The 230,686-nt window shown below is 66.3% G+C and carries 200 protein-coding genes, 1 tRNA gene, 2 pseudogenes and 2 riboswitches (2 of these 205 cut by a window edge); of the genes and pseudogenes, 92 read left to right on the top strand and 111 right to left on the bottom strand.

Translation table 11 applies throughout. From position 1 onward, the window contains the following. The 3 genes from H4P35_RS22495 to H4P35_RS22505 all read right to left on the bottom strand — a co-directional run. On the bottom strand, positions 1-223 hold the 5' portion of the coding sequence (locus H4P35_RS22495) for a sulfatase-like hydrolase/transferase (RefSeq protein WP_226847071.1). 1,226 nt of this gene lie to the left of the window's left edge; 223 of the gene's 1,449 nt are visible here — the first part of the coding sequence; the start codon lies at positions 221-223; its stop codon lies beyond the left edge, outside the window. 39 nt (positions 224-262) lie between these two features. Beyond that, positions 263-1,234, bottom strand: a complete 972-nt coding sequence (locus H4P35_RS22500; protein WP_226847072.1) for a tripartite tricarboxylate transporter substrate binding protein — start codon at positions 1,232-1,234, stop codon at positions 263-265. Between the two features lie 81 nt (positions 1,235-1,315). Then, complete coding sequence (locus tag H4P35_RS22505) at positions 1,316-2,269, bottom strand: LysR family transcriptional regulator (RefSeq protein WP_180097845.1); 954 nt, start codon at positions 2,267-2,269, stop codon at positions 1,316-1,318. Positions 2,270-2,521: 252 nt separating this feature from the next. Between H4P35_RS22505 and H4P35_RS22510 the strand changes: the two genes are divergently transcribed. From H4P35_RS22510 to H4P35_RS22520, 3 genes are all read left to right on the top strand, one after another. Continuing rightward, positions 2,522-3,067, top strand: a complete 546-nt coding sequence (locus tag H4P35_RS22510) for a DUF3455 domain-containing protein (protein ID WP_226847073.1) — start codon at positions 2,522-2,524, stop codon at positions 3,065-3,067. Between the two features lie 109 nt (positions 3,068-3,176). Beyond that, positions 3,177-3,746, top strand: coding sequence for a sigma-70 family RNA polymerase sigma factor (locus H4P35_RS22515; RefSeq protein WP_226847074.1), 570 nt, complete (start codon positions 3,177-3,179; stop codon positions 3,744-3,746). Beyond that, on the top strand, positions 3,743-4,468 hold the full coding sequence (locus tag H4P35_RS22520) for an anti-sigma factor domain-containing protein (RefSeq protein ID WP_226847075.1): 726 nt from the start codon (positions 3,743-3,745) through the stop codon (positions 4,466-4,468). Before H4P35_RS22515 ends, H4P35_RS22520 begins: the two co-directional genes overlap by 4 nt. Before the next feature lie 10 nt (positions 4,469-4,478). On the opposite strand, the gene H4P35_RS22525 is transcribed toward H4P35_RS22520, so the two are convergent. Both H4P35_RS22525 and argH read right to left on the bottom strand, forming a co-directional pair. After that, positions 4,479-5,444, bottom strand: coding sequence for a tripartite tricarboxylate transporter substrate binding protein (locus H4P35_RS22525; protein ID WP_226847076.1), 966 nt, complete (start codon positions 5,442-5,444; stop codon positions 4,479-4,481). Between the two features lie 52 nt (positions 5,445-5,496). Next, positions 5,497-7,008 carry an argininosuccinate lyase gene (argH, locus tag H4P35_RS22530; protein ID WP_226847077.1) on the bottom strand — a complete coding sequence of 504 codons (1,512 nt, stop codon included), beginning with the start codon at positions 7,006-7,008 and terminating at the stop codon, positions 5,497-5,499. Positions 7,009-7,155: 147 nt separating this feature from the next. Between argH and H4P35_RS22535 the strand changes: the two genes are divergently transcribed. After that, positions 7,156-8,022: a LysR family transcriptional regulator gene (locus H4P35_RS22535; RefSeq protein WP_226847078.1), complete on the top strand. Its 867-nt coding sequence runs from the start codon at positions 7,156-7,158 to the stop codon at positions 8,020-8,022. A 15-nt stretch (positions 8,023-8,037) separates the two neighbouring features. Here the strand turns inward: H4P35_RS22535 and H4P35_RS22540 are convergent, their stop codons facing one another. Continuing rightward, positions 8,038-9,639, bottom strand: coding sequence for a hypothetical protein (locus tag H4P35_RS22540; protein ID WP_226847079.1), 1,602 nt, complete (start codon positions 9,637-9,639; stop codon positions 8,038-8,040). A gap of 101 nt (positions 9,640-9,740) precedes the next feature. On the opposite strand from H4P35_RS22540, the gene blaOXA reads away from it, so the two are divergent. Then, complete coding sequence (gene blaOXA / locus H4P35_RS22545) at positions 9,741-10,586, top strand: class D beta-lactamase (RefSeq protein WP_226847080.1); 846 nt, start codon at positions 9,741-9,743, stop codon at positions 10,584-10,586. A gap of 1,218 nt (positions 10,587-11,804) precedes the next feature. Here the strand turns inward: blaOXA and H4P35_RS22550 are convergent. From H4P35_RS22550 to H4P35_RS22565, 4 genes and pseudogenes are all read right to left on the bottom strand, one after another. Beyond that, a complete protein-coding gene (locus tag H4P35_RS22550; protein ID WP_226847081.1) occupies positions 11,805-13,250 on the bottom strand; it encodes an IS1182 family transposase in 1,446 nt (481 codons plus the stop codon). A gap of 379 nt (positions 13,251-13,629) precedes the next feature. Then, a pseudogene (locus H4P35_RS22555) lies at positions 13,630-14,580 on the bottom strand (TipAS antibiotic-recognition domain-containing protein); the annotation flags it as partial. A 14-nt stretch (positions 14,581-14,594) separates the two neighbouring features. Beyond that, positions 14,595-15,712, bottom strand: a protein-coding gene (locus tag H4P35_RS22560) for an IS3 family transposase (protein WP_226846263.1) whose coding sequence is annotated in 2 segments (ribosomal slippage) — positions 14,595-15,451 and positions 15,451-15,712 — 1,119 coding nt in all. Because the reading frame shifts where the segments join, the coding sequence is not laid out codon by codon here. A 69-nt stretch (positions 15,713-15,781) separates the two neighbouring features. Then, positions 15,782-15,856: pseudogene (locus tag H4P35_RS22565) on the bottom strand (MerR family DNA-binding transcriptional regulator); the annotation flags it as partial. Positions 15,857-16,171: 315 nt separating this feature from the next. Between H4P35_RS22565 and H4P35_RS22570 the strand changes: the two are divergent. Further along, complete coding sequence (locus H4P35_RS22570; protein ID WP_226847082.1) at positions 16,172-16,447, top strand: hypothetical protein; 276 nt, start codon at positions 16,172-16,174, stop codon at positions 16,445-16,447. 331 nt (positions 16,448-16,778) lie between these two features. On the opposite strand, the gene H4P35_RS22575 is transcribed toward H4P35_RS22570, so the two are convergent. From H4P35_RS22575 to H4P35_RS22585, 3 genes are all read right to left on the bottom strand, one after another. Then, positions 16,779-17,471: a lysozyme inhibitor LprI family protein gene (locus H4P35_RS22575; protein ID WP_226847083.1), complete on the bottom strand. Its 693-nt coding sequence runs from the start codon at positions 17,469-17,471 to the stop codon at positions 16,779-16,781. Between the two features lie 64 nt (positions 17,472-17,535). Further along, the gene (locus H4P35_RS22580; RefSeq protein ID WP_152382556.1) at positions 17,536-18,309 is read right to left on the bottom strand and encodes an IclR family transcriptional regulator; all 774 of its coding nucleotides are present in this window, start codon (positions 18,307-18,309) and stop codon (positions 17,536-17,538) included. Beyond that, a complete protein-coding gene (locus tag H4P35_RS22585; RefSeq protein ID WP_226847084.1) occupies positions 18,299-19,096 on the bottom strand; it encodes an IclR family transcriptional regulator in 798 nt (265 codons plus the stop codon). Before H4P35_RS22585 ends, H4P35_RS22580 begins: the two co-directional genes overlap by 11 nt. A gap of 193 nt (positions 19,097-19,289) precedes the next feature. Between H4P35_RS22585 and H4P35_RS22590 the strand changes: the two genes are divergently transcribed. The 6 genes from H4P35_RS22590 to H4P35_RS22615 all read left to right on the top strand — a co-directional run bounded on the left by H4P35_RS22590 (position 19,290) and on the right by H4P35_RS22615 (position 26,829). Further along, on the top strand, positions 19,290-20,456 hold the full coding sequence (locus H4P35_RS22590) for an acyl-CoA dehydrogenase family protein (RefSeq protein WP_226847085.1): 1,167 nt from the start codon (positions 19,290-19,292) through the stop codon (positions 20,454-20,456). 62 nt (positions 20,457-20,518) lie between these two features. Then, positions 20,519-21,502 carry a tripartite tricarboxylate transporter substrate binding protein gene (locus H4P35_RS22595; RefSeq protein WP_226847086.1) on the top strand — a complete coding sequence of 328 codons (984 nt, stop codon included), beginning with the start codon at positions 20,519-20,521 and terminating at the stop codon, positions 21,500-21,502. Between the two features lie 20 nt (positions 21,503-21,522). After that, a complete protein-coding gene (locus H4P35_RS22600; protein WP_226847087.1) occupies positions 21,523-22,494 on the top strand; it encodes a tripartite tricarboxylate transporter substrate binding protein in 972 nt (323 codons plus the stop codon). A 3-nt stretch (positions 22,495-22,497) separates the two neighbouring features. Then, positions 22,498-23,667: an acyl-CoA dehydrogenase family protein gene (locus H4P35_RS22605; protein WP_226847088.1), complete on the top strand. Its 1,170-nt coding sequence runs from the start codon at positions 22,498-22,500 to the stop codon at positions 23,665-23,667. A gap of 18 nt (positions 23,668-23,685) precedes the next feature. Next, complete coding sequence (locus H4P35_RS22610; RefSeq protein ID WP_226847089.1) at positions 23,686-24,681, top strand: acryloyl-CoA reductase; 996 nt, start codon at positions 23,686-23,688, stop codon at positions 24,679-24,681. Positions 24,682-24,693: 12 nt separating this feature from the next. After that, positions 24,694-26,829: an acetate--CoA ligase family protein gene (locus H4P35_RS22615; protein ID WP_226847090.1), complete on the top strand. Its 2,136-nt coding sequence runs from the start codon at positions 24,694-24,696 to the stop codon at positions 26,827-26,829. A 27-nt stretch (positions 26,830-26,856) separates the two neighbouring features. Here the strand turns inward: H4P35_RS22615 and H4P35_RS22620 are convergent, their stop codons facing one another. Further along, complete coding sequence (locus H4P35_RS22620) at positions 26,857-27,840, bottom strand: tripartite tricarboxylate transporter substrate binding protein (protein ID WP_226847091.1); 984 nt, start codon at positions 27,838-27,840, stop codon at positions 26,857-26,859. A gap of 186 nt (positions 27,841-28,026) precedes the next feature. Beyond that, a complete protein-coding gene (locus tag H4P35_RS22625) occupies positions 28,027-28,917 on the bottom strand; it encodes a LysR family transcriptional regulator (protein WP_226847092.1) in 891 nt (296 codons plus the stop codon). A gap of 149 nt (positions 28,918-29,066) precedes the next feature. Here H4P35_RS22625 and H4P35_RS22630 point away from each other — a divergent pair, with 149 nt between their 5' ends. Together H4P35_RS22630 and H4P35_RS22635 are read left to right on the top strand one after the other, a co-directional pair. Continuing rightward, positions 29,067-30,071 carry a tripartite tricarboxylate transporter substrate-binding protein gene (locus tag H4P35_RS22630; RefSeq protein ID WP_226847093.1) on the top strand — a complete coding sequence of 335 codons (1,005 nt, stop codon included), beginning with the start codon at positions 29,067-29,069 and terminating at the stop codon, positions 30,069-30,071. 50 nt (positions 30,072-30,121) lie between these two features. Beyond that, positions 30,122-31,069, top strand: a complete 948-nt coding sequence (locus tag H4P35_RS22635) for an amidohydrolase (RefSeq protein WP_226847094.1) — start codon at positions 30,122-30,124, stop codon at positions 31,067-31,069. 538 nt (positions 31,070-31,607) lie between these two features. Here the strand turns inward: H4P35_RS22635 and H4P35_RS22640 are convergent. Beyond that, entirely contained in the window at positions 31,608-31,898 is a 291-nt protein-coding gene (locus tag H4P35_RS22640; RefSeq protein WP_226847095.1) for a hypothetical protein, read from the bottom strand. Positions 31,899-32,216: 318 nt separating this feature from the next. On the opposite strand from H4P35_RS22640, the gene groES reads away from it, so the two are divergent. The 3 genes from groES to H4P35_RS22655 all read left to right on the top strand — a co-directional run bounded on the left by groES (position 32,217) and on the right by H4P35_RS22655 (position 35,431). Beyond that, a complete protein-coding gene (gene groES / locus H4P35_RS22645) occupies positions 32,217-32,504 on the top strand; it encodes a co-chaperone GroES (RefSeq protein WP_006221616.1) in 288 nt (95 codons plus the stop codon). A gap of 37 nt (positions 32,505-32,541) precedes the next feature. Beyond that, positions 32,542-34,182: a chaperonin GroEL gene (groL, locus tag H4P35_RS22650; RefSeq protein WP_056325479.1), complete on the top strand. Its 1,641-nt coding sequence runs from the start codon at positions 32,542-32,544 to the stop codon at positions 34,180-34,182. Positions 34,183-34,411: 229 nt separating this feature from the next. After that, positions 34,412-35,431, top strand: a complete 1,020-nt coding sequence (locus H4P35_RS22655) for a YhjD/YihY/BrkB family envelope integrity protein (protein ID WP_226849523.1) — start codon at positions 34,412-34,414, stop codon at positions 35,429-35,431. 10 nt (positions 35,432-35,441) lie between these two features. Here H4P35_RS22655 and H4P35_RS22660 read toward each other — a convergent pair whose 3' ends face one another. The 9 genes from H4P35_RS22660 to H4P35_RS22700 all read right to left on the bottom strand — a co-directional run bounded on the left by H4P35_RS22660 (position 35,442) and on the right by H4P35_RS22700 (position 45,317). Further along, entirely contained in the window at positions 35,442-36,506 is a 1,065-nt protein-coding gene (locus tag H4P35_RS22660) for an Ldh family oxidoreductase (protein WP_226847096.1), read from the bottom strand. A 10-nt stretch (positions 36,507-36,516) separates the two neighbouring features. Continuing rightward, a complete protein-coding gene (locus H4P35_RS22665; protein ID WP_180097815.1) occupies positions 36,517-38,037 on the bottom strand; it encodes a mannitol dehydrogenase family protein in 1,521 nt (506 codons plus the stop codon). Between the two features lie 59 nt (positions 38,038-38,096). Next, a complete protein-coding gene (locus tag H4P35_RS22670) occupies positions 38,097-39,632 on the bottom strand; it encodes a UxaA family hydrolase (protein ID WP_226847097.1) in 1,536 nt (511 codons plus the stop codon). 32 nt (positions 39,633-39,664) lie between these two features. After that, positions 39,665-40,531 carry a fumarylacetoacetate hydrolase family protein gene (locus tag H4P35_RS22675; RefSeq protein WP_226847098.1) on the bottom strand — a complete coding sequence of 289 codons (867 nt, stop codon included), beginning with the start codon at positions 40,529-40,531 and terminating at the stop codon, positions 39,665-39,667. 31 nt (positions 40,532-40,562) lie between these two features. Then, on the bottom strand, positions 40,563-41,309 hold the full coding sequence (locus H4P35_RS22680) for an SDR family oxidoreductase (RefSeq protein WP_062839595.1): 747 nt from the start codon (positions 41,307-41,309) through the stop codon (positions 40,563-40,565). Between the two features lie 12 nt (positions 41,310-41,321). Further along, positions 41,322-42,731 carry a TRAP transporter large permease gene (locus H4P35_RS22685; protein WP_226847099.1) on the bottom strand — a complete coding sequence of 470 codons (1,410 nt, stop codon included), beginning with the start codon at positions 42,729-42,731 and terminating at the stop codon, positions 41,322-41,324. 50 nt (positions 42,732-42,781) lie between these two features. Next, positions 42,782-43,408, bottom strand: a complete 627-nt coding sequence (locus tag H4P35_RS22690; RefSeq protein WP_226847100.1) for a TRAP transporter small permease — start codon at positions 43,406-43,408, stop codon at positions 42,782-42,784. Between the two features lie 80 nt (positions 43,409-43,488). Beyond that, positions 43,489-44,463, bottom strand: a complete 975-nt coding sequence (locus tag H4P35_RS22695; protein ID WP_226847101.1) for a sialic acid TRAP transporter substrate-binding protein SiaP — start codon at positions 44,461-44,463, stop codon at positions 43,489-43,491. A 140-nt stretch (positions 44,464-44,603) separates the two neighbouring features. Next, on the bottom strand, positions 44,604-45,317 hold the full coding sequence (locus H4P35_RS22700; protein ID WP_128828943.1) for a FadR/GntR family transcriptional regulator: 714 nt from the start codon (positions 45,315-45,317) through the stop codon (positions 44,604-44,606). A 146-nt stretch (positions 45,318-45,463) separates the two neighbouring features. On the opposite strand from H4P35_RS22700, the gene H4P35_RS22705 reads away from it, so the two are divergent. Genes H4P35_RS22705 through pyrF form a run of 3 tightly spaced genes read left to right on the top strand, consistent with a single transcriptional unit; the run spans position 45,464 to position 48,055 of the window. Next, positions 45,464-45,862: a diacylglycerol kinase gene (locus tag H4P35_RS22705; protein WP_076516669.1), complete on the top strand. Its 399-nt coding sequence runs from the start codon at positions 45,464-45,466 to the stop codon at positions 45,860-45,862. Between the two features lie 49 nt (positions 45,863-45,911). Further along, on the top strand, positions 45,912-47,231 hold the full coding sequence (locus tag H4P35_RS22710) for an NAD(P)/FAD-dependent oxidoreductase (protein WP_062839594.1): 1,320 nt from the start codon (positions 45,912-45,914) through the stop codon (positions 47,229-47,231). A 5-nt stretch (positions 47,232-47,236) separates the two neighbouring features. Continuing rightward, complete coding sequence (gene pyrF, locus H4P35_RS22715; protein WP_056325448.1) at positions 47,237-48,055, top strand: orotidine-5'-phosphate decarboxylase; 819 nt, start codon at positions 47,237-47,239, stop codon at positions 48,053-48,055. A 104-nt stretch (positions 48,056-48,159) separates the two neighbouring features. Here the strand turns inward: pyrF and H4P35_RS22720 are convergent, their stop codons facing one another. The 6 genes from H4P35_RS22720 to ribBA all read right to left on the bottom strand — a co-directional run bounded on the left by H4P35_RS22720 (position 48,160) and on the right by ribBA (position 52,597). Beyond that, entirely contained in the window at positions 48,160-48,726 is a 567-nt protein-coding gene (locus tag H4P35_RS22720; protein ID WP_056325445.1) for a CinA family protein, read from the bottom strand. Further along, positions 48,723-49,229: a phosphatidylglycerophosphatase A gene (locus tag H4P35_RS22725; RefSeq protein WP_175156222.1), complete on the bottom strand. Its 507-nt coding sequence runs from the start codon at positions 49,227-49,229 to the stop codon at positions 48,723-48,725. Before H4P35_RS22725 ends, H4P35_RS22720 begins: the two co-directional genes overlap by 4 nt. Before the next feature lie 63 nt (positions 49,230-49,292). Next, a complete protein-coding gene (gene thiL, locus H4P35_RS22730) occupies positions 49,293-50,258 on the bottom strand; it encodes a thiamine-phosphate kinase (protein ID WP_226847102.1) in 966 nt (321 codons plus the stop codon). Positions 50,259-50,396: 138 nt separating this feature from the next. Then, entirely contained in the window at positions 50,397-50,906 is a 510-nt protein-coding gene (gene nusB, locus H4P35_RS22735; protein WP_056325438.1) for a transcription antitermination factor NusB, read from the bottom strand. Further along, positions 50,875-51,411: a 6,7-dimethyl-8-ribityllumazine synthase gene (gene ribH / locus H4P35_RS22740; protein WP_226847103.1), complete on the bottom strand. Its 537-nt coding sequence runs from the start codon at positions 51,409-51,411 to the stop codon at positions 50,875-50,877. The genes nusB and ribH overlap by 32 nt, the downstream gene beginning before the upstream one ends. A gap of 10 nt (positions 51,412-51,421) precedes the next feature. Continuing rightward, positions 51,422-52,597 carry a bifunctional 3,4-dihydroxy-2-butanone-4-phosphate synthase/GTP cyclohydrolase II gene (ribBA, locus tag H4P35_RS22745; protein WP_056325432.1) on the bottom strand — a complete coding sequence of 392 codons (1,176 nt, stop codon included), beginning with the start codon at positions 52,595-52,597 and terminating at the stop codon, positions 51,422-51,424. A gap of 149 nt (positions 52,598-52,746) precedes the next feature. Here ribBA and H4P35_RS22750 point away from each other — a divergent pair, with 149 nt between their 5' ends. The 7 genes from H4P35_RS22750 (at position 52,747) to H4P35_RS22780 (ending at position 59,923) form a co-directional block, all read left to right on the top strand. Continuing rightward, positions 52,747-53,565, top strand: coding sequence for an HAD-IIB family hydrolase (locus tag H4P35_RS22750; RefSeq protein ID WP_226847104.1), 819 nt, complete (start codon positions 52,747-52,749; stop codon positions 53,563-53,565). Between the two features lie 12 nt (positions 53,566-53,577). After that, positions 53,578-54,390 (top strand): IclR family transcriptional regulator, encoded by an 813-nt coding sequence (locus H4P35_RS22755; protein ID WP_226847105.1) that lies wholly within the window; start codon positions 53,578-53,580, stop codon positions 54,388-54,390. A gap of 147 nt (positions 54,391-54,537) precedes the next feature. Continuing rightward, entirely contained in the window at positions 54,538-55,536 is a 999-nt protein-coding gene (gene phnD / locus H4P35_RS22760; protein WP_056325424.1) for a phosphate/phosphite/phosphonate ABC transporter substrate-binding protein, read from the top strand. A 6-nt stretch (positions 55,537-55,542) separates the two neighbouring features. Next, positions 55,543-56,313, top strand: coding sequence for a phosphonate ABC transporter ATP-binding protein (phnC, locus tag H4P35_RS22765; protein ID WP_128828945.1), 771 nt, complete (start codon positions 55,543-55,545; stop codon positions 56,311-56,313). Then, positions 56,310-57,197 carry a phosphonate ABC transporter, permease protein PhnE gene (gene phnE / locus H4P35_RS22770; RefSeq protein WP_062839588.1) on the top strand — a complete coding sequence of 296 codons (888 nt, stop codon included), beginning with the start codon at positions 56,310-56,312 and terminating at the stop codon, positions 57,195-57,197. The genes phnC and phnE (H4P35_RS22770) overlap by 4 nt, the downstream gene beginning before the upstream one ends. Continuing rightward, positions 57,194-58,018, top strand: a complete 825-nt coding sequence (phnE, locus tag H4P35_RS22775) for a phosphonate ABC transporter, permease protein PhnE (protein WP_056325416.1) — start codon at positions 57,194-57,196, stop codon at positions 58,016-58,018. Before phnE (H4P35_RS22770) ends, phnE (H4P35_RS22775) begins: the two co-directional genes overlap by 4 nt. A 246-nt stretch (positions 58,019-58,264) precedes the next feature. Next, positions 58,265-59,923, top strand: a complete 1,659-nt coding sequence (locus H4P35_RS22780) for a CYTH and CHAD domain-containing protein (protein ID WP_180097810.1) — start codon at positions 58,265-58,267, stop codon at positions 59,921-59,923. A 114-nt stretch (positions 59,924-60,037) separates the two neighbouring features. Here H4P35_RS22780 and ftsY read toward each other — a convergent pair whose 3' ends face one another. Further along, complete coding sequence (ftsY, locus tag H4P35_RS22785) at positions 60,038-61,078, bottom strand: signal recognition particle-docking protein FtsY (RefSeq protein ID WP_226849524.1); 1,041 nt, start codon at positions 61,076-61,078, stop codon at positions 60,038-60,040. A gap of 478 nt (positions 61,079-61,556) precedes the next feature. On the opposite strand from ftsY, the gene rsmD reads away from it, so the two are divergent. The 4 genes from rsmD to H4P35_RS22805 all read left to right on the top strand — a co-directional run bounded on the left by rsmD (position 61,557) and on the right by H4P35_RS22805 (position 64,270). Further along, positions 61,557-62,162: a 16S rRNA (guanine(966)-N(2))-methyltransferase RsmD gene (gene rsmD / locus H4P35_RS22790; protein ID WP_056325409.1), complete on the top strand. Its 606-nt coding sequence runs from the start codon at positions 61,557-61,559 to the stop codon at positions 62,160-62,162. Positions 62,163-62,180: 18 nt separating this feature from the next. Then, entirely contained in the window at positions 62,181-62,684 is a 504-nt protein-coding gene (coaD, locus tag H4P35_RS22795; protein WP_056558877.1) for a pantetheine-phosphate adenylyltransferase, read from the top strand. 114 nt (positions 62,685-62,798) lie between these two features. Further along, a complete protein-coding gene (locus tag H4P35_RS22800; protein ID WP_042795127.1) occupies positions 62,799-63,050 on the top strand; it encodes a YfhL family 4Fe-4S dicluster ferredoxin in 252 nt (83 codons plus the stop codon). Further along, positions 63,047-64,270 carry a benzoate/H(+) symporter BenE family transporter gene (locus tag H4P35_RS22805; protein WP_226847106.1) on the top strand — a complete coding sequence of 408 codons (1,224 nt, stop codon included), beginning with the start codon at positions 63,047-63,049 and terminating at the stop codon, positions 64,268-64,270. Before H4P35_RS22800 ends, H4P35_RS22805 begins: the two co-directional genes overlap by 4 nt. A gap of 19 nt (positions 64,271-64,289) precedes the next feature. On the opposite strand, the gene H4P35_RS22810 is transcribed toward H4P35_RS22805, so the two are convergent. After that, positions 64,290-64,676: an MOSC N-terminal beta barrel domain-containing protein gene (locus H4P35_RS22810; RefSeq protein ID WP_226847107.1), complete on the bottom strand. Its 387-nt coding sequence runs from the start codon at positions 64,674-64,676 to the stop codon at positions 64,290-64,292. After that, positions 64,673-67,171: an AsmA family protein gene (locus H4P35_RS22815; protein ID WP_226847108.1), complete on the bottom strand. Its 2,499-nt coding sequence runs from the start codon at positions 67,169-67,171 to the stop codon at positions 64,673-64,675. The genes H4P35_RS22810 and H4P35_RS22815 overlap by 4 nt, the downstream gene beginning before the upstream one ends. A 357-nt stretch (positions 67,172-67,528) precedes the next feature. Between H4P35_RS22815 and H4P35_RS22820 the strand changes: the two genes are divergently transcribed. Both H4P35_RS22820 and H4P35_RS22825 read left to right on the top strand, forming a co-directional pair. After that, positions 67,529-69,127: an MDR family MFS transporter gene (locus tag H4P35_RS22820; RefSeq protein WP_226847109.1), complete on the top strand. Its 1,599-nt coding sequence runs from the start codon at positions 67,529-67,531 to the stop codon at positions 69,125-69,127. 3 nt (positions 69,128-69,130) lie between these two features. Further along, positions 69,131-69,574 carry a MarR family winged helix-turn-helix transcriptional regulator gene (locus H4P35_RS22825; protein WP_226847110.1) on the top strand — a complete coding sequence of 148 codons (444 nt, stop codon included), beginning with the start codon at positions 69,131-69,133 and terminating at the stop codon, positions 69,572-69,574. Positions 69,575-69,591: 17 nt separating this feature from the next. Here the strand turns inward: H4P35_RS22825 and H4P35_RS22830 are convergent, their stop codons facing one another. From H4P35_RS22830 to H4P35_RS22900, 15 genes are all read right to left on the bottom strand, one after another. Beyond that, a complete protein-coding gene (locus tag H4P35_RS22830; RefSeq protein ID WP_226847111.1) occupies positions 69,592-70,713 on the bottom strand; it encodes a hypothetical protein in 1,122 nt (373 codons plus the stop codon). A 363-nt stretch (positions 70,714-71,076) separates the two neighbouring features. Next, positions 71,077-72,192 (bottom strand): hypothetical protein, encoded by a 1,116-nt coding sequence (locus tag H4P35_RS22835; RefSeq protein ID WP_226847112.1) that lies wholly within the window; start codon positions 72,190-72,192, stop codon positions 71,077-71,079. Beyond that, positions 72,192-74,852, bottom strand: a complete 2,661-nt coding sequence (locus tag H4P35_RS22840; protein WP_226847113.1) for a T6SS effector BTH_I2691 family protein — start codon at positions 74,850-74,852, stop codon at positions 72,192-72,194. Before H4P35_RS22840 ends, H4P35_RS22835 begins: the two co-directional genes overlap by 1 nt. Continuing rightward, complete coding sequence (locus H4P35_RS22845; protein ID WP_226847114.1) at positions 74,849-75,754, bottom strand: DUF4123 domain-containing protein; 906 nt, start codon at positions 75,752-75,754, stop codon at positions 74,849-74,851. The genes H4P35_RS22840 and H4P35_RS22845 overlap by 4 nt, the downstream gene beginning before the upstream one ends. Next, complete coding sequence (locus H4P35_RS22850; protein ID WP_226847115.1) at positions 75,751-77,859, bottom strand: type VI secretion system Vgr family protein; 2,109 nt, start codon at positions 77,857-77,859, stop codon at positions 75,751-75,753. The genes H4P35_RS22845 and H4P35_RS22850 overlap by 4 nt, the downstream gene beginning before the upstream one ends. A gap of 286 nt (positions 77,860-78,145) precedes the next feature. Continuing rightward, complete coding sequence (gene ychF, locus H4P35_RS22855) at positions 78,146-79,237, bottom strand: redox-regulated ATPase YchF (RefSeq protein WP_128828955.1); 1,092 nt, start codon at positions 79,235-79,237, stop codon at positions 78,146-78,148. A gap of 177 nt (positions 79,238-79,414) precedes the next feature. Next, a complete protein-coding gene (locus tag H4P35_RS22860) occupies positions 79,415-80,185 on the bottom strand; it encodes a type II CAAX prenyl endopeptidase Rce1 family protein (protein WP_175156076.1) in 771 nt (256 codons plus the stop codon). Continuing rightward, positions 80,185-80,781, bottom strand: coding sequence for an aminoacyl-tRNA hydrolase (pth, locus tag H4P35_RS22865; protein ID WP_175156077.1), 597 nt, complete (start codon positions 80,779-80,781; stop codon positions 80,185-80,187). The genes H4P35_RS22860 and pth overlap by 1 nt, the downstream gene beginning before the upstream one ends. 99 nt (positions 80,782-80,880) lie before the next feature. Then, positions 80,881-81,492, bottom strand: a complete 612-nt coding sequence (locus H4P35_RS22870) for a 50S ribosomal protein L25/general stress protein Ctc (RefSeq protein WP_056325375.1) — start codon at positions 81,490-81,492, stop codon at positions 80,881-80,883. Between the two features lie 149 nt (positions 81,493-81,641). Then, entirely contained in the window at positions 81,642-82,592 is a 951-nt protein-coding gene (locus H4P35_RS22875) for a ribose-phosphate pyrophosphokinase (RefSeq protein ID WP_056325372.1), read from the bottom strand. Between the two features lie 174 nt (positions 82,593-82,766). Then, positions 82,767-82,843: transfer RNA gene (locus H4P35_RS22880), tRNA-Gln, on the bottom strand. 1 nt (position 82,844) lies between these two features. Continuing rightward, complete coding sequence (gene ispE, locus H4P35_RS22885; protein WP_226847116.1) at positions 82,845-83,801, bottom strand: 4-(cytidine 5'-diphospho)-2-C-methyl-D-erythritol kinase; 957 nt, start codon at positions 83,799-83,801, stop codon at positions 82,845-82,847. A gap of 129 nt (positions 83,802-83,930) precedes the next feature. Beyond that, positions 83,931-85,529, bottom strand: coding sequence for a methyl-accepting chemotaxis protein (locus H4P35_RS22890; RefSeq protein WP_062840011.1), 1,599 nt, complete (start codon positions 85,527-85,529; stop codon positions 83,931-83,933). A gap of 233 nt (positions 85,530-85,762) precedes the next feature. After that, a complete protein-coding gene (lolB, locus tag H4P35_RS22895; RefSeq protein WP_152382587.1) occupies positions 85,763-86,365 on the bottom strand; it encodes a lipoprotein insertase outer membrane protein LolB in 603 nt (200 codons plus the stop codon). Further along, entirely contained in the window at positions 86,362-88,248 is a 1,887-nt protein-coding gene (locus tag H4P35_RS22900; protein WP_180097798.1) for a lipopolysaccharide assembly protein LapB, read from the bottom strand. Before H4P35_RS22900 ends, lolB begins: the two co-directional genes overlap by 4 nt. Here H4P35_RS22900 and mutM point away from each other — a divergent pair. From mutM to H4P35_RS22920, 4 genes are all read left to right on the top strand, one after another. Continuing rightward, a complete protein-coding gene (mutM, locus tag H4P35_RS22905) occupies positions 88,247-89,074 on the top strand; it encodes a bifunctional DNA-formamidopyrimidine glycosylase/DNA-(apurinic or apyrimidinic site) lyase (protein WP_062840008.1) in 828 nt (275 codons plus the stop codon). The genes H4P35_RS22900 and mutM overlap by 2 nt on opposite strands. A 140-nt stretch (positions 89,075-89,214) precedes the next feature. After that, the gene (locus H4P35_RS22910) at positions 89,215-90,168 is read left to right on the top strand and encodes an MBL fold metallo-hydrolase (protein ID WP_063953853.1); all 954 of its coding nucleotides are present in this window, start codon (positions 89,215-89,217) and stop codon (positions 90,166-90,168) included. Positions 90,169-90,268: 100 nt separating this feature from the next. Further along, positions 90,269-91,948: an FAD-dependent oxidoreductase gene (locus H4P35_RS22915; protein WP_226847117.1), complete on the top strand. Its 1,680-nt coding sequence runs from the start codon at positions 90,269-90,271 to the stop codon at positions 91,946-91,948. Positions 91,949-91,965: 17 nt separating this feature from the next. Further along, positions 91,966-92,166 (top strand): DUF2783 domain-containing protein, encoded by a 201-nt coding sequence (locus H4P35_RS22920; protein WP_276558003.1) that lies wholly within the window; start codon positions 91,966-91,968, stop codon positions 92,164-92,166. A gap of 41 nt (positions 92,167-92,207) precedes the next feature. On the opposite strand, the gene H4P35_RS22925 is transcribed toward H4P35_RS22920, so the two are convergent. After that, positions 92,208-93,116, bottom strand: coding sequence for a LysR family transcriptional regulator (locus H4P35_RS22925; protein WP_062840005.1), 909 nt, complete (start codon positions 93,114-93,116; stop codon positions 92,208-92,210). Positions 93,117-93,282: 166 nt separating this feature from the next. Between H4P35_RS22925 and hmgA the strand changes: the two genes are divergently transcribed. Then, positions 93,283-94,581 (top strand): homogentisate 1,2-dioxygenase, encoded by a 1,299-nt coding sequence (hmgA, locus tag H4P35_RS22930; protein WP_226847118.1) that lies wholly within the window; start codon positions 93,283-93,285, stop codon positions 94,579-94,581. Between the two features lie 136 nt (positions 94,582-94,717). After that, complete coding sequence (fahA, locus tag H4P35_RS22935; protein WP_226847119.1) at positions 94,718-96,034, top strand: fumarylacetoacetase; 1,317 nt, start codon at positions 94,718-94,720, stop codon at positions 96,032-96,034. 22 nt (positions 96,035-96,056) lie between these two features. On the opposite strand, the gene H4P35_RS22940 is transcribed toward fahA, so the two are convergent. The 3 genes from H4P35_RS22940 to H4P35_RS22950 all read right to left on the bottom strand — a co-directional run bounded on the left by H4P35_RS22940 (position 96,057) and on the right by H4P35_RS22950 (position 99,992). After that, positions 96,057-97,016, bottom strand: a complete 960-nt coding sequence (locus tag H4P35_RS22940) for an acyltransferase (RefSeq protein ID WP_370638987.1) — start codon at positions 97,014-97,016, stop codon at positions 96,057-96,059. A gap of 150 nt (positions 97,017-97,166) precedes the next feature. Continuing rightward, the gene (locus H4P35_RS22945) at positions 97,167-99,062 is read right to left on the bottom strand and encodes an LTA synthase family protein (RefSeq protein ID WP_226847121.1); all 1,896 of its coding nucleotides are present in this window, start codon (positions 99,060-99,062) and stop codon (positions 97,167-97,169) included. A gap of 201 nt (positions 99,063-99,263) precedes the next feature. After that, positions 99,264-99,992, bottom strand: coding sequence for a FadR/GntR family transcriptional regulator (locus tag H4P35_RS22950; RefSeq protein ID WP_056325338.1), 729 nt, complete (start codon positions 99,990-99,992; stop codon positions 99,264-99,266). Between the two features lie 129 nt (positions 99,993-100,121). On the opposite strand from H4P35_RS22950, the gene H4P35_RS22955 reads away from it, so the two are divergent. The 5 genes from H4P35_RS22955 (at position 100,122) to H4P35_RS22975 (ending at position 104,783) form a co-directional block, all read left to right on the top strand. Next, a complete protein-coding gene (locus tag H4P35_RS22955) occupies positions 100,122-100,961 on the top strand; it encodes an NAD(P)-dependent oxidoreductase (RefSeq protein ID WP_226847122.1) in 840 nt (279 codons plus the stop codon). Between the two features lie 8 nt (positions 100,962-100,969). Further along, positions 100,970-101,848: an SMP-30/gluconolactonase/LRE family protein gene (locus H4P35_RS22960; RefSeq protein ID WP_226847123.1), complete on the top strand. Its 879-nt coding sequence runs from the start codon at positions 100,970-100,972 to the stop codon at positions 101,846-101,848. Positions 101,849-101,960: 112 nt separating this feature from the next. Further along, positions 101,961-102,938, top strand: a complete 978-nt coding sequence (locus tag H4P35_RS22965) for a TRAP transporter substrate-binding protein (RefSeq protein WP_056325330.1) — start codon at positions 101,961-101,963, stop codon at positions 102,936-102,938. A gap of 7 nt (positions 102,939-102,945) precedes the next feature. After that, positions 102,946-103,509 (top strand): TRAP transporter small permease, encoded by a 564-nt coding sequence (locus tag H4P35_RS22970; protein ID WP_082586360.1) that lies wholly within the window; start codon positions 102,946-102,948, stop codon positions 103,507-103,509. After that, positions 103,500-104,783, top strand: coding sequence for a TRAP transporter large permease (locus H4P35_RS22975; RefSeq protein WP_226847124.1), 1,284 nt, complete (start codon positions 103,500-103,502; stop codon positions 104,781-104,783). Before H4P35_RS22970 ends, H4P35_RS22975 begins: the two co-directional genes overlap by 10 nt. Here H4P35_RS22975 and H4P35_RS22980 read toward each other — a convergent pair. The 5 genes from H4P35_RS22980 to H4P35_RS23000 form a co-directional block, all read right to left on the bottom strand. Then, positions 104,776-105,522 (bottom strand): phosphatase PAP2 family protein, encoded by a 747-nt coding sequence (locus H4P35_RS22980; RefSeq protein ID WP_180097789.1) that lies wholly within the window; start codon positions 105,520-105,522, stop codon positions 104,776-104,778. The genes H4P35_RS22975 and H4P35_RS22980 overlap by 8 nt on opposite strands. Positions 105,523-105,584: 62 nt before the next feature. Further along, complete coding sequence (locus H4P35_RS22985; protein ID WP_226847125.1) at positions 105,585-106,925, bottom strand: HAMP domain-containing sensor histidine kinase; 1,341 nt, start codon at positions 106,923-106,925, stop codon at positions 105,585-105,587. Beyond that, complete coding sequence (locus tag H4P35_RS22990; RefSeq protein ID WP_226847126.1) at positions 106,922-107,635, bottom strand: response regulator transcription factor; 714 nt, start codon at positions 107,633-107,635, stop codon at positions 106,922-106,924. Before H4P35_RS22990 ends, H4P35_RS22985 begins: the two co-directional genes overlap by 4 nt. A 20-nt stretch (positions 107,636-107,655) precedes the next feature. Next, positions 107,656-109,071, bottom strand: coding sequence for an FAD-binding oxidoreductase (locus tag H4P35_RS22995; protein ID WP_056325318.1), 1,416 nt, complete (start codon positions 109,069-109,071; stop codon positions 107,656-107,658). 112 nt (positions 109,072-109,183) lie between these two features. Further along, positions 109,184-109,816 carry a BPTD_3102 family carboxylase-like protein gene (locus H4P35_RS23000; protein ID WP_152382597.1) on the bottom strand — a complete coding sequence of 211 codons (633 nt, stop codon included), beginning with the start codon at positions 109,814-109,816 and terminating at the stop codon, positions 109,184-109,186. Positions 109,817-110,131: 315 nt separating this feature from the next. On the opposite strand from H4P35_RS23000, the gene H4P35_RS23005 reads away from it, so the two are divergent. Together H4P35_RS23005 and pgi are read left to right on the top strand one after the other, a co-directional pair. Continuing rightward, positions 110,132-111,523: a phosphomannomutase/phosphoglucomutase gene (locus tag H4P35_RS23005; protein WP_226847127.1), complete on the top strand. Its 1,392-nt coding sequence runs from the start codon at positions 110,132-110,134 to the stop codon at positions 111,521-111,523. A 7-nt stretch (positions 111,524-111,530) separates the two neighbouring features. Continuing rightward, on the top strand, positions 111,531-113,078 hold the full coding sequence (gene pgi, locus H4P35_RS23010) for a glucose-6-phosphate isomerase (protein WP_056325309.1): 1,548 nt from the start codon (positions 111,531-111,533) through the stop codon (positions 113,076-113,078). Here the strand turns inward: pgi and H4P35_RS23015 are convergent. The 10 genes from H4P35_RS23015 to coq7 all read right to left on the bottom strand — a co-directional run bounded on the left by H4P35_RS23015 (position 113,068) and on the right by coq7 (position 125,895). After that, entirely contained in the window at positions 113,068-114,201 is a 1,134-nt protein-coding gene (locus H4P35_RS23015; protein ID WP_056325306.1) for a glycosyltransferase family 4 protein, read from the bottom strand. The two genes, pgi and H4P35_RS23015, sit on opposite strands and share 11 nt — an antisense overlap. Further along, the gene (locus H4P35_RS23020; protein ID WP_226847128.1) at positions 114,198-115,355 is read right to left on the bottom strand and encodes a glycosyltransferase; all 1,158 of its coding nucleotides are present in this window, start codon (positions 115,353-115,355) and stop codon (positions 114,198-114,200) included. Before H4P35_RS23020 ends, H4P35_RS23015 begins: the two co-directional genes overlap by 4 nt. Then, positions 115,352-116,467, bottom strand: coding sequence for a glycosyltransferase family 4 protein (locus H4P35_RS23025; protein ID WP_226847129.1), 1,116 nt, complete (start codon positions 116,465-116,467; stop codon positions 115,352-115,354). Before H4P35_RS23025 ends, H4P35_RS23020 begins: the two co-directional genes overlap by 4 nt. Before the next feature lie 3 nt (positions 116,468-116,470). Continuing rightward, complete coding sequence (asnB, locus tag H4P35_RS23030; RefSeq protein ID WP_226847130.1) at positions 116,471-118,402, bottom strand: asparagine synthase (glutamine-hydrolyzing); 1,932 nt, start codon at positions 118,400-118,402, stop codon at positions 116,471-116,473. A gap of 44 nt (positions 118,403-118,446) precedes the next feature. Further along, complete coding sequence (locus H4P35_RS23035; protein ID WP_062839992.1) at positions 118,447-119,589, bottom strand: glycosyltransferase family 4 protein; 1,143 nt, start codon at positions 119,587-119,589, stop codon at positions 118,447-118,449. Continuing rightward, the gene (gene murJ / locus H4P35_RS23040; RefSeq protein ID WP_226847131.1) at positions 119,590-120,939 is read right to left on the bottom strand and encodes a murein biosynthesis integral membrane protein MurJ; all 1,350 of its coding nucleotides are present in this window, start codon (positions 120,937-120,939) and stop codon (positions 119,590-119,592) included. It abuts the gene before it with no gap. Beyond that, positions 120,936-121,961 (bottom strand): SDR family oxidoreductase, encoded by a 1,026-nt coding sequence (locus H4P35_RS23045; protein WP_062839990.1) that lies wholly within the window; start codon positions 121,959-121,961, stop codon positions 120,936-120,938. Before H4P35_RS23045 ends, murJ begins: the two co-directional genes overlap by 4 nt. 11 nt (positions 121,962-121,972) lie before the next feature. Beyond that, positions 121,973-123,250, bottom strand: a complete 1,278-nt coding sequence (gene tviB / locus H4P35_RS23050; protein WP_128828976.1) for a Vi polysaccharide biosynthesis UDP-N-acetylglucosamine C-6 dehydrogenase TviB — start codon at positions 123,248-123,250, stop codon at positions 121,973-121,975. 93 nt (positions 123,251-123,343) lie between these two features. Further along, the gene (locus tag H4P35_RS23055; protein WP_056325286.1) at positions 123,344-124,450 is read right to left on the bottom strand and encodes a glycosyltransferase; all 1,107 of its coding nucleotides are present in this window, start codon (positions 124,448-124,450) and stop codon (positions 123,344-123,346) included. A gap of 767 nt (positions 124,451-125,217) precedes the next feature. Next, positions 125,218-125,895, bottom strand: a complete 678-nt coding sequence (coq7, locus tag H4P35_RS23060) for a 2-polyprenyl-3-methyl-6-methoxy-1,4-benzoquinone monooxygenase (protein WP_226847132.1) — start codon at positions 125,893-125,895, stop codon at positions 125,218-125,220. A gap of 122 nt (positions 125,896-126,017) precedes the next feature. Between coq7 and H4P35_RS23065 the strand changes: the two genes are divergently transcribed. The 4 genes from H4P35_RS23065 (at position 126,018) to H4P35_RS23080 (ending at position 130,577) form a co-directional block, all read left to right on the top strand. Continuing rightward, positions 126,018-126,461 carry an OsmC family protein gene (locus H4P35_RS23065; RefSeq protein WP_056325280.1) on the top strand — a complete coding sequence of 148 codons (444 nt, stop codon included), beginning with the start codon at positions 126,018-126,020 and terminating at the stop codon, positions 126,459-126,461. Positions 126,462-126,576: 115 nt separating this feature from the next. Continuing rightward, on the top strand, positions 126,577-127,548 hold the full coding sequence (locus H4P35_RS23070) for a thymidylate synthase (RefSeq protein WP_056325276.1): 972 nt from the start codon (positions 126,577-126,579) through the stop codon (positions 127,546-127,548). A 408-nt stretch (positions 127,549-127,956) separates the two neighbouring features. Further along, on the top strand, positions 127,957-130,020 hold the full coding sequence (locus H4P35_RS23075) for a bifunctional diguanylate cyclase/phosphodiesterase (RefSeq protein ID WP_056325274.1): 2,064 nt from the start codon (positions 127,957-127,959) through the stop codon (positions 130,018-130,020). 71 nt (positions 130,021-130,091) lie between these two features. After that, on the top strand, positions 130,092-130,577 hold the full coding sequence (locus tag H4P35_RS23080; protein WP_180097780.1) for a dihydrofolate reductase: 486 nt from the start codon (positions 130,092-130,094) through the stop codon (positions 130,575-130,577). 11 nt (positions 130,578-130,588) lie between these two features. Here H4P35_RS23080 and H4P35_RS23085 read toward each other — a convergent pair whose 3' ends face one another. Further along, on the bottom strand, positions 130,589-132,007 hold the full coding sequence (locus H4P35_RS23085; protein ID WP_056325966.1) for a PLP-dependent aminotransferase family protein: 1,419 nt from the start codon (positions 132,005-132,007) through the stop codon (positions 130,589-130,591). A 158-nt stretch (positions 132,008-132,165) separates the two neighbouring features. Between H4P35_RS23085 and H4P35_RS23090 the strand changes: the two genes are divergently transcribed. The 10 genes from H4P35_RS23090 to H4P35_RS23135 all read left to right on the top strand — a co-directional run bounded on the left by H4P35_RS23090 (position 132,166) and on the right by H4P35_RS23135 (position 147,231). Beyond that, a complete protein-coding gene (locus tag H4P35_RS23090) occupies positions 132,166-133,491 on the top strand; it encodes an aspartate aminotransferase family protein (RefSeq protein WP_056325267.1) in 1,326 nt (441 codons plus the stop codon). A gap of 106 nt (positions 133,492-133,597) precedes the next feature. Then, positions 133,598-135,091 carry a CoA-acylating methylmalonate-semialdehyde dehydrogenase gene (locus H4P35_RS23095; protein ID WP_152382606.1) on the top strand — a complete coding sequence of 498 codons (1,494 nt, stop codon included), beginning with the start codon at positions 133,598-133,600 and terminating at the stop codon, positions 135,089-135,091. Positions 135,092-135,301: 210 nt separating this feature from the next. Then, entirely contained in the window at positions 135,302-136,816 is a 1,515-nt protein-coding gene (locus H4P35_RS23100) for a M81 family metallopeptidase (protein ID WP_226847133.1), read from the top strand. Positions 136,817-136,895: 79 nt separating this feature from the next. Continuing rightward, complete coding sequence (locus H4P35_RS23105) at positions 136,896-138,461, top strand: ABC transporter substrate-binding protein (protein WP_056325258.1); 1,566 nt, start codon at positions 136,896-136,898, stop codon at positions 138,459-138,461. A gap of 66 nt (positions 138,462-138,527) precedes the next feature. Continuing rightward, entirely contained in the window at positions 138,528-139,469 is a 942-nt protein-coding gene (locus tag H4P35_RS23110) for an ABC transporter permease (protein ID WP_226847134.1), read from the top strand. A 10-nt stretch (positions 139,470-139,479) separates the two neighbouring features. Further along, a complete protein-coding gene (locus H4P35_RS23115; protein WP_056325963.1) occupies positions 139,480-140,385 on the top strand; it encodes an ABC transporter permease in 906 nt (301 codons plus the stop codon). 5 nt (positions 140,386-140,390) lie between these two features. Further along, positions 140,391-142,100 carry an ABC transporter ATP-binding protein gene (locus H4P35_RS23120; RefSeq protein ID WP_056325253.1) on the top strand — a complete coding sequence of 570 codons (1,710 nt, stop codon included), beginning with the start codon at positions 140,391-140,393 and terminating at the stop codon, positions 142,098-142,100. A gap of 27 nt (positions 142,101-142,127) precedes the next feature. Further along, complete coding sequence (locus H4P35_RS23125; protein WP_226847135.1) at positions 142,128-143,537, top strand: amidase; 1,410 nt, start codon at positions 142,128-142,130, stop codon at positions 143,535-143,537. 29 nt (positions 143,538-143,566) lie between these two features. After that, positions 143,567-145,042, top strand: coding sequence for a M81 family metallopeptidase (locus tag H4P35_RS23130; RefSeq protein ID WP_226847136.1), 1,476 nt, complete (start codon positions 143,567-143,569; stop codon positions 145,040-145,042). Between the two features lie 233 nt (positions 145,043-145,275). After that, positions 145,276-147,231 carry a DUF945 family protein gene (locus H4P35_RS23135; RefSeq protein WP_056325244.1) on the top strand — a complete coding sequence of 652 codons (1,956 nt, stop codon included), beginning with the start codon at positions 145,276-145,278 and terminating at the stop codon, positions 147,229-147,231. 82 nt (positions 147,232-147,313) lie between these two features. Here the strand turns inward: H4P35_RS23135 and gcvP are convergent, their stop codons facing one another. The 8 genes from gcvP to H4P35_RS23175 form a co-directional block, all read right to left on the bottom strand. Next, entirely contained in the window at positions 147,314-150,187 is a 2,874-nt protein-coding gene (gene gcvP, locus H4P35_RS23140; RefSeq protein ID WP_226847137.1) for an aminomethyl-transferring glycine dehydrogenase, read from the bottom strand. A gap of 99 nt (positions 150,188-150,286) precedes the next feature. Beyond that, on the bottom strand, positions 150,287-150,664 hold the full coding sequence (gene gcvH, locus H4P35_RS23145) for a glycine cleavage system protein GcvH (protein ID WP_056325238.1): 378 nt from the start codon (positions 150,662-150,664) through the stop codon (positions 150,287-150,289). 99 nt (positions 150,665-150,763) lie between these two features. Continuing rightward, positions 150,764-151,864 (bottom strand): glycine cleavage system aminomethyltransferase GcvT, encoded by a 1,101-nt coding sequence (gene gcvT, locus H4P35_RS23150; protein ID WP_226847138.1) that lies wholly within the window; start codon positions 151,862-151,864, stop codon positions 150,764-150,766. Between the two features lie 84 nt (positions 151,865-151,948). Then, a riboswitch (glycine riboswitch) is annotated at positions 151,949-152,071 on the bottom strand. Positions 152,072-152,114: 43 nt separating this feature from the next. Continuing rightward, positions 152,115-152,216, bottom strand: a riboswitch (glycine riboswitch). A gap of 65 nt (positions 152,217-152,281) precedes the next feature. Next, entirely contained in the window at positions 152,282-153,175 is an 894-nt protein-coding gene (locus H4P35_RS23155) for a ZIP family metal transporter (protein ID WP_062839978.1), read from the bottom strand. Positions 153,176-153,205: 30 nt separating this feature from the next. After that, a complete protein-coding gene (locus H4P35_RS23160) occupies positions 153,206-153,820 on the bottom strand; it encodes a superoxide dismutase (protein ID WP_226847139.1) in 615 nt (204 codons plus the stop codon). Between the two features lie 169 nt (positions 153,821-153,989). After that, positions 153,990-155,192, bottom strand: coding sequence for an NAD(P)/FAD-dependent oxidoreductase (locus tag H4P35_RS23165; protein WP_226847140.1), 1,203 nt, complete (start codon positions 155,190-155,192; stop codon positions 153,990-153,992). 23 nt (positions 155,193-155,215) lie between these two features. Beyond that, positions 155,216-157,477 carry an arginine/lysine/ornithine decarboxylase gene (locus H4P35_RS23170; RefSeq protein ID WP_063956735.1) on the bottom strand — a complete coding sequence of 754 codons (2,262 nt, stop codon included), beginning with the start codon at positions 157,475-157,477 and terminating at the stop codon, positions 155,216-155,218. A 175-nt stretch (positions 157,478-157,652) separates the two neighbouring features. Then, positions 157,653-158,105, bottom strand: a complete 453-nt coding sequence (locus H4P35_RS23175) for a hypothetical protein (RefSeq protein WP_226847141.1) — start codon at positions 158,103-158,105, stop codon at positions 157,653-157,655. A 106-nt stretch (positions 158,106-158,211) separates the two neighbouring features. Here H4P35_RS23175 and H4P35_RS23180 point away from each other — a divergent pair, with 106 nt between their 5' ends. Then, positions 158,212-158,730 carry a GNAT family N-acetyltransferase gene (locus H4P35_RS23180; RefSeq protein WP_180097769.1) on the top strand — a complete coding sequence of 173 codons (519 nt, stop codon included), beginning with the start codon at positions 158,212-158,214 and terminating at the stop codon, positions 158,728-158,730. 9 nt (positions 158,731-158,739) lie between these two features. Here H4P35_RS23180 and H4P35_RS23185 read toward each other — a convergent pair whose 3' ends face one another. Further along, complete coding sequence (locus tag H4P35_RS23185) at positions 158,740-159,981, bottom strand: diguanylate cyclase (RefSeq protein WP_142053137.1); 1,242 nt, start codon at positions 159,979-159,981, stop codon at positions 158,740-158,742. Between the two features lie 136 nt (positions 159,982-160,117). Between H4P35_RS23185 and H4P35_RS23190 the strand changes: the two genes are divergently transcribed. Further along, entirely contained in the window at positions 160,118-160,981 is an 864-nt protein-coding gene (locus H4P35_RS23190) for a GNAT family N-acetyltransferase (RefSeq protein WP_226847142.1), read from the top strand. A gap of 4 nt (positions 160,982-160,985) precedes the next feature. Here the strand turns inward: H4P35_RS23190 and dcd are convergent, their stop codons facing one another. From dcd to apbC, 4 genes are all read right to left on the bottom strand, one after another. Beyond that, complete coding sequence (dcd, locus tag H4P35_RS23195) at positions 160,986-161,549, bottom strand: dCTP deaminase (protein ID WP_008166733.1); 564 nt, start codon at positions 161,547-161,549, stop codon at positions 160,986-160,988. Between the two features lie 109 nt (positions 161,550-161,658). Next, positions 161,659-165,573, bottom strand: a complete 3,915-nt coding sequence (locus tag H4P35_RS23200) for a translocation/assembly module TamB domain-containing protein (RefSeq protein WP_370638940.1) — start codon at positions 165,571-165,573, stop codon at positions 161,659-161,661. Then, positions 165,570-167,465, bottom strand: coding sequence for an autotransporter assembly complex family protein (locus H4P35_RS23205; RefSeq protein ID WP_056325212.1), 1,896 nt, complete (start codon positions 167,463-167,465; stop codon positions 165,570-165,572). The genes H4P35_RS23200 and H4P35_RS23205 overlap by 4 nt, the downstream gene beginning before the upstream one ends. Before the next feature lie 3 nt (positions 167,466-167,468). Next, positions 167,469-168,557, bottom strand: coding sequence for an iron-sulfur cluster carrier protein ApbC (apbC, locus tag H4P35_RS23210; protein WP_142053129.1), 1,089 nt, complete (start codon positions 168,555-168,557; stop codon positions 167,469-167,471). Positions 168,558-168,658: 101 nt separating this feature from the next. On the opposite strand from apbC, the gene H4P35_RS23215 reads away from it, so the two are divergent. Both H4P35_RS23215 and metG read left to right on the top strand, forming a co-directional pair. Beyond that, positions 168,659-168,934 (top strand): hypothetical protein, encoded by a 276-nt coding sequence (locus H4P35_RS23215; RefSeq protein WP_056325207.1) that lies wholly within the window; start codon positions 168,659-168,661, stop codon positions 168,932-168,934. Positions 168,935-169,156: 222 nt separating this feature from the next. Next, positions 169,157-171,223 carry a methionine--tRNA ligase gene (metG, locus tag H4P35_RS23220; protein WP_255616197.1) on the top strand — a complete coding sequence of 689 codons (2,067 nt, stop codon included), beginning with the start codon at positions 169,157-169,159 and terminating at the stop codon, positions 171,221-171,223. A gap of 64 nt (positions 171,224-171,287) precedes the next feature. Here metG and H4P35_RS23225 read toward each other — a convergent pair whose 3' ends face one another. The 3 genes from H4P35_RS23225 to H4P35_RS23235 all read right to left on the bottom strand — a co-directional run bounded on the left by H4P35_RS23225 (position 171,288) and on the right by H4P35_RS23235 (position 173,469). Continuing rightward, positions 171,288-172,025, bottom strand: a complete 738-nt coding sequence (locus tag H4P35_RS23225) for a sulfurtransferase (protein ID WP_152382623.1) — start codon at positions 172,023-172,025, stop codon at positions 171,288-171,290. 87 nt (positions 172,026-172,112) lie between these two features. Continuing rightward, positions 172,113-172,910 carry a DUF4377 domain-containing protein gene (locus tag H4P35_RS23230; protein WP_370638941.1) on the bottom strand — a complete coding sequence of 266 codons (798 nt, stop codon included), beginning with the start codon at positions 172,908-172,910 and terminating at the stop codon, positions 172,113-172,115. Between the two features lie 31 nt (positions 172,911-172,941). After that, complete coding sequence (locus tag H4P35_RS23235; protein WP_142053123.1) at positions 172,942-173,469, bottom strand: META domain-containing protein; 528 nt, start codon at positions 173,467-173,469, stop codon at positions 172,942-172,944. 303 nt (positions 173,470-173,772) lie between these two features. On the opposite strand from H4P35_RS23235, the gene H4P35_RS23240 reads away from it, so the two are divergent. After that, the gene (locus H4P35_RS23240; protein WP_152382624.1) at positions 173,773-174,918 is read left to right on the top strand and encodes an acyltransferase; all 1,146 of its coding nucleotides are present in this window, start codon (positions 173,773-173,775) and stop codon (positions 174,916-174,918) included. On the opposite strand, the gene H4P35_RS23245 is transcribed toward H4P35_RS23240, so the two are convergent. Beyond that, positions 174,899-175,243, bottom strand: a complete 345-nt coding sequence (locus tag H4P35_RS23245; RefSeq protein WP_254595304.1) for a helix-turn-helix domain-containing protein — start codon at positions 175,241-175,243, stop codon at positions 174,899-174,901. The two genes, H4P35_RS23240 and H4P35_RS23245, sit on opposite strands and share 20 nt — an antisense overlap. A gap of 624 nt (positions 175,244-175,867) precedes the next feature. On the opposite strand from H4P35_RS23245, the gene H4P35_RS23250 reads away from it, so the two are divergent. Further along, complete coding sequence (locus H4P35_RS23250; RefSeq protein ID WP_226847144.1) at positions 175,868-176,683, top strand: response regulator transcription factor; 816 nt, start codon at positions 175,868-175,870, stop codon at positions 176,681-176,683. Positions 176,684-177,107: 424 nt separating this feature from the next. Continuing rightward, positions 177,108-178,319 carry a voltage-gated potassium channel protein gene (gene kch, locus H4P35_RS23255; protein WP_128829003.1) on the top strand — a complete coding sequence of 404 codons (1,212 nt, stop codon included), beginning with the start codon at positions 177,108-177,110 and terminating at the stop codon, positions 178,317-178,319. Here kch and H4P35_RS23260 read toward each other — a convergent pair. Then, positions 178,296-179,888: an EAL domain-containing protein gene (locus tag H4P35_RS23260; RefSeq protein ID WP_226847145.1), complete on the bottom strand. Its 1,593-nt coding sequence runs from the start codon at positions 179,886-179,888 to the stop codon at positions 178,296-178,298. The genes kch and H4P35_RS23260 overlap by 24 nt on opposite strands. 92 nt (positions 179,889-179,980) lie before the next feature. Beyond that, positions 179,981-180,622, bottom strand: a complete 642-nt coding sequence (locus tag H4P35_RS23265) for a TetR/AcrR family transcriptional regulator (protein WP_226847146.1) — start codon at positions 180,620-180,622, stop codon at positions 179,981-179,983. Positions 180,623-180,816: 194 nt separating this feature from the next. Between H4P35_RS23265 and H4P35_RS23270 the strand changes: the two genes are divergently transcribed. The 10 genes from H4P35_RS23270 to H4P35_RS23315 all read left to right on the top strand — a co-directional run bounded on the left by H4P35_RS23270 (position 180,817) and on the right by H4P35_RS23315 (position 192,906). Further along, positions 180,817-182,322 carry an efflux transporter outer membrane subunit gene (locus tag H4P35_RS23270; protein WP_226847147.1) on the top strand — a complete coding sequence of 502 codons (1,506 nt, stop codon included), beginning with the start codon at positions 180,817-180,819 and terminating at the stop codon, positions 182,320-182,322. Positions 182,323-182,365: 43 nt separating this feature from the next. Then, the gene (locus H4P35_RS23275) at positions 182,366-183,433 is read left to right on the top strand and encodes an HlyD family secretion protein (RefSeq protein WP_226847148.1); all 1,068 of its coding nucleotides are present in this window, start codon (positions 182,366-182,368) and stop codon (positions 183,431-183,433) included. Next, on the top strand, positions 183,433-186,168 hold the full coding sequence (gene rbbA / locus H4P35_RS23280; protein ID WP_226847149.1) for a ribosome-associated ATPase/putative transporter RbbA: 2,736 nt from the start codon (positions 183,433-183,435) through the stop codon (positions 186,166-186,168). The genes H4P35_RS23275 and rbbA overlap by 1 nt, the downstream gene beginning before the upstream one ends. Position 186,169: 1 nt before the next feature. Then, positions 186,170-187,294, top strand: a complete 1,125-nt coding sequence (locus H4P35_RS23285; protein ID WP_056325177.1) for an ABC transporter permease — start codon at positions 186,170-186,172, stop codon at positions 187,292-187,294. A 49-nt stretch (positions 187,295-187,343) separates the two neighbouring features. Then, positions 187,344-187,805 carry a hypothetical protein gene (locus H4P35_RS23290; RefSeq protein WP_313690691.1) on the top strand — a complete coding sequence of 154 codons (462 nt, stop codon included), beginning with the start codon at positions 187,344-187,346 and terminating at the stop codon, positions 187,803-187,805. Further along, the gene (gene phbB / locus H4P35_RS23295; protein ID WP_152382631.1) at positions 187,795-188,541 is read left to right on the top strand and encodes an acetoacetyl-CoA reductase; all 747 of its coding nucleotides are present in this window, start codon (positions 187,795-187,797) and stop codon (positions 188,539-188,541) included. Before H4P35_RS23290 ends, phbB begins: the two co-directional genes overlap by 11 nt. Before the next feature lie 342 nt (positions 188,542-188,883). Further along, complete coding sequence (locus H4P35_RS23300; protein ID WP_226847150.1) at positions 188,884-190,320, top strand: cytochrome ubiquinol oxidase subunit I; 1,437 nt, start codon at positions 188,884-188,886, stop codon at positions 190,318-190,320. Positions 190,321-190,324: 4 nt separating this feature from the next. Continuing rightward, positions 190,325-191,332 carry a cytochrome d ubiquinol oxidase subunit II gene (cydB, locus tag H4P35_RS23305; RefSeq protein ID WP_226847151.1) on the top strand — a complete coding sequence of 336 codons (1,008 nt, stop codon included), beginning with the start codon at positions 190,325-190,327 and terminating at the stop codon, positions 191,330-191,332. After that, complete coding sequence (locus H4P35_RS23310) at positions 191,332-191,469, top strand: DUF2474 family protein (RefSeq protein WP_081259985.1); 138 nt, start codon at positions 191,332-191,334, stop codon at positions 191,467-191,469. Before cydB ends, H4P35_RS23310 begins: the two co-directional genes overlap by 1 nt. Positions 191,470-191,496: 27 nt before the next feature. Then, positions 191,497-192,906, top strand: a complete 1,410-nt coding sequence (locus H4P35_RS23315; RefSeq protein ID WP_180097759.1) for a PLP-dependent aminotransferase family protein — start codon at positions 191,497-191,499, stop codon at positions 192,904-192,906. A gap of 14 nt (positions 192,907-192,920) precedes the next feature. Here the strand turns inward: H4P35_RS23315 and H4P35_RS23320 are convergent, their stop codons facing one another. The 7 genes from H4P35_RS23320 to H4P35_RS23350 form a co-directional block, all read right to left on the bottom strand. Next, positions 192,921-193,502, bottom strand: a complete 582-nt coding sequence (locus tag H4P35_RS23320) for a WG repeat-containing protein (RefSeq protein ID WP_226847152.1) — start codon at positions 193,500-193,502, stop codon at positions 192,921-192,923. 85 nt (positions 193,503-193,587) lie between these two features. Then, positions 193,588-194,565 (bottom strand): tripartite tricarboxylate transporter substrate binding protein, encoded by a 978-nt coding sequence (locus H4P35_RS23325; RefSeq protein ID WP_152382636.1) that lies wholly within the window; start codon positions 194,563-194,565, stop codon positions 193,588-193,590. Between the two features lie 74 nt (positions 194,566-194,639). Then, positions 194,640-195,881, bottom strand: coding sequence for a tricarballylate utilization 4Fe-4S protein TcuB (tcuB, locus tag H4P35_RS23330; protein ID WP_226847153.1), 1,242 nt, complete (start codon positions 195,879-195,881; stop codon positions 194,640-194,642). Then, positions 195,868-197,283: an FAD-dependent tricarballylate dehydrogenase TcuA gene (gene tcuA, locus H4P35_RS23335; RefSeq protein ID WP_056325160.1), complete on the bottom strand. Its 1,416-nt coding sequence runs from the start codon at positions 197,281-197,283 to the stop codon at positions 195,868-195,870. Before tcuA ends, tcuB begins: the two co-directional genes overlap by 14 nt. Positions 197,284-197,360: 77 nt before the next feature. Beyond that, positions 197,361-198,287: a LysR substrate-binding domain-containing protein gene (locus H4P35_RS23340; RefSeq protein WP_226847154.1), complete on the bottom strand. Its 927-nt coding sequence runs from the start codon at positions 198,285-198,287 to the stop codon at positions 197,361-197,363. Positions 198,288-198,290: 3 nt separating this feature from the next. Continuing rightward, entirely contained in the window at positions 198,291-198,989 is a 699-nt protein-coding gene (locus tag H4P35_RS23345) for a glutathione binding-like protein (RefSeq protein WP_056325154.1), read from the bottom strand. 42 nt (positions 198,990-199,031) lie between these two features. After that, complete coding sequence (locus tag H4P35_RS23350) at positions 199,032-199,463, bottom strand: hypothetical protein (RefSeq protein WP_226847155.1); 432 nt, start codon at positions 199,461-199,463, stop codon at positions 199,032-199,034. A 180-nt stretch (positions 199,464-199,643) separates the two neighbouring features. Between H4P35_RS23350 and H4P35_RS23355 the strand changes: the two genes are divergently transcribed. From H4P35_RS23355 to H4P35_RS23390, 8 genes are all read left to right on the top strand, one after another. Beyond that, positions 199,644-201,080 (top strand): tetratricopeptide repeat protein, encoded by a 1,437-nt coding sequence (locus tag H4P35_RS23355; protein ID WP_226847157.1) that lies wholly within the window; start codon positions 199,644-199,646, stop codon positions 201,078-201,080. A gap of 57 nt (positions 201,081-201,137) precedes the next feature. Then, the gene (locus tag H4P35_RS23360) at positions 201,138-201,302 is read left to right on the top strand and encodes a hypothetical protein (RefSeq protein ID WP_226847158.1); all 165 of its coding nucleotides are present in this window, start codon (positions 201,138-201,140) and stop codon (positions 201,300-201,302) included. Positions 201,303-201,447: 145 nt separating this feature from the next. Beyond that, positions 201,448-202,668: a CaiB/BaiF CoA-transferase family protein gene (locus tag H4P35_RS23365; RefSeq protein WP_226847159.1), complete on the top strand. Its 1,221-nt coding sequence runs from the start codon at positions 201,448-201,450 to the stop codon at positions 202,666-202,668. Between the two features lie 18 nt (positions 202,669-202,686). Then, complete coding sequence (locus H4P35_RS23370) at positions 202,687-203,484, top strand: enoyl-CoA hydratase/isomerase family protein (RefSeq protein ID WP_370638942.1); 798 nt, start codon at positions 202,687-202,689, stop codon at positions 203,482-203,484. Positions 203,485-203,495: 11 nt separating this feature from the next. Then, complete coding sequence (locus tag H4P35_RS23375; protein ID WP_226847160.1) at positions 203,496-204,719, top strand: CaiB/BaiF CoA-transferase family protein; 1,224 nt, start codon at positions 203,496-203,498, stop codon at positions 204,717-204,719. Continuing rightward, a complete protein-coding gene (locus H4P35_RS23380; RefSeq protein WP_226847161.1) occupies positions 204,716-207,067 on the top strand; it encodes an acyl-CoA dehydrogenase in 2,352 nt (783 codons plus the stop codon). The genes H4P35_RS23375 and H4P35_RS23380 overlap by 4 nt, the downstream gene beginning before the upstream one ends. 46 nt (positions 207,068-207,113) lie before the next feature. Continuing rightward, on the top strand, positions 207,114-208,085 hold the full coding sequence (locus H4P35_RS23385; RefSeq protein ID WP_226847162.1) for a tripartite tricarboxylate transporter substrate binding protein: 972 nt from the start codon (positions 207,114-207,116) through the stop codon (positions 208,083-208,085). Between the two features lie 69 nt (positions 208,086-208,154). Continuing rightward, positions 208,155-209,117, top strand: coding sequence for a LysR family transcriptional regulator (locus H4P35_RS23390; RefSeq protein ID WP_108005945.1), 963 nt, complete (start codon positions 208,155-208,157; stop codon positions 209,115-209,117). Positions 209,118-209,183: 66 nt separating this feature from the next. On the opposite strand, the gene H4P35_RS23395 is transcribed toward H4P35_RS23390, so the two are convergent. The 8 genes from H4P35_RS23395 to H4P35_RS23430 all read right to left on the bottom strand — a co-directional run bounded on the left by H4P35_RS23395 (position 209,184) and on the right by H4P35_RS23430 (position 215,375). Then, positions 209,184-210,107 carry an amidohydrolase gene (locus H4P35_RS23395; protein WP_226847163.1) on the bottom strand — a complete coding sequence of 308 codons (924 nt, stop codon included), beginning with the start codon at positions 210,105-210,107 and terminating at the stop codon, positions 209,184-209,186. Continuing rightward, positions 210,104-210,715 (bottom strand): carboxymuconolactone decarboxylase family protein, encoded by a 612-nt coding sequence (locus H4P35_RS23400; RefSeq protein WP_226847164.1) that lies wholly within the window; start codon positions 210,713-210,715, stop codon positions 210,104-210,106. The genes H4P35_RS23395 and H4P35_RS23400 overlap by 4 nt, the downstream gene beginning before the upstream one ends. 13 nt (positions 210,716-210,728) lie before the next feature. Further along, a complete protein-coding gene (locus tag H4P35_RS23405) occupies positions 210,729-211,343 on the bottom strand; it encodes a glutathione S-transferase family protein (RefSeq protein ID WP_226847165.1) in 615 nt (204 codons plus the stop codon). Positions 211,344-211,381: 38 nt separating this feature from the next. Beyond that, complete coding sequence (locus H4P35_RS23410) at positions 211,382-212,026, bottom strand: flavin reductase family protein (protein WP_226847168.1); 645 nt, start codon at positions 212,024-212,026, stop codon at positions 211,382-211,384. A 19-nt stretch (positions 212,027-212,045) separates the two neighbouring features. Next, positions 212,046-213,011 (bottom strand): tripartite tricarboxylate transporter substrate binding protein, encoded by a 966-nt coding sequence (locus H4P35_RS23415; RefSeq protein ID WP_226849530.1) that lies wholly within the window; start codon positions 213,009-213,011, stop codon positions 212,046-212,048. A 54-nt stretch (positions 213,012-213,065) separates the two neighbouring features. Further along, positions 213,066-214,046, bottom strand: coding sequence for a tripartite tricarboxylate transporter substrate binding protein (locus H4P35_RS23420; RefSeq protein WP_056325121.1), 981 nt, complete (start codon positions 214,044-214,046; stop codon positions 213,066-213,068). A 106-nt stretch (positions 214,047-214,152) separates the two neighbouring features. Next, positions 214,153-214,671, bottom strand: a complete 519-nt coding sequence (locus H4P35_RS23425; protein WP_175234681.1) for a thioredoxin family protein — start codon at positions 214,669-214,671, stop codon at positions 214,153-214,155. A gap of 17 nt (positions 214,672-214,688) precedes the next feature. Further along, positions 214,689-215,375, bottom strand: a complete 687-nt coding sequence (locus tag H4P35_RS23430) for a cytochrome c biogenesis CcdA family protein (protein ID WP_056325945.1) — start codon at positions 215,373-215,375, stop codon at positions 214,689-214,691. Positions 215,376-215,548: 173 nt separating this feature from the next. Here H4P35_RS23430 and H4P35_RS27195 point away from each other — a divergent pair, with 173 nt between their 5' ends. The 3 genes from H4P35_RS27195 (at position 215,549) to H4P35_RS23440 (ending at position 217,819) form a co-directional block, all read left to right on the top strand. Continuing rightward, entirely contained in the window at positions 215,549-215,680 is a 132-nt protein-coding gene (locus tag H4P35_RS27195) for a hypothetical protein (protein ID WP_255616198.1), read from the top strand. Positions 215,681-215,750: 70 nt separating this feature from the next. After that, positions 215,751-216,491, top strand: a complete 741-nt coding sequence (locus tag H4P35_RS23435) for a response regulator (protein WP_226847169.1) — start codon at positions 215,751-215,753, stop codon at positions 216,489-216,491. Further along, entirely contained in the window at positions 216,488-217,819 is a 1,332-nt protein-coding gene (locus tag H4P35_RS23440) for a HAMP domain-containing sensor histidine kinase (RefSeq protein ID WP_226847170.1), read from the top strand. The genes H4P35_RS23435 and H4P35_RS23440 overlap by 4 nt, the downstream gene beginning before the upstream one ends. A gap of 3 nt (positions 217,820-217,822) precedes the next feature. Here H4P35_RS23440 and H4P35_RS23445 read toward each other — a convergent pair whose 3' ends face one another. Continuing rightward, on the bottom strand, positions 217,823-218,569 hold the full coding sequence (locus H4P35_RS23445) for a 5'-methylthioadenosine/adenosylhomocysteine nucleosidase (protein ID WP_063956815.1): 747 nt from the start codon (positions 218,567-218,569) through the stop codon (positions 217,823-217,825). A gap of 241 nt (positions 218,570-218,810) precedes the next feature. Here H4P35_RS23445 and H4P35_RS23450 point away from each other — a divergent pair, with 241 nt between their 5' ends. Together H4P35_RS23450 and H4P35_RS23455 are read left to right on the top strand one after the other, a co-directional pair. Next, positions 218,811-219,236: an organic hydroperoxide resistance protein gene (locus H4P35_RS23450; protein ID WP_226847171.1), complete on the top strand. Its 426-nt coding sequence runs from the start codon at positions 218,811-218,813 to the stop codon at positions 219,234-219,236. 316 nt (positions 219,237-219,552) lie between these two features. Beyond that, the gene (locus H4P35_RS23455) at positions 219,553-220,593 is read left to right on the top strand and encodes a DUF2235 domain-containing protein (RefSeq protein ID WP_226847172.1); all 1,041 of its coding nucleotides are present in this window, start codon (positions 219,553-219,555) and stop codon (positions 220,591-220,593) included. A gap of 27 nt (positions 220,594-220,620) precedes the next feature. Here H4P35_RS23455 and H4P35_RS23460 read toward each other — a convergent pair whose 3' ends face one another. Further along, positions 220,621-220,902, bottom strand: a complete 282-nt coding sequence (locus H4P35_RS23460) for a helix-turn-helix domain-containing protein (protein WP_226847173.1) — start codon at positions 220,900-220,902, stop codon at positions 220,621-220,623. An 89-nt stretch (positions 220,903-220,991) separates the two neighbouring features. Then, positions 220,992-221,846 carry an IclR family transcriptional regulator gene (locus H4P35_RS23465; RefSeq protein WP_226847174.1) on the bottom strand — a complete coding sequence of 285 codons (855 nt, stop codon included), beginning with the start codon at positions 221,844-221,846 and terminating at the stop codon, positions 220,992-220,994. Between the two features lie 160 nt (positions 221,847-222,006). Between H4P35_RS23465 and H4P35_RS23470 the strand changes: the two genes are divergently transcribed. Beyond that, a complete protein-coding gene (locus tag H4P35_RS23470) occupies positions 222,007-222,996 on the top strand; it encodes a tripartite tricarboxylate transporter substrate binding protein (protein WP_056325097.1) in 990 nt (329 codons plus the stop codon). A 151-nt stretch (positions 222,997-223,147) separates the two neighbouring features. Beyond that, positions 223,148-225,499, top strand: coding sequence for a cytochrome P450/oxidoreductase (locus tag H4P35_RS23475; RefSeq protein ID WP_226847175.1), 2,352 nt, complete (start codon positions 223,148-223,150; stop codon positions 225,497-225,499). Between the two features lie 73 nt (positions 225,500-225,572). On the opposite strand, the gene H4P35_RS23480 is transcribed toward H4P35_RS23475, so the two are convergent. The 5 genes from H4P35_RS23480 to H4P35_RS23500 form a co-directional block, all read right to left on the bottom strand. Then, positions 225,573-226,877: an ABC transporter substrate-binding protein gene (locus H4P35_RS23480; RefSeq protein WP_152382653.1), complete on the bottom strand. Its 1,305-nt coding sequence runs from the start codon at positions 226,875-226,877 to the stop codon at positions 225,573-225,575. A 37-nt stretch (positions 226,878-226,914) separates the two neighbouring features. After that, the gene (locus H4P35_RS23485; protein ID WP_226847176.1) at positions 226,915-228,039 is read right to left on the bottom strand and encodes a zinc-dependent alcohol dehydrogenase family protein; all 1,125 of its coding nucleotides are present in this window, start codon (positions 228,037-228,039) and stop codon (positions 226,915-226,917) included. Positions 228,040-228,140: 101 nt separating this feature from the next. Continuing rightward, on the bottom strand, positions 228,141-228,893 hold the full coding sequence (locus H4P35_RS23490) for a glucose 1-dehydrogenase (RefSeq protein ID WP_062839932.1): 753 nt from the start codon (positions 228,891-228,893) through the stop codon (positions 228,141-228,143). Positions 228,894-228,920: 27 nt separating this feature from the next. After that, positions 228,921-230,357: an aldehyde dehydrogenase family protein gene (locus H4P35_RS23495; protein ID WP_226847178.1), complete on the bottom strand. Its 1,437-nt coding sequence runs from the start codon at positions 230,355-230,357 to the stop codon at positions 228,921-228,923. Between the two features lie 20 nt (positions 230,358-230,377). After that, positions 230,378-230,686 carry the 3' end of an ABC transporter ATP-binding protein gene (locus H4P35_RS23500; protein ID WP_063956832.1) on the bottom strand. 348 nt of this gene lie beyond the right edge of the window, so only the last 309 of its 657 coding nucleotides appear in the window; its start codon lies beyond the right edge, outside the window; the stop codon is at positions 230,378-230,380.

A 230,686-nucleotide genomic window follows, 5' to 3' on the forward strand; every position in this document is an offset into this window, starting at 1 on the left:
TCGCGTTGTCCCAGTGGCGGGTCTGGTGCACCCGATGGCCGGTCGCAAACGCGGCGCGTGCCGGAACGCAGATTGGACTGGGCGTGTAAGCGTTGGGAAACCGCGCGCCGCGCGCCGCCAGGGCGTCCAGGTTTGGAGTCTTGATGAATGGATGCCCGGAACACCCCATGAATGCGGGATTGTGTTCATCGGACATGATGACGACGACGTTCTTGCCTTTCATTACGTTTCCTTGATAGAGGCCGGCCGGGCCTGCGCCGCCTCAAGCCTCGGGGCGGTAGCCGCTGTCCTTGACAACGCGGTCCCAAAACGCATCTTCGCGTTCCAGCTGCTGTTTCAGGGCCGCGGGCGCAGTCACTTTTGGTTCGAAGAATTGCTGTTGCATGACCTTTTGGAACGCTGGCGAGCCCACCGCGTCGGCCGTGGCTTGCGCCAGGATTTGCGCCTGGCTGCCGGCCATGCCTTTGTTTCCCACCAACATGAAGTATTCGGCAACCGTCAGAGAGGGATATCCCGCGGATGCGAACGTGGGCACGTCCGGCAGCGCGGACGAGGGCGCGGCCCCCGTTGTGGCGAGGATCCGGATCTTGCCCGACTTATGCATGGGAATCAGGTTTGGCAGCGTCGTGATCAGTGCGGGCAAGGTTCCGCCCACCGTGTCGGCGAGCGCTGGCGCGCCACCCTTATAAGGGATGGGAACCAACGGAATCTTGCTCGCGTTCGCCAGCATGATGCCCAGAAAATGCATGACCGTGCCCGCGCCGGGCGTACCGTAAACAGCCATGCGCGGGTCCTTCTGGGCCAGGCTCAAATATTCCTGAATCGTTCTGGCCGGACTATTGGCGCCCACGGCGAATGCGAAATCGAATCGGCTGGCCGTTCCCAGCGGCGTGAAATCCGCCTGCGTGTAATTCAATTCCTTGAAAAGGTGCGGATACAGGGTCAGGTTGGTGGACGGCGTAAACAGCAGGGAGTTGCCGTCAGCGCCCGAGTTCAACAGCGAATCGACCGCAATACGTCCGCCCGCCCCCCCCTTGTTCTCGACGATGGTGGTGTGGCCGGATGCACGCATGCCTTCGGCCAACGCACGCGCCACGAGATCGGCCGCTCCGCCCGGCGCAAAGCCGACCAGCATACGTATGGGGGGATTGGCGAGCGCCCGCCTGATCGGCGCCACGCTACAGCACGCGGCAGCGCTCAAGGCGCCCAGGAATTGTCTGCGTCGGACTTGCATGCTTGTCTCCGTATCGGCGTCTCTGTTGGCGCCATTCTGGAGGTAGCGTACGGCTGCGCCAGACGTGAAGACAAATATTATTTATCTGCGCTTTATATAAGTTTTTTCATATATGAATTTTCCGCGCAGCACGCCGCGTTGCACCAAGGTGCGCAGCACGACTTCCAGTGCCTGCTCCACGGCCAGCACCGCGCTGCCAGCCGCGCTTTGCGCCACGCGCACAATGGATTGCGTCCGCGTTATGGGAGGCCGCACCAGACGCCGTTCTCCCATGGCCTGGGCGGCCACCCCCAATTCCAGACCTGCGCTGTCGGGCAGAATGGCGAAAGCCACTCCCCCCCGCACGAGCGCAAAATTCAATTCAGGATCATTGATTTCGTACTTCACGTTCAGCGGGCAGTCCAGATCGACTGCCGTGCGTTCAATCAGCCGACGCAGATCGTGGTCGCGGTCCGGCGCCACCAGCGGTCGCGACCCGATCGCGGAAAATGCGATCGTCTTTCCGGGCCGATCGAACAGCGCTTCCAGGCCGAATAGCGAAAACCCTTCCTCGTAGACCGGTTTGCAATACAAGCCGGGCAGTTCGAACGCATTTGGCATAAGCGCGACATCCAGTTGCCTGGTCTGCAGCGCTGCGCGCACCTGGCTGGAAAGCGCCGATGACAGCAATAGCCGTATGTCGGGATACTCCTGTTCCACGTGCCGTATCAAGGGCGCGGCCACCGCCTGCGCCAACGACCGCGCCAGGCATACGCGCACCGGTCCCCGTGGACTCTCGGCCGCGCCCAATACGTCCGTCTTCAGCGATTCGAGCTGATCCAGGATGGATGCTGCCCGTTGCTGCAACCGCTTGCCCTCCGCCGTCAGCGTGACACCCTTGGCATGCCGCTCGAACAACACTACGCCCAATTCCGCTTCCAGCACGGCAACGTGCTGGCTAAGCGCGGGTTGCGCGATACGCAGCGCGCCCGACGCCAGCGACAGACTGCCGCTACGGGCAATTTCCAGGAAATAACGGAGCTGGCGTGGAGTCATGATTCAAGTTTCTTGAAGGGTCGGCGTGCTGCCCGAACTTTGAACGGCGTCGAGGGAAAGTGCAAGGCCGCGGCAGTGGTCGGTTTTCAGCGGTGGGGCTGTCGCGCAGTCCGATCCGGATGCAAAGCCCCAAGCCCGCCGTAAAAAATTTCCGCCGCCCTGCATCCAATCGCGTCTCTCGCGTGTAGTACCTGCAACGGCGCACATTCCGTGCGCCGTATCCGCAAATTCCTTTTGCGCAGGAGACCGCTCATGACGACTCGCCCCACCCCCGCCACCGGCCTTTTCACCGCCGCCCTGCTGGCTGCTTGCGGCATGCTGCAAGCCCCGGCCATGGCCGCCTCGCAAGACGCCCTGCCCGCCAGCGTCCAGGTGCCCGCCGGCCACAAAGTGGCCTGGGAAACCGTGGGCACCGGCGAAATTACCTACGAATGCCGCGCCAAGGCCGACGCCAAGGATCAAATGGAATGGGTGTTCGCCGGTCCGAAGGCGGTCCTGAAAGACCGCCAAGGCAAGCAGGTCGGCACCTATTACGGCCCGCCCGCCACCTGGGAGGCCGCGGACGGCTCCAAGCTGACCGGCACGCAGGTCGCCGTGGCGCCGGCCGGCGCGGGCAATTTGCCCTATCAACTGGTCAAGGCCAATCCCGCCATGGGCGCCGGCGCCATGACTGGCGTCGCTTACATCCAGCGCACGGCGCTCAAGGGCGGCGTGGCGCCTCAGAAGCCTTGCACCCAGGCCGGCCAACGCAGCCAGGTGTCGTACCAGGCCGACTACATCTTCTGGAAGGCGAACTGACACCAGGCGGGCCAAGGCGGCGGGAGTCCGGTAACATGTGCCCGGACCCGCCGCCGCTGCCGGGGCTTGCCAGCCCGGTCCGTGCCCCTCACCCCCCGCCCCCGCGCGCATGCCAAACCGACCTGTTCCGGATTTCGATTACGAAGCAGCCCTCGAGCAGTGCGCCGCAGGGCGCCGCTCGGCGCTGGAAGCCCTGTACCGCCACGAAGGCCCGCGGCTGCTGGGCGTCGCCCAGCGCATCGTTCGTGACCGCGCCCGCGCTGAAGACATCGTGCACGATGCCTTCGTCAATATCTGGAACCGGGCCGGCAGCTTCGACGCCACCCGCGGCTCGGCGCGTGGCTGGCTTTACAGCGTGGCGCGCAACCTGGCGCTGAACGCCGTGCGAGACGGCCGCCATGAAACCGCCGTCGACGACGACACCGCCGCCGCGCTGGATGCACGCGAAGCGATCGACGCCTGGCACGACACACGCGAGGCCTTCGACTGGCGCGACAGCGCCGGCCGCATCGGCCCCTGCCTGGAACAACTGGAACCCGTGCGCCGCAACTGTGTGCTGCACGCCTACGTGGACGGCCTGTCGCACAGCGAAATCGCCCAGCGCCTGGGCGCGCCGCTGGGCACCGTCAAAGCCTGGATCAAACGCAGCCTGAAAGCGCTGAAGGAATGCCTGGCATGAGCGCCCCGACAGTCCCCCCCGAAAACCTGGACGAACTGGCCGGCGAGTACGTGCTTGGCACCTTGTCCGGCGCACGCCGTCAGGAAGTCAACGCCCGCCTGCCGCACGATGCCGACCTGCGCGCCGCCGTCGACCGTTGGGAAGCGCGCCTGCTGCCGCTGACCAGCCTGACCGAGCCGATCGAGCCCTCGCCCGGCCTGTGGCCACGCATTGCCAAAACGCTGGACCGCCAGCACGCGGCCCGGCAAGCCGGCCAGCCCACGCGCCCGGGCTGGTGGGATAGCCTCTTCTTCTGGCGCGGCGCAGCCGCCAGCGGCCTGGCCGCCGCATTGGTCCTGGCCGGCACGCTGGCGCTACGGCCAGCGCAAACGCCAGGTCCCGTGCAGTACATGGTGGTGCTGGTAGCGCCCCAATCGCAGACGCCAGGCTGGGTGGTGCAGGCCAGCGCGGGTCAGCGCGAGGTGCAACTGGTGCCGATTGCGGCCATGCAGGTGCCGGCCGATCGCGCGCTGGAATTCTGGACCAAGGCGGACGGCTGGGCCGGCCCGGTGTCGCTGGGCCTGATCAAACCCGGCGAGCCTGTCCGCATCCCCCTGGACAAGCTGCCCCCGCTGGAGGCTAACCAGTTGTTTGAACTGACGCTGGAACCGCCTAATGGCTCGCCCACCGGCAAGCCGACCGGTCCGATCCAGTTCATCGGACGGGCGGTGAAGGTGATGTAGCCAAGGGGTCCTAGTCGATCTTGGCGCCAGAGTGCGCCACGATCGGCGCCCATTTGATCCGGGCCTCCTGGATCCGGCTGCCGAACTCAGCGGGCGTGGACGTAAGCGGCGTGGCGCCAATGTTCAGGATTTTCTCTATCGTCGCCGGCTCCTGGGAGATCTCGGTGATGGCCTTGGAGAGCGTGGCCAACGTCTGCGCCGGCAGGCCTTTGGGCGCCGCCACGCCAAACCACACTTCCACGTCATAGCCGGGCACCCCCGCCTCGGCCATGGTCGGCACGTCCGGCAGCAAGGGTGAGCGCTTGGCGCTGGTCACGGCCAACGCTCGCAGGCTGCCGGCCTTCACGTGCGGCAACGAGCCGGGCAGATTGTCAAACATCAACTGGATCTGATCGGCCAACAAGTCCGCCATCGCGGGGCCGCTTCCTTTGTACGGCACATGCGTGAAGGACGTGCCGGTCATCGACTGGAACAACTCTCCCGACAGATGGTTGGTCGTACCGTTGCCAGCCGAGCCCATGTTCAGACTGGCCGGCTTGCTCTTGGCGTAGGCCGCAAGTTCTTCCACTGTCTTGGCCTGCACCTTGGGATTGACGACCAGGATGTTGGGCACACTGGCAAATTGCGCGATCGGCGTGAAGTCCTTCTCCGGGTCGAACGGCAGCTTCTTGTAGAGGGAAGGATTGATCCCCAACGTGCCCTCGGTGGCGAACAACAGCGTGTACCCGTCGGCGGGCGCTTTGGCGACGAGGTCCGTGCCAATGTTGCCGCCCGCGCCCGGACGGTTGTCGGCCACCACTTGCTGGCCAAGCTTCTCCGACAGGCGCGCCGCCAGCACGCGGCCCAGGTTGTCGGTGCTGCCGCCCACGGCGAATGGAATGATCAGCCGAATCGGCTTTGTCGGATAGGCATCCGCAATCGCAGCAGAAGAAAATGCCAGCGCCGAGGCGGCGGCAATCGTGATGGCAAGCTTCATGGTGGAACCCCTTGTGTAATAAGAATAGGAAAGCCGTGATCCCGACTCGGCCTTAGTCCAGCGGTGCCATCGCCAGCACCGCGATCTCTTTCTTCAACGTGGACCTTGCCGCGGCAATCGCCTCGCGCCGGGATGCCGCCAGGGACCGGGAGCCAGCCAGCGCGCGGCGCAGGTCTTCAATGCGCTTCGACACTTGCGCAGGCGCGGGGCCGCCATAGGCGGAACGGGCCTGCACGCTCGCCTGCGGATCCAGACAACGTTGAACGGTTGCCGCATCAAGATGGATGTCGCGTCCCGTCTGTTCCGACGCCGCGGCGTTCACCATCTCGACGGTAATCTCATCGGCACACAGCTTGGCTTCAATGGCTTGGTACACCACGGCGCCCACCGCGTGATGCGCTTCCCGGAACGACAGCCCCGATTCACGCACCAGCGCATCCGCCAGATCGGTCGCCGTGGAAAAGTCGGTCTTCGCTCTGCGCAGCATGGTCTGTTCGACGGGCTCTGCGGCGTCCAGCACCAGCCGGAAAAGCGCCAGGCAGCGAACGCACTCGTCGGCCGATTCCCAGAAGCTGCGCATGCTCTCCCTGTTGCCATCGCCGCTATGCGTGAAGTGCGTGCCCTTCACGGCGGTCATCGACGCGGTGAACAGGGCGATCAGGTGGCTGGTTTTGCCTTTCAGATACTCGACCACCACCGGGTTCTTCTTCTGCGGCATGATGCTGGACGTGCCGGCCACGCGATCCGGAAAATTGATGAGCCCGAACTCAGGGGTGGCCCACACATAGAAGTCCTGCGCGATTCTTCCCCAGGTCAACGAGGCGATGGTCATCGCCGACATCAGTTCCCAGGCAAAGTCCCGCGACGCCACGGCATCCAATGAGTTGTCGACGCAGCGGTAAAAGCCCAGCAGACGCGCGGTCTCTTCGCGCTGGATGGGAAACGTCGTTCCCGCCAGCGCGCCAGCGCCCAACGGGCAGGCATCGATATGCGCCAACGCCTGTTCGATGCGGGCCGCATCGCGGGCGAGGGCATCGGCCGCGGCGGCCAAATAGTGGCCGTAGGTGATGGGTTGCGCGGATTGCAGATGGGTGTAGCCGGGCATGACCACGCCGGCATACTGCTCGGCGCGGGATATCGCGACCTCTCGCACGGCATTGAGCGCGTCAAGCACGTTCAAGCCCGCGTCGCGCGCTCGCAACCGGTCATGCGTGGCAAGGATGTCATTGCGGCTGCGCGCCACATGCAGGCGGCCGCCCACTTCCGATCCCGCCAGGCCCATGAGGTGGGCTTCATAATTGAAGTACGCATCCTCCCGCTGCGGGTCCAGCGGCACCGCAGCGGCGCCATCGCGCTCCATTCGCTGCAGCGCGCGGGCCAGGCTGATGGCCGGCTCTCGCGGCATCAGGCCCGCGCGCAACAGCATCAGCAGATGCGCTTGATTGATAACCGAGAGGTAATCAAAGCCACTACCGAACTCGCGATTCAACCGCGGCAGATATATGTGGTCGCAGACTTCCTGCGCGGTGGCTTGCTGCAATCTGCGACTGACCTTCGATTCCATGATCTTCCTGCTCCTGTTGCCCGTGCAAGGCGCCCGATCCGATGTATGGCTGGAGTATGAAAATCGACCGACATTACGTCAAATGACAGTATTCGGCTTACGCATGCAGTTTTGATATGCTGCGACTCACATACGGGGGATTCACGAATGAAGTTCAAGCACATCGAGACGTTTCGCGTGGTGATGCTGACGCGTTCCATGACGCTGGCTGCGGGTGAGCTCCACACCTCGCAGTCCAATATCAGCCGGGTCATCGGGCAACTGGAAACCGCTACCGGATTTCGATTGTTTGAACGCCGGCCGGGCGGACTGATTCCCACGCCGGAAGCCGAAGCGTTCTACCGGGAAGTGCAACGCGCATTTCTTGGCATGGATGCGTTGGCCGATGCTGCGCGTCTGATTCGGCAAGTGGGCCCCGGCACGCTGCGTATCGGCGCCGTGCCTTCCATCGCCATGAGCGTCATGCCGGAAGTGATGCGCAAGTTCCGGCAACACTACCCCGACGTGCCGGTCTCGATTCACACGGGCGACTCGCCCACCGTCGCCAAGTGGACCGCAACGCGCTATTGCGACGTGGGCCTGGTCTCATATCTGGCCGATACGCCCGGGGTCGCCGTGAATCTCTGGGCGGAGGATGAAGGGGTGTGCATCGTTCCCAATGGGCATCGCCTCGCGCGCAAGCGACGGGTAAATGCCGGCGACCTTGATGATGAACCGTTTGTCTCGCTGACCCAGGGCGACGGCACGCGTGCCGCGATCGATGCCGCATTTGCGCCCGATCGCCGCAAGCTCATCCTGGATACGCCCTACGCGGCCACGATCTGTCGCATGGTGGCGATGGGGCTTGGGGTAAGCGTGGTCAATCCGCTTGTGATGCGGACCTTGAAGATTCCCGGCGTCACCAGCTTGCCGTTTTCGCCGACGATCGTGTTCTCGCGCTATATCCTTGCCGCGCAGCAACAGGCCGAGTCAAGTTTGACGGCGGCATTTCTGGGGTGCCTGCGCGAGGAGTAATGCGACGAACGCCAATCACGCCGGCATCTTGCCGTTGCGCGAAGCCGTCGCATCCTTTGCGGCGATCTGCAGCGGCTCCGGCAATGCCTTGAGGCTTTCCCTGAAAAAGCGTCGTTGGCCGGGACCCAACCCTTGGACGATGTGCGCCAGCCGCTCCACCGCCGCAAACACCTCACGACTCAGCCCCTTGCTGTGCGTGCGAAACCACACAAATTCAAGCAGCAGGTTGGCCACCTGATGAGCCCCATAGAAAACCCGGCCCGCATCATTTTCCTCAAGCGTAAACGCCGCGACATTCGACCAGTCCGCGTAGCCCTTGGCACGCGAAAAGGCGGCTTCAAACGGCTTGACCGCCTCCAGCATTTTTTCTACCGGAAGGGGCGATTGCGATTGAAAGCGCTTTACGTCCCCGCTCCTGTCGTCGCAACCGCCACGCGCGATGCGGAGCACGAATACCGTATTCCAGGCAGAACTGCCGCCCACGCCGAAGCGGTCGCATATCCATTCCGACAGCCCCAGCCAGCGTAGCGACGTTCCTTGTACCGAATGAACGTCCTGGTCGTTGATGACAGCCAGCAATCGCTGCTGCCAGAACAGCCACAACGTCCATCCGATGTTTGCCGCCACATCCTGGGCAGCCTCGACAGAGTCCGCCTCGTAAGCGGCCTGCAGCGCTTGCGACAAGGCGCTAATCGCTTTCTCCGCCTCGTTCATTCTGAGGACTCGATCCGCGCTTTTGTCTTCAAGCGCGCTGCCTTTGTGCAGCAGCGCACGCAGATTCAGATACTCAAATCGTACGCGGGGGTTATAGCGAATGACCGGCGCCAGAAACTGGTCTGCCGCCAGACGGTCCAGCCCGGCATGGGATTGCCGGATATCCCCGCGCGCATAGCTATTCCAGGCTGTGGCAACCGACGCCATTGCCGACAAGGTCGGCATGGATGGACCGACGGCCTCCGACTGGAGAATTTTTCCCAGCCGGTTTAACGCGGCCTCGCTACGCCTTACGTTACCGTGACGACGCCATGCCAGACTCTCTTTCAGTATGGCCAACGCTCGTTGAAAGTCGTCCAGCGCCGTACGATCGGCGGCCCGATAACTCGCCGCCCAATTCATGCCCGTTGTCGCCATGCCATCTCGGGCCAGCCGCATGGCCTGGGTCAGGTGATTCCAGTAATCCCCCTCCTGGGTCACGTATTGCAGCAGATCTGCGCGCGGGGGCACCTGCCCACTCAGTCCGAGAAAGTTCGCCACGAGGTCCAGGCTTGCCGGCGCCGCACCATGACGGCACAGCACCCTATCTGCCTGCGCTTGCGTCATCCAGAATGGTCCCTGGCTGCGCCGTGACGCATTGAGCAGCGCAGGCGGCAGGTCAATGGCGCTTCCCCACCCCACCTCCACGCCCCACGCCGCGAAATCCCGAAATGCGCGGGAAACAAACATGCGCAAGTTGGCGTTCCCCGGGTATCGGGCCTGCAATGACGACCCGGGCACAGCCCCCTCACCCGTCTGCTGCGCGTACCAGACCCTTAGCAGCAGCCAAACCGACTGATACCGCGCAGGCTTGCCGTCCACAAGCAGTGGACGGTCCAAATCGATTTGGATGTTCTGAGTCATGCCGCCATGTTACAGGCGTTACGGCACCTTGATTGGCGCTCATGGACCCCACGCATATTCTGGCGGCCGCATGCATCCCGCATGACAATCACGGAGATAACATGAATTCGAAATTTCGTCGGTTTGCCAAAGCCGCCTTTCCGCTGCTGATGACGTTGCTCGCGTCCGCCGGCGCGCACGCCGAATTACCGCAGGTCGATATCGGCGCGAGATTCCGTGAGGAACAAGTTGAGGGCACGTTCGTCCTGCTTGACGGACAGACCGGCGCATTTCAGCGCTACGACGAGGCCAGGGCCGACAAGCGGTATCTGCCCGCATCCACCTACAAGATTCCCAACTCGCTTATCGCGCTGGAAGCAGGCGTCGCGAAAGGCAAGGACTTCGAAATCAAGTGGGACAGCAAGCGCAACCCTCGCCAGCCATGGTGGCCGGCGGCATGGGCGCAAAACCATACGCTTGAATCGGCGCTTCAAAACTCCGCCGTCTGGTATTACCAGGAAATCGCCAGACGCATCGGCGCCGAACGAATGCAGGCTTATGTCGACCGGTTCAACTACGGAAATCGAGACATTTCTGGTGGTATAGACAAATTCTGGCTAACCGGTGGGCTCAGAATCTCCGCAAACGAGCAGGTGGAATTCCTGCGCCGGTTCTATGTCAATCAATTCGGCCTGTCCGAGCGGACCGTGCAGATGACCAAAGACATCCTTGTCCTGGAAGAGACGCCTGACTACCGTTTGAGCGGCAAGACGGGTTGGGCCGGACTTGGCGAACCTGGTGCGCAGCAGACGGGATGGCTGGTGGGCTACCTGGAGCGCGAGGGCAAGGTTTTCTATTTCGCGCTTAACGTGGACGTCAAGAAGAAACAGGATGCCGCTGCGCGCATGAAGATCGTGCGCGCGGTGTTTGGGGATCTGGGGTTGATGGGCACTGTCGCTCCCAAGTGATCGGCGCAGTCCGCCGAATCTGAGAGGTCTGGCGTCTCCAGACAGCGAGCATCGGACACGGCTCACCAGTTTTCCCTTCAGAGGTGGCTTCGAGTCCACCGGGCCGGATGCGGACGTTAATCAACGGCCGCAATCGGCCAGTTTCAGCCGTTCGACATAGCCATCCAGATCGTCGACAATTAGCCACTTCCGATTGCATACAAGATTAATTAATGGGCAGCTTCTTGAGTGACCTCTATGGGTGCCATGCGGCACACGGTATGGTCAGCGGCCAAGTGCCCGAAACGAAGATCCCCATCAGCGGCTAGTTAATCGAACCATGGAAAAGCCTTTAGCGTCGACGATTACCTCGCCTATTTGGCGGATGGGCTAGTACAAAATTTTAATAGAGCCGGCGCCGCGACAACTCCGCCGCCGCAGCAGCACCCCAGACTATTGCGGGAAAAGCCCGGTTGTAGCCGGGTGTACTTAGTTTAGATGTGAGGAAATGCATGCAGGAGGGTTGGTACGGCGACGACTACCTAGTCTTTTTTTCCCTCGACCAAGCGCAGGCTTTCGCAAAAACTTGCGAGCTTGATTCGACTTTGCCCGGCTTTTCGCTTGTAGGGTTGCGCGGATGGCAGGATTTCATTGTCAGAGACTTGTCGGGGACCACATTTACGATTCCTACTGTCCCGCTTGATGCCGAGTATCTCTCCCGATTCGAACCGCCTGCCATTCAGGAACTTGAGTCGGACCCCGGCCTTGGCGGGAAGGTACGGTGGTTCATAAAGCCGCTAGTTTTCGGGGGAGATCCGCAAGCCGACGACAATGTGACCTGGCTTTCTCACCCGCAGCATATTGAACTAGTGCGTTGGTGGAATGACCAATACCGCGCGGCGAAGTTGGAGTTAATTGACAGGTAGTGTACTGGGGCAGACCCGCGTGCCGACTGATTGCCTTTTTATTTGGCGCTAGCCCATTTCGGGAGCGTGTCAGAAGCAGCTGACTAAGAATGACCGATTTCACCACGCTGTAGGCTCAGGCTTACGCGGATTGCAGGGCTGCAATGGGTCGAGGCTGTGTGGAAACGCTTTTCGTCCTGCCAGCTACAGCGCAATAGCCTGGTCCGCATCACCTTGGGCGGTCTTCACTTCGATTTGTCGAAGCGGGGCTCACTCAAGGCCGTTTGGGCGGCCCGGATAGGGCCTGAGGTGCGTTATGGGCCACATGAAGGGCTCAGCCGCCCATCGCCAGCACCGCTTTCATGGTCTGCTGGTAGCCCAGGATTTGCATGACCCGCTTGAGGTTATAGGCCAGTACATTCAAGCTCATTTCCGTGCTCACATTGCCCAAGCGACGAGTCAGGAAGTGCGTATAGCCCATCCAATGCTTGAACGTGCCGAACACATGTTCCACCGTGCGCCGCCGCACCTTCATCGCATCTGGCATTCGGTCTAGACGGCGCTGCGCCGCCTCAAGCACGGGCTCATGCTCCCATCGACTGATGCGCCGATACGCGCTAGGTGTGCATCGCTCCTTCATCGCGCATTGTGGGCAGGCACTGCTCCAGTAGCGCCGCAATTGAAGACCATTCTCCTCCCGCGTAAACCGGTGGATGGCGCGCTGGCCCGCAGGGCACTGGTACTCATCGTCCTTCGCGATGTAGATGAAGTCCGAACGGTCGAAGCGGCCTTCGGCCTTGGCATTGGAAGTCGTGGGTTTGGGCAAGATCGCATCAATACCTGTCTCTGCACATGCCTTGATCTGAGGCGCGCTGTAGTAGCCGCGATCGGCAATCGCACGCAGTCGCTTCTTGCCCATCGCCTCCCGCGCGGCTTGTGTCATCGATGCCAATGAGTCCCTGTCATGTCCTCGGTTCGTCACTTCGTGCGCGACGATCAGATGGTGCTTGGCTTCGACAACCATCTGCACGTTATAGCCGACCATCCCCGAGCCCCGGCCGCTGGTGGCCATCGAGCGGGCATCCGGGTCGGTCACCGACAACTGACCGTCTGGACTGTCTTTGAGCCTCTCCTTGACGTCATCCAGCGTGCGCATTTGTTTGCGCAGACTTTCGATCTTGTCATTGAGCCGATTGGTCCTGGCCTCGATCTCGACAGGTTGCGTCCGGTCCGCTGTGTCGAGCGCCGCCAGATAGCGGTGGATACTCTCCTCAATCTGCTGCTGACGTTTGTCTATCTTGGCAGCCGTGAAGTTCTTGTCGCGCATGTTGACTGCCTTGAACTTGCTTCCATCAACGGCAACCAGGGCTTGGCTGAATAGCTTGAGATCTCGGCATACGGCAACAAACCGCCGGCAAACGTTGCGAATGCCCGAGCCATTGTCACGGCGAAAATCGGCGATGGTCTTGAAGTCTGGTGCCAGACGGCCGACCAGCCACATCAGTTCGACGTTGCGTTGGCACTCTCGCTCGAGTCGACGACTGGACTGGACCCGATTTAAGTAGCCGTAGATGTAGATCTTCAGCAGCACGGCCGGGTGATACGACGGGCGGCCGGTAGCTGCTGGCGCCGCCTTCTCAAATCCGAGCAATGCCAGGTTGAGCTCGTCGACGAATGCGTCGATTATGCGCACCGGGTTGTCGTCGGCGATGAAGTCATCCAGGCATTCCGGGATCAACGCTACCTGCTGCCGGTCCTGACCTTCGATGAATCGGGGCATGTCGACTCCCGGGATCGAGATACCAAACTCTATCTAGATCACCGTAGCGGCGTCAAAGAGTTTTCACACAGCCTCGGTCGAAAGCTGCCGGATCGCACCGATGGCCGCCTTGCGGATTCGAAGGCGCGGCCCCGCCGTGCGTCCAAAGCAATGGCCGCCTAGTGCGGCCTTTTGCTTTGGCGGATGTTGCAGGGTCAGTGAACGTCGGCAGCCCCTCATCGCCCACCACGAAAGACCGCTCCCCAGCAACGAACGGAATCTTACATGACCGATGCCACAAGGGTGCTCTGGCATCAACGCTGTCGTATTGCGGCGGCAATGAGTTTCGCCACTTGTCCATTCGCCTTGCCCGGCTGGTGCCGGGAAGTCAGGGGGCTGGCTACTTCGCTAGCGTCCCCATCGCCTGCCGGACAAACGCCAGCGTCGCGTCGTCCGCCCATGTGCCAGCGGTCAAGTCGGGCTCTGTCATCAGTGCCTGCCGGAACTTGGCGTGGGTGGCCGGGTTCTTGCCCGCATACGAACTGAACAGTTCCAACCACTGCCGCGCCAGCGCCCGGCCGGTTTCCGAGTCGGGTGCCGCGCCCGCATCAATAGCGTTCCGGACCTCTGCGATTAACGGTGGCCACTCCGAGATCCTGTCGCAGTAATGCTCGCGCATGAACCGTGCTTCGTCCGGCGTCAGATATTTTTCGTAGATAAGCAGCTTGCTTTCCGAGAAGGCGCGCAGCACATAATCGCGCATGGCTTTGGAAATGCCGACGTGCGTCTGCATGTCGGGCTCCTGCTCGTGCATTTGGTTCAGCTTCACCAACAAGCGCGGATCGCCGTTGGTATCGCGCAGCAGCAGTTCCATCCAGCGATGGGCAAGTTGGCGCGGTTTAGCCTCCTCGGGCGCCACGCCCTGCTCCATTAGCTGCTCCACTTCGTGGACCAACGCAAGCCAGTCCGGGTCGCCGTCCGGCCCACGGGTGTATAGGGGCAAACGCGCCAGTTCTTCTCGCGAAAAATATTTATCATACATAGTCATCATCTCCAAAGCTTTCAGCCAATCGGCCAGCTCAGGCTCCGTGCCGTCCGCCAGCTGCTCGTGCAGTTGCGCCAAGCGTTCGCGCAGGTGCGCGGCCTGCTGTATCTGGCGGTCCAGCATGGCAAGCTGCCGGGAGATCACGTCCGCCAAGCGCGCGCCGGGCTGGTCCAGGTAAGCGCCAATTTCCGCCAACGCCAATCCGAAACGACTCAATGCCTGGATCTGATGCAGGCGGGCAATCTCGTCGCGACCGTACAGGCGATAGCCGTTTTCGGCGCGCGCTGAAGGCGTCAACAAACCGATCGTAAGCACCCCTGTCAAGTAGACACTGGCTGATAGACGATCGGAGCAAGGGTTAACCGAGGCATGAATTGCACCGGCGGTAGGCCACCCAGCGATTCGTGTGGGCGGTATTCGTTGTAATCGACCAGCCATCGGTCGGTAATTGCTTGAACCTGCTCGAGGTTGGCGAACAGATGTGCATTAAGAACTTCGGTGCGATAAGTGCGATTGAACCGCTCGATAAAGGCGTTTTGATTCGGCTTTCCCGGTTGGATATAGCGGATCGAAATGCCTTGGGCTGCGGCCCACTCGGTAAAGGCGTCGGAGATCATCTCCGGGCCGTTGTCCAGGCGTATTGCGTCGGGAAGCCCATAGCAATCGATCAAGCGGCTCAATACGCGAATCAGGCGCGCCGAAGGAATGGACACGCCTATCTCGATGGCTAGGCATTCCCGATTGGCTTCGTCGATCACGTTCAGCGTTCTGAATCGTCGGCCGCAATAGAGCGCGTCATGCATGAAGTCCAGCGCCCAACAGCGGTTGGGCTCCGTGGCCAGGTCCAGCGGCTGCCGAGGCCGTTCCGGTAGCCGCTTCTTGCAGCGCCGAGGCAAGTTCAAGCCCATGTCGCAGTACACCCGATGAACGCGCTTCTTATTCCAGCAACGGCCGTCGAGCCGCAGTCGGGAAAAGCATTTCCAAAATCCCCAGCGGCCATGCCGGCTAACAATGGCATTGAGCGCATCAATGACTGACGCATCTCGTTCAGATGCGGGCATTGGCCTCTTGTAGTACGCCGCCCGCGATAGGCCGGCAATCTGACAAGCGCGCGTGATTGAAAGCTTGGCTTGCACCAACTGTTCCACCACCTCGCGCCTGGCCGACGGCGTCAGGATTTTCGGTTTAGGACGTCCTTGATCGCCGCATTCTCCAGCGCCAAGTCAGCAAACATGCGCTTGAGCTTGGCGTTCTCAGCCTCCAGCTCGCGCAGTCGTTGCAACTCGGACACTTGAACACCCGAGTACTTGCTCTTCCACAGGTAGTACGTAGCGTTGCTGATGCCGTGTTTGCGGCATAGTTCGGCGACCGGCATGCCGGCTTCGCCCTCCTTCAACACGGCAACGATCTGGCTCTCTGTAAATCTGCTTTTCTTCAAGGGAGTCTCCGACTCATGGAGGCTCCGAAATTCTACCGGCTGGTGCCTACCTGAAAGGGGAGCTTACGCGATCGCGTGGTAGTGGTGAAGCGTGCGGACGGTCAGCCCGGTACGCTTTGCCAGTTCTCCTACGGTCAGTTGCATGTTTCCTCCTTCGAATACGCAGGCCAAACTTTGGGCCATCACGTTACGTGAGGGTCAAGCGGTGCTGCAAGTCCTGTGGGCGGTCAGGGTTTAATTGGATGTCGGCCGCCGCAGCAGGCCGGAGGTGGCACACGTAGGTCGACCGCGCAACGGTACCGGGCTATGTCACGGCCGCCCGACCGTTTCGGGTCGTCATCGGCCGGTCGACAAGGACAGTTCTCGGCCAGGAGGAGACAGGGGTCACCGTTTTTGCTGAAGCTGATCCCTATACTGTGGATGACCTACCCAACACTTCCCTAAAGAGAACAAGCAGTCATGGGAATCTTGACATTAATTTCAATCGTTTCAGGTTTTGCATCAGCCTCGGCTTGGATCTACGCGAGCCAGGTAAAGGTATCTCGCGAGCGTGCTATACGGCAGCGCCGTCTGGCGGCGGAAAAAAAGGGAACGAATCCGGACCTTTCTGGCGTGACATTCGATGGATGGGAAGTGCGGGAGACTTTGGCAGCACAATCAAAGTGGAACTCTATCGGCGCAGTGCTGGCAGCAACAGCGGCGCTTTGCCAAGCAGCAGGTCAGGCGCTCGATTAGCCGTGGCTCGACCAAATGCCAACTCTCCGCGGCTCAGTTTAATTTGAACATCTACGATGCAATCCGAATTCAAGCGTCTGTTGACGAAGTTCGAGCTGAGCCGAAAAGCTCTGTGAGAAGTTCTTGAACCAGGCTTTACGGCCTGTCTAGGGTCGAAAGCAGTCAGAGGAAAGAGCTACCTTGGCCGAAGGACGCCATGTCAAATATCGGCAGTCACCGGCCAGTTCCAACGGCAGTGGCTTGGCTGAATCTAGAGAGCATCCAGAATTACCCTACCTCTTACCGTCCCCGCAATTCCGCCCTCACCGCCACGCACTCCTTCCACTCCCCCTCAACGTATCGGAAAAAACGTCCCCCCCAAGGTCCCATTCACCCCGCAATAAGGCGGACCAGATGAACCCGCACCCGGCGGCAGTTCCTCAACGGTCAACCTGTCACCCTGCCGTTGCAGGTTCAGCACCCACCCCTTGGTGTCGACGCTCTTGACCCGCAGCCGTTCGCCCTTGGCCTTGCCAGTGGCTTCCACGTTGCACGACCAGCGCCCGTCGTGCGGTTGTGCGGCCGAACCTTCATACAAGATATCGCCGTCGGGCTTCTTCCAGAGTGTGATCTCGCCGGAGAGGTTGCGCCATCTGCCGGTGAAGCCCTTGCGGTCGGCCAAGTCGAGCGACGCGAGGAACGCGTCCCGGTACTTCAGGCGGCTTGCCAGTTCCTCGATGGGTTTGTCTTTGTCGAAAGGCTTCTCGAAGGCGTCGTCGCGCACTTTGGTGAAGTACCGCTGGTCGCGCAACAAGGCCTCGGCCGTGATGGCGTCCAGAGATTTGCGCGCTTCGTTGTAGCGCTTGGCGATGCTTGCATCGAGCGCTGCGAGTTTCGGGTTCGCGCAGATGGCTTTTTCTGCGCCGGTGCGCGCCTGGGCGCAGTCGAATGAAGGCGATGCGTCCGGCGCCGCCATGGCGGACATGGAAAATGCGCACAGCACGGCGGCGGCGCAGGCGGCTGGGAAAGTATTTTTGGTCGGCATGGTGCCGCTGATGATAGCGAGAATTCGTGCGCCGCATGGGCCAAGGACACCAAGCGCACACCAATCAGGCAAGCCCCAGCAGCCTTTCGGTTTCTCTGGCCAACGCAACCAGCCGGGGGCCGATATCAGCCGCGCGCTCCCGGTAAGGGCCGTCCTGCGTGGGCACCCCGCAATTGAAGACATATAACAACGATTGATACGGCCGCCCCAGCGGCGCCGCAAATCCGTAGGCGTCCGGCCGCCATTCCTGGTTGTTGCCGCAGAAACCCTTGCGTTCCAGATCGCGGCGCGCCGCGGCCAGATTGGGAAAATGCGCCGCGTAATGCCTTGGGTCGGCCACGCGCAGCTGGTTCAGCACGACGGCGCGTTCCTCGTCCGGCACCCGCGCCAGCCATGCCTTGCCGGCGGCGCTGGACAGCAGCGGCAGCGACGCGCCGATGTCGGGCCGCGTCTGCAGCGCCTCATTGGAGCGGGCCGTTTCCACGTACACCATCTGCAAGCGGTCTCGCACAACCAGTGACACCGCGCCGCGCGCGTGGTCGGCAAGTTGCTTCATCAACGGCCGGGCCAGCTGCCGGATCTGCATGCTGGCGAGCAAGGGGTAACTCAACGCCAGCACCGACGCGCCCAGGCGGTAGCGTGCCGGCTCGCCCTCGCGCTGCAGAAACCCCAGTTCCACCAGCGTGTGCGTCAGACGCGCCACCGCGCTGCGCGACAGGCCGGTTTGCTGCGCGAAGTCCTTGTTGGCCAGCACGGGCCTGTCGGCACGGAAACACGTGAGGATGTCGATCCCGCGCGCCAGCGTGGTGGTCAGTTCGCGGTCCGGATCACGCGTCATTGCGCTGCTCCAGCATTTTCTCCACCCGCTTGACCAGCGTCACCAGGCGCGGCGCAATGCGGCCGCGCAGGTCGCCGGGCCGCAGCCGCGTCACCGGCACCCCGCAATTGAAGACCAGCGTCTGGCCATCCACGCGCGTGCGCATGGGCACCGCGACGGCATGCACGTCCGAGTGCCAATCCCCCTGTCCCACGCAATACCCGTGTTCGGCGTAATCACGTTGCGCCTCTGCCAGATCCGGCGCGTGGCGCCGCCAGATGGCGGGATCGTGCCGCCGTAACGCCGCCAGCACGGGTTCGGCCTCGCCGGGCGGCGCCTGCGCCAGCCAGGCCCGCCCCATCGCCGAAGGCAGCAGCGGCAGCAAGGCGCCGATGTCCGGTCGGAACGACACGGCATCGTGGCCGCGGCAGGTCTCCACGTAGACCATGCTCAAGCCGTGGTGCATGCCCAGCGAAGCGGACCCGCCCGCCGCATCGGCCAGACGCTTCATCAAGGGGCGCGCCAATTGACGCACCTTGATGCTGGCCAGAAGCGGATAGCTCAGCGAGAGCACCGCCGTGCCAAGGCGGTAGCGCCGCAGCCCCGCGTCGTAGCGCAACAGGCCGCGCTGCATCAGCGTCGTCGTCAGGCGGGAAATCGTGGCCTTGGACAGGCCGGTGCGGTCCGAGAGTTCACGGTTGCTGAGTGCGGGCTCGCCATGCCGGAACGCCTGCAGCACCGACAGGCCGTGCGCCAGCGTGGTGGCGAAGGCGGGGTCGGCATGGTGTTCACCGGGGCGAGCGGTCATGGGCGGGATCCTGGTGCGGCGCGCTCGGGATGCGCACCGCGTATCCGCAGATGATAGAGCAGCCAGCCTGCGCCCCCCTTTTCATACCGTTCAAGATATCGAAACACTTGTCTCAAATCCGGCGGCCTTTTGCTAGCCTGATTCGAACAAGACGCGGCACGCATCAGCGCCCACGATAAAACGGAGACTCGCCATGATCAGGGACCCCGAAGGTTTCCCGCAATTTCTCGATTCACTGCGCCGCTACGTGCGCGATCAGCTCGCGCCCCGCGAGGCCGAGATCGCCCGTTTGGATGAGGTGCCGCAGGATCTGGTCGAGAGCATGGCCGAACAGGGGATGTTCGGCTATTCCATTCCGCAGGAGTATGGCGGAGCGGGCATGACGACCGAAGAGCTGATCCTGGCGGCGATGGAGTTGTCCCAGTGTTCCGTGGCGCTGCGCGCCCGCGTCGGCACCAACACCGGCATCGGGTCCGAGGCGCTGGTCGCCGACGGCACCCCGGCGCAGAAGGCGCACTACCTGCCGCTGCTGGCGGCGGGCGAACTGACCGGGTGCTTTGCCCTGACGGAGCCGCAGGCAGGCTCCGACGCCACCGCGCTGCGGACCACCGCCGTGCGCCACGGCGACCATTACGTCTTGAACGGCGAGAAGTGCTTCATCACGAACGCGCCGCTAGCTGGCCTGTTCACCGTCATGGCGCGCACCGATCCCGACGCGCCCGGCGCCAAGGGCATCACGGCATTCATCGTGGAGCGCGGCACGCCAGGCCTGACCACCGGCCAGCCTTACGACAAGATGGGCCAGGCCGGGTCCCCCGTGTCGGCCGTGCATTTCCAGGACTGCCGGGTGCCGGCGGCCAACATCATCGGCGGCCAGGAAGGCCTGGGTTTCAAGACCGCGATGAAGGTGCTGAACAAGCAACGCATCCATCTGGCGGCCCTGTGCATCGGTCCCGCCATCCGCATGCTGGACGACACGCTGCGCTTTGTGGCCGAACGCCAGCAGTTCGGCAAGCCCCTGATGGACTTCCAGCTCATCCAGGCCATGCTGGCGGACTGCCAGACCGAGATCCAGGCCGCCCGCGCGCTGGTGCTGCAAACCGCCCGGGAACGCGACGCGGGCGTGGACGTGACGTTGAACGCCTCGATCTGCAAGTACTTCGCCTCTGAAATGTGCGGCCGCGTGGCCGACCGCTGCGTGCAGATGCACGGCGGCTATGGCTACATCGCCGATTACGGCATCGAGCGCTTCTACCGCGACGTGCGCTTGTTCCGCCTGTACGAGGGCACCAGCCAGATCCATCAATTGACCATCGCCCGCCACACGCTGACCCAGGCGGGCTACACGCCCGGCCGCTAGGGCACCCAGGGACCACGGCCACCAGAAGCCGCCGGCCCGCCAAACCAAAGGAGACTCCCATCATGCTGCACAAGCACCTGCCCAAATGGATCGGCGCGCTGGCCGCCGCCCTCGCCTGCGCGGCGTTGCCGCCACAAGCCGCGGCCGCCTACCCCGACAAGCCCATCCGCCTGATCGTGCCGTTCGCCCCCGGCGGCTCGACCGACATCCTGGGCCGCCTGCTGGCCGAGGCCCTGCACCCCATCCTGGGTCAGCCCGTCATCGTCGAAAACAAGCCGGGTGCGGGCGGCAACATCGGCGGCGACTTCGTGGCGCGCGCGGCCCCCGACGGCTATACGCTGCTGCTGGCCGCCGCCGGGCCCACCGTCGTCAATCCCAGCCTGTACGCCAACATGCCGTTCAATCCGGCCAAGGATCTGGCGCCCATCACCTGCCTGGAACGCGAGCACAACCTGATGGTGGTGACAAAGTCGATGCCGGTGAAGACGCTGCAGGAGTTCCTGCAATACGCCCGCGCCAACCCGGGCAAGCTGTCGTTCGGCTCGCCGGGCAATGGCTCTCCCGCGCAACTGGCCGGAGAGCTGCTAAAGCAGCAGACAGGCATCCAGGCCGAGCATGTGCCGTACAAGGGCAGCGGTCCCGCCATCACCGACCTCGTGGCCGGGCACATCGATTTCATGTTCGACAACATGCCCGCCCTCTTGCCCCAGGTGAAGGCGGGCGGCCTGCGCGCGCTGGCCGTGCCCAGCGACCAGCGCGCCACCGCCGCGCCCGACATTCCCACCTTTGACGAGGCCGGCCAGAAGGGCTTCGTGGTGATGGCCTGGAAAGGGTTGATGGCCCCCGCCGGCACCGACCCGGCGGTGATCGAGCGCGTGCATGCGGCGGTGGTCAAGGCGCTGCAGGATCCGCAATTGCGGGCCCGCTTCCAGGAGCTGGGGGCCGAGCCCCTGGCCAGCACACCGGCCGAGTTCGCCAAGCAGATCGCCGACGAAACCGCCTGGTGGGCCAAGCTGGTGAAGTCCACAGGCACCCGCATCCAATAGGCCGACGCCAGGAGACCGCCATGCAACCCTGCTTTCGAACGTTGCGCGCGCTATGCGCCGCCGTCCTGCTGAGCGCGACGGGCGCCGCCCAGGCGGGCGCCTATCCGGATAAACCAGTGCGGCTGATCGTGCCCTACGCCGCCGGCGGCGGCACCGACACCGCCGCGCGAATGATCGCGCGCAAACTGGCGCCCCTGATCGGGCAGCCGGTGGTGGTTGAAAACAAACCTGGCGGCGCCACGCAGATCGGAACCGCCTACGTGGCCAGCGCGCAGCCGGACGGCTACACGCTGCTGATGGGCACGGCCAATCTTGCGACCAACAGCGTGCTGTATGCCAAGCTGCCCTATGACGTGACCAAGGATCTGACGCCGGTGATCGGGGCCACGGATGTGCCCGTGTACCTGCTGCTGCCGGCGGCCAGCCCGCTGCGGACATTGGAAGACATCAAGCGTGCCGCCACCGCGCAGCAGGGCCTGACCTACGCCACCGCCGGCACGGGCAGCATCCCGCATCTGGCCGGCGAGCAGTTCGCGCACGAGACGGGCATTGCGCTGCGCCACATTCCGTACAAGGGCAGCAGCGAGGCCGCCACCGCGCTGGTCGGCGGGCAGGTTCAGATGAGCTTTGACAACCTGCCCCCGGTATATGCCCAGGTCAAGGCGCAGCGGCTGCGGCCCATTGCCATCGCGGCGCAAAAACGCAACCCCGATCTGCCCGACGTGCCCACGCTGGCCGAGCTGGGCGTGCCGCTGTCGGCCTCGTCGTGGTGGGGCGTGATGGCGCCTGCCGGCACGCCGAAGGACGTGATCGGCCAGCTCAACCGTCAGATCAACGCCGTGTTGGCCGACCCCGAAGTGCGCAGCTATTTCACCGGCCTTGGCATGCAGCCTACCGGCGGCACGCCCGAAGCGTTCGGGCAGCACATCGCCGACGAAACCCGCAGATGGCGCGCCGTCGTCAAGCAGGCGGGCGTCAAAATCGAGGAATAAACCATGCCGGATACGCAAGATCGCTACGCGGGCGATGCCCTGCCGGACCTGTGCGCACGGGTGCGCCGCTTCGTTGACGAGGTCGCGATACCTGCCGAGTCCCCGGCCATCGCGCGCGACGTGGCCGCACTCGACCGTTGTGTCGCCCAATTGCGCGCAAGGGCAAAAGAGGCCGGTCTGTACGCGCCCCAGTTGCCCGCGCAGTGGGGCGGGCTCGGGCTGGGCTGGCGCGCACTGGCCGAGGTGCTGGAAGAAGCCGGGAGAAGCTTTCTGGGCCCCGCGGCGTTGAACTGCGCCGCGCCCGACCAGCCCAACATGCTGACGCTGCTACGTCTGGGCAACGCTGCCCAGCAGGAGCGCTTTCTGGCGCCGCTGGTGCGGGGAGAGCAGCGGGCCTGCTTCGCCATGACCGAACCGGCGCCGGGCGCCGGCTCCGACCCGTCCATGCTGCGCACGCGGGCCGAGCGGCGCGGTTCACGCTGGGTGCTGAACGGCCACAAGCAGTTCATCAGCGGCGGCGTGGGCGCGGACTTTGCCCTGGTGCTGGCACGCGGCGAGACCGGTGCCACCTTGTTCCTGGTGCCTGCCGACACCCCGGGTTACCGGGTGGTGCGCGACATCGGCATGGTCACGGGCTACCAGATCGGCGGACATGCCGAGATCCTGCTGCAGGACTGCGAGGTAGGCGACGACGCCGTGCTGGGTGAACCGGGCCAGGGCCTGGCCCATGCGCAACTCAGGCTGGAGCCCGCACGCCTTTCCCACTGCATGCGATACATCGGCCGCGCCCGCCGCGCACTGGAGACGGCGCAGGCCTATGTCGCGCAGCGCGAGTCCTTCGGTGCGCGTCTTGCGGACCTGCAGCAGGTGCAGGCGATGATCGCGGACTCGCACATCGACCTGCATGCCAGCCGCCTCATGACGCTGGATTGCGCGGCCCGCATGGACGCGGGCCTGCCGGTAAAGCAGCACAGCGCCATGACCAAGGTTTTCGTGTCCGACGCCGTGAACCGCGTGGCCGATCGCGCCGTGCAAATGATGGGCGCCTTGGGTCTGTCCGACGACACGCCCGTGTCGATGATCTGGCAGGAGATGCGCCCTTTCCGCATCTATGACGGCGCCAACGAACTGCACCGCGCCACGCTGGCGCGCCGGCTGATGGCGCAAGCCTGAGCCTCAATGGAGACGACGATGGACAATCCCCGATTCCAGGCCTGGCGCCTGCACGCCGGCGCGGCGGGCGAGCCGCCGCAGGGCCGATTCGAGACGCTGACCGCCGACCAGTTGTCCGCGGGCGACACGCTCATCAAGGTGGCCTATGCTGGCCTGAACTACAAGGATGCGCTGGCGCAGGCCGGACGCGGCGGCATCGTGCGCGACTACCCCCGCATCGGCGGCATCGACCTGTCCGGCACCGTGGTGCATTCCGCCGACCCCGCGCTTTCGCCGGGCCAGGAGGTCGTCGTGCACGGCTTCGGCATCGGCGTGGATTGCGACGGCGGCTATGCGGAGTTTGCGCGGGTGCGCCATGACTGGGTGCTGCCGCTGCCCGCGGGCATCGGCCTGCGCGACGCGGCCGTGCTGGGCGCAGCCGGCTACACCGCCGCGCTGTCGCTGCACTGGATGGAACACTGCGGACTGACGCCTGCGCGCGGCGACGTGCTGGTCACCGGCGCCACGGGCGGCGTGGCCAGCGTCGCGATCGACATCCTGAGCCAGCGCGGCTACCGCGTCTGCGCCATGACCGGCAAGCCGGACGCCGGGGACTATTTGCGCGCGCTCGGCGCCCACGAAGTGATTGCCCCGCCCGATCTGTCGGCCGGCATCAAGCCGCTGATGAGCGCGCGCTGGGCGGGCGTGATCGACTCCGTGGGCGGCGCGCCGCTGGCCCACGCGCTGGCCAGCGTGAAACCGGACGGCGTTGCCGCGGCCTTCGGCAACGCGGGCGGCGCGGAGCTGCCCACGTCGGTCATCCCCTTCATCCTTCGCGGCATCAAGCTGCTGGGCATCAACGCCAACAGCCCCATGCCGTTGCGGCGCGAGGTCTGGAACAAGCTTGCCGGTGAATACCGCCCCGCGCACCTGGACTTGATCGCACGCGTCATCGAACCCCGCGAGCTGCCGCAAGCGCTTGCCGCCCTGCTCGAACGCGGCAGCACCGGCCGCAGTGTCGTCCGCTACTCCTGAACGCCGATATCCATGAACCCGTCTGCTCTCCCCTCCCTGTCCCGCCTCTTCGATCCGCAAGGGATTGCCATCGTCGGCGCCTCGGCCACGCCCGGCAAGATCGGCGCGATGCCCGTCAGCCTGCTGTTGCAGCACGGCTACGGCGGCCGCATCGTCCCCGTGAATCCGCGCGCGGACACCATCGCTGGCCTGCCTGCCGTGCCCGGCCTGGACGCGCTCGACGCGGGCATCGACCTGGCCATTCTGGCGGTGCCCGCAGCCCACGCCGCGCAGGCGCTTGAACGCGCCCGCCCGGGCCAGGTAGGCGCGGCTGTGGTGTTTACCTCCGGCTTTTCCGAAACCGGCGCGCAGGGCGCGGCCGAACAGGACCGGCTATGCGCCATCGCGCGCGAGCGCGGCATCCGCCTGCTGGGACCGAATTGCCTGGGCTTCATGAATGTGCGGCGCAACGTCTACGCGACGTTCTCGCCCGCGCCCGCCAACGGCATCGTCGCCGCCGGCGGCATTGGCATGGTGACGCAAAGCGGCGCGTTCGGCGCCTACGCCTACAGCATGGCGCGCGAGCGCGGCCTAGGCCTGTCGCACTGGATCAGCACCGGCAACGAGGCCGACATCGACGTTGCCGACTGCATCGAATGGCTGGCCGGCGATACGCACACCCGCGTCATCATGGCCTACATGGAAGGCTGCCGCGACGGCGCCAAGCTACGCCACGCGCTGTCCGCGGCGCGCGCTGCCGGCAAGCCCGTGGTCGTGACCAAGATCGGCCGCACCCAGGCCGGCGCGCAGGCCGCGGCCTCGCACACCGCGGCACTTGCCGGCGACGACGCCGTGTACGACGCGCTGTTCCGCCAGTACGGCGCCCTGCGCGCGCGCACCATCGAGGAATTCTTCAACCTGGGCTATGCGCTGGACACCTGGAAGCACCCGCCGCAAGGCCGCCGCCTGGGCATCTTCACCATTTCCGGCGGCGTGGGCGCGCTGATGGCCGACGACGCCGCCGACAGCGGACTGACGCTGCCCGAACCGGCCGCGGACGCGCAGGCCAGGCTGCTGGAACGCGTGCCGTTTGCCAGCGGCCGCAATCCCGTCGACGTCACCGGCCAGGCCGTCTCCGAACCCGGGCTGCTGCTGGCCACCGCCGACGACATGCTGGCCGATGGCCGCTACGATGCCCTGGCTGTCTTCCTGGCCGCCGCGGGCTCGTCCGAAGCGCTGTGGCCCACCTTCGAAGCCTTCGCGCGGCAGATGCAGGCGCGCCATCCCGACGTGCCGCTTGCAATTAGCGCCCTGTTCCCGCCTGCGCGGCGGCGCGAACTGGAGCGTCTGGGCTGCCTGGTCTTCCCGGATCCCAGCGCCGCCGTCCGCACGATCGCCGCGGTGGCCGCCATGGCATCCCATTCCGGCCGCGGAACGACGCAAGCGGATCCCGCCCCGGACACGACTAACCGTGCGCCGCTGCGCGAAACCTATACCGAAATCCAGGCCATGGAACTGCTGCGCGACGCCGGCATGCCGGCTTCCCCGAGCACGCTGGCGGTTGATGCCGACGCGGCCGTGCGCGCCGCCGGCGACCTTCGCGCGGCGGGCCAGGACATTCCTGTCGTCCTAAAAGTGGTCTCGCCAGATATCACGCACAAAAGCGACGTGGGCGGCGTCAAGCTCAACATCCGGGGCGAAGACGCGGTGCGACAGGCTTATGCGGACATCATGGCCGCGGTAAGCCAGCATCGCCCCGACGCCCGCGTCGAGGGGGTGCTCGTCGCGCCCATGGCGCCCAAGGGTGTGGAATGCATCGCTGGCGTGCATTGCGACCCCGTGTTCGGGCCCGTGGTCATGTTCGGACTGGGCGGCGTTTTCGTCGAGGTGCTGAAAGATGTCAGTTTCCGGCTGGCGCCCTTTGGCCGCGATGAGGCCCTGGACATGATTCGCGAGATCAAGGGATACGCGCTGCTGCAGGGCGCGCGCGGGGCGCCCCCGTGCGATGTGGATGCCCTGGCCGACGCGCTGGCCACCCTATCCCGGTTCGCGCATGCGAGAGCGGGGGATTTCAGCTCGGTCGAGATCAATCCCTTGCTGGCGCTGCCCGAGGGACAGGGCGCGGTGGCGCTGGACGCGGTGGTGATTCGGAAAGGCCAGCCCGCATGATGCGCTGAGCACTGGGGCCAGTTCCGTCTACTGCTCCTTCAGCCCCAACGATTTCACCAACGGCGCGAACAGTTTCTTTTCTTCCTGCACGCGCGCGGCATAGTCGGCCACGCTCAGCGGTATTGCCTCGGCGCCCGCATCCAGAAAGCGCTTCTGGATCTCCGGCCGCGCCAGCACCTTGTTGATCTCGGCGTTCATGCGTTCGACCACATCATCGCGGGTACCCGCGGCCGCATACACGCCGAACAGGCTGTCCGCGAACACGCCGTCAATGCCGGCCTCGGTAAAGGTGCGGATGTCTGGCGCCACGGCCGCGCGTTGCCGGCTTGCCAATGCCAGCACCTTCAATTTGCCCGCCTGCACCATGGGAAAGACCGTGGCGGGACCAAACGCGAAATCGATCTGGCCCGCAGCCAGGTCTTGTATCGCCGGCGCCACGCCGCGATACGGCGCATGGGTGGCCTGCATGCCCGTGGCCTGCTTGAGCAGCTCGCCAGCCAGATGCGGCGTTGTGCCGTTGCCGGCCGACCCGTAATTCAAAGGATCGGGCCGCTTGCGCGCGTATTCCACGAACTCTTCGAGCGTATTGACGCCGAGCGAGGACCGGACAAACAGGAACAACTGGCTGTTGGCCAGCAGGGCAACCGGCCGCAAGTCCCGCTGCGAGTCGAACGGCATGTTGGCGAACATCAGCGGGTTGACCGATTCGGTTGTCGACGGATTGAGCAGGAAGGTATGGTTGTCGCGGCCATTGCGAACCACCTCGGCCCCCGCCAGATTGCCGCCCGCACCGCCACGATTCTCCACGATGACGGTCTGCTTCAAGGCCTCGGCCAAGTGCGGCTGCACGGTGCGGGCCAGCACGTCGACCAGCCCGCCGGGCGCCAGCCCCACGACCAGACGAACGGGCTTGGTGGGCCACGCCGCAGACGATGTTTGTGCATGGCTGCCCGTTGTCCAACCCGCCAACGCCAGCATCATCACGGCCAGACAACGTCTACGCAGCAGCATGCAATTCTCCTTAAGGGGGGCTCTACCCCGCGATCATGCGCCCGGTGCGTCACGCGCCGCACCACGGTGAACCGCCCTGATTGCGCATCGCGGCGGCGGCCCCGCATGTGCCGCTCATTCTTCACAAAAGTTTAAGCATAAAGAATCCCGGATAACCCTAGCTTGCCGGCGGCAGGCCAGGCTTCCCTATTCGGTGGTCTGTGACAGTTCGTGCTCCAGCCCGGACTCCAGCTGCCGCGCCACGCGCCCCAGTCCCCGGTTCAGGGGCCATACGATGGAAAGGTCAAGACCGCCTTCCACATCGACGGGTACGACGTTCAACCCATGTCGACGCGCGTACAGGCCGCTCATGCTATCGAGGATGGCCACGCCCAGGCCGCGTTCCGCGAAGGCGCAGGCGGCCGAGTACTGATTCACCTCGATCACGGGCAGAAAGGGCAACCGCTCCTGCTCGAACTGCCGCGCCGTAAGCGCCCCCACCTGCAAGTGGCGACTGAGCGAGATATAGGGGATGTCCGCCAGATCGGACAAGGCGAGACGACGGCGGTCCGCCAGCGCGTGGCCGGCCGGCATCACGGCCTGCAGGGTCAACCGCGCCAGCGTGCGCTGACCCACGTTCGGCAGCGCGGCCGAGCCGATCACGATGCCGATATCGATACGCTGATCGGCCGCCAGCCCCGCCACGCCCAGCGTCATGTCCGTACGCACGCTGACGCGCACACCGGGCTCGCGGGCTTGCAACCACGCCATCGCACCGGGCAGGATGCTCGCGCCCACGGCCGCCACCGCCCCCACGTCCAGCCTTGCCTGCGCCCCGCCCCGCATGCTGGCCGCCACCCGTTCGGCGTTGTCCATCGCAGCAAGCGCATGAACGATCTCCGGCAGCAACATGCGGGCCTCGGCGGTCAGTGCCAGCCGGCGTTTCTCGCGGCTGAACAGCGCAAAGCCCAACTTGTCTTCCAGCGACTTCAGCATCGCGCTGGCCGCGGGCTGCGACATCCCGGTGGCCGCAGCCGCCAACGTGACGGAACCGGTTCGCCCCACCGCTTCAAACAGCGCCATCTCGCGTTTATTCATGCAACCCCCGTTGTTCATACATATTCATGTATGAAATGACTAAATATATATATTTGACTATATCAATCCGCCTACCGGACACTGGCTCCACATCACAACAGCCGGCGCCGCTTCGATGCGGCACACGGCAATACCGCGAGGAGACAACGATGCAGACGAGACCTGGCGCTCACCCCCGCAGGCTGCTGGCCAGATTGCTTGCACCGCTGCTTGGCAGCGCGCTGCTGGCTTTCGTGGCCCCCGCCCTGTCCGACACCCCGGCCGGGGGCACGATCCGGATCGTCGTCGGCGCCCCGCCGGGTGGCGCGCCCGACACCGTGGCCCGCATCGTGGCGCAGCACATGCAGGTGGGTGGCCGTGCCGTGATGGTCGAAAACAAGAACGGCGCCGCCTCCATGATCGCGGCCGCCTATGTGGCCCGCGCGCGGCCCGATGGCAACACCCTCTTGCTCGCCAGCCAGACGACGGTCGCGGTCGCGCCGACGCTGCAGAACGTGACGACGTTCGACCCCATGAAGGATTTCACCGGCGTAGCGTTGGTGGGCAGCGCGCCGCAGGTGCTGCTGGCCGGGCCGAAACTGCGCGCCAACTCCGTCCAGGAACTCATCGCGCAGGCCAAGGCCGCGCCGGGCGAGATCGATTTCTGCTCGGGCGGCATCGGCACCTCGCCTTACATGGCGGCCGTGCTGTTTGCCCAGACCGCGGGAATCGAACTGCACAGCATCCCGTTTGCCGGCGAACAAGCCTGCATCACTGAAATGCTGGCAGGCCGCCTGCCGTTCATGTTCGCCAATGCCTCGACGGCCCTGCCCTACATGAAGGACCAGCGCCTGCGCGCCCTGGCCGTGACGAGCACCGCGCGCGTCAGCTTCGCGCCGCAGTTACCTACAACGGCCGAAGCGGGCCTCAAGGACTACGAGGTCGCGACCTGGCTTGGCCTGCTTGCCCCCGCCGCCACGCCGCCCGACGTCGTCAACGCCCTGAACGCAGAAGTGCGCCGCGTGCTGCGCCTGCCGGATGTGCGCGAGAAGCTGCAGGCGCAGGGCTATGCGCTGTCGGACGACAGCCCGGCGGCGTTCACCCGCTACTACCAGGCCGATCGCGACAAATGGGTGCGGCTGATCCAGACCGCCGGTATCAAGCAGAACCCCTGAGCGCCGACGTTTGAATGCGTTTCCCGACCCTGAACCTTTTCGAGCATCCCATGAGCCGTACCCAGCCCGCCGCTTCTTCCGACGACCCGCGCACCGTGTTGGGCGTCCATCACAGCCCTGTCGCCGGCAACATCCCGCCCGGCGCCTGCGATTGCCACGTGCATATCTTCGGCCCCTTCGACCGCTATCCGCTTGCCGAAAACCGCGTGTTCATGCCGGGCCTCGCCTCGACCGACGATCTGCTGGCGCTGCACGCGGCGCTTCGGGTTGACCGGGCAGTGGTTGTGCAGGCCAGCCCGCAAGGCACCGACAACCGCTGCATGACAGATGCCCTTGCCACCCTGAATGCGGCAGGCCATGCCTCGCGCGGGGTGGCGGTACTGGCGCCCGATATCTCGCGCGAGGGCCTGCGCGCGCTGCATGCGGCGGGCGTAAGAGGCGCGCGCGTCAACCTGCAATCGTTCGGCCAGCAGGATCCGGCCATCGCCCGCGATGCGCTGACGCGCACCGCCGAGCAAGTCGCCGACCTGGGTTGGCATGTGCAGATCTACACCACGCTGCCGGTGGTTGCCGCGCTGGCGCCCGCGCTGCGCGACTGCCCCGTGCCGATCGTGATCGATCACTTCGCATTGGCGAGCGCCGTCGCCGGCACGGGCCAGCCCGGCTTCGATGCGCTGCTGGAGACGGTGGCAACGGGCAATGTGTACGTAAAGCTCTCCGCGCCGTATCGCCTTACGGTCTGGCAGGACGGCCGCCCGCCCATCCAGGCGCGCGAGATCGCACGCGCCCTGATCGATACGCGGCTCGACCGCATGCTGTGGGGCACCGACTGGCCGCATTCGGGAGCGTGGCCGGGTGTGGCGCGCACGCGGGATCGCAGCGAACCGCTGCATCCCATCGACGATGGCGAACAACTGTCGGCGTTTTGCGCGTGGGTGAGCGAAAAGGAGAAGCAGGCGATCCTGGTGGATAACGCGGCGCGGGTTTATGACTTTTAGCGCGTCGGAATACCGAATGCCCGGTACTCCGGGCCGCGTCACAGCACTACCTATTTCTCTCCGTGACTACGGAACATCCCTTGAAATTGAAACGTGCAGAGTCTTCCAGCAAGTTGAGATAGGGGCTCAGAGGATTTTCGGGAAAGGCTCGCGCATACGTAATCGATATGGGCCCCCAATAGACCTCCCTCCGGGCCTCGCATCTGAACTCTCGAATCGAGATATCACCCGCGTCATCAGCCGTCGCAGCAGTCACCTTCTTGTACATGAATCTTTGGCCGGAAAACGTACTGCTTCCCGGCATTAGCCCCTCGGCTTGAGTGACTCGCCATCTCCAATTGCGAAAAGGCTCGTAGCTGATGCGATAAGGAGACCCATGAACGGATTCACTGCTCGCATTGGATAGGTGGATGTGCATTCGTGCAGGCCAGAATATATTCAGCAGAATGACGGAGAGCACCACTGCGCCCCAACCGAGCCACTTCTTGCCGCCAAGCAACATGATGAGCCAGCCTGCTAGCGCCAACTGGATTCCAAATCAGTTCAGCCACGGCGGAATCTCGTTATCGCTCCACGGCCGGTATGTGACGTTGTAAAAACCAGCCAGATTGGCAACGACGGTGAGCAAAGCGCCGACGACAGCAAGGCGACTTGTCAACCGGACAGTTTTAATACTGGGTGCAAACATCACGATAATTTCATCCTCCGGGTTTGAGCTTCCGTTGCAGTAGTTGCCAGTGCACATCGGAGAACGCCAACTCACATCCGATAAAGCCAACGCGCCTGCCACATCCGCGATGCGGCGATACGATATAGAGATCGATTGCACATTCGAATCAGACAGGTTCGAAAGTCGTTATCAAGCAGGAGCGCAGGTATCGGCGAGGCTCCAGATTGCTAAGCGGAGCGGCCGGGGTTTCACGCGGGACATGATTCCACCCTGTTTGTCCGCATCCGATCACATCTCCCCGAGGCGTCGCTCTCACCAGGATGCCGAGCCCCTGTTCTCCCCGAAGATGTAACAGCGCCCCTCCCCCCCTTGAACCTCCAAACATCATCCCTATAATTAGCACTCGACACCGGTGAGTGCTAACACCTCCCGGGGCAAACCGACCATTCACTTACTTTTAGTTAACAGGAGTTCCTCATGGCCTTGCGTCCCCTGGGCGATCGCGTGATCGTCAAACGCCTCGAAAACGAGCGCAAGACTGCCTCGGGCATCGTCATCCCGGACAGCGCCGCTGAAAAGCCCGACCAGGGTGAAGTCGTGGCCGTCGGCCCCGGCAAGAAGACCGAAGACGGCAAGATCCTGCCGGTTGACCTGAAGGCTGGTGACAAGGTTCTGTTCGGCAAGTACGCCGGCCAGTCCGTGAAGGTTGATGGCGAAGAACTGCTCGTCATCCGCGAGGACGAAATCCTCGCCGTGGTCCAGTAAACCCTGCCTCAAACGAATTTTCGAAGGAAGCTAAGACATGGCTGCCAAGCAAGTATTGTTCGGTGATGACGCCCGTGTGCGCATCGTCCGTGGCGTGAACGTTCTCGCCAACGCTGTCAAGACCACCCTGGGCCCCAAGGGTCGCAACGTCGTGCTGGAGCGCTCGTTCGGCGCCCCGACCGTGACCAAGGACGGTGTGTCCGTCGCCAAGGAAATCGAACTGAAGGACAAGTTCGAAAACATCGGCGCCCAACTCGTCAAGGACGTCGCATCCAAGACCTCCGACAACGCCGGTGACGGCACCACGACCGCCACCGTGCTGGCCCAGGCCATCGTTCAGGAAGGCCTGAAGTACGTTGCCGCCGGTTTCAACCCCATCGACCTGAAGCGCGGCATCGACAAGGCTGTCGCCGCTGCCGTCGCCGAACTGCAAAAGCAATCCAAGCCGGTCACGACCAGCAAGGAAATCGCCCAAGTCGGTTCCATCTCGGCCAACAGCGATTCCTCCATCGGCCAGATCATCGCTGACGCGATGGACAAGGTTGGCAAGGAAGGCGTCATCACCGTCGAAGACGGCAAGTCGCTGGAAAACGAGCTGGACGTCGTCGAAGGCATGCAATTCGACCGCGGCTACCTGTCGCCCTACTTCATCAACAACCCGGACAAGCAAGTCGCCGTCCTGGAAGACCCGTATGTCCTGATCTTCGACAAGAAGATCAGCAACATCCGCGACCTGCTGCCCGTGCTGGAACAAGTCGCCAAGTCGAGCCGTCCCCTGCTGATCATCGCGGAAGACGTCGAAGGCGAAGCGCTGGCCACCCTGGTTGTGAACAACATCCGTGGCATCCTGAAGACCACCGCCGTCAAGGCGCCTGGCTTCGGCGACCGCCGCAAGGCCATGCTGGAAGACATCGCCATCCTGACGGGCGGCACGGTGATCTCCGAAGAAACCGGCATGTCGCTGGAAAAGGCCACGCTGGCTGAGCTGGGCCAAGCCAAGCGCATCGAAGTGGGCAAGGAAAACACCACGGTCATCGACGGCGCTGGCGACAGCAAGTCCATCGAAGCCCGCGTCAAGCAAGTGCGCGTGCAGATCGAAGAAGCCACGTCCGACTACGACCGTGAAAAGCTGCAAGAACGCGTGGCCAAGCTGGCCGGCGGCGTTGCCGTGATTCGCGTTGGCGCTGCCACCGAAGTCGAAATGAAGGAAAAGAAGGCTCGCGTCGAAGACGCCCTGCACGCCACCCGCGCTGCAGTGGAAGAAGGCGTTGTGGCTGGTGGCGGCGTTGCGCTGCTGCGCGCCAAGCAAGCCATCGCTGACCTGAAGGGCGACACGCCTGACCAGAACGCCGGCATCAAGCTGATCCTGCGCGCTGTGGAAGAGCCCCTGCGCACCATCGTCACGAACGCCGGCGAAGAAGCCAGCGTCGTGGTCAGCAACGTGCTGAACGGCAAGGGCAATTACGGCTACAACGCCGCGACCGGCGAGTACACCGACCTGGTCGAGCAAGGCGTGCTGGATCCCACCAAGGTGACCCGCACCGCCCTGCAAAACGCTGCCTCCGTCGCCAGCCTGCTGCTGACGGCCGAAGCCGCCGTTGTTGAACTGGCTGAAGACAAGCCCGCTGCTCCGGCCATGCCCGGCGGCATGGGCGGCATGGGCGGCATGGACTTCTAAGTCCCGCTGTTCTTGCAAGGCCTCCCCGGCTTCGGCCGGGGAATGCAGTATCCAAAAACCCCCGGTCCTTCGCCCCGGGGGTTTTTCTTTTGTCCGGCCGGATATCTTTGCGTGTTGTTTCAGCGGCGCCGGATTTCCCGGGGTTGGCAAACTTTTGCCAACAATCTGCCCGTATCTGGGGCTTGCATGCGTCCCTACAATGAAGGTTCGTCTCACCGAGAACCTGCCCATGCGACTGCCCCGAACCGTGCTGCGTATCCTGCGCCCCTCCCAGATCGGCGGCCTGCTGGTGGACTCGGCCAAGCAGTGGTCCAGTCATCGCGCGTCCAGCAAGGGCGCGGCGCTGGCGCTGTACATGGTGTTTTCGTTGGCGCCGATGCTGCTGCTGGTGATCGCGGTGGCGGGCGCCTTCTTCGGGGAAGAAGCGGTTCGCTCCGAGCTGTTTGCGCAATTGCGCGACCTGATCGGTGATCGCGGGGCCGAGGTGATCCAGACCGTGCTGGCCAGCGCCCACGAATCGGGCAGCGGCTGGGTGGCGGCGCTGGTGTCGATCTGCGTGCTGATTTTCAGCGCGACCACGGCCTTTGCCGAGCTGCAGGCCAGCCTGGACGAATTGTGGGACGTGAAGGCCAACCAGAAGAGCGGCCTGCATGGACTGGTGCGCAGCCGACTGCTGTCGTTCGGACTGGTGCTGGTGCTGGCGCTGTTCCTGCTGGTGTCGCTGACCGTCAACGCGGCGCTCGCGGCGGCCAGGGGCATCTATGGCTCGCTATGGGCCAACTCGACGTTCTCGATCATGGCGGAATGGGCGTCCAATCTGTTTTCGTTTTCGGTGGTGGCGGCACTATTCGCGGTGATCTTCAAGCTGCTGCCCAGCGCCAAGATCTCGTGGCAGGACGTGATCCCCGGGGCCATCGTGACGGCCGGGCTGTTCCTGCTGGGCAAATGGGGGATCGGGCTGTACCTGAGCCGCGGCGCGGCGGTGTCGGCCTATGGCGCGGCCGGGTCGCTGATCGCGCTGTTGCTGTGGATCTGGTATTCGGCGCAGATCTTCTTCTTTGGCGCGGTCTTCACGCGCCAGTTTGCGCTGCGCTTTGGCAAGGTGGAGCGGCCGCGCACGCCGTCCGCCGAACCGCCGGTTCAATCGCCCGCGCAATCGCCCACGCACACGCCCACGCAATCGCCCACGCAATCGCCCACGCAGCCGCCCGCCCAATCGCCCGTGCAGACGCCCCCGACCGACGCCTGACCTTCGGGCTTCACGCCTGCCGCGTCTGATGCAAGGGCGGCAGTGCTGCGCCAAGCCGGTCGCTCCAGACCTGCATCTCGTGCCAAAGCGCCGGCGGCACGGGCAAGCCGAGGCGTTGGCGTTCCGCTTCGTGCGTGGCCTCCGGGTCGCCAGGCATGCGAGGCTTGCCGGGCGCTTCCGATAGCTCCATCGCCATTCCCGCCACCACCGACGCCAGGGCCGCGCCCCCCGCGAAGCGCGCCGGATCGATGACGATGAAGAAAGCGCCCAGTTCGCGCGGCCGGTCCAAGGCGTCGTACATGGGCGAGATGTGCGGGCCGTGAGGGTTGCCGTTCAGCGGTCCGCACAGCAGCTCGATCATCATTGCCAGGCCATAGCCCTTGTAGCCGTATTCCTCGCCGCCCAGCGGACGCAGGGCGCGCGCAGCCTGCGCATCGGTGGAGTCGTCGCCCCGCCCGTCCAGCGCCACGCCCGGCGGCAGCACCGCGCCGTCGCGCCGCGCGTTCATGACGCGGTTCCACGGAATGGCGGTTGTCGCCATGTCCAGGCAGAGCGGCTGTCCGCCCGCACGCGGAAAGGCGAGCGAGATGGGATTGGTGCCGAAAAAGGGCTCGTGGCCGCCGAAGGGTGCGGCGATGGAATCGGAATGCGTGAAGGCGATGCCGATGAGACCCTGCCGGGCCGCCGCGCGGCTGTACAGGCCGATCGCCCCGCAGTGAGACGAGTCGCTGACGCCCACCGCCGCCACCCCAGCCTCGCGCGCCAGGTCGATTGCCAGCGCGTTGGCCCGATGGGCCACCACGATGCCCTGCCCCCGGCCGCCATGCACCTGGGCGGCTCCCGGCCCCGTCCGATCGACGCGTATGTCCGGCCGGGCCAGAATCGACCCATGCGACACGCGGTTCAGGTAATGCGGCAGGCGCGCGATGCCGTGCGAATCGATGCCCCACAGGCTGGTCTGCGCCAGGCTTTGCGCCAGGCAGCGCGCGTCATCGGCCGGAAAATCCTGCGCCAGCAGGCACGCCGTGGCCCAGCGTTCCCAGTCGATGGCGGTCACGCGGCGGTCGGCGTTCATGTCCTGTCTCCTAGGTGGCCGCCTGCACGGCATGGATCACACCGTGCTCGCGCAGCGCTTCCAGATGCTTGGTCAGGGCGCCCACGAACTCGGCCGAATTGCCCAGGTCGCCGAACACCGGTTTGAAACGCGCCAGCACCGTCGCGCGCCGCTGCGCCGCCTGCGACGGCATGGCGGCATGCGCGGCCACCTCGGCACGCGCCAACAGGCGGTCAAGGCGCGCGGCAATGGGGTCCTGGATGGGGTAGGCGCTGCCCTGCTCGTCCTCGCCGCGCAGGTAGTTCAGCCATGCGGCAACCGCCAGGCACAGACGATCGATGCCGTGGCCGGCACGCAGCCGGTCGCGGATGGTGTCCAGCAGGCGCTGGGGCAGCTTCTGCGATCCGTCCATGGCGATCTGCGACAGCGGATGCGGCAGCGCCGGGTTGGAGATCCGTTCCAGAAACCGCAGACGGTATTCCACCAGCCCCGTGTCGGGAATGCCGCGCAGGGTCGGGGCGATCTCTTCGCGCATCATGGCGTCGACGAACGCCCGCAGGGCGGGCGTGTTGGCGGCATCGGCCACCGTATGCAGTCCCAGCGTCGCGCCCAGGTAGGCCAGCGCCGAATGCGGCCCGCTGACCATGCGCAGCTTCAGACGCTCGTAGGGCGCCGCATTGCGCACGAAGGTGGCGCCTCCGTACGCGTCCCAGGCAGGGCGGCCGGCGGCGAACCGGTCTTCGATCACCCAGTTCAGATAGGGCTCGCCCAGCACGGGCCAGGCATCCTCGACGCCCAGGCGTTCGGCGATCCGCCGGCGGTCCTGGTCTTCGGTGGCCGGCACGATGCGGTCGACCATGGAATTCGGAAACGTGCAGTGGCGGTCGATCCAGTCGGCTAAGGTCACGTCGACGCGCAGCGCAAAGGCCAGCACCAGGCTGCGCAGCGTGTCGCCGTTGCCGCGCAGGTTGTCGCACGACAACAGCGTGATCGGCGGCAGGTCGCGTTCGCGGCGCAGCGCCAGGCCGTAGACCAGGATGCCGATGGTGCTGCGGGGCCGGATGGGGTTTTCCAGATCGTGCACGATGTCCGGATCGTCCCAGCGCAAATGCCCCGTGGCCGGTTCGTGGCTGTAGCCCTTTTCCGTCACGGTCAGGCTGACGATGCGGGTCTGCGGATACGCGATGCGTTCGAGAACGGCGTTGGGGTCTTCCTCGGCCACCATCACGCGCAGCACGGATCCCACGATACGCAGGTGTTCGCGGTCCTGGCCGTCCGGACCGGCGTCGCGCACGGCCAGCGTGTACAGCCCGTCCTGGGGCGTGAGCGCATCGCGGGTGGCGGGGTGGCGCAGCGAGACGCCCAGAATGCCCCAGGTGAGGTCGCCGCTGGCTTGCATGGCCTGATCGGTGACAAACGCCTGATGCGCCCGATGAAAGGCGCCCAGCCCAAGATGGACGATGCCCGGCGTCAGCCGGCTACGGTCGTAGCTGGGCTTTTCAACGTCGGCGGGCAGACGTGGCAATGACTCCGAATTCAAACGTTCAAGCATGGGTGCGCTATGCCTAAAAGGGGAGACGCCAGGGTATAGCATGCCCCGAGCCGTCTTCGCTACATCACCGCGCCCAGTTGCCAGGGTACGAATTCATTTTGTCCGTAGCCGTGCGTCTCGCTGCGGGTGCGCCGGCCCGACGCCGTTTGCAGCATGAGCTGGAAAATTCGCTCGCCCATCTGCGCCACGCTTTGCGCGCCGTCGACGACCTCGCCGCAATTGATGTCGATATCGTCGGACTGGCGCTGCCACAGCGCCGTGTTGGTGGACAGCTTGAGCGACGGCGCGGGCGCGCAGCCATATGCGGACCCGCGGCCGGTCGTAAAGCAGATCAGATTGGCGCCCCCGGCCACCTGCCCGGTGGCCGAGACCGGGTCGTAGCCCGGGGTGTCCATGAAGACCAGCCCGCGCGTATGCACGGGCTCGGCGTACTCGTAGACGTCGGTGAGATTGGTCGTGCCGCTCTTGGCGATGGCGCCCAGCGATTTTTCCAGGATGGTGGTCAGCCCGCCCGCCTTGTTGCCGGCCGAGGGGTTGTTGTCCATCTCGGCATCGTTGCGGGCGCAGTAGTCTTCCCACCAGCGCACCCGCGCCAGCAGCTTGTCCGCCACGGCGGGCGATTGCGCGCGGCGCGTCAGCAGGTGCTCGCCGCCGTAGATTTCCGGCGTCTCGGACAGGATGGCCGTGCCGCCGTGGCGCACCAGCAGGTCCACCGCGGCGCCCAGCGCCGGATTGGCGCTAATGCCGGAATAGCCGTCCGACCCGCCGCATTGCAACCCCACGGTCAGGTGGCTGGCGGGCACGGGCTGGCGCTGGACGCGGTTGGCCTGGTCCAGCATGCGCTCGACCAGTTCGATGCCGCGCGCCACCGTCTTACGCGTGCCGCCGGTGTCCTGGATGTTGAAGGTGTGCAGCATGCCGCTTTCGCGCAGATGCTCCTGCTCCATCAGCCCCCCGATCTGGTTGGTCTCGCAACCCAGCCCCACAACCATCAGCCCGCCGAAGTTGGCATGCCGGGCGTAACCGCCCAGCGTGCGCCGCAGCACGCGCAGTGGTTCGCCGTCGCTGCCGGTGGCGCAGCCCGCGCCATGCGTCAGCGCCACGACGCCGTCCACGTTTGGACAGGCGGCCAGGGCCTCGGGCCGGATGTCGCGGCGGAAGTGATCGGCGATGGCGCGCGCCACCGTGGCCGAACAGTTCACGCTGGTCAGGATGCCGATGTAGTTGCGCGTGGCGATGCGGCCGTCGGCGCGCACGATGCCGTCGAACATGGCCGGCGCCCCCACGTAGTCGGTGGGCCGCGCATCTTGCCCCACGGCATAGTCGCGCTCGAAATCCGAGAACTCCAGATTCTGGGTATGAACGTGCTGGCCGGACGCAATGTCCTGCCGCGCCACGCCAATGATCTGGTTGTAGCGGCGCACTGGCTCGCCGGCCGCGATGGCGCGCACCGCCACCTTGTGGCCCGGCGGCACCAGTCCCACGATGGTCACCCCCTCGCCTTCCAGCCTCGTGCCGCTGACAAGCTGGCGTCTGGCGATCACCACGTTGTCCGCCGGGTGGATGCGGATGACTGCCGTATCGGTCTGCGACATGAGAACTCCGGAATACAAGGGGGCCTTGCGGATCAGCCGTCGATCAGGGCGGGATCCCAGGCATGGACGCGCTGGCGCTGTTCGCCCAGGCCCGCGATGCCCAGTTTCATTTCGTCGCCCGCCTTCAGATAAACGGGCGACGGCTTCTGGCCCATGCCCACGCCGGGCGGCGTGCCGGTGCTGATGAGGTCCCCCGGGTACAGCGTCATGAAGCGGCTGACGTACGACACCAACTGCGCCACGCCGAACACCATCGTCCGGGTTCTGCCGTTCTGGTAGCGCTTGCCGTTGACCTCAAGCCACATCTCCAGGTCCTGCGGATTGGGGACTTCGTCGGCCGTGACCAGCCAAGGACCGATGGGGCCGAAGGTATCGCAGCCCTTGCCCTTGTCCCACGTGCCGCCGCGTTCGATCTGGTATTCGCGCTCGGACACGTCGTTCACCACGCAGTAACCGGCCACGTGCTTCATGGCGTCGGCCTCGCTGACATAGCGGGCCTTCTCGCCGATCACCACGCCCAGTTCGACTTCCCAGTCGGTCTTGACCGATTCCTGCGGCAGCACGACCGGATCGTTGCAGCCCACCACGGCCGACGTCGTCTTCATGAAGACGACCGGTTCGGCCGGCACGGGCAGTCCGGACTCGGCGGCGTGGTCGGCGTAATTCAGGCCGATGCAGATGAACTTGCCCATGCCGCGCCACGGCGGCGCCACGCGGCCGGGCTGCGCAACAAGCGGCAGCGACGCCGGATCCAGCGCGCGCAACTGCGCCAGCTTGGCGGGCACGAGCGACTCGGCGGTAATGTCGGAAATGACGGACGACAGGTCGCGGACCTGGCCCTCTGCGTCAATCAAGGCGGGCTTTTCCGAGCCCTTGGCGCCATAGCGCATCAGTTTCATAGCGGTTTCCTGGTTGCTGGAAAAGAAGAATTCAATTGGACCAGCCGCCGTCGATCACCTGCGCGGTGCCGGTGGTGAAGGCGGATTCGTCGCTGGCAAGATACACCGCCAGCGCGGCGATCTCTTCGGCGCGGCCGATCCGGCCCATTGGCTGGCGCGCAGTGAAGGCGGCTTCGACCGCCGCGACGGACTGGCCGCTGGCCAGCGCCTGCGCGTCGATGCGCTGGCGCAGGGACGGCGACTCCACCGTGCCGGGGCAGATCGCGTTGCAGCGGATGCCCTGCCCCACGTAGTCGGCGGCGACCGCCTTGGTCAGGCCGATGACGGCCGCCTTGGTGGCGCCGTAGGCGCAGCGGTTGGGCGCGCCCTTGATGCTGCCCGCCACGGACGCCATATTGACGATGGACCCCGCGCCGCGCGCCAGCATGGCCGGCAGGCAGGCACGGATCAGCAGGTACATGGATCGCACGTTCAGGTTGAACGAGAAATCCCAGGCGTCCTCGTCGCAATCCAGGATGGTGCCCGCGTGCACGAAGCCCGCGCCGTTAAACAGCACGTCGACCCCGCCCGCATCCTGGGCCAGCGCGCGCACGGCGCGGGCGTCGGTCACGTCCAGCACATGCGTGCGGCAGCCGGACAGCGATTCCAGCGCGGCGCCGTTCAGGTCCACGGCCAGCACATCGGCGCCCTCGTGCGCGTAGGCCAGGGCCACGGCGCGGCCAATGCCCTGCCCTGCGGCGGTGACGATGGCGGTCTTGCCTTGCAGTCTTGCTGACATGGGCGTGCGTCCTTATTTGCCGGTCATGCCCATTACGGTGGGCAGCCACAGGGTGATCGAAGGAATGTAGGTGATGGCGATCAGCGCCACGAACAGCGGCACGAGCCACGGCAGGATGGCCATCGTGGTGCGCTCGACCGACAGCTTGGCCACCCGCGCCAGCACGAAGAGCACCATGCCCATTGGCGGATGCAGAAGGCCGATCATCAGGTTCAGCGTCATGATGAGCCCGAAATGGATCGGGTCGATGCCCAGCTTCAGCACGATGGGCAGCAGGATGGGCACGAGGATGGTGATGGCCGCGATGGTGTCGATGAAGCAGCCGACGATCAGGATCAGCACGTTCGCCATCAGCAGGAACACCCACTTGTTCTGCGTCACGCTCAGGATGGCGTCGGTGAGCGCCTGCGCGGCCTGCGTCGTGGTCAGCAGCCAGGCGAACACCGAAGCAGCCGTCACGATGAACAGGACGGACGCGGTGGTCTCGATGGTGTCGAACGACGCCTTGGCCAGCGTGCGCAACGTCATGGAGCGATAGCGCACCAGTCCCAAAAAGAGCGCCCAGATCACGGCCGCCACCGCGGCTTCCGTGGGCGTGAACCAGCCCAGCGTCATGCCGCCGATCAGGATCACCGGCGCCATCAGCGCCATCACGGCCGAAAAGTTGAACTTCCAGTCCAGCAGCAGCAAGGCCGCGAACGAGATGCCGGTGGCGACGTTGGGCGACACGCCCGCCAGCGTCATCAGCCAGATCGACATCGGAAACGCCAGCACGATCAGCACTTCGAGCCCCGCGCCGCCCAGCCGTTTCCAGTTGAAGGCAACGTCGCCGCCCCAGTTGTTGCGGCGCGCGTAGTACGCCACGGTAAGCATCATCAGGATGGTCAGCACCAGGCCGGGAATCAGGCCCGCCAGGAACAGCGAACCGATCGATACGTTGGCCATCATGCCGTAGATGACGAACGGCAGCGACGGCGGAATGATGGGGCCCAGCGTGGCCGATGCGGCCGTCACCCCGACCGCGAACTCGGTCTGGTAGCCGTGGTCCTTCATGGCCTTGATCTCGATGGTGCCCAGGCCCGCGGCGTCGGCGATGGCGGTGCCGGACATGCCGGCAAACACCACCGAGCCGATGATGTTCACCTGCCCCAACCCGCCGCGCATCCAGCCCACCAGCGCGACGGCGAAGTTGTAGATGCGGCCCGTGATGCCCGCGATGTTCATCAGGTTGCCGGCCAGGATGAAGAACGGCACGGCCAGCAGCGGAAACGACTCGACGCCCGCAATCATGCGCTGCGCGATCACGACGTCCGGCACGCTGCCGGAAATCAGGATGAACAGCAGGGACGCGCCCGCCATCGAGACCGCCACCGGCAGTCCCATGATCATCAACAGCAGAAAGGTTCCAATCAGGGTGCCCATGTTCGCTCCTGGCAAAGGCACTGCGGATTCGGGGGGGTCAGTCCAGCGCTTCAGTCCAGCGACTCATAGGCCGCGGGGTTCTCCAGGATGGAGTAGCCCTGCCGCCAGTTCTGCACGGACACCTGCAGAGACCGCAAGAACATCATGACGAAGCCCGCCAGCGCCACCCAATAGACGTACGCCTTGTTCCAGAACAGCGTCGTCATGGGCTCGTCGCCCACCAGGACGATGTAGCGGTAGGTCAGCCACACGGCGTAGCCGAAGAACGCCGTGCGCAGGATGTCGATCAGCGTGGACAGCACGCGGCCGGCGGGCTTGGGCAGGTAGCGGTACAGGAAGTCGACCTGGATATGGCGGCACGCGCGCACGCACATCGCGGATCCCAAGAACACCACGCCGATCAGGCAGTACACCGCCAGCTCCTCGGTCCAGGCGTACGAGTCGTTCAGCACGTAGCGGGAAAAGAACTGCAGGAACACCAGCAGCGCCATTACCCAGAACATGGCCAGGCAGATCCAGTCTTCCGGCTGGTAGCCGGCCAGGCTGACCACGTGATGATCGGCCTCCTCGAAGCTCTGGACGATCTCGTCCACCGAGGAAACGTGATGGGCGCCGGGCGGCTTGTCCGGCGGATGGCTGACGGCCGCCATCGGCGCGGCCTTCGCGTTGGAGTGCATGGAATCTCCCCTCGTGCGGGATCGGTGTGGCGATCAGATCGGGCGCGGCGGACCGGCGTGGCAGCCCGCCGCGCCGGCGTTCACTTCACCGCCTGGATCTTTTCCCAGTCCGACTTCTCGTAGCCGTATTGCTTGAACGGCACCTTCTCCAGCACCGTGTTGCGGAAGTCCTCGATGTTGACCTCGGCCACCGTCAGGCCACGCTGTTTGAAGACGTCGACCATCTTCTTCTCGGACGCGGCCACTTCGGCCGACGCCTTTTCCGCGGCCTGCTGCGCGACCTCGGCGAAGATCTTCTTGTCCTCGTCCGACAGGCTCTTCCAGAGCTTGCCGGAGATCACCGTGTTCAGGTGATCGACGATGTGGCCGGTGAGGATGATGTTCTTCTGCACCTCGTAGAACTTCTTGGCCTCGATGGTGGTCAGCGGGTTTTCCTGGGCCTCGACCGTGCCGTTCTGCAAGGCCAGATAGACCTCGGCAAAGGCAATGGGCGCGGTGTTGGCGCCACAGGCGCGCGGCATGGCCAGATACGCGGCCACGTCCGGCACGCGAATCTTCAGGCCCTTCATCTCGCTGCACTTGGTGAACGGCTTGTTGGACGTCGTCTGGCGCGTGCCGTAGTAGGTGGTCGCGACGATGTGGTTGCCGCTCTTTTCGTCGTAGCCCTGCGTGAGCTCCTTGTAGATGTCGCTCTTGGTGTAGGCGATCAGGTGCTCGGGGCTGCGGAAGGTGTAGGGATAGTACGTGACCCCGATGCGCGGAAAGCTCTTGGCCGCGAAGCTGGACCCGGAGATGATCATGTCGACCGTGCCGAGCGTCAGCCCCTGGTTGATGTCGTTTTCCTTGCCCAGTTGCGAGGCCGGATAGACGTCGATGTGATAGCGGCCGTTGGTGCGCTTCTCGATCTCCTGCGCGGCCCACACCGACGAGGTATGGAACGGTTCGGACGTCTCGTAGACGTGCGCCCACTTCAGTTTGGTCTGCGCCAGCGCGGAGCCGCTGACGGCGATCGCGACGGCGGCAAAGAGCACTTTGATGGCGTTGCCTGGCTTCATGTTGTCTCCTCTCTTTGAGGTGGCGGGCTCGGCGGCCTCGCGTCATGTTTTACATATGGAGTTCACCTACTGGAGCTGCACCTACCAACTGCGACTGCGAGTTGCCGCCGGCGCCCCCGGGGGGGACCGACGGCCTGTTGCTATTCAGCGCGCAAGGCGTCGGCCGCACCGGGCCAGCTGGCCATCAGGCGGTCGTACGAGCAGGAAAGATGTTCACGCATGGCGGCCCGCGCGCCCTGTTCGTCACCGGCCGCGATGGCGTCGATGACGCGGCGGTGTTCGGTGATGGCGACGGCCCAGCTGTCGGAATTTTCGAAGTAATCGCCCAGCTTCACGGAGAGCGGGTTGTGGCGTTCGTCAAAGAGTTCGCCCACCACCCGCACCAGCACGGCGTTGTTGGCCATTTCCGCCACACGCAGATGGAACAGCCGGTCGCCGCGGATGGGCACGCTGCCGGCCCGCGCCTCGTCTTCCATCGCATCGACGGCTTCGCGCAGGCCTTCCACCAACGCGGGCACGGGATTGAGCGCCGCCTGCGCGGCCAGCTCGCTCTCGATGGTGCGGCGGGCGCGGATGGTTTCAAGCGGGCTTTCGGCGGTCAGGCTGGCGCGCGGCGCGCCGCCCGGGCTTTGCACGTACACGCCCGACCCCATGCGCACTTCCACCCAGCCTTCGACCTCCAGCGCGATCAGCGCTTCCCGCACCGACGGCCGGGACACGCCCAGCTTCAGCGCTAGGTCGCGCTCGGGCGGCAGGCGCGCGCCGGCCGGAAATTCGCCGGCCTCGATCAGCAGACGAAGCTGATCGGCGATCTGGCGATACAGGCGGCGAGGTTCAATGGTCTGAATCGGCATATAGGTAAAGTGGCCTTACCAATTGACCAGAATCCTGCGCCTCCCGACGCTGGGTCACAATTAGGGTTTGCCCATCCGCGTGCGATGTGCCACGCGGGCAACCCTTATCTGTTAAAAAGCCGCCACCACGGCTTTCATCCGATTCCATGACCCACGATCCGCAACACTCGCCCTTCAAGAGCACCGGCGGCGCGCGCCGTATCCTCAATGCGCTGCGCTATTCCTGGCAGGGCCTGAAGGCGGCCGTCCAATACGAGGCGGCCTTCCGCCAGGAACTGGCGCTGGCCGTGCTGATGATTCCAGCAGCATTCTTTCTGGGCCGCACCACGGTCGAGGTGTTCTTCCTGGTGGGCGTGGTGGTCATGGTGCTGGCGGCAGAACTGCTCAATTCCGCCATCGAAGCGCTTGCCGATGCGTTGTCGGTCGAACGCCACCCCCTCTTGGGACGGGCCAAGGATCTGGGCAGCGCGGCGGTGATGCTGCTGCTGATATTTGCCGGAACGGTCTGGGTGGGCGTGGCCATCAGCCGTTTCGTCATGCACTGATACGGGTTCGCACCGCGACGGGGATGCGACTCTATTTATACTGGGAGCCATGATGCCTCAATCGACGTCAGCACCCTCGAAGCGCATCGTCATCGTCGGCGGTGGCGCAGGCGGCCTTGAACTGGCCGCCAAACTGGGCCGGATCCACGGCCGCCAATACATCACCCTGGTCGACAGCCGCCCTTTTCACATCTGGAAGCCTTCGCTGCATGAAGCGGCGGCGGGCACGCTGGATATTCACCAGGAAGGCCTGTCCTACCTGATGCTGGCCCACATGGACGGCTTCTCGTTCGCCCAGGGGCGGCTCGAAAGCGTCGACCGCGAACGCCGTCTCATCACCGTGGACGCCGTCAATGACGCGCAGGGCCAGGAAGTCCTGCCCCGCCGCGAACTGGCGTACGACACGCTGGTGCTGGCGCTGGGCAGCACCTCCAACTTCTTCAACACGCCGGGCGCGGCTGAACATGCGGTCACGCTGGACACCACCGAAAACGCCGAGCAATTTCGCCTGACCATGCTCAAGGCCATGGCGCTGGTGGATCAGGCCAAGGTGCGCAACCCGTCCGCGCGGCTGGATCTGGTGATCGTGGGCGGCGGCGCCACCGGCGTCGAACTGGCGGTCGAACTGACCGAAGCCAGCCACGTCGTCAGCGCCTATGGCCTGCCGAACTTCCGCGCCGACCGCGACCTGGCGATCACGCTGGTCGAAGGCGCCCCGCGCATCCTGTCCGCGCTGCCCGAGAAGATCTCGGTGGCGGCGACCAAGCGCCTGACCGAACTGGGCATCCGCGTCGAGACCTCATGCCGTGTGTCCGAAGTGACGGACAACACCGTGCGCACCGCCGACGGCCGCGAGTTTCCCGCGCAGTTGTGCATGTGGGCCGCCGGCATCAAGGGCCCGGCGCTCTTGGCCGACCTGGGATTGCCGCTGAACAAGCTGGGGCAGATCGAAGTCAACGAGCGGCTCGAAACGCCCGATCCGCACATCCTGGCGCTGGGCGACTGCTGCGCGGCGCCGTGGCGTGACGGCCGCACCGTGCCCGCCCGCGCCCAGGCCGCGCACCAGCAGGCCGATTACCTGACCAAGAAGCTGACGGCCAGGCTGCGCAACAACCCCGAGCCCACCGAGCCCTACGTCTACCAGGACCACGGATCGCTGGTGTCGCTGGGCCAGGACGCCGGGGTGGGCAGCCTGATGGGCAAGCTTGCCGGACGGGGACTGTTCGTAAGCGGTACACTGGCGCGCCTGATGTACATGAGCCTGCACCTGATGCACCACCGCGCGGTGCTGGGCGCCTCGCGTACCGTCTCCCTCGCCCTGGCTCGCCTGCTCATGCGGCGCACGCGCCCGCGGGTCAAACTGCACTGAATCCCATGAATTTCCTGCAAAAACTCGAACACGCCTGGACCACCAGCAACTCGCTCCTGCAAGTCGGGCTGGATCCCGACCCGCAGCGCTTCCCGCGCGAATTGCAGGACAAGCCGGACGCCATCTTCCAGTTCTGCCGCGACATCGTCGACGCCACCGCGCCGTACGCCTGCAGCTTCAAGCCGCAGATCGCGTACTTCGCTGCGCACCGCGCCGAAGACCAGCTGGAAGCGCTGTGCCAGCACATCCGCGACAAGCACCCCGACCTGCCCATCGTGCTGGACGCCAAGCGCGGCGACATCGGCTCCACCGCCGAAAACTACGCCCGCGAAGCCTACGAGCGCTACCAGGCCCACGCCCTCACCGTCAGCCCGTACATGGGCCTGGACTCGGTCGAGCCCTACCTGGCGTGGCGCGACCGCGGCGTGATCGTCCTGTGCCGCACCTCCAACCCGGGCGGCTCGGACCTGCAATTCCTGAAGATGGACAACGGCGAGCCGCTGTACCTGCATGTGGCAGGGCTGGTGGCGGACAAATGGAATGCCAATGGCCAGTGCGGCCTGGTGGTAGGCGCCACGTTCCCCAACGAACTGGCCGCGGTGCGCCAGCGCATCGGCGACGCCCTGCCCCTGCTGGTGCCGGGCATCGGCGCCCAGGGCGGCGACATCACCGCCACGGTCAACGCCGGCGCCAACGCGGCGCGCAACGGCATGATGATCAACTCGTCGCGCGCCATCATCTACGCCAGCGGCGGCGACGACTGGCGCCAAGCCGCCGCCGAGGCCGCCAAGGGCCTGCGCGACGCGATCAACGCGGTGCGCTGACGCCACATTGCGCAAAAGCCGCTGCACCGTGCGCAAACGCGCGGTGCAGCGGCTTTTTTCATTTCAACGCCCGCACGTTCAGCGCGGGCGTTTCGCGTCGGGATTCATCGCCGGTTGATCGGCGCCCCCGCGAATTCCAGCACGGCCCGCAGCGCGAACTCCACCGCCGCCTGGCGCACCTGCCCCCGGTCGCCCTGGAACACGTGCGTCACCGCGCGGCTGCTGATGCCGTCGCCCACCCGCATGGCAAAGCCAAAGCACACCATGCCCACCGGCTTGCCGGGCGTGGCGCCGCCCGGTCCGGCGATGCCGGTGGTCGACATGGCCACGTGCGCATTGGGCACGGCAAGCAGCACCCCGTTTGCCATTTCCAGCGCCACGGGCTCGCTGACGGCGCCAAAGTGATGCAGCGTTTCGGGCGACACCTCCAGTTCGGTAACCTTGGCGTCGTTGCTGTAAGTGACGAAGCCGCGCTCGAACCATTCGCTGGAACCGGCCACCGCGGTGACGGCGCCTGCCAACAGGCCGCCCGTGCAGGATTCGGCGGTGCCAAGCATCCACCCCTGCTGGCGCAGCACATCGCCCAGCCGCTCGGACAGGCCGAGGATCGTCGCTTCCGACAACTGCGCGGCCGTCATGTTGGTCCGCGCGCCTTCATGCTGATCGTTCATCCCAAGACTCCTGTGCGGGCCACCAACGCCATTACCAGCAAGGCATAGCCGGCGGCCACGATATCGTCCCACATGACTCCGAATCCGCCCTTGATATGGGCGTCGAAGAACTTGATGGGTGGCGGCTTGACGATGTCGAATGTGCGGAACAGCACGAACGCCAGCGCCTGAGCGACCCAGCCGGCCGGCGTAAGCCACAGCACCAGCCAGAACGCCACCATCTCGTCCCAGACCATTCCGACATGATCCGGCTGCTGGAGTTCTCGGCCGACGCGATGGCAGGCCCAGCATCCGTACAGAAATGCCACCGCCAGGAACACGCCGATGGCCAGGTCCGACGCCGCAGGCGCCGCCGCCACCCAGATGGCCCAAGCAAGCAGCGTGCCCCACGTGCCCGAGGCCGGACGGATCAGTCCGCTGCCAAAGCCAAACGCAATCAGCCGGCCCGGATCGCGGCAGACCCAGGAAAGCGCCGGATACGCGGCGCGGCGGCGGTCGCGCATGGAGGTGGAGTGCTTATCAGCGGAAGACATGGGGGAAGGGTCTGCAAAAAAGGAAGCCGCGGATCAGTCCGCGGGGAAGTGATCGAAGCCGGCGGGCAGGTCGGCTAGCGCCTGCCCGTGCGAGTCGAGAACCGCGATGCCCGGCTGCGGCAGGATCTCGCCCACCCGGGTCACGCGGGCGCCGGCCCTGCGGGCTGCCGCCAGGACGGGGTCGCGCCGGGACGGCGGCGCGGTGAAACACAGTTGATAGACATCTCCCCCGCCCAGCAGCGCGCGTTGCAGCGGCGCCGCGTCCAGGCCCGCCAGCGCGGGCGCCATCGGCAGGTCCGCGAACCGCAGGCAGGCGCCGACGCGGCTGGCGGCCAGGATGTGGCCCAGGTCCTGCACCAGGCCGTCGGAAAGATCGATGGCTGCATTCGCGATGCCGCGCAGCGCCGTGCCCAGCCCCACTTGCGGCTCGGGCCATTCCAACGCGCCTCGCGTGGCGGCCAGCAGTGCGGCATCAGCCGGATATTGCCCGTCGAGCAGCCGGTAGGCCACGTCGGCCGCCCCCAGGTCGCCGGACACCCAGATATCGTCGCCGCTTCGCGCGCCATCGCGGCGCAGCGCCTGGCCGGGGGGCACCGAGCCAAACACGGTCACGCTAATCGCCAGGTCGTGCGCGCTGCGCGTGGTGTCGCCGCCGACTAGCGGGCAGCCGTGCGCTGCGGCCAGCGCGTGAAACCCTTCGGCAAACGCCGCCAGCCAAGGCTCGTCCAGGCGCGGCAACGCCAACCCGAGCACGCAGCCGATCGGGCGCGCGCCCATGGCCGCGAGGTCGGACAGATTCACTGCCAGCGCCTTGTGGCCCAGCGATTTCGGGTCTACGTCGGGAAAGAAATGCCGGCCTTCCAGCAGCAAGTCCGTGCTGGTGGCCACCTGCTCACCGGGAGGAACAGGAAAGAGCGCGCAGTCGTCGCCAACGCCCAAGAGGCCGGCAGGCGCGGCACGCGTGAAATAGCGCGCAATCAGATCAAATTCGGACGCCACCGCGCCTCCACTATGCGGCGTTCAAGAATCGCCGTCGCACTCTAACGGGTGCCACGCGGCGGGGCCGCGATCCGGGCTCCGCCGGTCCGCAGCGGCGCTCCCCTTGAAGGGGAAGCGCGAAGCGCTGCGGGGGGCTCGCTATCGCCGTTGCTGCGCCGCGGCCTGGACCTCGTGCGCGCGGACATCGGCAGCCAGCTTGTCGAGCACGCCGTTGACGAACTTGAAGCCATCGGTGCCGCCGAACGACTTGGCCAGTTCCACGGCTTCGTTGATGGCGACCTTGTACGGCACTTCGACGTGATGGATCAGCTCGAAGCTGCCGATCAGCAGGATGCCGTGCTCAACCGGCGACAACTCGGCCAGCGGACGGTCGACGTAGGGCGTGAAGCGTTCGCGCAGCGCGGGCGCTTCGCGCAGCACGCCGTGCAGCAAGGTCTTGAACCACTGCGCATCGGCCTCGGAAAAGTCCTCGGTGTCGCGCAGATGGGCGTCGATCTCGCCGGCGTCCTGCGTGCCTTCGCCGCCGCGCAGCAGCCACGCGTACACGCCTTGCAGCGCGAATTCGCGCGCACGGCGGCGCGCGCTGCGCGCATTGGCGCGGGCCTGCGCCGCGCTATCAGCGCTGGTCGTCGTCTTCTTCGTCGTCAAAATCTTCGTCCTCGTCGTCTTCGTCTTCGTCTTCGTCTTCTTCCTCGGGTTCCAGCGCTGCCACCAGGTTGGCCATTTCAACGGCCACCTGGGCGCAATCGCGACCCTTGCCGGCAGCGCGGGCTTGCGCCTGCTCGTCGGTGTCGACGGTCAGCACGCCGTTCGCGACGGGGATGCCGGTTTCGAGGGAGATGCGGGTGATTGCCGTGGCCATTTCATTGCTGACCACTTCAAAGTGATAGGTTTCGCCGCGGATGACCGCGCCCAGCGCGATCAAGGCGTCGAATTCAAACGTTTCGGCCATGTGGGACAGGGCCACGCCCAGTTCCAGCGCGCCGGGCACGGTGGCGACCATCACGTCGCGCTCGTCCACGCCCAGTTCGGCCAGTTCCTTCAGGCACGCTTCGAGTTCGGCCTGGCCGACTTCTTCGTTGAAGCGGGCGCGTACGATGCCGATGTGCAGCCCTTCGCCGTTCAGGTCGGGGGTAAGGATGTAAGGGTTCATGTGTCGGCCTTCAGTGTGTTGCGGGAGTGTTCTGCGGGTCGCAATCGTAACCCGTAATGGTGAGCGAGAAGCCCGCCATGCTGGGCATCTTGCGCGGCCGGGCCAGGAGCCTCATTTGACCCACGTTCAGGTCGCGCAGAATCTGGGCGCCGATCCCGTAAGTGCGCAGGCCGAAGCGGTCGGCGTTGGCGGAATTGGCCTGGGCCTTCGGGTCGTTCCAGCCTGCAATCTGGCCAAACAGGTGTTCCGTGGAAGACTGGCAGTTCATCAGCACCAGCACGCCGGCCGGGGCGGCGGCGATGGCCTCGAGCGCCTGGGCCACGCCCCAGCTGTGCGGACTTGCGCCGGTATCCAGCACATCCAGCACGGACGCGGGCTCGTGCACGCGCACCAGCGTCTCGGCGTCGGGAGTCACATTACCATGCACCAGCGCCAAGTGGGCGGAGCCGGTGGCGGCGTCTTCGTAGGCTACGGCCTCGAACGTGCCCCAGGCCGTCTGCATGGTGCGCTTGCCCACGCGCTTGACGATGGACTCGTGCTCGCTGCGGTATTGGATCAGGTCGGCGATGGTGCCGATCTTCAGGCCGTGCTGGCGCGCGAATTCGACGAGGTCCGGCAGGCGGGCCATGGTGCCGTCGGGCTTGAGGATTTCGCAGATCACGGCGGCAGGCGTCAGGCCCGCCATGGCGGTCAGGTCGCAGCCGGCCTCGGTGTGGCCGGCGCGCACCAGCACGCCGCCGGGCACGGCGCGCACGGGAAAGATGTGGCCGGGCTGGACCAGATCGGCCGGCTTGGCGTCGCGCGCCACCGCCACCTGGATGGTGCGGGCGCGGTCGGCGGCCGAGATGCCGGTCTCGACGCCCACGGCGGCTTCGATCGATTGCGTGAAATTGGTGCCATAACGCGTGCCGTTGCGGGCGGCCATCATGGGCAGCTCGAGCTGGCGGCAGCGTTCTTCGGTCAGGGTCAGGCACACCAGGCCGCGGCCGTGGGTGACCATGAAGTTGATGGCTTCGGGCGTGACGAATTCGGCGGCCATGACGAGGTCGCCCTCGTTTTCGCGGTCTTCTTCGTCAACCAGGATGACGATGCGGCCGGCGCGCAGCTCGGCGATGATCTCGGCAACCGAAGCGATGCCGAAGGATTCCGGCTCGGAGCCGGGCAGGGAGGACAACTGGACGGACATGGCGTGACGCGTAAACCAGGCGGGAAAGCCCGGATTTTAACGCCCCTGCGGGCCGAACCCCTATTAGTGTCTGGACGGCCCGTCCGGATGGGGCCGTCCGGTTAAACTTTCGCCCGGAGATCCCCCCAGAAAAACGAAGGAAAAACCTCATGCAAGCCCTTGCGGCCATGCCTTTGAACGTCGCGGCAGCCGTCCGCGTCGTCCTGACCGACATCGACGACACGCTGACCACCGAAGGCCGCCTGCCGGCCGACGCGTACGCCGCGCTTGAACGCCTGGAACAGGCCGGCATCCAGGTCGTGCCCATCACCGGCCGTCCGGCCGGCTGGTGCGACCACATCGCGCGCATGTGGCCCGTGCGCGCCGTGGTCGGCGAGAACGGCGCGTTCTACTACGCCTACGACCGCAAGGCCCGCCGCATGACCACGCATTATTGGACCGACGCAGCCTCGCGCCAGGAAAGCCGCAAGCGGCTGGACGCCATCCGCGACCGCGTCCTGGCCGAGGTGCCCGGCAGCGCCGTCGCGAGCGACCAGGACTATCGCGTGGCCGACCTGGCCATCGATTTCTGCGAAGACGTCCCCGCCCTGCCCGACGCCGCCATCAGCCGCATCGTCCAGATCTTCCAGGACGCGGGCGCGCAGGCCAAGGTCAGCTCCATCCACGTCAATGGCTGGTTCGGCGACTACGACAAGCTCACGATGACACGCACCATGTTCCAGCGCGAGTTCGGCCAGGACGTGGCGGGCGCGCTGGACAGCACACTGTTCATTGGCGATTCGCCCAACGACGAGCCGATGTTCGCCTACTTCCCGATCTCGGTCGGCGTGGCCAACATCCAGGCCCAGTTGCATCGCCTGACGCACCGCCCCGCCTTCGTGGCCGCCTTCCATGGCGGCGGCGGTTTCGTCGAAATGGCCGACCGGCTGCTTGCCGCGCGCCAGCCCTCCAAAGTCCAGCCGGCCTGAGGTCAGCACATCGTGGCAACTTCCAAGACCGCGGCGCCCACCAATGACGGCCGCCGCAGCATCCAGTCCATCGAAGTGGGTGTGCCGCTGCTTGCCGCCCTGGTCGACGCCGGCAAGCCCCTGACCCTGCGCGACCTCGCGGCGGGCGCGGGCATGACCTCCGCCAAGGCCCATCCTTATCTCGTCAGCTTCATCCGCGTGGGACTGGTGCAGCAAGACGCCACCACTGGCCAGTACGAACTGGGCCCCTTCGCCCTGCAGATGGGGCTGGTCAGTCTGCAGCGTCTGGACCCCGTGCGGGTGGCCATGCCCGAGATCGCCAAGCTGCAATCCGAGATCGGCCACACGCTGGGCATCGCGGTGCTGGGCTCGCACGGCCCCACCATGATCCACATGACCGAAGCCAGCTACCCGGTCCACGTGAACATGCGCAAGGGCACGGTGATGTCCATGCTGCACACCGCCACCGGGTTGGTGTTCGCGGCGTGGCTGCCCCCGAAGGTCAGCGAACACTACATCGCGCGCGAGGAAGGCGACACCGCCGTCATCGCCAGCGTGCCGCCCCCGCGCAAGGCCTCGCGCGCCAACATCGACGCGCAATTGGCGGACATTCGCGTGCACGGCATGGCCCGCGCGCTGGGCAATCCGCTGCCGGGCGTGGACGCGCTGTCCGTGCCGGTCTTCGACAACACGGGCAGCATCGTGCTGGCGCTGACCAGCCTGGGCCCCACGGGCCTGTTCGACGTGTCGTGGGACGGCGCGATCGCGCGGCCGTTGCTGGCCTGCGCGCAGGAAATCTCCCGCAAATTGGGCTTCCGCGGCTGAGCGCGCTTTCGCGCAAAAACGAAAACAAAGCGAACAAAACGAACAAAAGACGAAAAGAAAGGCAGGGACTTTCCCGAGTGTGCCGTCCCCGGTTGTGTGTTTGAATTCAGCAAACATTCAATTAATACCCATACGAGGAGACACACGATGCAAGCCTTGCGTCTTATGCAGGCGGCCGCCCTGGCCGCATTCGCTTTTGGAGCGTCCGCCGCCCAGGCCGCCGACACCTGCTCCAACCGCGGCGACCTGGACCAGATGTACTGCGACTCGAACAAGGACCTGGTGGCCGACACGCCGACCGATCCGTCCAAGCTCAAGACGCCTTCCACGCTGGTGTTCACGTACACGCCCGTGGAAGACCCGGCCGTGTACGAAGACATCTTCAAGCCCTTCACCAAGCACCTGTCCGAGTGCACGGGCAAGCGCGTCGTGTTCTATCAAGTGCAGAGCAATGCGGCTGAAATCGAAGCCATGCGCTCGGGCCGCCTGCACGTCGGCGGCTTCTCGACCGGCCCCACCGCCTTCGCCGTGAACATCGCGGGCGCCGTGCCGTTCGCGGTCAAGGGCTACGCCGACGGCTTCCAGGGCTACAACCTGATCGTCATCGTCAAGAAGGACAGCCCCTACCAGAAGCTGACCGACCTGAAGGGCAAGAAGCTCGCGCACACCGCCCCCTCGTCGAACTCCGGCCACATGGCGCCCGTTGCCCTGTTCCCCAAGGAAGGCCTGACGCCCGACAAGGACTACAAGGTCATCTTCTCGGGCAAGCACGACCAATCGGTCATGGGCGTGAACTCCGGCGACTACGACGCCGCGGCCGTCGCGTCCGACGTCTTCAAGCGCATGGTCGAACGCGGCCAGGTCAAGGAAGCCGATTTCCGCATCATCTACACCAGCGAGAAATTCCCGACCTCGTCGTTCGCCTACGCGCACGACCTGGAGCCGAAGTTCCGCGACCAGATGCTCAAGTGCTTCTACGACTACCGCTTCCCGCCGGAGATGTCCAAGGCCTTTGACAACGCTGACCGCTTCTATCCGGTGACCTACCAGAAGGACTGGGCCATCGTCCGCCAGGTCGCCGAGTCCGGTGGCGAAAGCTTCAACCGCGCGGCCTACGACCGCGAATCCGCCAAGAGCAAGAAGTAATCCAGCATGACGACGTCGCTACGCATTTCCGGCCTGGTCAAGGAATACCGGGCCGGCCGGCCGGTACTGAACGGCATCGACCTGCAGATCGCCGGACAGGGGCTCACCGCCATCATCGGGCCGTCGGGCACCGGTAAAAGCACGCTCCTGCGCTGCATCAACCGGCTGATCGAACCCACCAAGGGCGAGATCATCCTGCAGTCCGAAGACGGCACCGTCGATCTGGCGCAAGTGCGCGGCGCGTCGCTGCGCCGCGCGCGCCGCCGCATCGGCATGGTGTTCCAGGAATACAACCTGGTAGAACGCCTGACGGTGATGGAAAACCTGCTGACCGGCCGGCTGGGCTATACCTCGGCCATGAAGGCCTGGATGCGCCGCTTCGAGCCCGAGGATATCGAGCACGCCTACAAGCTGCTCGATACCGTGGGCCTTGCCGGGTTTGCCGACCAGCGCGCCGATGCGCTGTCGGGCGGCCAGCGCCAACGCGTGGGCATCGCCCGCGCGCTGATGCAGCGCCCGCAGGTGCTGCTGGCCGACGAACCGACGTCGTCGCTCGACCCCAAGACCTCCGTCGAGATCATGGAGCTGCTGTCCGCGCAGGGCAGCGCCACGGGCATCCCCGTCATCGTCAACATCCACGACGTCGAACTGGCCCGCCGCTATGCCACGCGCATCGTCGGCATGTCGGGCGGCCACGTGGTCTATGACGGCAACGGACAGGGCCTGGACGCCACCATGCTCAAGACCATCTACGGAGGCGAGTCTTGGCTGGAATGACGCAACCCCGGGGCGCCATCCGCCCCTTCGCCATGTCCGGGCGCGCCAAGCTGGGCTTGCTGCTGCTGGTGCTGTACACGGTCTATGCGGCCGCGCAGCTCGACTTCAGCTGGTCGCGTTTCGAGGCCGGCATGGGGCACGCCTCGACGTTCCTCGCGCGCATGTTCCCGCCCAATTTCGAGAAGCCCGCCACCTTGTGGAAGGGCATCGCGGAAAGTCTTGAAATCGCGGTCCTGGCGTCGATGCTGGGCATCTTTCTTGCCCTGCCCGTCGGCCTTTTGGGCGCGCGCAACCTGATGCCCGCGTGGATCTCGTGGCCCGCGCGGTCGATCGTCGCGTTGTGCCGTGCACTGCACCCGGTCATCGTCGCCATCCTGTTCGTCAAGGCCGTGGGCTTTGGCGCACTGGCAGGCATCCTGGCGCTGACCGTCGCGTCCATCGGCTTCATCGGCAAGCTCTTCACCGAGGCTATCGAGGAAATCTCGCTCAAGCAGGTCGAGGCCGTGCGCGCCACCGGCGCGTCGTTCTCCAACGTCATCGTCTTTGGCGTGCTGCCGCAGGTGTTCGCCCGCTTCATCGGCTTTGCCACCTACCAATTCGACTCCAACCTGCGCAACTCCACCATGGTGGGGATCGTGGGCGCGGGCGGCGTGGGCGGCACGTTGTTCTCGGCCTTCCAGCGCTTCGATTACGACTTCGTCAGCGCGATCCTGCTGACCCTGATCGCGATCATCATGCTGGGCGAAATCCTGGCTGGCTTCGTGCGGGCGGTGTTCCTGGACAACCTGGGTTTCGACCGCATCCTGCAAAGCCGCTTTGCCGGCGCGCGGGGCCTTGGCACCAGCAAGCCGGCAGCGGCGCGCAAGGCGGAGGTGGACGAATGAACGCCCACGTTTCCCCCTTGAATCCCGCTGGCCAGCCGCGTGTCTGGCAACGCTACAGCATGGGCCAGCGCCTGCTGCGCTTTGCGCTGTACCTGCTGCTGGTGGCAGCCGTCGTGCAAGCGATCCGCGGCGTGGAGATCATTCCGGAGTTCCTGTATGACGCGCCGGAGCAGATGGCCGATCTCTTTCGCCGGATGTGGCCGATCGACTGGGCCTACTACCCGGATGGCGTGCACGCGGCGCTGATCGAAACGCTGCACATCGCCACGCTTGGCACCATCCTGTCGGTGTTCATGGCCGTGCCGGTGGGCCTGCTGGCGGCCAACAACCTCACGCCCAGCAAGACCATCAACATGCTGGCCCGCCTGATCCTGGTGTCCAGCCGGTCGGTCAATTCGCTGGTCTGGGCGCTGCTGTTCATCGCCATCTTCGGACCGGGCGCGCTGGCCGGCACGTTGGCCATCGCCTTCCGCTCGATCGGCTTTGTCGGCAAGCTGGTCGGCGAAGCCATCGAAGAAGCGCAGCGCGGGCCCATCGAAGCCGTCACGGCCACCGGCGCCAGCAAGGCATCGGTGATCTGGTACGCCTACTGGCCGCAGATCCGCCCGGCGTTCTGGTCCATCGTGCTGCTGCGCTGGGACATCAACGTGCGCGAATCCGCGGTGCTGGGCCTGGTTGGCGCCGGCGGCATCGGCATGGCGCTGGACACCGCGCTGAACCTGTTCCAGTGGGACCGCGTTGCCCTGGTGCTGGCCGCCATCTTCGTGGTCGTCGTCCTGGCCGAAGTCATCATCACGCAGGCGCGCAAACGCATCCTGTAGCCCGCTTTACGCTTGTCGGTTTCCCCTGACAGCGCTCCTTCGCCGCCCCCTGTGGGGCGGCGTTTTCTATGGACGGTTCCTTTCTGTTCGCAAGCAACGCAAAAGCGCGTCAGCGTCCTTGATCCGCCGCCTTGTTTTTGCGGCGCGATCACGTCTATCCTCCATGTGAACAAAATATGACCGGTCATCAAATCGCACCCGCGCCTTGATTAAGATCTCGGCTTTTGCCGTTGGACACCCGCTGCCATGTCGGAACAGGAATTGAAACTGCACGTGCCCACGGCTTCGCGCCAGGCCGTGTTGCGTGAAGTCAAGCAGCGCGAGGCCACGCGCCTTCGCCTGCATGCCATGTATTTCGACACGCCAGAGCGTGAGCTTGCGCGGGCGCGCATCGCCATCCGGCTGCGCCAGGAAGGGCCCGACTGGGTGCAGACGCTGAAGATGCCCGGCGCCGACGCGATCTCGCGCATCGAGATGAACCATCCGCGCCCCGGTCCCGTGCTCGACCTGTCGGTCTATGCCGGCACCGAAGTCGAAGGCCCGCTATCCGCCATCAAAGGCGAACTGGGCCTGCGTTACGAAACCGACGTGCAGCGCCTCTTGCGCAAGATCCGCACGCGTCACGGCACAGTGGAGCTGGCCTACGACACCGGCATCCTGCGCGCGGGCGCGCTGGAGCTGCCGATCTCCGAACTGGAATTCGAACTGGTGTCGGGACGCCCCGCCGCCATCTTCGCCGCCGCGCGCGGCTGGCAGCAGCGGCATGCGCTGATCCTGGATCCGCGCAGCAAGTCAGAACGCGGCGACGCCCTGGCCCAGCTTGCGCAGCGCCTGGCCGAGGTGGACGCCGCCGCCGGCGAAGATCACGAAGCGCGGCGTGCGCAGGCCATCGCCCAGTTCTGGGCGCCACGCGGCGCCGCCGCCGTCAAGCTGCGCAATGACATGACGCCGTCCCAGGCCATGGGCGCGATCGCGGCCGAATGCCTGGACCAGATCTGCCGCAATGCCGCGGTGCTGGCCGAAGTCGACACCGAAGGCGTGTACCGCGCGGGTAATTCCGAACACGTGCATCAATTGCGCGTGGGCGTGCGCCGGCTGCGGTCGGCCTGGAAGCTGTTCGATGGCTGGATCGCGCCGGTGCCCGGTTCCCTGCTGCAAGGCGTGCGCACCCACTTTGCGGCGTTCGGCGCCAACCGCGACCAGGACGTGCTGAACGAAACCGTCGCCCCCGCGCTGCTGCGCGCCGGCATGCCCGTGATCCCGATGGAAGCCGCGCCGCCCGAGGCGGACGCGCAGACCATTGCGGGCGGCCAGCCGTTTCAGGCCTGGCTGCTGGAACTGCTGGAATGGTCGCTCGACGTGCCGGCGGTCCAGCCGGACGCGGATGGCCAGACCATCGCCAACGGCACGCCCAGCGACGCCGCGCCCGAACCCGCCATCCGGCTGGAAGGCGGCGTGGCCGGTCCCGTCGTCAAGCCCACCATCATCCCGATGCTGACGCCGGAGCCGCAGCCGCAGCGTCTGCACAAGCTCCTGGCCCGCCGCCTGCACCGTTGGCACGGCAAGGTGGCCGACCAAGGCACGCACTTCGCCTCGCTGGACATCCCCACCCGCCACGAACTGCGCAAGCGCGGCAAACGCCTGCGCTACGGCCTGTCTTTCGCCGAATCGCTGCTGCCCGCCAGCAAGCTGCGCGGCTATCGCAAGCTGCTGTCCCGCGTGCAGGACGTGTTGGGCGAGATCAATGATCTGGCGATGGCCAAGGACTACTACCAGTCGTGTACGGCATCGCATCCGCAGGCGTGGTTTGCGCTGGGCTGGATCAGCGCGCGCCTGGACGAACTGGTCATCGAGGCGCAGCAAGCCTTCGATGATCTGGCGCGCAGCAAGCCATTCTGGAAGTGACACGTATCGTGCGCCGGCCGTGTGGCGGGCGCGCAAACGACTGCGGGACGGCGCTTGCGCGTCGTCCCGCCAGGGGCCTTCAGAGGGGCGTTTCAGCCCGCCGAATGAACGGCTTCAATCCGCCAGCAATGCCGCCGCGAACTCGTCCGCCACGAAGGGCTGCAGGTCTTCCAGGCTTTCGCCCACGCCAATCCAATACACCGGCACCGGACGCACGCCCTGGCTGCCGGCAGCAACGGCCGCCAGCGTGCCGCCCTTGGCCGTGCCGTCCAGCTTGGTCACGACCAGACCGGTCAGGTTGATGGCAGCGTCAAACGCGCGGATCTGCGCCAGCGCATTCTGCCCCGTGTTGCCATCCACCACCAGCAGCACCTCATGCGGCGCGGACGCATCCGCCTTGCCGATGACGCGGCGGATCTTCTTCAGTTCTTCCATCAGGTGCAGCTGCGTGGGCAGGCGGCCGGCGGTATCCACCATCACCACGCCCATGCCGCGTGCGCGGCCGGCGTTGACCGAGTCGAACGCCACCGCGGCCGGATCGCCGCCGTCCTGCGAAATCACGCTGACGTTGTTGCGGCTGCCCCATTCCACCAGTTGCTCGCGCGCGGCGGCACGGAAGGTGTCGCCGGCGGCCAGCAGCACGCTGGCGCCCTGGCGCTGGAACGTATGCGCCAGCTTGCCGATGGAAGTCGTCTTGCCCGCGCCGTTCACGCCGGCAATCATCACCACCAGCGGTTGCGTGCGCTTCAGGTCAAACGCGCGCTCCAGTGGGCGCAGGTGATCGGCCAGCAACTGGCGCAGGGCCGTCTTCACCTTGGCCGGGTCCTCGATGCGTTCCTTCTTGACGCGCGCGCGCAGCGCGGTCAGGAGCTTCTCGGTGGCCTCAAGGCCCGCATCGGCCATAATGAGGGCCGATTCGAGTTCCTCGAACAGGTTCTCGTCGACCTTAACGCCGACGAAGATGCCGCCAATGCTCTGACCGGTGCGCGACAAGCCCTGCTTCAGGCGCGACAGCCACGAGGCCTTCTTGGGCGCCTCGGCGGGTGCGGGTTCCGGGACGGGTGCGGGGGCTGCGACAGGGGCAGGCGTGGATACTGGCGCAGGCGCTGATACCGGCGCAGGCGCCGGGACCACGGGTGCAGGCGTGGGCGCGATGACGGGTGCGGGCGGCTGCGGTGCGCGGAATGGCTCAACCGCTGGCGCGGCGGAAGCAGCTGCTGCAGGCGCGGCGACCGGCGCGGAAGCCGGCGCGGTGCGCGTGAGGGACGGCGCGGCCGGTGCCGAGGACGGCGCAGGCTGCGCGGGCGTCGCCACTGGGGCAGGCGCGGATGAGACGGACGGCGCTGGCGTAGGCGTAGGCGCAGGCACAGCCGGAACCGGCGGCGCCGCGGGCGGGGTCACCGGCGGGGTTACCTCCGGGGTCACAGGCCGGGTCACAGGCGCCGTCACAGGCGCGCTGACCGGCGCCGCTGGTTCCGGCTGAAGCGCCGGCGAAGACGACGCCGGCGACGGGCTGGACGGGGCAGAAGACGGCTCCGCGGGCGCGACTGGCGCGTCGGCAACCTCCGGCGGCGACGCGGGCTGAGCCGGCGTGGCGGGCGGAGGGGATTTTTTCTTGAAGAAGCGGCTAAACATGGGTAACAAGTATATTCGTATCGTCGGGGGCCAATACAGGCGCACCCCCATCGCCGTGCCCGACGTGGAGACGCTGCGTCCCACGCCCGACCGGGTCCGCGAGACGCTGTTCAACTGGCTTACGCACCTGTGGGGCGGCGAGTTCGCCGACAAGCAGGTGCTGGATCTTTTTGCCGGCAGCGGCGCCCTGGGCTTCGAGGCGGCCTCGCGCGGCGTGGCGCATGTGCAGATGGTCGAGCGGGACAAGACCGCCGCGTCCGCGCTGCGGACACTGCGCGACAAGCTCAAAGCCGACATGATACGCATCCATGTGGGCGATGCGATGCAGGTCGCCGAACGGATGGATGCATCGCGGTTCGACCTCATCCTGCTGGATCCGCCCTTTGGACAGGGCTGGCTGCCGCGCCTGTGGCCGATCCTGCCGGGCATTTTGACCGATCACGGGCTAGTCTATGTCGAGGCGGAATCCGCCATCGAAGCCCCCGAAGGATTCCAGATTCTCAGGCAGGACAAGGCCGGCGCGGTCCACTTCCATCTTTTGGAATTTGCTGCGATGCGCAAATCGATCAATAATCCGGCTTCGGAGGATGGTGTAGACCACTAATAACGGTACGGAGCTCGCATGATCATCGCTGTTTATCCCGGCACTTTCGACCCGCTGACCAGGGGCCACGAGGACCTGGTTCGCCGTGCAGCCACGCTTTTCGACAAAGTCGTGGTGGGAATCGCCATTAGCCGCAACAAGAAGCCCTTCTTCAGCATCGACGAGCGCGTGGACATCGCGCGCGAAGTGCTGGGGCACTATCCCAACGTGGAAGTGCAAAGCTTCGGCGGCCTGTTGAAGGACTTTGTTCGCGAACAGAATGGGCGCGTCATCGTGCGCGGGCTGCGCGCCGTGTCCGACTTCGAATACGAATTCCAGATGGCCGGCATGAACCGCCATCTGCTGCCCGACGTCGAGACTCTGTTCATGACGCCGTCCGACCAGTACCAGTTCATCTCGGGCACCATCGTCCGTGAAATCGCGCAACTGGGCGGCGACGTCAGCAAGTTCGTGTTTCCCTCCGTCGAGCGCTGGCTCCAGGAAAAGGCCAAGGAACGCCGCGAACAGTCCTGGCCGGGCTGAGGCGCCCCGCCTGCACCATCCCCAAAGGGGCGCGAAGGCGCCCTTTTCGCGCTTTCCGGGCCCCGGCCGCCCGGCGCTACAATGGCCGGGCCCCTCGCCTTTCCGTAGCCCATCATGGCCCTGACCATCACCGAAGAATGTATCAATTGCGACGTTTGCGAGCCCCAGTGCCCGAACGAAGCGATTTCCATGGGCGAGGACTACTACGTCATCGACCCCGACCGGTGCACGGAATGCGTCGGCCACCACGACGAGCCTCAGTGCAAGGTGGTCTGTCCGGTGGAATGCATCGAGCTGCACCCGCAATGGAATGAAGGCCAGGAGCAGCTCATGGCCAAGTATCGACGCCTGACCGGTGCCGCATGAGCGACACGGCGCCGCCAAGCATCAACCTTTCCCCCTCCCCACACCACGCCCGACGCGACCTCTCCGCGTCCGCGGTCGCTGCGGGGCTGGTCGCCGTCCTGGTCAGTTTCGGCGGCACCGCCGTGCTGATGGTGCAGGCGGGCCATGCAGCCGGCCTGGACGCGGCGCGCATCGGCTCATGGATCGGCTCGCTGAGCCTCGTCCTGGGCCTGGGCGGCGCGTTCTACAGCCTGCGCACGGGACTGCCCGTGGTCATGGCGTGGTCCACGCCCGGCGCGGCGCTGCTGGTCACCGCGCTGGCCGGCGTTCCCTTCAATGAAGCCGTGGGCGCCTTCGTGCTGGCGGCCGGCCTGACGCTCGCGTGCGGGCTGTTCGGCTGGATCGATCCCATCCTGCGCCGCATTCCCGGCGAGGTCGCCGCCGCCATGCTGGCTGGCGTGCTGCTCAATTTCGGCATGGGCATCTTCAGCAACATCAACAAGCAGCCTGCGCTGGTGCTGGCCATGTGCGCCGCCTACCTGTTGTGCCGCCGCTGGGCGCCGCGCTACGCCGTGCTGGTGGTGATGGCGGTGGCAGTGGCCATGGCCGCCGCGATGGGCCTCATGCAGGTCGACCAGCTTGACTGGCGTCTGACCGAATTCGTCTGGACCACGCCCGCCTTCAGCGCGCAGGCAGCGGTCAGCCTGGGCATTCCCCTCTTTGTCGTCGCCATGGCCTCGCAAAACCTGCCGGGCCTGGCCATTCTGCAGGCCGCCGGCTACCGGCCGCCGGCCTCGCGCCTCGTGGCCGCCACGGGCCTGCTGGGCCTCCTGGCCGCCCCCTTCGGCGCGCACAGCGTCACCATGGGCGCGATCAGCGCGGCCATCTGCACGGGGCCCGAAGCGCATCCCGATCCGGGCAAGCGCTACATTGCCGCCGCCACCTACGGCGTCAGCTACGTCGCGCTCAGCATCGTTGCGGGCGCGGTCGCCGTCTTCTTCCAGGCGCTACCTGCCGCCCTGCTGGCAGCGTTGGCCGGCCTGGCGCTGCTGGGCACCATCATGGGCGGCATGGCCGCTGCCATGGCCAACCCGCAACGACGCGAGGCCGCGCTCATCACGCTGCTGGCGACGGCCTCGGGATTCAGTTTCTGGGGAATTGGTTCGGCCTTCTGGGGCCTGGCGGCGGGCCTCGTGGCCCACACCGCCTTCGAGTACAAGCGCACCCGCGTGGGCGCTTGAAAACCGGCGCTGGCCGCCTTCAGGCCGGCCAGGCGGACACGGGTGTGTCCGGGTGGACTTTCATGATGCGGCAAGGCACCTGCACGAAGTTCGAAATCCAGGCCGCGGCCAGCTCGCCTTCGTCGACGACGTCGATGGTCTGCTCGCCCACCAGCATGCTGTAGCGCACGCTGTCGTCGTCTTCGATCACGTCCAGCGGAATATCCATGCGCAGCATGCCCGGCGCCTTCAGCACCAGGTAGCCCAGGCGCAGTTCCACCGACACGTCGGCCAGCTTGGGGCACAGCGCGCGGTTCAGCCATTGCCCGGAATCATTGGCGACCAGCCACTGGCGATGGTAGGCGGCGGCCTGCGCCTGCGTCGTCACGCCGCATTCGGCGATGGGCTGGAATTGGTCGTCGCTCATTTGCCCAACAGTCCCTTCAAGGCCTTGTCCACCGCGGCGCCGCTCTTGCCCTTGCCGGAGACCGCTTCCTTGAGCTTGTTCTCCAGGCTGCGCTTCAGGATGCCGCCGATGGCGTCCTTCCAGAGCAGCGTGTACGAAGGGTTGTCGAACGGACCCTTGAAATGGACGGGAATGGTCACGTCCTTCAGGTCGATCAGTTCCTTGCCGTCGGGATTGGCCGCCGGGTTGATGACACGCGCGCGCGCCACCAGATCCAGCTCGCTCTTGACGAAGTCGATGGTGGCCGGATCGCCCTGCGTGACGCGCAGCAGCGGCGACACGAAGCTCAGGCGCTTGACCGTTGCCACGCCCTTGGCGATGGCCAGGTCCGCATCCATTTCAGAGAACTGCGTCTGCTTGCTGGTGTCGGCAGCCACGGTCTCGTTCTGCGCGTCCGGCGAGAACCGGGCCTTCAGGTCGCGCAGCGTCTGCGTCAGGTCGATGCCCTTGACCGCGCCATCGCGCAGGCGCACTTGCAACGCGCCCGCCAGCCCGCTCTTCATGGCATAGACGTTGGCGCCCCCGGTTTTCAGGTCCAGCATCAGATTGCCCGTGCCGCTCAGCACGTTCCGTTTGGCCAGGTCCATCAGCAGCGGCTCGATGGCGATATCGGCCAGCGTCATCTTGGTCGCGATCTGATTGCCCTGCGCCGCGTCCACCGACAGGGCGCCGGCCAGCTTGCCGCCGTAAAGCCCTGCCGCGAGGTTGGAGATGTCGAGCTTGCCCTTGTCCAGCTTGACCGCCGCCGACACTTCGTCGGCCTTCAGGCCGCGCACGACCAGCTTGCCCACTTTCAGCGTGCCGTTCACGCTGGGACCCACCAGCGCGGACAGGTTGATCGTGTCGTCAGGGGGCGCTGCCGGTGCGGGCGCCGGCGCGGGCTTGCTGTCGTCTTTCTTGCCGTCCGTGGGCGGCTTGGGCGGCGCGGCCAAGACCGGCGGCACCAGCTTGTCCAGGTCCAGCGTGTCCACGGCCAGCGCAAACTTCATCTGCGGCGTGTCGGACAGTTTGGTGATGTCGGCGCTCAGGTCGAACTTGCCGCCTTCCAGCACCGCGTTGATCTTGCTGGTGGCCTGGTCCTTGAGCAGGTCCACCGTCAGGCTGCCGATCACAGGGATCTGGAGGCTGCCCTTGGGCAGGCCCGGATCGGTGATGTTCACGTCGCCACGCAGCGCCGACATGGCGCCGCTGCGCATCAAGAGATTCAGGCTGAGCGGCGACGCAAAATTCAGCTTCACCACCCGTTCGCCCTTCTTGGACGTGCTGTCCAGCTTGGCTTCCTTGATGTCCAGTTCGCCGGCATTGCCGCTGATGCCGTTCAGGCCGAAGCTGGCGTCCAGGCCGCTGATGCGCACGCGGCCGGTCAGGGCCTCGCCGGTGGCGGACGCGGGCGAGATATTGAGCGCCGGCGCATCGACCGCCAGTTCAAACGGACCATCGGCCACGCCGCCCTTGGCGCGCACGGCCAGTTTTTCGATCTGGAGCTGGCTCTTGTGCGGGTCGATCGCCAGTTTGGGAATTGCCACGCTGGCTTCCACATTGGTCGCCTTGGCCGAAGGTTCGGTCACGTCGCCCTGGAACAGGAGTTCCAGCCCAGCCACGTCCAGCGCGGACTTCTGCCCATTGAAGGCCAGGTTGCCGCGCATCACGAGGCTCTTGGCCTCCGCGCCGGGCAACTTGCCGTCCATGCGCAAATCAAGCTTTTGCGCGGCATAGCGCTTGGCCGAGGGGTCCAGCGTCAGCAACGCCTGGCCGGTCAGGTTGGCGTCGACGCGCGGATAGCCGCCTTCGACTCGGGCCGACATCCGCACATCGAAAGGCTGGTTGAACGTGACGCGGCCGGTATTGGCGTTGATACGGGTCACCGCGACCGCCATGCCGGTGATTGCGTCCTGCATCTGCACTTCGCCGTCCTTCAGATCCAGGCCGGCAATGTCGATCTGCATGTTGTTGCGCGGCGTCGGCACGGGGCCGCCGGTAATCGCCTGCGCGGCGGTCTGGGCCGCGCCCACCAGGGCCTCGGCCGGATTGCCGGGGGCATCGGTGACAGGCGGCGTGCCGCCCACCAGATTGCTGAAATTGAACTGGCCCTGCTTGTCGCGCACCACGCGCGCCTTCAGGCCGCTGATGGCAACGTGGTCCACGACGAAGCTGTTGGACAGCAGCGGCCAGACGGCCACAGCCAGCCGCGTGCTTTCGATGGAGGCAAAAGTGTCCGTGCTATTGGGTTCGGACAGGGACACGCCCTGGACCGACAGGCCGATCCGCGGAAAGAGCGAAAGCTCGATCTCGCCGTCGATCGTCAACGTGCGCTGATAGCGTTCCTGGACAAGCTCTTCCAGCTTGTACTTGTACGCGTTGGGGTCGAATGTCAGCAAGAAGATGGCCAGGCCGACGACGGCCACGACAACCAACACTACCAGGCCTATCAAAATGCGCTTGAACCACGTTTTCATTGCTGCCCCGTCGGTACCTCGACTGGAAATCCTTGATGCCGACCACCGCGCCAAGCGCGGAGGAAGGTGCGTTGCCGGCGCAAGTCCGCCGGCCTATTGAACTGTCTGCATTCCAGGGCTTGCCACCAAGGGCTTGCCTTTCAGGACGTGTCCTCGCGCCTGCCGAGCCTGCGGCATGGGCGCCAAAGGAAGGTGCTACCGAGGAAGGCCTGCTGAAGACGCCGGTAACCCAGCGTGCAGATAACCGCTATCGTAACAAATCAGGCCGGTCAGCGGGATCGGCCAAGCTGACGGCTTCCTGTCGGACGGATTGTAGGACTAGAATGTTTGATCGATCAATTATTGATGCGTCCAACAATGACCGCCCCCGCCCCCACTTCCCCACACTCGCCCGGCCAGATCCTGCCCTTCCGGCAAACCCTGCTGGCCATGCTGGGCATGTGCTTCGTGATGATGCTGGTCGCCATCGACCAGACCGTGGTGGGCACCGCGCTGCCCACCATTGTGGCGGAGCTGCGGGGCTTCGAACTCTACGCATGGGTCGCGACGTCGTACCTCCTCACCTCCGTCATCACCGTGCCCATCTTCGGCAGGCTGGGCGACTACTACGGACGCAAACCCTTCGTCGTGGCCGCCATCGTGCTGTTCACGCTGGCCTCGGTCCTGTGCGGCGCGGCTGACACGATGCTCGAACTGGTGCTGGCGCGGGCACTGCAAGGCATCGGCGGCGGCATGCTGGTCGGCACGGCCTTCGCCTGTATCCCGGATCTCTTCCCCGATCCCCACGTGCGCCTGCGCTGGCAGGTAATGCTCAGCGCCGCCTTCGGCATCGCCAACGCCGTCGGCCCCACGCTAGGCGGCGCCCTGACGGAACATTACGGCTGGCGCTCCGTCTTCTACGTCAACCTGCCCATCGGCATCCTGGGCCTGTGGTTCGTTGCCCGCTTCCTGCCGCACCTGCGCAACCAAAGCCCCGGCAAGGTCCGGCTGGATTGGCAGGGCGCGCTGCTGATTGCCGTGGCGCTGGGCGCCCTGCAACTGCTCGTCGAGCTCCTGCCCAAGGACGGCTTCACGCCCTCACTCATGCTGCTGGGCGCCGGCAGCATCGCCGCCTTCGCCGCCCTGATCTGGTGGGAGCGCCGCTGCCCCCATCCCCTTCTGCCCCTGGACATGTTCCGCAACCGCGGCTTGGCCACGCTCTTCACCCTGGCCTTGCTGGTCGGCGTGACCATGTATTCCCTGCTGTTCTACGCCCCCCTGCTCCTACAGGGCGGCTTCGGACTGTCGCCCCAGCAGGCGGGCCTGCTCATCACGCCTATGGTGGTCTTTATCACCGTCGGCAGCATCGTCAATGGCCGCATCATCACCCGCATCCGCAACCCCAACCGCATGCTGTACGCTGGCTTCATCCTCATGGCGTTCTCGTGCCTGGGCATCGTCACCACCCACAACTACACCTCGCACCTCTTGATTGCCGGCTACATGCTGATGGCCGGCCTGGGCATGGGCTTCATCATGCCCAACCTCACCGTCTTCGCCCAGCAGACCGCCGGCCGCAGCCACCTGGGCATCGCCACGGCGCTGCTGCAATCCCTGCGCATGATCGGCGGCATGCTGGGCACCGCGGTTGTCGGCACGATGGTCAGCCACAGCTACTTCAACGGCGTGGAATCCACGCTGCGCGGCGCGTCCGCCCAATGGCTTCCCAAACTCAACGACCCGCAGATGCTGGTCAACCCTGCGGCCCAAACCGAGTTCCTGGCACAATTGGCTCATCAAGGCCAGGACGGAACGTCGCTCATCGAAATCGCGCGCATCGCGCTGGTGGGCGCCATCCACGAAGGGCAACTCATCGCCCTCGCCGTCGCCGTCTTCGCAATCTGGTGCGTGCGGCGCGTACCCCTGGTGCAACTGGTCCGGCCATCCAAACCGGAGCCCGCCGGCGTCGGAGAGTAGCTTTTGCCCAAACAACAACAAGGCCTGCAAGTCATCCAGCACATGGGCCAAACCTACCGCGTGATGCAAAGCGCCTTCAGCATCAAGGTCGGCCACGCTTTGCCGCGGTGGCGGATATTGCTGGCGCTGCATGAGAACGGGCAGTGCTCGCAGAAGCATCTGGCGGAACGTTGCCGGCTGGATCCGGCATCATTGACGCGGCAGTTGCAGGCGATGCAAAAGCTGGGATGGATTTCGCGGGCGGTGGATGCCGACGACAACCGGCTGACGAATGCGACGCTGACGGCTGAAGGGCAGGCGGTGGTGAATGAGGCGCTGCCGAAGCGGGCGCAGTTTTTTGAGGAGTCGCTGAAGGGGTTGTCCGCGGCGGATGTGGATACGCTGAATCGGGTGTTGAGCGTGTTGGAAGAGAATTTTGTAAGGGCAGCGGGGGATCGGGGCGGTTAAGACCCGCGAGTCGCCCCTCACCCACGGCGCTTTCCCACGCGCGACGAATTCACAGGGGCCCGCCCCGGCCGCAATTTCCAGCGGTGCGCATTGGCCAGCAACTGTGCCTGAACGTTCGGCGGATAGTCAGCGACGGTAGTGAAAGCGGGCGCCGGCTTTCCCGGCTGGCCTGCCTCACGAATCACGCGCGGCCAACGTGGACGCCAGCACAGAAGCAAAGAAGCCCAATGCGCTAAGCCAACAATGACGAAGGCTGGAGAGATCAGCACACAACCCAACCACGTCAACGGGCCGCTATTGCGCAGAAACGGACCTAGCGCCTCGAACTGCGCCGTGAAGGCTGGCCAGGGCAAAGGCAGCTGCGAGCTGATGCGCGGCTTCTCGACAGCTTGCAGACCGCCCTCGTCCATGTACCGGCGGATGAATTCCCATTCGGACTGCAGGTCGGAAAGACGGCTGCTTTGCCTTCCGATGAACACGATGGTCGGAAACGGCAAGTCCGTGCTATCTCCGGGGTACCAACCCATCACCAGCCTCAATCCGGGTATTTCCTCAGTATGCACACCCTCCCAAGGCAAAACCAGAATCCCCCCGCAGCTCGGCGGCCGATGAAGAAAAACTTGACGGGTGATCCGGTTGAAGCGGATCAGAAGGTGCCGTGATGTGAGCATTTCAAGGCGCGTGAAGCGAAATGCATACTTGAAGTACAGCCATAGCGCTCCCCCCATCATGCCGGTCAATAGCACAAAAAAGAACAGATCCCCGATATAGATTTCTCTGCTATATACGATGCCAGAACCGGATATGACTGCCCACATAATTCGCCCGGCAGTATCAATCCACACGCCAACCGCGAAGTACACGAAGATTAAGGTGACTAGCGATATCAATCCTCGCTTATCTTCCAATCCGCCGCAGCGCATTTCGAGGTACGTGTCATTGCATGTGTAGATGGGTCCCTGCGATTTGGCGCATGCGAATCGCTTCGCAGCTTGGCGCGCACGATCTTCTATTACGCTGTCCTCGTAGGCGGGCTGCACTATGGGTATCGGCGAACTTCCATGCTCTTCCAAGTTCTTCTTCAGCCACGTATCCGACTTCAAACATCCCAACCAGGCAATCCATTCGGCGACGTACATCAAATGATCTCCGTAAGGGCTCCGTACAGCGCCCCCAATTCCTTTTCCACGTCAGCGAATGACGCTTCTGTCTTGAACTTCGGCGCGCGATAAATGGTCCGCTTGCACCATCCTCAAGCGCATCGATGTCAAAAATCGCAATAACTACCGATACAGCGGCTGTGATCAACGTTCCGCGCAGCACTCGCCTTAAGTAGTACATCCGCCTGGCCCAATTTATCCATCTCCTCGTACACGCTATTGGCCTTGTCAAAGAGCCCCGTTAGCGTCTTCGCCATATCCAAGTCGGGTGTTCGAGAGTGTTCGAGGAACAATTTGCATGGGCGGTGGGTGATCGCAGCAGGTTGGAGCCGCGAGTCGCCCTCACCCACGGCGCTTTCCCACGCGCGGCGAATTCGCCGGTGCGCGCCCCGGCCGCAACTTCCAGCGGTGCGCATTGGCCAGCAACTGTGCCTGAACGTTCGGCGGATAGTCAGCGACGGTAGTAAAAGCGGGCGCCGGCTTTCCCGGCTGGCCTGCCTCACGAATCACGCGCGGCCAACGTGGACGCCAGCACAGAAGCAAAGAAGCCCAATGCGCTAAGCCAACAATGACGAAGGCGGGAGAGATCAGCACGCAACCCAACCACGTCAACGGGCCGCTATTGCGCAGAAACGGACCTAGCGCCTCGAACTGCGCCGTGAAGGCTGGCCAGGGCAAAGGAAGCGGCGAGCTGATGCGCGGCTTCTCGACAGCTTGCACACCGCCTTCGTCCATGTACCGGCGGATGAATTCCCATTCGGACTGTAGGTCGGACAGACGGCTGCTTTGCCTTCCGATGAACGCGATGGTCGGAAAAGGCAAGTCCGTGCTATCTCCTGGGTACCAACCCATCACCAGCCTCAATCCAGGTATTTCCTCTGTATGCACACCCTCCCAAGGCAAAACCAGAATCCCCCCGCAGCTCGCCGGCCGATGAAGAAAAACTTGACGGGTGATCCGGTTGAAGCGGATAAGGATGTGCCGAGAGGTCAACGCTTCAAGGCGGGTTAACTGGAGAGCGTACTTACAGTAGAGCCAAAGAAGGATGGCGGTACCCAGCGTCGTTAGCAACGAGAAAAGGATAGCGCCAAAGCTCCACGTGGCACTCGGCTCGCCTCCTCCAAACAAGAACCATAAAACGGGCGCATCGAAGTCAACCCAAGTCCCAATGAGAAAGCACAGGAAAATCAATGAGCAAAGCGTTAGAAGGCCGCGCTTGTCTTCCATGCCACCACATCGCATTTCGAGGAATATGTCGTTACACGCATAGACCGGCCCCATTGTTGATGCGCGCTGGAAACGCTTTGCGGCCTGCCGTGCACGATCCTCTGCAACGCTATCCTCGTATGCGGGCTGGACGGTCGGGTACACCTGATTTCCATCCTCTTTCAGGTTCTTCTTGAACCATGCATCAGATTTGACGCAGCTGAGCCAAGCGATCCATTCAGCGACGTACATCAGACCACCTCCGAAAGAGCGCCAAACAACGCGCCCAGCTCAGTCGATGCATCATCAAACCCTTTCTCGTTTCTATATTTAGGTCCGCGGTAGAGCGTTTGCTTACACCATTTTTTTAGCGCATCATCATCGAAGATTGCGATAGCCACGGTAATTGCGATGGTCAATAACGTCCCTCGGAGCAACACCCGTCTCAAGAAGAGGACTACGGCCTTTCGCGCGAACAGCGCCGACATTCGAGCGAAGACGTTATAAAAAAAATCAAATCTAGTTCTCGCCGCGCGCTCGGCCATAAGCTTAATCATGGGTCTAGCTGCTGCAATCGCCAAACTGAACTGACTGGCCGCCATCGCCATACCTACCAATGCACGGAGCCGGTAAGCACGCGCTAGGACCTGCATGCCATCCGCCTCGGCTTTAGCTCCGTCGCTCCAGTCGTAGACTGCGAGCACAGATCCTCCGGCCGTCGCCAACGCCCCACCCCACAGCCGCAACCTCCCCAAGAACACCGTGGCCCCCACCCCGGTCGTGCTTCCGGGATTGAAGTGCCTCAACACCAGCTCCGTCCCGCAGGCCAGCATTTCGATCCCCGCCGCGCCGGCGGTCAGCACGGCGGCCGCCAGCTCGGCTCTCTGCCTGTCGTCCTGAGGCAGGCTGTGCATTCTTAATCCAAGCAGTCCGGCCTCAAGCAAGAGCAGCCACCCGCTGGCCCTTACCTTGTAGAACTCGCTGGAGCGCGCATCCACCAGCTCCGTCGCGAAGGCGAATTGGACGTTCTGCTTGATCTGGCTTCGCATGACAGTCCGGTCCGCGCTGTGGCCGATGGCCTGCAGGTCCTCTAGCCTGAGGTTGACGGCGCGCTCGCCGATGCTGGCGGCGAGCCAGCTGCGGGTGGCCCTGTGGACGAACCATTCGTTGCCTTGCGAGGCGTGGCGCAAGGTCTGACGGCCCAGGCTGGCGTACCAGGCCAGGACTCCACCTGACAGTCCCGCCTTGTTCGATTTGTCCAGCGCTTCGTACACGCTATTGGCCTTGTCAAAGAGCTGCGCTAGCGTCTTCGCCATTTCGAGGCCCGTGCGCGTGTACTGGTAAATGGTTTCGCCGGCAGCGAGCGCCGGCTCGGATTTCGCGGATTCGCGGATGCGGTCCATTTCCGCCAGGATGGCATCCTGATTCAGTCCAAAGCTTCGCAGCGCGAGGTTCTTGCGGTCTCGCACCCCACCCTGCCACCACTCTTGGATGACGTTGGCACTGCTTTCGCATCCTTCCGCACCGAAGACGCACAGTCCTGTCTGACCCGCAAACCGCCAACCGCTGGCAAGATCGGCGTCGTCATAGACGTCCAACCCATCCAGTAATTGCTCGCTCTGCAACCAGACTTCGTATGGCAGTGCCCAACGCGCCGCTTCCTGTTCCACAATTCGACACTGGGTCTCGAAACCCACGAGCGCCTGTTTCATGGCGTAGATTTGCAACGCCGCTTTCGGGTCCGGCGGAGTGACGTACTTGCTTTCGAAGCGGGCGCGGTATTCGCCGCTGTCCAGTTTGGCTTGCACCCGCGCCCTTATCGTGGCTTCATAGTTGCGCACGTGCTCCTGGGCTGCCGCTTCCCAGCGCTTCTGCTGCGCCTCGTCGAGGATCCAGTTGCGCCCCCGCGCCATCTCGGGATTGAACACCTTGTCCCGTTCGATCTCGATGTAATGCTGCGCCTCCAAGGCAGCAGACCTTTCTTCAAACTGATTCCGAACATCGCCGAACGCCTGCGCCACCAGAATCTTGCGTTCGTTGCTGATGCCATTATTGGCCCCACCCCTGTTCAAGTAGTCCTTCAGCGTCTCGACGGCCTCGTTTCGCCAGGCGTTGAGTTGCTGAGTAATGCCGATGGGGTCGCGCAGCACGATAGCGGCGCCGCGGGCTCGGGTGACCGTCGGCCTCAAATCCGACGCGACCAATTGCGGGGCGTGGTGATAATCCGGGTCGGAATAGAGCTGATCGGCAAGTGTGGGCGCCAGGCGGGTATGGGCCGCTGCGATGCTCTCGGCAATGCCATTGTTCGTGGAAGACATGTCGAGCACGTCGGGAGCAAACGAGCAGCTGCTGGCGATTTCCTTGATGTCGAATGCCTGCAGCTTGTTGCGCAACGAATCGGTATCGCGCAACTTGTCGAGCATGCGCTCGGTAAGCACGTCCGGAGTGAACAGCAGGCGCGCTTCCTGGATGTCTTCCGGGGCCTTGAATAGAATGGTCCAGCCGCCATATCCAAGCAGGCGGCACGGTTCGGGCGCGTACTGCGAATCTGGCGAGTAAGGCCAGAATGGGGAGAACACCCCTGTCCCTGTCGCTCGCCACGCGCTTTCGCAATTCCATTTTCCGAAGCGCTTGATGAACGCGTACAGGTAACCCTGGCGCATGGCGCGCACGGCGTAGCGGACGCCTTTGGCTTGCAACGCGGGCAACCCCAGGCCGAGATTGCGAGGCAGATCCGGCGCCAGCGCGGCAAGCGCTTCCGGATCTTCGCTGGTCACCACGGCATAGCGCAGCGGAAGAATGGCAACTTCGGACTTGCAGTCGACGCACGGGCTGGGCGCTTCGTCCCGTCGAGTACTGCGCGCGACGTCGACTGCCTGCGATAGCAGCGCTTCCAATGACACCTGACTCATGACTGCACGTCCTTAACGCCTGCCCGAGCCAGAGCGGCGAGCGATTCGTTCAACGTCTCGGCACCCGTCGCGGCGCGATCCAGCGCGTTCTGCCATCGACGGTCCAGCACGCGTTGACTCCAGGAACGATTCATACCGACGATCACGTAGGTCGTAAGATCTTCGTGGCGCGTCAGCCCTGACCGGCGTCCAGCGTTGAGTTGCGCCTCGACCTGAGCAAGCCTGACGCCGCCACAAGCGCTATCGAAAACGTGAGGCAATTGCGCTTCCAGGGTGTGCAGCAGGCGGTGAGGGAGGGGGTCGGATTCCAACACTTGCCACAGAGCGGTGCTCAGGTGCAGCGGCTGCGCAGGCGACGAGCCATCGCTTTGACCTCTGCCACGGATCCGGCGCCACAACGAGGACGCTTGCGTCGCGTCCTGGAACCACCAGGACAGGACCGGACCAAAAAACCGGGACACCCATTCGCGGTCGGCATGCGCATACAGAAGCGGCGTGATCGCCGGATCGTAGTAGCGCAGCAAATATTGCTGATTCGACTCGCCGATGGCGTAAGTTGCTCCGCTAAAGTGCAACGCAAGCTCCTGCGGCGGAACAACGCTTGAGATCCAGGAATTCACGTACGCGGCGCAGCGGGCTCCGACTTTCGCCAGCACGGTTTCATACTGCGCAGGCCCAAATCCGTTTGCGCCAATAAGCATCGGGCCCAACGGCTTCAGTGCATCCAGCTGCGGATCCATGAGTAATGGATGAGCATCACCCGCGATATGCTCGGCGATTTCTTGCCGCTGGTCTTCCGGCACCAATGCCATGTCTATCAATGCCATGAGGTGGCACGACCGTGAACCCTCGCCGTCATGGATCTCTTGGTTCAGCGCCCTGATCAAGTCGCGGGAGATCATGCGCCCATCCTCATCAATGCCTTGCGTTCCCGGGCGGCCTTCAACCAACAGCTGACGCAAATCGGCTCACCCTGTTCGGGCGCGCTAGCCAATGAGAGGAAGGCGCCATCTCCGTTTGCTTGCTGGCTTATGGGAGCTTTGAGATGTATTGCCACGCCGCTGAGCGTGATGCCAGACCGGTTGATATGCAACGACCCGCCCGGCCCCTCCAGCACAATTTCATCCTCCACCTGAACCTTGTAGACCTTGGTCAGGTTCCGGATTTCCTGGCCCGCCTGCAGATGCGCATGCCCTTCGATGCGCTGCTCCAGGTGCCCTCCGATTTCCGTCCAGTGATTCGCGGCGGTCTTGTCGCGCCGGTGGTTGCCAACCTCTTCGATGCGGTCTTTGACGATAGAGATGGTGTGGTCACGTCCCACGGCAAGCGAGGCGTCCTGGCCGATGTCATGGCGCCGGTCACGCGCGATGGTGACCCGCTCGTCGTTGCCGACGGTCTCCGTGCGGTCGTGGCCGATGACGATGGCTTCATCGTTCTCGACCCGCTCCCTGCGGTCGTGTCCGACAAACGTGCTCTCGTCGTTGTTGACGTGGATACTCTGGTCCTTCTGCGCGTGGAGGTAGATCTCCTCTTGTCCCGCCTCATCCTCGAAGCGCATTTCATTGAAACCGTCTCCCTTGTGGGTCTGGCTCTTGATGGTCATGCGCGTTTTGTGCGCCGGAAGATCGTACGGCGGCAACTGGTGTGCGTTGTAGCTCCTTCCCGTGATGACCGGCTGATCCGGATCGCCATCGAAGTTGCTGACGATGACCTCCTGCCCGATGCGGGGGATGGCGATGTGGCCCCACAGAGCGCCGGCCACGTTCTGCGACACGCGTATCCAGCAGGAACTGTGTTCGTCCAGCTTGCCTTCCCTGTCCCAGGGAAACTGCACTTTCACGCGTCCGTAGTTGTCGCAGTAGATCTCCTCGCCAGGCGGCCCCACCACTGTCGCTTGTTGAGGGCCATCGATGCGCGGCTTGGGCAGCGGTTCCGCGCGCCACTCGACATCGTCGGGTACCAGAGTGGCAGTGCAGTGGTAGTGAGTGCCTTGCTCGGCGTCTGCGCTGTCTTCAGCCTGGCTTGTGTACTGCTTGCCGTGGTGCGCCAGGCGGATCGGCCGCCAACCGCGATTCATGTCCTCGCGCGGGTGGCCCACGAGGTCGAAGGAAACGCCTGGCGTCAGTCGCGCATCATCGCCTTGGGCGACCGCCACGCAAGCCCCGCCCCGCAGGCCGCGCAGGCGGTCTCGGGTGAACTGCACCCCCGAGATGTTCTTGTAGCGTCCCGGGTAGTCGTAACGTTCATAGTCGAGCGACTGGTTTGCCCCTTTTTCCACTGCTCGTTCGGTGTGTTGGTCGTAGTGCGGGTTCTTGAAGTCGTAATCACGCTGGGCATGACGCGCCGTGCGTACCTGTTCCGTGTACAGAAAACTGTGAAGCGCGGGCGTTGGGCGGTCTCCGCCGGGCATGGGGTTGTATTCGACGGGCGGGCCGTCGGCTCTGCCGAATACCCATAGACGGTCGCAGTGGATCAGGCGGTGGCCATCAGCGGCGTGCATGAAACCGTAGAAAAATCCTTCTTCGCGCATGATGCGTTCGACAAAGGTGTAATCACTGTCGCCTGCCTGGACGCAGTACTCCCGCGGAAGATGGGATTCGGTGCTCCATTGCTCGTAAGCTTGCGTGATGCGGTGTTTGCCGAGGACGGCTTTGGCAATGTCGGGAACAGCAAGCGCCTGGAATATGCGCCAGTCTGAAGCGAGTTTCAGACGCGCCAGGCGAGGTTCCACTGTGGCGCGATAGCGCGTCCGCCTAAAGCCGGTGTCACCTTGCTGAAACGAAGACACCAGCCCATGGACAAGCCTGACGGCACGTCCGCCCGCCCAGATCGTGAACAAGGCGGGCTGGTCCAGTATCCCGCCAAAGTCGACTTCGGCACTCGCGCAGCTCAGGTCCACCTCGAGCAGAAAGGTCTCGGACAGCGCTTCAACTAGACGAAACTCGATGACATCGAACGCGTCGGCACCAGCAGTAAACGTAAAACGCAGATCAGATTGGACGGGCACGGGGCGCTCCTGCGGCTACGGCTCGCACCAACCACTTGGGTGCAGACCGAGATGGGTTCTACGTCCACGGCACAGGGACCGGAAGTGGACATAACACACCGTCAGGATCGTGCCCGTCGCGTCGACAGGCGTATATAGGAAGCTTCTTATTTGCGACCTGATCGCGCCGCGGAAAAAAAATGAGCCCACGAAGTGGGCTCATTGATGGCGCAAGTTGGCACGCGTTGCATCGCGCGCCCCAGCATGCTGGGCTACCGCCGAAGCCTGCGCGGGTCTCGCGGGTAAATCACACGTTAAACAAGAAATTCATCACATCGCCATCCTGCACGATGTATTCCTTGCCTTCCGCGCGCATCTTCCCCGCTTCCTTCGCGCCCTGCTCGCCCTTGTACGTGATGTAGTCCTCGTACGAGATCGTTTGCGCGCGGATGAAGCCGCGTTCGAAGTCGGTGTGGATGACGCCGGCGGCCTGGGGCGCGGTAGCGCCGATGGGCACGGTCCAGGCGCGCACTTCCTTCACGCCGGCGGTGAAGTAGGTTTGCAGGCCCAGCAGCTTGAAGGCGGCGCGGATCAGGCGGTTCAGGCCCGGTTCTTCCATGCCCATGTCCTTCAGGAAGGCTTCGCGGTCGGCGTCGTCGAGGTCGACGATTTCGGATTCGATGGCGGCGCAAATCGCGACGACGGGCGCGTTGCGGGCGGCGGCGAATTCGGTCAGGCGGTCGAGCAGCGGGTTGTTGGTGAAGCCGTCGTCAGCGACGTTGCCCACATACATCGCGCGCTTGGCGGTGATGAAGCAGAGCTGGGCGATGTCGGCCTTTTCTTCGGTCGTCAGGTCCAGCGAGCGGATAGGCTTGGCTTCGTTGAGCTGGGCGACGCACTTTTCCAGCACGGCCACGAGGCGTTGCGATTCCTTGTCGCCCGAACGTGCGGTCTTCTGGTGGCGTTGCAGCGCCTTTTCGGCGGTCTGCAGGTCGGCCAGGGCCAGTTCGGTTTCGATGACTTCGATGTCGGCGATCGGGTCGACCTTGCCGGCGACGTGGATCACGTTGGGATCTTCGAAGCAGCGCACGACGTTGACGATGGCGTCGGTTTCGCGGATGTGCGAGAGGAACTGGTTGCCCAGGCCTTCGCCCTTGCTCGCGCCGGCGACCAGGCCCGCGATGTCGACGAATTCGACGGTGGCGGACAGGATGCGTTCGGGCTTGACGATTTCGGCCAGCTTCTGCAGGCGCGGATCCGGCACTTCGACGACGCCGACGTTGGGCTCGATGGTGCAGAACGGATAGTTCTCGGCGGCGATGCCGGCGCGGGTCAGAGCGTTGAAGAGTGTCGATTTGCCAACGTTGGGCAGGCCGACGATGCCGCATTGCAGAGCCATGGGAATCCTGTGTAAGTACGGTATTGAGCGTTAACGGCGTAGTTTACCCCGGCGGGGTGAAACGACGCCTTCCTGGCGGACGTGATGCGGCCCCGACGACGCCGCCGGCGAAACGCCGCCGACATGGCTGCCGGGCATACGCCCTTGCCTTCAGACCGTGCGCCCCAGCCCGAGGCCTTAACCGGCCGCGGCCGGCGCGTAGCGCATGACCAGCCAGATCATCAGGATGGGGCCGGCGTTGAACACGGAATGCAGCAGGATTGCAGCGCCGATGCCGCGGCGCACGCGCATCCAGCCCAGCACGAGGCCGGTCAGCCATTGCGGCAGCACCAGCAGCGGCAGCAGCCAGTACGGCGTCTTGTTGTAGACAAAGTTGGTCAGATGCACCGCGGCGAACGTCAGCGCGACCAGATGGAACACGACGCCGAAGTGCTGCAGGTAATACCTGCGCCAGTTGGTGTCCCAGCCTTTGAGCGGCTCAGGACGTGCGCGCAGCCCCCACACCGCCAGCAAAATGAACGCGGCCAGCAGCAGCCCCGTCCAGAGCTTGGGGCCCCACAGCACGACCGGCACCAGCGCAGGTATCAACCACAAGGCCTGGCGCGGCCGGCGCAGTCCGTAGCGGAACAGCATTTCCTCGACCAGCGGCGCCCACAGCACTGCGGTCAGCCAGGGAATGTTGTGCGGATCGAGCCGATGCGTCACGCCGCCCAGCCCGGCGGCGGCCACGGCCACGGGGCCCAGCGCGAAGAGGTTGATCGCCCACAGCACGGCGGCCCAGGCCAGAAGGCGCCCCGGCCCGATGCCCGGCCACCAGTCGGCGGCGAGCCCGCTGCCGCAGGCGCGGCACGGCAGCCGCGACACCGGATGCGGATGGCGGATGAAGCGCCAGAAGTCGGCGATCTCGCTGCGAAAGCGCAGCTTCCGGGTGGACGGGCCTGGTTTCATCAGGACTCGTTGCCGCTATGCAGCTGGCGGGTGGCCAGCGCGAAGTCGCCTGCCAGCATGGCGGGCACGACGGCGCGGCAGCGGTCGATGACGGCTTCGATTTCCTTTTGTTCCTCGCGGCGTGGGGGGTGCAGCACGAAGTCGGCGACCTGTTGGGCCAGGCCCAGCGTGCGTGGATGGCCGATGCCGATGCGAAGGCGCCAGAAGTTGGGGCTGCCCAGCGCGGCCTGGATGTCCTTCAGGCCGTTGTGACCGGCGTGGCCGCCGCCCTGCTTGAGCTTGACCTGTCCGGGCATGAGGTCCAGTTCGTCGTGCAGCACCAGCACTTCTTCCGGCGTCAGCTTGTAAAAGCGGGCCAGCGCGCCGACCGCCTGGCCGGAACGGTTCATGTAGGTGGTGGGCTTGAGCAGCAGGATGTTGTCCGCGCCCTGGCGTGATTTGGCCACCATGCCGAAAAAAGACTTCTCGAGCGCAAAAGAAGTGCGCAGATCGTCCGCCAGATGGTCGGCCAGCCAGAAGCCGGCGTTGTGCCGGGTGGTTTCGTAGTCGGGACCTGGATTACCCAGTCCCACGATGAGGCGTATGGGAGTAGACATGATGGGGGTGTTTAAACCAAAAAACCCTGCGCATGCAAATGCACACGCAGGGTTTCGGGCGTAAGCCGCAGGAAAGCCGCAAGGGCTTTCCGGCAGGACTTAGGCGGCCGGAGCAGCTTCTTCGGCTTCGTCGGCAGCGGCAGCGCCACCCTTGGTGACCGCGGCGGCCAGCAGGGGGTTGTCTTCACCGCCGTGGGGGACGTAGGTCACGCCCATGGGCAGCTTGATGTCGGCCAGGTGGATCGAACCGCCGGCCAGCACGTCAGCCAGGTTGACTTCGATGAACTGGGGCAGCGCCGACGGCAGGCAGGTGATTTCCAGTTCGGTCGTCACGTGGCTGATGATCGCACCGCTCAGCTTCACGGCCGGCGAGATTTCAGCGTTCACGAAGTGCAGCGGCACCTTGGTGCGCAGGGCTTGGTTGGCGTCGACGCGCTGGAAGTCCACGTGCAGGACTTGCGGCTTGTAGGCGTGCCATTGAACCGAACGCAGCAGAACTTGCTCATCCTTGGCGCCTTCGAGCTGCATTTGCAGGATCGATGCGTGGAATTCTTCCTTGCGCAGCGCGTGGTAGATCTCGTTGTGGTCGAGTTCGATGTTCAGGGGGGCAGCCGTACCACCATAAACAATGGCGGGAACGCGGCCCGCGCGGCGCAGGCGGCGGCTCGCACTCGAACCCTGGACGCTACGCGCAGTGGCGGTAAATTTCATGGATAACTCCGAAACAATAAAGGTGAAGAGACTTCACCGGTTGAAATCACGGCGCGCAAAGGGCGCGCCGTGCTTGTTTGCACCTTGCCGCGACCAGCAAGACGCAAATAACTGGAAATTCGGGCTGTGATCCGATCGACGCGAACGCGTCAATCGACAAACAGCGAGCTGACCGATTCGGCGTTGGAAATACGCAGGATGGTCTCGCCCAGCAGCGCGGCGCACGACAGCTGGCGGATCTTGCTGCTGGCTTGGCCTTGCTCGGAGAGCGGAATGGTGTCGGTGACGACGAGTTCGTCGAGTTCCGACGCTTCGATGCGGTCGATGGCGCCGCCCGACAGCACGGGGTGCGTGCAATAGGCGTAAACGGCGCCGGCGCCGCGGTCTTTCAGGGCCTGGGCCGCCTTGCACAGCGTGCCGGCGGTGTCGACCATGTCGTCCATGATGATGCAGGTGCGGCCGTCGACTTCACCGATGATGTTCATCACTTCCGACACGTTGGCGCGCGGACGGCGCTTGTCGATGATGGCCAGATCGGCTTCGAGCTGCTTGGCCAGTGCACGGGCGCGAACCACGCCGCCGATGTCCGGAGACACCACGACCAGGTTCGAGAAATTGCGGCGCCAGATGTCGCCCAGCAGGATCGGACCGGCGTAGATGTTGTCCACGGGAATGTCGAAGAAACCCTGGATCTGGTCGGCGTGCAGGTCCATGGTCAGGACGCGGTCAACGCCAGCGACCTGCAGCATGTTGGCCACGACCTTGGCCGAGATGGCCACACGCGCCGAACGCGGACGGCGGTCCTGGCGGGCATAGCCGAAGTAGGGAATCGCGGCGGTGATGCGGCCGGCCGACGCGCGGCGCAGGGCATCGACCATCACCATGATTTCCATCAGGTTGTCGTTGGTGGGCGCACAGGTGGGCTGCAGGACGAAGACGTCCTTGCCGCGCACATTCTCGTTGATCTCGACCATCACCTCGCCGTCCGAAAAACGACCGACGGTCATCTTTCCCAGGGACATATCGAGGTGGTTGACTACGTCCACGGCCAGCCGAGTGTTGGCGGTGCCCGTGAAAATCATGAAGCTATCGTTTGCCATGATGGATGATGCGATGGTCGTTTGAGACACTAACGAGTGATGCGGGGTGGTACCTGCGGGTGAGACCTAGTGCAGCACAATCAACTTGCACCAGCGAATCCGGAAAATAAAAAAGCTGCTGAACCCGGGCCAGTGTCTTACAGGCGTGTTCAACAGCTTTTTTATGTATTCGGTTGGCTGGGGAGGAAGGATTCGAACCTTCGCATGCCGGAATCAAAATCCGGTGCCTTAACCAGCTTGGCGACTCCCCAACTATCTTGCAATCCAATTCCGCAACGGATGTTCAGCTAATCCAGTACATGCCTGCACTAACCGAAACCGTGGATGCGTTTGGCTGAATGTTTTATCAGCGCCGCGCATTATAGCGGTTATTTCTTGTTCTGCCAAAACGGCCTGCGATGTTTCGGAAAATTCGGCGAATAAACATGCGCCTGATCCCGACATGCGAACAGGGAAACCCCGTTCAGCAAGCCACCGCGATGCCCCAAGTACTTCAGGATAAAGACGGTAGACCACCGGCTCCAAATCATTTCTTCCGTAAAGCGCGCATCCTTTGGCAAATTCACCGCTGGCAAATTTACCGCTGGATTCGCTAGGCAAAAATGTTTGCGAAGCAAGAAAGTCCGCTATTGTGATGTAAGAAGAATCCCTTGTCAAATCGGGCGCGGAAAAAATGCCAACAGTCGGCACGCTGGCATCCGGTTGCGCCACCAGATAGGCGCGGTCGGGCAGCGTCACGGCCGTGAGATCTTCGCCAATTCCCTGCGCGAATGCCGACTGACCGAAGACGAAGACGGGCACGTCCGCGCCCAGCGGCAGCGCCAGCGCCATGAGTTCCTGACGCGACAGTCCCGTGTTCCACAACCGGTTCAATGCGATCAGGACTGATGCAGCATCGCTGGAGCCGCCGCCCAGGCCGCCGCCTTGCGGGATGCGTTTTTCAAGGCTGATCTGCGCGCCCTGGCGCGTGCCCGTCGCCTTTTGCAGCGCGCGCGCGGCGCGCACGGTGAGGTCCTCATCTTCCGCGACGCCCGGCAGGTCGGTGGCGCGGCTGATGATGCCATCGGCGCGCACCTCGAAGTGCAGCGTGTCGCACAGATCGATGAAGCGGAACACGGTCTGCAGCAGGTGATAGCCGTCGGCGCGGCGGCCCACGACGTGCAGAAAGAGATTCAGCTTGGCGGGAGCGGGAACGTCGTAGAGAGTCACGAAAGACAACCGGTGCGAAAGGATTCCGTCATTCTAGCGAGACGGGCCGGCGCGCCAGGAAAACTGGCGGGCCGGCCCGTGCGCCGAACGCGTGCGGACACGCGCTGATGGCGGAACTGCGAGGTGACGTTACGCGAGTTGCGGCGTCATGCTGGCGCCCAGCCTGGCTGCGGGCGCGTCGATGACCTGACCGTCGGGCAGCTTGAAGACCGACACGGCGCCGGCCAGCTGGCGAGCCTGCTCTTCCAGCGCGCCGGCCGCGGCGGCCGCCTCTTCGACGAGCGCGGCGTTTTGCTGCGTCACGCTATCCATCTGCGACACGGCGCGGTTGACCTGGTCGATGCCGGTGGCCTGCTCTTCGGAAGCGGCCGAGATCTCGGCCATCAAGCTGGTCACGCGCTGCACGGACTCGACGATCTCGCGCATCGTGGCGCCTGCGTTTTCAACCTGCTCCGATCCCACCCCGACCTTCTGCGCGGAGTCCTCGATGAGCTGCTTGATTTCCTTGGCGGCCGCGGCGCTGCGTTGCGCCAGCGTGCGCACTTCGCTGGCGACGACGGCAAAGCCCTTGCCCTGCTCGCCCGCGCGTGCGGCTTCCACCGCCGCGTTGAGCGCCAGGATATTGGTCTGGAATGCGATGCCATCGATCACGCCCACGATGTCGGCGATGCGCGACGAGCTGCCCGAAATGGCGCGCATCGTTTCGACCACGCTGGAGACAGCTTGCCCGCCGCGCTGCGCGACGGCCTCGGACGCGGCGACCATGCGGTTGGCTTCACGCGCGGTGTCGGCGTTCTGCTTCACGGTGGTGGCCAGCTCTTCCATGCTGGCCGCGGTTTCCTCGAGCGAGGCGGCCTGCTCTTCGGTGCGGCTGGAAAGATCGGTGTTGCCCGAGGAGATCTCGCGCGCGCCGACGTTGATTTCGTCGACGCCGCGGCGCACGGCCGACACGGTGCGCACCAGGCTGTCCTGCATGCCCTTGAGCGCACTGAGCAGCGCGCCGATTTCGTTTTTGCCGAAGTCGGCGACGCGGCGCGTCAGGTCGCCTTCGGCGATGCGGCGAAAGACCTCGCCGGCCTCGACCAGCGGACGCACGATCATGCGGCGGATCAGCACGTGGGCGCCCACGGCCACCAGCAGGCCCAGCGCCAGAATACCGGCGAGCAGCCCGGTGAAGAGCGAGTTGAACATGGAGATTTCGTCCATGACCGCCTGGCCGGTGGCCTCGGCGCGCTGGATGAACGCATCGCGCTCACTCACCAGGCGCTCTTGCACCGACTGCGTGCCTTGCTTGAAGTAGGCCTCCATGTCGCCCGCTTCAAGGACGCGGCCCACGTTCTGCAGGTTGGTGCTGAGCTTGGTGTAGGCGTCGATGATGGCGGCCGATTCCGCTTTTTCCTCGGCGGTCAGGCCGCTGGAAAAGCCCTGGAAGGCGCGGTCGGCCGACACGATGCGCTGGCGCGCCGCGACGAGCGAAGTCTTGTCGTCGGTGTTGCCTTGCGCGACGCGGGTGGCGTAGCGGCTGAGGTCGGTACGGGCCGCGACCAGCGACAGCGAAGCGGCGTTCACCGCGTTGACCTGCTGCTGCGACAGGCGATAGAGCTGCGCGACATCCTGGTTGGTTTGGCGCAGGGCGGCAAAGCCCATTGCGCCGATCACCAGCTGGAAGGTGAAAAAGATCGCGATGATTCCCAATAGCACCGTCGCGATGCGGGTGTTCCTGAACATGGCCATTCTCCAAAAGGGTGGGCGGCAGACTCGCGTCGACCCCGATTGCTGCTGCGCGTAAGTACCTCGCGCTAAGGCAGGGAGAATTATTCAGTCAAGGCAATATATTTCAAGCGGTAACACGCCCCGTTTTGCGGCGCTTATTCGCTTGATTGGAAATCCGGGGGTGTGATAGGGGTTAACCCGTATTCAGTGACGCTGGATGCGCCGTGCGGCCATGAGGCCGCACGGGATCACGATTGATTGACGACCAGCCGAACGAGGATCCGGCGGCCCGGCTCCAGACGCTCCAGGACGAGAAGCTGGGGCCCTTTTTCGTCGTAGCGGGAGAGGTTGGCGCGCCAGCCGCCCTGCTCGAAGGCGATGGGGCGGCCCAATTCGTCGCGCTTGACGTCAGAGGCCTGCGGATCTGCCGCCAGCTTGCCGCGCAGCCAGTCGCGCAAGCCCGACACGGGCATGCTGCTGCCCAGGGCGTCCTCGGCGAGCGCATCGGGGTTGTCGGCGACAAGGCGGGTGCCGTCGGCCTTGGTGAGGCTGGCAGCGCCGGGGCGGCCTTCCACGCGGGCTTCGGTCGATCCCAGCGGGTTGGTCAGGTCCAGCACATAGCGGCGCCCATCGTCGGACCACGAGAAGCCGCCCTGCACGGCATTCTGCTTGCCGCCTTCTTCGTTGACGGTGATGGCAAAGCGGCCAATGCGCGAGAACGCGTCGTCGCCGGCCCCTTCAATGGGCTTGGGCAAGGACGTGCAGGCGGCAAGCGTGAAGGCAAGCAGCGCCAGCGCCACCCAGCGCAGGCCGGACGCCGCGCCGCGAAATCCTGCAAAGACTGCCGTCACAGATTGACCCCCAGACGCTTCACGACGTCCTGGACCGTCTTGTTCTTGGGATCCTTCTGCAAGGCGGCGCGCAGCAGGTCCGTGGCCTGATCGCGCTTGCCCTGCGCCCAAAGCACCTCGGCCAGATGGGCCGCGATGTCGGCTTCGGGACGCACACTGTAGGCGCGGCGCAGGTAGTCCGCCGCCGCAATGGTGTCGCCCATGCGGAACTTGACCCAGCCCATGCTATCGAGGATGAACGGATCGTTGGGCGAGAGCTCCAGTGCCTGCGTGATGAGATCGAGGGCTTCGGGCAGGCGCTGGTTGTGGTCGGCCAGCGTGTAGCCCAGCGCGTTGTACGCGTGGGCATGGTCCGGATCCAGGGCGATGACCTGGCGCAGCATGCGCTCCAGGTCGGCCAGACGGTTCTGGCGTTCGTACAGCATCGCCAGTTCGTATTTGATCTCGACCGTGTCCGGCAGCGCCTGGTCCGCGGCTTCCAGGGCAGCGACCGCCTGACCGATGCGGTCGGCATCGCGCAGGATCTGCGCCTTGGTCAGCGAGCCCAGGGCGCGTTCTTCTTCGTCCTGCGGGCCGGCCGAGTCGATCATGGCCAGCGCCTCGTCCACGCGGCCGCTCTTGGCGCGCAGCGCGGCCTGGCGCATGCGCACGGAATAGCGCAGCGTGGGGTCGTCGATACGGCCGAGTTCGGCGATGGCTTCGTCGTAGCGGCCCTGGTCTTCGGCGATGCGCGCGAGCAGCACGTGCGCATCGGCGGCAGCCGCCCCGGCGTCAGTGGCGCCGGGCACCGTGGCCCGCTGGCGCTGGTTCTGGACGTCCAGATACTGCTGCAGCAGGGTCTTGGCCTGCGCGAGTTGTCCGGACTTGTAGGCCAATTGGGCCTGCATGAAGAGCAGGTCGAAATCCTCGGGCGAGCGGCGCGACATGGCCTGCAGCTCGGCCAGGGCGGCGTCGTAGTCGCCGCTGTCGGCCAGTTGGCCGGCCAGCATCAGGCGGACCTTGCGCGCGCCGGGATTGCGGTTGATGAAGGCGCGGGCCTCGGTCTGCGCGCGCTTGGGATCGACTTTGGAGCCGTACTCCAGCACGCGCTGGGCGGCGCCTTCGGATTTGGGGTCGGCGGCCAGCGCGGCGCGCGATTCCTGGGCAGCGCGCTCGTAGTCGCCGGCGGCGGAAGCCACGTCGGCCAGCGCAAGGTGCGCGGCGGGCAGCTTGCGCACGCTGTCGCTCAGGGATTCGTCCAGGATGCGCAGCGCAAGGCGGCGGTCGTTCAGGCGGCTGAGCACGGCAAGCGCCTGGCCGATGGCGGCCGGCTTGTCGCGCGAGGAATCGATGCGTTTGCGCAGCGCTTGGGCCAGGCCCTTGGTCTGGCCATTGGCGGCGGCCAGCGCCAGTTCGGTGGAGCTGGCTTCGATGTCGTTGGGGGCCAGACGGGCCCAGACGCGGGCGGCATCCAGCGCTCCGGGCAGATTGCCCCCGGCAAGCTGGAACTCGAGGCCGCGGCGGGCAAGGCGGGGATCGCCGGTGTCGCGGGCCAGACCGACCATGGTGGTGGCGGCGGTGCCGTACATGCCCCGTTGGGCGGCGATCTCGGAAGCCAGTACGCGGTAGAAGATATCGCCGGTCAGCGACACGTAAGGCAATTGACCTGGGCGCAGGCGGATGACTTCGGTTTCAGGCTGGCGGTTCTGGGGAGCCATCCGTGGACCCGTCGCGTCACGCGTCCGGCCGTCGGCGGCCTGGGCCGGCGGGGCCATGATTGCTGCCAGCGCAAGCCCCAACGCGGCGATCCCGATATTCATTTGTTTAAAAGACGACTTCACGCGGCCCGTCCGGTTGATGGCACAATCTTCGTACACGCAATTGATGATCTTACACTGGCTCATGCCGGAACTGCCTGAAGTCGAAACCACGCGCCGAGGAATCGACGCCATCATCACCGGCCAGACGCTATCGCGACTGGTCGTTCACGAACCCCGCATGCGTTGGCCCATCCCGCCGGAGCTGCCGTCCCTGATCGGCGGACGCACCGTGCTGGAATGCGCGCGGCGCGGCAAGTACCTGCTCCTGCGCTTCGAACATGGCACCCAGATCGTGCATCTGGGCATGTCGGGCTCCCTGCGCAGCGTGGCGCCCGGTGAATTCCTGCGCAAGCACGACCATGTCGAATGGATCTTCGATGGCGCGGTCCTGCGCCTGCACGATCCGCGCCGATTCGGCGCCGTGCTGTGGCACGACGACGCCGACGGCCCCCTCGAAGCCCACCCGCTGCTGGCCAAGCTGGGCATCGAACCCTTCGACCCGCGCTTTGACGGCGCCTGGCTGCACCGGCACTTCAAGAACCACGGCGCCGCCGTCAAGCAGGTGCTGCTGGCCGGCATGGCGGTCGTGGGGGTGGGCAACATCTATGCGTCGGAAAGCCTCTTTCGCGCGCGCATCAACCCGAAGACGCCGGCCAACAAGCTGTCGCTGGCCCGTTGCGAGCGCCTGGCCGACATGGTGCGGGCCACGCTGGCCGACGCCCTCACCTCCGGCGGCAGCACCCTGCGCGACTACGTGGGCGCCAGCGGCGAACCGGGCGCCTACTTCGAGATTCACGCGGCCGTGTACGAGCGCGAAGGGCTGCCCTGCCGGGTCTGCGGCACGCCGATCCGCCGCTTTGTCCAGGGCCAGCGCGCGACTTACTACTGCCCAAAATGCCAACGGAACTGATGGGCGACGTGACGACGCGCATGGCGAAATCGCCGTTACAACCCGGGAATTCGTTTATAGCAAACGTATTGCACGAAAACTAACGCGGGACTATATTTCCTTCCACACACCCTATTCCTAGAAAAGTGGAAGGAGCCTCCATGAGCAAGCAATTCGCCTCGCACGCGGACCTGGACGACAAGGTCGTCTCGTTCGAAAAGCTGTCCGACAACGCCTATGCCTACACGGCCGAAGGCGACCCCAACACGGGCGTGATCATCGGCGACGAGGCCGTCATGGTGATCGACACCCAAGCCACGCCGGTGATGGCCGAAGACGTGATCCGCCGCATCCGCGAGGTGACGGACAAGCCCATCAAGTACATCCTGCTGTCGCACTATCACGCCGTGCGCGTGTTCGGCGCCTCGGCCTACAACGCCCAGGAAATCCTGGCCAGCCGCGATACCTACGACCTGATCGCCGAACGCGGCGAGCAGGACAAGGCCAGCGAGATCGGCCGTTTTCCGCGCCTGTTCCGCAACGCCGAGTCGATTCCGCCGGGCCTGGTCTGGCCGACCATGACGTTCAAGGGCGAGATGACGGTCAACCTGGGCAACCTGGAAGTCAAGCTGCTGCAGGTCGGCCGCGGCCACACCAAGGGCGACACCATTGCCTGGCTGCCCGAACAGAAGATCCTGTTCGCCGGCGACCTGGTCGAATACCAGTCCACGCCCTACTGCGGCGACGCCTACTTCCGCGATTGGCCCACCACGCTGGACGCGCTGGCGGGCTTTGAAGCCGAAAAGATGGTCCCGGGCCGCGGCCCCGCCCTCAAGAACGCCACCGAAGTGCGCCAGGGCCTAGCCGGCACGCGCGCCTTCCTGACGGACCTGTACGGCGCCGTGAACCGCGGCGTGGCCGAAGGCAAGGACCTGAAGACGATCTACCGCGAGGTCTACGACTTCATGAAGCCGCGCTACAGCGACTGGGTGATCTTCGACCACTGCATGCCGTTCGACGTGTCGCGCGCCTACGACGAAGCCACGGGCTACACGCACCCGCGCATCTGGACCGACAAGCGCGACCTGGAAATGTGGGCGCAGCTGGAAGGCTGATCCCCCCACCCTGCCTCGACAAGCAAGAACCGGACACGCGCGACCCCTTGCGGCGCAGCGTGTCCGCATAACTAGAAAATGACCCACACAGGAGACAACCGTGGGAGACATCGACTTTCAGGCGATGGAGTTCGCCTATGAAAAGCACGCGGACCAGACGGCGGCCAACCTGGCGCGCCATCAGGTCGTGGTGGTGGGCGCCGGCCCCGTTGGCCTGACCACGGCGCTGGACCTGGCGCGTCAAGGCGTGCACGTGGTGGTGCTGGACGACGACTACCGGCTGTCCACCGGATCGCGCGCCATCTGCTTTTCCAAGCGCACGCTGGAAATCTGGGACCGCCTGGGCGTGGGCCAGCGCATGATCGACAAGGGCGTGTCGTGGAACGTGGGTAAGGTGTTTTTCCGCGAGCAGGAAGTGTGGCGTTTTGACCTGCTGCCCGAGCCCGGCCACCGGCGTCCGGCGTTCATCAACCTGCAGCAGTACTACGCCGAAGGCTATCTGTACGAAGCGGCCCGCCAGCAGCCCAACATCGAGCTGCGCTGGAAGAACAAGGTCGCCGGCGTCATGCAAGGCGACGATGGCGTGACGCTGACCGTGGAAACGCCGGAAGGCCCGTACTCGCTGCATGCCGATTGGCTGATCGCCTGCGACGGCGCGCGCTCGCCCGTGCGCAAGCTCATCGGCCAGGAAAGCCACGGCCGCATCTTCCGCGACCGGTTCCTGATTGCCGACGTCAAGATGACGGCGGATTTCCCGTCCGAGCGCTGGTTCTGGTTCGACCCGCCCTTTCACCCCAACCAATCGGTGCTGCTGCACCGGCAGCCCGACAATGTCTGGCGCATCGACTTCCAGCTGGGCTGGAATGCGGACCCCGTCGAAGCCGTCAAGCCGGAGAACGTGCTGCCCCGCATCCGGGCGCTGCTCGGGCCGGACGCGCAGTTCGACCTGGAATGGGTCAGCGTCTACACCTTTGCGTGCGAGCGCATGGACAAGTTCCGCCACGGCCGTATCGTCTTCGCGGGCGACGCCGCGCATCGCGTGTCGCCGTTCGGCGCGCGCGGCGCCAACAGCGGCGTGCAGGACGCCGAGAACCTGGCCTGGAAGCTCAAGCTGGTGCTGGCGGGGCTTGCGCCCGACACGCTGATCGACAGCTACAGCGCCGAACGCGAGTTCGCCGCCGACGAGAACATCCTGAACTCGTCGCGCGCCACCGACTTCATCACGCCCAAGAGCGAGATCAGCCGCAGCTTCCGCAATGCGGTGCTCAACCTGGCAAAGGACCATCCGTTCGCGCGGTCGCTGGTGAATAGCGGCCGCCTGTCGCTGCCGGCCACCTATGCCGGATCGCCGCTGAACACGCCGGACGCCGACGCCTTCACCGGCCGCATGGTGCCGGGCGCGGTGGCGCTGGATGCGCCGGTGCAAAGGCAAGGCGAACCGGGCTGGTGGTTGTCGCAGCTGGATGGCGAGTTCGTGCTGGCGGTGTTCTGCGGCGCTGCGCTGCCCGCCCGCGAAACGCTGGCGGCGTTGCAGGCGCTGCGCATGGCGCCGGTGCCCGTCAAGGCCGTACTGGTGGCCGATGCGCAGTGCGACGTGGCCGCGCTGCCCGCCGAGGTGGCCGTGGTGCGGGACAGCGACGGCTGCCTGGCCAAACGCTACGACGCGCAGGCGGGCACCGCCTACCTGATCCGCCCCGATCAGCACATCGCCGCGCGCTGGCGCGCCTTCGAATCCGACGCCGTCGCCGCCGCCGTTCATCGCGCGACAGGCCGCGCGTGATTTCAGAGGTTATCCCCATGCTTATCACCGACACCAATCTCGCCGCGCCGGACGACTTCTACGAAGCGCTGATCGACGCCCACCGCGACCTGTCCAACGAGCAGAGCCAGGAGCTGAATGCGGCGCTGATCCTGCTCTTGGCGAACCACCTGGGCGATATGGCCCTGCTGAAGGAAGCCTTGCATCACGCACGCGCTTCCGTGACGCAGCCGGCCTGAGAGGCCGGCCCCGCCATCACGGCGCGGCGCCACGCGGGCCGCTAGGAACCGACCGCGAAGGTGTTGACGATCAGGGCGCGCAGCCACTGATTGCCGCCGTCGCGGTCCACCCGGCGCTGCCAGTACATGTTGGTTTGCAGCGCCGGCACCTTGAGCGGCGGCGTCATGAAGCGCAAGCCAAACGGCGCAGCGGCGCTGGCCGCCAGCTTTTCCGGCACGGTCGCCAAGAGGTCGGTGGCGCTGACGATGTAGGGCACCGCGGAAAAATGCGGCACGCTGAAATGCTCGGCCAGATCCACCCCCGCCCGCTCCATCGACTGGTTGACCTGCCCATAGGGCGCCGCGCGCGACACGATGAGGTGACGCTCTGCGCGAAACGCCTTGATCCCCATGCCCGCATGCGCGGTGGGATGCGCCTGGCGAAAGAGCGTGGCGTAGCCCTGGCGAAACAGCATCCGCTGCAACGTGCCCGCCCCCATTTCATCGAACGCCCCGATCGCCAGGTCCACCCGGCCCGACTCCATCTCGCGCGGCAGGTCGGGGCCCAGCACGCGCACGGAGTCGATCCGGACCTGGGGCGCCTTCTGGACACAGACCTCCATGAGGCGCGGCATGAAGTGGATTTCGCCGACATCCGTCATGGCCACGCGAAAGCGCCGGTTGCTGGTGGCCGCATCGAACACATCCTGGTCCTGCAACGCCTGCGACAGCAGGCCTAGCGCTTCGCTGACGGGCCCAGCCAGCCGCTGGGCCCGAGGCGTGGGCAGCATGCCCTGCGCCGTGCGCACAAAGAGTTCGTCGCCGAACGCCGTGCGCAGGCGCCGCAGGGCATTGCTGACCGCCGGCTGCGACAGATCCATGCGCCGCGCCACCGCCGACAGGTTGCGGTCTTCGAGCAGGTGTTGAAACAGCAGCAACAGGTTCAAATCCACGTCGCGCAACTCGGCCATTTGGCCTCCCTACTATTCACAAAATTTATAGTCGCTATTTTTGCATTCCCGTAGCCGCAACAGGGATTTTTTCCGACAATGGCACATCGGCTGGGGCAACGCCCGCGCCGGCCACCACACCAAGCCGCGCGGCCAAGCACCGCGCCCGCCGCCCCAGGAGGATTCCATGGAACTGCAATACCAGACCGGCTTCGGCAACGATTGCGCCACCGAGGCCTTGCCCGGCGCCCTGCCCATCGGCCGCAATTCGCCGCAGCAATGTCCCTACGGCCTGTACGCCGAGCAGCTGTCCGGCACGGCCTTCACCGCGCCCCGCGCCGAGAACCGCCGCTCGTGGCTGTACCGGATCCGTCCGGGCGCGCAGCACAAGCCTTTTGAAGCCTTCGACGGCGCCACCGGCTGGCTGAGCACGTTCGGCCACCGCCCGGTCACGCCGAACCAGCTGCGCTGGAGCCCGATGCCGATTCCGGACGCGCCCACGGATTTCCTGGAAGGCGTGAAGACGTGGGGCGGCAATGGCGGCCCCGACGAACAGGGCGGCGTGGGCATCCATCTGTACGCGGCCAACCGCTCGATGCAGGGCCGTTACTTCTACAACGCCGACGGCGAACTGCTGCTGGTGCCGCAAGAGGGCCGGCTGCGCCTGGCCACCGAACTGGGGCTGATCGACCTGGAACCGCTGGAAATTGCCGTCATTCCGCGCGGCGTGCGGTTCCGCGTGGAGCTGCTGGACGGCACGGCGCGCGGCTACATGCTCGAGAACTTTGGCGCGGCGCTGCGTCTGCCGGAACTGGGCCCGATCGGCTCGAACTGTCTGGCCAATGCGCGCGACTTCAAGACGCCCGTGGCTTGGTACGAAGACGTGGACGGCGACTTTGAACTGATCGCCAAGTTCACGGGCGGCTTCTGGCGCGCCTCGATCGACCACTCGCCGCTGAACGTGGTGGCCTGGCATGGCACGCACGCCCCCTACAAATACGACCTGCGCAACTTCAACACCGTCGGTTCGATCAGCTTCGACCATCCGGATCCGTCAATCTTCACGGTGCTGACGGCGCCGTCGGACACCCCGGGCACGGCCAACATGGACTTCGCGATCTTCCCGCCGCGCATCCTGGCCATGGAGAACACGTTCCGTCCGCCCTGGTTCCACCGCAACATCGCCAGCGAATTCATGGGCCTGATCCAGGGCGTGTACGACGCCAAGGCCGATGGCTTCGCGCCGGGCGGCGCCAGCCTGCACAACTGCATGAGCGGCCACGGCCCCGATGCCGAGACGTTCGAGAAGGCCTCGCATGCGGACACCAGCAAGGCGCATTACATCCGCGACACGATGGCGTTCATGTTCGAGACCCGCCGCGTGATCCGCCCGACGGAGCAGGCGCTGGCGTCGGTAGAATTGCAGGGCGATTACTACCGGTGCTGGCAGGGCATCGCAAAGCACTTCGATCCCAAGAAGGCGTGACGCGACCGCGTCAGCCTTCGTTGCCGGCGGCGATGCGCGAAGAGCGCATCGCCGTTTGGCGTTTCATGCATCCGGCGCGCGGCAGGCCCGTGCGCCCGGCCGGCTCCCATAACCACACTGACCGAGACACGCAGCCATGACCACCATCAACGAAACCCACGACCCGTCCTTGAAGAGCTGGGTCGCCAGCGCCAATTCGGACACGTCGGATTTCCCCGTGCAGAACCTGCCCTACGGCGCTTTCCGCCGCAAGGGCACGCAAGAATCCTTCCGGCCCGGCGTGGCCATCGGCGACCAGATCCTGGACCTGGCCGCGCTGGCCGGCAAGCAGCCGTTCGAAGGCCTGGCCGCTGAAGCCCTGGCCGCCTGCGCCACCGACAGCCTGAATGCGTTGATGGCCCTGGGCCAATCGCACTGGAGCGCGCTGCGCCTGGCCCTGTCGCGCGCGCTGCGCGAAGGCGCCGCCCTGCGCGCCACCGTGGAGCCGCTGCTGGTCGCGCAAGCGGACGCCGAATACACCACGCCCGCCCGCATCGGCGACTACACCGACTTCTATATCTCGGTGCATCACGCCACCGCCGTGGGCAAGCAGTTCCGCCCCGACAATCCCCTGCTGCCGAACTACAAGTGGGTGCCCATCGGCTATCACGGCCGCGCCTCCAGCATCGGCGTGAATCAGAAATTCCCGCGTCCCGTCGGCCAGACCCGCCCCGCCAACGAAGGCGAAACGCCGCAGTTCGGCCCCTGCGCGCGCCTGGACTACGAACTGGAACTGGGGATTTTCGTGGGCACGGGCAACGCCCAGGGTGAACGCATCGAACTGGCCGATGCCGATTCGCACGTGTTCGGCCTGTGCATCCTGAACGACTGGTCGGCGCGCGACATCCAGGCTTGGGAATACCAGCCGCTCGGCCCCTTCCTGTCCAAGAACTTCGCGTCGACGATCTCGCCGTGGATCGTCACGATGGAAGCGCTGGAGCCGTTCCGCACGCAATGGAACCGCGGCGCGGGCGAACCCCAGCCGATGCCGTACCTGTCGTCGGACGCCAACCGCGCCAAGGGCGCCTATGACGTGCAGATGCAAGTGCTGATGACCACCGAGCAATCCCGCGCCGCAAGCACGCCGCCGGTGCAGCTGTCCAGCAGCAACTTCCGCGATGCGTACTGGAACGTGGCCCAGCTCATCACGCATCACACGGTCAACGGCTGCAATCTGCAACCGGGCGACATGCTGGGCACCGGCACGCTGTCCGGCCCGCGCCCGGCGGAAGCAGGTTCGCTGCTGGAATTGAGCAATGGCGGCAAGGCGCCAATCGAACTGCCGTGGGGCGAGAAGCGCACGTTCCTGCAGGACGGCGACCAGATCATCATCCGCGCCGAATGCGTGAAGGCGGGTTATCCGCGCATCGGCTTCGGGGAATGCTCGGGCGTCGTGCTGCCCGCGCGCATCTAAGCCTGCGCCCGCCGCAAACCCGCTAGCTAGAGGAAGGGTTTGCGGCGGCCGGCGATCCGGGGGCCGGCCGTCCGGCGGCAGGCGATCCTGGCCGCGCGACCAGCGCCTCGATCTCGTCGTCCTTGGCCTGCCACTGCTGGCCGAGCCATTGGTGGAACGTGGTGCGAAATGCCTTGTCGCGCGAGTAATCGGCTTCGCAGAAAGCCGGCGGCACCGGCAACTGCCGCATGCGCACCACCACCCGGCCTGCGCGTCCGCAGGCAAAGTCCCAGAAGCTGGGCACGCCGTCCGGATAGGCAATGGTTGCGTCGATCATCGAACGGAAGCGCGCGCCCATCGCATTCAACGACACCGCCAGCCCTCCCGCCTTGGGCTTGAGCAGATGCCGGTACGGGGAACCCTGCGCCGCGCGCTTGGCTGGGCTGAAACGCGTGCCTTCGGCAAATACCATCACACTGGTGGGCACCAGCGAAAACTTGGCGCAGGCGCGGCGCGCGGCTTCCTGGTCCTGGCGCCCCAGATCCGGGTTCTTGCGCAGGGCCGCCTTGCCGTGCCGCTTCATGAAGGGAAAGTCCAGCGCCCACCACGCCAGTCCGATGACCGGAACGTAGATGAGCTGCTGCTTGAGGAAGAACTTGAGCAGCGGGATGCGCCGGTTAAGCGCGTACTGCAGCACGAAGATGTCGACCCACGACTGATGGTTGCAATTGACCAGATACCAGTCCGCATAGCGCAGGCCCTGATTGCCCTGAATATCCCAGGCTTGGGGCTGGATGCGCATGAACCAGCCCGTATTGCACGATACCCACGCCGTGGCGATGCCGTTGAGAATGGGATCGATGCGCCGCCTGACCGCGGCAAACGGCAACGCCAGCTTCAGCAGCGAGACCGGGAACAGCAGCAGGCACCAGAACAGCGTGTTGATGGCCAGCCAGAGGGTGCTGAGCACGCCGGTTATCCACGCCAGCCGGCCGCGTGGCACGGGGATGGCCAGGCGGCGCCGCGATTGCGGCGCCGCGGGTTGGGCGTGCGAAAGCGCCGGGGATGCGGCGCGGGAGGCTCCCGTGGAGGGGTTCGGCGTTGTCATGGCCGCCAGTGTGCTATCGGCCCGCGGAATGAGGCTTGAGTAGGATCAAGGCAGGCGGTACTTCTCTTCGCGGTATGCCCAGCTTGCCCACAGCGCGTGCGCCAGCGCCTCCTCGGTCAAGGCCGGGTCCGCAGGCTCGACCGGCGCGTACGTTTCATCCTGCCCCACCGGCGCCGCCTTGTAGCTGAACTGCCGGGGCGCCTTGGCGGGCTCCAGCACCAGCAGCTGATCGCCCTTCAGATAACCGAAGTTGTCCGCGTACTGCATCATCGCGCGGTCGGGATCGCGCTGCGTCAGGTCCACGCCCAGCATGGGGTTCACGTTGTCCAGGCCGATCAACGACAGCAGCGTCGGGGCCATGTCGATCTGGCTGACCAGGCGATCGTCCTGCCGCGGCGAAATGCCCGCGCCCAGGATCAGCGCGGGAATCTGAAAATGCCGCACCGGCACGGGAATGGACCCGTACACGCGCGAATCGTGGTCGGCAATGACAAGGAAGACCGTGTTGTCCCAATACGGGGCCTTGCGCGCCTTCTCAAAGAACTGGCCCAGCGCCCAGTCTGCATAGCGCACCGTGTTGTCCACCGTGGCCGGATCGCCCACGGGCTGGATGCGCCCGGACGGATATTCCCAGGGCGAATGGTTGGTCACCGAGAACGCCAGCGTGAACACCGGCTTGTCGCCATCGGCGCGCAGCAGGCGGTCGACCTGATTGAACATGTCTTCGTCCGAAGCGCCCCACGATCCTTCGAACACGGGGTCGACGAACTTGGGCCGGTCCACGATCTCGTCAAAGCCGTTGCCCAGGAAGAAGGCGCGCATGTTGTCGAAGTGGGACTCGCCGCCGTACACGAAGCGCGAGTGATAGCCATGCTTGCCCAGCAACTGCGCCAGCGTGAAAAAGCCTGTCTGCGAACGCGGCAGCTTGACCACGGCGTCGGCCACGCTGGGCAAAAACCCCGCCGTCACGGCTTCGATGCCGCGCACCGAGCGCGTGCCGGTGGCGTAGGCGCGGTGGAACATCCAGCCTTCCTTGCCCAACCGGTCGATGTTCGGGGTGAGGTCGCGCCCGCCCAGGCTGCCGACGTATTGCGCGCCCAGGCTTTCCTGCAGGATGATCACCACGTTCAGCGGCTTGTCCCGCCGCACGGTCGCCTTCTGTTCATGCAGGCTGGGCAGCTTGGGGTCCATGGGCGCGCCGGTCATGCCGGCCTTCTCGCGCACGATGGCGTTCATCTCGTCCACGGCCATCTTGGGATACATCGCGGCCGACGAGCGCTCGTCCCGCATGCGGTACGCCGCATCGAACACGCTGTAGAGCGAATTGAGCGCCAGCGCGTTCACCATGGCGTCCGAGCTGAACGCCACCTTGGCCGGATTGATGGGGCGGTGTTCCAGCGTGCCGCGCGCGCCCAGGAACACCAGCGCCAGGATCACGAAGGACGCGATGGGCCGCTTCCACCACGCCATGAAGGAATCGCGCGAGCGCGTCGGGAAGAACTTGATCGCCAGCCACGCCGCAAGGACCAGCACCACGAACGCGGCAAGCAGCACGCCCTTGTAGCCCTGCCACAGCATCGAGCCCACTTCCTTCGGATTGAGCAGGTAGATGAAGTAGAGGCGGTTGGGCCGCGTGTCGTATTCGGCGATGAACTGCGGGGTCGATACCTCCAGCAGCACATACAGCATCCACCAGACGCGGAACCACCAGGCGGTGATGCGCACGGCAAGCGGCCGGTGACCGAACCACGGCGAAAACACCGCCGGCAGCGCGATCACCATCGACAAGAGGCACACGTCGATGCGCAGTCCGCCAAAGAGAAGCGGGCCGAGGCCTCCGGCCGCTTCGACGCGGTCCCACATCCAGAAGGCCAGCCCCAAACGCGACAACGTCAGGAGCGCCAGGACGGCAATGATGAATCGAAGAGTCAGGCGACGCATGCCAGCCCCTCGCGCGCGTGGGGCAATGCCTGCCCCCATGAAGAATGCGTACTGCCGTGTGTGCCGCGCAAAACCATGCCGTTTCGATGATCAAAAAAATAACCGCGCCAAGAGTAACGCGGTTTTGGATTTATCGACGGCCGCCCGTGCTGTTCAAACGTTGTACGACATCACACTTGCCGCACCAAGGCCACGATCGCGCTACTGCGCCCGGCGCAGGCGCTCGCGGCTGTTGCTCAGGTGCGTGCGCATGGCCGCGCGCGCGGCTTCGGGGTCCTGTCGCGTGATCGCGCTGTAGATATCTTCGTGCTCGAGATTCACGCGCGCCAGATACGCTGCGCGGTCTTCGTGGGCAAACTTGGCCGAGTTGATGCGGGTGCGGGGAATGATGGCGGACCCCAGATGCGCCATGAGGTCCGCGAAGTAGCGATTGTCGGTGGACTGGGCCACCAGCAGATGGAACTGGAAATCCGGCGTGATGGTGTCGCCGCCGCTGTCCAGCGCCAGCTTGAAGGCATCGAGCGCCCGCCGCATCGCCTGCAACTGGTCTTCGCTGCGGCGGATGGCCGCCAGGCCCGCGGCCTCACTTTCCAGGCAGATACGCAGTTCCAGCAGGACCAGCACGTCGCGCACGGTGGCGATGTCAGCCGGGTCCACGCGGAAATCGCCGCCCCCGCTCGGTTCCAGCGCATACGTGCCCACACCGTGATGCGTTTCAACAAGGCCCGAGGCCTGCAACCGCGACAGCGCCTCGCGCACGACCGTGCGGCTGACGCCGAACTGACGCATGATGGCCGATTCGGTGGGAAGCTTGTCGCCGGGACGGATTTCGCCGCTGCGGATGCGTTCGGAAATGTTCTCGACCAGGCCTTGCGCCAGGTTGCGGGGACGACGCTGCGGCAGGACAGGGGTATCGACAGGAGCGTTCATCAGGGATTATCCGAAGACGGTTGCGCAGCGCTTGACGCTGGAAAATGGCGATCATTATACTTCGCGACAGTTGTACGATAACGTACCAGACAAGTCCACTCCACCGCGCCATTCACAGAGCGTTGCGTCATGAGCCGAGCTGTCAACAACATGCCTGCATCTTCCCGGTGTCATCGTTTGTTATTGACCGGCGCCGCCGGCAACCTGGGTCTGGTTCTGCGTCCCCGATTGAAAGCCCATGCGGACATCCTGCGCGTGTCGGACGTGGCCGCCATGGCGCCGGCGCAGCCCGGCGAGGAAGTCGTGCCCTGCAACCTGGCCGACGCCGCCGCCGTGTCGGAACTGGTGCGCGGCGTGGACGCCATCGTGCATCTGGGCGGTGTCTCGGTGGAGCGCCCGTTCGAGGAAATCCTTCCCGCCAACATCCAGGGCGTCTACAACGTCTACGAAGCCGCCCGCCTGCATGGCGTGCAGCGCGTGGTGTTCGCCAGTTCCAACCACGTCATCGGCTTCTACGAGCAGGGCCAGACGCTGGACGCGGACGTGCCCCTGCGGCCCGACGGCTATTACGGCCTGAGCAAGGCCTATGGCGAAAACCTCTCCCGCTTCTATTACGACCGCTACGGCATCCAGACCGTGTGCCTGCGCATCGGCTCGTCGTTTCCCGAACCCAAGGACCGGCGCATGCTGGTCACCTGGCTCAGCCATGACGACCTGACCGACCTCGTCGTCCGCGCGCTGTTCACGCCGGACGTCGGCCACCTCATTGTGTATGGCGCATCGGCCAACCGCGACAGCTGGTGGGACAACAGCGGCGCGGCGGTGCTGGGCTTTGCGCCCAAGGATTCGTCGGAACCCTTCCGCGCGAAGGTCGAAGCGCAGCCCGCGCTGGCCGCGGACGACCCCGCCGCGCGGTATCAGGGCGGCGCCTTCGTCAAGGCCGGCCCCTTCCGTTTCCCGAACGCCTGAAGCCTCCCATGTCCACCACCGCCGAACGTCTGGGAACTGTGTTGTGCGGCGTCGGAGAAAGCCCAATCTGGCGCCGGGCCGACCAGGCGTTCTACTGGACCGACATTCCCGGCAAGACCCTTTGGCGCTGGACGCCGGAGACCGGCGCATTCGCGCAGTGGGCGCTGCCGCAGATGGCGGGCAGCATCGCCATGCGGGGGGACGGCTGGCTGCTGGCGTTGGAAGATGGTTTTTATGCTTGCGACGCACTGCGTGAAGGCCAGGCCTGCGCTGCGCGCCCGCTCGCATCCGTTGCCCATGCCGCGCCCGGCATGCGGTTCAACGACGGCCGCTGCGACCGGCAAGGCCGGTTTCTGGCCGGCACCATGGTCATGGACATGGCCCTGGCCTCGCCCGCCGGCGCGCTGTACCGGCATGACGCGCGCGGCGTGACCGTCCTGCTCGACGGCCTGATCGTGCCCAATGGACTGGCGTTCAGCCCGCAGGGCCGGACGATGTACCTGTCCGATTCGCACCCCTCGCGCGCCACCGTGTGGGCGTTCGACTACGACACCGAGACGGGTGTGCCGGCCAACCGCCGCGTCTTCATTGACGCCCTGCCCGCCGGCCGTCCCGACGGCGCCGCGGTGGACGCGGCGGGCTGCTACTGGATTTGCGGCAACGACGCCGGCAAGGTGTATCGCTACACCCCCGACGGCCGGCTGGACCGCACCCTGGACGTGCCCGCCGCCAAGGTCGCCATGTGCGCCTTCGGCGGCTCCCGCATGGACACGCTTTTCGTGACGTCGATCCGCCCGGGCAATGCCGCACCCGGCGCGATGGACGGCGCCGTGTTCGCCCTGCACCCCGGCGTGCAGGGTCTGGAGGAAACCGCCAGCGCCGGTTAGCACCCGACGGGCGCGCCCCTTTGCGCCCACCCCGAGCAGGTCAGTGCATATCAAAGAGCTTCGGGGCCGTCCCGGCCCTCAACGAAACGCCGTACCCCATCCGGAGGTAGACATGCTGCACCCTCACCTGAGCCGCGCCGTTCTGGCCGCGGCCGCCTTGCTGACGCTGATTCCCGCCACTCACGCCGCCGAGCTGCGCTCCGCGGACATCCATCCCGACGACTACCCCACTGTGCAGGCCGTGCGCCACTTCGGCGATCTGGTCAAGCAACGGACCAACGGCCGCATCACCGTGAAGGTGTTCTCTGGCGGCGCGCTTGGCAACGAAGACGATTCGATCGAACAGGTGAAACTGGGCGCGCTGGCCATGGCCCGCGTGTCGAGCGCGGCGATGCACAACATCTGCCAGACCACCCGCGTGCCGTCGCTGCCGTTCCTGTTCCGTTCCAAGGAGCATCTGCACAAGGTGCTGGACAGCGAGATCGGCGATCAGATCCTGCGCTCGTGCGAGGGAGCCGGCTTCGTGGGCCTGGCCTGGTACGACAGCGGTTCGCGCTCGATGTACACGACCAAGAAGCCGATCAAGACGCTGGCCGACGCCAAGGGCCTGAAGATCCGCGTGCAGCAGTCGGACCTGTCCGTGGCGATGGTCGAGGCGATGGGCGGCAACGCCACGCCGATGCCGATGGGCGAGGTGTACACGTCGCTCAAGACCGGGCTGGTCGATGCGGCCGAGAACAACTTCCCCAGCTACGAAAGCGCGCATCACTACGAGGTCGCCAAGTTCTATTCGCTGACCGAGCACACGATGACGCCCGAGATCCTGATCTTCTCCAAGCGCCAGTGGGACAAGCTGCCGCCCGACGACCAGAAGATCCTGCGCGAAGCGGCGCGCGAATCGGTGCCTTACATGCGCAAGCTGTGGGACGAGCGCGAGCAGAAGTCGCGCGCGGTGGTCGAGAAGGCGGGCTCGCAGATCTCGCAGGTCGACAAACCCTCGTTCCAGGGCGCGATGAAGCCGGTGTACGAACGCTTCGTCACCACGCCTGAAATGAAGGACCTGGTCGCCAAGATCCAGGCCGTGCAGTGAGGACATCATGTTGGCCACACCCACGAATGAACCAGATGTCGCCGCGGGGGGCCGGGAAGAAGCCCTGGCTGCCCCGCTGGATGCCTACTCCCGCGCCTGCGCCCGATTGGCGCGGATCTGCATGTGGACGAGCGTATTCGGGCTGATCTGCCTGATTGTCGCCGTCTCGCTGCAGATCTTCGGCCGCCACGTGCTGAACAGCACGCCGACCTGGGCGGAAAGCCTGGCGCTCCTGCTGGTGCTGTACGTCACCATGCTGGGCGCGGCGGTTGGCGTGCGCGACGCCGGGCACATCGGCTTCGAGTCCCTGCTCGACGCCCTGCCCGCCGCCGGGCAACGGCGGCTGCGCATCTTCATCCATCTGCTCGTCCTGCTGTTCGGCGTGCTGATGGCCTGGAACTGCGGCGTGCTGGCCGAGTCCGTCGCGGCCTACAAGATTCCCAACCTGGGCATCTCCAACGCATGGAAGTACGTTCCTGCAACCCTGTCGGGCACCTTGATCGCGCTCTTTTCCGTCGAGCACATCATCGCGATCCTGCGCAACCAGAAGGTGGTACCGGCATGGCGCTGACACTGCTGTCCTTCACCTTCATGGGGTTCCTCGTGATCGGCGTGCCGGTGGCCTTCGCCATCGGGCTGTCGTCCATCACGGCCATCATGTATGAAGACCTGCCGCTGGCAGTGGCCTTCCAGCAGATGACCTCGGGCATGAACGCGTTTTCGTTCCTGGCCATCCCCTTCTTCATCTTCACCGGCGAACTGATGCTGTACGGCGGCATTGCCGACCGCATCGTGGCGTTCGCCAAATCGCTGGTAGGGCATGTGCGCGGCGGCCTGGGCATGTCCAACGTGGTGGCCTGCACGCTGTTCGGCGGGGTGTCGGGATCGCCCGTGGCGGACGTGTCGGCGATGGGGTCGGTGATGATCCCGATGATGAAGCGCGAGGGTTATCACGCCGACTACGCGGTAAACGTCACCACCCACGCGGCGCTGGTGGGCGCGCTGATGCCGACCAGCCACAACATCATCATCTACACGTTGGCCGCGGGCGGCAAGGTGTCCATCGCGGCGCTGATCGCGGCAGGCGTCGTGCCCGCCCTGATCCTGACCGCGTGCAACCTTGCGGCCGCCTACTTCGTGGCGCGCAGCCGGGGCTATCCGGCAGGCACCTTCCCGGGCTGGCACATCGTGTTCCGCTCGCCGGTGGCCGCGGCGCCGGGGCTGTTCGTGGTGGTGCTGATCATCGCGGGCATCCTGAGCGGCGTCTTCACCGCGACGGAATCCGCGGCGGTGGCGGTGCTGTATGCGCTGGCGCTGACGATCTTCGTCTACCGCTCGCTGACGTGGGATCAGTTCGTCCGCGCGGCCAGCAAGGCGGTGAAGACCACGGGCGTGGTGCTGCTGCTGATCGGCATCTCCGCCACGTTCGGCTACCTGATCAGCTTCTATGGCGTGGCCGAAAAGACCGGGCAGCTGATGGCGTCGATTTCGACGGAGCCGTGGGCCATCTTCCTGATGGTCAACATCATCCTGTTCGTGCTGGGCACGTTCCTGGACATGGCCGCCACCATCCTGATCTGCACGCCGATCTTCCTGCCGATCTGCATGCAATACGGCATGGGGCCCGTGCAGTTCGGGATGGTGCTGCTGCTGAATTGCGCGCTGGGGCTGAACACGCCGCCGGTGGGCACCACGCAGTTCGTGGGATGCGCCATCGGCGGGGTATCGGTGGGAACGGTGATGCGCACCATCTGGCCGTTCTACGGCGCGTTGCTGGCCGCGCTGGCGCTGGTGACCTACGTGCCGGCGTTCTCGCTGTGGCTGCCGGGCGTGCTGCTCAACTGACGCGCGGCGCGCGGGACGGGCCGTGCGCGGTCCGTCCCACGATCACCGGATAGAAGAAGATGGCGGCCAGCAGCCACATCAGGGCGGCGGACCACAGCGTCTGGCTGAGAAAATGCGCGCCCTGCAGGATGCGCACGACGGAAAAGCCCACGCCCGCCACCACCCCGATCGCCAGCCCGCTCCAGCGCCACGCAGGCCGGCCCAGCGCCCATCCCGCGAAGTACAGGCTGAGCAGCGCGTAGCCTGCGCCCGCATGGCCGCTGGGCAAGGCGCCGCCGGCGCGCGCACGCGCCCAGGTCCACCAGTGCACCGGATACGGCGTGTAGCCGCCCAGCGTCTCCAGATCGTAGGGACGCGGCAGCGTCGTGTGATGCTTGAGCTGATTGATGAGCACTTGCCCGGTCAGGCATGATGCCGCCACGGCGATCGCCGCGCCACGCCAGCGGCGCCATGCCGGGATGCGGTAGCTGGCGGCCGCGATGCCGGCCGCGGCCAGGCCCACGCCGATCGGCAGGGCGAGCACGATGCGGTGCCCCAGCAACTCCAGCCACCGGCTGCCGTGCAGCGGAAAATCGTCGATCACCGGATCAAAGAGCGCACGCGCGATGTACATGTCCAGCCCCGACTCCTTGGCCCACCACGCCAGGCAGGCAAGCAGCAGCGTCACGGCCCCGACATGGGTGAGCAGGTAAAAGGCTCTCGTCGGCGCGTGCGGCGCCGGCAGTAATGGGGACGGCATGATCGGGATTTTCCGGACGATTCGGGCCAGCGCACTTTACGCGGCCGACAGTCGAAAATTCGTCAAATTCGCGTGGTAGGCGCTGCCATCTCGGCCTGCCGGAATCGCAACAGGAAGCGGGTGCCGCGCGCAGGCCCCTCTTGCGAGGACTCGACCGTGAGCGACCAGCCCTGCATGTCGCATACGCGCTTGGCGATCGCCAGTCCCAACCCGCGCGCCGCCTCGTGGCTGCCCGCCGCGCCCGAATCGCGCATGCGGCCGCTGAAATACCGGCGGAACAGGAATGGCAGGTCGCTGGCGGCGATGCCCTTGCCGTCGTCGCGCAGTTCCAGCCCGCCCTGCGCATCCAGCGACGCGGTCAGCGTGGCCGGCGCGGCGTGCTCGATGGCGTTGCGCACGAGGTTGCGCAGGACGGTCAGCAGGGCGTAGCGGTCCAGCGACAGCACCTGGCTGGCCGGAATCTGGTTATCGAAGCGCAGGTCTGCCAGCTCGGCTTGGGCGGCGTAGCCGCGCCAGGCGTCCTCCATGCAGGCGGCAATGTCGACGGGCTCCGGCTCGCGCAACTGGTCGCGCGCCATCGCGCGCGCGCTTTCCAGGCTGACGATCACGTGGTCCACGTTGTCGACCACGCGCGTCAGGCGTTGCTGCTGGTCCGGCGTCAGCGCCTGCGTCAGCAGCATGAGTTCGCTGTCGGACCGGATCGCGGCCAGCGGCGTACGCACTTCGTGGCTGAGATTGCCGGCAAATTCCCGTTCGCGGGCGATCGACCGGTCGACCTGGCCCTGCACGCGGTTGAAGGCTTCGATGAGCCGCCCGGCCTCGTCGTCGCGCGTGACCGCCATGTCGGGCGACCCGGGCGCCCAGGTCGACAGCCGGTCCGTCAGGTCCAGCAGCGGCCCGACCGCCACTGCCGCCACGCGGCGCGACAGCGCATAGGCCAACACCACGCACAGCGCGCCCACGCCCAGCACGATCAGGCCGAAGTCGTGCACCCGCTCTTCGTTGTCGGTGGCGTCGTACAGCAGATACACCTTGCCGCGGTCAGTTTCGGCCACCATCACGTGCCACGTGTACGCGCCCGGTTCGATGAGGTGCAGTCCGTTTTCCAGCGAGAGCAGTTCGGGCGGCATGCCGACGGGCGGCTGGCCGTCCACGCTGAGCCACGCGCGCATGGACCCGCCCAGTTCACGCGGGCCGCGACGCGGCAGGAACTCGTCGCTGCTGCGTGCATGCTGGACCAGACGATCCATTTCGGTGTTGAGGATGTCGTTGACCAGATCGTCCTCCATCTGGTCGAACGTCAGGTAGGCCAGCAGCGCGAGGGCCGTGACAAACAGCGCCACCGCGCCCGTCAGCGCCCAGACGACGCGCTGGGTCAAAGTGCCGGAGGCGGCGCGGCTCATGATGCGACGCCGGGCAAAGCCAGGCGCCAGCCCGTGCCGTGCACGGTCTCGATGCCGTCAAAGCCCGCGTCGGCCAGCGCGCGGCGCAAGAGGTGCACCTGGCTGCGCAGCGCATCGGACGAGGGCGGCTCGTTGCCCCACAACACGGATTCGAGTTCCTCGCGCGTGACCACGCGGCCCGGATCGCGCAGCAGCACTTCGATGATGAGACTTGCCTTGCGGGTCAGATGGACCGGCACGCCGCTGACCGACACGACACGGCTGCGCGCGTCGAACTGAAGCGGGCCGAACGTGCGCTCGGCGTCCACCGTCGACCCTTTGGCGCGCTGGATCAGCGCCAGCAGCCGGGCCTCGACCTCGAGCAGCGCGAACGGCTTGGTCAGGTAGTCGTCGGCGCCGTGCGAAAAGCCCGCCAGCTTGTCTTCGAGACTGTCGCGCGCGGTCAGCATCAGCACCGGCACGGCCAGCCGCCGTTCCGTGCGCATGGCGTGCAGCACGGCGTTGCCGTCCATGCCTGGCAGGCCGATGTCCAGCAGCACGGCGTCAAACCGTTGCGCCTGCAATTGCTGCAAGGCGGCGGGTCCGCTGTAGGCCACGTCGGGAAGAAAGCCGCGCGCCTCCAGGAAGCTGTAAAGATTGCCGGCGATGATGTGGTCGTCCTCGACGATCAGCACCCGGTGATTCGCGCCCGCTGCGGGAGGGGTTGCCATGTTCTGCGATCCTGGCCGCGTTACGTGGAAAGCACCTTGCCGGGGTTCATGAGCCCCTGCGGATCCAGCGCGCGCTTGATCCGGCGCATCAGCGCAAGTTCCACGGGGTTCTTGTAGCGCGGCAGCTCGTCGCGCTTGAGCTGGCCCACGCCGTGTTCGGCGCTGATGGAACCCTTGTGCGCGTGCACGCTGTCATGCACCACGCCGTAGATCTCGCCCTGCAACGCCAGCAGCTCGGCTTCGCTCTGCCCCGGCGCATGCGCCACGTTGTAGTGCAGGTTGCCGTCGCCCAGATGGCCGAAGATCACATGGCGCACGCCCGGAAAGCGCGCCTGCAGCAAGGCGTTGGTCTTGTGCACGAATCCGGCGATGGACGAGATGGGAATGGAGACGTCATGCTTGACCGACTTGCCAAGCTCCGCTTCGGCCAGCGGGATGCTTTCGCGCAGGTGCCACAGCGCCTTGCTCTGCGAGACGTTCGCGGCGATGGCCGCGTCGTTCACCAGGCCCGCCTCGATGGCCTCGCCCAGCACGGCCTCGAAACGCTCGCGGGCGTGGGTTTCGCTCTCGCTGTCGGACAGCTCCAGCAGCGCGAACCACGGCGAGGCCGCCGATTCGCCTTCGAAGGGCAGGCGCTGCTGCGGAAAGAGGCGCACCACGCCTTGCAGGCAGGCGCCGCTCATGAGTTCGAAACCGGTCAGCGAGGCGCCGAACCCCGCGCGGGCGCGCGACAGCACTTCCACGGCGTTATCGATGCTGTCCAGCGTCAGCAGCGCCGTGCAGGACGCGACCGGGCGCGGGTACAGCTTGAGGGTGGCGGCGGTGATGATGCCCAGCGTGCCTTCGCTGCCGATGTACAGGTCGCGAAGGTCGTAGCCGGTGTTGTCCTTGCGCAGACCGCGCAGGCCGTCCCAGATCTCGCCTTCGGCGGTCACGACCTCCAGGCCCAGCGTGAGGTCGCGCGTGTTGCCATAGCGCAGCACCTGCGTGCCGCCGGCGTTGGTGGCCAGGTTGCCGCCGATGGTGCAGCTGCCTTCGGCCGCCAGGCTCAGCGGGAACAGGCGGTTCGCGGCCGCCGCGGCCTCTTGCACGGCCTGCAGGATGCACCCGGCCTCCACGGTGATGGTGTCGTTGTCGGTGTCCAGCGCGCGCACGGCGGTGAGCCGGGCGGTGGACAGGACGATCGCAGTGCCGGAATCGTCCGGCGTGGCGCCGCCGCACAGGCCCGTGTTGCCGCCTTGCGGCACCACCGGCACGCCATGCTGGGCGCACAGCTTGATGGCGGCCGCCACGTCGGCGGTAGAGCCGGGGCGGATCACCGCCAGCGCCGCGCCGCGATAGCGGCGGCGCCAATCCAGCACATAGGAATCCGCGTCCGCGCCCGTCAGCACGTGGGAGTCGCCCAGGAGGGCCTGTAGATCGCTCAGCAATGTCATGGATACCGCACTTGAAGTCGGCCCGGCCGCTGGGGCCGGGCGCAGTTCATCGGATGTGCGGACTATTGTAGGGGCTGGACGGCGCCCGCCGAAGCCCCGCTTGGCCGGGCGGTCAGCCGACCGCCTGATCCAGCCGGGTGCCCGTCATGCCCGAGCAGAAGGCGCGGGAGGCAATGCGCTCCATCAGGAAGGCGCGGTCCACGCCGGCAGGGCCGGGCAGTTCGGACAAGGCGCGATAGGCGCGGCGCAGGACCTCGCCGCGGGTGGCGCCGCAGACCATCAAATGGGTGCACGGCAGGCGGCGGTCGCCGCAGCCGTCGATGCGCACTTCCAGCACGTGCGGCGCAATGGGATCGTGTTCGGCAAGCGGCATGTCGTGCCCGCGGGCCTGCGTCTGGGCGTCGATGACGCGGAAGACGCCGCTGCGGTCGTCCAGCGAAAACGACACGGTGCCGGCGGCCTGCCAGCCGCGGTCGCGCGCCACGCTGGCGGCCACCGTGCGCAACGCGCTTTCGATCGAGGCCGCCAGATGCGGCGCGGGGCACTCCGCGATGAGGACGCGCGCGTCGCGCCAGACGCTGCGTTCCCAGGCGCGGCCGGTGGCCAATTCGCCTGTCGCGGCGGCAGACACGTGGATATCAAGCCGGCGCTCGCGGCCCGCGGCCGGGCCGGCAAAGTCCGTGGGCGGTCCCCGCCTGCTTGTGGCGCCGCCCGATGACATGACTGTGGATACTTTGGCGCCCATGGCCCCTCCTGGTCTTTCTGCTTGCCCGGCAAGCGTATCACCTTCGGATGACGAGCAACTTTTGTGCCATGCGCGGCAGCCCGGGAGCGGGCCTTTGCGCCCGCCGCCGTGCACCGCAAACAGGCGGCGGCGCGCCGGGCGCCGCACCACGGCGGGGCAGGCCGCACCGGGTAAATGCCCTACTCCGCCCGAAGGATGAAGCCCCCCGCGCCGATGGGGGATAATCCAACTTTGACCCCTGCCATAGCGGCTTGGATGTACGGGTTTACCATTACCCGGCAGCCGCCGCGCTGTCCCCCTCAACAAGGAACCGTCGTGGGCAACAATACACAATTTCCGGCCTCTGTTTTCAAGGCATATGACATTCGCGGCACCGTGCCGGACCTGATCGACGCAACCTTTGCCCGTTCGCTCGGCGTGGCGCTTGCCGCCCGCGCCCGCGAGCAGGGCGTGCAGGCGCTGGTGGTCGGGCGCGACGGCCGCCTCAGCAGCGACATGCTGTCGCTGGCCCTGCAGGAAGGCATGCTGGAAGGCGGCGTCGACACGCTGGACATTGGCATGGTGCCCACGCCGCTCGTCTACTTTGCCGCGAACATCATGCAGACCGGCTCGGGCGTGGCCATTACCGGCAGCCACAATCCCCCCAAGTACAACGGATTCAAGATGATGATGGGCGGCCGCGCGCTGTTTGGCGACGACGTCCAGCAGTTGGCGCAGACCATGAACGGGCAAGCCCCGGCCCCCGCCCCTGAACCCGGCACGCGCCGCCAGCTCGATCTGGCGCAGACCTACATCGCGCGCGTGGCCTCGGGCGTCAAACTGGCGCGTCCCATGAAGATCGCCATCGATTGCGGCAACGGCGTGGCCGGCGCAGTGGCGCCGCAGCTCTTTCGCGCGCTGGGCTGCGAGGTCGACGAACTGTTCTGCGACGTGGACGGCAACTTTCCCAACCATCACCCCGATCCGGCCGAACCCAAGAACCTGCAGGACCTGATCAAGCACGTCGCCGAGACCGATTGCGAACTCGGCCTGGCCTTCGACGGCGATGGCGACCGCCTGGGCGTGGTCACCAAATCCGGCCAGATCATCTGGCCCGACCGCCAGCTCGTCCTCTTTGCCCGCGACGTGCTCGAGCGCAATCCCGGCGCGACCATCATCTATGACGTCAAGTGCAGCCGCCACGTGGGCCTGTCGGTCGAGGCCGCCGGCGGCGCCGCGCTGATGTGGAAGACGGGCCATTCGCTGGTCAAGGCCAAGCTGGCCGAAACCGGCGCGCCGCTGGCCGGCGAAATGAGCGGCCACATCTTCTTCAAGGAACGCTGGTACGGGTTTGACGACGGTCTGTACACCGGCGCGCGCCTGCTCGAAATCGTGTCGCGCTCCGCCGACGCCTGCGCCCCGCTGGAGGCGCTGCCGCAAGACGTGTCCACGCCCGAGCTCAAGCTGGAAATGGAAGAAGGCCAGCCGTTCACGCTGGTCAAGTCCTTGCAGGAGCAAGGCCAGTTTCCCGACGCCAAGCGCGTGATCACGATCGACGGCGTGCGTGCCGAGTACGCCGACGGCTTCGGTCTGGCGCGGCCGTCCAACACCACGCCGGTCGTCGTGCTGCGGTTCGAGGCGCAAAGCGAAGCGGCCCTCGCGCGCATCCAGGCCGACTTCCGCCGCGAACTGGGCAAACTCGCCCCGAACGCCACTCTGCCATTCTGATCCGCTCATGTCGTTAGCCAACAGCCCCGCGTGGCAGCAGTTCACCGCCGCAACACGCACGGCATCCCGGGATGGCCAGAAGCTGCGCGTCATCAATGCGCCCGGGCTGCGCCTGGACCTGAGCGCACAGGCGCAATCGCCCGAACTGCTGGCCGCCTCGCGGGCGCTGCTGGCGCAGCAGGACTTCGATACCTGGCGCGCGCGCCTGTTCGATGGCGGTCAGGCCAATTGGACGGAAGGACGCGCCGCCTGGCACACCGCCTTGCGCGCGGCCGAGCCGCCCGCAATGGTGGCCAAGGCGGTGCTTGCCGAGCGCGAACGCTTGCGCGAATTCGTGCGCGCCGCCGACGCGGCCGGCCGCTACAGCGGCGTGCTGCATCTGGGCATTGGCGGCAGCGATTGGGGACCGCGCCTGGTCACCCGCGCGCTGCGCCACGAGGGCGCGCGCCGCGACGTGCGCTTTGCGTCCAACGTGGACTCGCATTCGGTTGCCGAAGCGATGAGCCACCTGGATCCGCACAACACGCTGGTCATCGTTGCCTCCAAGTCGTTCACCACCACCGAGCCGCTGGCCAACGCCGAGGTCGCGATGAACTGGCTGCGCGAAGCCGGCGTCGCCGATCCGATCAAACAGGTCGTGGCGATCACCTGCAACGTCGAGGCGGCGCTCAACCTGGGCATCCTGCCCGACCACATCTTCCAGATCTGGGACTGGGTCGGCGGGCGCTATTCGCTGTGGTCCGCGATCGGCCTGCCGGTCGCGCTGGCGTTCGGCAACGACACCTTCGACCGGCTGCTGGCGGGCGCGGCGGCCATGGACGACCATTTCCGCAATGCGCCGCCGGACGAGAACGCGCCCGTGCAGCTGGCGCTGGCCGGCGTGGCCAACCGCAGCGTGCTGGGCTATGACTCGCTGGTGATCGCGCCCTACGATTCGCGGTTGCATCACATCGTGCCGTGGGCCCAGCAGCTTGAAATGGAATCGCTGGGCAAGGTCGCGACGGCCGACGGCAGTCCGGCCGGCGTGCCGACCGGTCCCGCGGTGTGGGGGATGCCGGGCACGGATTGCCAGCACACGTTCTTCCAGTGGCTGCATCAGGATGCGGCCGGCGCGCCGGTGGACTTCATCCTGTGCGAACAGCCGGACCATGCGTACGCCCGGCACCACGAATTGCTGGTCGCCAACTGCCTGGCGCAGCGTTCGGCGCTTTTGCGCGGTAAGACCTTTGAAGAAGCCCTGGCGGAAACCTCCGCCACGGAACGCGATCCGGCACGCGCGCGCCTGCTGGCGCAACACCGCGTGCACCCGGGCGGACGGCCGTCGTCGCTGATCGTGCTGCCGCGCCTGGAAGCCTATACGCTGGGCGCGCTGCTGGCCCTGTACGAGCACAAGGTGTTCACGCAAGGCGTGATCTGGGGCATCAACCCCTTCGATCAGTGGGGCGTGGAGTTTGGCAAGGTATTGGCCAAGAACATCATGCGCGAGCTGGACGCGCCCCAGCCCAGCCAGCAGGACCCGTCCACGCGCTTCTGGATCGACGCGATCAGGCGCTAAGCGCGTCGTACAGCGCGACGTGAATGCGCGCGACCTGGTTGATGTCGAACTCGCGCTCGGCGAGCGCCCGGCCCGCCGCGCCCATCGCCTGGCGCAATGCCGCGTCCTTGGCCAGGCGGGCAATGGCGTCGGCCAGGGCCGCCGCGTCGCGCACCGGCACCAGGAGGCCGGTGACGTTGGGCTCGATCGCGTCACGGCAGCCCGGCACGTCGGTCGTCACGACCGCGCGTCCGCAGGCGGCGGCCTCGATCAACGATTTCGGCAGGCCTTCGCGGTAGGACGGCAGCACCGCGATGTGCGCGGCTGCATACAGCGCCGCCACATCCGATCGCTCGCCCAGCGCCTGCACGCAGCCGTCCTGCTGCCACGCGTCGACATCGGCCTGCGTGGCGGAAGCCGGGTTGCCGGCGTCCAGGCCGCCCACCAGTTGCATCGTCACCGGCACGCCACGTTCGCGCAGCAGCCTTGCCGCCTGCACGAACTCCTGCACGCCCTTGTCGCGCAGCAGGCGCGCCACCATCGTGACGACCACGGGCGGCGCAGGCGGCTCGGGCGTGGGACGGAACGCGTCAAGGTCCACCCCCGCGCCGCGGATGATGACTACCTGCTCATCGCGTACCGCGCCCAGCGACTTGAGCAGGTCGCGGTCGTTGGCGTTCTGGAAGATCACCCGGCTGTTCGGATGGCCCAGCGCGATGCGATACAGGCGCGCCACCACCGCGCGCACCAGCCGCATCTTCAGCGAATTGGACAGGAAGACAAATCCCAATCCGGAAATCGCCGCCACCATGCCCGGCACACGCGCCAGCCGCGCGGCGATGCCACCGTACAGCACGGGCTTGATGGTGACCAGGTGCACCACGTCGGGCCGCAGCCGGCGGAACAGGCGGACCAACGCCAGCAACGTGCCCAGTTCCTGCAGCGGGCGCTTGCCGCTGCGCGTCATGGGAATGGCGTGATGGGTCATGCCCAGCGCCTGGATGTCGGCCACGGCGGGGCCGTCCATCGTCGCGACGTGGACGTCGTAGCCCGCCTTCTGCGCGGCCAACGCGACCGGCACGCGGTGCGACATGAAGAACGCCGGGTTGTTGACGACAAACAGCAGGCAGCGTCCGGCGCTCATGCTTGGACTCCTGAAATGCGGCGCCAGACGGCGATATAGCTTTGCACCATGCGTGCAAGATCGAAATGTTCCAGGACGCGCGCGCGTGCGGCTTCGCCCGCGCGCTCGCGGCCCCGCGCGGCCACGTCGCACAGCGCGGACTCGATGCCGCGGGCCAGGGCTTCGGCCTGCTCGGGCGGCACCACCACGCCGGTATCGCCGACGATGTAGGCGGCGTCGCCCACGTCCGTCACCACGCAGTACACGCCGCACGCCATGGCCTCGGCCACCACGTTGGGAAAGCCCTCGGCGCAGCTGGACAGCACGTGCAGGTCCAGGCCGTTCATGACGGCCGGCACGTCGTCGCTGGGGCCATTGAGCACCACGCGGTCGCGCAGATCCAGTTTGTCGAGCAAGGCGCCAAGCTGCGCGTTGCCGTCGGTCATGTCGCGCCCGATCAGCACGCAGCGCAGCCCCGCGTCGCGGCCATCGCGCACCAGCGCGGCCACGGCGCGCAGCAGGTTGGCGTGGTCCTTGAGCGGATCCCAGCGCGCCACGCAGCCGATCACGGGCACGTCCTCGGACAGTCCCCATGCGGCGCGCACGCGCGAGCGCGCCTGCGGATCCGGCGCGTAGCGCGACAGGTCGTAGCCGTTGGCGATCACGACCATGCGGTCGCGGCGGTAGCCCTTGTCAGCGTGGCGCTGCGCGGCATTCTGCGCCGCGCACACGATCGCGCGCGGCACGCTGCCCGACAGCATGGCGCATGCGCGCAGCACCAGCCGCGCCGAGCGGCTGCTCCGTTCAAGGTGTGCCCCGGAATTGCGGATGCCCCAGGCGATGGCGCGCACGCCCGCCAGGCGGGCGGCCAGGCCGCCGATCAGGTCGGCGTGGTACATCCAGGTCTGCACGGCATCCGGGCGGGTCGAGGCGATCAGACGGCGAAGCGCCAGAAAACCGCCCAGGCTGACGCGCCCGCGTTTCATGCCCAGCGTGTGGACCGCGACGCCCGCCGCGCGCAGGCGCTCGCCATACAGGCCTTCATCGGTCAGCGAGACGACCGTGTGCTCGACGTCCGCCTGCGGCCAGGTCGTCAGGCGGAACAGCACGGATTCCGCGCCCCCCTGCCCCAGCCCGGTGATGACATGCAGAATGCGCAGCGGCCGGGTGCTCATCGCCCCTCCCGCACCGCTTCGAACAGTTCATCCCATTCGGTCAGCACGCTGGCAAGCGCGTAGCGCTGGCGCACGGCCGCGGCGGCGCGCGCGCCCAGTTGCTCGCGCAGGGACGCATCGCTCATCAGGCGATGCAAGGCATCGGTCATTGCGACCCGGTCGCCCGCCGGCACCAGCAGCGCATCCTGGCCGTCGCGCGTCATCTCGCGCGGACCGCTGGGACAATCGAACGCCGCGCACGGCAGCCCCAGCGACATGGCTTCCAGCAACACATTGGGAAAGCCCTCGACGAGCGAACTGAGCACGAAAGCCTGGCCGCGCGCCAGTTCTTCCCATGGCGCTTCCGTGCGGCCGGGCAGGCTGACACGCGACTGCAGGCGCAGGCGCGCCACCTGCTGTTCAAGCGCGCCGCGCTCGGGGCCTTCGCCCCAGATGCGCAGGTTCCAGTCCGGAAACTCCGGCGCAAGCTGCGCGAAGATGTCGATCAGCAGATTGAATTGCTTGTCGGGCACCAGCCGTCCCATCGCGATCAGCTCGCGCGGGCCAGCATCCTGGCGCTGCTGCACCAGCGGCGCATCCAGCAGTGGCGCGGGCAGCGGATTGGGAATGACGGCCAGACGCCGGATGCCGGGCACCTGACGCGCGAAAGGACCCGCGGTGTCTTCCGCCTGCACGGTCACCATGTCGGCGCGCGGATACAGCACGCGGCGCAGCTTGCGCCAGACAGAGCCCGTGGTGGTCTCGGCAACCGGATTGGTGCGCTCGCAGACGATGAGCGGCACATTCAGGCCGCGCGTGGCCAGGATGGCGGCCACGTTGACGTTGGTGAGAAAGGACACGACCACGTCAGGCCGGGAATCGCGGATGTGCTTGCGCAGGACCAGCAATCGCTTGAACGCCGCCATTGCGCCCGTCGCCCGGGTGCCGGCCAGATCCGCCAGCCACGCGAGCTGGACCTTGTCCGACAGGGGATAGAAGCAGGTGCCCTTGGATGAGTAGGTGGGCGTCAGGATGACGGTGTCTCCGCGCTCGGACCATGCGTTGACCAGGGTCGCCGCGACGCGTTCCGCGCCGCCGGCGTGCATGGAGCTGACCAGCATCAGTATTTTCATTCCTCAACGGTCCTCAATCGGTCCCCCTTGATCCATCCCCGCCCGGTAGCGGTCCAGCCAGGCCTGCATCATCAGCACGCCCCACAGATGGCTGTCCCAATTGCGATGCCCCGACGAGTGCTCGCGCCATTTGCGCAGGATGGGCTCGGGTTCGAACCAGCCTTCCTGGCGCAGGCGCGACGGATTCAGCAGCGCGTCGGCCCATTCCCGCAAGGGACCGCGCAACCACGCGGCCAGCGGCACGGCAAAGCCGCGCTTGGGGCGGTCGACCAGCGCCTGCGGCACGTGGCGGTGCAGGACCTGCCGCAACAGCCACTTGCCCGTGTTGCCGCGCACCTTGTATTGGTGCGGCAGGCTCCAGGCGAATTCATAGACGCGGTGGTCGATGAGGGGCACGCGGGTTTCCAGGCTGACGGCCATCGCCGCGCGGTCCACCTTGACCAGGATGTCGTCGGGCAGGTAGGTCACCGTGTCCAGCTTCATCATCGATTCGAAGAACGACCCCTGCATGGCGCGTTCGAACACCGACTCGGGTTCCACGCCGCCCTTGACCACACGGGCGGGGTCTGACCAATACGACACGAACAGGCGGTAGAACTCGCCTTGCGTGTCCGCGCGCAGCAGTTCGCCCAGCTTGCCGACCTTGCCGCGCCAGGCGCCGCGGCCGGGCAGATGCGTGGAGGCGCTGAGCATCGCGCCGGCCGGCTTACGCAGCAGGCTGGGCACGCGTTCGAACTGGCGCCACCAGTTGTCCACCCGGAAATAACGCGAATAGCCGCCGAAGAGTTCGTCGCCGCCGTCGCCGGACAACGCCACCGTGACGTGCTGGCGCGCCATGCGCGTGACGAGCGACGTCGGGATCTGCGACGAGTCGGCAAAGGGTTCGTCATACATGTCGGCCAGCGTGGGCACGACCGCCAACGCGTCGTCCGCGGTGACGTAGAGTTCGGTGTGGTCGGTGCCCAGGTGCGTGGCCACGGCCTTCGCGTGCTGCGCCTCGTCGTAGCCCTTCTCGTGAAAGCCGATGGCAAAGGTGCGCACCGGTTGCGAGCTCTGCGCCTGCATCAACGCCACGATGGTGGACGAATCGATGCCGCCGGACAGGAAGGCGCCCAGGCTCACGTCGGACAGCATCTGTCCGCCCACGGCCTTGGACAGCACGCGTTCCAGCGCGTCGGTGGCTTGCGCGTCCGAATCGAACGACAGGCGGTGCTGCGCGGCCGTGTCCGCGGCCTCGCGCGCCGACCAGTACACGCGCGGCTCCGGCATGCGGCGGCTGCGGGTGTCGTCCGCCGAGAACTCGACCCAGGTGCCGGGCGGCAGCTTGGCGATGCCTTCGTAGATCGACTGCGGCGCGGGGATGTAGTTGTGCCGCATGAACGATGCGAGCGCGTTGCGGTTCAGGTTGCGCCCGAACCCCGGAATCGGCATCAGGCCCTTGAGCTCCGAGGCGAACACCAGTTCGGCATTGGAGTAGCCGTAGTAGAGCGGCTTTTCGCCCATGCGATCGCGCGCCAGGACGAGCTTGCGCGCGGCCTTGTCCCACAGCGCAATGGCGAACATGCCGACCGCGGCCTGCAACGTGGCTTCGATGCCCAGCGCGGAAAAGCCCGCGAGCAGGGTCTCGGTGTCCGAATGGCCGCGCCAGGCCGGCGCCCGCGCCGAGTCCTCGAGCTGCTTGCGGATGTCCAGATGGTTGTAGACCTCGCCGTTGAACACCATCACGTAGCGCCCGCACGCGGACGTCATCGGCTGATGGCCGGCTTCGGTCAGGTCCAGGATCGCCAGGCGCACGTGCGCCAGCGCGACGCCGGCGTCAGTATCTTCCCAGAACCCATTGCTGTCGGGCCCACGGTGGCGGATGCGCCGGCAGCTGTCCGCCAGCACCTGATCCTTGTTCCCCAGGGGGCCCCAAATTCCGACTATTCCACACATGATGAGATTCTCGTGGTCACCGTAGCAACGGCGCGCGCGGGGCCCTAGCGGCCCTTCGCCCGCACGCCGTCAAAAAGTTCCTGCCATTTCCGCAGCACGCGCACGGCCGAGAATCGGTCGCGCACGTCGGTGGCCGCCTGCGCCAGGCGCGCGCGGCCATTGTCATCGCCCATGACCACGCCAAGCGCCTCGCACAGCGCGGGCACGTCGCCGTTGGGCCGCACCAGCACGCCATCGATGCCGTGGCGGATGATCTCGCGCGGACCCGTGTCGCAATCGAACGAGACCGCCGCCAGACCGCTTGCCATGGACTCGAGCAACGTGTTTGACAGCCCTTCGAAGCGCGAGGTCAGCACGTAAAGATCGGCGCTGTCGTACCAGTCGCCGACATTGCCGGCACGTCCCGGCATCGAGATGCGCGATTCGAGCCCGGCCTCGCGCACCTGCGCTTCCAACGCCTGGCGTTCGCTGCCCTCGCCCAGAATAACCAGATCCCAGCCGGGATGCGACGGCGCCAGTTGCGCGAACGCCTGGATCAGCAAGTCGAAACCCTTGTCGCCGTGCAGCCGCCCGACCGCCAGGAGCCGCTTGCGGCCATCCCGGGGAGCCGGCTGCAACAGCGGTTCGGCGCGCGGCAGCGGGAAGTGTACCGGGTTGGGAATGACTGCCAGCCGCGAGCCCGGCACATGCTGTTCCAGCCACTGCGCGGTGCCGCGGGTCAGCGCGACCACGCGCGCGGCGCGCGGATAGGTCAGCCGGCGCAGCCGCTGCCAGAAGCCCGACAACGTCTGGGACGGCGGATGGGTGTGTTCGGTTGCAATGACCTGGCAGTTCAGCCCCGCAGAGGCCAGCACGGCCAGCACCGACGCCGTGGTCATCATGCCCAGCACGATGTCGGGCCGGAACGACTTGATCACGCGGCGCAGCGCGCGCACGCGCTGCAGGTTGCTGAGAATGCCGCGCAGGCCGCCGCCCTCGCCCGCCGTGTGCAGGACCTCGCGGCGCACCTTGGGATGCAGCGCATACACATCGCCGTCGGCGCTGGCCTGCGTGACCACCATGACCTCGCTGCCCTCGGACGCCCAATGGGCGCTCAGGTCGGCGGCGACGCGCTCAGCGCCCCCGCCGTGCAGGGAATGGATGAACAGCAACACGCGCGCCGGACGGGCGGGGTCGGCTACGGACATTCAATCGGCCTCCTTGGGTTCGGCCTTGCGCATCGCCACGGCCAGGTAGCAGGCAAAGGACAGCACATACATGAGGCTGGTGGCCAGCATGATGCCAGCCGCGCCCATGCGGGGCGCGAGCACGGTGTTCAGCACGGCCTTCAGCGCAAAATTGGCGACCGCGATGGCGGCCATGATGCGGTAGCGGTTCTGGCTGGCCAGGAGTTGCACCAGGATCAGCACGCCGAAGTAGAACGGCAGCTGCAGCAAGCCCCAGCGCAGCACGTGCGCGACGGCTTCGGTGTTTTCGGCGGTAAAGGCGCCGCGCTGGAACAGCACCGACACGCCCCAGGGCGCCAAAACCCAGCCCAGCGCCACGGCGCCGGCGCCGGCGCCCACCATCAGCAACGACCATTTGAGCGCCATGCTGCGCGCGCGGGCCGTGTCGCCGCGCGCCTGCACGTCGGCCAGCACGGGAAGCGCGGCGCGGCCCACGGACACGGCCCCGATGCCCAGCAACAGGGACAGCAGCCGGCTGGCATAGCCGAGCGTGGCGTTGGCATTGGCGCCCAGGTTGGCGGCCGCGTACTGGTCCAGCGGACCCACAAAGCTCATGGCGACCTGGCCGATCAGCATCACGCCGGCCGCGCCCATCAGTTCAGGCCAATGCGGCGACTTCAGTGTCAGCAACGGCGCGCCCCAGAAGCCGCCGTCGGCGCGCGCGGCCAGCCAGGCCAGCCAGACGGTCTGGATGGCATAGCCGACCAGCGTGCCCCACAGCAGCGGTCCCACGCCCTCGGCGCTGGCGGCCAGCATGACCCAGGCCAGCGTTGCCACGGCGGGCACGCTGTCCAGCAGCGTGTTGACGTGGCGTTCCTGCGCGCGCAGCCGTGCGGCGCTGATGCCGGCGATCAGCAGCAACGCCGCCACGGGGGCAAAGGCGATCAGCAGGTCGCCCGTCATGGCGCGCACTTGCGCCGACAGGCCCTGCCCCAGCCAATCCACCACATACGGCCAGGCAAACCACGTCAACAGGGCCAGTGCGACGCCGGCGGCGGCGACCCAGCCCTGAAGTTCGCGAATGAAGAGCGCTTTCTCGGCCCCGCCGGTGCGCGCCAGGCGCACCAGCACCGGGATCAGCACCACCGACAGCACGCCCACGATCGTGACGGGCAGCCAGGTGCCCATGGTCATCGTGAACTGGTAGGCGTCTACGGCGTCGCTGACGCCGTAGCGGTACGCCACCGCCATCTCCTTGATGGCGCCGGCAGCCTTGCCCAGCAGCAGAAACACCGCCACCCGGAACGCGCCTTTGAAGATGCGCTGATGATCCGGGTGGATGTTGCCGAGTTTTCGGACGAGTGCTTTCAACGCAGGAACTGCGTGTACCAGGGCATGGCGACTTCCAGGCCTTGCAGCACCGTATGCGTGGGCGCATAGCCCAGCAGGCGGCCGGCCTTGCCGATGTCGGCCTGCGAGTGGCGCACATCGCCCGCGCGGAAGTCAGCGTAGACCGGCTGCTTGGTGTAGTTCACGCCCTGATTGCCCAGGGCCTGCACCAGGAAGCTGAACAGCTGGTTCAACGTGCTGCGGCCGCTGACGGCCACGTTGTAGACCTGGTTGCGAGCCTCGGGCGCGGCCAGCGCGCCCAGGATGTTTGCCTGCACCGCGTTTTCCACAAAGCAGAAGTCCCGGCTGGTCTCGCCGTCGCCATTGATGGTGACGTCCTTGCCCTGGATCATCGCGGCGGTCCACTTCGGGATCACGGCGGCGTAGGCGCCGTCCGGATCCTGCCGCTTGCCGAACACGTTGAAGTAACGCAGACCCACCGTCTCGAAGCCGTAGGAGCGCGCGAAGACGTCGGCATAGAGCTCGTTGACGTACTTGGTCACGGCGTACGGCGACAGCGGCTTGCCGATGTTTTCCTCGACCTTGGGCAGCGCCGGATGGTCGCCGTAAGTGGAGCTGGACGCCGCATAGACGAACGACTTCACCTTGGCGTCGCGCGCCGCGACCAGCATGTTCAGGAAACCGCCGATGTTGACTTCGTTGGTCGTGATGGGGTCATTGAGCGAGCGCGGCACCGAGCCCAGCGCGGCCTGGTGCAGCACATAGTCCACGCCTTCGGCCGCGCGGCGGCAAGCGTCCAAGTCACGGATGTCGCCCTCGATGAAGGTGAAGCGCGCCCACTGCTGCGGCGAAACCGAAGCCTGGACTTCGTCCAGATTGCGCTGGTGGCCGGTCGCGAAGTTGTCCAGGCCGGTCACGGTCTGGTCAAGCTTGAGCAAGGTTTCCAGCAGGTTCGAGCCGATGAAGCCGGCGCAGCCGGTCACCAGCCACTTGCGCGGCGCGGCGGACAGTTCCTGGGTGACAGTCTCGAATCGTGTGGTCATGGCGAAACCCTTTACAGACGCAGGTCGGATTCAGCGGGCGACAGCACGTACTTCAGGTCGTACAGGATGTGTTGCGGCTTGCCGAGCTTGCGGATGCCTTCGGCGCCCATGTCCTTGAACTGATTGTGCGCCACGGCGAGGATCACGGCGTCGTACTTGCCTTCCTCGGGCTTGGCCACCGGCGTCAGGCCGTATTCGTGCATGGCTTCGTCGGCGTCCACCCACGGATCGTAGATGTCCACGTCGACGTTGTAGTCGCCCAGTTCACGGACGATGTCCACGATGCGCGTGTTGCGCAGATCGGGGCAGTTTTCCTTGAAGGCCAGGCCCATCACCAGCACGCGGGCACCCTGCACGTGAATGCGGCGCTTGGTCATGCACTTGACCAGCTGCGACACCACGTAGCTGCCCATGGAGTCGTTCAGGCGGCGGCCCGCCAGGATGATCTCGGGGTGGTAGCCGATGGACTGCGCCTTGTGCGTCAGGTAGTACGGGTCCACGCCAATGCAGTGGCCGCCCACCAGGCCCGGACGGAACGGCAGGAAGTTCCACTTGGTGCCGGCGGCCTGCAGCACGGCTTCGGTGTCGATGCCCATCTTGTTGAAGATCAGGGCCAGTTCGTTGATGAGCGCGATGTTCACGTCGCGCTGGGTGTTCTCGATCACCTTGGCGGCTTCGGCCACGCGGATGCTGGACGCCTTGTGCGTGCCGGCGGTGATGATTTCCTTGTAGAGCTTGTCGACCAGGTCGGCGACTTCCGGGGTCGAGCCCGAGGTGACCTTCTTGATCGTGCTGACGCGGTGTTCCTTGTCGCCCGGGTTGATGCGCTCGGGGCTGTAGCCGGCGAAGAAGTCCTCGTTGAACTTCAGGCCCGACACGCGCTCCAGCACCGGCACGCAGTCTTCCTCGGTCGCGCCGGGATAGACGGTGGATTCATAGATGACGATGTCGCCGCGCTTGAGCACCGCGCCGATGGTTTCGCTGGCCTTGACCAGCGGGGTCAGGTCCGGCTGCTTGTATTCGTCGATGGGGGTGGGCACGGTCACGATGAACACGTTGGCCTCGCCCAGTTCGGCGCGATCGGCGGTGTAGCTCAGCTGCTTGGCCTCGGCCAGCTCGGCGTCGCTGACTTCCAGCGTGTGGTCGTGGCCCGCCTTCAGCGCGTCGATGCGGCGCGTATTGATGTCAAAGCCAATGACCGGGCGCTTCTTGCCGAATTCCACGGCCAGGGGCAGACCGACGTAGCCAAGGCCGACGACAGCGAGTTTCACATCCTGGATTCGCAACATAACTCTCCCTTCACCGTAGAACGTTTACGGCATTTTAAAGATGGTCTGGTGATGGATACCGAGCCCCCGGCGGCTATCGCCGGGGCACTCAAACTAATCGGTGGTTCGCAGCACGGACGGCAGCAAGAGCCACCCCGGGCGGCGCCAGGAGACCAGGCGCGCGTACAGCCAGATATAGACGCTGGCAAAGACAACCAGGCTGGCGCTCAGGGCCCAGGCGTTGTCCCACCAGATCGTGGCTGGCACCAGCCCGATCAGCGCCAGGACCCACATGTACGGGGACGCCAGCGCATTGCAAAGCGCGGGGACGGCGTGGCGCCGGCCGCGGCTGAAGGTGACCCGGACCAGCCGGCGGAACACGAGCTGGTGCAAGTGCAGCGCGTCGGGCTGATCCACCGGCACGCCGCGCTTGAAGCGGCGGCGCCAGATCGAGAAACCGGTTTCGAAGACGGGGTAGAACAGGACCGCCAGCGCGTAGAACGGCGACACGGACGGGTTGCGCACCACCAGCAGCACGGCCAGTTCGGCCAGCATGAAGCCCAGGAAGTACGCGCCGCCATCGCCCAGGAAGACCCGGCCAAACGGGAAGTTCCACACGAGAAAGCCCAGGGTGGCCGACGCCAGCGCCGCGGCGACCAGGAAGATCGGCACATCGCCGACCTGCAGGGCAACCAGGCTGATCGACACCGCCATCAGCGTGGCGACCATGCCGGCCAGGCCGTTCATGCCGTCCACGATATTCAAGGCATGGGTACAGCCGCCCACCGCGAACATGGTGAACAGCAGCGAAACAGGCCAGAACGAAAGCACGTAATCCACAGGGGCCATGCCGACACGGCTGACGCCGCCCAGCAGCCACCATGCAATGGCCGCGGATAGAAAAGCGGCCAGCAAACGCTTGCTGGCGCCGATGTCCTTGGTGATGTCTTCAAGCAGGCCGGCCACGAAAACGGGCAACGCCGCGACGAACAGCGCGGGCCACAGCCAGGTAAGGGTCATGTTGCTGGGTCCGAGGACCAGCAGGCCAGCCAGCGTACCGGCAAGCACCGCCAGACCGCCGACGCGGGGCGTCGCGCGGGAATGATTGGCTTGGGGCTTGTTGAGGTCGCTATCGCCGGTAAACGCGCCATGCCAGCGCTCGGACGCCACGATGAGTCCCCCCACCATGAACGCGACCACGCATATGTACAGCCAGGTCACTGGATCACCTCTGGTTGGTCTATCGAGACAGGCCCGCCATTATCGGAGGCAGGTGTAACGCCCATATATGGGAGGGATAAAGAAGTGCAATTCCGCGGCACAGAACGTAACGCGCGCAGGCGGGCAATCCGTCCGCCGCGCATGTGACTGGAACCCGCTGGCGCGCGAGCGCCCGGCAGTACTGGTTTCATGTGGGAGATTGTAGAGCGTTCCGCCTCTGGGCACGCGAATTATCCGAGGGAAAACGCGGGGGCCTGACGGCCCGCGCGCAACCTCGCGACCCACGGAAAATGCCGCGATCGCTTACAAATAGGGACGCAACGATTCGGGACAAAAAAAAGCCCGAGATCGTGAGATCTCGGGCTAAATCCACCAAAGGAGGAGGGTGGAGGAGACAACCGTGGCATGCTGGGAGCTGGCTTTCTGCTCGCTACGCTTCCGGGGTTTTCACCGCGCCGTCTGCGTTTCAACATCCGATGTGTGAATAGTACCTACGTTTTTTGTGCGTTGCAAGATTTTTTTTGATCTATTTTTGAGGGCCTGGGACGCGTTGCTTTTTTGCTGCAAATTTTTCGCGACCCTCTCGCAAAGCCGCGCCAATCAACGACCTTGCCCAAAACCGGGTTTTTGCGAAACGGGTTTACCCCTTGCGGAATAACCCTGAATCATCGCGGGTAATCCCACCCTGGCCACCGCACCAAAATGGTGCCTCAGGCACCATGAGGCGGCGGAATTTGCGCATTGCAACATTTTTTGCAGGCGCGGTTTCAGATCCAGTAGGCGGTGGTCGTCATGACCTTGGACATGGCGCGCATGGCCATTTTCACGGGCGCGGGCAACGGAACGCCCCCTGCCTGCTCGGCGCTGGCGCGGTGCTGGGCCTCGTCGTCCATCATCTTCTGGACGATCTGGCGCGAGCGCTCATCGTGCACCGGCAAGGTGCGCAGGTGTTCGTCCAGATGGGCCTCGACCTGCTTTTCGGTTTCGGCCATGAAGCCCAGATTGCGGGGCACGCCCGCCACGCTGGCCATCACGCCCAAGGCAAACGAGCCCGCGTACCAGACGGGATTGAGCAAGCTGGGCCGGCTGCCCAGTTCGTTCAGGCGCGCGTTGCACCAGACCAGATGGTCGACTTCCTCGGCGGCGGCGTTCAGCAGCAGCGCGCGCGGCGCGGGCTCTTTGCAGACCGACGCCTGGCCGCGGTAGAGCGCCTGCGCGCAGACCTCGCCGACATGGTTGACCCGCATGAGCCCGGCGGCGTGGCGTTTTTCTTGTGCCGAGAGCGTCTGCGGCGATTCCTCCGCGGTGGCGGGATAGGCCCGGCCGGCGCTGGCGTTGCCGGACAGCACACGCAACGCCCGGTCGGTCTCGGCCAGCAGGGCATCCAGGGGACCGTGGCGGCGGCGCAGGGAAACGGGACCGGATTGGGACAACGTGGTGGACATGGCATCTCCTGGCAAATCGGACACCCCGCACCCCTGATGCGAGGCGGGGTTCTCATGCCCGGGATTGTACGCAACGGGTATCATCAGCCATTGACTGCGCTCAAGCTCAAGGACTCACCAACATGGAATGCACGATCGACTGGGGCGGCCCAAGCGGCATGCTCTTTACCGCCAGCACGGGTAGCGGCCACGTGGCCGTGATGGACGGCGCCGTGGACGGCGGCGGCCACAACCTGGCGCCCCGCCCCATGGAAATGCTGCTGGCGGGCACGGGCGGCTGCACCGCCTACGATGTGGTGCTGATCCTCAAGCGCGGCCGCCACGCGGTCACCGGTTGCAGCGTCAAGCTGCAGGCCGAGCGCGCCGACACCGACCCCAAGGTCTTTACCCGCATTCATTTCGCCTTCACCGTTACCGGCCGCAATCTGCCGCGCGCGGCCGTCGAGCGCGCCGTGCAGCTTTCCCACGAAAAGTACTGCTCGGCCTCGGCCATGCTGGAAAAGACGGCCGCCATGACATTTTCCGTCGACATCGTCGACACGCAGGAAGCCGCCGCCACCGCCTGACCCGCCTCGCGCGGCCGTGGTGTAATTCGGCATTCACTATATATAGGCGCCGCCGCGACGCGTTCGTGGCGGCGCGCTTGCTTCCCGGACCGGGACAGCAGGCACAAGGATCGCCATGAAACAATACCTGGACCTCGTTCAATCCATCCTCGATACCGGCTCGTGGCAGGAAAACCGGACCGGCATCCGCACCCTCAGCATGCCGGGCGCCTCGCTGCGCTTTGACCTGCAGCAGGGCTTTCCCGCCGTCACCACCAAAAAGTTGGCGTTCAAGTCGGCCATTGGCGAAATGGTGGGTTTTCTGCGCGCCTCGCGCAGCGCGGCGGAATTCCGCGATTTGGGCTGCAAGGTCTGGGACCAGAATGCCAACGAGAACGCCCAGTGGCTGGCGAACCCCTATCGCGAAGGCCCGGACGACCTGGGGCCCGTGTACGGCGTGCAGTGGCGCCAATGGCCGGCCTACAAGATGCTGGATGCCAACCGTCCCGCGCAGATCGAGGACGCGTTGTCGCGCGGCTACGCCAAGGTGGCCGACCTGGTTCAGGACGGCGAGCCGAAGGTGCTGCTGTACAAGGCGGTCGACCAATTGCGGCAATGCCTGGACACCATCCACGAACGCCCGGGCGACCGGCGGATCCTGTTCCATGGCTGGAACTGGGCGCAGATCGAGGAAATGGCGCTGCCCCCCTGTCACCTGCTCTATCAGTTCCTGCCCAACGCGACGACCCGCGAGATCTCGCTGTGCCTGTACATCCGCTCCAACGATGTGGGCCTGGGCACGCCGTTCAATCTGACCGAAGGCGCGGCGCTGCTGCACCTGGTCGGCCGCCTGACCGGCTATACCCCGCGCTGGTTCACCTATTTCATCGGCGATGCGCACATCTACGAGAACCACCTGCCGATGCTGCGCGAGCAACTGACGCGAACGCCATATGAGTCGCCCCGCCTCGTGCTGTCGGACCGCATTCCCGACTTCGCCGTGACCGGCCGCTACGAGCCCGAGTGGCTCGAGAAGGTCGAACCTGGCGATTTCTCATTGTCGGGCTACACGCACCACGCGCCCCTTACGGCCGCAATGGCCGTCTGACCCCGGCGCCGGCCTGGCCCGGCGCCCGCCTTTCAGGGCTGATCCGCAACCCGCCGGACGACCGTCCGGCGCCCCATTCCTTGCACGTCCCGCAGCAGGTGAAGATTGGTGAGCTTCTGGAAGCGTGATTTCGGTATAACCCATCCCTTAGCCTCGGACGCGCGTCCAGCATGCCGCGCGCCCCGTCGCTATCGACCGGCCCTCGCGGCGCGCCATGCCGAACGCCCGAACCGCGCCGACCGCTGGCGTTGCCCCGCCCAATCCCCCATCCCTATAAAGAGAGTGTGAGAATCGCCAGCGACGAGAGCAGGATCCTCCTTGCGACCGTAATGCAACTGTTGACTACCAATTGAATTGAAAATCGTGCCCCGCGCCGCCGCCGCATGCGCTTAGGACAGGACCCCACAAATGCTCGTTGGAACTTATAACCCTTCGCTCGTCCTCGTATCCTTAGGGGTCGCCATCCTGGCGTCGTATACGGCGCTGGGCATGGCCAACCGCGTGAAGGCGTCGAGCGGCCTGCCTGCCGCGAAGTTCTGGCTGGCGGGTGGCGCGTTCGCGATGGGCATCGGGATCTGGTCCATGCATTTCGTGGGCATGCTGGCCTTCAGCCTGCCCATCCCGATGGGGTACGACCTGCCGCTGACCGTGCTGTCGCTCGCCATCGCGATCGCCTGCTCGGCCTTCGCGCTGTGGATGGTGTGCAAGGACGAGCTGCCGTGGCGCAGGCTGGCGGCCGGCGCGCTGCTGATGGGATCGGGCATCGCGGCGATGCACTACGTCGGCATGGCGGCCATGCGCATGTCGCCCGGCATCGATTACGACCCGACATGGTTCGCGCTGTCCGTGGTGATTGCCGTTGCCGCATCGGGCGCGGCCTTGTGGATCACCTACCGTCTTCGGCAGGACGGGCCGCGCGTGGCGCTGTCGCGCCCGGCGGCCGCGGGTGTCATGGGGCTGGCGATCGTCGGCATGCACTACACGGGCATGGAAGCCGCGGGGTTCCCGGCCGGCAGCATCTGCATGGCGGCCGACGCCGGCATCTCGGCCGGCTGGCTGGCCATCGCCGTGACCGCGGTCACGCTAAGCGTGCTGGCCATCGCCCTGGTCGTGGCCGTGCTGGACAACCGCCTTGAGGCGCGCACGTCCGCCCTGGCCTCGTCCCTGGCCGAAGCCAATGAAGAACTGGTGCAACTGGCGCTGCACGACACCCTGACCAAACTGCCCAACCGCATCCTGCTCGAAGACCGGATGGAACAGGCCATCGAAAGCGCGACCCGCCGCCGCGGCCATTTCGCGGTGCTGTTCTTCGACCTGGACGGGTTCAAGGCCGTCAACGACGCCTACGGCCACCATACCGGCGACGCGCTGCTGATCGATCTGGCGCAGCGCATCCGCCAGGCGCTGCGCACGCAGGACACCGTCGCCCGGCTGGGCGGCGACGAGTTCATCGTGCTGAGCGAAGTCATTGAACCGACCGACGCGGCCAACGTGGCGGACCGGCTGATCGAGGCCATCGGCCGTCCGGTCACGGTGTACGGCCACGACGTGCTGGTGACCTCCAGCGTGGGCATCGCGGTCTTCCCGAACGATGGCGAGGACACCCACTCCTTGCTGACCAATGCCGACGCGGCGATGTACCACGCCAAGCGGCTGGGCGGCACCGGCTACAGCTTCTTCGAGCCGTCCATGAACGCGGACGCGCACGAGCAGATCGAGCTGCTGCACGACCTGCGCCTGGCGCAGGAGCGCGGCCAGTTCGTCCTGCACTACCAGCCCAAGTACGAGGCGCCGGCCGGCCCGATCATGGGCGCCGAGGCGCTGCTGCGCTGGAACCATCCCACGCGCGGTCTGGTGGGCCCGGACCAGTTCATCCCGACGGCGGAAAAGACCGGCCTCATCCTCTCCATCGGCGAATGGGTCATCAACGAGGCCTGCCGCCAGATGCGCGAGTGGATCGATGTCGGCCAGGGGCACTGGACCATCGCCGTGAACATCTCGGCGCTGCAGTTCTCGCATTCGAGCCTGGTGGAAACGGTGCGGTCGGCGCTGGCGCGCCATGGCGTGCCGCCTGCCTGCCTGACCATCGAAGTGACCGAATCGACCGCCATGCGCGACGCCGAGACGAGCCTGACGGTGCTCAAGCGCCTGTCCGAACTGGGCGTCACGATCTCCATCGACGACTTCGGCACGGGTTACTCCAGCCTGCTCTACCTGAAGCGGCTGCCGGCGACCGAGCTGAAGATCGATCGGGGCTTCGTGAACCAGCTGGACAACGACAATGAAGATGCGGCCGTCGTGTCCGCCATCATCGCGCTGGCGCAGCAGCTGAACCTGCGCATCGTGGCCGAAGGCGTCGAGACCGCCGCGCAGCAGAAATTCCTGACCGGGCTGGGCTGCGACTCGCTGCAGGGCTTCCTGCTGGGCAAGCCCATGCCGGCCACCGAGTTCCTGGAACACGCGGAAAACTGACGGGGCCAGCGCCGCAATTTGCTACGCTTACGGCATTCTTCCGGCCAAATTCTTACCCGTTCAAAGCACGCATGCCCGCCAGCCTTACCCTGATCGTCGCCTATTCCACCAACCGCGCCATCGGCCGCGACAACGCCCTGCCCTGGAAACTGCCGGGCGACCTGGCGCATTTCAAGCGCAGCACGCTGGGCCATCCGATCATCATGGGCCGCAAGACGTGGGATTCGCTGGGCCGTCCCCTGCCCGGCCGCAGCAACATCGTCATCAGCCGCAATCCCGATTTCAGTGCCGCCGGCGCCATCCTTGCGCCCACCCTTGAGGCGGCGGTGGCCGCGTGCGGCGACATCGACGAAGCCTTCGTGATCGGCGGCGCGCAGATCTACGCGCAGGCCCTGCCGCTGGCCAAGCGCGTTCTGGCCACTGAAGTCCATGCCGACGTCGAGGGCGATGCGTTCTTCCCGCTGCTGCCCTCGTTCCAATGGAAGGAAACGGCGCGCGAACCGCAGCCCGCCGAAAACGGCTACGACTACGACTTCGTCACGTACGAACGCGCCTGAAGACTTCCCCCCTAGGCCGCGCCCGCATTGCGCATGAAGCGCCACAGCGCGGGCGCTGCCGAATACGCCACGTTAAAGCGCACCCACGCCGTGTCGGCCTCGTCCGCTTCGAAGTAGGAGCCGGGCGCCAGCCAGATGCCGTCCTTGAGCGCCAGTTCCGCCAGACCATTGGCGCCGCGTTCGCGCCACTGCCCCGCCACCTTTGCCCACAGGAACAGGCCGCCCTGCGGCCTGCCATGGATTTCAAAGCCGTGCTGACGCATCTGCTCGGCCACTTCCGTATGCGCCTCGGCCAGCCGCTCGCGGGTACGCGCAATATGCGCGCGGTAGCGGCCCTCCCGGATGACCTGGTGCACGATGCGCTCCATGATCTCGGGCGTGGTCAGGCCCACCGCCATTTTGGTGCGGGCGATGTCGCGCACCAGATCGCGGTGCGCCACCACATAGCCCACACGCACGGACGGACTGATGACCTTTGAGTAGCCGCCCAGGTAAACGACCCTGCGCGCGCCGTCCAGCGCCGCCAGCATGGGCGTGACACCCGGCGCCAGCTCGCGCGAGATGTCGTCTTCCACCACCCACAGCCCGTGCCGCTCGGCCGCTTGCAGGATGCGGAACGCATTGGCCATGGTGATGCTGGCGCCCGACGGATTCTGCAGCGCGGTGTTGATGAAGAGCGCGCGCGGCCGGTGCTGCGCCGCCACCTGCTCAAGGGCGTCGCAGTCCAGGCCGTCGGCCGTCCTGGGCACCGCGATGACGCGCAGGCCGGCCAGGCGCAGCATCTGCAAGAGATTGGCGTAGGCCGGCTGCTCGACGATCACCGTGTCGCCCGGCCGCAGCAGCGTGCGGATCACCGTGTCCAGCCCATGGGTCACGCCCTGCGTCAGCAGCACCTGCGACGCCTCGACTTCCATGCCCTGCGCGCTCAGGCTGGCCGCGATGGTCTCGCGCAGCGGCGCGTAGCCATAGGGATGCCCGTAATTGGCGATCCGCATCGCGGGCACCCGCCCCATGTGGCGCAGCGCCACGTGCAGGCCTTCTTCGTTCAGCCATTCGCCGGGGAGCCAGCCGCATCCCGATTTGATGGGGATGGAGTGGTCGGCAAAGATGTCCGACAGCAGCCACCCCGCATTCAGGCGCGGCGGCTCCCAGGACAGCGGTTCGGCGCGGCGCGTGGGCGCGTCGGGCGATGCCACCCGGTAGCCCGCGCCGGGCCGCGCAGCCAGCCAGCCCTGCGACACCAGCCGGCTGTAGGCGCTGGCCACGGTGAAGGTGCTGACGCCGTACTGGCGCGCGAACTCCCGGACCGAGGGTAGGGACATACCCGGACGCAGGGTCTGCGCCTCGACGGCGCGCAGGATCGCCGCGACCAGCTGTTCGACGAGGGTGGGCGCGGCCCCGCGGCCGCGGACGGGTTGAAAGTCGATCACGAGCAAACTGTACAGTTGTGGTGCTGCCAACTATACAGTTAGCGGCAAATGCGCGGATCGTATATTTTCATTCCCGGCGGGACGTTCCAGAATCGTCCGAATCCCGCTGGCCGCGCGCGTGTTGCGGCGGCCACGGTTGTCCCTCTTCTGGAGTCACCATGAACGCCCCCGCCCAGTTGCCCGACCTGTCCCATCTCTGGATGCCCTTCACTGCCAACAAGCAGTTCAAGGCCCAGCCGCGCATGCTGGCAAAGGCCAAAGGCATGTATTACACGTCCACCGACGGCCGGCAGATCCTGGACGGCACGGCCGGACTGTGGTGCGTCAATGCCGGGCACGGCCGCGAGGAAATCGTCGAGGCCATCGCCCGCCAGGCCGGCGTCATGGACTACGCGCCGGGCTTCCAGCTGGGCCACCCGCTCGCCTTCGAGGCCGCCACCGCGGTGGCGGGCCTGATGCCGCAGGGCCTGGACCGCGTCTTCTTCACCAATTCCGGCTCCGAATCCGTCGACACCACGCTCAAGATCGCCCTGGCCTATCACCGCGCGCGCGGCGAAGGCCAGCGCACGCGCCTCATCGGCCGTGAACGCGGCTATCACGGCGTGGGCTTTGGCGGCATCTCGGTGGGCGGCATCTCGGCCAACCGCAAGACGTTCTCCGGTGCGCTGCTGCCCGCCGTGGACCACCTGCCCCACACCCATAATCTTGAGCAGAACGCCTACTCGAAGGGCCAACCCGCGTGGGGCGCGCACCTGGCCGAAGAACTTGAGCGCATCATCGCCCTGCACGACGCCTCGACCATCGCCGCCGTGATCGTCGAGCCGATGGCCGGCTCCACGGGCGTGCTGATTCCGCCCAAGGGCTATCTGGAAAAGCTGCGCGAAATTACCGCCAAGCACGGCATCCTGCTGATTTTCGATGAGGTCATCACCGCCTACGGCCGCCTGGGCGCCGCCACGGCATCCGAATTCTTCGGCGTGACCCCCGACATCATCGCCATGGCCAAGGGCGTCAGCAACGCGGCCGTGCCGGCCGGCGCGGTCGCCGTCAAACGCGAGGTGCACGACGCCATCGTCAACGGCCCGGCGGGCGGCATCGAGTTCTTCCACGGCTACACGTATTCGGCGCACCCGCTGGCGGCCGCCGCCATTCTGGCCACGCTGGACATCTACCGCCGCGAAGACCTGTTCGGCCGCGCCCGCAAGCTGTCGGGCGCATTCCAGGAAGCCGCGCACAGCCTGAAGGGCGCGCCCAACGTCATCGACGTGCGCAACCTGGGCCTGGTGTCCGGCATCGAACTGGCGCCGCGCGCAGGCGCCCCGGGCGCACGCGCCGCCGAAGTCTTCCAGCGCTGCTTCGACAGCGGCCTGATGGTGCGCTACACCGGCGACATCATCGCCGTCTCGCCCCCGCTGATCATCGACGAGGCCCAGATCGGCCAGATCTTCGAACAGATCGGCAAGATCCTGAAAGAGGTTGCCTGAGTTGCCATCCTGTCGCGCGCCCGTGGCGGCGCGCCATCCGCACACGGGCGGCCGCCGGCCGCCCCGCTGCATTTTCTGACGTATTCCCGCATCGAGCCTTGCACCCATGAAGAAGATTCCGCATTTCATCAACGGCCAGCCCTACGACGGCGGCAGCAGCCGCTACGCCGACGGCTTCAACCCGGCCACCGGCGAGATCGCCTCGTCCATCCCGCTGGCATCGAACGACGACGTGGCGATGGCCGTGGCCGCCGCCAAGGCCGCCTTTCCCGCCTGGTCGGAAACCCCGGCGCTCAAGCGCGCCCGTATCCTCTTCAACTTCAAGGCGCTGCTGGATCAGCACCAAGATGAACTGGCCGAACTCATCACCCGCGAACACGGCAAGGTGTTCTCGGACGCCAAGGGCGAAGTGATGCGCGGCATCGAGATCGTCGAGTTCGCCTGCGGCATTCCTCAACTGCTCAAGGGCCAGTACTCCGACCAGATCGGCGGCGGCATCGACAACTGGAGCATGCGCCAGGCGCTGGGCGTGGTGGCCGGCGTCACGCCGTTCAACTTCCCGATGATGGTGCCGTGCTGGATGTTCCCGGTGGCCATCGCCTGCGGCAACACGTTCGTGCTCAAGCCGTCCGAGCGCGATCCGTCCGCGTCCGTGCGCCTGGCCGAACTGCTTACCGAAGCGGGCCTGCCGCCCGGCGTCTTCAACGTGGTCCACGGCGACAAGCAGGCGGTCGACGCGCTGATCGCGCATCCCGACGTGGAAGCCCTGTCCTTTGTCGGCTCCACGCCGATCGCCGAATACATCTACGCCGAAGGCACCAAGCGCGGCAAGCGCGTGCAGGCCCTGGGCGGCGCCAAGAACCACCTGGTGGTCATGCCCGACGCGGACCTGGATCAGGTGACCGACGCACTGATGGGCGCGGCCTATGGTTCCGCGGGCGAGCGCTGCATGGCCATTTCGGTGGCCGTGGCGGTGGGCGACGTGGCCGACAAGGTGGTCGAACGCCTGACGCCGCGCGTCAAGGCGCTGGTGGTCAAGGACGGGATGCAATCGGACGCCGAGATGGGTCCGCTGGTCACCGCGCAGCATCGCAAGAAGGTGATGGGCTACATCGAGGACGGCATCGCCTGCGGCGCCGACCTGGTGGTGGACGGCCGCGACCTCACGGTGCCGGGCAACGAAAAGGGCTTCTTCCTGGGCGGCACGCTGTTCGACAACGTCAAGCCCGCCATGAACATCTACCGCGAAGAGATTTTCGGGCCGGTGCTGTGCATCGTGCGCGTGCCGGACTTCGCCAGCGCGGTGGACCTCATCAATGCGCACGAGTTCGGCAACGGCGTGGCCTGCTTCACGTCCGACGGCGGCGTGGCGCGCGCGTTCGCGCGGCAGATCAAGGTCGGGATGGTGGGCATCAACGTGCCGATCCCCGTGCCCATGGCGTGGCATTCGTTTGGCGGCTGGAAGCGTTCGCTGTTCGGCGACCACCATGCGTATGGCGAGGAAGGCATCCGCTTTTACTCGCGCTACAAGAGCGTGATGCAGCGCTGGCCCGACAGCATCGCCAAGGGCGCCGAATTCACGATGCCTGTGGCGAAGTGACGCCCCCCCCCGAGGCGCGGAGCGCCTCCCCCCAGGGGGCGTCGCAGCGGACCGGCGGAGCCCGGATCCGCGCGACCCCGCTTTGGCAGGGATTGCCGGACTTGGGGCGCGTTGTTCTTGCCTTGGGGTTAAGGGGCGTCGCTTGAAGCACTGACACTGCGCGGCGCCTCGCCGCGCCTTCCGAATATCTGTACGACAGGGGGAAACCTGATGCGCATCGGGATCGGCGGCTTTCAGCATGAGACCAATACGTTCGCGCCGTCGCGCGCGGCGTGGGAGGATTTTGCGGACAAGGGTGGGGGGTGGCCGAAGCTGGTCAGTGGCCCTGCAATGTTCGAAGCGGTGGCGGGGGCCAATATTCCGGTGGCGGGATTTATCGAGGCGATGGGCGAGCATGCGTTGATACCCACGACGTGGGCGGCGGCCAGTCCCTCCGGGCATGTGACCCGGGATGCGTTCGAGCGCATCAGCGCGATGATTCTGCAAGGGTTGTCGCAGGCGATGCCGCTGGACGGCGTGTATCTGGACCTGCACGGCGCGATGGTCACCGAGCATCTGGACGACGGCGAAGGCGAACTGCTCAAGCGCGTGCGTGAACTGGTCGGCCCCAATGTGCCCATCGTCGCCAGCCTGGACCTGCACGCCAACGTGACGCGCGCGATGGTGCGCCATGCCGATGCGCTGGTCTGCTATCGCACCTATCCCCATATCGACATGGCCGAGACCGGCCAGCGCGCCGCAAACCTGCTGGCGCAGCGGCTGGGCGGCATGCCGCGTCATTACGTGGCGCTGCGCAGCCTGCCCTTCCTGATTCCGCTGTGCTGGCAGTCCACCGACATCGAGCCGGCCCGCAGCCTGTACCAGCTGCTGGGCGATCTGGAGGCGCGCGGCGCGGCCAGCAGCATCTCCTTTGCGACCGGGTTCCCGGCCGCGGACTTTCCCGAATGCGCGCCCACGGTCTGGGCCTACGGCATGACGCAAGCCGAAGCCGATGCCGCCGCCGACGAGATGGCGCGCGCGGTCGAGAATGCGGAACAGGACTTCGGCGGCAAGCTCTACACGCCGGACGAAGCCGTGCAGGAAGCGTTGCAGCTGGCGCGCGATGCGTCCAAGCCCGTGGTCATTGCCGATGCGCAGGACAACCCGGGCGCGGGCGGCAGTTCCGACACCACCGGCGTGCTGCGCGCGCTCATCCGCCACGATGCGCGCGATACGGCGATCGGTCTGATTGTGGACCCGGCCGCCGCGCTGGCCGCGCACCGCGCCGGCGCTGGAAATACCATTCGGATTGCACTGGGTGGACATTCGGGTATTCCCCACGACGAACCTCTGGACACCGAGTTCATCGTCGAGAAAACTTCCGATGGACGCTTCGATACGCATGGTGCGTTCTATCGCGGCTTTCACATGGATCTGGGCCCCAGCGCGTGCCTGCGCATCGGCGGCGTACGCATCATCCTGGCCTCCAACAAGGTGCAGATGGCCGACCAGGAGATGTTCCGCTTTGCCGGCGTGGAACCCACGCGCACCGCGATCCTGGTGGTCAAGAGTTCGGCGCACTTTCGCGCCGATTTCACCCCGATCGCGCACACGATCCTGGTGTGCGCGGCGCCCGGTTCCATGCTGATGGATGCGGCAAAACAACCATGGACACGGTTGCGTCCCGGCATCAGAATGGCGCCTTGCGGGCCGGTGTTCGACGGCCGGTCTGCAGCGACAGCCTGACCCTCGCGCGCCGCTTCATCGCGACGCGTCAACGACGTAGCGGCCCATGCGCCGCTCACAACGCTTCAAGGGGAAATACATGCTCAAGTTTGTACGAGCGGCCGCGCTGGCCGGCGTCACTCTCGCGATGGCTCACGGCGCCTACGCCGAGACCGTCATCAAGACGGTGATGCACTCGCCACTGCGCCTGACCGATCCGCACGCCACCACCGCCTACATCACGACGTGGCACGGCTACATGATCTACGACACCTTGCTGGCCACCGACGCCGACAACAAGGTGCAGCCGCAGATGCTTGAGAAGTGGGAAGTCTCGCCCGACGGCAAGACCTACACCATGACGCTGCGCCCGGGTCAAAAATGGCATGACGGCCAGCCGGTGACCGCCGAGGACTGCGTGGCGTCGATCAAGCGCTGGGCCGCCGGCGACGGCATGGGCCGCACGCTGCTCAAGTTCACCGACAAGATCGAAGTCATCGACGACAAGAGCTTTCGCATCGTCATGAAGGAACCCACGGACCTGGCGCTGCGCGCCCTGTCCAAGCCCACCGGCACCGCGCCGTTCATGATGCCCAAGCGCATCGCCGAACAAGCCATCGGCAAGCCCATCACCGACATGACGGGCTCCGGCCCGTTCAAGGTCGCCGAGTTCAAGCCGGGCGTGAAGACCGTCTACGTCAAGAACACCGACTACGTGCCGCGCAAGGAGCCCGTCAGCGGCCTGGCCGGCGGCAAGGTCGTGCACGTGGACAAGGTCGAGTGGGACGTGATGCCCGACGCCCTGACCACCGCCAACGCGCTGCTGGGCGGCGAGATCGATTTCGTCGAGCAGTTCCCGTATGACCTCTTGCCGATGATCGAAGGCAACCCGGACCTGAAGGAAGAGTCGCTCAGCCCGGTCGGCTACTTCACGATGTACCGCTTCAACTTCAAGTACCCGCCCTTCAACAACAAGAAGATCCGCCAGGCCGCCATGTACGCGATCGGCCAGGAAGACGTGATGAAGGCGCTGGTCGGCAATCCCAAGTACTGGAAGACCTGCGCCTCGCTGTGGGGCTGCGGCACGCCGCTGGAAAGCGATATCGGCAAGGACATGATCGTCCCGTCGAACATCGAGAAGGCCAAGGCGCTGCTCAAGGAAGCGGGTTACGACAACACGCCCATCCTGGTCATGCACGCCACTGATGTTGGCACGCTGTCGGCGCAACCGGTCGTGATGGCCGCGGCGCTGCGCAAGGCGGGCTTCAACGTCAACCTGGCGGCGATGGACTGGCAAAGCGTGGCCACGCGCCGCGCCTCCAAGGCCGCACCGGCCGAAGGCGGCTGGAACATCCACAACACCAACTGGTACGCCACCGACGTGATGGACCCGGTGCGCTCCGCCCCCGCGGCCGCCAACGGCGACAACGCGTGGTTCGGCTGGCCCGACTTCCCGCAGATCGAAGAACTGCGCACGAAGATGGCGCTGACCTCGGACCCGGCGGAACAAAAGAAGATCTCCGAGGAAGTGCAGCGCATCGGCATCGACGAAGGCCTGTACGTGCCGCTGGGCCAGATGTCCGTGCCCACCGTCTACTCGACCAAGCTGTCGGGCCTGGTGCACGCGCCGGTCTTCGCGTTCTGGAACGTCAAAAAGGCCCCTTGATGGGCTCCGGGCCTGCGCGCCGCAGCAAGCAGTCCGCGCAGGCCTAATTGGTACAGGGGGAAATACATGCTGGCATTTGTCTCACGCCGGCTCCTCGCGACCATCCCAGTCCTGGTGATGGTCGCGGTGGTGGTCTTTGCGATATTGCGTTTCAGCCCCGGAGATCCGGCCATCATCATGGCGGGCGACGGCGCCACGCCCGAACGTATCGTTCAGATACGGCAGACGATGGGCCTGGACCAGCCGGTGATCAAGCAGTTCTTCATCTGGGGCGGCAAGCTCCTGCAGGGTGACCTGGGCACCTCACTGATGTCCGGCGTGCCGGTCACCAAGCTCATCGCGCAGCGCCTTGAACCGTCGCTCAGCCTGGCCGTGCTCACGCTGGTGTTCACGCTGCTCGTCGCCATTCCGCTTGGCGTGCTGGCGGCATGGCGCCAGGGCAAGCTGCTGGACCGCGCCGTCATGGGCTTCTCGGTGCTGGGATTTTCCGTGCCGGTGTTCGTGACCGGCTACCTGCTGATCTGGGCCTTCGCCATCAAGCTGGGCTGGTTCAACGTACAGGGCTATGTGCCCCTGGAAAAGGGATTCTGGCCGTTCCTGCACCGGCTCATCCTGCCTTCGCTGGCGCTCTCCACGGTCTACGTGGCGCTGATCGCGCGCATCACGCGCACCAGCGTCATCGAGGTCATGGGCGAGGACTTCATCCGCACGGCACGCTCCAAGGGACTGGGCGAAACGGGCGTGCTGCTGGGCCATGCGCTGCGTAACGCGGCCGTGCCCATCGCCACCGTCGTGGGCGTGGGCATCGCGCTCCTGATCAGCGGTGTCGTCGTCACCGAGTCGGTGTTCAACATCCCGGGCCTCGGCCGGCTGGTGGTCGAAGCCGTGCTGGCGCGCGACTACCCCGTCATCCAGGGCCTGACGCTTTTCTTCGCGTTCGTCTACGTGTTCATCAATCTTGTTGTCGATTGCGCCTATACGGTGTTCGACCCGCGGATCAGGTACTGACACCATGAGCATGCAAACGCCAACCGACGCCGCCGCACAGGCGGCCGCCGACCTCCCCGGAGGCGGCACCCCGCACATCACCGCCTGGCGGCAGATCCGCCAGGGGCTCAAGAGCTGGCCCGTCATGCTCGCGCTGGTGGTGCTGGCGGCGATCGTCTTCGTCGCCGTGTTCGCGCCGCTCCTGGGCACGGTCGATCCCACCCTCCTCAATCCGGGCGCGCGCCTGAAGCAGCCCTTCACCGACTATCTGCTGGGCACGGACGCGTTCGGCCGCGACGTGTGGTCGCGCGTCGCCTACGGCGCGCGCATCTCGCTGATCGCGGGGCTGGGCGCCGCCGTGGTCAGCGTGGTCATCGGACTGGTCATCGGCGTCATCGCCGGCTGGTTCCGGTCGCTGGACGGTCCGATCATGCGCACCATGGACGCCATCATGGCGATCCCCGGCATTCTGCTGGCGATCGCGCTGGTGTCGGTCACGGGCGCCAGCATCACGACCGTGCTCGTGGCCATCACCATCCCGGAAATCCCGCGGGTGGTGCGCCTGGTGCGCGGCCAGATCCTCAGCGTGCGCGGCGAGCCCTACGTCGAGGCCGCGCTGGCGCTGGGCACGCCGCTGCCGCTGCTCTTGTGGCGGCACATGGTGCCCAGCACGATCGCGCCGCTGACGGTGCAGGGCACCTACGTCTTTGCGTCCGCCATGCTGACCGAGGCCATCCTGAGCTTCCTGGGCGCGGGCATCCCGCCCGAGATCGCGTCCTGGGGCAACATCATGTCCGAAGGCCGCATGTACTTCCGCATGCTGCCCGGCCTGATCCTGTTCCCCGGACTGTTCCTGTCGCTGACCGTGCTCAGCGTGAACATCCTGGGCGACGCCTTGCGCGACGCGCTGGACCCGAAAATGGTGCGCAGGATCTGATGCCGATGAACTATTCCCCCAATCCCCCCGCGGGCGATACCTCGTCCGCCATCCTGGCCATCCGCAACCTGTCGGTCGAAGTCGCCGGCGCGGGTAACCGCGTCGTGCGCAACCTGAGCCTGGACGTGCATGCCGGCGAAACGGTGTGCGTGGTCGGCGAGTCCGGTTCGGGCAAGTCCGTCACGTCGCTGGCCGTCATGGGCCTCTTGCCGCAAGGCATCCTGGGCATCAGCGCGGGCTCGATCCGCGTCGAAGGCGAGGACGTGGCCACGGCCACGCAGCGCCGGCTGCGCGAGCTGCGGGCCACCCGCATGGCGATGGTCTTTCAGGAACCCATGACCGCGCTGAACCCCGTGCACACGGTGGGCAAGCAGGTCGACGAGGTGCTACGCCTGCACCGCAAGAACATGTCGGCGGCCGAACGCCGCGCCAAGGTGCTGGACATGTTCCAGTCCGTGCACCTGCCCGACATCGAACGCATCTACGACGCCTATCCGCACCAGCTTTCGGGCGGGCAGCGCCAGCGCATCGTCATTGCGATGGCGCTGATCCTGGAACCCAAGCTGCTGATTGCCGACGAGCCCACCACGGCGCTGGACGTCACCACGCAAAAGCAGATCCTCGCGCTCATCAAGGAGCTGCAGGTCAAGCACCGGACGGCAGTGCTGTTCATCACGCACGACTTCGGCGTGGTGGCCGAGATCGCGGACCGCATCGTGGTCATGAACCGCGGCGACCTGATCGAAAGCGGCTCGCGCCACGAGATCCTGGCCGAGCCCAAGCAGTCTTACACGCGCCGGCTGGTGTCCTCGGTGCCCAGCCTGGTGCCCTCGCGCCGCGAACCGCCCGGCGGCACGCCGGTGCTGCACGTCAAGGGCCTGGGCCGCACTTATGGCGCCAAGGGCTCGCTGTTCTCGCGTAAGGCGGCGCAGCACGTCATTGCCGCCACCGACGTCAACCTGACTTTGCGCAAGGGCGAGATCCTGGGCATCGTCGGCGAATCGGGGTCGGGAAAGTCGACGGTCGCGCGCTGCATCGTGCGGCTCATCGAGCCTACCGCCGGCCACATGATGATGGGCGGCGAGGACCTCAGCACGTTGTCCGGATCGGCGCTGCGTCCCGTGCGCCGCCGCATCCAGATCGTGTTCCAGGACCCGTACCGGTCGCTCAACCCGCGCCGCACGGTCGGCGAATCCATCATCGAAGGCCTGCTGAATTTCGGCGTGCCGCGCGACGAGGCGCTAAAGCGCGCCAGCGAAACCCTCAGCGTGGTGGGGCTGAGCCCCGACGCGATGCGGCGCTATCCCCATCAGTTCTCCGGCGGCCAGCGCCAGCGCATCTGCATCGCGCGCGCCCTGGTCATGGACCCGGAGATTCTGGTGGCCGACGAAGCCGTCTCGGCGCTGGACGTGTCGGTGCAGGCCCAGGTGCTGGAGCTGCTGGAACAGGTGCGCGAGCGCACCGGCGTGGGCGTGCTGTTCATCACGCACGACCTGCGCGTCGCCGCGCAGATCTGCGACACCATCATGGTGATGCAGCGCGGGCAGGTGGTGGAAACCGGCTCGGCCGAGACCGTGCTGACAGAACCCCGCCACCCGTACACCCGCGCTTTGATCGATGCCGCCCCGGGGCGCGACTGGGACTTCCGCAACTTCCGGCCGATCGCGCCTGGCCTCTTGCCTGTCGCTCCCCCCGCCGCCTCCCCGGCCGCCTGACGCCTTTTTCGCATCACTGGAACCGAGATGCCGCAACCGCATGAAATGTCCGCCCAGGAACTCCTGCAGGCGTATCGCAGCAAGAACCTGTCGCCCGTCGAGGCCACGCGTGCCGTGCTCGACCACATCGAGCGCTGGGAGCCCCGGCTGCACGCGACCTATGCGCTGGATCCGGAAGGCGCGCTGGCCATGGCCCGTGCCTCGGAAGCCCGCTGGATGAAGGGCGAGCCGCAGTCCTGCGGCGGGTTTTCGCTCGATGGCGTGCCCGCCACCATCAAGGAAAACATCGCCACCTGCGGCGTGCCCGTGCCGCTGGGCACCGCGGCCACCGACCTCACCCCGGCGGCGGCCGACGCCCCGCCGGCGGCGCGCATGCGCGAGGCGGGCGCCGTCCTGCTGGGCAAGACCACCATGCCCGACTACGGCATGCTGTCCTCCGGCCTGTCGAGCTTTCATGAACTGACGCGCAACCCCTGGGACCTGACCAAGAATCCGGGCGGCTCCAGCGCGGGCGCCGGGGCGGCGGCCGCCGCCGGTTATGGTCCCCTGCATATCGGCACCGACATCGGCGGCTCGGTGCGCCTGCCCGCCGCCTGGTGCGGCATCGCCACGCTCAAGCCCAGCCTGGGCCGCATTCCCATCGATCCGCCCTTCATGGGCCGCTGCGCCGGCCCCATGACGCGCACCATCACCGACACGGCCCTGATGATGGGCGTGCTGTCGCAGCCGGACGCCCGCGACCACATGAGCCTGCCCTTCCAGGAGATCGACTGGTTGAACCTGGACCAGGACGTGCGCGGCCTGCGCATCGGCCTCTTGCTGGACGCGGGCTGCGGACTGCCGCTGGATCCGGAAACCCGCGATGCGGTCGAAGCCGCCGCGCGCGCCTTCGAAGCGGCGGGCGCCATCGTCACGCCCATGCAACCCTGGATGACGCCCGGCATGCTGGACGGCGTGGACCGCTTCTGGCGCACCCGTTCGGCCATCGACCTGGCCGCGCTGCCCGAGGAACGCCGCGCGAAGATCCTGCCCTTCATCCGCGCCTGGGCCGAAAGCGGCGGCGGCCACAGCGGCGAAGACGTGTTTCGCAGCTACTACGAAACGCTCAACGTGCGGGCGCGCACGGTCGCCGCCTGCGCGCCGTTCGATTACGTGCTGTCGCCGGTGGCGCCGGTGGTGGCCTACAACGCCGAGTGGCCCTCGCCCACCAACGAGGTCGCCACCACGATGCACCACATCGGGTTCACGCTGCCCTTCAACATGAGCGAACAGCCCGCGGCATCGGTCAATTGCGGCTACACGAAGGCGGGCCTGCCCATCGGCCTGCAGATCGCCGGCGCGCGCTTTGACGACCTGGGCGTGCTGCGCGTGGCGCGCGCGTGGGAACGGATGCGTCCCGCGCAGCGACCCTGGCCGCAGCCGGTGTCGGCCCACTGACTTTCCACGGCAACCCACAGGAACATCCCATGCGTTGGCTTTTGGCAATGATCAAGCACGAGACGAACACGTTTTCGCCCGTGCCCACCCCCCTTGAGCGCTTCTTTCGCGGCAGCCCCGAAATCCTGGCCGGCGAGCGCGCCATCAAGGCCTACGAGAACACCGACAGTGGCCTGGGCGGCTACATCGAGGTCGCCCGCCGCGAAGGCGCGGAAATGGTCGTGCCGGTCGCGGCCGAGTCCTGGCCCAGCGGTCCCGCCAGCGCGCAGACGCATGAGCGCCTGTGCACGCTGATCCTGGACGAGGTCAAGCGCGGCGGTTTCGACGCCATCCTGCTGGACCTGCACGGCGCGATGGTCGCCGACGGCGTCGAGGATGCCGAGGGCGACCTGCTGCGCCGCCTGCGCGAGATCGATCCCACGACGCCCGTCGCCGTGACGCTGGACATGCACGCCAACATCTACGACGACATCGTGCGCAACGCCACGGTGATCAGCGGCTTTCATACGTATCCGCACGTGGACATCCGCGATGCGGGCGTGCGCGCGGCGAACGTCATCGTCCGCACGCTCAAGGGCGAGATCAAGCCGGTGATGACCTGGGCCAACAAGCCCATGCTGCCGCACATCATGTGCCAGGGCACGCATGCCGCGCCCAACAAGCCGCTGCAGGAGCGGTGCAAGGAACTGGAGGCCGGCGGCGTGCTGGCGGCCTCGGTTTTCGTGGGCTTTCCCCACGCGGACATCCGCGAGGCGGGCCTGAGCGCCGTCGTCTGTACCGACGGCAACCTGGCCGAAGCCGAACAGCATCGCGACGAATTGCTGGACCGCGCGTGGCGCGGCCGCGCCGACTGGGTGTTCCATTCCGAGCCGCTGGCGCCCACCATCGCGCGCGCCAAGGCCATCGAACAGGGCCCGGTCGTGCTGCTGGACCACTACGACAACACGGGCTCGGGCGGCACGATGGACACGACGGCGGTGCTGGCCGAGGTCCTGCGCCAGGAACTGGACAACGTCGTCTTCTACGCCATCTGCGATCCGCAGGCCGCGCGCGAAGCCGCCGCTGCGGGCGTGGGCAACACCATCACGCTCAAGCTGGGCGGCAAGCTGCCCATGCCGGCCATCAAGCAGCCCAGTGAACCGCTGGAGGTCACCGGCCGCGTCAAGCTGGTGTTCGACGGCGTCTACCTGAACCGGGGCCCCATGTATCGCGGCGTGCGCAACGACACGGGGCTGACGGTGGTCATCGACACCGGCCGGGTGGAGATCGTGGTGGTGTCCCGCCACCAGGAGCCCTTCGACATCAACTGCCTGCTGTCGGCTGGCATCGATCCGCTGCAAAAGCGGTATGTGGTGCTCAAGAGCCGCATCCACTGGCGCGCGGGATTCTCGGACATGGCCACCGAGATCATCGAATGCACCGGCGTGGGCGTCACGACCTCCGACTATGCCCAGCTTGATTTCAAGCACGTTCGGCGACCGATCTATCCGCTGGACCCCATCTGAATCCAGGCACTTTGTCGACAAAAAAGCCGGCGCACCCGCGCCGGCTTTCATTTTGAAATCTTCGGTAACTGCGCGCCTGCTTGGCGGGACACGTGTCTCGGTATACTCCGCCGCGGGCCTGACAGGCCGATGAACACGCGTATCCAGGAACGGTTCCGCTCGCGCGGACGCGAGTGGCGCAGTTGGCCGCCGCTGCCGGATATGACTCGACAATCAACGATATAAGCAGAGCGATGAAAAAGAGCGTAGCGATCACCCTGGGCGTGGTCATAGTGGGAGCGGGAAGCTGGGTCGGCGCCACGTGGTACACCGGCAAGCGCATCGAAGAAGACGCGCAGCGTTACCTGGCGCAAGCCAACGAGAAGCTGGCCAAGGTCACCCCCCTGTTCGGTCTGCGCATCGACCAGCTCAAGTACGAGCGCGGCCTGTTCTCCACGCAGGCGCGCTATGGCGTGTCGTTCATCAAGAACGACAAGGGCCTGGACGACCTGCCCGGCGGCATGATCGAGTTCGACGCGAACGTCGAGCACGGCCCCTTCCCCAAGAGCGCCCTGGCGCGCGGCGCCATTGCGCCCAAGCTGGCGTTCATCCACACCGAGATCGCCAAGACGGACAACATCAAGCCCGTCTTCGAACTGACCAAGGACGTGTCCCCGCTGATGAGCGACGCGATCGTCAGCTATAGCGGCAATGCGGTGACGACCGCCGCGGTCGCTCCCGTTACCGTCACGCACGACGGCAACGCGCTCGACTTCAGCGGCATGCGCATCGAAGGCACCTTCGACCGCGCCACCCAGGCGGTCACCGCGCACGGCGTGATGGACAAGCTGGCCGTCGACGGCACCAAGAGCAGCGACCCGGTGAAGATGACCGTGGCGGGCCTGACCATGGACGTCGACAGCCGCATGGGCAAGTTCGGCATTTCCATGGGCAATTCGGACCTGAAGATCAAGCGCGTGGACGTCCTGCGCCCCACCGACGACATGAAGGTGGCGCTGGACAACTTCAGCTATGGCGTGAAGCTGTCCGAGGACGACAAGGCGATCAACGTGCAGGCCGCCTATCAGACGGGCGACCTTACCGTGAACGACGTCGTGCTGGGCAACGGCCAGGCCGTGGTGAAGCTTGCCCGCCTGGACGGCCAGGCCGTCAAGCAATTGTCGGACACCTACAACCAGCTCATGCGCCAGTACATGCTGGGCGCCAGCGACGAAGGCCTGAAGGACGAACAGTTCGACGTCCTGCTGGACAACGCCGGCAAGCTGCTGGCGGGCAATCCGTCGTTCAGCATCGATCCGCTGAGCTGGAAAACGGCCAAGGGCGAAAGCAAGCTGACGTTCACGCTTGAAATGGCCAACCCGGCCAACGCCAAGGACCTGACCCCGCAGGAAATCGCGGTGCAGGCGATTAAGAAGATCGACGCCTCGCTGGTGATCTCCAAGCCGATGGTGCAGGACCTGATGGTGCAGTACGCCATGAAGAAGGAAGGCCTGACCGCCGAGAAGGCCGCGGCCGACGCCGACGAGAGCATCCGCCAGATGGCCGGCATGGCCGAAATGATGAACGTCGGCAAGAACGACGGCGACAACATCGTCGGCAAGTTCACGTTCGCCGATGGCATGGGCGACCTGAACGGCCAGAAGATCCCCGCCGATGAACTGTTCAGCGGCCTGCTGGGCGCCACCGGCATGAACGGCATGGACGACGACGATGAGCTGTCGGGCATCGGCATGGATTCCGACGAGGAATCCACCGCCGCCGCACCGGTGGCGGGCGTCATGCAGGACTTCAACCTGGAAGACGTCGCCAACATGCTGGACGACATGGGCTACACCGTCACCCGCACCGATGGCACCGACGGCCCCGTGCTGGTCCTGAACCCGGGCACCACCGGCGCCACGGATCTGCGCCTGGAGTTCCTGTGCAACGACTTCACGGAAAAGTGCCTGGACCTCGTGGCAACCGCCACGTATGCCACCAAGAAGCCGATGTCGCTCAAGGCGATCAACGCCTGGAACCAGGAATACCGCTGGAGCCGCGCCTACCTGGATGACAAGAACCAGGCCGTGCTGCAGATGGACATGAACGCCGAAGGCGGGCTGGGCAAGGACAACCTGCAAATCCTGCTCAACACCTTCATCAGCATCGCCGAAGACTTCGGCGCAGCGGCGAAAGCGCCCGCGAAGTAATGCGCGGCCGGCCTGACGCCGGCCCCAGACAAAAGCCCCCGCCTGTGAAGGACGGGGGCTTTTTTCATCCTGCTGCCAAAAACTATGCGTACGCTTCGATCGGCAGGCAGGCGCAGACCAGGTTGCGATCGCCGTAGGCGTTGTCGACACGTGCGACCGGCGGCCAGTACTTGCCGTCGCGCAGCGTTGCCACCGGGTAGGCGGCCTGCTGGCGCGGGTAGTCGTGCAGCCATTCCTCGGCCAGCAGCATCTGGGCGGTGTGCGGCGCGTTCTTCAGGACGTTGTCGTCACGGTCGCGTTCGCCGCGTTCGACCTGCGCGATCTCTTCGCGGATGGCGATCATCGCGTCGATGAAGCGGTCCAGTTCGGCCACGCCTTCGGATTCGGTCGGCTCGACCATCAGCGTGCCGGCCACCGGGAAGCTCATCGTGGGCGCATGGAAGCCGTAATCCATCAGGCGCTTGGCGATGTCTTCGGCGCTGATGCCGCTGGTTTCCTTGAGCGGGCGCACGTCCAGGATGCACTCGTGCGCCACGCGGCCGTTGCGGCCCGCGTACAGGACCGGGTAGTGGTCGCGCAGGCGGGTGGCAATGTAGTTGGCGTTCAGGATGGCGACTTCGGTGGCGCGGCGCAGACCGTCCGCGCCCATCAGCGCGATGTACACGAACGGGATCGGCAGGATGCCGGCCGAGCCGAACGGAGCGGCCGAGACCGGGCCGACCTTGGCGTCGCCGGGCAGCTTGCCCTGTTCGTTCACGACGCCCGGCAGGTAGGGCGCCAGGTGCGCGCGCACCGCCACGGGGCCCACGCCGGGGCCGCCGCCGCCGTGCGGAATGCAGAACGTCTTGTGCAGGTTCAGGTGGGACACATCCGAGCCGAACTTGCCGGGCTTGGCCACGCCGACCATTGCGTTCATGTTGGCGCCGTCCAGGTAAACCTGGCCGCCGGCCTGATGCACCAGATCGCAGATTTCGGTCACGGCTTCTTCGAACACGCCGTGCGTGGACGGGTACGTGATCATCAGCGCGGCCAGCTTGTCGCCGACCTGCGCGATCTTGGCGCGCAGGTCCGTGAGGTCGACATTGCCATTGGCGTCCGAGGCCACCACCACCACATCCATGCCGGCCAGTTGCGCCGAGGCGGGGTTGGTGCCGTGCGCCGACGACGGGATCAGGCAGATGTTGCGCTGGTGCTGGCCGTTGGCCTGGTGGTAACCGCGAATGGCGAGCAGGCCCGCGTATTCGCCCTGCGCGCCCGAGTTGGGCTGCAGGCTGATGTTGTCGTAGCCGGTGATTTCGCACAGCGCGGCCGACAGGCGGTCGATCAGTTCGACGTAACCCTGGCTTTGCGAGGCGGGCGCGAACGGGTGGATCAGCGCGAATTCGGGCCAGGTGATGGGGATCATCTCGGCCGTGGCGTTCAGCTTCATGGTGCACGAACCCAGCGGGATCATCGTGCGGTCCAGGGCCAGGTCCTTGTCGGCCAGCTTGCGCAGATAGCGCAGCATGTCGGTTTCGGACTGGACGCTGGAGAAGATGGGGTGCGTCAGGATGGCGCTTTCGCGGGCCACCGCGGCGGGGATGCCACTGGGGGCTGCGGCGTCGAGCGCGTCGATGTCGAGTTCGACGTCATCACGCTCCAGGCCGGCGGCGAATACGTTGACCAGCGCCTGCAGGTCGGCCACGGTCACGGTTTCGTCCAACGAAACCGCAAGGCGCGCGCCGTCGACGCGGCGCAGGTTGATGTGGGCGCAGTCGGCGGCCGTCAGGATGGCAGGCGTTGCGGCGCCGGTTTCCAGCAGCAGCGTGTCGAAGAAGGTGTCGTTGACGACCTTGATGTCCAGCTTGATGAGTTCGGCGCGCAGGATCGCGGTGGCGCGCTGCACGCGCTCGGCGATGCGGCGGATGCCGGCGGGACCGTGCCACACGGCGTACATGCCGGCCATCACGGCCAGCAGCACCTGCGCCGTGCAGATGTTGGAGGTGGCCTTCTCGCGGCGGATGTGCTGTTCGCGCGTCTGCAGCGCCAGGCGCAGCGCGGGGTTGCCCTGCGCGTCCTTGGACACGCCGACCAGGCGGCCGGCCATGTTGCGCTTGAAGGCGTCCTTGCAGGCCATGAAGCCCGCGTGCGGGCCGCCAAAGCCGAACGGCACGCCAAAGCGCTGGGCCGAACCGACGGCGATGTCGGCACCCCACTCGCCCGGGGCGGCCAGCACGGCCAGCGCCAGCAGGTCCGTCGCGCACGCCACCACGGCGCCTTGCGCGTGGGCGGCTTCGGCCAGCTTGCGGTAGTCGGACACGGCGCCCGTGCTGTGCGGGTATTGCAGCAGCACGCCAAAGCACTCGGGCAGGCCTTCGGCTTCGTCGCCGATGCGGATCTCGATGTCCAGGCCTTCGGCGCGCGTGCGCACGACTTCGATGGTCTGCGGATGCACGTGGCGCGAGATGAAGAACACCGGGCTCTTGGACTTGGCGCTGCGGCGCGCGAGCGTCATCGCTTCGGCGGCGGCCGTGCTTTCGTCCAGCAGCGAGGCGTTGGAGATGTCCAGGCCGGTCAGGTCGGCGACCATGGTCTGGTAGTTCAGCAGGGCCTCCAGGCGGCCCTGCGAGATCTCGGGCTGGTACGGCGTGTAGGCCGTGTACCAGGCGGGATTTTCAAGAATGTTGCGCAACACCACGTTGGGCGTCTGCGTGCCGTAGTACCCCTGCCCGATGTAGCTGCGGTAGACCTTGTTGCGGCCCGCGACCTGCTTCAGTTCGGCCAGCACGTCGGCTTCGCTGCGCGAGGCGGGCAGCGCCAGCGGCGCCTGGCTGCGGATCTTGGGAGGCACGACTTCTTCGATCAGGGCGTCCAGGCTGTCGCTGCCGATCACGGCAAGCATGGCGGCCTGGTCGGCGTCGGAGGGGCCGATGTGGCGGGGAATGAAGTCGGTATGGGTGTCTAGGGCGCGCGACATGGGGAGATCTCGGGGTAGCGGGTGTCGTCCTGGGGACGGACGGTATTGCGTCTGGCGAGGGCGGCGGCGCCAAGTCGGCCCGCCCCCTCGCATGCGGCATCAGCCGTTGGCGACGGCTTCGTAGCCGGCGGCGTCCAGCAGCTTGTCGGCGTCGGCCGCGTTGTCCGGCTTGATCTTGAAGATCCAGGCGGTGAAGGCCGATTCGTTGATCAGGTTGGGGTTGCTTTCCAGCTCTTCGTTGAAGGCAACGATTTCGCCGGACACGGGCGCGTAGATGTCCGAGGCGGCCTTGACCGACTCGACCACGCCGGCGGTTTCGCCCGCGTTCAGCTTCGCGCCGACGTTCACGTCGCCGACGAAGACCAGATCGCCCAGCTGATCCTGGGCGGTGTCGGTGATGCCGACGACGAACACGTCGCCCTCGGCTTTGACCCATTCATGGGACTCGGTGTACTTGCGATCGGTGGGCAGACTCATGGGAACTCCTGAGGGAATGCGGGTAGATGAATGGTGTTGCGCGCCTCGCGCGGGCGGCCGTCGCCCAGTCCGGGGCGGCGCACGCGCGAAGCTTCGAGTTTACGAGTGTTCGACGGCTTTGCCGTTACGCACGAAGGGCAGCTTGCACGCCACGGCGGGCACCCACTTGCCGCGGATATCGACCTCGACCGTATCGCCCGGCGCCACGCCTTGCGGCAGGCGGGCAAAGCCGATCGACACGCCCAGCGTGGGCGACATGGTGCCGCTGGTGAGTTCGCCCATGCCTTGCGGCGTGCGCACGGCCATGTGCGCGCGCATGACGCCGCGGTCCTTGAGCTTCAAGCCGATGAACGTGGCGGGCGTGGCGAATTGCTCGAGCGCATCGCGGCCGATGAAGCGGCGCTCGGCGTTCTTGAGGGACACGGTCCAGGTCAGGCCGGCCTGGCCGGGCTGGGTCAGTTCGTCCATGTCCTGGCCGTACAGGTTCATGCCGGCTTCCAGGCGCAGCGTGTCGCGCGCGCCCAGGCCTGCCGGACGCACGCCCTGGGCGGTCAGGTCGCGCCAGAGCTGGACCACGTCGGCGGCGGGCAGGACGATTTCAAAGCCGTCCTCGCCGGTGTAGCCCGTGCGGGCGACCAGCGTGTCGTCGCCCAGGCGGGCGGCGACGAAGGGAGTCAGCGGTTCGGTGGCGGCTTGCCAGGACGGGCGGGCCGCCCAGACCTTGGCGCGGGCGTTGGGGCCCTGCACGGCCACCATGGCCAGATCGCGGCGCGGCGTGATGGCGACGTCGAACGCGCCGGCCTGCTTGACGCGCTGCATCCAGGCCACGTCCTTGTCGGCCGTGCCGGCGTTGACCACCACACGCCATTCGTCAGCGGCGAAGAAATAGATGATGAGGTCGTCGATGACGCCGCCCTGCGGGTTCAGCATGCAGCTGTAGAGCGCCTTGCCCGGCACGGTCAGCTTGGACACGTCGTTGGCGACCAGGCGCTGCAGGAAGGCGAACGCGTCCGGACCCTTCACGTCGACGTTGAGCATGTGCGAGACGTCGAACATGCCGGCGTCCTGGCGCACCGCGTGATGCTCTTCAAGCTGCGAGCCATAGGCAAGCGGCATGTCCCAGCCGCCGAAATCGACCATGCGGGCGCCGGCGGCGATGTGTTCTTCGGCCAGCGGGGTGCGTTTGAGGGGTGCGGACATGCGGGGAACTCCGGGACGGCGTGATGCCAGGGTTACGGAATGCCGCTGATTGCGGGCGGATAGCGCCCGCGCAACGGCTGAATCTTCCGCCCCTCTGTCCTTTTGCCTGAGAGTTGCCCCGCGTGGCGGGTTTGCACCTTCGGCGCCTGGGCTGCTCGCCATGTCCCTGTTTCAGGGGCGGCGCCAGGTCTCTCCAGAGTACTGTTTTGCCGCATCCGCATGGCCGTGAGGCAACAAATGCGGGACGGGGCAAGCCTGCGCGGTATCGGTTACCTGAGCGATTCTGGGCGAATTGCGCCTTCGGCGGCGGCCGGGCTTGATGCCTTCGGCCACTCTCTCCCGCAGCATGCGTGACAGCGCCGAAAGCATACAACGAAAGCCCAGGGTAAGCCTAGGCCTGTCGCGCGCGGGGCGGCGCTAGCCCAGGGCCGTGTCCAGCAGCATCATCAGGACGAAACCCAGCATCAACCCGCAGGTGGCGTAGACCTCGTGCCCCTTGCGGTGCGATTCCGGGATGATCTCGTGGCTGATGACGAACAGCATGGCCCCCGCGGCAAAGCCCAGCCCCCACGGCAGCAGCGGCGCCGACCACCCGACGACCGCGGCGCCCAGCACCGCGCCCACGGGCTCGATCAGCCCGGACAGCATGCCCAGCGCCACCGCGAAGGTCCGCTTGTAGCCGGCGGCCAGCAAGGCGACCGCCACCACCAGTCCTTCGGGGATGTCCTGGATGGCGATGCCGGTGGCCAGCGCCGTGCCGCGCACCGGGTCGCCCGCGGCATAGCCCACGCCGATCGCCAGCCCCTCGGGCAGGTTGTGCAGCATGATCGCGAACACGAACAGCCAGGTGCGGCGCAGACGGTGCGCCTCCATCCCTTCCCTGCCCTTGATGAAATGCTCGTGCGGCAGCGTCCGGTCCATGAGCAGCAGCACGCCTGCGCCCAGCAGGATCGCGGCGCCCACGGTCAGGCCCGCGCCCCACGGGCCGTAACCCAGGTCCTCGCCCGCGGCGATGCCCGGCGCCACCAGCGAAAACGCGCTGGCGGCAAGCATGACGCCGGCGCCAAAGCCGAACATGCTGTCCTGCGCCTTTTGCGGAATGGTGCGGGCAAAGAGAATCGGCAACGTGCCGAGCGCGGTGGCGCCGGCCGCGACAAGCCCGCCAAGCAGCGCGTCCGCCACGTGCGGCGCCCGCACGTCCAGGTAAACCCAGAGCTGGTACAGGGCCAGGCAGGACACCATCACAGCCAGCGTCCAGACGCTGATGCTGGTGGCTGCCGGCCGTACGCGATGACGGCTGAAGGTATTCATAGGCGGCTGCGCTCCTTCGTGAAGATGCGCTCAGCCCCGTGCTGCGGCGTAGCGGCGCGAGACCTCGGGCCAGTTCACCACGTTGTAGAAAGCGCCGATGTATTCCGGCCGGCGGTTCTGGTACTTCAGATAATAAGCGTGTTCCCAGACATCCAGCCCCAGGATGGGCGTGTTGCCGTCCATCAGCGGGCTGTCCTGGTTGGCGCTGCTTTCGACCACCAGCTTGCCCGCGGGCGTCACGCTCAGCCAGGCCCAACCGCTGCCAAAGCGCGTCAGGGCCGCCTTGGTGAAGGCTTCCTTGAAGGCGGGCAGTCCGCCCAGGTCGGCGTCGATGGCCGCGGCCAGCGCGCCGTCCGGCTCGCCGCCGCCCTGCGGCGACATGACGGACCAGAAAAGGCTGTGGTTGGCGTGGCCGCCGCCGTGGTTGCGCACCGCGCCGCGCACGGCTTCGGGCAATTCCTTGATGCGGGCGACCAGCGCCTCGACCGGCTCGTCCGTGTTGATGCCGGCGCCTTCCAGCGCGGCGTTCAGGCCGTTGACGTACGTCTGGTGATGCTTGGTGTAGTGGATCTCCATCGTCATCGCGTCGATATGGGGTTCCAGCGCGTCATAGGCGTACGGCAAGGGGGGAAGGGTGTAGGCCATGCGAGTCTCCGGCTGATCCGTCCCGGGCGGGACGAGCTTGATAAAGATCAAAACATAAATGATATGTATTTTTATTTGATATCACAATGCCGGATTGGCGATGCGTGCCGCAGCGGTGTCCGCAGCAGCGGAATGCGCGTCGCAGATTGGCGCTAACCGCGCCGCGAAATCAAAGCGCCTGTCCGCAGGCCACGCCGGACGCCCACGCCCATTGGAAGTTGTAGCCACCCAGCCAGCCGGTAACGTCCACGGCTTCGCCGATGAAGTACAGACCGGGAACCGACTTGGCCTGCATCGACTTCTGATCGAGGCCGCGCGTGTCCACGCCGCCGCGCATGACTTCGGCCTTCTTGTAGCCCGCCGTGCCGCTGGGCACGAGCGTCCACTGATGAATATCCTGCGCCAGTGCGCGCAGCGTCTTGTCGGGCGCGTCGGCCAGGCGCAGGGCCGCCAGGCCGGGCTTGCCGCCCTGCTCGGCCAGGTGCAACCAGCGATCGGCCAGCCGCTTGGGCCACAACCCCCCCAGCACCGTGTGCAACTGCTGGCGGTTGCCGGACTTGGAGGCCAGCAGTTCCTGCGCCAGGTCACGCCCCGACGCCAGGTCGATCACGATGGGTTCGCCCGGCTTCCAGTAGCTGGAGATCTGCAGGATCGCCGGACCGGACAGCCCCCGGTGCGTGAACAACAGGTCTTCCAGGAACTCGCCGCGCGCCTTGCCCTGCCCGGTTTGCAGGTTCACTTCCAGCGCGACGCCAGACAGTTCCGACAGCGGCTGCCACTGCACGGGGTCGAAGGTCAGCGGGACGAGCGCCGGGCGCGGCTCAACGACCTTCAGGCCGAACTGGCGGGCGATCTTCAGCCCGAAATCCGTTGCGCCCAACTGGGGAATCGCCATGCCGCCGGTCGCAATGACCAGCTTGGCGGCCCGGATGACACCCTGGCTGGTGCGCAGTTCGAAGCCGGCCTCGCCCTGCGCGATCTCGGCCACCGAGCAACCCATGCGCCATTGGACATTGCCCGCGCCGCACTCGGCGCGCAGCATGTCGATGATGTTTTCGCTGGAGTCATCGCAGAACAACTGGCCGCGATGTTTTTCGTGCCAGGCGATGCGGTGGCGCTTGATGAGCGCCAGGAAGTCCTGCGGCGTGTAGGCCGACAGCGCCGAACGGCAGAAATGCGGGTTTTCCGACAGGAAATTGGCGGGGCCGGCGCCGATGTTCGTGAAGTTGCAGCGCCCGCCGCCGGAGATGCGGATCTTCTCGGCCAGGCGCTGCGCGTGGTCGACCAGCACCACGCGCAGGCCGCGTTGACCAGCGACCGCCGCGCACATCATGCCCGCGGCGCCCGCGCCAAGCACTGCAACATCGAACATCAAGATTTCCGGCCCGCCCGTGCTTACTCTTCGATCAGGCAGTCAACGTAGTAACGCTTTTCGCCGTCCGGACCCACTTCGTCGGCCAGGCCGTGGATGTAGGTTTCGAAACCGGGGAAGCGTTCGTTGAACTCGCGCGCGAACTGCAGGTACTGCACGATGGTGCGGTTGAAGCGTTCGCCCGGGATCAGCAGCGGAATGCCCGGGGGGTACGGCGTCAGCAGCACGCCCGTCACGCGGCCTTCCAGCTTGTCGATGTCGACGCGCTCGACCTCGCGGTGCGCCATGCGGGCAAACGCGTCCGACGGCTTGAGCGCAGGCACCATGTCGCTCAGGTACATCTCGGTCGTCAGGCGGGCCACGTCGCGCTCGCGGTAGGCTTCGTGGATCTGCTGGCAGAGGTCACGCAGGCCCATGCGCTCATAGCGGCGATGGTCACGGCAGAACTCCGGCAGGATGCGCCACAGCGGCTGGTTGCGGTCGTAGTCGTCCTTGAACTGCTGCAACGCGGTCAACAGCGTGTTCCAGCGGCCCTTGGTGATGCCGATGGTGAACAGGATGAAGAACGAATACAGGCCGGTCTTTTCAACCACCACGCCATGCTCGGTCAGGTACTTGGAGACCAGCGCCGCGGGAATGCCGGTTTCACCGAAGCTGCCCGACATGTCCAGCCCCGGCGTGATGACCGTGGCCTTGATCGGGTCCAGCATGTTGAAGCCTTCGGCCATTTCGCCGAAGCCGTGCCAGTGATCGTTGGCTTCCAGGATCCATTCGTCGCGGTTGCCGATGCCTTCGGACACCAGGCGGTTCGGGCCCCAGACCTTGAACCACCAGTCGTTCTTGCCGAACTCGGATTCCACCTTGCGCATGGCGCGGCGGAAGTCCAGGGCTTCGCGGATGCTTTCCTCGACCAGCGCGGTGCCGCCCGGCGGCTCCATCATGGCGGCGGCCACGTCGCAGGACGCGATGATCGCGTACTGGGGTGAGGTGGACGTGTGCATCAGGTACGCCTCGTTGAAGACGTTGCGGTCCAGCTTGCGGGTCTCGGACTCCTGCACGATGATCTGCGAGGCCTGCGAAATGCCGGCCAGCAGCTTGTGCGTGGAGTGCGTGGCAAACACCATGGCGTCCTGGCTGCGCGGGCGATCCTGGCCGATGGCGTGCATGTCCTGGTAGAACTCGTGGAACGACGCGTGCGGCAGCCAGGCTTCGTCAAAGTGCAGCGTGTCGACGTAGCTGCCGAGCTGCTGCTTGATCATTTCGACGTTGTAGATGACGCCGTCGTACGTGCTCTGCGTCAGCGTCAGGATGCGCGGGTTCTTGTTGACCGCTTCGCGCGCGAAGGGGTTGGCTTCGATCTTCTTGCGGATGTTGTCCGGGTGGAACTCTTCCAGCGGGATCGGGCCGATGATGCCCAGGTGGTTGCGCGTGGGGCGCAGGAACACGGGGATCGCGCCCGTCATCGTGATGGCGTGCAGGATCGACTTGTGACAGTTGCGGTCCACCACCACGACGTCGCCGGCAGCAACGTTGGCGTGCCACACGACCTTGTTCGAGGTCGACGTACCGTTGGTCACGAAGAAACAGTGGTCCGCGTGGAAGATGCGCGCGGCATTCAGTTCGGACTCGGCCACCGGGCCGGTGTGGTCCAGCAGCTGGCCCAGTTCGTCCACGGCGTTGCAGACGTCGGCGCGCAGCATGTTTTCGCCAAAGAACTGGTGGAACATCCGGCCGACCGGGCTCTTCAGGAACGCCACCCCGCCCGAGTGCCCCGGGCAGTGCCACGAATAGGAACCGTCCTGCGCGTACTTCACCAGCTCGCGGAAGAACGGCGGCGGCAGGCTGTCGACGTAGCTTCGGGCCTCGCGGATGATGTGGCGCGCCACGAACTCGGGCGTGTCCTCGAACATGTGGATGAAGCCGTGCAGCTCGCGCAGGATGTCGTTCGGAATGTGTTCCGACGTGCGGGTTTCGCCGTACAGGTAGATGGGAATGTCCGCGTTGCGAAAGCGCAGTTCGCCGATGAAGGCGCGCAGGTTCTTGATCGCGCTGGCCACGTCCTCGGGCGAGTCCACGTCGAACTCTTCATCGTCGATCGACAGGATGAAGGCGCTGGCGCGGCTTTGCTGCTGCGCGAACGAACTCAGGTCGCCGTAACTGGTCACCCCGATCACCTCGACGCCCTCGGCCTCGATTGCTGCGGACAAGGCACGGATACCCAAACCGGACGCGTTCTCGGAACGGTAGTCCTCGTCGATGATGAAGATGGGGAAGCGGAATTTCATGCAGGCGCTCCTGGGGGCATGGCGAATCGGACGCGTATCGCGGCGCGAATGTACTGCGAGTAAAAAACCGTCCGAAGTCAGACGGCGCGAGCACCCGCCGGCGGCGGGAATTGCGGAATTGTAGGGCTGTTTTTCTTACAGCCCTAAGGGAAATCCCCAGAAGCGCCGGATCGGCCTATCGGATGGTCCGGGCTTCGCCCATTTGCAGGGCTGTCATGAACATTTCAAAGTAGGCGGGGATAGCCTCGGCGGCCCCGTAGCGGATGCGCCGTTCGACCTTGGCGATGGCGCCAAAGCAGACTTCCGAGCCCGGTTCTCCGCAGACGAGAACCACCGGATCTTCGTCGTCGCAGACCTCGTACAGTCCGCCGTGCGCACGGCGGCCGACTTCGTAGAGATAGGCGGCGGCGCCGACGGTTTGCATGGGGGTCAGAGGCAGCGTGCCCAGATGGGCGGCCTCCAGCGCGTCGTCCAGCGCATGGACGCTGGACGGGGAGTAGTCCAGCACGGCGCCGGTGGAACCGGCTGCCTCTACAAAGTCCTGCGCGGCACCCGCGACACGTGCCACGAACTCTTCCTGCACCTCATGGCGCGTCGCATCCTGGTTTGTCTTGAGGAAACCGAACATCAGTGGCTCCTTGTTCAAAACCGCAAGCGGCGATGGGGCCATTATAGGCAAGCCCGTCCTCCTATACTGCCCAAACGTTCCCTATTCCCAACACTTTGATTCCGCCATGAACGCCCCTGCCGTCCGCCGCCTGACCGCCCCCGATGCCGCCGCCCTGCGGCAATTGCGTCTGAACGCGCTGGTCGAAACGCCCGAGTCCTTCGGATCGAGTTACGAAGAGGAACACACGCTGACATTGGCGGACATCCGCGCGTGGATCTCGCCGGCCGACGACGGCGCCATGTATGGCGTGTTCCTGGGGGACACGCTGGCCGGCATCGTGGGCGTCAGCCGCCAGCGCAAGCTGAAGCTGCGCCACAAGGCGCACATCTGGAGCATGTACGTGGCGCCCGCTCATCGCGGACAAGGGCTCGGCCGCCTGCTCATGCGCGCGGCGATCGACCACGCGGCAACCATGCGCGGCATCCGGCAGGTGCAGCTGAGCGTGACCGCCAACAACACCGCGGCGTCCGGGCTGTACGCCAGCCTGGGGTTCACGGTGTACGGCCACGAACCCGAAGCGCTTTGCGTGAACGGACAGCTCTACGATGAAACGCTGATGGCGATGCCGTTGTCGGACGGCTGACCCGGCGGGTCAGCCCGCGCCTGCCCGGCGCCGCGCGCCGAACGCGCATACCTGATTGCGCCCGCCGTCCTTGGCCTTGTAGAGCGCCTGGTCGGCCGCCTTGATGACGGCGTCGGGCGCGCGCAGGGCATCGCTGCGCTCGGCCACGCCGATGCTGACCGTGACGCGCAGGGGCCGGGCGCCGCGCCCTCCCCGTCCGCCACGCCGGCGCTGGCCGATCTGGTCCGCCTTGGGACGGGCCGGCTTGTCGCGCAGGCGCATCTGGTAGGCCTCGATGGCGCGCCGGACCGTTTCCAGATGCGGCATGGCTTCGGCCGCGGTCTTGCCGGGAAACACCAGCGTGAATTCCTCTCCGCCGTAACGATAGGCTTGGCCGCCGCCCGGCACGCGCCGCAGCTGCGAAGCCACCATGCGCAGCACCTGGTCGCCCACGTCGTGGCCGTGCGTGTCGTTGAACGCCTTGAAATGGTCGACGTCGGCCATCGCCAGCGTGTAGACGCGGCCCATGCGCTGCAGCCGTTCGTTCAGCGCGCGTCGGCCCGGCAGGCCGGTGAGCTCGTCGCGAAACGCCATGTGAAAGCCTTCATGCGCCAGCGAGATGCACAGGGACGTCAGCGCCGCGGCGGACATGAGAGCCAGTTCGAGCGGCTGGGCCGCCCCGCGGGGCAGCGCCCACGCCATGCAGACAAAGCCCAGCCACTGCCCCGCCTGCTGCGGACGTCCATAGCGCAAAAGCAACAGCGTCAACGTCAGGCCGGTGGCCAGCAGCGCAATCAGCGCCTCGGCCGGCACGCCCATGCGCGCCAGCGTGCCCTGCAGCGCAATGGTGCTGAACAGCTCGTCCACGCCGTCCTTGCCGGCCAGCGCGATGATCGCCGCGCCCGCGGCCATCAGGCCGACGCGCAGCGCCACGTCGATCAGCATGCTGGACCGTTCGGACCACATGGCGTTGATGGTGTAGACGAGCGACCACCAGGCCAGCACAGGCCCCATCGCCCACGGCGCGTCCCGAACCAGCGTGGGCCATGCCGCCGTGACGGCCAGCACGCACAGCATCAGCGCCATCGTTTGAGAGCGCTGATACATCAGGCAGATCGCCGAGCCGATCAGCGCCATCACCCACGGCACGAACGGCACGATCAGGCTCAACGCCGGCGGCCATTCCCGCCAGAACAGCAGTCCGATCGCGGCGGCCACCGGCAACGCGGGATAGAACAACAGGGGCAGCCAGGGGATGTGGGGGTAACGCACGGATTGGGCCTTGCTAACGCTTGCAGAAATGACGTCGCCAAATCGGCAAACACATGTAATCTTTTTACGGACGCGGCGGGAGGTTCTTTAGCGCAGGCCGCGTAACGACGCGGCGCTCCACCATCACAAGGCCTCCATGAGAATCCTGGTCAATATCGATGTTCCTGATCTCGAACACGCCATCGGCTTTTATCAGGCCGCCTTCGGTTTGACGCTGAACCGCCGGCTGGGTGCAACGGGCGCCGAACTGCTGGGTGCCGACGCCCCCATCTACCTGCTCGAGAAAGCCGCAGGCACACCGGCGGCCGGCGCAGTGCGCCAGCCGCGCGACTATGCTCGGCACTGGACGCCCGTGCATCTGGACGTGGTGGTGGACGACGTGGACAGCGCGGTCGCCCGCGCGGTGGCTGCCGGCGCGCGCCTGGAGGATCCGCCCGCCACGCACGCCTGGGGCCGCATCGCGCATCTGGCGGACCCTTACGGCCACGGCATCTGCATCCTGCAATTCCTGGGGCGCGGCTACGGCGAACTGGCCAGCGAAGCGCGGGCCGGCGCCGCGCCGCTGCGCTTTACGCCCGCAACGCAGGCGGATTTCGAGGCGCTGCTGGCCTTGCGGATCGACGCCATGCGCGACAGCCTGGAGCGGCTGGGCCGCTTCGATCCGGACCGTGCCCGTGAGCGGCTGCGCGGCACCTTCCGCCCCGAGTGCACCTGGCACATCGAGGCAGACGGCGATCGCATCGGGTTTTATTGCCTGCGCCCGGACGGCGAAGGGTTGCGGCTGGATCATCTGTACGTGCATCCCTGTGCGCAAGGACGAGGCGTGGGCGGCCAGGTGCTGCGCCGGATCTTGCGGGACGCCGACCGCAACCGCCAGGCAGTGACCCTGAGCGCGTTGCGGGGCAGCGATTCAAACCGCTTCTATCGCCGGCACGGCTTCGTGCAGACCGGCGAAGGAGAATGGGACATCGAATACCTGCGGCCGCCGGCCGCAGGCTGAGGGATCAGGTGCGCGGCAGCGTGACGCCGCGCTGGCCCTGATACTTGCCGCCACGATCGCGGTACGAAGTCTCGCAGACCTCGTCGCTTTCCAGGAACAGCATCTGCGCGCAGCCTTCGCCGGCGTAGATCTTGGCGGGCAGCGGCGTCGTGTTGGAGAACTCGAGCGTGACGTGGCCTTCCCATTCGGGTTCCAGCGGCGTCACGTTGACGATGATGCCGCAGCGCGCGTAGGTGCTCTTGCCCAGGCAGACCGTCAGGACGCTGCGCGGAATGCGGAAGTATTCCACCGTGCGCGCCAGCGCGAACGAGTTGGGCGGAATGATGCAGACGTCGCCCTTGAAATCCACAAACGAGCCTTCGTCGAAATTCTTGGGATCGACGATCGTGGAATTGATGTTGGTGAAGATCTTGAATTCGTCGGCGCAGCGCACGTCGTAGCCGTAGCTGCTGGTGCCGTAGCTGACGATACGCCCGCCATTGGCCGTACGGACCTGACCCGGTTCGAAGGGTTCGATCATGCCGGCTTCGGCCTGGCGGCGGATCCAGCGGTCGCTTTTGATGCTCATGGTGGGTGTGGTGCTAGGGATTTGAATGGGCGTCATTTTATCCCGACCGCGCCGGCCGCCTTGATTTGAGGCGGGACAGGCTTGTCCCGCCTCAAGCTTGGGCGTCTGCTCAATTGCCGAACAGGGTGCGATAGACCAGCGAAATCCCGTTGACCGAGCCGCCCTTCAAATCCAGGGACAGACCACGCGCCAGCCGGTAACTTGCCCGGCCCACGGTGTCGCTGCCCGAGAGCGCCTGCTCGACGCTCAGCGTGATGCCATTGGCGAAGTTCTTGCTGGCCACCAGGAATTGCGTGGACAGATCGCTGCCGATATCGCGGTTCACGTTGCCGGCCACCGTGCGGTCGGGCAGGATGCTGCCCGAGCTGCCCATGTTGCCGGTGCGCACGGCCACGTCGTCCAGGCCGAACTGCTTGTAGAACGGCTGCCCGCCGCCCAGCAACGCCGTGCCGATCGACACGAGCAGGGCCGCGTCGCCGCCGCTTTCGTCCGGCCCCCGCCCCAGTAGCAGCCACGACAGCTTTTCGACGTCGCTGACTTCGGGATAGGACACCAGGTCGATGCGCGGCCGCTGGGCCGTGCCCACCACCCGCACGCCGGCCTCGACCAGTTCGCCCGTGCGCAGGGCCTCGATGTCCAGGATGGGATTGTCCAGCCGGCCCTGGAAGGTCAGCGTGCCGCGGCTCAGGCGTAGCCGCTGGCCATAGGCCTCGATGCCGCCGCCGCGCGTGCGCAACTGGCCCCAGCCCGTCAGCCGGCCGTCATTCAGGCGGATCTGGATGGAGCCGAGCAGACCGGCGTCCAGCCCCATGCCGGTGATGTAGAAGCGCGGCCCCATGTCGAACTTCAGGTCCATGCTGGTCTGCAGGGGCGTGGACACCTTGCCGGGTTCGTCGCCCGCGCGGATCACGCGCACGTCATCGTCCAGCGTTGGCACGCCCTGCAGGATTTCCAGGCTGAACCAGCCGGCATCGGCGCTCAGGTCGCCCACGATTTCCAGGCGCGGCATGGCCGCCCGCACGTCGACCGTGCCGGACACCATGGCGTAGCGGTCCGAGCGCTGCAATGCCGGGAAGCGGAACAGCGTCAGCCGGATGGTGCCGCCGCCGTCCATGATGTTCCAGTCGCCCTTGGCTTCCGCGTATCCGCCCTTCGCGCCCGGGTTCGTGGTGATCCATTCCTTGGTGCGCCATTCGGCCGGCATGACGCGCAGCGACGCCGGAAAGCGCAGGTTGTCCAGGATCAGCCGCTGGCCGTCCAGACGCGCGGACAGCGTGCCGTCGATCAGCCGCACGCCGTCGTCGATGCGGACCAGCCGCAGCTTGTCGCCCCGGATGGTGCCCGTCGCGCCCCATTGGCCCGCCAGCGTGCCCTGCACGTCGATGTTGGCCTTGAGCGTGCCGCCGACCTCCATGGCGTCGCCCACGAAGAGGCCCACCCAGGCGAGGTCAGCGATATCCGCGTTCAGCCGCGCCCGCAGCGGCTGGCGCGTATCCAGCGCCATGCCGCCTTGGGCGTCCACCAGCAATACCGCCGTGCCGGTGCCGTTGATCGAGCCCATCTTGTCCGTCGACAGATCCAGGCGGGCATCCAGCCGGCTGGCGTTGGCCGACGTGGGCGTGGCGGTCACGTCGACGACCAGCGTCTTCACTCCCAAGGGGATGGGCGGGTCGCCCGGAATCAGCAGATCGCCCGTACGGCGCGCGATCCGGGCGCGGCCCGCCAGGCGCCCGTCAAATTTCAGATCCCACAGCAGGTCGAGCGCAATGCGGCGCTGGCCGTCGGGCACCATCGCGTTCACGCGGCCGGCATTGCGGCCCAGCTTGGCCGCGGCTTCCGGGTCGAATGCGCCGATCACCTGGCGCGCCACGGTCGCGGTGATGACCAGATTGTCGGACTGCCCGGCGGTTTCCCAGCGCTTGCCGCCGCCGCGCGAACCCTGATGCGCCACGGTGAGGCGCTCCTTGCCCGGCAGGACGAGGCTCAGCGCGGTCTGGCCCACCTGCCATTGCCACTGCGGCGCCACCGCCGCAGGCAGGAAGGACAACGTGACCGGCCGGTCCACCGAGACGGCGAACCCGGCGGTATCCGCGCCCAGCCGCGAGAACGTGCCGCGCCAGCCCACCAGCGCCGCATCCGGCTGGCCCGCAGGTCCCCTGCCCCAGCCGCCGTTGAAGGTCAGGTTGGCCTGCGCGCGCGATTGCCCGATGATGCCGGGCCGGGGCCGGGGCGGCGTGTAGCTGGCGGTGATCTCGCCGCGGTGCGCGGCCACCGTGCCGTCGATGCGGGCGCGCACCTCCGCGCCGCCCGGCACATCCGGCCAGAAGGCGTCCAGCTGCGGGGCCTGGGCGTCCAGCGTGATCGCGCCGTTTGCCGCGCCCAATTCGCCCGTCGCGCGCACGCGGTTGCGGCCCAGCCGCAAATCCACGTCCAGGTCGTGGATCCGCAGGCCGGCCAGCGGGTCTACCGACGGATCCGTCGCGGCGCCGCGGGCAGGCGCCGGCGGGGCGTCTGTCGCCGCGGCATTGGTCGCAGCAGGGGCCGCCGCGTTATCGGCCGCCGCAGGAGCGGCTGCCGCAGCGCCGGCTGCGGAAGCACCGGCTGGCGCAGCACCGGCTGCCGCAGCGACGTCCACCTGCGCCTTCAGATTCCCGCTCAGCGCTTGCCGGTTCCAGCGGCTGCCTTCTTCAAACCGCAGATTGACGGCGGCATGGCGCAGCTCGCTCAGGTTCTCGATATCGGCCTGTACATCGGCGCGTACGGTAAGCAGCGCCGGCGGTATGGCAGGGCCCGTCCAGGGCGCAAGATCGAGCCGCTGCGCGTCCAGCGAGCCGACGATCCGGTTGCGCCCCGGCGCGTCGCCCGCCTGCAGGTCGAACTGCGCGGCCAGCGTGGACTTGTCCGGCAGTTGCGCGCGCGCCCGGGCGCTGCGCAGCACCAGCGCCGTGCGCGGCGCCAGATCGGCCACCACATCCAGCACCAAATTCGAACCCGTGCCGTCCACCTTCGCCTGAATGCCGTCGAGCGATCCAGCGGCGTCGGCGCGCAGCACGACAAGGCACGTGGGCGCGGGCGGGCCCATCGCCGGCGCCGCGGGCTCGGTTTTGTCCTTGTTGCTCTTGTCGCCTTGCGCAGCGTCGGCAGGGGCCTTGGCCGCCGCTGCCGGCTTGACGGCAGTTGCGCCCTTCGCGCCCTTGCCCCCCGCCTCCGCCGCACGCGCGCCTGCGCGCTTCGCGCCGTTCTGGGCCTTGGGCGCTTCCACCTTTTTCACCGGTTCGCTGGCCTTGGCGCCGGGCTGCGCCTGCCCGGCCACCGGCCCGAACACGCCGCTCAACCGGTCGGCCTGGCACAAGGGGGAATCGGGGCCCGCGCCGCGCGCCGTCACGTCCAGGCGCGCCGCGAACGGCCACGGGTCGGCCAGGTCCTGCAATTGCGCCTGGCCCGTCACGTCGGCCTCGCCCACTTCGTGTCCGACCCGCAAGCTGGCGATACGCAACTGCGCGCCTTGCTGGCCCGCGGCGAACGTGGCGTTCAGGTCGTTCAAGGTGACGGGCAGCGGCTGGCCATCCTGAGTGAACTGGAAATCGCCCAACGCCAGCCGGTCCACGGCGATGGTCACCGGCAGCTTGGGCAGGGTGAAGGGTTCGCCGTTGTCTTCGGCAGGCGGCGCCTCGGACGAGGACACCATGTCCACGCGCACCGAACTGGCCGACAGATTGCGCACGTGCAGCAGCCGGTCGCCCAGGGCGCGCCAATGCACGGCCAGGTCCAGATCATGGATATCGACGTGCGTGCCGCCGGCCGTCAGCGTCAGCTGGCCCACGGTCACTCCGCGCAGGAGCGAGCCATTTACGTCCAGCGCCTGGCCGTCCAGCTGCTGCGCGGCCGTCGTCAGCAAGAGGCGCGTGCCGTTCTGCGAGGCCACGAGCCAGAAGATGAATCCGGCCGCCAATGCGGCCAGCATGGCAAGCCCGGGCAGCCACCACACCAGCACATGGCGCAGGAATTTACGCACGAACTTCAAAACGCGATCCCCAACGAGAAATGCAGGCGCAGGTCGCGTTCGCGCTGGCCGTAGGCCACGTCCAGGAACAACGGGCCGGCCGGCGTGCGCACGCGCGCGCCGACGCCGTAGCCCACGGACATCTTCATGTCGCCGAACGATTCGGCGGCATCGCCCGCATCCACGAACACGCCCATGCCCCAGCGCTCGTCAAAATAGTGGTCGTATTCAATGCTGCCCACCAGCAGCGTGGGCGCGCCCACCACGGCGTTGTCGCGGTGCACGCCAATGCTCTGATAACGGTAGCCGCGGATGGTGCGCGCCCCGCCCGTCCGGAAGCCAAAGTCGTCCGGGACCTGCACGTCGCCGTTGGACCACACGCGGCCGACTTCGCCGCGGATCGTCAGCACGTCCAGCTTGCCGATCGGCCACCACTTCTGGCCGCGCAGCCGCAGGCGCGTGTAGGGCTCGCCCGTATCCAGCGTAATACCCACGCCGCCACCCACGGCGATCAGGTTGCCTTCGCGCGGATCGTATTTGTTGTCCACGTCGCGCCGCAGCCATTCGGCCGTGGTGGTCACGGTGGGCAGCGTGTAGCTGTCGCCGCCGTCGATCTTGACGTGGTCCTGCGCCAGCAGCACGCCGTAGCGCGTTTCGTATTCGACCCGGCTGTCGCCCGCGCCCTTGCGCTCCTGCGTTCGCGTGGCGCCCAGCGCGTAGCGGGTCACCTCCAGCCCCTGGATGTCGGAGCGGTCCGCCAGGATCCCGAACGAATCGCGGTAGCCGCGCTCGGACGGCGGCAGCAGGATATCCATGAAGGCGCGCTGGCGCAGCCGGTCCACGCCAAAACCGGTTTCCATCGTGACCGGCTGGCCGAACACGACGTTCTGACGATACAGGGACTCCACCCGCACGCCGGCCTCGTCGTCCACGCCGATCGACGCGGAAAAGCGCTTGGGCGGCGCCTCGACCACGCGCACCTGCACGGGCAGCGTGATTTCGCCGTCCGAATCGAACTGCGCGGGCGGCGGGGGCAGGCCGCCCGACACCGTGGGATCGCCCGCCGGCGCGGCTGCGGCGGCGTCTTCGGCGCCCGGCCCACGGGCACGGTCAGAGATCGGGTCCGTGGGCTGATCGGTCTGGCTGGGCGGCTCCTGCAGCGAAACGAACGCGCCGCGGAAGAAGGCGGTCGATTGCAGGTCCTGCTGCCACTGATCGAGCCGGTTCTGGTCGAACGCGGCCCCCACGTTGTAGCGGACGTAGCGATCGATCAGCGTTTCAGGCACCCGCTTCAAGCCCTGCGTGTTGAGTTCGCCCATGCGCACCTGCGGGCCGCTGTCGATGGTGACGTGCAGATGCGCGACCGCGTTGTCGGCGTCGATGTCGGCGCGCGAGGACGTCATTCGCGCCAGCAGGAAATCGCGCGTGGAAATCTCGTCCAGCAGCGTGGCCTTGGCGCGGTTCCAGTCGCTATTGATGAAGGGCTGCCCTTTGCGCAAGCTCCAGTCGTCGCGCAGCCGCTGCACGCGCTGCGCGTATTCGGGACGCGTGATGCGGCCCGTGAACGCCAGGTTCACGGATTCGACGGTCGTGCGCTTGCCGGGCACGATGGCGATGTCCCAGGTTTCGCCGCCGATATCGGTGCCGGCCTCGAGCGTGACCTTGGGCGAAAAATAGCCCTGGGTGGCCAGCGCCGCCAGCGTCGCATCGCGCGCGCGCCGGCGCAGGCGGTTGATTTCACCGCCGTCCTGGTCTTCGGCCAGCCGCGCAATCGCATCGACCGCCTGGGTGATCGCCTGCAGCGCGGCCGGGGGCACACCCCCCGGGTCCACAATGACTTCGGGGCGCTTGGCCAACGCCTCGCCCGCCAGCATGCACAGTCCTGCCAAAAAGGCGCGGGCAGCCCACCGCATGCTTCAGGTCGGTTGTTGGACGACGATGGAAGGAAACTTTCCGGCCATGTCGCGCGGAAGCGCCGCAACGCCCGCGGCCAGCTTTCGAGCGATCGCGCGGTACAGCGACGCGGCCTCGCTGCCGGCGTCGGACACCACCGTCGGCGTGCCGGCGTCGGTCTGCTCGCGAATCGCAAGCGTCAGCGGCAGGCTGCCCAGCCACGGCGTCTGATATTGCTCAGCCATGCGCTGGCCCCCGCCTTCACCGAAGATGTGCTCGGCGTGGCCGCACTGCGAGCAGATATGAATGGCCATGTTCTCGACCACGCCCAGAATCGGCACTTCGACCTTCTGGAACATCTTCAGGCCCTTGCGCGCGTCCAGCAGCGCCACGTCCTGCGGCGTGGTGACGATGACCGCGCCCACGACCGGCACCTTCTGCGCCAGCGTCAGGGCCACGTCGCCCGTGCCGGGCGGCATGTCGACGATCAGGTAATCCAGATCGCGCCAGTTGGTCTGGCGCAGCAGTTGCTCCAGCGCTTGCGTGACCATCGGACCGCGCCAGATGGCGGGGGAATCGGCGTCGATCAGGAAACCGATGGAGTTGGCCTGCAGGCCGTGACCGGTCAGGGGCTCCATGCTCTTGTTGTCCAGGCTTTCGGGACGCCCGGAGATGCCCAGCATCGTCGGCACGCTGGGGCCGTAGATATCGGCGTCCAGCAGGCCGACCTTTGCGCCCTCGGCCGCCAGGGCCAGCGCCAGGTTCACGGCGGTGGTGCTCTTGCCCACGCCGCCCTTGCCGGATGCGACCGCAATAATGTTGCGCACGTTGGGCAGCGGCTTCAGGCCCTTCTGCACCGCGTGGGCGGCTACCTTCCAGGTGACGGTGACCTGCGCATCGGGCGCGCCGGCTTGCGCCAGCGCGCGCACGGCGATGTCGCGGACCTGTTCGCGGACGGCGTCGGCGGGATATCCCAGCTCCAGCGTCAACGCGACACGGCCGCCAGCCAGTTGAATGTCACGATCTTTTACAGAAACGCCCAGATCCAAACCGGTATTCGGGTCTTGCGCGGCGCGCAGTGCGGCGCGGATGTTTTCTATCGTTATACTCATGTCACTATGGTTCCGTAGGCAGCGCGGCGTCTGCGGGCCGCCATCCCCTAAAGGATAGCGGATACACGGGAACCTTTCGCTGCGTTTTGCATCCGACATTCATGACCAACACACTTATCCGCTTCTTTCGTGCCGTCCTATTCGCCGCCCTGGCCTTGATCGGCATGGCGATGGCGCTGGTGTTCATGCTTTCCACGGCATTCGCCGTGGCGATCCTTTATGTGGTCGCCAAGGTGCGCGGCAAGCCCTTCGGCGTTCGCGCCTATTGGAGCCAGCGCCAAGGCGCCCGCCCTGGACCCTTCCAGTCCGCCACCGCTCCGTTTGCCACGCAACCGCGTGGCGACGTGATCGACGTCGAGGCCCGCGAAATCCGCTGACGGCGGTTTTCCACTGGCTTGCGCGTCATTGCGCGCAAGCTGGCCGTTTCGTGTTGCGCAAGGTCGCACCAGACGCCACGGCCACTCTTCCCTCAACCCGCCTGATTCGCATTGATGCGATGGGCGGGTTGTGTGCTTTCCGGGCCCCGCCGCGGGCAGGCCTGCGCGCTTGCCCTAAAATGGCCGCCAAATCCCTTTTCCCCTCAACCTCAGTCGACAACCATGTCTCGCACCCTCTTTGTCACCACTGCGCTGCCCTACGCCAACGGATCCTTCCACATCGGCCACATCATGGAGTACATCCAGGCCGATATCTGGGTTCGTTCGATGCGAATGGCGGGCCACACGGTGCATTTTGTGGGCGCGGACGATGCGCACGGCGCGCCGATCATGCTGAAGGCCGAAAAGGAAGGCATCACGCCGCAGGCGCTGGTTGCGCGCTACGCGGCCGAGCGCCCCCAATATCTGAACGGCTTTCACATCCGGTTTGACCACTGGCACTCGACCGACTCGGCGGAAAACGTCGCGCTGTCGCAGGACATCTACCGCGCCCTGAAAGCCCAGGACCTGATCGAAACGCGCTCCGTCGAGCAGTTCTACGATCCGGTCAAGGGCATGTTCCTGGCCGACCGCTACATCAAGGGCGAATGCCCCAAGTGCCACGCCAAGGACCAGTACGGCGACTCCTGCGAGGTCTGCGGCGCGGTCTACGCGCCCACCGAACTGATCAACCCGTACTCGGCCCTGACGGGCGCCACGCCCGTCCTGAAGTCGTCCGACCATTTCTTCTTCAAGCTGTCCGATCCGCGCTGCGTCGAATTCCTGCAGCAGTGGACCACGGGCGCGAACCGGCACGGCGGCAAGCATCTGCAGCCCGAAATGCTGGCGAAGACGCGCGAGTGGCTGGGTGGCGAAGACGGCGAGGCCAAGCTGGGCGACTGGGATATTTCCCGCGATGCGCCCTACTTCGGCATCGAAATCCCCGACGCGCCGGGCAAGTATTTCTACGTCTGGCTGGACGCGCCGGTGGGCTACCTGGCATCGCTCAAGTCGTATTGCGCGGTCAAGGGCATGGACTTCGACGCCCTGCTCGACCCCAACGGCGACACCGAACAGGTTCACTTCATCGGCAAGGACATCGTGTACTTCCACGCGCTGTTCTGGCCCGCCATGCTGAAGTTCGCCGGCCGCAAGACGCCGGACGCCGTCAACGTGCACGGCTTCATCACTGTCAGCGGCGAAAAGATGTCCAAGAGCCGCGGCACCGGTATTTCGCCGCTGCGCTACCTGGAACTCGGCATGAATGCCGAATGGATGCGCTACTACATCGCCGCCAAGCTGAACGCGCGCGTCGAAGACGTGGACTTCAATCCCGAGGACTTCATCGCGCGGGTGAACAGCGACCTGGTCGGCAAGTACGTCAACATCGCCAGCCGCGCCGCCAGCTTCATCACCAAGCACTTTGACGGCGTGCTGGGTTATTCGGGCGACACGGCCGCGCTGTCCGCCGAATACGCCGAGCAGGCCGAGTCGATCCGCGCCGCGTTCGAGGCTCGCGAATACAACCGCGCCATCCGCGAGATCATGGCCTACGCCGACCGCATCAACCAGGCGTTCGACACGGCGCAGCCGTGGGTGCTGGCCAAGGGTCTGGCCACGGCCGAAGACGCGCAGAAGGCCGCGCTGCAGGACATCTGCTCGCGCTCGCTGGCCGGCTTCAAGGCCCTGTCGGTGATGCTGGCCCCCGTGCTGCCCCAGCTCGCCGAACGCGTTGCGCTGGAATTGTTTGGCGCGCAGGCGCCGTTCACGTGGGCCGATGCCGCGGTGCTGCCGCAGCGCGTCGCGCCGTTCAAGCATCTGATGCAGCGTGTCGAGCCGCAGATGCTGGAAGACCTGTTCGAGCCGCCCGCCGCGCCCGTCGTGGTGCCCGGCGGCGAGCCGGTGGCCGAGACTATCTCCATCGACGACTTCGCGCGCGTCGACCTGCGCATCGCGCAGATCGTCAATTGCGAACACGTCGAAGGCTCGACCAAGCTGTTGCGCCTGACGCTGGACGTGGGCGAAGGCCGCCACCGCAACGTGTTCTCGGGCATCAAGTCGGCCTACAAGCCCGAAGACCTGATTGGCAAGCTGACCGTCATGGTCGCCAACCTGGCCCCGCGCAAGATGAAGTTCGGCGTGTCCGAAGGCATGGTGCTGGCTGCCAGCCATGCGGATGAAGCCGTGGACGCCGGCATCTACGTGCTGGAACCGTTCCCCGGCGCGAAGCCCGGCATGCGCGTGCGCTAAGCGGTGCCCCCCATGCAAAGAGCCCGCAAATGCGGGCTCTTTTTCCTTGCAGCGCCGGATCGGATCAGGCGTTGCTGGGCGCCAGCGCCGGATCCAGCGAGATGCGCTCGTCGAAAACGAAGCACTTGCCTTCGTAGCCGGGTCCGCCCGTTTCCTCGAAATACTTGAGAATGCCGCCGTCGAGCTGGTAGACGTTTTCGATACCGGCCTCGTTCATGAAGATGGCGGCCTTTTCGCAGCGGATGCCGCCCGTGCAGAAACTGACGACGGTCTTGCCCTCGAGCTGGGCGCGGTTCGCCTGCACCGCCGCAGGAAACTGCGTGAATCGGTCGATGCGCCAGTCGATGGCGTTCTTGAACGTGCCCTCGTCTACCTCGAAGGCGTTGCGCGTGTCCAGCATGACCACGGGACGGCCCTCGTCGTCCACGCCGGCCTCCAGCCAGCGCGCCAGCGTGTGGGCGTCGACACCGGGCGCGCGGCCCGCCGCCGGACGGATGGCGGGGTGGTTCATGCGGATGATCTCGCGCTTGATCTTGACCAGCAGCTTGCGGAACGGAACGTCGGTGCTGTGGCTGAACTTGACCTCCAGGTCCGCGAAGCGCGGATCGGCACGCAGACCCCGCAAAAAGGCGTCGATGCCGTTGGCCGCCCCCGCGAGGAACAGGTTGATGCCTTCCTCGGCCAGCAGGATCGTTCCCTTGAGCCCGGCGGCGGCGGCCTCGGCGAGCAAGCGTGCGCGAAGGTCGGGCAGGTCATCCAGCGAAACGAATTTGTAAGCGGCGATATTGACGACGGCAGTCATGGCAAAGCAGTGAAGATGGGCGATGAAGACCGTAATAGTAATCGCTGGGCGGCGCACGCCTTCCCGGCCGCTGCCCGGCCGCAGCACTCAAGGGCTGACGATCTGCTGCTCCACGACAGCGTCCAGCACCCAGCGCAGCGGGGACGCCCCCATCGGCGGATTCGGATCCTCGATTTCCACCACCCGCAGGCGATACCGCACCCCGGGCTGGAAGTTGAATCCGGTGATCTCGCCATGCCAGACCTGCCAGGGTTGCGATGCGCTGTCGCGGACCTGATAGCACAGGGCGCGGCCAGCGCCGGTCTGGCAAGGCACGCGCTCGGCGTTCACGTAGACCAGTTTGGCGGCGCCCAGCTGGCCACCCGCGACGGGATCCACGCGCCGTCCGAAATCCAGCGTGTCGCCGGTGCTGAGCTTCCACGTCATGCGCTGCGGGTTATTGGTGTTGTCGAACGACGTGGCGGTGATGCGGGTGAGCGCCGCCAGATACGCGTGCTCGATCTGCATGACGTTTGGGGCGCAGACCATCCGGGTGGATACGGGATCGGCGCGCACGATCAACAGTCCGTTGGCAATGGTGTAGGGAGCGTTGTAGGTATTGCAGCCGGCAAAACCCATGAGGCGCGGCGAGCCCTGGTCATGGATGAACGCGGCCGTGATGGGGCGTTGCGATGCCGAAGGATGCGGCACGGGGCGCAGCGCGCCCCCAGGCAGCGTCCAGCGCGCCAGCTCCCAGTTCGTCTGCACCAGAACGTCGGATGCCGAGGCCGGCTGGAACCGTGGATCCTGGCCATCGGCCGCGCGCATCGGCGGCGACGAGCAGGCCACGAGACTCGCGCACAGCAGGCCGGGCGCCAGTCGGCGCAGAAAAGTTGGGTTGCGCATGCAGGTTCTCGAATCGCGCCTGGGCGTCGGGTCAGGGTGTCGGCGGATCCTGGCGGCGCTCGAACTCCAGCACGTCGCCGCCACGCAGATTGAACGTCAGGTGGCGCGGCGCGCCACCGCTATCCAGCGTGAACGTGTCGATGGCACGCAGCGCGCGCAGGTAATCGGCTTCCAGCTTCGCGCGCTCGGCGGGCACGCACGCCATGCGCGTGGAGGCAGGCGCGTCGATGACGAGCTTGTTGCGCTCGAGCTTGTACGTGCCGGTGTAACGGTTGCAGCCGGAGAATCCGTTGACCTGGTACTGCTTGCCCTGCGCGAGAAAGGTCAGGCGAATGGGTTCGCCGTTGTCGCCGTGCGGAATGTCGCGCAGCGCGCCGCCGGGCTGCGCCCAGCGGACCAGTTCCCAACTCGTCTGCGCCAGCGAATCCTTGCTGGTGGCGGCGCTGGCGGCTGCGGCGCCTTCAGGGCGCGCACCGCCGGTGCCGGCGCAACCGGCCAACGCCGCGGTAAGCAGCGCGAGGCAGAGCAATCTGCCGTGCGGGGACAGGAGGGTGGGCATGGACGGGACTCCAATGGTTCGTACCGTCGTACTGTAACCGGCCTCGCCCAGAGACGCGATTTTCTCCGTCCGACAGCGGTATCCAAAAGATGCACGATTGAGCCGGAGGTTCTAACGCTGATGATCTCCGGTTCTGCATCGAATGCCGCATGGCGGGGGGTCAGGCCGACGCGCAGAATCGATGACAGTTGATGACTCCGGCCTAAAAAGTAATACAGGGAAAGAGGAGCGGAGCCCGCGACGACCGCATGCGCAGTGTCCGGCCATCGGGCCTGAGAACAATATCCACCGGGGAGATGCGCGATGGGCTTTTTGAGAACCTTACTGGCACTGTCAGTGGTGCTGGACCATCTGGGTGGCGGCTACGCCGACCAGTTGGTCGGCGGCAGGCTTGCCGTGCAGCTCTTCTATGTCATCTCCGGCTTCCTGATCTCGTACGTGCTGACGGCCACGGACCACTACCAGGGCGCCACCGGCAAATTCTACGCAAACCGCTTCCTGCGGCTTTTCCCCATCTACCTGTCGGTGGCGGCGTTGACGCTCACGGCCCACATCGTGAGCGGCGGCTCGTTCTTCCGCATCTACGAAGCCCTGCCCTTCAGCGCCGAAGTCTTCCTGTTCCTGTCGAACCTTTTCATCTTCGGCCAGGACTGGCTGATGTTCTTCGGCATCCGCGACTCGGCCCTGGCCTTCACGGGCAGCTTCGCGAATAGCGACGTGCCGCTGTACAAGGGCCTGCTGGTGCCGCAGGCCTGGACGCTGGGCGTCGAAATGAGTTTCTACCTGGTGGCCCCGTTCATCCTGCGGTCGCCGCGCAAGCTGCTGGCGTTGCTGGCGGCATCGCTCGCCCTGCGCGCCATCCTGATCTGGACCGGGGTCGGGCGTTCCGATCCCTGGACCTACCGGTTCTTCCCCACCGAGCTGGCGCTGTTCCTGATCGGCTCGCTGTCGCACCAGGTGGTGTTGCCGCGAATGAAGGCGTGGACACAGCGCGTCAAGCGCCTGCCCGAGCTGGGCACGGGCATCCTGTTCCTCTACGTCGTGGCACATTTCTCGATCGGCATCAATCCGACCGTGCGCGATGGCCTGGCTGTCCTGCTGTTTGCGGCGCTGCTGCCGCTGGCGTTCCTGTTCCAGTCGCGCCACCGGCTGGACAAGGCAATCGGCGAGTTGAGCTATCCGCTCTACATCTGTCACATGCTGGTGATCATGGCGTTCAGCTGGCTGATGCACGACGTGCAGGAACACCAGCCAATGCTGTTTGCGGCCATGTCGATCACGGGTTGCATCGGATTCTCGGCGGTCTTGAACTACCTGATCGCGGATCCGGTGGAGCGCCTGCGCAGCCGTCTACGTGCCGATCCGGCGGGCGGCACCGCGCCCGCGGACGCCTCGCGGCGCCCGCAAGCGCCCGCGCAGCCGATAGGGACTATTCACCGCGTGCCTTGATGTAGGCGCTGAGCACCAGCTCGATCTGCCGCTTTTCCTGCTGGCTGAGGCGGGCGTAGGCCGAATACGAGATCGTCTCGAAGGGCCAGGCGGCGGGGTTGGGGGTCTCGGCGGCGGAACCGGCTGCAGTGTGTCCGTGCGGTGTGTCCACCATGGGGCCTTCGCCGGTACTTAGCCACAAGGGATTGACGCGCAGCGCGCGCGTCAGCTTGATGAGCGCATCGCTGGAAGGCTGCTGGCGCTGCCCGCTTTCGTAGTTGCCGATGGCGCTTTGCGACAGGTTGCTTGCGACCGCCAAGTCTTTTTGAGTCCATCCCTGAAGCATTCTTGCGTTGCGCAGACGATGGCTAAACGTGTCCAATCGATCAACCCGAGACATTAATTGTTTGGTTTTATTTGATTAAAGCATTTCAGCTCCGCGGCCAAATAAACGGATTAGGCCCCTATTTCCGGGCTAATCCATAAATCGCCGTGAGGCCCCCCTGGCCCCGCGTACAAGCTGCTGCGTACGCGCCCCTTCCGATGCAAGCCGCCCTTAAAAAATTCATATATTTCATCGGCTTGCAATACTTCACCAGTCGTCGCGCCGGCCCCACGAGCCGGCCGGCGACAAGCGCAGTGAGCAAAAAAGACGCATGAGTTTATGAGCGCGGCCGCTGGCGGAAGAGAAAATAATGTATCGGTAATACATAATACTTTTCTGATGCAAATTGGGGATCAAACGCCGTTTCAATGGCTGCAGGCGAATTCCTCCCCGGACGGACTGTTACTGTCCGAAACCATAGAAACGTATCTTCACAAAAAAACACGCCCGTGTTTAAATGAAACACAGGCGTGCCTCCCATGAGGACTCGCGCCCACAACGGCCGGCAACGGCATGGCATGAGCCAGGCGTCCGGCATTTTCCTGGCGCCCACGGCCTGCCCGCGCCGCCTCATTGGAAGCATCAATGAACAACACGCTGGATGTCATTTTTCTTGGCAGCGACGACGCCAGGCATGCCAGACTGGTCGAGTCCCTGTCCCATCTGGGATTCAACGTCCGCCGCTGCCCCGATCTGGTGGACGTCTACGACAGATTTTCCCGCCGGCCCAGCCCGCTGGTGGTCCTGGAAGCGCCGCTTCCCGATGTGCACAACGCCGCCGTGCGCCTGCGCGCGATCGACCGCAGCCTGGGCATCGTGGCCATCGCTCCATTCCTCGACGCCGAAAGCCGCATCCGCACGCTGTTGTGCGGGGCGGACGCGTGTCTGCCGCCGGATGTCACGGGCCTGGAACTCGCAGCCGTCCTGCAGGCGCTGGTGCGTCGCGCGGTCGGGCTGGATGGTCTGGAGACGGGCGCGGATCCGCACCCGGCCGAGGAATCGGCCCAGGAAGGCTGGCGGCTGGCGAACAAGGGGTGGACCCTCATCAGTCCCAAGGGCAGGACGCTGGGGCTGACGACGGGGGAACGCGACTTCCTGTCCAGACTGGTCAACGCGCCGGACCGCAAGGTCAGCCGCGACGCATTTCTTGCCGATGGGGCAGACGAAGCCGACAGCGGCATCACGCGCCGGCGCTTCGTGGATGTGATGATCAGCCGATTGCGGCGCAAGGCCGCGGCCAACCAGATGACGCTGCCGATCCGCGCGGTGCACGGATGGGGCTACATGTTTGCGGCCGACATCACGCTGGATCTGGAATACCGGGTCACGGCGCCGACCCCGCGCGCCGACGGGCGAGACGCCTGGCGCAGCGAAGAAGCGGACGCGAACGCGTCCGTGTAACCGAAACAGCGGACGCGCCACGCGTGGCTGCAAGGGTGGCCCGGCACGAATCGCCGGGCGAAAAAAACGCGGCGCTGCCCCCGAAGGGTAAGACGCCGCGCTAAAACAACACGTGAACCCGGAGTCATCGGCCGGCACCGATGCCTTCTACCTGGATCACGCGATTCCAACATTCGTGCCTCATACTACTCACGCACGGTCCAACCGTGGCCCGCGCCGGGTCTCTAGTCCCTGCACTGGCTGCAACGTGATCAACGCCTGGCAATTCGTCCACCCTGACTGCTGGTAGGCTTTACTGCCATATCGGCGGTGTTCCTTCCGGATAGCCGCCTGATGAGGAAAGTTTATGACCTCGGACGCGTTTGCAGTAATTCTTTGTTGATAGTCTTCCATACCATATTGATATAGGAAGCTTGTGCCCTCGATGCCCCTGCCCCAGCCTCCCCTGCGCCATCGGCTCCGTAAGATATTGGCGTTCTTCCCGCCGAACTGGTGCCTCGCCTTCCTGGTGGCGCTGGACGGATACGCCTTCATGCACCCGGTGCTGCGCGAAGTCCGCGCACGCGAATATTCGTTCTGGCTTGCGCTGGACAACTGGCACGAGATCATGCGCGTGGTCGGGTTGCTGGAGATTCCGCGGCTGGTGCTTGGCGTGGGCCTGCAGGTGATTGCGCTGGGCCTGATCCTGAAAGCGCGCATTGCGTGGGCGTTCTCGCTGGTGCTGCTGATCGGCATCGGCACCTTCGCCATCCTGGGTGATGGCGGCCGCGCGGGGCTGGGTATCTACACCTTGGTGCTGGTGATCGCGCTGGTGGCCTACTGGCGCCGTTTCGACCGCGCCAGCGTGACGGCCGGGTCGCTCTTCGCCCTGGTGAGCGTGCTGTCGCTGATGATCTACGCCGTGTTCGGCACGCTATACCTGGGCAACGAATTCAATCCGCCCATCCTGGATGCGGGCACCGCGCTCTACTTTTCGATCGTCTCGATGTCCACGGTGGGCTATGGCGACATCACGCCGCACAGCGGCACGGCGCGGCTGTTCACCGCGTCGATTATCATCCTCGGCATCACCGTCTTCGCAACCTCCGTCAGCGCGATCGCCGGCCCGGTGATCGGCGGCAACCTGAAACGGCTCGTCAAAGGCAGGTTTTCCTCGGCCATGAGAAAGAACCACATCATCATCGCCGGCGCCACGCCCCTCGCGTTAAGCGTCTACCAGGGCCTTCGCAGCCGCAACGAAGAAGTCACCGTCATCGTCCCGACCGGCGTGGCGCACGACTACCCCGCCGCCACCGACCTGATCGAAGGCGACCCCTCGAGCGTGGACGTGCTGCACGTGGCGGGCGTGGCGCGGGCGCGCTATGTGCTGGCGCTGCGCGACGACGACGCCGAGAATGCGTTCATCGTGCTGGCCGCCAAGGAAGCAACCGGCGCGGACGGCGCCAAGACCGTGGCACTGGTCAACACCAGCAAGCACCTCGAAAAGATCCGCCGGGTGCAGCCCGACCTGGTGTTCTCGGTGCAACTGCTGGGCGCGGAATTGCTGACCCGCGCGATCAACGGCGAGCCCATGGACAGCCAGGCCATCACCGACCTGTTCTTCGCCAAGCCTTCAACCGACGCCAAGCCCGCTTGAACGCAGCTGCGGCTCGCCCAGCGGCGCGTGCCGCGCATACCACGCCACGAATTGATCCGACGGCATGGGCCGCGCAAACAGGTAACCCTGGATGAACGCCACGCCGCGGCCGCTGAGATAGCGGAACTGCAGGTCGGTTTCGACGCCTTCGGCCAGTACCGCCAGACCCAGCCGATGCGCGAGCGTGATGATGACGTCCAGCACCGGCGCGTCTTCGCCCGTGGGTTCGATGGCATGCACGAACCCCTTGTCGATCTTCAGGTAATCCACCGGAAACCGCTGCAGATACGACAGCGAACAATGGCCGGTGCCAAAATCGTCGATGGCCACGCGCACGCCCTGCGCGCGCAAGGCCTCGATATTGCGCCGGGCCTGCCCGTCGTCGGTGACCAGACTGCGTTCAGTGATCTCCAGCACCAGGGTCGGTTCACGCTGGGCGATGTTGGCGGCAAAGCGCTCGATGTCGCCGGTGAATTCGGGGCAGGACAAATGCGCGGCGGCAATGTTCACGCCCACATGAAAGCCGGGCGGCGTGTCCCAGTCGCGCATGTCCCGCTCGATCAGCGCGAACAGATGGCGCGTCAGCGGGACGATCATGCCATTGGTTTCGGCGGCGGCGATGAAAACGTCGGGCCGCACGGCGCCCACGCCCGGCCGCTCCCAGCGCAACAAGGCCTCGACCCCGCTGCACTGGCCCACCGCATGGCCGTAAACCGGCTGGTAATGCACCCGGAATTCGTCGGCAACGATGGCGCGGCGCAACTGTTCCTTGAAGGACTGGCGGTTGACCTGTTGGCGGAACGCCGCCACGGCCAGGCCGAGGCCAAGCAGCGCCGCGGCGGGCAGGTAGGTCATCAGCAGTTGCTGCCACGCCTGCACGACCGCTTCGGCCGGCGCGCTGACACTGAGGGTGACCGGCGCGCGGCCGTCGGGGTTCGTCGTCTCGGTGTAGATCACTTCGCGGGGCGCGCCCGCTGCCCCCTTGCGATCGTTGTGGATGGGCATGCCACCCTCTCCCACCTGCACGTCGATCTGGTAATCGCGCAGATTGGATAGCGCGTTCAGCAGATCCTGCACGTACCGGCCGTCGACCACCACGACCGCGCTGTGGCCTTCGACCCCGGGCCGGCCCAACAGAACGGCGGGACGTTCCGGCGCCAGCGGCGTTCCGGCCACCGTGATGAGCCAGCGGTCCGGGGACCCGCCCACCGACCATCTGCGAAATTCCGACACGGCGTAATCGACCTTGCCGACCGCCGACGAGCAATACATGCGCTCGCCGCGGACCAGTACCAGGGACCGGACATACGGGTTCAGCGAACCCCAGCGTTGCAGATCGGGCAGTGCCTCGTCGCAGGACAGGGCGGTCAGCGGCGCCACGCGGTCCAGAAGTTCCCAGGACTGCGTCAGCATGAGTTGCGTCTGGACTTGAACGATGCGCGCGGCCGACTCGGCGTCATGGCGCTGTTCTTTCTGGGCATGCCACCAGGTCCAGGCCAAGCAGGCGATCACCGGCAGCACCAGCGCCAGGGCCACGGGCAGATAACGCCACGACGGTACGCGTTCCATCAGGCCTGATGTCGGCAAGGGGTCTCCGCGGCAGTAAAGGGGCCATTAGTGCGGGTGCATCGATGCGATGGGACACCATGCGCGGCGCGGCGTCAAGAACTGCGTGCAGCCCGCCGCTGCCTGGCCGCCGGGGCCAACAGTTCGACGATCATCCTCACGTGAGCCTCGCGGCGCGCCGCGAGGCCGAGTTCGTCGTCCGGCCCCAGCAGCGCGGCCATGACCACGGTGTGCACCACCGGCGCCAGCAGCAGCCAGGGTTCGCGCAGCGCAACGCTGTCGCGGCACAGCCCCCGCCGGCGGGCCAGCGCCAGCAGACGGCCCAGGTCGGCAAGATGCGCCTCGGCGGTTTCGTGGCGCCAGCGCGCCGCCAGATGCGGCACCCTGCCGCTTTCGGCAAGCAGCAGCCGCAGCGTGCTGATCATGGCGGGATTGGCGAGGCTTTCGTGCAGATGATCGGCAATGCGCTCGGCCAATGCCTGCACCGAGGTGGCGCTGTCGACAATGGCCGGGATATCGAGGGGCGCGGGCGCGAGGTGGCGTTCGAGCAGCGCCTCGAAGATGGCTTCCTTGCTTGCGAAATGCGCGTACAGCCCGCCCTTGGACACGCCGGCGCGCAACGCGATGTCGTCCATGCGCGTGCCCGAGTAGCCCGCCCGCGAGAATTCCCGCAGCGCGGCGTCCAGGATCTGGCCGATCCGTACCGGCGGCGGCAGGCGAGTGCGCGGCCTGTCCATGTCTGATTGCTCCAGGGTCACGATGCGCCCATTACATACCGACCAGTCAGTCGCTAAATTGATTCGCGTCAAGGAATTTTGCGGCCGGATGGGCACAATAGGCACACGCCCTGGCGCCGGAACCGTCCGTGCCGCAAGGCCAAAAGCCTGCCGCGCGCGAGACGCTTCCGCCCCCCGAGCCGGAGACCCGCCGCATGACAGCAACCGCGTTTTCCGCTTCGATACCTCCTCGTCTAGCCGCCGCCGCCCTGACGCTGCTGATGGCCGCCGGCTGCACCTCGCTCGCGCCCGAATACCAACGCCCTGCCTTGCCGGTGCCGCAGGCATATCCCCGCGACAGCCAGCCGCCAGCCGGACAGCTGGACGCCGCCCAGCCCGCGGCGGCCCCCGCGTCCATCGCCGCGCCCGCCGCCGCCCGCATCGCCTGGCAGTCCTATTTTCCCGACCCCGCGCTGCAAGGCCTGATCGCCACCGCGCTGGAAAACAGCCGCGACCTGCGCGCGGCGTTGCTGCGGGTCGAGGAAGCGCAGGCGCTGTACGGCATCCAACGGTCCGACCAGTTCCCCACCGTGGGCGTGCAGGCGCAAGGCTCGCGGGCGCGCGTGCCGGGCGACCTGAATGTGACGGGCCAGCCGCAGGTTTCCAGCCAGTATCAGGTGGGCCTGGGCATGGCGACCTGGGAACTGGATTTCTGGGGACGGGTGCGCAGCCTCAGCGATGCGGCGCTGGAAAACTATCTATCGACGCAGGCGGCAGCGCAGGCGGCCACGCTGAGCCTCATCGCCCAGGTGGCGGACGGCTACCTGCGGCTGCGCGAACTGGACGAACGCCTGGAGCTCACCCGCGAGACCATCGACTCGCGCGCGGAATCGCTGCGCATCTTTCGCCGCCGCTTCGAGGAAGGCGCCATCTCGAAGCTGGACCTGACGCAGGTCGAGACGCTGTGGCAGCAGGCCAAGGCATTGGGCACAGAACTGGAACGTTCGCGCGCCGCACAGGCGCACACCCTGGAATTGCTGGTGGGTGCGCCGCTGGATCTGCCCGCCGGTCCGGCGCGGCTCAATGACGAGGCGGTGATGCGCGACCTGCCGGCGGGGCTGCCGTCCGACCTGCTGACCGACCGGCCCGACATCCTGGCCGCGGAGCATCGGCTAAAGGCCGCCAACGCCAACATCGGCGCGGCCCGCGCCGCCTTTCTGCCCAGCATTACGCTGACCGGGGCCTTCGGCACCGCCAGCGCCGAACTGGACGGACTGTTCGCGGGGGGAAGCCGCGCCTGGAATTTCGCGCCCAGCATCAACCTGCCGATCTTCGATGCCGGCCGCCGGCAGTCCACGTTGGACCTGACCGAAGCGCGCCGGGATCTGGCCGTCGCCAGCTACGAACAAACCATACAAAGCGCATTCAGGGACGTGTCCGACGCGCTGGCGTCGCGCCGCTGGCTGGCCGAACAGGTGGACGTGCTGCGCGCCACCGTGGCGGCGCAGGCCGAGCGTACCCGCCTGGCGCAGTTGCGCTACGACTATGGCGCCTCTCCGTACCTGGAAGTGCTCGACGCCAAGCGCGATTTGCTGGCCGCGCAGCAGCAGCTGGTGGAAACGCGCCGCGCGCTCCTGTCCAGCCGCATCGGCCTGTACGCCGCGCTGGGCGGCGGGTCGCTGGCGCCTGAAGCGCCTGACGCCGGCACGGCCCAACGCTGACGGGCCCGACGCTGAAAAGCCCAAAGATCAAGGACACGCCGACATGCCTCTACCCAAACGAAAACTGGTCTTGCTGATTGCCCTTGTGGTTGCCGCAGCCGCTGGCTACTACGGCTGGCGCATGTTGGCGGACACCGGGCCGGGGCCTGGCTTTGTCAGCGGCAACGGCCGGATCGAAGCCACCGAGATCGACCTGGCCACCAAGCTCGCGGGCCGCGTGCAGGAAGTGCTGGTCACGGAGGGCGACTTCGTCGCGGCGGGCCAGCCGCTGGCGCGCATGCAGATCGACACGCTGCAGGCGCAGCGCGAGGAAGCGCGGGCGCAGCATCAGCAGGCGGTCAATGGCGCGGCCAGCGCGGCGGCGCAGGTGGCGCAGCGCGAGAGCGACAAGCGGGCCGCCGAAGCCGTCGTGGTGCAGCGGGAAAGCGAGCTGGACGCGGCGCGCCGGCGCCTGGCCCGCTCGGAAACGCTGTCCAAGGAAGGCGCCTCGTCGATCCAGGAACTGGACGATGACCGCGCCCGGGTGCGCAGCATGCAGGCGGCGGTGAACGCGGCCCGTGCCCAAGTCACGGCGGCCGCCGCGGCCATCGACGCCGCGCGCGCCGCGCAGGTCGGCGCCCAATCGGCGATTGCGGCCGCGCAGGCCACGGTTGCGCGCATCGATGCCGACATCGCCGACAGCGAGCTACGGGCCCCGCGCGCCGGCCGCGTGCAGTACCGCGTGGCGCAGCCGGGCGAAGTGCTGGGCGCGGGCGGCAAGGTGCTGAACATGGTCGACCTGGCCGACGTCTACATGACGTTCTTCCTGCCCGAGCAGGCCGCGGGCCGCGTCGCGCTGGGCCAGGACGTTCGCATCATCCTGGATGCCGCGCCGGAATACGTCATCCCCGCCACGGTCTCGTTCGTGGCCAGCACCGCGCAATTCACGCCCAAGACCGTCGAGACCGCCAGCGAACGCCAGAAGCTGATGTTCCGCGTCAAGGCGCAGATCAGCCCCGACCTGCTGCGCCGCCACCTGACGCAGGTCAAGACAGGGCTGCCCGGCGTGGCGTGGCTGAAACTGGACCCGGATGCCCAATGGCCCGGCTATCTTGACGTCAAGGTGCCCTGATGTCCCCGGCCGTCCCGCCCGTCGCCTCGCTGTCCGATGTCGGCCTGCGCTATGGCAAGACCCAGGCGCTGGACGGCATCACGCTGGATATTCCCGCCGGACGCATGGTGGGACTGATCGGCCCGGACGGCGTGGGCAAGTCCAGCCTGCTCGCGCTGGTGGCGGGCGCGCGGGCCGTGCAGCAGGGCAAGGTCATGGTGCTGGGCGGCGACATGGCCAGCCGAAGGCACCGCGAGACCGTCTGCCCGCGCATCGCCTACATGCCGCAGGGCTTGGGCAAGAATCTCTACCCCACCTTGTCCGTGGAAGAAAACCTGCAGTTCTTTGGCCGTCTGTTCGGCCATGACGCGGCCGAGCGCCGCCGCCGCATCGACAGCCTGACCCGCAGCACCGGCCTGTCGGCCTTCTTGTCCCGGCCCGCGGGCAAGCTGTCCGGGGGCATGAAGCAGAAGCTGGGGCTGTGCTGCGCGCTGATCCATGATCCGGACCTGCTCATCCTGGACGAGCCCACGACCGGCGTGGACCCGCTGGCGCGCGCGCAGTTCTGGGATCTGATCAACGAGATTCGCGCGCAGCGGCGCGGCATGAGCGTGATCGTGGCGACCGCCTACATGGACGAGGCGCAGCGTTTCGATTGGCTGATCGCCATGGACGACGGCCGCGTGCTGGCCACCGGCACGCCCGCCGAATTGCAGGACCGCACCGGCGCGCAGACGCTGGAAGCGGCCTTCATTGCGCTGCTGCCCGAGCAAAAGCGGCGCGGCCACAAACCCGTCGAGATCGTGCCGCTGGCCCTGGACGAGGACGCCGGCATCGCCATCGAGGCGCGCGACCTGACCATGCGCTTTGGCGACTTCGTGGCCGTGGACCACGTCAACTTCCGCATCCGGCGCGGCGAGATCTTCGGGTTCCTGGGCTCGAACGGCTGCGGCAAGTCGACCACCATGAAGATGCTGACGGGCCTCTTGCCCGCCAGCGAAGGCCAGGCCTTTTTATTCGGGCAGGAGGTCGATCCGCGCAACATCGACACGCGCCGGCGCGTGGGCTACATGTCGCAGGCCTTTTCGCTGTACGGCGAACTGACCGTGCGACAGAACCTGGTGCTGCACGCGCGGCTGTTCCACGTGCCGGAGGCCGACATCCCCGCGCGCGTCCAGGAGATGGTTACGCGCTTCGGGCTGGACGGCGTGCTGGACGCGCTGCCGCAGAACCTGCCCATGGGCGTGCGCCAGCGGCTTTCGCTTGCCGTGGCCATGGTGCACAAGCCCGAGCTGCTCATCCTGGACGAGCCAACGTCGGGGGTGGATCCGGTCGCGCGCGACGGATTCTGGAACCTGCTGATCGAACTGGCCCGCAAGGATCACGTCACGATCTTCATCTCGACGCACTTCATGAACGAGGCCCAGCGATGCGACCGCATTTCGCTGATGCACGCGGGCAAGGTGCTGGTCAGCGCCGCACCCGACGAAATCATTCGCTTGCGCGGCGCAAGCTCGCTGGAAGCCGCCTTCATTGCCTACCTGATCGATGCAGGCGCCGGCAATGCGGCCGACACGGGCGCGGCGCCGCCCATCGAGGACGCCGCCCCGCCCGCCCACCCGGGCCGGCGCGGGTTCAGCCTGCATCGCGCGTTCAGCTACATGTGGCGCGAATCGCTGGAACTGCAGCGCGACCCCGTGCGCGCCACGCTGGCGCTGCTGGGCTCGCTCTTGCTGATGTTCGTGATGGGCTACGGCATCAGCCTGGACGTCGAGGACCTGCGCTATGCGGTCATGGACCGCGACCAGACGGGCCTGAGCCAGAACTACAGCCTGAATCTGTCGGGGTCCCGCTACTTCATCGAACATCCGCCCATTGCCGATTACGCGGACCTGGACGCGCGCATGCGCAGCGGCGAGCTGTCGCTGGCCATCGAGATTCCGCAGGGCTTCGCGCGCGACATTGAGCGCGGCAAGCCCGTGCAGATCGGCGTCTGGATCGACGGGGCCATGCCGCAACGGGCCGAGACCATTCGCGGCTATGTGCTGGGCATGCACCAGGGCTGGCTGGCGCAGCAGGCGCGCGAGCGGCTGGGCGCCAGCGCGCAGCTTCCCGTCAGCGTGGAGACGCGGTTTCGCTACAACCCCGATGTGCGCAGCCTGCCCGCCATGGTGCCTGCCGTCATTCCGCTGCTGCTGCTGATGATGCCGGCCATGCTGACGGCGCTGGCCGTGGTGCGCGAAAAGGAATTGGGCTCGATCACCAATCTTTACGTCACGCCGGTGACGCGGCTGGAATTCCTGCTGGGCAAGCAGGCGCCGTATGTCGCGCTGGCGATGCTGAACTTCCTGCTGATGGCCCTGCTTGCTGTGACGCTATTCGGCGTGCCCATCAAGGGCAGCTTCGGCACGCTATTGCTCGCCGCGCTGATCTACAACGTGGTGGCCACCGCCATTGGCCTGTTGGCCTCCACGTTCACGCGCAGCCAGATCGCCGCGCTGTTCTTCACGATGATCGGCACCCTGGTTCCGGCCGTGCAGTTTGCCGGGCTGCTCAACCCGGTGTCCTCGCTGGAGGGCGCGGGCCGGCTGATCGGACAGGTCTATCCCGCCACCCATATGCTCATCATCAGCCGCGGCGTGTTCAGCAAGGCGCTGGGGCTGCATGATCTTTACGCCTCGTTCTGGCCGCTGCTGATCTCCATTCCCATCATCCTGGGTGCGTCGGCGCTGCTGTTGAAAAAGCAGGAGACCTGACATGCGGCACCTGGCGAACATCTACCGCCTTGGCGTGAAAGAGCTCTGGAGCCTGGCGCGCGACCCGATGATGCTGGTGCTGATCGTCGTGTCGTTCACGTTGATGATCTACACGGCGGCCACCGCCGTGCCCGAAACGCTGCACAACGCGCCCATCGCCGTCGTGGACGAAGACCAGTCGCCGCTGTCCGCGCGCATCGTCTCGGCCTTCTATCCGCCGCATTTCACGCCGCCGCAGCTTGTGACCCCGGCGCAGGCGGACGCCAACATGGACGCGGGCCGCCAAACGTTTACCGTCAACATCCCGCCCAACTTCCAGCGCGACGTGTTGGCCGGCCGGCCGGCGCAGATCCAGCTGAATGTCGACGCCACCCGGATGAGCCAGGCGTTCACGGGCAGCAGCTACATCCAGCAGATCATCACCGACGAGATCAACGAATTCGTCAGGCGCTATCGCGCGCCCACCGAGCTGCCCGTCGAACTGGCGGTGCGCATGCGATTCAACCCGAACCTCACCCAATCGTGGTTCGGCGCGCTGATGGAGATCATCAATAACGTCACGATGCTGTCCATCATCCTGACCGGCGCCGCGTTGATACGCGAGCGCGAACACGGGACCATCGAGCACCTGCTGGTCATGCCCGTCACGCCCACCGAAATCATGGTCGCGAAGGTCTGGTCGATGGGGCTGGTCGTACTGGCGTCCGCTGGGCTATCGTTGACGTTCGTGGTGCGGGGCCTGCTGCACGTGCCGATCGAAGGATCGGTCGCGCTGTTTCTGGCCGGCGTGGCGCTGCACCTGTTCGCCACGACCTCGATGGGCATTTTCATGGCTACGCTTGCACGCAGCATGCCGCAATTCGGCATGCTGCTCGTACTAGTGCTGTTGCCCCTGCAGATGCTGTCCGGGGGCACCACGCCGCGCGAAAGCATGCCGGCGTTCGTGCAGAACATCATGCTGGCCGCCCCCACGACGCATTTCGTGGAACTGGGCCAAGCCATCCTCTATCGCGGCGCGGGCATCAGCGTCGTATGGCAACCCTTCCTGGCGCTGGCGCTGATCGGCGCCGTCCTGTTTGCGTTATCCCTGGCGCGTTTTCGCAAGACCCTCAGCCAGATGGCATGAGGCCCGTGTGTATTCGTTTCCCCTTACCACTTTCATAAAAGGACGGATGATGAAGAAAGCAAATGCCTCCCTGCCCGATGGCCTGACCGGCGCCAACGTCGCCTTCTGCCAGCGCCTGGCCCAGCTTGCGCAGGAAAGCCAGCAGCGCTGGCTCGAAATGGGCCAGCGGCTGGCCAGCGACAGCTCCGGCCAGTATCTCGCCGCCTTTTCCCCCATGCCCCCCACCGCCAACTGGCAGGACGCCATGCCCGCCATGGGCGAACTCGCGCGCAAGCGCTGGCAGACCCAGCTGGAAGCCAGCCAGGCCCTCACCCATGCAGCGCTGCAGGAGCAGGCCACCTTGGCGGCCGGCGTGGGCGAAGCGATGTGCGAATGGTTCAAGCAGGCCAACGGCGCGGCTGCCGACAATTCACCGCTCGCGCAGATGTGGTCCGTAATGACCAAGCAGATGGCGGCCGCCTGCGCCGCCATGCAGGACGCCAACCAGCAAGGAGGCCGCCATGACCTCTAAGCGCACGGCGCTCATCACGGGCGGGACCGGCTGCCTGGGTCGCGCCATCGCCGTGGCGCTGCACGACGCGGGCCACGACGTCATCGTCACCTACCATTCCAGCGAGGCCGCCACGCGCGACTGGATCAAGGAAGAAGCGGCGAAAGGCCGAACCTTTTCCTCGTACAAGGTGGATGTGGCGGACTTCGACGCCTGCCAGGCGCTGGCCCGCCGGCTCGAAGAGGACGGCCGCCAGATCGACATCCTGGTGAACAACGCGGGCATCACGCGCGACGCGAGCCTGCGCAAGATGAGCGCGCAGGATTGGGCGGACGTCATGCACAGCAACCTGGATTCCATGTTCAACATGACCCAGCCGCTGTGCGGTCCGATGGCGGATCGGGGCTGGGGCCGCATCGTCAACATCTCGTCGGTCAACGGCAGCAAGGGCGCGTTCGGGCAGACCAACTACGCGGCGTCGAAGGCGGGCATTCATGGGTTCACGAAGTCGCTGGCGCTGGAAATGGCCCGCAAGGGCGTGACGGTGAACACGGTGTCGCCCGGCTATCTGGCCACGCGGATGGTGCAGGCCGTGCCGCCGGAAGTCATGCAGGAAAAGATCCTGCCGCAGATCCCGGTGGGGCGGCTGGGCGAACCCGATGAAATCGCCGCGCTCGTCGCGTTCATCTGCAGCGATGTGGCCGGCTTCATGACGGGCAGCAACGTGGCCATGAATGGCGGCCAGCATATGTATTGATGCGCGTTGATGCGCCGCGATGCCGAACGATCCCTGACCGCGATGTCCCCGCCTGCGGCATCGCGCACGGCGCGCTGAGCCGGACGCGGCCTCCGGGGGCACTGCGCTGCTTTTTTTGTATCGACGATTGCCTGCCTCCCACCCAGGCACAGCATGCTTGCCCATGAAAATGCGTGCTTCCTGCACCGCGGCACGCAAACTGATCCGCTTTTTTCCGCACTCTCTGAATCTGTACTGTTCGCCGCGTAAGGCCTAACTTGGCGGGGTAGTTCAAACACCCGTCAGCGCCCGCCGCCTCGTGGCGATCCGTCCGTGCTGCCGATGAAAGTCAGGAATACCGTCATGGACAGCGACGCGCTATTGCTCGCACGAATACAGTTCGGCTTCACCATCTCGTTTCACATCGTCTTTCCCGCCATCACCATTGGGCTGGCCAGCTACCTGGCCGTGCTAGAGGGATTCTGGCTTCGGACCGGCAAGACGGTCTACCGGGACCTTTATCACTTCTGGACCAAGATCTTCGCTGTCAATTTCGGCATGGGGGTCGTGTCGGGCCTGGTCATGGCCTATCAGTTCGGCACCAACTGGAGCTTTTTCTCCGACTTCGCGGGCAGCGTCACCGGGCCACTGCTGGCGTACGAGGTGCTGACCGCCTTCTTCCTGGAAGCCGGCTTTCTGGGTGTGATGCTGTTCGGCTGGTCGCGCGTGGGGCCGGGGCTGCACTTTTTCTCGACCATCATGGTGGCGCTGGGCACGCTGGTGTCCGCGACCTGGATTCTTGCCTCCAACAGCTGGATGCAAACGCCGGCCGGATACGAGATCCTGGACGGGCGCGTGGTGCCTACCGACTGGCTGGCCGTGATCTTCAACCCGTCATTTCCCTACCGCCTGGCGCACATGGGCATTGCGGCGTTCCTGGCCACCGCGCTGATGGTTGGGGCGTCCGGCGCCTGGCACCTGCTGCGCGGGGACCGCAGCCCGGCCGTGAAGAAGATGTTTGCGATGGCAATGGGCATGCTGCTGCTGGTGGCGCCGCTGCAGGCCGTGGTGGGCGACTTTCATGGCTTGAACACGCTCAAGCACCAACCCGCCAAGATCGCCGCCATCGAAGGTCATTGGGAGAACGAGCCCGGCGCGGGCGTGCCGCTGACGCTCTTCGGCATCCCCGACATGGCGCGCGAGGAAACGCGCCATGCGCTGAACATCCCGCGGCTGGGCAGCCTGATCCTCACGCACAGTTGGGACGGCCAGTTTCCGGGCCTGAAGTCCTATCCGCCCGAAGACCGCCCCAATTCCACGGTGGTGTTCTGGTCGTTCCGCATCATGGTGGGCCTGGGCTTGCTGATGATCGGCCTGGCGGTGTGGGCGCTATGGGCGCGCTGGCGCCGCCGCCTGTACGAAGCGCGCTGGCTGCATCGCTTCGCCTTGTGGATGGGGCCTTCGGGGATCGTCGCCATGCTGGCCGGCTGGTATGTCACAGAGATCGGCCGCCAGCCCTGGATCGTGTATGGCGTCATGCGCACCGCCGAAGCCGCCACGCCGCATGGACTGGGCGAGCTGACGCTGACGCTGGCGCTGTTTGTGGTCGTCTACCTGTTCGTGTTTGGCGCGGGCGTCTCGTACATGCTGCGCCTCATCCGCCTGGGCCCCACTCCCGCGCCTGGCCACGCGCCGTTGTCCGGCGGACCCGGCGAGCCGCGCCAGCCTTCGCGGCCGCTGTCGGCGGCCTCTACCCTCGCGGGCGCCTCGCCCGCGCAACCCAAGCATTCCGGAGCCTGACGCCATGGGTGTGGATCTTGCATTGATATGGGCCGTCGTCATTCTGTTCGGCGTGATGATGTACGTCATCATGGATGGCTTCGACCTGGGCATCGGCATCCTCTTTCCGCTGGTGACCGACCCGGAGGAACGCGACGCGATGGTCAACACCGTCGCCCCCGTCTGGGACGGCAACGAGACCTGGCTGGTACTGGGCGGGGCGGGCCTGATGGCGGCGTTTCCGCTGGCCTACTCGGTGATCCTCAGCGCGCTGCACCTGCCGCTGGTGTTCATGCTGCTGGGCCTGATTTTCCGCGGCGTGGCTTTCGAGTTCCGCTTCAAGGCCGACGCGCATCACCGCCCGCTGTGGGACAGGGCCTTCGTCCTGGGCTCGGTGTGCGCCACGTTCTTCCAGGGCGTCACGCTGGGCGCGTATATCGAAGGCATTCCGGTGGTGGGGCGCGCGTACAGCGGCGGCCCGTGGGATTGGATCAGCCCGTTCTCTGTCTTTACCGGCGCCGGCCTGGTGGCGGCGTACGCGCTCCTGGGGTGCACCTGGCTCATCATGAAGACCGACGGCCGCCTGCATCGCCACATGTGCCGCCTGGCGCGGCCGCTGACGCTGGCGCTGCTGGCGGTCATCGCCGTGCTGAGCGCGTGGACGCCGTTGGCGCAGCCGATCATCGCGCAGCGCTGGTTCAGCCTGCCCAATATGTTCTGGTTCTTCCCGGTGCCGTTGCTGGTGGCCGCCGCGAGCTTCGAACTGATGCGCCGCGTCAAAGGCGCCCCAGCGGCCGGCCCGTTCGTGCTGTCGTTGGCGCTGGTGTTTCTGGGCTACACCGGCCTGGGCATCAGCATCTGGCCGGCCATCATTCCGCCGGGCGTGTCCATCTGGGCGGCGTCGGCGCCGCCGCAGAGCCTGGGTTTCGCGTTGGTCGGCGCCCTGGCGATCATTCCGATTATTCTGATGTACACCGCCTGGTCGTATTACGTGTTTCGCGGCAAGGTGCGCACTGGCGAGGCCTTTCACTGATGAACGCATCCCCCTCTTCCTCGTGGCGCTCGCGCCTGCTGTGGCTGGCGATGATCTGGGCGTGCAGCGTCGCGGCGCTGGGCGCGGCAGCCGGCGCACTGCGGCTTGTCATGCGCGCGATCGGCATGTCCGCCTGAACCCGCCTCACGCATCCGGATGCCGCCATGAAGCGCTATGAACGCCTGACCGAAGAAATCACCGCCTCGATCCTGTCCGGCCTGCTGCAGGTGGGCGACCGCCTGCCTTCGGTGCGGCAGACCAGCGCCAGCCGCGGCGTCAGTCCGTCCACCGTGTTCAAGGCGTACTACCTGCTGGAAGCGCGCGGCCTCATTCGCGCGCGCGACCGGTCGGGCTATTACGTGCAGCGCGCGCCGCGCGCCGTGTTGCCCGAGCTGGACAGCGTGTCCAGCGCCAGCGCGGGCCGCCATCCGGTGGACGTCAGCGACAACGTGCTTCGCGTGCTGAACGCCACGCTGCGCCGCGACATGCTGCCGTTTGGGTCGGCGTTTCCCAGTCCGTCCTTGCTGCCGTACAGCCGGCTGGCACGCTTCATGGCGGCGACGGTGCAGAAGCTGGATCCGTGGGGGTCCATCGATGACCTGAGCCCCGGCGACGCGGCGCTGCGGCGCGCCATCGCGCTGCGCTACCTGGCCGACGGCCTGACCGTGCCCGTGGACGAGATCATCGTCACGAACGGCGCGCTGGACGCGCTGAACCTGAGCCTGGCGGCGGTGACCCGCCCCGGCGATGCCGTGATCGTGGAGTCCCCCACCTTCTATGCCGCGTTGCAATCGCTGGAACGCAACGGCCTGCATGCCATCGAGGTGGCGACGCATCCGCGCGTGGGCATCGATCTGGACGCCCTGGAAAACGCCATCCTGCAGCACCGCCCGCGCGCCTGCTGGCTGATGACGACGTTCCAGAATCCGCTGGGCAGCCTGATGCCCGACGAGAAAAAGGAAGCGCTGGTCAAACTGTTGACGCGCCATGACGTGGCGCTGATCGAAGACGATGTGTACGGCGAACTCTATTTCGGCGAGTCCCGCCCGCGGCCCGCGAAGGCCTTCGACACCGAAGGCATCGTGATGCACTGCGCGTCGTTTTCGAAGACCCTGGCGCCGGGGTACCGCGTCGGCTGGGTGGCGGGGGGACGTTACACGCGCCAGATCATGCGCAACAAGCTGACCACCAGCCTTGCCACCCCCGCCCCCACGCAAGCGGCCATTGCGGCCTATCTGGAAAAAGGCGGTTTCGATCGCCACCTGCGGCAGTTCCGGCAGGCGCTGGCGCTGCAGCAGGGCGAACTGCTGCAAGCGGTGGCGCGCTACTTTCCGAAGGGCACGCGCGCCACGCGGCCGGCCGGCGGCTACTTCGTCTGGGTGGAATTGCCCGCGCACATCGACACGCTGAAGGTGCACCGCGCCGCGCTGGACCAGGGCATCAGCATTGCGCCGGGGCCGCTGTTTTCCGCGACGGGCGGGTTCGGCAACTTCCTGCGCCTGAATCACGGCCATCCGTGGAACGACGGCATGGAGCAAGGGATGGCGACCTTGGGCAAACTACTGGCCGGCTGACGGCGGGCGTTCTTTCAGCGATGCGGCGCCTTGCGCTGCGCCTGCATCTGCGCCCGCAACGAGATCGCGTCCGGCCGCATGGGCAGCGCCAGCCGGCCCTGACGGTCGATGGCGCCCCATTCTCCGCCCTTCACGACGCTGTGTTCGCCGTCGCGCGTGCGCTCGATGCGACAGCCCTTGCAGACCGCGGCCAGGCCGCCCTCGAAGCGGTCGACCCAATCGTAGGGCGTGGCCAGCACGCGGTTGAGCTGCTTGTCGTAGTAGGCCATGCCGCCGGCCCAAGGACCGCGGGTGAGGCCTTCCTCGAAGTCGTCGGCGCTGTTGTCGAACGTGACCACGGCCACGGCGCGTCCGTCGGGCCGCACCCAGTGCCACGAGCCGTTGGCCGTGGCGGGCGACAGGCCATCGTCGCCGAAATCCATGCGCGCCAGCACGGCGGGCCGGAACTCGACGCTGTCCTTCGTGGCGCGGGCACAGTGCTCGACGTGTTCCAGCGAGCCTTGCGCCTGCCTGTCCGCAAAGAAGCACGCGAGGTCGTATTCAACGGCGTGGCCCGAGGTGAGAGCCAGCGAGGTCAGCAGGGCGGCGATCAGCATGCGGGGCATCCTAGCATGGCGCCCGCGTGCCGATCGGCATGCTCGTCGTCGGGAAAAAAGCGGCCCGCGGGGACCGCCCTGCCGGTCAGTTGGCCGTGGCGCCCGAATCCTTGACCGCCTTGGCCCAGGCCGCCATCTCGGTCTGGATGAATTTGCCGAATTCCGCCGTGTTCACGCCGGAGGCGCGCGCGCCCTCTTCCAGCAGACGCTGCTTGACCTCGGGCGCCGCCAGCGCGCCGGTCAGCGCCTGGTTCAGCCGCGCCACCACCGCGTCCGGCGTGCCGGCCGGCGCGACGATGCCGTGCCAGGACACCGCCTGGAAGCCGGGCAGGCCGGACTCGGCCATCGTCGGCACGTCCGGCATCGCGGACGAGCGCTCCGGCGAGGTCACGGCCAGGGCACGCAGCGATCCTGCCTTTACGTGCGGCAGCACGCCCGGAATGGTGGTGAACATGAAATCGATCTGGCCGCCGATGAGATCGGTGATGGCGGGGCTGCCGCCCTTGTAGGGCACGTGCGTGAACTGGAGCTTGGCTTCGCTCTTGAACATCTCGCCCGCCAGATGCCCCGGCGTGCCGGCGCCTGCCGAGCCCATGTTGGTCTTGTCGCCTTGCGACCGGATGAAGGCGATGAGTTCCTGCACGTTGCCGGCCTTGACGTTGGGGCCGACGACCAGCACGTTGGGCACGGTGGCCAGCAGCGTGACGGGCGTGAAGTCCTTGACCGCGTCGTAGGAAATGCGCGAATAGAGCGACGGGTTGATGCCGTGCGTGCTGGCGGTGGCCAGCAGCAGCGTATAGCCGTCCGGCGCGGACGAGGCCACCTGCTTGGCGGCGATGGTGCCGTTGGCGCCGCCCTTGTTGTCGATCACGATGGTCTGGCCCAGCGTCTTGGCGGCTTCGGCAGCGACGGTGCGCGCCAGAATGTCGGACGTGCCGCCGGCCGAATGGGGCACGACCAGCGTGATCGGCTTGGCGGGATAGGTTTGCGCCATCGCCGCAGGCAGGGCGGGCGTCAGACAGGCGGCCAGCGCGCAGCGCGCCAGCAAACGAGTGCGGAACATTGATGTCTCCAGGGTTGTGGCCGGCTGCGGCGCCTCGTGCGGGCACCGTCAAGCTGGCGATAAGGCCGGTCCGGTCAGTCCGAACCGAGCTGCAGCTTGTTGGGCTGGCGTTTCTCGATGGACCACTTCAAGAGCGCGGCCGAGCGATAGATGCCATGCGCGAACTTGCCGTAGGGCAAGGTCAGAAACAACGCCATCACGACGCCCAGGTGGACCGCCAGCAGCAGCGCCATTGCGCTGCCATCGCGGCCGGCCAAGAGAGCCAGGCCCGTCGCGCTGGTCAAAAACAGCAGCACGATGAAGCCACGGTCCATCGGCTTTTGCGCCGCGTCACCTTGCAGCGGATGGCGCTTGACGTTCAGCCACAGCAACCCGGCCGGCCCGATCAGAAGGCCAATGCCGCCCGCGGTGCCCAGCAGCACGGGCGCGCTCAGGATCGGATACGGCGCCTGCTGGCCCAGCAGATAGTGGTACAGCGTGGCGACACAGGTGGCCGCAAAGCACAGCATGAAACCGTAGAACGTGAAATGGTGGAACCGCCGGCGCCACAGCGTGAAGGCATCATCGGCGTTGTTGCAGCCCTTGCCGTGGCCGCCGTCCAGGTAGCGCAACCGCAGCGCGTCGTGCGCCGCCTCGGCCACCGCCGCACCGGAGGCCGCCCCCGGGCTGACGTTGCGCCAGAAGCGGGTCACCCCCACCGCCAGCGCCAGCATCGAAAAGCCGAACACCACGCCGAACATCAGCGCCAGCGTGTTGTGCGGAAAGACGGCGTAGAAATTGCCGGCCATCGGTTCATGGAAGAGGCCACCCGCCATCACCACCGCCACCACCAGGAACAGCGCCAGGCCAGCGGCCGTGGCCAGCGACAGCGCCAGGCCATTGCGCTTGTACAGCGTGCCCAGCGCGGCGGGCCACGCGTAATCGGTGTACGTCTGCATCCGCACCTTGGCCATGGCCTGCGGCACGTTGACGGCGAATTCGTGCGGCGGCGCGTACTGGCACGCGTGCAGACAGGCGCCGCAGTTGTGGCACAGGTTGGCCAGGTAGTTCAGGTCCGCCTTGCCGAATTCCAGGCGGCGGGTCATGGCGGGAAACACCGCACAGAAGCCTTCGCAGTAGCGGCAGGCGTTGCAGATCTGCATGACGCGCGCCACTTCGGTTTCGTCGCCGGTCAGCGTTTCGGTCAGCGGCTTGGCGCCCCGGGCATGAAAGCGCACCGGCTGCTCGGCCGGGGCCGCGGGCTGGGCAGGCGTTGAACCCGTCTGACTGCTGGAAAAGGACTGCGCCTCGCGGGCCAGGGCTTCAAGCTGCTTCATGGTGTGCTCCCGCATGTTTCTGGCTGAGCGCCGCCGCCGCGGCGCGGGTGCCGGCAATGCGGCCAAATGCCGTGCCGATGGACATGCCCACCCCGGCGGTATAGCCCTTGCCCAGCACGTTGCCGGCCATCATTTCGCCGGCGACAAAGAGGTTGTCGCTGGGCGTGTCGTTGAACCGGACCGCGGCGGTGTCGTCCACCTTCAGGCCCAGGTACGTAAAGGTGATGCCGGGACGCAGCGCATAGCCGTAGAACGGCGCGGTGTCGATCGGCCGCGCCCAGTGCGTCTTGGCGGGCGTCACACCTTCGGTATGGCAATCGTCCAGCGCCGTGTGGTCGAACTTGCCCACGCGGCAGGCGGCGTTGTAGTCGCCGATGGTCTTGGCGAAGGTGGCCGGATCCAGGCCCAGCTTTTCGGCCAGTTCGGGCAGCGTGTCGGCTTTCACGCCCGGAAACACGGGCGGCATGAAGCGGCCGATCGCCTTGGCGTCGATGATGGAATAGGCGATCTGGCCGGGCTGCATGGCGGTCAGGCGGCCCCAGATCGCGTAGCGCTTGGGCCAGAAGTCCTCGCCTTCGTCGTAGAAGCGCTCGGCGTCGCGGTTGACGACCACACCCAGCGACACGCAATCGATGCGCGTGCAGATGCCGCCGTCGTACAGCGGCGCGCGGGCGTCGATCGCCACGCAGTGCGATTGCGAAGGATCGCCGATGCCGTCGGCGCCGGCGTCCAGCATGAACTTGAGCAGCACGCCCATGTTGAAGCGCGTGCCGCGGATCAGGAAGTTGTCGGCCGGCCACTCGCCGCGCTCGTTCTGGCCCCAGGCCTCGCGCAGCCATTCGCGGTTGGACTCGAAGCCGCCCGCGGCCAGCACACAGGCACGGGCCTCGATGCGTTCGGCGCCGATGCGCGCGGCCACGAAACGGCCATTGTCCAGCTCCAGCGAATCGACCGGCGCGTTGTAGCGGACCTGTACGCCCAGCGCTTCGGCGCTGCGGTAATAGGCATTGACCAGCGCCTTACCGCCGCCCATGAAGAACGCATTGGTGCGGGCCACGTGCAGCGCGCCCGACAGCGGCGGCTGGAAGTTCACGCCGTGGCGGCGCATCCAGTCGCGGCAGGTGGAGGATTCGCGGATGACCAGCCGCGCCAGGTGTTCGTTGGTCTGCCCGCCCGTCACCTTGAGCAGGTCCTGCCAGTATTCTTCTTCGGGATACGCGTCGATCAGCACGTCCTGCGGCGCATCGTGCATGCAGCGCAGGTTGCGCGTGTGCTGCGAGTTTCCGCCCCGCCATTCCTTTGGCGCCGCTTCCAGCAGCAGCACGCTGGCGCCGGCTTCGCGCGCCATCAGGGCCGCGCACAGCGCCGCATTGCCCCCACCAATAACCAAGACGTCAACCATGCCATCTTCCCCAGTTCAAGGGGCAGACTCTACGCAGCGGCGCGACGCTGCGATATCAGGCGGGCGTCAACGGGTGTTCACGATTCGTGAAGAGTCACCACCGCCCATTTGCCCTCCCGCGCCAGGGTGCGGGAGACATCGGCCATGACCAGGCGGGCGGCCAGCGCCGCGGGCGACAGTTCCTCGTCCGACAGGCTGGCGAGCAGGTTGGAGCGAAACAGGTGGGCATCGTCAATACGGGCCATCTGCAACTGGCCGGGTGCGATGCGCGCGGTGGCCGAGCTGGGCTGGATCGTGGCCGCCCCGCCCTGCCGCACCACGTCCATGAGCAGCGACAGGCCGTCGACCTCGGCCACCACCCGGGGCGTGCGCCCCAATTGCTGGAACGCGTTGTTGACCAGCGCCCGCAGGCCGTGGCGGCCGCTGGGCAGCACCAGCGGCAGTTCGGCAATTGCCTCCAGCCGCGTCGTGTCACCAAACGGCACGCCGGGCATGTCGGGCCGGGCGAACAGGAACAGGGGTTCGTCCAGCAGCGGCATCACGCTCCAGCGGCGCGCGGATTCGGCGTGGAACACGATGGCCAGGTCCAGCAGGCGGCCGTTGAGCATGTCGGTCAGATGCCCGGACAGCGCCTCGACCAGATGCAGCCGGATATCGGGGTAGCGCTCGTTCATAGCCTGCAGGAACGGCGCCCCCAGCACCGCGGCCGTGGTGGACGGCAGGCCGACGCTGACGTGGCCCGCCAGCCGCGCCTGCTGGGCGGCCTGGACGGCGTCGTCGGCGTGGCGCAGGGCCAGTTGCGCCTGCCGGAAGAACGCCAGCCCCGCGTCCGTGGGGACGACGCCGCTGGCGCTGCGCTGCAAGAGGCGCGTGGACAGCTCGCCTTCAAGGCGGCTGATCTGCTGGCTGAGCGCCGAGGTGACCATGCCGATCGACATGGCCGCCCGGCCGATGCTGCCTGCCTCGACCACCCGCACAAAGTAACGAAGCTGGCGCAGTTCCATGGGTCAGCCCGGGATGGTCAGTCCCTTGGCGACCGCCGGGCGCGCAACGAAGGCGTCCAGCACGCGCGCGACGTTCTTGAACGACGAAAAGCCGACGAGATCGCCGGCGTCGTAAAACCCCACCAGGTTGCGCACCCAGGGAAAGATTGCGATATCGGCGATGGTGTACTGGTCGCCCATCACCCAGTCGCGCCCTTGCAGGCGCTGGTCCAGCACCGTCAGCAGGCGCTTGGACTCGTCGACGTAACGGTCACGCGGCCGCTTGTCCTCGTAGTCCTTGCCCGCGAACCGATGGAAAAAGCCCAGCTGGCCGAACATCGGTCCGATGCCGCCCATCTGGAACATCACCCATTGCAGCGTTTCAAAGCGTCCGGCCGCGTCGGCCGGAATGAACTGGCCGGCCTTGCTGGCCAGGTAAACCAGGATCGCGCCGGACTCGAACAGGCCCAGCGGCTTGCCGTCCGGCCCGTTCGGGTCGAGGATGGCCGGAATCTTGTTGTTCGGGCTGAGCGACAGGAACTCGGGCGTGAACTGATCCTTGGTATCGAAGGCGACACGGTGGACCTCGTAGGGCAGACCCGTCTCTTCCAGCATGATCGACGCCTTCACGCCGTTGGGCGTCGGCAGCGAATAAAGCTGGATGCGGTCGGGGTGCTGTGCGGGCCACTTCTTGGTGATGGCAAAGTCGTCTAGGGAGGACATGCGGGGTTTCTCCGGGGCAGGCGGGGTTGGGTGACGACAATCCTAGCGCAAAACCCGGTGCAATCCCCACCGCAGCGCGGTTGCCGCCGCCGCAATGGGCAGCACCATGGGCCATTGCGCCAGGAACAGCTCGCGTGTCGCCTCGCCGGGCGCCCAAGTGTTGCCAAACACCTGTGGCGACGGCGGCGCCAGATACAGGGCAACGAGGGCCGCGGCAAAGGTCGCCAGCAGGCGCCAGGTGGTGGATCGCCGCAGCCGGGCCGGGCGCTCGGCCAGGATCAGCACGATGACGCCCGCCAGCCCGGCCAGGACGGCCTCGGCGTAGAAGTCGCGCACACCGTACAGGTAAGGCGCGACGGGGACGACCCAGCCATAGGCGCCGGTCGTCAGCACGGACGTCAGGCAAGCGCCGAACAGCGCGGCGGCGAAGGACAGGAGAAGCAGGTCGAGAGTTCGCGCTAGGAGTTTGGGCATGAGCGGATGGCGGCAAAGGCGTGGCGGGAGGATGCCATACGTTTCTGCCGAGCGCCGGGCGGGGCGTGAAACAGGTTTGTGATGCACAATCCGCCTCGCGCCCGCAAGGCGGCGCCCTGCCCCGCAGGTCACCCCATACCGCCGTGGCGCCCGCCGCGCCCGGCGCCACTGGCAGTCTCCATGAAGCACCCGCAGCAACGTTCCGGACAACCCGCCACTTTCCATCGCCGCCTCATCCCGGCCCGCGCAGATTGGCGCATGGGGGCCGCGGCGTCATGCCTGGCCGCCGCAGCGTGGCTGACCGGTCCGGCCGCGCACGCCGCGGGCCAGGATGCCGCGCAAGCGGTATCCGGCACCCCGGCGGCGCCTGCGGCTGACACCCTGCGCACCACGCGCAGCCTGACGCTGACCCTGTGGGATGGCAAGCGCGCCGCCCCCGCGCCCCACACGCCGTACCGCGCCTTCGTCACCGGCAAGGACGACGCCATCCTCGATACGCCTTCCGGCGACGGCATCCTGCACGGCATCACGGATGGCGAGGGACGCACGGCGCCGATCCGGACGACGCTGCCGCACGCGGAGGACGACTTCACCCTTATCCGCCGCATCGGGGATGGCCCGTGGGGCCACTTCTTTCAGCTGCACAGCAGCGGCTCCCCGGAGCCCTTGCCCGGCTGGCCGTACATCATGACCATGCGCCAGCGCTGGGGCGAAGCCTGGGTGGACCTGGGCTACACCAACCGCCAGGGCGCGACGGCCTACTTCAGCCACGACGTGCCGGCCGGTGCGATCTCGCTGCACATCGACGCGCAAGTCACGCGCGACGGGCCGTGCTTTGCCGAGCTGGACGCCGTCAACCGCGCGTTCGCCCGGAACGACGCCGAGGGCGCCCGCGCCCTGATCGACGGCATGCGCTGCACCCGCAGCGCCGACCAGAAGCTGGACCTGGCGCGGCTGCTGCTGGCCGCCGGCCAGCCCAGCCTGGCGCGCCATTGGCTGCTGCAGGCACGCCAGCGGCCATTTCCGGACATGTTCAAGCCCGTCGACCCGGGCGAGCGGCGCAAGCGGCTGGACGTGGCGCGGCTGCTGGGCATGCCGGATCTGGTGCTGCAGGAGTCGAACGTCCTGCAGGACAGTGCGGCCGGCAAACGCGGGGCGCGTGCCACCGGCGCGGTGGACCTGGCGAACAACACGGCCTATTACCTGGCGGATTTCCCGGACTACCTGCCGCAAGCCGAGGAGCAGGCCCGCCGCTCGCTCGACCGCGTCGGCCCGCGTCCGTACAACCAGGGCACGCTGGGGTGGATTTTGGCCCTGCGCGGGCAGACCGCCGATGGCCTGCGCCTGATGCACACGGCGTACCGCGACCTGCCGCGCGACGAGGAGATGGTGGCCGACTACGGCCTTGCGCTGTGGCGTAGCGGGCAACGGGACCAGGCCACGCGGCTGTGGGACGAGGCGCAGCGCGAATGCGTGTGGGGCGTGCGCATGCACACCGCCTTGCGGGAGGCGGGATACCCGCACCCGTACTTCCTGCCCGCGGATTCCGATGCGGTGAACGACTATCGCGCACGCTGCGCGAAACCGCGGATCAAGGCGAAGACGGCAGGCCTATAATCCTGCCCATACGCTGCGAGTAACGCGCCTGCTGAGGGGCAGCCGCAGGAGACCTTTATGAAATCCTTCCCGACGCGCCTGCTTTCTCTCGTTGCCGCCGCACTGCTCCTTGCCGGCTGCGGCACTGGCCCCGGCGGACCGCCCCACCCCGGCGCGGTCAATCCCTACAGCACCGGCGGCTTCCGTGACGCGGGGCCAAACTATCCCGATACCGGCCGCTGACGCCGCCGCACCCGCCCGGCGTGCAGGACACCCTGCCGCCGCTGTGACGGCCCGAACCGCATAACAGCTTTGCGCCCGCGGGCCCCTCCCGCGGCGCCCGCCAACTCCTAGACTGCCTGCACATACCGCAGTCAAGGAGAAGGCTTTGCAGCCGCTGTTATCGAATCTCAAAGTGCTGGACCTGAGCCGCATCCTGGCCGGTCCGTGGGCCAGCCAGATCCTGGCCGACCTGGGCGCTGACGTCATCAAGGTCGAGCGGCCAGGCCAGGGCGACGACACGCGCACCTGGGGCCCGCCGTTCCTGAAGGATGAAGACGGCCAGGACACCCGGGACGGCGCCTATTTCATTGCCACCAACCGCGGCAAGCGCTCCATCACGCTGGACCTGCAGACGCCCGAGGGCCAGGCGCTGGTCAAGGACCTGTGCCGCGACGCGGACGTGGTGCTGGAGAACTACAAGGTCGGCACGCTGGCGCGCATGGGGCTGGACTATGAGTCGCTGTCCAAGATCAATCCGCGCCTGGTGTACTGCTCGGTCACCGGCTTCGGCCAGACCGGACCGCGCGCCGCCGAACCCGCCTACGACTTCCTGATCCAGGCAATGGGCGGCCTGATGAGCGTCACGGGCGAACGCGACGACCGCCCCGGCGGCGGTCCCCAGAAGGTGGGCGTGCCGATCGTGGACCTGACCACCGGCGTGTACGCCGCGCTGGGCATCGTGGCCGCGCTGTTGCGCCGCGCGCAGACTGGCAAGGGCGAGTACATCGACGTCGCCATGCTGGACGTGCAGGTGGGCCTGCTGGCCAACCAGGCGATGAACTTCCTGCTGGGCAACAAGGTGCCGCGCCGCACGGGCACCGCGCACCCGAACATCCAGCCGCAACGCACGTTTGCCTGCGCCGACGGCGACATCGTCATCGTGGTGGGCAACGACGGGCAGTTCGCCACGCTGTGCGAGATGCTGGGCAAGCCCGAACTGGCGCACGACCCGCGCTACATCACCAACAGTCAGCGCGTGCGCAATCAGGACACGCTGGATCCCGTGCTGGACGCCATCTTTGCTACCCAGCCGCGCGCCCATTGGCTGGCCGCGCTGAAAAAAGCGGGCGTGCCGGCGGGGTCGATCAATACCGTGCCCGAGGTCTTCGAAGACCCGCAGGTCGTGCACCGCGGCATGCTGCGCCGCCTGCCGCATCCGGCCGCCGGCTCGGTGCCGCAGGTGATGAACCCGCTGCGATTCGGCAGCTCGGCGCTGCGCGCCGATGCCGCGCCGCCGCTGCTGGGCCAGCACACCGCCGACGTGCTGGCCGAGCTGGGCCTGTCCGCCGAGCAGATCCAGGACTATCGCGACCGCAAGATCATCTGAACAACAAAGGAGAGAGACATGAGCATGCCGGAGAACCTGGCCGGGCCGTACACGGCGCTGGACGTCGCGATCACCGACGGCGTTGCCACCATCCTGCTGTCCAACCCGCCCGTCAACGCGCTCAGCACCGAGATGATGAACGAGCTGTCCTGGGTGCTGGACCGCATTTCGGAAACGCCTGAGGTGCGCGCAGTGGTGCTGTCGGGCCAGGGCAAGACGTTCTGCGCGGGCGCCGACCTGAAGAACCGCGCGGCCACCATCAAGGGGCCGGGCGACCTGCCGCAACACTCGCGCCGCACGCGGGAATGCTTTCATGCGATCCGCGAGTGCGCCAAGCCGGTGGTGGGCGCGATCAACGGCGCGGCACTGGGCGCGGGCCTGGCCATCGTGGCCTCGTGCGACATCCTGATCGCCGCCTCCACCGCGGTCGTGGGCCTGCCGGAAATCAACGTCGGGCTGCTGGGCGGCGGCCGCCACGGCATGCGGCTCTTTGGCCATTCGCGTCTGCGCCGCATGATGCTGACGGGTCTGCGCGTCGACGGCGACGAACTCTACCGGCTGGGCATCGTCGAGGCCAGCGTCCCCGCCGAGGCACTGATGGACCGCGCAATGGAACTGGCGCGCGAGCTGGCCAGCAAGAGCCCGCTGGCGTCCGTGCTGGCCAAGCAGACGCTCAACGCCATCGAAGACATGAGCCTGCGCGACGGCTACCGCTACGAACAGGACATGACGGCGGCCATCGCCAAGACCGAGGACGCGCAGGAGGCGCGCCGCGCCTTCCTGGAAAAGCGCGCGCCGGTGTTCCAGGGCAAATAACGGGAGCAGCCATGACCAGTGCATTGGAAGGCGTGAAGGTCCTGGACCTGAGCCGCGTGTTTTCCGGGCCGTGGGCCGCGCAGATGCTGGCCGACTTCGGCGCCGAGGTCATCAAGGTGGAGCGCCCCGGACGCGGCGACGACGTGCGGCACCAGGGCTATCCCATGCCGGACCGCGACGGCAAGCCCAGCCGGGAGACCTCTTCGTTCGTCGCGATGAACCGCGGCAAGAAATCCGTGACGCTCGATATCTCGCGCCCCGAAGGCCAGGCGCTGGTGCGCCAGCTTGCGCAGAAGGCCGACATCGTCATCGAGAACTTCAAGGCGGGCGACCTGAAGCGCTACGGGCTGGACTATGCTTCGCTGTCGGAAGTGAATCCGCGGCTGGTGTATTGCTCGATCACCGGCTTCGGCCAGACCGGGCCCTACAGCCATCTGCCGGGCTACGATCCGATCTTTCAGTCCATGAGCGGCCTGATGAGCGTGACCGGCGTGCCGGACGGCGAGCCCGGGGCGGGACCGGTCAAGGCGGGCTATTCCGTGTCGGACCTGACCGCGGGTTTTTATGCGGTGGCGGCCATTCTTGCCGCGCTGCGGCACCGCGACCAGATCTCCGGCGTGGGCCAGCACATCGACCTGGCGCTGCTGGACGCGCAGATCGCGGCCATCTCGCACATCGGCATGAACTACCTGGCCAGCGGCCAGCTGCCCGCCCGCATGGGATCGGCCTCGCAGATCACCGCGCCGTTCCGCGCCTTCGAGTGCCGCGATGGGCACCTGATGGTGGCGGTGGGCAACGACTCGCAGTTCCGCAGCTTCTGCAACGTGATCGGCCTGCCCGACCTGGCCGCCGATCCGCGCTTTGACACCAACCCCAAGCGCGCCGCGGCGCAGGCCGATCTGTCCCGCCAGATCGAGCCGGCGATGCTGACGCGCACGGTGGCGGACTGGAACCAGGCGCTGGCAGCCGCCAATGTGCCCTGCGGGCCGATCTACACCATGGATCAGGTGTTCGAGGATCCGCAGGTGCGGCATCGCCAAGTGCTGGGCAGCGTGACGCATCCGGCGCTGGGCAGCATGCCGGTTGTGCGCAATCCCATTCATTTTTCCGGCACGCCCATCGCACTGGGATTGCCGCCCCCCATGCTGGGCGAGCACACGGCCGACGTCCTGCGCGCAGAGCTGGGCCTGACCGACGCGGCGATCGCGCAGCTGCACGCCGAGGGCATCGTATGAGCGCCGCCGACCACGAACTGATCGAGGAAATCCGCGACAGCGCGCGCGACTTTCTGCAGCGCCGCGACCAGCGGCAACGCAAGCGCCGCACCCCGGGCGGCGACCGCGCGTACTGGCAGGAAATAGCCGCCGTCGGCTGGCTGGGCATGAGCGTGCCCGAAGCGCTGGGCGGTCTGGGACTGGGCTGGCACGCCATGGCCGCCGTGCTGGAGGAAGCGGGCCGCGCCCAATTGCCCGAGCCCCTCGTCGGGGCGGGCGTGCTCAGCACGGCGCTGTTGGCGCGCATCACCCCGGCGGGCGATGCCGCCATTCGGGACGCGATGCTGCAAGCCTTGTGCGCCGGTGAAAAAGTGGTGGGCCTCGCCTGGCAGGAAACCGAAGGGCAGCTTGAGGCCGGCGAATCCGCCGGGGCGTTCGGCGTCACGTTCACCGCGCGCGAAGGCGCCTATGTGCTGAACGGCGAAAAGCGCCACGTCGTCCCCGGCGCGGACGTGGACGGCTGGCTTGTCACGGCCGATGGCGAAACCGGGTCTGCGCTCTTCCATCTGCCCGCCGGCACGCCCGGCGTCACGGTGCAGACGCACGAACGCGCGGACGGCTCGCCGGCCTGCCATCTGACGATCGAGTCCGCGGTGGTTGGCGGCGAGGCGCTGCTGGCGCGCGAGGGCGTGCTGGACGCGGTTGACGAGGCGCTGGACTACGGCCGCCTGATGCAGTCCGCGGAACTCGTGGGCATCGCGCGGCAGGTGCTGGCCGATTCGGTGGCCTACCTGAACACGCGCAAGCAGTTCGGCCAGACGCTCTCGTCGTTCCAGGCGCTGCAGCACCGTCTGGTGGACGCGACCCTGCAGGTCGAGCTGGCGTCCAACAGCCTGCTGGACGCGCTGAACGCCATTGCCGCGGCGCCGGGCGACGTCAAGGCGCGCAAGGCGGCGGCCAGCCGGGTAAAGGCCCGCGCCGCACGCGCCGGCGTCGACGCGGCGCGGCTGGCCATCCAGCTGCATGGCGCCATCGGCTACACCGACGAATGCGACGTCAGCCTGTATTTCCGCAGCGCCCTGCACCTGGCCGCCTGGCTGGGCAACGCCACGGCGCATCGCCAGCGTTATGGCGTGCTGGCGGCCGACCCGGCACCGGAGACGGACGATACGGCTGAGGAAGCCGCCGACGGCAACGACGCCACCGAGTTCCCGCGCGACGCAGACTGGAACGCCATGCCGGAAGCGGCGTTCCGCAAGCTGCTGCGCCGGTTCTTTCGCGCGCATTACCCCGATCATCTGCGGCACGTGCCGTGGCGGCTGCATTGGGACGAGATCAAGGCGTGGTACTTCACCTTGTCGCGGCAAGGGTGGATTGCGCCGTCGTGGCCGCGCGAGCATGGCGGCATGGCGCTGTCGCCCGCCCGGCAGATCGCGTTTATCGAAGAAGCCGAACGCTACGGCGTGGCGCGCGCGCCGGACCAGGGCCTGGTCATGCTGGGCCCCATCCTCATCCGCTACGGCACCGACGCGCAGCGCGCGCGGTTTCTGCCGGGCATCCTGTCCGGCGAGGCGGTGTGGGCGCAGGGCTACTCCGAACCGGACGCCGGATCGGACCTGGCCTCGCTGCGCTGCGAGGCGGTGATCGACGGCGACGAGCTGGTGGTCACCGGCCAGAAGACCTGGTCCACGCTGGCGCAGGACGCGACGCACATGTTCATGCTGGTGCGCACCGACAAGACCGTGAAGAAACAGGCCGGCATCAGCTTCCTGCTGGTGGACCTGAATAGTCCGGGCGTCAGCCGCCGGCCGATCCGCACGCTGTCGGGCCACGAGGAGTTCTGCGAGGTCTTCTTCGACCAGGTCCGCGTGCCGCGCGGCAATGTGGTCGGCGAACTGAACGCGGGCTGGGGCATCGCCAAGGCGCTGCTGGGGTTTGAGCGCCTGTTCAGCGGCAGCCCCAAGCACGCCAGCCACGCCCTGCAGCAGATCTTCAGCCTGGCGCGCCAGCGCGGCCTGCTGGCCGATCCGGCGTTCACCGACCGGCTGGCCGAGTTGCGGCTGGACAGCGCCGACCTGACCGCGATGTACCGCGTGTTTGCGGACATGGCCAAGGCCGGCCGCCCGCTGCCGCCGGAACTGTCGCTGCTCAAGATCTGGGCCACCGAGACGCACGAGCGGCTGGGCGCCCTGCTGATCCAGATCGCCGAGGAATACGGCGGCGCGGCGATGCGCCTGGGCTATGGCAATGGCGGCGTGCAGGCGCTGGCGCCCTACGTCAATGCGCTCGCGGCCACCATCTTCAGCGGCACCAACGAGATCCAGCGCAACATCTACGCCAAACAGGTTCTGGGCCTGCAAGGCGCCTGACAATGACAACGCGCCGGCCCGAGCCGGCGCAACCGGAGAGAGACACATGAAAAAAGCAACCGTACTGGCGGTGGCGGCAATGATCCTGGGCGGCGCCGCCGCGCCCGCCGCCCACGCGGCCCAACCGTGGCCAAGCCAGCCGATCCGGCTGATCGTGCCCTACCCGCCCGGCGGCTCGGTGGACAACCTGGCGCGCCTGCTTGCGCCGTCGCTGGGCGAGCGCCTGGGCCAGACCATCGTGATCGAGAACAAGGCCGGCGCCAGCGGCACCATCGGCGTGGACGCCACCGTGCGCGCCACGCCCGACGGCAACACGTTCGGCTTTGGCGTGCCGGGCGCCATCACCGGACTGCCCCACGTCATGAAGGTGCCGTACGACGTGTCCAAGATCCAGTACGTGTCGCTGGTCGCGCGCATTCCGCAGGTCATCATGGTCAACCCGTCGTTGCCGGATACCACCCTGGCCGCCTTTGTCGACAGCGCCAAAAAGCACCCCGGCAAATACAACTACGGCTCGGCCGGCAATGTCACCACCCCGCACCTGGGCGGCGAACTGCTCAAGCAGCAGACCGGCATCGACATCATGCACGTGCCCTACAAAGGCGCCGCGCCCGCGGTGACCGCGCTGCTGTCCAACGAGGTGCAGATGTTCCCCGGCGATGCCTCGGCCGCGCTGGGCTTCATCAAGGCGGGCAAGCTGCGCGCGCTGGCCGTGGCCAGCCCGGAACGCTTCGAGGGCCTGCCCGACGTACCCACCACCAAGGAGGCCGGCTTTCCCGGCATCATCGTGGAATCCAACTACGGCGTCATCGCGCCCACCGGCACGCCCAAGGACATCGTCGACAAGATGTCCGACGCGATTGCAAAATCCCTGGCCGACCCGGTCCTGCGGCAGAAGATGATCGACCAGGGCGCCATCCCCCTCGCGACCACGCCCGACGCCTACCGCACGCTGATGGAGACAGAATCGAAGAAGTGGGGCGAGGTCATCAAGCGCGGCAAGCTGGGCCTGCAATAACGCCATGCCCCTGCGCTTTTGCCGTACGCTTATGCCGACTCCCACGACTGCCGACCTGCGCCATCGACCATGCCATCAGCAAAAGCCACGGGCCTGAGCCTGGACCTGACCGCCGACCTTCATAAATGGCGGGCCTTCCTGGCCATCGCGGAACTGGGCAGCATCACGCGCGCGGCGCTGTACCTGGACCAGGACCAGTCGGTGCTGAGCCGCCGCATCAATGCGCTCGAGCGCGAGTGCAATGCGCGGCTCTTCAACCGCACCGGGCGCGGCGTGAACCTGTCGGAAGTGGGCGAGCGCCTGTTCCCGCTGGTGCAAACGCTGCTGGGCGACGCCGAACGGCTTGAACTGGAACTGAACGGCGAGGCCCGCGAACCTGCCGGCGAGGTCACGCTGGGCCTGTTGCCATCGACCGCGCACCCGCTTATCCGCCGGCTGTTTTCGCGGCTGCGCCAGCAGTTTCCCAAGGTGCATCTGAAGATTCTGGAAGGCTCCAGCGGCCAGATCGAGGAATGGCTGACCGACAGCCGCGTGGACATCGCCATCCTGTACCGCTACGGCGACAAATGCCCGCCCGGCGAGCAGGCGTTGGCGTCCGTGGACTCTTACCTGGTCGGCGCGGCGGGCGACGCGCGCACGCACGCCGGCGAGGTCACCTTCGATCAACTGGACGGACTGCCGTTCATCCTGCCCGGCGCGCCCAATGGCCTGCGCAACGCGCTGGACGGCCTGGCGCGGGCGCGCAAGATCACCATCGCGCCCCTGATCGAGGCCGACTCGCTTCCGCTCATGAAGTCCATCGTCGAACACGAGAAGATGTACACCGTGCTGCCGCTGCACGCCGTCTGGCAGGAAGTGCAGGAGGGACGCCTGAGCATCGCCGCGCTGCGCGATCCCACGATGAGCCGCATCATCTCGATGGCGTTCTCGCGCTCGAAGGGTCCCGGACGCACGGTCACGGAAGTTGCCACGCAGATCGAGGCGCTGGTGCGCGAGATCGGCGGCGAAGGCGTCTGGCACGCCAGCCCGTAAGCGGCGTCCACCAGTGGGTTCAGGGTGCGGGTTCAGCGCGGGGGCTCAGCGCGCCCCCGCTTGTATTTATGCAAAGCCGTACAGACGCTCGGGGTTGTCCACCCAGACCTGCCTGCGCAGCGCGTCATTACCCAGCCAATCGTGCGCCAGGTCCACCAGCGCGTCGGCCGACGGCGCCGCCGCCCCCATGCGCACGAAGGGCCAGTCCGATCCCCACAGCACCTGATCCGGATTGGCGGCAGTGAAGGCATCGTGGATGAAGCGCGCGTTTTCATAATCGGGCGCGGCCCCCACCCGGCACACCGTCAGCTTCATCCAGATCCTGCCGTCGGCCAGCAGCCCGCGCAGCAGCTGGAACACCGGATCGGCCTCGCCCCGCGCCGGGACCAGGCTGCCCAGGTGGTCGATGACCAGCGGCAAGTCCAGCTTTGCCAGCTCGGGCAGATGGCGCAAATAGGTATCGCACGGCGCCCACAGCTGCGCGTGCAGGCCAAACTGCTTCATACGCGGCGCAAGCGCCGCGACCTGATCGAATCCCACGCTGCCGGGAAACAGGTTTCCCGCGGGGTCGCGCGCCTCGACGAAGCGCAGGCCGCGCACGCCGCCGTCATGCAAGGCTTGCAGCTGTGCGTCCGTGACGGACGGATCCGCCACCGCGATCCCGCGCAGGCGGCCTGCGCCTTCGCGCAGCGAGTCCAGCAAGGCATCCGGGTTCGTGCCATAGGGCGCCGGCTGCACCAGCACCCCGCGCGATGCGCCCAGCGTGTCCAGCATGCGCAGATAGCGCGACGCCGGCGCGTCCGGCGCGGCGTAGGACGAGGGATGCTGCAGGGGAAAACGGTCGTAGGGACCAAAGACATGGCAATGCGTGTCGCACGCGCCCGCCGGCAGGGCGTGGCGCGGCGTCACCGGCATGCGGGGCGTTTCCACGCTGTCCGGCACATAGGCGCGGGCCTGCCCGCCTGCGGCGGGATTTGCGGCGGCGCTCATGGCTGGCTCCCGGTCAGGGGCGCAAGCCGGCTCAGCACCGGCGCGCCCGCTTGGCGCGGCGTATCCAGCGGCGGCGGCGCGTCGTCGGGCATCGGGATCTCGTGCGCGTTCAGCGTCATGGACACCATCGTGTAGTAGCCGATCACGGCGGTCAGTTCCACCACGCCCACGGCGTCCCACCGCGCGACGGCCTGCGCATACAGGTCGGGGGCGACCTGACCGGTCTCCTGGATCTGCCGCGCAAACTCGTAGACCACCGCGTCGTCGGCGTTGTCGAACACGGGCGTTTCGCGGGCCTGGATCGCGTCCAGCACGGCGTCCGAGATACCGGCGGCGCGCGCCGCCTGCGCATGGATGTGCCATTCGATCTGGCTGTTCCAGCGGCGCGCCGTCACCACAATGGCCAGTTCGCTGACGCGCGGCGCCAGGCTGGTGCCAAAGCGCAGCAACGCGCCCAGCGCCTGCCAGCGCTCGGCCAGTTCCGGGCTGTGCAGCGCGGCGCGCAAGGGGCCGACAAGGCGTCCGCGCGGACCGGAGACGATCTTCTCGTACACGCGCTTCTGGTCGTCGGTCATGGTGTCTGGCGTGGGCAGCGGGATACGGCTCATCTTCGTCCTCTCGTTACGGGGTTTCGTCGGGCTGCGTGCGCATCACGGACGGGCGCGCGGCAAACCGCGCGTGCCAGGCCGCCAGCGCCGGGTGGCCGTCGCGCCAGGCGATATCCGGGAAACGATAGTCCATGTACGACAGCGCGCAGCCGATGGCGATCAGGCCCAGGTCGAAGCGGCTTGCCTGCAGCGCGGGCGCTTCGGCCTCCAGCGCGGACAGCACCGCCCGGGTCTTGAGCGCAAAGGCGTCCAGCCACGCGGGCGTCTGCCGCGCCTGGGGCTTGTTGCGTTCCTGGCGGAACAGCAGCAGCGCGTCCAGAAAGCCATCGCCCAGCGCCTGGCGGCGTTCGGCGGTCAGGCGCGCCTGCGGGTCGGCCGGCAACAGGCCGCAGCCCGTCAGCGCGTCCAGGTAGGCGCAGATCACGCGCGAGTCGTACAGCGGCTGGCCATCGTCCAGCACCAGCGTCGGCAACTTGATGAGCGGATTGTCGGGCACCAGGTCCAGGTTGGGCTTGTCCATCGCGACCGGCGTGCGCACGAGCGTCACGCGGTCCTCGATGCCGGCCTCGTGAATGACGATCATCACCTTGCGCACGAAGGGCGATCGCGGCGACCAATGCAGTTTCATCGACAGGCTCCAAAAGGGTTCAAGGTCTTCTCGGGCATTCAATGCCCCTGCGCGGGCCGCACGGCGGGATCGTTGGCCGCGTCGGGCGTGCGCATCTGAAAGAGATCGCTGGTGTGCGCGTACCAGCCCGCGCCGTGCATGCGGCCCAGAAGGCGCAGCGCGGGCGTGTCCACGTAGAATTTTTCGGCGTTGAGCAAGGCGTCGTCGCGCAGGTACAGCGCCACCACGCGCGCCAGTACGATCACGCGCTGCGGCGCCGCATCCAGCACCTGCCAGACCTCGCACTCCAGCGCCGCGGGACTTTGCGCGATGCGCGGCGGCGCCACGATCAGGGACGGCTCAGTGGACAGGCCGGCGCGCACCAGTTCATCGATGCCGGCGTCGTAGTCCAGGCTGGTGTGGTTCATCTGCTCGACCAGCTCCGCCGACACCAGGTTGATCACGAACTGCCCGGTCTGCAGGATGTTGCGCGAGGTGTCCTTCAACTGGCCGCCGCGCGGGCCGATGCCCAGCGCGACGATGGGCGGATCGCTGCTGACCACGTTAAAGAACGAGAACGGCGCGGCGTTGCGCGCGCCTTGCGGCGACTGGCTGACCACCCAGGCGATGGGCCGCGGCACGACCACGCTGGAAAGCAGCTTGAAGGCGTCGGCCGAGGCCAGTTTGCTGAAATCGAAGTTCATGGCGCGGGAGGGTTGATCGTCATTTGGCCAGCAGCCCCAGCGTGCCGAGCAGCCGCTGCATGTCTGCGCGGTCCTTGCGGACATAAGCGCCGGCGTCCTGGGGCGACAACGCCATCAACGATATCGCCTGATCCTGCATCACGCGGCGGTAGTCGGGATCGTCGTTCACGCGCCGGACGGTATCGCTCAGCGTCTGCACGATGTCCGGGGGGGTGCCCGCGGGCGCAGCCAGGCTGTACCACGTAGCGGCCTGCGCGCCCGGCACTCCGGCCTCATCCAGCGTCGGCACATCGGGCAGCAGCGGCGAGCGCTCGCTGGCCGCGTACGCCAGCGGCACCAGCCGGCCCTGGCGGATGAACGGCAGGCTGGCCGACAGGTTCAGCATGGCCAGGTCGATCTGTCCGCCCACGGCGTCATTGATCGCCGGCGACGCGCCCGCATAGGGAATGTGATTGAGCTGCACGTGCGCGGCCTGCTGGAACAGTTCGGCGCCCAGGTGCGTGGCGCCGCCCACGCCGGCCGAGCCATAACTGAGCTTGCCGGGTTCGGCCTTGGCGCGGGCGATCAGCGCCTGCACCGTCTTGATGCCGCGCGACGGGTTGACGACCAGCATGATGGGCTGCACCGCCACCACCGAACAGAATTCGAACGCCTGGATGCCGTCGTACGTGGTCTTCTGCATCAGCGGCGTCACCACGTGGCCGGCCGAGGTGCCGAGCAGCAGCGTGTAGCCGTCAGGCTTGGCGCGGGCCACGAAGCCCGTGCCGATGGACGCGCCCCCGCCCGGCTTGTTCTCGACCACGACGGGCTGGCCCAGCCGCTTTTCCAGGGCGCGCGCCAGGCTGCGCGCCACCACGTCGGCCGGACCGCCGGCGGCGTAAGGATTGATGAGCGTGATGGGGTGGTCGGGATAAGCCGCCGCGGCCGGCGCGGACAGCGAGACGACGGACAGCGCGGCCGCCGCCGTCAGCAGGATTCGAAGCATCGAGGGCATGGCAGGTCCTTGCGTGAAAGCGGTGATGGCGAGACGGGCTGGCGCTCAGTCGGCGCGTGCGCCGGAGGCCTCGATGATCCGCGCCCATTTCTGCGTATCGGCGCGGATGCGTTCGGCAAACGCCTCGGGCGTGCTGTAGGTTGTCTGGATGCCGTATCCGGCCATGCGCTCGACCATCTGCGGCGCCAGCATCACGCTTTTGATGTCCGCATTCAGCCGGTCGATGATCGGGCGCGGCGTGCCCGCGGGCGCCAGCACGCCTGACCACAAGCTGACTTCGAAGGATTCGAAGCCCGGCGACTCCGAGATGGCGGGCACGTCGGGCAACGCCGCCAGACGCTGGCGGCTGGTCACGCCCAACGCCTTGACCTTGCCCTGCTTGACCTGTTCGACAAAGTTGGACGAGGTGTCGATCATCATCGAGATGCGTCCGGCCATGAAGTCGTTGATCGCCCCAGACGTGCCCTTGTACGGGATGTGGCGGATATCCACGCCAGCCGTGGACTTGAACATCTCGCCCGACAGATGGCTGGTGGTGCCGCTGCCCGAGGAACTGAAGGTCAGCTCGCCCGGCTTTTTGCGGGCCAGCTCCGCAAGCTCCGCGACCGAGTTCACCTGCAGCGCCGGGTTCACCACAAGCAAGTTTGCGGTCAGGTTGGTCATCGCGATCGGCGCAAAGCTCTTCTGCGGGTCGTAGCGCAGCTTGGCGTACAGCGTGGGGTTGATCGTCAGCACACCCATGGTCGAGTACAGCAAGGTGTAGCCGTCCGGCGCGGCGTTGGCCACCGCCTCGGCGCCAATCGCACCGCCGGCGCCGCCCCGGTTCTCCACCACGACGGATTGGCCCAGTTTTTCGCCCAGCCCCTGCGCCAGGGCGCGGGCCATCAGGTCGGTGGCCCCGCCCGCCGGAAACGGAACGACCAGCCGCACGGGCCGGTCGGGATAGGTGGACGCGGCACCCGCCGCGGAAATCAGCCCCATGCCAAGGCAAAGCCCGGCCGCGGTCAGCGCACTTGCGATTTTCATGCTGTCTCCAAACTTCGTTCTTGTGTTTGCAGCATGGTAGGCGCCGGACCGGGCCGGGGCTATGCGCGGGATCGCATATCTGGTTTGCGCGGGGTCTGGCCCCGGCTCAGCCGGGTTGGGCCAGCAGCCGCTGGATCTCGGCCTCGGTTTCCTTGTACCGGCCCTCGCCGAAGTGGGTGTAGACCACCTTGCCTTGCTTGTCGATCAGGTAGGCCGCGGGCCAGTACTGGTTGCGATAGGCGGTCCAGGTGGCGTAGCGGTTGTCCTGCGCCACCGGATAGGTGATGCCGAAGCGTTGCAGCGCCTTTTCGACATTGGGCGTGGATCGCTCGAACGGAAACTCCGGCGTGTGCACGCCCACGACGACCAGGCCCTGGTCCTTGTACTTCTGGTGCCAGCTCGTGACGTACGGCAGCGTGCGGATGCAGTTGATGCAGGTGTACGTCCAGAAATCCACCAGCACGACCTTGCCGCGCAGCGATTCCATGGTCAGCGGCTCGCTGTTGAGCCATTTTTCGATTCCCGTGAATTCCGGGGCCTGCGCCGGCGCGGCCTGCGCGGCGCCTTGCATAAGAGAGGCGGCAATCAGCGCGCCCAGGGCTATCTTCTTGAACATGGCAAACATGGCGAACTCCTTGAAGGTCAGGCGAAAAGGTTGGTGATCCAGGCGTAGGCCAGGACGTCGTACTGGAAGTAGATGGCGATGGCGGTCAGGACCAGCAGCACGCCGAAGCCTTGCTGCAACCGGTGCGTGTAGCGCGACAGGCCACGCACGCGGGTGGCGATGGCCTGCCCGCCGTAGGCGATCACCAGCATGGGCACGCCCGCGCCGATGGCGAACACCAGCAGCAACGTGCTGGACTGCACCAGATCCTGCGCCTTGGCCGCCAGCACCAGAATGGAAGCCAGCACGGGGCCTGCGCACGGCGTCCATACGGCGCCCAGGGACAGGCCCAGCACGAAGCCGCCTGCATTGCCGCTGCCCGTGCCGCCCGCCGCGGACAGGCGCTGGAGCGGGCCGCCGATGCGGGCGATCAGGCGGTCGTAAGGGCCGGGCCAGATCCGCGCCAGACCGAACAGCGCCAACAGGACGATCGAGGTCGAGCGCACGGCCTCGTGCACGTGTTCATTCAGGTTGGAAATCAGGCTGAGCGCGATGCCCAGGCCCGCAAAGGCCAGCACGAAGCCGGACACGACAAACAAGGGACGCAGGCGGCCGGACCGTTCCAGCGAGGTGCCCAGCAGCACGGGCAACAGAGGCAGCACGCAGGGCGACGCAATGGTCAGCATGCCGGCAAGCAACGCGATGGGAGTATTGATGAGGTCCATGGGGGTCGTCCTTGGGAAAGTGACCCCATTGCACCCGCCGCACGTATCCGGCTTGTGCCGGATCGGCGGATTTTTTCAAGCGCGTGTATCCGCCGCCCGGGCGTATACAGTACGACACACTCCGCGAGCGGCCCGGCGCTATAACCCGTTCACACCCCGCACCGGAGCCCCTCATGAAACGCCTGCTTGCCGTCCTGCTGCTGCTCTTTGGCGGCTTTACCGCCGAGGCCGCCAAGCCCTTCCAATGCCAGCTCATTTCCAACAGCCGTCCGCGCCGCGATCCCCTGCCCCCGGGCGAACGCTAGGCCGATAGAATTCCTGAACCCCTCGGCGCGCAGCGCGCGCCGCCCTCACCCACCAAGAAGGCATCCGCAAATGGACCACACAGACCACGTCATGATCGTGGACGACGATCGGGAGATTCGCGAACTGGCCGGCGGCTTTCTGCGCAAGAACGGCCTGACGGTCACGCTGGCGGCCGACGGGCGGCAGATGCGGTCGCTGCTGGACAGCCTGACGGTCGACCTGATCGTGCTGGACATCATGATGCCCGGCGACGACGGCCTGGTGCTGTGCCGCGAACTGCGCAGCGGCAAGCACCGCCGCATTCCGATCCTGATGCTGACGGCGCGCAGCGACGACATGGACCGCGTGCTGGGTCTGGAGATGGGCGCGGACGACTACCTGGTCAAGCCCTTCGTGGCGCGCGAGCTTCTGGCGCGCATCAAGGCCATCCTGCGCCGCACCCGGATGCTGCCGCCCAACTTCCAGGTGACCGAGCCGAGCCGCGAGATCGCCTTCGGCGACTGGCGGCTGGACACCACGGCGCGCCATCTGCTGGACACCGACGGCACCATCGTGGCGCTCAGCGGCGCGGAATACCGGCTGCTGCGCGTCTTCCTGGACCACCCCCAGCGCGTGCTGAACCGCGACCAGCTGCTTAACCTGACGCAGGGCCGCGACGCCGACTTCTTCGGGCGCTCGATCGACCTCCTGGTCAGCCGCCTGCGCCAGCGCCTGCGTGAAGACGCCCGCGAACCCCGGTACATCAAGACCGTGCGCAGCGAAGGCTACGTGTTTTCCGCCGCGGTCGAGGTCTCGGAAGGCGAACCGTGACCGGCACGTCCGCGCGCCGGCACGCCTGGCCCCGCACGCTTGTCGTGCGGCTGTTCCTGATCTTTGTCGCGGGGCTTGTCCTGGCCTACGGGCTGTCGTTCGCCTCGCTGTTCTACGAGCGCTACAGCGCCACCCGCAACATGATGCTGGGCGACCTGGAGCGCGACGTCGCCATCGCCATGGACATCCTGGACCGCCTGCCCGCCGCCGAGCGCCCGGCGTGGCTGCCGCGCCTGTCCAGCAACAACCGTGAGTACCTGCTGGGCGACGGCAAGGCCGACCAGCCGCTCTCCCTGGATGCCGCGCGCACCGCCGCCCAGTCGATCGAGGCCGCGCTCGGCCCCGCGCGCCCCGTCACCGTGCGCGCGATGGCGGACGACCCCCGCCACATCCAGGCGCGGGTCGTGCTGACCGACGGACAGCCCGCCATCCTGGATATCGAGCTGTCGCGGATGCAACCGGCGCCGTGGCTCTTCGGCGTGCTGGCCGTGCAACTGCTGCTGCTGGCCGGCTGCGCCTGGCTGGCGGTGCGTCTGGCCGTGCGGCCGCTGACGCGCCTGGCGCGCGCCGCCGAGGAACTGGACCCCGACCAGAAAAGCCCGCTGCTCGACGAGGCCGGCCCCGCCGAGGTTGCCCACGCTGCCGTCGCCTTCAACGCCATGCAGGACCGCATCGCGGCGCATCTGGCCGAACGCATGCAGATGCTGGGCGCCATCTCGCACGACCTGCAGACGCCCATCACCCGCATGAAACTGCGCACCGAATTCATGGACCCGTCCGCCGACCGCGACAAGCTGGCGCAGGACCTGAACGAAGTCGAGCGGCTGGTGCGCGAAGGCATCGACTACGCCCGCAGCGCGCACGGCAAGGCCGAGCAGCCTGCCCGCATCGATCTGAACGCTTTTTTGGATAGCCTGGTCTGCGATTACCAGGACACGGGCAAGGCCGTGACGCTTCTGAGCGACTCCGTCCCGCCCTTGATGACGCGCCCGCATGCGCTGCGGCGCATCCTGGGCAATCTCATCGACAATGCGCTCAAGTTCGCGGGCGCGGCCGAGGTGCGCGTGGCCGCGCGGGACGACGCCACCCTGTCCATCCTTGTGCTGGATCGCGGCCCGGGCATCCCGGCGGCGGAACTGGACGCCGTGCTGCAACCCTTTTACCGCCTGGAAAGCTCCCGCAACCGGGACACGGGCGGCACCGGGCTGGGGCTGGCCATCGCGCACCAGTTGGCGCAGGCGCTTGGCGGCTCGCTGATCCTGTCGAACCGCGATGGCGGCGGCCTGTCGGCCGAAGTGCGCATCGCGCCGCTGCCTTCCAAGGATTGACGGTCAGGCGTCGCGCAGCGCGCCCGATTGCAGCAGCGGCTTCAGGATGCCGGCGGTGTACAGCCGCGCCAGATTCACCAGAAAGTCCGTGAAATCCGTCTTCGCCGTGTGATCGGCGCTGTCGGAAATCACGCGCATCACGGCAAACGGCACGCCGAACTCGTGGCACACCTGCGCCATCGCCGCGCCTTCCATCTCCAGACACAGGGCATCTGGCAGACGCTCGCGCAGCGTGTGCGCCAGGTCGTTGTCGTTCACGAAAATGTCGCCCGTCGCAATCAGACCATGATGGACGCGCGGCGTGGCGCTTGCGGCCGGCAGGCCACCCTTTCCCGCAAAGTCGCGTGCGCTGTCCAGCAGTAGCGCGCTCAGCGCGGCATCCGTATCGAAGCGTTCGCGTCCTAACAGCGGGATTTCATGGCGGCCGAACAAGGGACGTGCGTCCATGTCGTGCTGCATCAAAGCGTCGGCCACGACCACGTCGCCCACGCGCACCTGCGGATGCAGGCCGCCCGCCAGGCCCGTGAAGAGCACGCGCGTCACGCCAAATTCCTGGATGACGATGGACGCCGTCGCCGCCGCGGCCACCTTGCCGATGCGGCTGAGCGCGATGACGCACGGCGTGCCCCACAGCGTGCCCACCTGAAAATCGCGCATGGCGATGCGGCGCGTTTGCGCGCCGGGGTCCATGGCCGCCAGCAGGTCGGCGATCTCTTCGTGCAGCGCGCCCAGAATGGCGAGACGTCCCATGTGTGGTGTTTCCGTGATCGTTGCGTTGCGCGGCCCGTGCCGCCAGCGCGCAACATACTCCAATGGCGCCTTGCCCGCCAATGACGGGGCTTTGTATCGCAGCGTGTCGGCGCGTTGCCTGGATACGCGGTGACGCGAGCCAGCCCTGCCGGCGAAACATGACCGATACAGCCGCTTGATGCAATGCAGGCTCCCAACCCCAAGGATGCGGCCACGCCGCGCCCCCTTTTTCGGAGTCATCATGGCAAAGCCCCTTGAGCAGATCCTCTACACCGCCCACACCCACACCACCGCCGGCCGCGAAGGCGCCGGACGCAGCAGCGACGGCGCGCTGGACGTGACGCTCAGCACGCCCGGGTCCGGCAAACCCGGCACCAATCCCGAGCAGCTCTTCGGCGTGGGCTATTCCGCCTGCTTCATGGGCGCCATCAAGCGCGCCGGCGCCACCCACGGCATCACCGTGCCGCGCGACATCGCCATCGACGCCAGCGTGTCGCTGGGCAAAGTCGACAATGGCGCCCATTTCGCGCTAGGCGTCACGCTGGCCGTCTCGTTGCCGGGGCTGTCTGGCGAACAGAAGCAATTGCTTGTGGAATCCGCGCATCAGCTTTGCCCATATTCGCGCGCGATTCGCGGCAACATCGACGTGCAGTTCCAGATCGTCTGACCCGGTTTCAAGTGCCCTGGATAGGCGGCCTGCGGGCCGCTTTTTTGCATTGATCGGATACCAACCTTTCCCGTATTGGATTGCTACTGATGCGGTAGTGACGGCGTACTCCAGCAATCGGCGAATCGGCGGTTTTCCCGTGCAATTCAGGATGACGCCCGCCTCGGGCTAGGCAAAAAGGTGGTGTACGGACATGCAGCAGGGAAACCCCGCGCCCTGCTGCGATCGCCGCGCATGCTAGCTTGCCTCACGCAGGCGTTGTCCCGGCCAGCGGCATAGGTATCGCAAGCCTTTATCTGTGTGTGGGGAGACGATCATGGTCAAGAAGAACCTCGCCGTTTTCTTCGACGGCACGTGGAACGAACCCAACGACCGCACCAACGTCTACGAGCTCTACAAGGCCGCGCCCGAGACCAGCACGCAGGAAACGCTCTACATCGAGGGCGTGGGCACGCAAGGCCAGGGTCTGTGGGCAGCCATCGACAAATTCATGGGTGGCGCGTTCGGCGCAGGTCTGTCGGCCAACATCCGGCAGGGCTACCGCTGGCTCTGCCAGCGTCACCAGCCCGGCGACCGCATCTTCCTTTTCGGCTTCAGCCGCGGCGCCTACTCCGCGCGCAGCCTCGCGGGCATGGTGCGCAAATGCGGCCTGCTCAATGAAGCCTCCGAGGCCAACGTGTCCGAGGCCTACGCGCTGTATCGCGACGACTGCACCCCGTCATCCCTGGAAGCCGCCGCCTTCCGCGACCGCTTCTCGCGCGACACCGACCTGCACTTCGTCGGCGTCTGGGACACCGTCGGCAGCCTGGGCATCCCCGTGGGCGGCATCTCGTTTCCCGGCTTTTCCAGCTTCTACAACTTTCACGACACGGAACTCAGCAACCACGTCCTGAACGCGTACCACGCCATCGCCACCAACGAATACCGCGAGCCGTACTTCCCGACGCTCTGGACCCGCCGCGCGGGCTCGCCGCCACGCCCCGCAAACCTGCCCGTCGAGCAACGCTGGTTCATCGGCGCGCATTCCGACGTGGGTGGCGGATATCAGGATGGAAGCCTGCAGACGCTACCGGCGTCGTGGCTACAGGAAAAGGCGCGGCAGGCGGGGTTGGAGGCGGGGACGGTGCAGCGGATCTCGACGGATTACGAACAGTGCGAACCGCATGATTCGTATAAGGAATTCACGGAGAAGGTGCCGATTCCGGTGAAACGGCGGCCGCGGGTGTGGGATAAGGAAACGGTCCTGAATCTGACGATCGATGATCGGCTGGTCCGGCGGTTCGAGCGCAATCAGGCGTTTCTGAAGGAGTATCCGGATTTCCGGGATGCGTTGGGGAAGTTGGAGGTGGGGAGGTAAATTTTCGCCACGAAATACGAGGGGTGATCAGGCAGCCTCGTGCAGGCGCATTTCCACACGCAGCCCGGCGGCCGCCGCCATGTCGACCAAGGCATCTAGTCCAAACAGGTTGATCTTGCCGCGCATCAGGTCCGACACACGGGGCTGCGTTACTCCAAATAGGCGGGCGGCCTGGGCCTGGCTCATCCCCGACTGCGCCAGGTGACTTGTCAAAGCCATCATTAGCGCGGAACGCAACTTCATGTTTTCCGCTTCCGTCGGCGTGCTTTCGATGGCGTCCCACACGCTGTCGTATCGTTGCTTGCTCACGGTTTTAGCTCCTTCATCGAACACTGTCGCAAGGCGCGATTGGAGTGTCGATGAGGATTGGTCTGAATCTGTGGGGCTTCTGCGCAGGATCACCCCGCCACGTACCCCAACGCCACACTGGCCGCCAGCGCCTCGCGCTTTACCGCGGCCACCACCGCCCCGCTCTCGGAAACGTCAAAACCGCCGGTCGCGCCCAGCGCCGTCAATACCGCGCAGACCCGGCCGGTATGGTCATACAGCGGCGCCGAGACGGCGCTGATGCCGCGCAGGTTCGTGTCCTTCACCGTGGCGCACCCCAACGTCCGCACGTCTCGACGCAAGACGCCGATGGGATCGTCGCGATCCAGCAGCGCTCGCTGCTCGGCAGGCGCGCTGGCCAATTCAGCCTCAGCCAGCGCCCGCACGGGCGCCTCGTCCAGCAAACCAAGAAACGCGCGTCCCGTCGCCGACCACAGCAACGACAGCACCGACCCCACGCGTACGTTCACGGTGACCGGCAGGCCGGGTTCCTCAAACCGCACGATGGTGGGACCTTTGTTGCCCATGACGGCGATGAAGCACGTGACGGCCAGGCTTTCGCGCAGGCGAACGAGCGCGGGTTCGCCGATGCGTAGCGGGTCGGCCTGGCGCATGGCGGCTACCCCTACATAAAGCGCTTCGAGGCCCAGGTGATATTGCTGCGTCGCCACTTCCTGGTCGACCAGGCCCTCGGCGACGAGGCTCATGAGGTAGCGGTGCACCTTGGCGGGGCTTTCGCCGACGTGGGTGGCCAGCGCGGTGAGGCTGGCGCGGCCGCCTAGGCGGGCAAGCCCTTTCAGGACGGACATGCCGGTTTCCGCGGCCTGGACCCGCTGCCGCCGTTCGCGAGGCCGGACGGCCGGGGCTTCGGCGGATTCAAGATCAGACGCGAGGTCGGATTCGGGCGGCAAGGCGGCTTTGCTCATTGGAAATACGGCTCCGTAACAGAGGGCTCGCCGGCAACCGAGGGACCGAAAGCCTGGAGCGGCACTAAGGTTAACCCTTCTTCAAAAATTACGCATTGCGTATATGCTTTACGCAAATAAGGAATGCACTTTTGACATTCCACAACGAGGAGACTTGTCCATGCGCAGTGTTAAACACCACATCCTGGCCGGCCTGATGGCCCTGCCCCTCTTGGCTTGTGCCAGCGCGTCCGCGCAGCAGGCGGCTGCCGATTACCCGTCCAAGCCCGTGCGCTGGATCGTGCCGTATGCCGCCGGCGGCGGGTCGGACTTCCTGGCGCGCAGCATCGGGCAAGGCTTGACCGGACGCCTGGGCCAGCCGGTGGTGATCGAGAACAAGCCGGGCGGCAACACGGCAATTGCGGCGTCGGAAACGGCGCGCGCCCCGGCCGATGGCTACACGATGTTGTCCGCCGACAACGGCACGCTGGTGTTCAACCCCGCCCTCTACAAGAAGCTGTCGTATGACCCGGCGAAGGATCTGGCGCCGGTCACGCTGATGGGGCGGTTCCCGATGATCCTGGTGGTCGGCCCGGCCATGAAGGTCAACTCGGCCAAGGAATTCCTGGCCGAAGCCAAGGGACGCAAGGAAGGCCTGGATTACGCCTCGGCCGGCGCCGGCAGCCCGCACCACCTGGCGATGGAATTGCTGAAGGTCGAGGCGGGCCTGACGATGACCCACGTGCCGTACCGTGGCGCCTCGCCAGCCCTGGCGGATGTCGCCGGCGGTCAGGTGCCCGCGATGATGGTGGACCTGGCCGCGGGCGCCGGCTTCATCAACGGCGGCAAGGTCAAGGCGCTGGCGGTCGCCAATCCGACGCGGCTGCCGCAATTGCCCGACGTGCCGACGTTCGCCGAGATCGGCCTGAAGAACGTGGAAGCCGCCGCGCAGGTCGGCGTGGTGGTGCCGGCCGCCACCCCCAAGCCGGTGATCGACGCCCTGAACAAGCAGGTGGTCGCGACCATCAATGACCCGGCCACGCGCCAGCGCCTGGTGGAGTTCGGCATCGAGCCGATCGGCAACACGCCCGCGCAATACGCCGAGATGCTGACGGCCGAACGCGCCCGCTGGCAGAAGCTGATCAAAGATCTGGGCATCACGCTGGATTGAGCATTACGTGGGGATGCGCGTCATGCCGGCCTGAGCATCACGCTCGACCGCATCACGTTGAACCCCGCATCACCGGCCCGCCGCATTCACAGCCGCAACCATGTGCCGCACCCCGCGGCGGGCCCGCAAGACGAACACACGGAACGACCTCATGAACCAAGCATCCGCCACGCCGCGCCCCTCGGGCTGTCCCATCGATCACGCTGCGCTGTCCGCCGAGCAAAGCCCGACGGGCTGTCCGGTCAGCGCGCGCGCCGCCGCGTTCGATCCCTTTGGCGATGGCTATCAGCAGGACCCGCCCGAATACGTGCGCTGGGCGCGTGAGCAGGAGCCGGTGTTCTACAGTCCGCAATTGGGCTATTGGGTCGTGACGCGCTACGACGACATCAAGGCGATCTTCCGCGACAACATCACGTTCAGCCCGTCGATCGCGCTGGAGAAGATCACGCCGACGGGGCCGGAGGCCAACGCGGTGCTCGCGTCGTATGGCTATGCCATGAACCGCACGCTGGTAAACGAGGACGAGCCCGCACACATGCCGCGCCGCCGCGTGCTGATGGATCCGTTCACGCCTGAAGAATTGAAGCATCACGAACCCATGGTGCGCCGTCTGACGCGCGAATACGTGGACCGCTTCATCGACGACGGCCGCGCCGACCTCGTCGACCAGATGCTGTGGGAAGTGCCGCTGACCGTGGCGCTGCACTTTCTGGGCGTGCCCGAAGAAGACATGGACCTGCTGCGGCAATATTCCATCGCGCACACGGTGAACACCTGGGGCCGCCCCAAGCCCGAGGAGCAGGTCACCGTTGCGCATGCGGTCGGCAACTTCTGGCAGCTGGCCGGCAAGATCCTGGACAAGATGCGGCAGGACCCGTCGGGCCCCGGCTGGATGCAATACGGCTTGCGCAAGCAGCAGACGCATCCGGAGGTGGTCACCGATTCGTACCTGCATTCGATGATGATGGCCGGCATCGTGGCGGCGCACGAGACCACGGCCAACGCGTCGGCCAATGCCATCAAGCTGCTGTTGCAGCATCCGCAGGCCTGGCGCGAGATCTGCGAGGATCCGAACCTGATCCCCAATGCGGTCGAGGAATGCCTTCGTCACAACGGATCGGTCGCCGCGTGGCGCCGCCTGGCCACGCGCGACGTCGAGATCGCGGGCGTGGCGATTCCCGCCGGCTCCAAGCTGCTGATCGTGACCTCGTCGGCCAACCATGACGAAGGCCAATTCGAAGACGCCGACCTCTTTGACATCCGCCGAGAAAACGCCAGCGATCAGCTCACGTTCGGTTATGGCTCGCACCAGTGCATGGGCAAGAACCTGGCGCGCATGGAGATGCAGATCTTTCTGGAAGAACTGACGCGCCGGCTGCCGCATCTGAAGCTGGCGGAGCAGTCCTTCACCTATGTGCCCAACACCTCCTTCCGCGGGCCGGAACACCTGTGGGTGGAATGGGATCCGGCGCAGAACCCGGAGCGCGCGAACCCATCCCTGCTGGAAAGCAGGCATCCCGTGCGCATCGGCGAGCCTTCATCGCACGCCATCACACGGCCCGTCGTGGTGCAAAGCGCAGAGCTGGCCGCGGACGGCATCCTGCGGCTGCGGCTGGTGTCGCCCGACGGCAAGCCGCTGCCCCGATGGTCGCCCGGCTCGCATATCGACGTGGAATGCGGCGACACCGGCCTGTCGCGCCAGTACTCGCTGTGCGGTGACCCGGCCGAGACCGGCGTGTTTGAAATTGCCGTGCTGCGCGAGGCGGATGGCCGTGGCGGCTCGGCGTGGATGCACGCGAACGCCACGCCCGGCGCGCGCCTGCGCATCCGTGGCCCGCGCAATCACTTCCGAATGGACGAGTCGGCTTCCAAGCTCATCCTGATCGCGGGCGGCATCGGCATCACGCCCATCAGCGCGATGGCGCGGCGTGCGCGTGAGCTGGGGCTGGACTATGAATTGCATTACAGCGGACGCTCGCGCCGGTGCATGGCGCTGGCGGACGAACTGGCGGCGCTGCACGGCGACCGGCTGCACCTGCACGTCAAGGACGAAGGAAGCCGCGCCGATTATGCGGCCCTGCTTGCCGAACCGCGCCCCGGTACGCAGGTGTATGCGTGCGGTCCGCAGGGCCTGCTGGACGCGCTGGCGGGATGCTGCGCGGCGTGGCCGGAAGATGCGCTGCGGGTGGAGCACTTCCATTCCACGCTTGGGACGTTGGATCCGTCGAAGGAACAGGCGTTTGAAGCGGTGCTGAAGGATTCGGGCATCGTCATCACCGTGCCCGCGGACCAGACGCTGCTGACGGCGCTGCGCGGCGCCAACATCGATGTGCAGAGCGACTGCGAGGAAGGGTTGTGCGGGTCGTGCGAGGTGCGCGTGCTGGAAGGCGACATCGACCACCGCGACGTCGTGCTGACGCGGGCGGAACGCGAGGCGAATAACAAGATGATGGCGTGCTGCTCGCGGTCTTGCGGGGGGAAGAAGGTGGTGTTGGAGCTGTAAAAAAAACGCCCCGGCGCTCACGCCGGGGCCATCCCTGCACTACACACGCTGCTGCTTGCTCAGTCCATCCCGATCAGTTCGGGAACACCTTGATCTGGTCGCTTTTCAACACCTCAGGCGTCAGGCTCTTTTCGATCCACGCCATCGACGTATCCGTCACCCCGGGCGTCACCAGCTCAGCCGGCACGATGGTGATGTCGGACAGGACCTTGAACGGGTACTTGTCGCTCTTCTTGGTCACGCCGAACAACTGCGCTTCCAAAGCCTGGCCGTCGGCGCGGTGCATCTTCACTTCGCGGCCGTAGCCCTTGAAGGTCACGTCGTGCATGGCGGCGGCGACCTGTTCAGGCGTGGGCCAGTTGCCGCCGTTGTCCTTGATGGCCTTTTCGTAGCCGGCCTTCAGGCCGTAGATGCCTTGCACCATGTGATAGACCGAGTAGATCGGATAGGCGCCGGTCTTGTCGTGGAATTTCTTCACGAAGGCCTGGTGCTTAGGATCGTCCTTGGTTTCCGGATGCAGGAAGTAGTGATCGCCGCGGGCGCCGACCAGGACGCCTTCGGGCAGGGCATTGCCCAGGCGTTCCAGCGAGCTTTCGGCCAGCGACAGCACGAAGGTGGAGTTCTTGAACAGGTTGCGTTGCGAGGCCTGGCGCACGAAGTTGTCCAGGTCGCCGCCCCACGATGTGGAGACGATGACATCCGGGCGCAGCGCCTGCAGGCGACTGATTTCGGTGGAGAAGTCGGCGGCGCCGAACTTGGGGAACATCTCGGCGACGACCTTGACGTCGGGCTTGAACTTCTTGAGCGCGGCCAGGAAGATGTCGCGCGAATCGCGGCCCCAGGCGTAGTCCTGGTTCACGATGGCGATGGTCTTGAAGTCGGGCTTGACCTTCATCAGGTACAGCACCTGCGCGACCATTTCGGTGGTGGCGTTGGCCTGCGTACGCACGACGTACTTGTACTTCTTGCCTTCCAGCGCCTTCTCGGTGCCGCAGTCCCACAGCACGTTCAGCACCTTCAGGTCCTCGGCCACGGGCGCGACGATGTTGCAGTGGCCGCTGGAAATGGCCGACAGCATCACGCGCGTGCCGCCTTCGGCCAGACGGCGGTATTCGGACAAGAGCTTTTCGCCGCCGCCGCCTTCGTCGATGTAGCTGGGCACGATCTTGACGCCGTCGATGCCGCCGCCGGCGTTGATCTCTTCGATCAGGATGTCGGCCGCATCGCGCGCCGGCACGCCGAATACGGACGCCGAGCCCGACAGGAAGGTCGAGATGCCGACGTTCAGTTCCTTGGGCTTGTCGGCGGCGATGGCCAGCGTGGTCAGGCCCGACAGCAGGGTGGCGCCCAGCAAGGCCGCCAGTCTTGAGGTCTTCATGGTGTTGTCTCCAGTGTTGTTGATCGGGTCTGTGCCCTTAAAAAACGATGGCGTCGCGCAGGCTGCCGCCGGTGGCGAGGTGATCGAACCCCTCGTTGATCTGGTCCAGCGAAAACGATTGCCCCATCATCCTGTCGACCGGCAGGCGGCCGGCCTTGTACAGGTCGATGTAGCGGCTGATGTCGATGGCGGGCACGCCCGAGCCCAGGTAGCTGCCCCGGATCTCGCGCTCTTCGCCCACCATCTGCGACAGCGACAGCGGAAAGCTGAACTTGGGATTGGGCAGGCCGGAGGTGACCGTCGCCCCGCCGCGGCGCGTGAGCTTGTAGGCGGTTTCGAAGGCCGGCACGGCGCCGGCCATGTCAAAGCCGAAGTCCACACGGCCGCCGGCCAGATCCACGAGGTCGTCGTCGGTCTTGATCTGTTTTGGGTTGACGAGGTGCGTGGCGCCCAGTTCTTTCGCCAGCGCCAGCTTCTCGTCGCTGAGGTCGATGGCGACCACCCGGCGCGCGCCGGCGGCCACCGCAGCCAGCAGTGCGCTCAGGCCCACGCCGCCCAGCCCGACGATGGCAGCCGTGTCGCCCATCTTGATCCGTGCGCGGTTGATGACGGCCCCGGCGCCGGTCAGCACGGCGCAACCGAACAGCGCGGCCTCGCGGTGGCTGAGTTCCACATTCACCTTGACGCACGAGCGCCGCGACACCACGGCGTATTCCGCAAAGCAGGACACGCCGGTGTGATGGTTGATGTATTCGCCGCCGATGTGCAGCCGGCGCTCGCCGCCCAGCAGCGTTCCTTTCGTGTTGGCCACGGCGCCGGGTTCGCACAGCGCGGGCCGGCCTTCCATGCAGGGGTTGCAGCAGCCGCAGCTGGGCACGAACACCATGGCGACGTGATCGCCGGCCTTCAGGTCCGTGACGCCGGCGCCGGTCTCGACGACTTCGCCCGACGATTCATGGCCCAGCACGATCGGCACGCCGCGCGGGCGGTCGCCGTTGATGACGGACAGGTCCGAATGGCACAGCCCTGCCGCACGGATTCTGACCAGCACCTCGCCAACGCCCGGCGGGTCCAGCTCGATGTCCGCAATGGTCAGGGGCCGGGACTGCGCGTACGGTCCTTCGACCCCCACTTGCCGCAATAACGCCGCTTTGATTTTCATGCGTCTTCATCCACAGAAGTGATCCGGACCGCGGGCGGTCGCGGCATCCGGCGTGCCGGCGCGAGCGGAGTCTTGCGACCCCGGCAAGCCGGCGCCCAACCCTACACCGTGCGCCCGCCGTCGACAGGGAACTCCACGCCGGTGATGAACTCGGCGGCGTCGCTGGCCAGGAACAGCGCGGCCGCGGCCACGTCGGACGGCTGGCAGAAGCGGCCGAGCGGAATGGTCGACACGAACTTGGCGCGGTTCTCGGGCGTGTCGGGCAGGCCCATGAAGAGTTCGAACATGCCGGTCACGCCCATGACCGGGCAGATGGCGTTGACGCGGATGCCTTCGCCGCCCAGCTCCACGGCCATCGACTTGGACAGCACGTTGACCGCGCCTTTGGACGCGTTGTACCAGCTGAGTCCGGGGCGCGGACGGATGCCGGCCGTCGAGCCGATGTTCAGGATCACGCCGCGCTTTTGCTTGCGCATGACAGGCACGACGGCCTGCGCCATGTGGTAGATCGACTTGACGTTGATGTCGAACATGCGATCGAAGGTGGCCTCGTCCACGTCCAGCATCGGCTGGTTCTTGTGGGTGATGGCGGCGTTGTTGACCACGATGTCCACAGTACCGAATTTGTCGAGCGCGGCGCGCACCACGTTGTCGATGTCGGCGCGGCTGGACACGTCGGCCTTCACGGCCAGCGCGGCGTCGCCGATATCAAAGGCCACGCGGTCGGCGGCCTCTTTATTGATGTCGGCGATCACGACCTTGGCGCCTTCCTTGGCGTACAGCTTGACGATGCCTTCGCCGAAACCGTTGCCCCCGCCCGTGACGATCGCAACCTTGCCTTGCAACTGGCTCATTTTCTGTCTCCGTATTGTGCGCGGCGATCACTCGCCATAGAACTGAATCAGGGTCTTGGTCGTGCTCATTTCTTCCAGCGCGATGAAGCCTTTCTCGCGGCCATGGCCGCTTTTCTTCACGCCGCCGAAGGGCAGCTCCACGCCGCCACCGGCGCCAAACCCGTTGATGTAGACCTGGCCGCACTTGATGCCGCGCGCCACGCGCTGCTGGCGCCCGCCGTTTTCGGTCCAGACCGCGCCCAACAGGCCGTAGTCCGTCGCGTTGGCCAGGCGGATGGCCTCGGCCTCGTCCGCGAAGGGCAACGCAACCAGCACGGGCCCGAAGATCTCTTGCGTGAGCAGGTCGCTGTCGTGATTGGCAGCGGCAAAGAGCGTGGGTTTGACGAAGAAGCCGCCTTTGGGCACGCCGTCCGCGATGCCGCCCTCGGCAGCCACTTTCAAGCCGTCGGACAGCCCTTTGGCGATGTAGCGGTTGACGCGCTCGTATTGCGCCTTGTTGACGACCGGTCCGCAGGTCAGGTCCATGTCCGGCGTGCCGGCGCGCACCTTGGAAAATTCCTCGCCCAGCGCCTTCATGAAGTCCGCGTAGATGCCCTTTTGCACCAGCAGGCGGCTGCCCGCCGTGCAGGTCTGGCCGGTGTTGTGGACGATGCCCTTGACGATGGCCGGAATGGCGAGCTTGTAGTTGGCGTCGTCAAACACGATGTGCGCCGACTTGCCGCCCAGTTCCAGCACGCACTTGACCGCATTCAGGGCGGCCGCCTGCTGGACCAGCACGCCGACTTCGTTGGAGCCGGTGAAGGTGATGAAATTGATGCCGGGATGGCGCGACAGCGCGGCGCCGGCTTCTTCGCCCAGGCCCGTCACGATGTTCAGCGCACCCGGCGGAAAGCCGACTTCCAGGGCCAGTTCGGCCACGCGGATGATCGACAGGCAGGCGTCCTCGGCGGGTTTGACCACCGCGGCGTTGCCCATGGCAAGCGCCGGCGCCACGCTGCGCCCGAACATCTGCGCGGGGTAGTTCCACGGAATGATGTGGGCGGTAACGCCCAGCGGCTCGCGGATGAGCTGCACCGAATAGTCTTTCTGGAACGGGATGGTCTGGCCGTGGACCTTGTCGGCCGCGCCGCCGTAGAACTCGAAGTAGCGGGCCAGTACCGTGATGTCGCCGCGCGCGGTGGACATGGGCTTGCCGGTGTCGCGCGACTCCAGCTGCGCCAGCTCTTCGTGGTGCGCCAGCACGATCTCGCCCAGGCGCATCAGCAGGCGGCCGCGCTCCAGCGCGGTCATGTCGCCCCACGCGCCTTCCAGCGCATCGCGCGCGGCCTGCACTGCCGCGTTCACGTCGGCCTGCTGACCGCGCGGGATGGTGGTGAAGACCTCGCCGTCTACGGGGGAAACGACCTCGATCGTGCGCCCGTCCTGGGCATCGACCTGGCGGCCGCCGATAATCATCTGCGTCATGGAAATGTCTCCGTGGGGTATCAGTTCAGCGTGATCGAGCCGCGCTCGATCGTCCATATCTGGTCGGGGATGTCGCCCAGCAGCTTCACGTTGGATTCCGTGATGACCACGCACAGGTCGGGCTGCATTTCCTTCAGGCGGCCCAGCGCCTCGGTGTAGTCGCGCGCCAGCTTGGGCGCGAGCCCCTGAAAGGGCTCGTCCAGCATCAAGAGCCGGGTGCCGACCATGACGGCGCGCGCCAGCGCCACCATCTTGCCCTGCCCGCCCGACAGCGCGGAGCCCGAGCGCTTGAGCATCGGTTCCAGCTGCGGCACCACCTTCAGCACCGT

Origin of the sequence: Achromobacter sp. 77 (genome assembly GCF_020541125.1) — a bacterium.
GTDB lineage: Bacteria > Pseudomonadota > Gammaproteobacteria > Burkholderiales > Burkholderiaceae_B > Achromobacter > Achromobacter mucicolens.

Coding starts and splice junctions, on each gene's coding strand:
- H4P35_RS22500 (WP_226847072.1), bottom strand. CDS start 1,234: ATGCAAGTCCGACGCAGACAATTCCTGGGCGCCTTGAGCGCTGCCGCG.
- H4P35_RS22505 (WP_180097845.1), bottom strand. CDS start 2,269: ATGACTCCACGCCAGCTCCGTTATTTCCTGGAAATTGCCCGTAGCGGC.
- H4P35_RS22510 (WP_226847073.1), top strand. CDS start 2,522: ATGACGACTCGCCCCACCCCCGCCACCGGCCTTTTCACCGCCGCCCTG.
- H4P35_RS22515 (WP_226847074.1), top strand. CDS start 3,177: ATGCCAAACCGACCTGTTCCGGATTTCGATTACGAAGCAGCCCTCGAG.
- H4P35_RS22520 (WP_226847075.1), top strand. CDS start 3,743: ATGAGCGCCCCGACAGTCCCCCCCGAAAACCTGGACGAACTGGCCGGC.
- H4P35_RS22525 (WP_226847076.1), bottom strand. CDS start 5,444: ATGAAGCTTGCCATCACGATTGCCGCCGCCTCGGCGCTGGCATTTTCT.
- argH (WP_226847077.1), bottom strand. CDS start 7,008: ATGGAATCGAAGGTCAGTCGCAGATTGCAGCAAGCCACCGCGCAGGAA.
- H4P35_RS22535 (WP_226847078.1), top strand. CDS start 7,156: ATGAAGTTCAAGCACATCGAGACGTTTCGCGTGGTGATGCTGACGCGT.
- H4P35_RS22540 (WP_226847079.1), bottom strand. CDS start 9,639: ATGACTCAGAACATCCAAATCGATTTGGACCGTCCACTGCTTGTGGAC.
- blaOXA (WP_226847080.1), top strand. CDS start 9,741: ATGAATTCGAAATTTCGTCGGTTTGCCAAAGCCGCCTTTCCGCTGCTG.
- H4P35_RS22550 (WP_226847081.1), bottom strand. CDS start 13,250: ATGCCCCGATTCATCGAAGGTCAGGACCGGCAGCAGGTAGCGTTGATC.
- H4P35_RS22570 (WP_226847082.1), top strand. CDS start 16,172: ATGGGAATCTTGACATTAATTTCAATCGTTTCAGGTTTTGCATCAGCC.
- H4P35_RS22575 (WP_226847083.1), bottom strand. CDS start 17,471: ATGCCGACCAAAAATACTTTCCCAGCCGCCTGCGCCGCCGCCGTGCTG.
- H4P35_RS22580 (WP_152382556.1), bottom strand. CDS start 18,309: ATGACGCGTGATCCGGACCGCGAACTGACCACCACGCTGGCGCGCGGG.
- H4P35_RS22585 (WP_226847084.1), bottom strand. CDS start 19,096: ATGACCGCTCGCCCCGGTGAACACCATGCCGACCCCGCCTTCGCCACC.
- H4P35_RS22590 (WP_226847085.1), top strand. CDS start 19,290: ATGATCAGGGACCCCGAAGGTTTCCCGCAATTTCTCGATTCACTGCGC.
- H4P35_RS22595 (WP_226847086.1), top strand. CDS start 20,519: ATGCTGCACAAGCACCTGCCCAAATGGATCGGCGCGCTGGCCGCCGCC.
- H4P35_RS22600 (WP_226847087.1), top strand. CDS start 21,523: ATGCAACCCTGCTTTCGAACGTTGCGCGCGCTATGCGCCGCCGTCCTG.
- H4P35_RS22605 (WP_226847088.1), top strand. CDS start 22,498: ATGCCGGATACGCAAGATCGCTACGCGGGCGATGCCCTGCCGGACCTG.
- H4P35_RS22610 (WP_226847089.1), top strand. CDS start 23,686: ATGGACAATCCCCGATTCCAGGCCTGGCGCCTGCACGCCGGCGCGGCG.
- H4P35_RS22615 (WP_226847090.1), top strand. CDS start 24,694: ATGAACCCGTCTGCTCTCCCCTCCCTGTCCCGCCTCTTCGATCCGCAA.
- H4P35_RS22620 (WP_226847091.1), bottom strand. CDS start 27,840: ATGCTGCTGCGTAGACGTTGTCTGGCCGTGATGATGCTGGCGTTGGCG.
- H4P35_RS22625 (WP_226847092.1), bottom strand. CDS start 28,917: ATGAATAAACGCGAGATGGCGCTGTTTGAAGCGGTGGGGCGAACCGGT.
- H4P35_RS22630 (WP_226847093.1), top strand. CDS start 29,067: ATGCAGACGAGACCTGGCGCTCACCCCCGCAGGCTGCTGGCCAGATTG.
- H4P35_RS22635 (WP_226847094.1), top strand. CDS start 30,122: ATGAGCCGTACCCAGCCCGCCGCTTCTTCCGACGACCCGCGCACCGTG.
- groES (WP_006221616.1), top strand. CDS start 32,217: ATGGCCTTGCGTCCCCTGGGCGATCGCGTGATCGTCAAACGCCTCGAA.
- groL (WP_056325479.1), top strand. CDS start 32,542: ATGGCTGCCAAGCAAGTATTGTTCGGTGATGACGCCCGTGTGCGCATC.
- H4P35_RS22655 (WP_226849523.1), top strand. CDS start 34,412: ATGCGACTGCCCCGAACCGTGCTGCGTATCCTGCGCCCCTCCCAGATC.
- H4P35_RS22660 (WP_226847096.1), bottom strand. CDS start 36,506: ATGAACGCCGACCGCCGCGTGACCGCCATCGACTGGGAACGCTGGGCC.
- H4P35_RS22665 (WP_180097815.1), bottom strand. CDS start 38,037: ATGCTTGAACGTTTGAATTCGGAGTCATTGCCACGTCTGCCCGCCGAC.
- H4P35_RS22670 (WP_226847097.1), bottom strand. CDS start 39,632: ATGTCGCAGACCGATACGGCAGTCATCCGCATCCACCCGGCGGACAAC.
- H4P35_RS22675 (WP_226847098.1), bottom strand. CDS start 40,531: ATGAAACTGATGCGCTATGGCGCCAAGGGCTCGGAAAAGCCCGCCTTG.
- H4P35_RS22680 (WP_062839595.1), bottom strand. CDS start 41,309: ATGTCAGCAAGACTGCAAGGCAAGACCGCCATCGTCACCGCCGCAGGG.
- H4P35_RS22685 (WP_226847099.1), bottom strand. CDS start 42,731: ATGGGCACCCTGATTGGAACCTTTCTGCTGTTGATGATCATGGGACTG.
- H4P35_RS22690 (WP_226847100.1), bottom strand. CDS start 43,408: ATGCACTCCAACGCGAAGGCCGCGCCGATGGCGGCCGTCAGCCATCCG.
- H4P35_RS22695 (WP_226847101.1), bottom strand. CDS start 44,463: ATGAAGCCAGGCAACGCCATCAAAGTGCTCTTTGCCGCCGTCGCGATC.
- H4P35_RS22700 (WP_128828943.1), bottom strand. CDS start 45,317: ATGCCGATTCAGACCATTGAACCTCGCCGCCTGTATCGCCAGATCGCC.
- H4P35_RS22705 (WP_076516669.1), top strand. CDS start 45,464: ATGACCCACGATCCGCAACACTCGCCCTTCAAGAGCACCGGCGGCGCG.
- H4P35_RS22710 (WP_062839594.1), top strand. CDS start 45,912: ATGATGCCTCAATCGACGTCAGCACCCTCGAAGCGCATCGTCATCGTC.
- pyrF (WP_056325448.1), top strand. CDS start 47,237: ATGAATTTCCTGCAAAAACTCGAACACGCCTGGACCACCAGCAACTCG.
- H4P35_RS22720 (WP_056325445.1), bottom strand. CDS start 48,726: ATGAACGATCAGCATGAAGGCGCGCGGACCAACATGACGGCCGCGCAG.
- H4P35_RS22725 (WP_175156222.1), bottom strand. CDS start 49,229: ATGCGCGACCGCCGCCGCGCCGCGTATCCGGCGCTTTCCTGGGTCTGC.
- ribH (WP_226847103.1), bottom strand. CDS start 51,411: ATGAACCCTTACATCCTTACCCCCGACCTGAACGGCGAAGGGCTGCAC.
- ribBA (WP_056325432.1), bottom strand. CDS start 52,597: ATGTCCGTCCAGTTGTCCTCCCTGCCCGGCTCCGAGCCGGAATCCTTC.
- H4P35_RS22750 (WP_226847104.1), top strand. CDS start 52,747: ATGCAAGCCCTTGCGGCCATGCCTTTGAACGTCGCGGCAGCCGTCCGC.
- phnD (WP_056325424.1), top strand. CDS start 54,538: ATGCAAGCCTTGCGTCTTATGCAGGCGGCCGCCCTGGCCGCATTCGCT.
- phnC (WP_128828945.1), top strand. CDS start 55,543: ATGACGACGTCGCTACGCATTTCCGGCCTGGTCAAGGAATACCGGGCC.
- phnE (WP_062839588.1), top strand. CDS start 56,310: ATGACGCAACCCCGGGGCGCCATCCGCCCCTTCGCCATGTCCGGGCGC.
- phnE (WP_056325416.1), top strand. CDS start 57,194: ATGAACGCCCACGTTTCCCCCTTGAATCCCGCTGGCCAGCCGCGTGTC.
- H4P35_RS22780 (WP_180097810.1), top strand. CDS start 58,265: ATGTCGGAACAGGAATTGAAACTGCACGTGCCCACGGCTTCGCGCCAG.
- rsmD (WP_056325409.1), top strand. CDS start 61,557: ATGGGTAACAAGTATATTCGTATCGTCGGGGGCCAATACAGGCGCACC.
- coaD (WP_056558877.1), top strand. CDS start 62,181: ATGATCATCGCTGTTTATCCCGGCACTTTCGACCCGCTGACCAGGGGC.
- H4P35_RS22800 (WP_042795127.1), top strand. CDS start 62,799: ATGGCCCTGACCATCACCGAAGAATGTATCAATTGCGACGTTTGCGAG.
- H4P35_RS22805 (WP_226847106.1), top strand. CDS start 63,047: ATGAGCGACACGGCGCCGCCAAGCATCAACCTTTCCCCCTCCCCACAC.
- H4P35_RS22810 (WP_226847107.1), bottom strand. CDS start 64,676: ATGAGCGACGACCAATTCCAGCCCATCGCCGAATGCGGCGTGACGACG.
- H4P35_RS22815 (WP_226847108.1), bottom strand. CDS start 67,171: ATGAAAACGTGGTTCAAGCGCATTTTGATAGGCCTGGTAGTGTTGGTT.
- H4P35_RS22820 (WP_226847109.1), top strand. CDS start 67,529: ATGACCGCCCCCGCCCCCACTTCCCCACACTCGCCCGGCCAGATCCTG.
- H4P35_RS22830 (WP_226847111.1), bottom strand. CDS start 70,713: ATGTACGTCGCCGAATGGATTGCCTGGTTGGGATGTTTGAAGTCGGAT.
- H4P35_RS22835 (WP_226847112.1), bottom strand. CDS start 72,192: ATGTACGTCGCTGAATGGATCGCTTGGCTCAGCTGCGTCAAATCTGAT.
- H4P35_RS22840 (WP_226847113.1), bottom strand. CDS start 74,852: ATGAGTCAGGTGTCATTGGAAGCGCTGCTATCGCAGGCAGTCGACGTC.
- H4P35_RS22845 (WP_226847114.1), bottom strand. CDS start 75,754: ATGATCTCCCGCGACTTGATCAGGGCGCTGAACCAAGAGATCCATGAC.
- ychF (WP_128828955.1), bottom strand. CDS start 79,237: ATGGCTCTGCAATGCGGCATCGTCGGCCTGCCCAACGTTGGCAAATCG.
- H4P35_RS22860 (WP_175156076.1), bottom strand. CDS start 80,185: ATGAAACCAGGCCCGTCCACCCGGAAGCTGCGCTTTCGCAGCGAGATC.
- pth (WP_175156077.1), bottom strand. CDS start 80,781: ATGTCTACTCCCATACGCCTCATCGTGGGACTGGGTAATCCAGGTCCC.
- H4P35_RS22870 (WP_056325375.1), bottom strand. CDS start 81,492: ATGAAATTTACCGCCACTGCGCGTAGCGTCCAGGGTTCGAGTGCGAGC.
- H4P35_RS22875 (WP_056325372.1), bottom strand. CDS start 82,592: ATGGCAAACGATAGCTTCATGATTTTCACGGGCACCGCCAACACTCGG.
- H4P35_RS22890 (WP_062840011.1), bottom strand. CDS start 85,529: ATGTTCAGGAACACCCGCATCGCGACGGTGCTATTGGGAATCATCGCG.
- mutM (WP_062840008.1), top strand. CDS start 88,247: ATGCCGGAACTGCCTGAAGTCGAAACCACGCGCCGAGGAATCGACGCC.
- H4P35_RS22900 (WP_180097798.1), bottom strand. CDS start 88,248: ATGAGCCAGTGTAAGATCATCAATTGCGTGTACGAAGATTGTGCCATC.
- H4P35_RS22910 (WP_063953853.1), top strand. CDS start 89,215: ATGAGCAAGCAATTCGCCTCGCACGCGGACCTGGACGACAAGGTCGTC.
- H4P35_RS22920 (WP_276558003.1), top strand. CDS start 91,966: ATGCTTATCACCGACACCAATCTCGCCGCGCCGGACGACTTCTACGAA.
- H4P35_RS22925 (WP_062840005.1), bottom strand. CDS start 93,116: ATGGCCGAGTTGCGCGACGTGGATTTGAACCTGTTGCTGCTGTTTCAA.
- hmgA (WP_226847118.1), top strand. CDS start 93,283: ATGGAACTGCAATACCAGACCGGCTTCGGCAACGATTGCGCCACCGAG.
- fahA (WP_226847119.1), top strand. CDS start 94,718: ATGACCACCATCAACGAAACCCACGACCCGTCCTTGAAGAGCTGGGTC.
- H4P35_RS22945 (WP_226847121.1), bottom strand. CDS start 99,062: ATGCGTCGCCTGACTCTTCGATTCATCATTGCCGTCCTGGCGCTCCTG.
- H4P35_RS22950 (WP_056325338.1), bottom strand. CDS start 99,992: ATGAACGCTCCTGTCGATACCCCTGTCCTGCCGCAGCGTCGTCCCCGC.
- H4P35_RS22955 (WP_226847122.1), top strand. CDS start 100,122: ATGAGCCGAGCTGTCAACAACATGCCTGCATCTTCCCGGTGTCATCGT.
- H4P35_RS22960 (WP_226847123.1), top strand. CDS start 100,970: ATGTCCACCACCGCCGAACGTCTGGGAACTGTGTTGTGCGGCGTCGGA.
- H4P35_RS22965 (WP_056325330.1), top strand. CDS start 101,961: ATGCTGCACCCTCACCTGAGCCGCGCCGTTCTGGCCGCGGCCGCCTTG.
- H4P35_RS22970 (WP_082586360.1), top strand. CDS start 102,946: ATGTTGGCCACACCCACGAATGAACCAGATGTCGCCGCGGGGGGCCGG.
- H4P35_RS22975 (WP_226847124.1), top strand. CDS start 103,500: ATGGCGCTGACACTGCTGTCCTTCACCTTCATGGGGTTCCTCGTGATC.
- H4P35_RS22980 (WP_180097789.1), bottom strand. CDS start 105,522: ATGCCGTCCCCATTACTGCCGGCGCCGCACGCGCCGACGAGAGCCTTT.
- H4P35_RS22985 (WP_226847125.1), bottom strand. CDS start 106,925: ATGAGCCGCGCCGCCTCCGGCACTTTGACCCAGCGCGTCGTCTGGGCG.
- H4P35_RS22990 (WP_226847126.1), bottom strand. CDS start 107,635: ATGGCAACCCCTCCCGCAGCGGGCGCGAATCACCGGGTGCTGATCGTC.
- H4P35_RS22995 (WP_056325318.1), bottom strand. CDS start 109,071: ATGACATTGCTGAGCGATCTACAGGCCCTCCTGGGCGACTCCCACGTG.
- H4P35_RS23000 (WP_152382597.1), bottom strand. CDS start 109,816: ATGGGCGCCAAAGTATCCACAGTCATGTCATCGGGCGGCGCCACAAGC.
- pgi (WP_056325309.1), top strand. CDS start 111,531: ATGTCGTTAGCCAACAGCCCCGCGTGGCAGCAGTTCACCGCCGCAACA.
- H4P35_RS23015 (WP_056325306.1), bottom strand. CDS start 114,201: ATGAGCGCCGGACGCTGCCTGCTGTTTGTCGTCAACAACCCGGCGTTC.
- H4P35_RS23020 (WP_226847128.1), bottom strand. CDS start 115,355: ATGAGCACCCGGCCGCTGCGCATTCTGCATGTCATCACCGGGCTGGGG.
- H4P35_RS23025 (WP_226847129.1), bottom strand. CDS start 116,467: ATGAAAATACTGATGCTGGTCAGCTCCATGCACGCCGGCGGCGCGGAA.
- asnB (WP_226847130.1), bottom strand. CDS start 118,402: ATGTGTGGAATAGTCGGAATTTGGGGCCCCCTGGGGAACAAGGATCAG.
- H4P35_RS23035 (WP_062839992.1), bottom strand. CDS start 119,589: ATGTCCGTAGCCGACCCCGCCCGTCCGGCGCGCGTGTTGCTGTTCATC.
- H4P35_RS23045 (WP_062839990.1), bottom strand. CDS start 121,961: ATGACCACACGATTCGAGACTGTCACCCAGGAACTGTCCGCCGCGCCG.
- tviB (WP_128828976.1), bottom strand. CDS start 123,250: ATGTTGCGAATCCAGGATGTGAAACTCGCTGTCGTCGGCCTTGGCTAC.
- coq7 (WP_226847132.1), bottom strand. CDS start 125,895: ATGTCCACCACGTTGTCCCAATCCGGTCCCGTTTCCCTGCGCCGCCGC.
- H4P35_RS23065 (WP_056325280.1), top strand. CDS start 126,018: ATGGAATGCACGATCGACTGGGGCGGCCCAAGCGGCATGCTCTTTACC.
- H4P35_RS23070 (WP_056325276.1), top strand. CDS start 126,577: ATGAAACAATACCTGGACCTCGTTCAATCCATCCTCGATACCGGCTCG.
- H4P35_RS23075 (WP_056325274.1), top strand. CDS start 127,957: ATGCTCGTTGGAACTTATAACCCTTCGCTCGTCCTCGTATCCTTAGGG.
- H4P35_RS23080 (WP_180097780.1), top strand. CDS start 130,092: ATGCCCGCCAGCCTTACCCTGATCGTCGCCTATTCCACCAACCGCGCC.
- H4P35_RS23090 (WP_056325267.1), top strand. CDS start 132,166: ATGAACGCCCCCGCCCAGTTGCCCGACCTGTCCCATCTCTGGATGCCC.
- H4P35_RS23095 (WP_152382606.1), top strand. CDS start 133,598: ATGAAGAAGATTCCGCATTTCATCAACGGCCAGCCCTACGACGGCGGC.
- H4P35_RS23100 (WP_226847133.1), top strand. CDS start 135,302: ATGCGCATCGGGATCGGCGGCTTTCAGCATGAGACCAATACGTTCGCG.
- H4P35_RS23105 (WP_056325258.1), top strand. CDS start 136,896: ATGCTCAAGTTTGTACGAGCGGCCGCGCTGGCCGGCGTCACTCTCGCG.
- H4P35_RS23110 (WP_226847134.1), top strand. CDS start 138,528: ATGCTGGCATTTGTCTCACGCCGGCTCCTCGCGACCATCCCAGTCCTG.
- H4P35_RS23115 (WP_056325963.1), top strand. CDS start 139,480: ATGCAAACGCCAACCGACGCCGCCGCACAGGCGGCCGCCGACCTCCCC.
- H4P35_RS23120 (WP_056325253.1), top strand. CDS start 140,391: ATGAACTATTCCCCCAATCCCCCCGCGGGCGATACCTCGTCCGCCATC.
- H4P35_RS23125 (WP_226847135.1), top strand. CDS start 142,128: ATGCCGCAACCGCATGAAATGTCCGCCCAGGAACTCCTGCAGGCGTAT.
- H4P35_RS23130 (WP_226847136.1), top strand. CDS start 143,567: ATGCGTTGGCTTTTGGCAATGATCAAGCACGAGACGAACACGTTTTCG.
- H4P35_RS23135 (WP_056325244.1), top strand. CDS start 145,276: ATGAAAAAGAGCGTAGCGATCACCCTGGGCGTGGTCATAGTGGGAGCG.
- gcvP (WP_226847137.1), bottom strand. CDS start 150,187: ATGTCGCGCGCCCTAGACACCCATACCGACTTCATTCCCCGCCACATC.
- gcvH (WP_056325238.1), bottom strand. CDS start 150,664: ATGAGTCTGCCCACCGATCGCAAGTACACCGAGTCCCATGAATGGGTC.
- gcvT (WP_226847138.1), bottom strand. CDS start 151,864: ATGTCCGCACCCCTCAAACGCACCCCGCTGGCCGAAGAACACATCGCC.
- H4P35_RS23155 (WP_062839978.1), bottom strand. CDS start 153,175: ATGAATACCTTCAGCCGTCATCGCGTACGGCCGGCAGCCACCAGCATC.
- H4P35_RS23160 (WP_226847139.1), bottom strand. CDS start 153,820: ATGGCCTACACCCTTCCCCCCTTGCCGTACGCCTATGACGCGCTGGAA.
- H4P35_RS23165 (WP_226847140.1), bottom strand. CDS start 155,192: ATGTTCGATGTTGCAGTGCTTGGCGCGGGCGCCGCGGGCATGATGTGC.
- H4P35_RS23170 (WP_063956735.1), bottom strand. CDS start 157,477: ATGAAATTCCGCTTCCCCATCTTCATCATCGACGAGGACTACCGTTCC.
- H4P35_RS23175 (WP_226847141.1), bottom strand. CDS start 158,105: ATGTTCGGTTTCCTCAAGACAAACCAGGATGCGACGCGCCATGAGGTG.
- H4P35_RS23180 (WP_180097769.1), top strand. CDS start 158,212: ATGAACGCCCCTGCCGTCCGCCGCCTGACCGCCCCCGATGCCGCCGCC.
- H4P35_RS23190 (WP_226847142.1), top strand. CDS start 160,118: ATGAGAATCCTGGTCAATATCGATGTTCCTGATCTCGAACACGCCATC.
- dcd (WP_008166733.1), bottom strand. CDS start 161,549: ATGAGCATCAAAAGCGACCGCTGGATCCGCCGCCAGGCCGAAGCCGGC.
- H4P35_RS23205 (WP_056325212.1), bottom strand. CDS start 167,465: ATGCGGTGGGCTGCCCGCGCCTTTTTGGCAGGACTGTGCATGCTGGCG.
- apbC (WP_142053129.1), bottom strand. CDS start 168,557: ATGAGTATAACGATAGAAAACATCCGCGCCGCACTGCGCGCCGCGCAA.
- H4P35_RS23215 (WP_056325207.1), top strand. CDS start 168,659: ATGACCAACACACTTATCCGCTTCTTTCGTGCCGTCCTATTCGCCGCC.
- metG (WP_255616197.1), top strand. CDS start 169,157: ATGTCTCGCACCCTCTTTGTCACCACTGCGCTGCCCTACGCCAACGGA.
- H4P35_RS23225 (WP_152382623.1), bottom strand. CDS start 172,025: ATGACTGCCGTCGTCAATATCGCCGCTTACAAATTCGTTTCGCTGGAT.
- H4P35_RS23230 (WP_370638941.1), bottom strand. CDS start 172,910: ATGCGCAACCCAACTTTTCTGCGCCGACTGGCGCCCGGCCTGCTGTGC.
- H4P35_RS23235 (WP_142053123.1), bottom strand. CDS start 173,469: ATGCCCACCCTCCTGTCCCCGCACGGCAGATTGCTCTGCCTCGCGCTG.
- H4P35_RS23240 (WP_152382624.1), top strand. CDS start 173,773: ATGGGCTTTTTGAGAACCTTACTGGCACTGTCAGTGGTGCTGGACCAT.
- H4P35_RS23245 (WP_254595304.1), bottom strand. CDS start 175,243: ATGCTTCAGGGATGGACTCAAAAAGACTTGGCGGTCGCAAGCAACCTG.
- H4P35_RS23250 (WP_226847144.1), top strand. CDS start 175,868: ATGAACAACACGCTGGATGTCATTTTTCTTGGCAGCGACGACGCCAGG.
- kch (WP_128829003.1), top strand. CDS start 177,108: ATGCCCCTGCCCCAGCCTCCCCTGCGCCATCGGCTCCGTAAGATATTG.
- H4P35_RS23260 (WP_226847145.1), bottom strand. CDS start 179,888: ATGGAACGCGTACCGTCGTGGCGTTATCTGCCCGTGGCCCTGGCGCTG.
- H4P35_RS23265 (WP_226847146.1), bottom strand. CDS start 180,622: ATGGACAGGCCGCGCACTCGCCTGCCGCCGCCGGTACGGATCGGCCAG.
- H4P35_RS23270 (WP_226847147.1), top strand. CDS start 180,817: ATGACAGCAACCGCGTTTTCCGCTTCGATACCTCCTCGTCTAGCCGCC.
- H4P35_RS23275 (WP_226847148.1), top strand. CDS start 182,366: ATGCCTCTACCCAAACGAAAACTGGTCTTGCTGATTGCCCTTGTGGTT.
- rbbA (WP_226847149.1), top strand. CDS start 183,433: ATGTCCCCGGCCGTCCCGCCCGTCGCCTCGCTGTCCGATGTCGGCCTG.
- H4P35_RS23285 (WP_056325177.1), top strand. CDS start 186,170: ATGCGGCACCTGGCGAACATCTACCGCCTTGGCGTGAAAGAGCTCTGG.
- H4P35_RS23290 (WP_313690691.1), top strand. CDS start 187,344: ATGAAGAAAGCAAATGCCTCCCTGCCCGATGGCCTGACCGGCGCCAAC.
- phbB (WP_152382631.1), top strand. CDS start 187,795: ATGACCTCTAAGCGCACGGCGCTCATCACGGGCGGGACCGGCTGCCTG.
- H4P35_RS23300 (WP_226847150.1), top strand. CDS start 188,884: ATGGACAGCGACGCGCTATTGCTCGCACGAATACAGTTCGGCTTCACC.
- cydB (WP_226847151.1), top strand. CDS start 190,325: ATGGGTGTGGATCTTGCATTGATATGGGCCGTCGTCATTCTGTTCGGC.
- H4P35_RS23310 (WP_081259985.1), top strand. CDS start 191,332: ATGAACGCATCCCCCTCTTCCTCGTGGCGCTCGCGCCTGCTGTGGCTG.
- H4P35_RS23315 (WP_180097759.1), top strand. CDS start 191,497: ATGAAGCGCTATGAACGCCTGACCGAAGAAATCACCGCCTCGATCCTG.
- H4P35_RS23320 (WP_226847152.1), bottom strand. CDS start 193,502: ATGCTGATCGCCGCCCTGCTGACCTCGCTGGCTCTCACCTCGGGCCAC.
- H4P35_RS23325 (WP_152382636.1), bottom strand. CDS start 194,565: ATGTTCCGCACTCGTTTGCTGGCGCGCTGCGCGCTGGCCGCCTGTCTG.
- tcuB (WP_226847153.1), bottom strand. CDS start 195,881: ATGAAGCAGCTTGAAGCCCTGGCCCGCGAGGCGCAGTCCTTTTCCAGC.
- tcuA (WP_056325160.1), bottom strand. CDS start 197,283: ATGGTTGACGTCTTGGTTATTGGTGGGGGCAATGCGGCGCTGTGCGCG.
- H4P35_RS23340 (WP_226847154.1), bottom strand. CDS start 198,287: ATGGAACTGCGCCAGCTTCGTTACTTTGTGCGGGTGGTCGAGGCAGGC.
- H4P35_RS23345 (WP_056325154.1), bottom strand. CDS start 198,989: ATGTCCTCCCTAGACGACTTTGCCATCACCAAGAAGTGGCCCGCACAG.
- H4P35_RS23350 (WP_226847155.1), bottom strand. CDS start 199,463: ATGCCCAAACTCCTAGCGCGAACTCTCGACCTGCTTCTCCTGTCCTTC.
- H4P35_RS23355 (WP_226847157.1), top strand. CDS start 199,644: ATGAAGCACCCGCAGCAACGTTCCGGACAACCCGCCACTTTCCATCGC.
- H4P35_RS23360 (WP_226847158.1), top strand. CDS start 201,138: ATGAAATCCTTCCCGACGCGCCTGCTTTCTCTCGTTGCCGCCGCACTG.
- H4P35_RS23370 (WP_370638942.1), top strand. CDS start 202,687: ATGAGCATGCCGGAGAACCTGGCCGGGCCGTACACGGCGCTGGACGTC.
- H4P35_RS23375 (WP_226847160.1), top strand. CDS start 203,496: ATGACCAGTGCATTGGAAGGCGTGAAGGTCCTGGACCTGAGCCGCGTG.
- H4P35_RS23380 (WP_226847161.1), top strand. CDS start 204,716: ATGAGCGCCGCCGACCACGAACTGATCGAGGAAATCCGCGACAGCGCG.
- H4P35_RS23385 (WP_226847162.1), top strand. CDS start 207,114: ATGAAAAAAGCAACCGTACTGGCGGTGGCGGCAATGATCCTGGGCGGC.
- H4P35_RS23390 (WP_108005945.1), top strand. CDS start 208,155: ATGCCATCAGCAAAAGCCACGGGCCTGAGCCTGGACCTGACCGCCGAC.
- H4P35_RS23395 (WP_226847163.1), bottom strand. CDS start 210,107: ATGAGCGCCGCCGCAAATCCCGCCGCAGGCGGGCAGGCCCGCGCCTAT.
- H4P35_RS23400 (WP_226847164.1), bottom strand. CDS start 210,715: ATGAGCCGTATCCCGCTGCCCACGCCAGACACCATGACCGACGACCAG.
- H4P35_RS23405 (WP_226847165.1), bottom strand. CDS start 211,343: ATGAAACTGCATTGGTCGCCGCGATCGCCCTTCGTGCGCAAGGTGATG.
- H4P35_RS23410 (WP_226847168.1), bottom strand. CDS start 212,026: ATGAACTTCGATTTCAGCAAACTGGCCTCGGCCGACGCCTTCAAGCTG.
- H4P35_RS23415 (WP_226849530.1), bottom strand. CDS start 213,011: ATGCTTCGAATCCTGCTGACGGCGGCGGCCGCGCTGTCCGTCGTCTCG.
- H4P35_RS23420 (WP_056325121.1), bottom strand. CDS start 214,046: ATGAAAATCGCAAGTGCGCTGACCGCGGCCGGGCTTTGCCTTGGCATG.
- H4P35_RS23425 (WP_175234681.1), bottom strand. CDS start 214,671: ATGTTTGCCATGTTCAAGAAGATAGCCCTGGGCGCGCTGATTGCCGCC.
- H4P35_RS23430 (WP_056325945.1), bottom strand. CDS start 215,375: ATGGACCTCATCAATACTCCCATCGCGTTGCTTGCCGGCATGCTGACC.
- H4P35_RS27195 (WP_255616198.1), top strand. CDS start 215,549: ATGAAACGCCTGCTTGCCGTCCTGCTGCTGCTCTTTGGCGGCTTTACC.
- H4P35_RS23435 (WP_226847169.1), top strand. CDS start 215,751: ATGGACCACACAGACCACGTCATGATCGTGGACGACGATCGGGAGATT.
- H4P35_RS23445 (WP_063956815.1), bottom strand. CDS start 218,569: ATGGGACGTCTCGCCATTCTGGGCGCGCTGCACGAAGAGATCGCCGAC.
- H4P35_RS23450 (WP_226847171.1), top strand. CDS start 218,811: ATGGCAAAGCCCCTTGAGCAGATCCTCTACACCGCCCACACCCACACC.
- H4P35_RS23455 (WP_226847172.1), top strand. CDS start 219,553: ATGGTCAAGAAGAACCTCGCCGTTTTCTTCGACGGCACGTGGAACGAA.
- H4P35_RS23465 (WP_226847174.1), bottom strand. CDS start 221,846: ATGAGCAAAGCCGCCTTGCCGCCCGAATCCGACCTCGCGTCTGATCTT.
- H4P35_RS23470 (WP_056325097.1), top strand. CDS start 222,007: ATGCGCAGTGTTAAACACCACATCCTGGCCGGCCTGATGGCCCTGCCC.
- H4P35_RS23475 (WP_226847175.1), top strand. CDS start 223,148: ATGAACCAAGCATCCGCCACGCCGCGCCCCTCGGGCTGTCCCATCGAT.
- H4P35_RS23480 (WP_152382653.1), bottom strand. CDS start 226,877: ATGAAGACCTCAAGACTGGCGGCCTTGCTGGGCGCCACCCTGCTGTCG.
- H4P35_RS23485 (WP_226847176.1), bottom strand. CDS start 228,039: ATGAAAATCAAAGCGGCGTTATTGCGGCAAGTGGGGGTCGAAGGACCG.
- H4P35_RS23490 (WP_062839932.1), bottom strand. CDS start 228,893: ATGAGCCAGTTGCAAGGCAAGGTTGCGATCGTCACGGGCGGGGGCAAC.
- H4P35_RS23495 (WP_226847178.1), bottom strand. CDS start 230,357: ATGACGCAGATGATTATCGGCGGCCGCCAGGTCGATGCCCAGGACGGG.